Here is a 224,337-nt window from a genome sequence, read left to right on the forward strand (position 1 = left end):
AGATTGACCGCCGTCTTGGCGAAAACATCTGGGGCCGTCCGAAGTCCCCTCTCAACGCACGTGCCTATGGCCCCGGCCAGCACGGTCAGCGTCGTAAGGGCAAGCTCTCGGACTACGGTCTGCAGCTGCGCGCCAAGCAGAAGCTGAAGGGCTATTATGGCTCGATCACCGAAAAGGGTTTCCGTCGTCTTTATGACGAAGCCAACCGCCGTAAGGGCGACACTGGCGAAAACCTGATCGGTCTGCTCGAAAGCCGCCTGGACGCCATCGTCTACCGTGCAAAGTTCGTTGCCACCGTCTTCGCCGCTCGTCAGTTCGTGTCCCATGGCCACGTTCTCGTCAACGGCAAGCGCGTGAACATTCCATCCTACCAGGTCAAGGTCGGCGACAAGATCGAAGTGCGTGAACGCTCCAAGCAGCTCACCGTCGTTCTCGAAGCCGTCCAGCTCGCCGAACGCGACGTGCCGGATTACGTGGAAGTCGACCACAACAAGATGGTCGCTACCTTCGCCCGCGTGCCCGCTCTGTCGGACGTGCCGTACCCGGTCCAGATGGAACCGAACCTCGTCGTCGAATTCTACTCGCGCTAAGCGAACCGAGTTTGAAACTGAAAGGCCGCCCCTCGGGGCGGCCTTTTTTGTTTTGGGATGGTTCGGAGTTTCATAAACGATGAGTAAAAACCGGCGAGCGCCCTCAATGGCGCCCAAAGTCATTGATCTATCTATCCGATACAAAAAGGCCGCTGCAAACAGCGGCCTCTTGTGGTCTTTACGCCTCAGAACTGCGCGGGTTGCTCAGGTGTCGCGTCACTAGTCTTCGGTTCGGAATAAAGCAGGAAGAGGGGGTCGTCATAGTCTACACCGGACGCTGCATCGTGCGGAATGTTGGACTCGAACGCCCGCAAACGCTTGTAGACAGAAATAAGCGAGATGATCGTCGTCCAGGAGTTGGCGAGGAACCGGAACGAATCTTCCACTTGGCCAAAGGCATTGCTGACCTGCTGGAACAGCCCCAAGGTCATAGTGCCGGCAACGATCGAGGGTGCCATGGCGATTAGAGGCACGAAATTAGCGCCCTGCACGTAAACATATCGCGCCACGTTGAAATATAGGTAGTGCCCGTAAAGACGGAAGTAGTTGTGTTGCACTCCCAGAAAAAGCTCCCGGATTGTTGGCGGTGCAGCGCGTTCCTTATCATCCTCACCGTAGACGAGCTCCTTGCGGAAGGCCGCCTCGACACGTTGATTCTGAAATTCCAGGCCCGGGAGGCGAACACCGACAAGACCAAGAAGCACCGTGCCGAAAATCGCCGACATCAGCGCCACCCACACTAGGCTACCGTTGACGGGACCAACCAATGGCAGTTCGGTGATGTGCTGCGACAAGTTCCACAATAGCGGTAGGAAAACGAGGAGCGTCATGACGGAGCTTACGAGTGCGACTGCCAAACCCTCAACGATGTTGGAGAACCGTTGCGCGTCTTCCTGGATACGCTGAGATGCACCTTCGATGTGGCGGAGCCGTTGCCAATGCGTCTGGTAAAAGAACGTCATCGCCCGGCGCCAACGGAATAGGTAGTGCGCGATAAAGAAGGCGTTTAGCACAAGCACTGCGATGCGGGGGAGCAACACGTAAAGCACCGTGCTCAGCTCGCCCCAGAACCGCTCGATGGGCACAGATCCCGGTGTTTGCAGGGCGCCTTGGATCATATTGAAGAATTCGCCGTACCAGTCATTCATCCAAGCGCCGATTTGCACGTCGAAATAGACGACCTCGATGATGGTCACGCTCCCAACCACCGACCACCAATACCAGCGCTTGTTGGCGTTAAGGAAATACCAGGGTACGCAGAAAAGATACCCCGCCATGATTATGTATTGGTAGAGCCAGACCCGGTCCGTATTGAAGAAGGGCGCTTCATCGCCACCCGCCGGGGGTACGCCTAGAAGCGGAGCTACGCTGAGAACCCCCTGCAGCTGACTACCAAGGCCATACCAGAGGGCCATGGCGAGGATTGTCCATGCAAGTGCGGAGGTGAAGAACATTCGGGGTTGCGGAAAGAAAGAGCGGAACACCGGGAGACTCCAAGGTGCCAGGAGGATGCGTCATCTAACTGTGGCATTGGGCGTAAAACAAGGACACGAAGTTAAGCTTTGGTAAGGTTTGCCCCGCTCGCTTTCGCTTCCCCTCAGAGGCGCGAGGCGTTATCAGCTACGCAAAGATGTTTATGAGAGTTTCGCCATGACCGCGGTGATGGAAGCCCCCGCCACGCCCGCCGATGACAGCGAAGTCGGCGCCCATCCGATCTACGCCAATGCGCCGCGCTCGGTTGAATTCAACAAGCTACGCAAGCGCCTGATCCGCAATACTCGCGAGGCCCTCGAAAAGTTCGCCATGGTGAAGCCGGGCGAGAAGTGGCTGATTGCCCTTTCCGGCGGCAAGGACAGCTATGGGCTGCTTGCCCTGCTGCTCGATCTGAAATGGCGCGGACTCTTGCCGGTCGAGCTGCTCGCCTGCAATCTCGATCAGGGCCAGCCGAATTTTCCCAAGCACATCCTGCCGCAGTTCCTCGAAGGGCTTGGGATCGAGCACCGCATCGAGTACCAGGACACCTATTCGATCGTCACCGACAAGCTGCCGGCCGGCGCGACGTATTGCTCGCTCTGCTCGCGCCTGCGCCGCGGCAATCTCTATCGCATCGCGCGCGAAGAGGGCTGCACTGCGCTGGTGCTCGGCCACCATCGTGATGACAGCCTCGAAACCTTCTTCATGAACATGTTCCATGGCGGCAAGCTCGCGGCCATGCCGGCCAAGCTCGTCAACGACGAGGGCGATCTCGCCGTGCTGCGGCCGCTGATCTACTGCGCCGAGGAAGACCTGCAGAAATTCTCCGACTCGATGCAGTTCCCGATCATTCCCTGCGATCTCTGCGGCTCGCAGGACGGCCTTGAGCGCAATGCTATGAAAGCCATGCTGACCGACATCGAAAAGCGCATGCCCGGTCGTAAGGACGTCATGATCCGTGCGTTAGGCAACATCAATCCCAGCCATATGCTCGACCCGAAACTCTTCGATTTCGGGGGCCTGACCCTCAGCCAGAAGGAATAGAGACGCATGAATATCGAACGCTTGGCCGCCATTCTCCGTCAGGCCGCCAAGGACGAAATCATGCCGCGCTTCCGGCGGCTCGATGATGGCATGGTGCGCTCCAAGGCCAATGCATTCGATCTTGTGACCGAAGCCGACGAAAACGCCGAGCGCGCCATCACCGCTGCAATCAATGCTCACTCGCCCAATACGGTGGTTATCGGCGAGGAAGCTGTCTCTGCTAATCCCAACCTGCTCAATGGCCACTTTGAAGACCGTACCGTGATCTATGTTGATCCGGTCGACGGCACCTACAACTTCGCCTCCGGCCTGCCGCTCTTCGCGGTCATGGCGGCGGTGGTGGAAAATGGCGAGACCGTCGCGGGCGTCATCTATGACCCGATGGGCGACGACTTCCTGATGACCGAACGCGGCTGCGGCACCTGGCACGTATTCACGGATGGTCGCCGCGTGCGGCAGAAATTCGCCGAACCGACCGCGCTCTCGGAGATGGGCGGCCTTGCCTCGGTTTCCTATTTGCCAACCGAAGTTCGCAGCCAGGTTCTTGGCAATCTGGCGAAAGTGAAAATGTTCGCCAATTACCGCTGCGCGGGCCACGAATACCGCATGGCCGCCGGCGGCCACGCGCATTTCCTCATGTACAATAAGCTCATGCCCTGGGACCACGTGGCCGGCGCGCTGATGATGCGCGAGGCCGGCGCTCATGTCGCCCGTTTCGACGGCTCCGAATATAAGGCCCGCCACACAGGTGGCGGCCTCCTGGTGGCCCCGAGCAAGGAAAATTGGAACGAGCTGCGCCGCGAAGTGTTCGCCGTCTAGGCTTTCCCGAAGGCCTTGGCCGCGGCTTCGACTGCCCCGGCACCATGCGGAATGTCGAGCGCCGTCAGCCCGGCTTCCATCGTCGCGAGGACACCGAGGACCATATGGGCATTCACATGTCCCATATGGCCAATACGGAAGAAGTCGCCATAGGCCGGCTCGTCGTGCCGGGCCATGCCGAGGCCAACGCCCAGCGTTACCCCGGCCTCTGCCTCTAACCACGTCCGCAACCGTTTGGCCCCGCCATTGACGAGGCGCGCGGCAGTCACCGAATGCCCGCGGGCGTTGGGATCGGCAATGTTAAGGCCAATATCTTTACTACCGGCGCTCCACGCGTCCATGGCAGCCCAAACCGAGCGGGCAAGACGCGCGTGGCGCGCCCAGACGTTTTCGAGCCCTTCTTCGTCGAGAAGCATGGTTAAGGCTTCCCGCATACCGAACAGGTGCTGCGTCGGCGCCGTGCCGCCGAAATAGAGCCAGAATTCAGCGCCGACCGTACGCGGTTCCCAATCCCAATAGGGCGTCTTCAGATCGCTCGTGGCGCAAAGCTGCCGCGCCTTGTCGGAGAACCAGAGAAAGGCAAGCCCTGGCGGCATCATCAGGCCTTTCTGGCTGGCGCCGACCAGCAGGTCGATTCCCCACTCATCCATCCTCAGCTCATCGCAGCCAAGGCTGGCCACGGCATCGACGGCGAGAAGGGCAGGATGCCCGGCCTCATCCAAAGCTTTCCGCATGGCCGGTACATTGTTCTTGGCCGATGAGGCGGTATCGACATGGGTGACCATCAGCACTTTGATCTTGTGGTCTTTGTCGTCGCGCAGTCGTTGTGCAACCAGCGCTGTATCGGCCGCGCCCGATTTGCCGCAGTCGAGCACTTCGACATCGACGCCCATACGCTGTGCGGAAGTGGCCCAACCCCATCCGAACGTTCCCGTCGCCACCTGCAGCGCCTTGTCTCCGCGCGAAAGGAGATTGGCATTGGCCGCCTCCCATGCGCCATGGCCATTGGCGATGTAGATCGCCGCGTTTTGCCGCGTCATCGCCACCCGCCGCAGGTCGGCCATCAACGTGTCCATCATCGCCACGACCTCACCCTCGTAAATATTGGGCGAGGCGCGGTGCATGGCATTGAGCACGCGTTCGGGAACGACCGAAGGGCCGGGAATGGCGAGATAGGTGCGACCAGTCATGAGAGAATCCGGAGAGAGGAGGTCTCAGCCTAACGCCCGCTTCAACTCCCGCAACCCCCTTGTCACGACTCATAAGTCCGTGCTTATGTGTGTGCATGAACGAAGCAGAGATTTTCAAAGTCCTGGCCGATCCGACGCGTCGCGCGATTCTCGAGCGGCTGTCCGGCGATGAGTTGACGGCAACCGACCTGCGCGAGGGCTTTGCCATTTCGCAGCCGGCAATGTCGCAGCACATCGCCGTGCTCAAGGGTGCTGGATTGATCAGCGAACGCCGGGAGGGGCGGTTTGCGCATTACCGCGTCGACCCCGACGGCTTTGCGCCTCTGCACGGCTGGCTGGCCCGCTATCGCGATTTCTGGCCGAGCCGTATCGACAACCTCAAGGACCTGCTCAGGGAGATGGATCAATGAAGGACGACGCCGACACGCTGGTGTTCGAAACCACGCTCGATGCTCCGCCCGAAAAGGTCTGGCGAGCGCTTTCAATCCCCGAATATCTCGAACGCTGGCTGCAGCCGCCGGCCGATGCCGAGATTTCTGTGGTCGCAGCCGACGAGAACAAGAGCCTCACCTATCGCTGGCGCGAGCCGGGCGAGGGCGCGGCGGCCGAGCCTGAGGAAAGTCTCGTCACCTTTGAGATTTCTCCGCGTGAGGACGGCGGCACCTGGTTTCGTCTGACGCATGCGCCGATGGCGCTGCCGCAGCCGGCCAATAGCAATGAACCGGTGATGATGCTGGCCGCCTGAGGCCCGCATACGCCGCCGAGTAATTTCAAATCTCCAACTGAACGGAGGTCGCCTATGCGCGACATGATGCAACTCGTCCCTATGGTCGTGGAACAATCGAGCCGCGGCGAACGGGCTTTTGATATTTACTCGCGCCTGCTGCGCGAGCGGATCATTTTCGTGAATGGCGAGGTCGAGGACAATATGGCCTCGCTGGTCTGTGCCCAGTTGCTTTTCCTCGAGGCCGAAGCGCCGACCAAGCCGATCTATATGTATATCAACTCGCCCGGGGGTGTCGTGACGGCGGCTCTCTCGATGTACGACACCATGCAATTCATCAAAGCGCCGGTCGGCACGCTCTGCATGGGCATGGCCGCTTCAGCCGCCACGCTGATCCTTGCGGCAGGCGAAGCCGGTCAGCGGGCGAGCTTGCCCAATACATCAATCATGATGCACCAGCCGTCAGGCGGCTATCAGGGCAAGGTTACGGATATCCTTATCCATGCCGAAGAGAGCCGGAGGCTCAAGCGGCTGACCAATGGCATCTATGCCAAGCATTGTGGCCGGACATATGAGGAGGTCGAAGCCGCACTGGAACGCGATCGTTACATGGCGCCCGAAGACGCCAAGGCCTGGGGGTTGGTCGATCACGTCTATTCCGACCGAACCCAATTGGCGCTGCCTAATACCGACCCGGCCAGCTAGACCAGAAAAAGCCACCCGGCGAACCGGGTGGCCTCGAACTTAGTGGGCTTCCATCGCCGGTTCGCCCTTGGGGTGCGCATATTGCTCGCCGACGCCGAAGAGTTTTCCCTTTTCGGCAATGAGAATGCAGATCAGCGCCAGGATACCCATGGTGAAATAGCCCGTGGCTGCCGGCACCGTGGTGCCGTCAAAGTGCTGCCCCGTATAGCTGCCGATGAGCGCGCCGCCGACAGTCTGGATAAATCCGAAAACCGAGGACGCGGTACCTGCCACGGCGCCAAGCGGTTCCATGGACAGAGAATTCATGTTCGACGAGGCCCAGCCGAAGCTGAACATGATGATGGCGAGCAGGGGGAAGAACAGCCACAGCGGCATGAATCCGGCCAGCGCCAGCGCCAGCCAGATGCCGCTGACGATGGTGAAGGACAGCATGGCGCCATGGGACAGGCGACGCATGCCGAAGCGGCGGACGATCCGCGAATTGGTAAAGGACGACACCGCCATCAGGCCGGCCATGGCCGCGAAGGCCACGGGGAAATAGACGCCGAGTCCATAGATATCGACATAGATCTGCTGGCTCGAGCTGATGAAGCCAAAGAGGGCGCCGAACAGGAACGTGCCCGCGAGGCCATAGGAGATGGCCGGGCGATTGGTGAAGACGATCTTGAAGCTCGTCGCAATGCCCGAAAAGGTCAGCGGACGACGCTTGTCGAGGGCCAGGGTTTCCGGCAGGCGCCTGTAGGTCCAGAACCAGAAAGCGGCGGCGAGCACACCCATGAAGATGAAGATCGTCTGCCAGGGACCGGTCAGCAGCAAAATCTGGCCGACGCCAGGCGCGATGATGGGGATGGCCATGAACACCATGAAGGTGAGCGACATGACTTCGGCCATTTCCCGGCCGGAATACCGGTCGCGTACCACGGACATGGTGATCACGCGGACACTGGCTGCACCCATGCCCTGAATGAAGCGCAGCAGCAGTAGTATGCCGAAGGTGGGCGCGAAGATCGCCGCGATCGCCGCAACGATATAGATGCCCATGCCGACAAGCAGGGGACCGCGGCGGCCGAAGCGGTCAGACAGGGGGCCGAAAGCGAGTACGGCAATGCCCATGCCCAGCATGTAGGAGGAGACGACGAACTGGCGCTCGTTCTCGTTGGTGACACCCAGAGCTTCGCCCATATAGGGTAGGGCTGGCAGCATGACGTCGATGGCAAGGGCATTGAGCGCCATCAGCGCGGCCATAAGGGCAATGAATTCGGGTCGCGAAAGCACCCGAGTAAAATGGTCGGACATGATTATTGCTCAGTATGAGGGCGCCCAGGGGGAGGGGCGGCAGAATTACGGCCGGACCATGAACCTGTCCGGCCGCATTGGCAAGTCTGTATCGTCAAATGACGATAATTGAAAATTTGTCCTCAGGCGGGCTTCAGCGAGAAGTTTGGCACGCTGCGCTCGTTGATCGGAATGTGTAGCGCTGCCGAAGCGAGACCCAGTACGATGCCGAGATACCAGACGAGGGCATAAGAGCCGGTCATGTCGAAGGCGAAGCCGCCGAGCCAGACGCCGACGAAAGAACCGAGCTGGTGGCTGAAGAAGGCGACGCCATAGAGCATGCCCATATAACGCGCACCGAAGAACAGGGTCACGAGCCCCGCCGTTAACGGCACCGTCGAGAGCCAGAGCAGGCCCATGGCGGCTGCAAAGGCATAGGCCGTCACTTCGCTGACCGGAATCAGCAGGAAGAGACCGATGGCGAGGGCTCGCAAGAAGTAGATCGATGCCAGCAGCAACTGCTTGGGCAGTTTGCCGCCGAGATAGCCGGCCAGCAGCGACCCGACGATGTTGAAGAGGCCGATGACCGCAATGGTCCAGCTACCGACCTCAGGCGATAGACCGCACTGCACCAGATAGGCCGGCATGTGCACGTTGATGAAGGCCAGGTGGAAGCCGCAGACGAAGAAGCCGATCACGAGGAGCCGATAGGAGCCATGGCCCCAGGCCTTTGCCAGTGCTTCCATGAAGGGCAGATCGGCGTGGCCGACCGGATTTTCGGTGCGGCCGCGCAGGGCGTAGCTCAATGGAATGATCAGCAGTAGCGCCATGCCAAGATAGATCAGGGCGGACTGCCAACCAAAGGCATTGATGAAGCCCTGGCTGATCGGCGCAAAGGCGAACTGGCCGAAGGACGACGCCGCAGTGGCGACACCAAAGATCAGCGAGCGCTTTTCCATCGGCACCGAACGCCCGAAGGCAGCCATGACCACGGAGAAGGAACAGATGGCAATACCGACGCCAGTGACAATGCCCGCCGTAACCGCAAGCAAGCCGGCCGAAGGCGAGAAGGCCATGCCGAAGACGCCCAGCGCATAAATGGCGGCGCCGACGGCAATGGTGCGACCTGTGCCAACGCGGTCGGCATAGGCGCCGGCAAAAGGCTGCGCGATACCCCAGGCGAGGTTCTGGATCGCCATGGCCATGCCCCAACCTTCGCGGCTGAGGCCGAGATCGCCGGTCATCGGCAGCGTGTAGAGGCCAAAACTGGTGCGGACACCATTGCCGATGGCCGCAACCATGCAGCCGGCGATGATCAGGACGAGCAGTGGCACTGCGGGACGAAGGGCGGAAGTGTTCATGGGAAGCATCCGGATATTAGGTGCTTTTAGTACGCCCGTGCCCTCATCACGCAAAGCGATATTCTCGAATGGGCTTCATCAGTTCCCGTGATGACTTGGTCTGCCAAAGGGCAAACGCGCTCCCAAAGCAAAAGGCCCCGCCGGGCTAGGGCAGGGCCTTCAAATTCTCTAAAAGCAAGCGATCAGGCGCTCTGCTTGACCGCGATACCAGCCTGCTGCAGGTGCGTCTGCAATTCGCCTGACTGGAACATTTCGCGGGTGATGTCGGCGCCGCCGATGAATTCGCCCTTCACATAAAGCTGCGGAATGGTCGGCCAGTTGGAATAGGCCTTGATGCCATCGCGCAGTTCGGCGCTTTCAAGCACGTTGGCGCTGTCATAGTCGACGCCGAGATAGCTCAGAATCTGAACGACCTGGCCGGAGAAGCCGCACTGCGGAAAGTCGGGCGTGCCCTTCATGAAGAGGAACACGTCGTTGTTCTTCACCTTCTCATCGATAAAGGCGTTGATATCGGTCATGGGGAGGAGCCTTTCAGTAAACCGGGGTCAAGGCCCGGCGGAACTCGGACACTAAATAGGACAGGACTGTGGCGCTGTCGAGATCAGCCATCGGCGGATGGCGATGTTTGTTGCTGCGCCGTCCCAAGGCGCTCGGCGATCCAGGGATGCGAGGTACAATCCTCGAGCGTACCGAATAGCACTGTGTCCCAGCCATGCTTTCGCGCCGCATCGACCACTTTAGGCGTGTCGTCGAAGAATAGTGGCGGCAATTCTGACGTGGGCATGCGGGCTTCGGCCATCTCGTAGAACTTCTTGTGCCCCTTGGTCCGGCCAAATCGGGCCGAATAGAACATGTCTTCGAAAATGTCCCTGAGACCAAGGGACTGCCAGAGAAACTGCGCCCTGCTGTGGTCCTGGTTGGTCGCGAGATAGAGTTTTACGTCCGGATGCGCCTTCAGCTTTCGAACTGTATCGAGCATGGGCGAGTTGGGAAAACAGTCATGGCTCATCCAGAGATCGTGCACGGCCATCGTCGGGCCCTTGTATCCAAAGGCCTTTAGGCGCCGGTCGAGCGCCTCGATCATGGGCACCTCACCAATCAGGACGCGCTTCATGAAGATGTCGTGGATGAATTCCCGCTGGAAACGGTCTGCATTGATGCCGAGAGCGCGGAGCTTGTCATCAAAACTTTCGTGCAGGTCGGGCCGGGCGTGATAGCCGTGAACAAGCACGCCATCGACATCGAAGATCACCGCACGTGTCACGTGCCGGCTCGCTGCTGCTTGAAGGCATATCGGATGCCCTTGCCTTCGAGCGGCTCGCCGGCAAAGCGCGGGATGATGTGGAGGTGCGTGTGGAACACGTTCTGTCCTCCGACGGCACCCACATTCCAACCGAGGGTGAAGCCGTCGGGCTCATGGCTCGCGAAATGCTCGCGTGCTGCGGCAAGCGCCGGGCCGAAATCGGCCCATTCTTCCGGCGTCATCTCGAACGGGTTTTCGCTATGGCGGTGGGGTACGATCATGCCTGCGCGTTGCAAGGCAGGGTCGCGGCTGGGCAAAACGTAAAAATGCCGCGTTTCGAGCACGGCGCTGTCGGACAGGAGGCCATTGGCCCGGCAGAACCTGCAACCCGGCTCCGTCATGGCCGCCGCGCCGGCTTGGCTCCGAGCCCCACGAGAACATCGCCGGGAATGGCGAGCGTTTGAATGACATCCGTATGGCGGCGGAAGCCGACCAGTTCGCGCTGCACAAAATAGGACCATACGGCGTCGCGCGCGTCGTCGAGAACAACCTCCCGGTTGACCGACGCTTCAGCAAGGGCCTTCAAAGTCTTGATGACGCGGGCCTCTGCGGCGCCGAGCGAGCTGGCCCGCTCAGCTGCGATTTCATGGTCGATCGCCGCAGTGCCGGCCTCGGGCCGAACTATGCGGATAAGGTCGAGCGACTCGCGCAGGCCCGACATGCAGCTTATTCGGGAATGCTGGTTTGGAGAGCCAGTGCGTGCAGCGCTCCGCCCATGTCGCCCTGCAGGCTGTCATAGACCATCTTGTGCTGCTGCACGCGGGTCTTGCCTCGAAAACTCTCGGAAATCACCGAGGCCGCCCAGTGGTCGCCATCGCCGGCAAGGTCGCGAATTTCGATTTCGGCATCGGGCAGGGCGGCCTTGATGCGGCGCTCGATCTCGGTGGCGTCCATTGGCATGTGAAGTCTCCCGTGCTCGTTTCTGCCGTTTCCGGCGCATGTCCTTGATATGGCACGCGAGTGCAGCAGCTTCAATATCGGGAAGGCGCTATTGCGCCGGAGCCGGTTCGGTTTCGGCGGTGGCGCCGATGCAGCATTCCGCGTCTGAACGGGTGGCGAAATTGGCCACGATAAAATCGACCAGCGGGCGAATCTGCTCGGCAACGGAAGTGGCGTAGATGCAGTCGAGCGCGTAGCCGCGGCCCGACGCGACCGTTTCGGTGTGAAGCAGCGTCACGGGTACGTTCATGGGTGAGCTTTCGCTCGTGCCCTCATAGAAGAGCGCCGTGGCGTCCTGATATTGCGTGGTGCCGCGATTTCCAAGGACGAAACCCGGAAAGGTCTCGGCCCAGGATGCGGTTACGGCCGCGTCGTCAATTTGCGAAAGCGCGCTTTCGGCGGTCCATTGCGTGTCTTCCACCGGCAGAATGGTGAGGTCACATTGCAGCGGCGCATTGGGATGGTTGATCACCAGTGGTTCGTCTGCGCCGCCGGTGGCGGTCATGACTTCTGGATAGATCAGCGTATAGGGCTGGTCGGCAAAGATGGAGCGGGTAACGCTGACGTTCTGACCGAGCGCTACAACCGGCATGGCCGCTGCGCCCAAACCCACGACGATCGCCAGAAAACGCTTCGATCTCATCAGACGCTCCAGAAAAAAACTACGCCGCCCTTTGGCGAACCAAAGAGCGGCGATCATATGGCATGGGCCGGCTAAGTGCTAATCAAGCCGACATATAGTTGGGGAACCAGCTCTCGTGGGCCGAGGTCAGCGCGGCAACCGAAACCGGCTTCGCCTTGCCCAAAACGAGGTCAGAACCACCGGTCGAACCGATCCAGGTGGCATAGATGCCGAGGGTCTTGGCCTCGTCAAAGAGCGCGGTGATTTCGTCGCCCTGCGGATCGAGGTTGAGCGTAGCGAGATAGCGGCCCTGGTCCTCGCCGAAATACTGCAGCAGGGGATCATAGCCTTCGATATCGACCACGGTCGCGCCGATGCCGCCTGATATCGCCATTTCAGCGAGGCCAACGCCGAGGCCGCCGTCGGACAGATCGTGGCAAGCCGTAACCACGCCCGAACGGATCAGCTTGCGGACAAAGTCGCCCGTCTTGCGTTCGGCGGCGAGGTCCACATGCGGCGCGTCACCATCGCGGCGGTCGAAGAGATCGCGCAGATAGATCGACTGGCCGAGGTGCGAACCGCGTTCGGCTGGACCGCCAATAAGCAGGATCGGCTGGTTGGCTTCGGTAAAGCCGATGCGGACGCTCTTCTGCCAATTGGGCAGCAGGCCGACGCCGCCGATGGTCGGGGTTGGCAGAATACCGCGGCCATTGGTTTCGTTGTAGAGCGAGACATTGCCCGACACGATCGGGAAATCCAGCGCACGGCACGCGTCGCCAATGCCGCCCACGGCTTTTACCAGCTGGCCCATGATTTCCGGGCGTTCGGGATTGCCGAAGTTGAGGTTGTCGGTGGCAGCCAGAGGCTCGGCACCGGTAGCGGTTAAGTTACGCCAGCACTCCGCCACGGCCTGCTTGCCGCCCTCATAGGGGTTGGCCTCGCAATAGCGCGGATTGACGTCCGAGGTGAAGGCGAGGCCCTTGCTGTCGTGGCCGAGCACACGGATCACGCCGGCATCGCCGCCGGGACGCTGCACGCTATTGCCCTGGATCATGGTGTCATACTGCTCATAGACCCAGCGGCGCGACGAACACTGATGGCCACCGACAAGCTTCAGCAGCGCATCGGCAACATCCATCTGCGGCACGTCGTCGGCCGCGAGCGCCGCTGGAATCCTGGGCTCGACCCACGGACGATCATATTCCGGAGCCTCGTCGCCGAGTTCTTTGATCGGCAGATTGGCGACTTCCTCGCCCTGCCAGAGCACGCGGAAGCGCAGGTCGTCGGTGGTCTTGCCGACGGTGGCAAAATCCAGTTCCCACTTTTCGAACACGGCGCGGGCTTCCGGTTCCTTTTCCGGATGCAGCACCATGAGCATGCGCTCCTGGGACTCCGACAGCATCATCTCGTAGGCCGTCATATGCTCTTCGCGCACCGGCACCTTGTCGAGGTTCAGCTCGATGCCGAGGTCGCCCTTGGCGCCCATTTCGACGGCCGAGCAGGTCAAACCTGCGGCACCCATGTCTTGGATGGCGATGACGGCACCAGTGGCCATCAGCTCAAGGCAGGCTTCGAGCAGGCGCTTTTCGGTGAAGGGGTCGCCAACCTGCACGGTCGGGCGTTTTTCCTCTATGTCGTCGCCGAATTCGGCCGAAGCCATGGTGGCGCCACCGACGCCATCGCGGCCGGTCTTGGCGCCAAGGTAGACGACGGGCAGGCCGACGCCTTCGGCCTTGGAGTAGAAAATCTTGTCAGTGTCGGCGAGGCCTGCGGCAAAGGCGTTGACGAGGTTATTGCCATTGTAGCGTGCGTCAAACTCGACTTCGCCAGCCACGGTCGGCACGCCGAAGGAATTGCCATAGCCGCCAACACCGGCGACGACGCCGTGCACGAGGTGCCGGGTCTTTTCATGCTCAGGCGCGCCAAAGCGCAGCGCGTTCATCGCAGCCACCGGGCGGGCGCCCATGGTGAAGACGTCGCGCAGAATGCCACCAACACCGGTCGCCGCGCCCTGATAGGGCTCGATAAAGCTCGGGTGGTTGTGCGATTCCATCTTGAAGACGACCGCCTGGCCATCGCCGATATCGACGACACCGGCATTTTCGCCCGGGCCCTGGATCACGCGCGGCCCCGTCGTCGGCAGCGTGCGCAGCCACTTCTTCGAGCTCTTGTAAGAGCAGTGCTCGTTCCACATGGCCGAGAAAATGCCGAGCTCGGTATAGGTCGGCTCGCGACCAATCAGGTCGAGAATCTTCTGGTATTCATCCGGCTTGAGCCCGTGGTCGGCGACCAACTGCGGGGTGATTTCGATGTCGTTACGAAGGGTCATCGGGTCGTTCCGTAGGGGGGCTCGGGGTAATATTCCATGACGCGCTGCGTCTCATGGGCAAGGTCATGGCCGAAGAGGTGGCCGACGAACCATAGCGACATGTCGATGCCGGCAGAGACGCCGCCGCTGGTGACGACGCTGCCATGACGAACATAGCGCTCGTCGGGCGTAAAATAGGCCTTCACCGCCATGCTGCGGACCCAGTCCATGGCCGCGTGATTGGTGGTCGCGCGCTTGCCATCGAGGAAACCGGTCTGTCCTAGCAGCGCCGCGCCAGTGCAGACGGACGCCTGCCACTTGGCGGCCGCCAAATAGTCGCGCAGCGTGTCGATAAAAGCGTCGTCCATGATGATCGTGCGCGTGCCTTTGCCGCCGGGCACGATCACGAGATCGGCAGGCGGGGCGTCAGAAAAATCGTAGTCGGCCTCGATGCGCAGGCCTTTGGCGCAGCGCAGCGCCTTTTCCGGCCATGCAACCGTGAAGGCATTGAGAGGCGCACCAAGTTGCGCGGCCATGGTGAAGACTTCCCACGGGCCGACGAAGTCCAGTTCCTCGACGTCGGGAAAGACGACGATGCCGACATTGAGCGGATTGTTTGCATCAACCATGCTGCTCTCCCACTGCGATTGAGGCCGTTGGCCTCAGGCCGCCTTGTCGAGAAGCGCGGCAAACAGCGCGCGCCCATCAATACCGCCATGCGCGGTCTCGATCAGGTTTTCCGGATGCGGCATCAGGCCCAGCACGTTCTTTTCCGCGTTGAGAATGCCCGCGATATTGTTGATCGAGCCATTGGGATTGGTGCCCTCGGCATAGCGGAAGGCGACGCGACCATCGCCTTCGAGTGCGGCCAGCGTTTCCGCATCGGCGAAATAGTTGCCGTCATGATGGGCCACCGGGCAGCGGATGATCTGGCCCTTGGCATAGCCACTGGTGAAGGCATTGTCGGTATTGGTGACTTCGAGCTTCACTTCGCGGCAAACGAATTTGAGCGAGGTATTGCGCATCAGCGCACCCGGCAAAAGCCCCGCCTCGATCAGGATCTGGAAGCCGTTGCATACGCCGAGAACCTTGGCGCCCTTGGCGGCGCGTTCGCGGACCTTGTCCATCATCGGCGAGCGCGCTGCGATGGCGCCGCAGCGGAGATAATCGCCATAGGAGAAACCGCCGGGAATGACGATCAGATCGACGTCAGGAATATCGGCGTCTTGGTGCCAAACCACGGCAGGCGCCACGCCCCCGATTTTGGTCAGCGCCGCGATCATGTCGCGGTCGCGATTGAGTCCGGGAAACACGATGACGGCGGCCTTCATCGGGCGATCCTTGCTGTGTCTGAACTGATGCGAGGCCTTGTGATCGGTCTTGCCGGAAAAGGCAAGGGCTCCGCGGCATTCCCCATGACTTTGTGACAGCTGTCCCACATCTCCCCACACGCGATGTCATTCCCGCGAAAGCGGGAATCCCCGCTCAGGCGCTGCAAACAAAAATCCCCGCTTTCGCGGGGATGACGTCGTGCATGTGTATGGGGAGTATTACTCGGCGGGTGCCGCCACCTGACGCGCCCCCTGCGACCCCGGCAGATGCGCCCAGGCCGGCCGTTCGAACAGGAATTTGCCAAAGCCGACCTTTTCCGTGATCCACCACAGGACCAGCGGCGAGCCGATGGCGACGACCATGATGATGAGACTTACAAGGTTTGGCTCTTCGATCCCCATAGCCAGCAGCAGAGTGCGGGCAATACCCATGGGCAGCACGAAGGCCACATAGACGACCAGCGATTTGCCACCCATCCAGCGCAGCCAGTTCATCCACGGTAGGCGAACGAGCAGCGCCGAGGCAATGCAGATCGCCACGGCGCCGGCGAGGGCCGCCAGCAAGTGAATGCCGGGCAGGGCGCCCCAACCCATCTGGATATGCACGGGATCGAGCCGGAAGCCCGGCGTGAAGACGAGAACGGCATTGACCACAGCCCATGCCGCAAGCACGCCGAGCGCTGCCCCGACATTGCTGGCCGACCAGTCCGCGATGCGGAAGATCTGCGGCGCAAAGACATAGCCGGCGTAGAAATAGACGAAATAGGCGCAGAACTGGTCGATGAGGTAGCTGCCGGTATGAACCGCGGCCATCTGCAATACCGCGCCAACCAGCAGCGCGGTCCAATGCGGCACCGTGAACTGGTGCAGCAACTTGCTGACGAGCCCGAAGATGCCAAGCATGTAGATAAACCACAGCACACCGTATGGCTCGACCACTGCCCAGGCAAGATAGCTCAACGCACCCACGGGATCGCGCCCGACAAGCGCCACCTTGAAGACAATGTGGATCACCGCCCAGAGCGCATAGAAGTAGAAGTAGTGGACGATGCGCCGGTCAGCATAGGCGCGCCATGGCCGGTCGATGACCTGGCTCAGGAACAGCCCCGAGATAAGAAAGAATTCGGGCATGCGGAAGGGCATGGCGAACGCAATGGTCCAGTGCAGGAAACCGGTCTGCCCGGTATCCTCGCCCACGCTCGATGCGCAATACATGATGACGACGAGAAAGATCGACAGGCCCTTGGCCATATCAACCCAATCAAGTCTTTGCTTGGCCACGGTCATTGTCGCGCTCCCATGCGATTTTGAGCGCACGGTAGCAAAAGCCTGACACCAGCCGGTTAAAGCGAGCCGTCAGCTTCTAGACAATTGTTGCAGTGGTAAGAAATGCCCTAAGGCCGGTCAGACCGGCACAGAGGCGTAGGCTGCAAAGAGCAGCCCAAGCGAGGCGAAAAACATTACTGAGAGAGCAATCTGGGTTTTACGCATGTGCATACAGTCCTACGCCAAGCCCGGCGCGTCATCAGTTATCGCAATTAAGCGTTAATTAGAGATTTCGATCTGGTAGTTTTCGATCACAGTATTCGCCAGCAGCTTTTCGCACATGCCGGTCAACTGTGTCCGTGCGGCTTCCACATCGGTGCCGTCGAGAACCAGGTCAAAAACCTTGCCCTGGCGGACGCCTTTGACGCCGCCAAAGCCGAGGGAGGCCAGGGAGCCTTCGATGGCCTGGCCCTGGGGGTCGAGAACGCCAGCCTTGAGCGTGACGGTAACGCGCGCTTTCATGGTGTCTTCCCGAATTCTTACTGAACGAGACGCGGACCGGTGGTCAGCGCATTGTCGTTTTCAACGAGGATGCCGAGGCGCTGGGCCACTTCGCGATAGCTTTCGACGAGGCCGCCGAGGTTTTCGCGGAAGCGATCCTTATCCATCTTGTTGCGGGTCTTGATGTCCCACAGGCGGCAATTGTCCGGGCTGATTTCGTCAGCGAGCACGATGCGCATCAGGTCGCCCTCATAGAGGCGGCCGCATTCGATCTTGAAGTCGATGAGCTGGATGCCAACGCCCATGAACAGGCCGGTCAGGAAGTCGTTGACGCGGATCGCAAGGCTCATGATGTCGTCGAGCTCGGCCGGGGTAGCCCAGCCGAACGCCGTGATGTGCTCTTCCGAAACCATCGGGTCGTTGAGCGCATCGTCCTTGTAATAGAATTCGATGATCGAGCGGGGCAACTGCGTGCCGGGCTCGAGGCCAAGACGCTTGCACAGCGACCCGGCGGCATAATTGCGCACGACCACTTCAAGCGGAATGATCTCGACTTCCTTGATCAGCTGCTCGCGCATGTTGATGCGGCGCAGGAAGTGGGTCGGGATGCCCATGGTGTTGAGCTTGGTGAACACGAATTCGGAGATTCGGTTGTTCAACACGCCCTTGCCGTCGATGATCTCATGACGAGCGCCGTTGCCGGCAGTGGTGTCGTCCTTGAAATACTGAACCAGAGTGCCGGGCTCCGGACCCTCGAAAAGGATCTTGCCCTTGCCCTCATAGATTTTGCGTCGACGATTCATGGGGGTTTCCGCTGCCGTGAAAAGGTCACCGTTTAGGCGCGCTTCATGCGCCAGAACGGCACGGAATTGCAAGCTCTTTCGTGTCACCGTGATCGGCGTTGGCGATAGACTGTGGCAACCGCCACACAAGGTCGCATCCCATCGCTTCCCGTTGATTTGCTTGGCTCAACCGCCTATGTCGGTGGAGAACGGCCGGGTAACCGGCATGCAAGCCATATGGGAGAGACCATGAGCGGGTTCGACGACCGTCAGAAGGGCCAGGAAGCCAAGTTTGCTTTCGATTCTGAAAAGAAATTCAAGGCCGAAGCACGCCGCAACAAGCTGCTGGGCATCTGGGCTGCCGAGCTGATGAGCCTTTCGGGCGATGAAGCCAAGGCCTATGCCGCTGAAGTCGTGGCTGCCGATTTCGAAGAAGCCGGCGACGAAGACGTGTTCCGCAAGGTTTCGGGCGACCTCAAGGCCAAGGGTATTTCCATCGGCGATGACGTGATTCGCCAGAAGATGGCGACCCTGGTTGCTGTCGCCAATGAGCAGATCGCCTCCGAAGGCTGATCGCAGCAACACGCTGAAATGCGAAGGGAGCCGGCATTGCCGGCTCCCTTTTGTTATCCGATGGTCACGTTGGTCGCTTCGTACGCGGTCCCGTTCATCTTCCAGTGCACGGTGACCTTTTCGCCGGACTTGAGGCCCGGGTCCTTGAAGGTCGCCGGCAGCTGGTAGATCTTCCCGTCCGCCAGGGTCAGGGTATGCGCCTTGAGGTCAAAGGCCTTGACCGTGCCCGAAATAGACTGGTCAGCCTGCGAGGTCACCGCGGGTTTGGCCGCGGGCATTGCAGTCGTGGCCGCGAAAGCGGCGCCGGGTGCAACGGCAACAAGGGCAATGAGGAGGGGAGTGACGAACTTACGCATGATGGTCTCCATGCGATCTTTTTGCCGGTTTTCTGGAACCGTCGCGTCGTGAATGCCTTCGTCATCCACCGGCGTTTCCAAACCAGCGGGGAGTGGTTTAGGACCGCGTCGCTGCCTTCACAAGTTAACAAGATTTAATTCCGCCGAGCATTTTTCCGTCTGAATTTCAGCAAGTTAGGCGGAAGTCTGGCGGATTTTCGGCGCTGGTGCCAAAGGTGTGGCGTCAGGCTTTGGTTATGCGTGTTGCCATGCCGATCGAGGCGGGCATGACGGGCTCGAAGCCATATTTGGCGTAGAGATGCTTGGCGTCGCCGTCGGCAATGAGGCTCACATAGGCGCCAGCAGGGGCGTCGCTATGGAGCTTCTCCATCAGCGCCGCCATGATGCGCTTGCCCAACCCCTTGCCCTGATGCTCGGGCTCGACGGCGATGTCGACGATCTGGAAAGCCGTTCCACCATCGCCAATGACGCGGCCCATACCCACGGCCTTGCCCTCGAACTTCACGATCACGGCGAACCAGCTATTCGGCAGGCCGATGCTGGCCCCCTCATGCGTCTTGGGGCTGAGCCCGGCGACGACGCGCAGACGCAGATAGTCGTCCACGCCCGGTATTTCGGCCACAAGGGAATAGGCGTTAGTCATAGGCGCTGCATCAACCGGGTGAACATCATCAGGCCTTCCGGCCAGGGCCCATGGCCGGAATAGACATTGATATGACCGGCATCACCGGCCTGGTGGAAATCCGAACCCCAGGCCGCCGCATAGTCGGCGGCCCGCTCCAGCGAGCAGAAGGGATCAGTCGAGGAAATCACCAGCAGCGAGGGAAAGGGCAGGGGATCGCGCGACACCGGCCCAAAGCACTTCGCCTCTTCCGGCACGTCCGGATTGAGTTCCACATCAGGCGGCGAAACCAGTAGCGCGCCCTTCACAATGCCTTCCGGGAACCGCGGCGCTGCCTGCACCAGCGCGATGCAGGCGAGCGAGTGTGCAACCAGAACGACCGGCCGCTTCGCCAGTTTGACGGCCTCGATGATTGTGTCGATCCAGTCTTCCGGATCGGGCTCGTCCCATTCGGCCTGTTCCACGATGGCGGCCGTCGACATCTTCTCGGCCCAGCGCACCTGCCAGTGGCCGGGGCCGGAATTACCGAGGCCTGGCAGGATCAGGATGTCGGTATCAGCAATCCTCATGCGCCGAAAACTCGGCCGAAGATCGTGTCGACATGCTTGAGGTGGTAACCGTCGTCGAACATGGCGTCGATCTGCGCATCGCTCAGCGTCACATCAGGATCAGCCTTGAGGTTCTGGGCGAAGAGCCCGGTGCGGTCGCCCCGGTGCTCCCAAACCTTCATCGCATTGCGCTGCACGGCGGCGTAGGAATCTTCGCGGCTATAACCGGCCTGGGTCAACGCCAGCAGCACGCGCTGCGAATTGTGGAGGCCGCCAAGCAGGTCCAAATTCTTGCGCATGTTTTCCGGATAGACGACCAGCTTGTCGATCACGCTGGTCAACCGCGCCAGCGCAAAGTCCAGCGTCACCGTCGCATCCGGCCCGATCATGCGTTCGACCGAAGAGTGCGAGATATCGCGCTCATGCCAGAGCGCCACGTTTTCCAGCGCCGGAACCACCATGCCGCGCACGAGGCGGGCAAGGCCGGTGAGGTTTTCCGTAAGTACGGGGTTACGCTTGTGCGGCATGGCCGACGAGCCCTTCTGGCCCGGCGAGAAATACTCTTCGGCTTCCAGCACTTCCGTACGCTGCAGGTGGCGGATTTCCACGGCCACGCGCTCGATCGACGAAGCGATCACGCCCAGCGTTGCAAAGAACATGGCATGGCGATCGCGCGGAATGACCTGCGTCGAAACCGGCTCAATGGAAAGCCCAAGCTTCTCGGCCACATATTCTTCGACCTGAGGATCGATATTGGCAAAGGTGCCAATGGCGCCAGAAATAGCCGCCGTCGCGATCTCATCACGCGCTGCAACGAGGCGTGCACGGTTGCGCGTGAATTCCGCATAGGCTTCCGCCAGCTTCACGCCAAAGGTCGTCGGCTCAGCATGAATGCCGTGGCTACGGCCAATGGTGATAGTATTTTTGTGCTCCATCGCCCGGCGCTTCAGTGCCGCGAGCAGAGCGTCAATATCGGCCAGCAGAATGTCCGCGGCGCGCTTCATCTGCACCGACAGCGTCGTGTCCAGAATATCCGACGAGGTCATGCCCTGGTGCACGAAGCGCGCATCCGGGCCGACGATTTCAGACAGATGCGTCAGGAAGGCGATAACGTCGTGCTTGGTGGTGCGTTCGATCTCGTCGATGCGCTCGACGTCAAAGCCATAGTCACCCGTCTCCGCCTTGCGGGCGTTCATCACGTCCCAGATCTTGTCGGCACTTTCCTTCGGCACGACGCCCAGTTCCGCCAGCTTGCTCGTGGCATGGGCTTCGATCTCGAACCAGATGGCAAAGCGGGTCTCGGCCGACCAGTTGGCAACCATTTCGGGACGGGAATAGCGCGGGATCATGGGCTTAGCCTCGGCAGTTCAAAAGTGGAGTCAGGCAATACGGCCGGTCGCCGCATCACGAATGGCCGCAATGCGGCCGGCATAGGTTTTGGGATCATTGCCGCCATAGACGGCAGAGCCGGCCACGAGCACATTGGCCCCGGCATCGACGATTTCGCGTGCATTCTCGGCGCTCACGCCGCCATCGACTTCGAGATCGATATCGCGTCCGCCGATCAGCGTCTTGGCTTGACGGACCTTGTTGAGCGATTCCGGGATAAAGCTCTGGCCGCCAAAGCCGGGATTGACGCTCATGATCAACACCAGATCGACATTGTCGATCACATGCTGGATCGCCGAAACCGGCGTCGCTGGATTAAGCGCCACGCCAGCCTTCTTGCCAAGCCCGCGAATGGCCTGCAGCGACCGATGAAGGTGCGGCCCGGCCTCGGCATGCACGGTGATGATATCGGCGCCGGCATGGGCGAAATCAGAGAGATAGGCATCGGTCGGCGCGATCATCAGGTGGCAATCGAACACCTTGTCGGTGACACCACGGATCGACTTCATGATCGGTGCGCCAAAGCTGATATTGGGCACGAAATGCCCGTCCATCACGTCGATATGGATATAGTCCGCACCACCGGCGACAATGGCCGAAACCTCGTCACCAAGCCGCGAAAAATCGGCGGAAAGGATCGACGGGGCGATGCGCAGCGGACGGATTGACATGAAGGAGGCACCTCATTTCCAGGCGATGGTCTGGCTATAGGGCGGCCCGCGCCCCGGGGCAAGCCTAGCCTTTGGTTGGCATGGCCAAATCCCGGCCCTAGACTGTGCCGATCCAACAAGGAGCAGACATGGCGACCCATCGCAGCGAGACGCTTGCCGTCACCATCAATCGCCCCTGGCAGGAGGTCTACGACTTCGCCGCCGAGCCCGCCAACATGGTCCAATGGGCCGCTGGCCTCGGCAACAGTTTCAGCGGCACCGGCCTCGAATGGATCGCCCGCGATCCCGGCGGCAATCCGATCCGCATCACCTTCACCGCGAGAAACCCCTATGGCGTGCTCGATCACGACGTTCACGTCGATGGCCGCATCGTCCACGTCGCCCTGCGTGTCATGCCCAATGGCGATGGTGCCGAGGTGACCTTCCTGCTGCTGCAGGAGAACGGCATGACCGAAGCGGAATACCAGCGCGACGCCGCTGCGGTCCAAAAGGACCTCGAAACCCTGAAGGCTCTGCTGGAAAAGGCCGCATAGCTGTTGAAAAGACGGAGGGTCGCAGGACTCCGCCATCCCCGGCGGTTCATATCCATAACTCCCGCCTGCGTGAGGACCCGCCATGGAATGGAACCGCCTGATTTCCGAGGAGCGTCTCGGCGACAAGAAGCCCTCGTCCCAGGCCAGCCGGTCGATCTTCGTGCAGGATCACGACCGCATCATCTTTTCCGCACCCTTCCGACGCCTTGCCAACAAGACGCAGGTCCAACCGCTCTATGAGCATGACCACGTCCATCACCGCCTGATCCACTCCATTGAGGTCAGCAGCGTCGGACGATCTCTCGCCATGCGGATCGGACAGTGGCTGGTCGAGCAGAAATTGCTCCAGCCGGGCGAGGAGCACAACCTCGCCAATATCGTGCAGGCCGCCAGCGTGGCTCACGACATCGGCAATCCGCCCTTCGGCCATTCCGGCGAAGACGCCATGGGCGCCTGGTTCGCCGAGCAGTTTGCCGCGGGCAGGGGCCTTGCCGCCGAAGTGGAGCAGGACCTTCGTCCGGAATTCACCGCCTTCGAAGGCAATGCCCAGGGCTTTCGTATTCTCACGCGGCTCGAAATGCGCCGCAACGACGGCGGCATGCGCCTCTCCAAGGCGACCCTCGGCGCTTTCATGAAGTATCCGGTCACCGCCAAGACCCGCGCCGCGGTAAAGGCCACGGGCGCTGCGACCTATGTCGGCCTCAAGAAGTTCGGCGTTTTCAGCAGCGAGGAAGCGCTGTTCGAGGACGTCGCCACCACGCTGGGCCTCCCGGAGGAACATGTCGACGGGCAAAAATGGTGGCGGCGCCACCCGCTGGTCTTCGTCGTCGAGGCTGCCGACGACATCTGTTACAATATCGTCGATATCGAAGACGCCTTCACCACCGGCGAACTCTCCTACAAGGAGGTCGTCGACATCCTCGTAAAGGCCGCCAAGCCGCGCGACGCGAGCGCTGGCGACCGGAGCCAGGCCGAGCATGTCGCCATGCTGCGCGCCATGGCCATCGGCGAGGCCATCAACAGTTGCGTGGAGGCCTTCAAGGCGCACCATCAGGAGATCATGGCCGGCACATTCTCCGGCGCGCTGACGGAAGTGTGCGACATGGCGCCTATATTCGAGGACATGCGAAAGCTGTCCTCGGACCATATTTTCACGGCGCGCCGCAAAACCGAGCTCGAAATCTCCGGCCGCCGGATCATCTACAATGTCATGTCTGGCATCCTGCCGGTCTTTGAAGACCTTGCGAGGTTGGGCTGGAACGCCGAGCACCTCGGCGCCCGCTCGCAGCAGCTCGTTCGCGCACTCGATCTCGACCTGCGCAATGTCACGACGCCTGTCGAGGCCCTCCATTCGCTGGGTGACTATACGTCGGGCATGACCGATCGCTACGCGCTGCGCATCTCAAAAATGCTGTCGGGGCACTAGGTCAGAGTGCCGTTTCCAGCTTCTCGGCAGGCGCGGGGTCAACTTCGGCAATAAGCGTGAGCCGAAAGCCCACCGAGCCGCCATGCCACTGGGCGACCTCGCGATGGCACATCGAGCAGCCGAGGACAGTGCCCAAAGGCAGGCTGTCAGTCGTAACGGAATTGGTATGTCCGCAATGCGGGCAATTGATCGTCGAAACAATAAATGAAGTCACGGCGCCACCTTTAGTCTTGCGGCAGCAGCTTGAACCTCTTGCAGGGCATTTGACTGTCGTCGCTGAAGCCACGGAAAGGGCAGCGACACCTGCACTTTATGCCCCCAAATGTGGCATGTCATCCGCAATATCCGTCGCTCACATCACTGCGATGCGACGGCAAGTCCGATTGCTTTATACCGCTGCGGCGCTACACAGGACGCCGAAATAGGAGCGTCGCCTTGGAATTTTCTCTGCCTCTGGTGATCGGTGCGGGCATTTTGAGCTTTCTCAGCCCATGCGTCCTGCCGCTTGTGCCGCCTTACTTGACCTATATGAGCGGCGCCAGTTTCGACCAATTGCGCGCCGAGGCTGATACCGGCGCGGGCAAGCTGACCTTCAAGGTTGCCGTCACCTCGCTCTTCTTCATCCTCGGCTTTTCGGTGGTCTTCATCGCGCTCGGCGCCACGGCGACCGCCTTCGGCCAGGTTTTCCGGCAGCTCCTGCCGATCCTCACCCCGGTTGCCGGCGTCGTCATCATCGCCATGGGCCTGCATTTCCTTGGCGTCTACCGCATCGGCTTTCTCGATCGGCAGATGCGCCACAATGGTCCTGGCGCTGCGTCCGGCCCGCTTGGCGGCTTCCTCCTCGGCCTCGCCTTCGCCATCGGCTGGACGCCCTGCATCGGCCCGGTGCTCGCGGCCATTCTCTCGGTCGCCGCCAGCCGCGAAACCGCCTGGGAAGGCGCCTCGCTTCTCGGCCTTTATTCGCTTGGCCTCGGCATTCCCTTCTTCCTCGCCGGCATTGCCATCGGCCCGTTCCTCACCTTCTTCCATTCGTTCAAGCAGCATCTGCACACGGTGGAAAAAGTCATGGGCGGCCTGTTGGTGATCACAGGCATCCTCTTCCTCACCGGCAACTTCACCCGCATTTCCTACTGGTTCCTCGAAACCTTCCCGGTGCTTGCAAACTTCGGTTGAGGCAGCATTTCGTTAACCGTCGAAAACTTTCCGCAGGTCCGCGAACAATTTCTGCGTGATCTTCAGTCGCGATTTACTCCATTAGGCCAAGACTGCCGGAGTCATTTGGGCGGGGAAGATGGGCACGGCCAACGTGGGAAACGAGCCATTGTTGCGCGCGCTGGCTGAAAACGGCGAAACAGCCGGTCTTCAGGCCGCCACGCCGTCGCGTCCTGGCGTCGCCATGACTGCACGCTGCACTCATGATATTGGCGAGGTCGAAGCCGTCTGGCGCTCCCTTACCGCCGATGGCGTCGAGTCTCCTGGTCAAAGCTTTGACTTCATCCGCCTCTGGATCGCCGACCGCGGCATCGCACCAAAGGACCAGTGTTTCGTCATCGGCGAGGTCGATGGCGAACCCGTCGCGCTATTGCCGCTGCATCGCCGTCGCCAGATGGGCGTCACCGTCTACACCTGGTTCCCGCGCTCGCAGGTCGGCTGCTACGCCCCCATTTCGGACTATCGCAGGCTTGCCGCGCTCGGCGCGGACGGGCGCGCGCAGCTCTGGCTGACCATGGTCAGCCAGCTTGCCGATGCCGACGCCGTCTATCTCCGGGCCATTCCCGGCGAGATCACCGGCTTCGGCGGCCTCTTTGACGAGCTCGGCGCGCCTCTTGAAGTCGACACGCTCTACCGCTCCGAATTCTCCTCCTGGGAAGACTGCGACAAGCTCCAGCGCAGCCGCAGCCGCCGCAAGCACGACCGGCAACAGGGCGACCGTCTCGCCGCGCTTGGTGAAATCGGTTTCGAGTTGGTTACCGATCCTGTGGCTGGCAAAGCGGCCATCGACGTCATGTTCCGCCAGCGTTCGGCACGCTTCCACGCTCAGGGTATTCGCGACACTTTCGTCTGCGACAATCTCATCGACTTCTACCACAAGGCCATGCAGCCCGGCTCGGGACTCGACATCCGCCTCCACGTCCTGCGCCTTAATGGCGAGGTCGTCGCGGTCCGCTATAATGTCGTTCACGGCGACCGCATGTTCTGCCTCATCTCGTCTATGAGCGACGACCCGGCAATTCAGGCCGGCTCCCCCGGCAAGCAGTGCCTCCTGCGCGTCATGCAGACAGTCTTCGATTCCGGTTTCACCATGTTCGACATGGGCTCGGGCTTCACCGACGAAAAGCGCCACTGGTGCAATGTGCAGACCCCGCTGCGCCAGCACTATATCGGCCTGACCTTGAAGGGCCGGCTGTCGGTGGGGTGCCACCAGCAGTTCCAGAAACTGCGCGCCCAGGCCAAGGCCAGCCCGCGGGTGAAATCGGCGCTCCGCCATTTCCGCCAGTTCACCGACAAGCTCTTTGGCCGCCAGCAACAGCAGCAGCCGTCAGATTAGCTTGAGCCCCCGCATAGAGGCGTGCCCGGCACGCCCGATGATGATGTGGTCGTGCAGCGTGATCCCCATCTGCTTGGCAATCTCGGCGATTTCCCGCGTCATCCGGACATCCGCCGCCGATGGCGAGGGATCGCCCGATGGGTGGTTGTGTACTAGGATCAGCGCCGAAGCAGAGAGCTCCAGTGTCCGGCGGATCACCTCGCGCGGATAAACCGGCGTATGATCCACCGTGCCCACCTGCTGCACCTCGTCGGCAATCAGCCTGTTCTTCTTGTCGAGAAAGAGAATGCGAAACTGCTCGACGCTCTCATAGGCCATGGCGCTGCGGCAATAATCGATCAGTTCCGACCATGACGACAGGATCGGCTTTTCAACGTCGATCTGGTCGCGCCCGAACCTTTGTGCCACAGCCTGCACCACCTTGAGGTGGGTGATGGACGTTTCGCCCAGCCCCTTGACCTCTGCCAGCCGGGCAGGGGGTGCGCCCAGCACTTCAGAAATCGACCCGAACCGCGCCAGCAGATCCTTGGCCAGCGCCTTGGTGTCGCGCTGCGGCAGGATCATGTGGAGCAGAAGTTCGAGCAGCTCGTAGTCAGCCAATGCATCGCCGCCCACCGTGTTGAAGCGATCGCGCGCCCGCTCGCGATGCCCGAGATAATGCGGCTTTATTGACGCTTCCGCCATGCCGCTGGGTTTGCTCTCGGGCTTGTCGCTCAAGACTGCTTCCGCGCTTCGAGTGGATTGAACAGGCCACCGGGCGAGAGCGTGAAGATCTCGTGCCCGGTTTCGGTGATGCCGATCGAGTGTTCGCACTGCGCCGAAAGCGTCCGGTCGCGCGTCACCGCCGTCCAGCCGTCCGACAGAATCTTCACATGCGGCTTGCCGAGATTGATCATAGGCTCGATGGTGAAAATCATGCCCGGCTTCAGCGGCACGCCGGTGCCCGGCGTCCCGAAATGCAGAATGTTCGGCTCGTCATGGAACAGCCGCCCCACGCCATGCCCCACAAAATCGCGCACGACGCTCATTCGCTCGCCCTCGGCCACGGCCTGAATGGCCGCGCCGATGTCGCCCGTCGTATTGCCCGGCTTCGCCGCCGCCAGCCCCGCTTCGAGGCCGGCATAGGTCACTTCAATGAGCCGCTCTGCCTTTCGCGAAATCTCGCCCACCGGATACATCCGGCTCGAGTCGCCATACCAGCCATCAACGATCAGCGTCAGGTCGACATTGACGATATCGCCCTCGCGCAGCCCGCGCTCATCAGGAATGCCGTGGCACACCACATGATTGATCGAAGTGCACACCGAATGCCGATAGCCCTTGTAGAACAGCGTCGCCGGCACCGCGCCATTGTCGCGTGCAAACTCATAGGCAATCTGGTCGAGCTTTGCCGTCGGCACGCCCGGCTCGACATATTCGGTGAGAATATCGAGCGCTTGCGCCGTCAGTGCTCCGGCCTTGCGCATGCCCGCAAAGCCATCCTCGCCATGTAGCGGGATGACTCCGGGGGTGCGGCGGGATTTGGCGGATGCGTCGACGTAGGTAACCATCAAGGACTCCAGGGGAATGGTCCAAATCTAGTCACATGCTCGTCCGATTGAAAGGGCTTCGCCTGCTTGACGGCGGGCAAGGCGAGGGGCATTCCTCTTTGTTCATAAAACCGGAAAATTCCATGTCGACCCAATCTCGTGTGACCGCCGGCCTCCTGGTAATCGGCGACGAAATCCTTTCCGGCCGAACCAAGGACGTGAATATCGGCGCCGTCGCCGATTTCTGTACCGATCTCGGCATCGACCTCACCGAAGTGCGCGTTGTCAGCGACGTCGAGGAGTCGATCGTCGAGGCCGTCAACGCCCTCCGCCAGCGCTACACCTATGTCTTCACCACGGGCGGCATCGGCCCGACGCACGACGACATCACCGCCGACGCCATTGCCAAGGCATTTGGTGTTGCCCTGCCGATCAACGCCCAGGCCCGCGCCATGCTCGAAGCGCGCTGGAAGGAAACCGGCACCGAGGTCAACGAAGCGCGTCTGCGCATGGCGCGCATTCCCGAGGGCGCCGATCTCATCGTCAATTCCGTCAGCGCCGCCCCCGGTTTCCGCATCGGCAACGTGCATGTCATGGCCGGCGTCCCCGTCATCATGCGCGCCATGCTCGAAGCCCTGACGCCAACCCTCAAGGGCGGCAAGAAGGTCCAGTCGATCACTGTGAAGGCTGCCGTTGGCGAAGGCACGCTCGGCGGCCCGCTCGGCGCGCTGCAGAACGAATACCCGGATGTGAAAATGGGTTCCTATCCCCAGATGGGCAAGGATCGGGTCATGACCGAGCTGGTCCTGCGCTCCTCCGACGAGGCCCTGCTGGCCGAAGCTGGGGAAAAGGTCCGTGCCATGGTCGCCGCGGCCCATGCAAAGGCCGGAATACAGCCTCCCGACGGGGAATGATTGGCGTCGGGCCCGTCCTTTGATAAGGACGGTGCCTCACAAAGAATTCGGCGCATGGCGCCCCTCCGGAGATCAATGCGTTGAGCAATCCCAACCAGAAGTCGTTTCCCGTCACCTGGGACCAGTTTCACCGCGATAGCCGCGCTCTCGCCTGGCGCCTCGCTGGCCTCGGCACCTTTGACGCCGTCGTCGCCATCGCCCGCGGCGGTCTCGTTCCAGCCGCCATCGTCGCCCGCGAGCTGAACATCCGCACCGTCGAAACCGTAGCCGCCAAGAGCTACGACCACCAGAACCAGGCCGGCATCAAGATTCTCAAGGAAATCAGCCAGCCGATCCTCGACCTCGCCAAGAAGGGCGGCAATATCCTGATCGTCGACGACCTCGTCGATACCGGCAACACCGCCCGCGCCGTCCGCGAAATGCTCCCCGGCGCCCACTTCGCCACCGTCTACGCCAAGCCCAAGGGCCGCGAAATGGTGGACACGTTCATTACCGAAGTCAGCCAGGACACCTGGATTTTCTTCCCCTGGGACCTCGACGTCGCCTACGTCGCCCCCATCTCCGGCGGCACCGACTGATCTATCCCGCTTATCCCCGCTCCCAGCGGCCATGAGACCCTGCCTCCGCATCAAAGCGGGGGCGGGATATGGTCGGACTTTCGAAGAAGCTGGAAGAGAAGCGAGCCAAGCTCGCAAGACTGATCGAGCGGAAGGCGTTTGACACCTATGTGAGGCACGGCGCCGTTCCCGATGATTTCCATCGGCTCGCCGAAACCGCGGCCGACGGCCAGAAATTCCTCGAGCTTTGCGCCGGCCTCTCCACCAAGTCCCTCCCGGACGGTCGTCCCACCACCCACTACACCTGGCGCACAGCTGGCGACGATCGCGTACGCCACACACACTCTGCCCTTGAGGGGCAGGTCTTCGCCTGGGCCAACGCTCCATCAGAGGGCCACCCCGGCACCGCGCCAAACTGCCGCTGCTGGGCAGAGCCCTACTATGGCAATCCAGCACTCCCAGACACCTTTCTGCAGCTTGCATCTGAGCGACAAGTGTCCGCAGATCCTTCGACACTCTGGGCGAGCGTCGAGACGCTGACGCGACCGGACGCAAGCGTCTCCGCATCCGATATTCGCACGAAGAGCGGCGCGCGCGTCCTTTCGACATTCACAGGCTCACATATCGCGCATGATGTAACGTTGCCTGATGGTCGGCTTGTGTTCATCGAGCGCAGCAGTTCGGCTCAATCGGTCGCGTTGCGCTCGCGTCGCAACGTGGTCACGTTCAGCCGGTGGACACCAAATGGTCCGATCTCAGGCCGTCCGCGCAGCGCGTTCCAGTTCAGCGAAGAACTGTTCCCCCGCCCAACCGGGTCCGTGGCCGATGCAGACGCACAGTTTGAGCTGGACGATGACATCCTCCTGCCCAATCCGGGCATGCTCATTGCCCCGGACGGATCAGCTGGTGCCGGCGCAGCTGCGCTTTTTTTGCTCTACCAGTTGCTACAGGAGGTGCCAAAGGCGGTTGGGAGCGCCGCGCAGGATTTACCTGTCATCGCCTATCAAGCAACCCGCGATGATCAGGACAGTCTGGTGATTGTGCGACTGGACGCGCTCGAAGCTGAGCGCGCTCGGCAAAGCTGCAAGCTATACCCAGACGTACAGACTTGGGTTGACCAAGCGGCCAACGTGCTTGCTCCGGTGAAACTAACTCAGACTCCCACGCAATACGGAACAAGCGTCCATCTTTGGATTAAGGATCACATCAACAACCTTAAGGTGGAGTTTGCGCCCCTTTACAATAACGTGTTGCCTGAAATTTCGTACGATGGTGGCGGTTTCGAAGTTCACTATGGAAAAAAGGGCAGTACTCGTTTGGATGTGCTTGAACTCCTTCCAGATGAAAGAACCCCAAACCTTATCTGTGACTACGAGGTGAAGACTGGAGACAGCATGATGCAGATTGGACAGATTAGAAAGCAAGGCACCAGCCTCACCGCGCGGTACCCAGGAGCCATAGTTATGGTCTTTCAGATGAAGCCCTCTGCCCAAAACGGAACGGCACCATGACAACCGCGCCGGAGGCCAAGAAGTGGCTTCGACCCGTGTTGAGGCAGCATCCGGATCTTGTGCTGGTCGGTCGTAACCTTATCATTCCACCGGTCCACCACATCCTGCGCGGCATCTTCTTTGACGCCTCGTGGGACAAACACCTGTGCCGGCCGATCTGGTACGCTGGCGCGATGTTCATGTGCAATTCTGAGAGCGACTCCCCGCCGTTCGACATTCATGAGCAGTACTCTCTGCAACGGTCCAACGAAGAGGACTTTCCCTCGCACGTGGTGGCCAAGACCGAGGAGGTTCTCCAATTCGATTTCTCGCGGGTCTATACGGTTGAGCAGTACATCAACTTTGGCAAAGATAATGAGGTGGGAACCGATGGCAGAGATCGTCGCATCATTCCCCATCGACCCTTTCACTACGCGGTCGCTCTCTCTGCGCTGAGCGATCTGGACGCTGCGGAGCAGAAGGTTGCCGCGGCCGCCGCTTGGTGGGAGAGGGGCTCGATTGCGGCCGCACGGCAAGCGGAAGAGTGGCGTGCCAAAGGTGCCGTCGCCATCGCCCGCGATACTGAACGGACGGCCATCAGCGATGGAGTAATGGCGCGCCATCTGGGGGCCCTGCGAGACCTCGTGCAACGCCGGGACCGCGCCGGCATAGGAGACCTTTTGCGGTCCTGGGAGTTCGACCGGGCAAGGGCGCTCAAGATCGATCATCTCTGGGAGCCGACGGCGTTTCCCGTCGAGATGAGCTAACCCCGCTTCACGCCCAGCCAAATGACATGTCGTGCGCCCTTGCCGCCGCTGCGTGCCCGCACCTTGACCTCATCCACCGCGAAACCCGCCGCAGCCAGTCGCTTTGTGAACGGCTCGCTCGGATGCGCCGACCAAACGGCCAGCACGCCACCTGGGCGCAGTGCTGCCCATGATTTCCTGAGCGCCGCCGTGCCATAGAGCTGATCGTTCTGCTCCCGGCTCACGCCATCCGGCCCGTTGTCGACATCGAGCAGGATGGCGTCGTATGCCCCTTTGCCCGCAGCGATCACCTTGCCAACATCATCATTGATGATCTTCACCCGCGGATCATCGAGGCAGGTTCCGAAAACCGGGGTCAGCGGCCCACGGGCCCAGGCGATGATCTCTGGCACCAGTTCGGCGACGACGATTTCGCTGTCCGCCCCAAAACACCCCTGCGCCGCGCGCAGGGTAAAACCCATGCCGAGCCCGCCAATAAGCACCCGCGCCTTTGCCCTGCCGCCGATGCGTTCGGCGCTGAGCGTCGCCAGCGCTTCTTCCGAGCCGCTGAGGCGGTTATTCATCAGCTCGTTGGTGCCGAGCATGATGGAGAATTCGTCGCCGCGCTGCATCAGTTTGAGCTGCGTCTTGTCGCCGGGAACATTGGCCGTATCGAGATGTATCCACGGTCTCATGAGCGTCTCGAAACTTGCGTCTGGGGGGGAATGGTGCGGGCGACGGGAATCGAACCCGTACAGCGTTAGCCGAGGGATTTTAAGTCCCTTGTGTCTACCAGTTTCACCACGCCCGCTTGGCTCGGTGGCCCGTGTTTGTCACAAGGCGATGCGCAAGACAATTGCGGCAAGACGATTCTCAACCCCGGAGACGAGATGATCGAACGCATCGAAACCGGCATCGCGCCATCCTCCGCGCCGATCAATGACGCCGTGCGCGCCGGCAAGCATGTCTGGCTCGTCGCCATCGCCGAAGACCCGGTCACCGGCGACATCGTCGAAGGCGGCATCGAGGCCCAGGCCCGCCGCTGCATCCAGAATATCGAGATCGGCGTCAAAGCCGCCGGCGGCACGCTGGCCAATCTCGTCATGGTGCAGATTTTCCTCACCGATAGCGCCGATGCGGCCGGCATGAACGCCGTTTATCGCGAATTCTTCACCCAGCAACCGTTCCCGGTCCGCGCGACCGTCGTCGTCAAGGAATTGCTTGCCAAGGGTCTCAAGATCGAAATCACAGCCACGGCGGTATTGGACTGATGCTCCTCAAACTCGCTCTCCTCGAAGACATCAAAGCCGGCAAGGTCGACGTCATCTTCCGCCGCTGGAATCGCCCCACCGTAAAACCCGGCGGTACGCTCAAGACTAAGCTGGGCCTGCTTTCGATTCTGTCGATAACCGACATGAGTGCTGACGATGTTACCGATGCCGACGCCAAGCGCGCCGGCTTCAAGGACGTCCCCGATTTCCGCAAATGGCTCGATACGATGAAGGAAGGCAGTCTCTTCCAGCGCATCGAAGTCGCTTTCGAAGAGGAATAGGGTTCGTGCCACGCCCTCGTGGTTCGAGGCTTTGCTTGCGCAAAGCACCATGAGGGCTTCTCAGGAAGGCGGCTGCTCCAGTAGACCTCACCCTGAGACGCGGAGCGCAGCGTAGCCTCGAAGGGCGAGGTCGTGCCGCTAGAACGGCGTCGGCGCCACGAAGGTCATGAATTCGCCGGTGGTCGGATGGGTAAAGCCCAGTTCCGCCGCATGGAGTTGCAGCCTGTCCGCCGCCTTGAAATCCTCGCCCTCGGCATAGAAGGCGTCGCCCAGGATGACATGGCCCAGCGCCTTCATATGCACGCGCAATTGGTGCGTGCGCCCGGTCAGCGGCACGAGTTTTACCCGCGTCGCATTGGCCTCGCGCTCGATGACTTCCCATTCGGTCTTGGCGTGGCGGCCATTTTCATAATCGACGCGCTGGCGCGGCTTGTTTTCCCAATCGGTCGCCAGCGGCAGGTCGATGACTCCCCGGTCCTCGGCAATCACGCCCGAAACCCGCGCCACGTAGCTCTTGGTCGTCTGCCGATGCTCGAACTGGCTACCGATGCGGCCATGCGCGCGCTTGTTGAGCGCCATCACCAATACGCCCGACGTATCCTTGTCCAGCCGATGACACATGCCCGCCGTCGGCCACGTCTGCCGCGCGCGATATTCCACGCAATCCCAAAGGCTCGGATCCTTGCCGGGCACGCTGAGCAGCCCACTCTGCTTATCGACCACCAGAATATCGTCGTCCACGTGGAGGACGTTCAGATAGGGATCGGTGGGCGGGAAATAGTCGAGCAATGTGGGCATGGGACCGGGCATGCCTGCCCTCTAGCAGAGGTTTGTCTGTTTGACCAAGCGTTTGCGGCATGTGCGGCGGCGCGCTAAGATAGCACTCATGTACAGCACCACCTTTGCAACGGCGCTCGGTGAATTCGCCCTGGTCTGGACTGACTGCGGCGTGCGCCGGGTCTTTTTGCCTGGTGGTGAGCCCTCGGAAATCGCTGGGCGCATGGCAAAACTCGGTGCCGAGCCTGCCGAGCCCGACCGCACCATCTCTGCGCTTCTCGACCAGATAGAGGACTATGCCGAAGGCGAGGAGGTCGACTTCTCCGCCGTCAGTCTCGATCTCACAGGCGTGCCCGATTTCCATCGCCGCTGCTACGACATCCTCCTCACCATCGGCTGGGGCAAGACCACCACCTATGGAGACATGGCGCGCCAGCTCGGCGATGTCGGCCTGTCGCGCGCCGTGGGCCAGGCCATGGGCGCCAATCCCATTCCGCTGATCATCCCGTGCCATCGCGTGCTTGCCGCTGGCAACGGGGCAGGCGGCTTTTCCGCCCCCGGTGGCACCTCCTCGAAACGCGTCATGCTGGCGCTCGAAGGCGTCAGCATGGGCGCGCCGCCCGGCCAGATGCAGTTCGCGTTTTAGTAGAGCGCCATGGGCTTTTCATTCAGCCATCGCAGCAAAGTGGGAAGCCAGGTCCGGAAAATCGCTGCCGAACAGATCGATGCAGCTCTGGACGACATCGCCACCTCCGAGGATTTCGACGACACCGTTCACGAGCTGCGTCGCCACTGCAAAAAGATCCGCGGCCTGCTGCGCCTCGTGCGCCCCAATTTTCCTGACTTCGCCAAGGAAAACGCAGCCTATCGCGGCGCAGCCGATGCGCTGTCCGCCTCCCGTGATGCCGCCGTCATGCTCGAGACGTTCGACGCGCTGTTCAAGGACGAGTCGACCGAAACCCGCAACGCCCTGCGCAACCGCCTCGAAGACAATGTTCGACGCGTATCGCGCGAACAGGACCGTACTGGCCTGCTCGACAGCTTCGCCGAAGCCATGACCTCGGCCCGCCAGCGCGTCAAACATTGGACTTTTGATGCCCAGGGCTTTGCCCTGATCGAGCCGGGCTTGCACGACACCTATGCCCGCATGCAAAAGCGCTTCAAGGCGGCCGAGAAAACCGGCGAAGACGAGGATTTTCACGAGTGGCGCAAGGAAACCAAAGGCCACTGGTTTCAGGTCAGCCTCTTCAAGGATTGCGCCCCAGACCGCTTGGGCGCACGAAAAGATCAGCTCGATACGCTCGGCGAATATCTGGGCGATCACCACAATCTGGCCGTGCTGACCGAAGGGCTGGAAGCACTCGCCGGGCCGCTCGACCGCGCCGTGACCAAGGCCATTGCCCGCCGCAAGGACGATCTCGCCCAAAAGGCCTTCGCCCTCGGCCGGCAATTGAGCGTGGACAGTCCCACGGCGCTCGTCACGCGCTTCGAAAAATTCTGGAAACTTCTCCCAAAGGACGATTGATATGGCGCAGGAAATCGAGCGCAAATTCCTGATTTCGGGCGATGGCTGGAAGTCGGGCATCGAAAGCTCGGCCCGCCTGCAGCAGGGCTATCTTTCGACCAGTGCCAAGGCCACGGTGCGGGTGCGCATCTATGACGACAGCGAGGCTGTGCTGACGCTCAAGGGCAGGCCGGAAGGCATTTCCCGGGCCGAGTTCGAATATGCCATTCCCCTCGAAGATGCGCGCGAGCTCATGGAGATCGCCAAGCCCAACATCATCGAAAAACGCCGTCACAAGGTGCCGTTCGAAGCCCATGTATGGGAGGTCGACGTTTTCGAAGGCCAGCATGAGGGCCTGATCCTCGCCGAGGTCGAAATGCAATCGGCCGATGAACACGTCGCCCTCCCGTCCTGGATCGGCCGTGAGGTCAGCGAAGACGATCGTTATGCCAATGCCAGCCTGTCGCGTAACCCCGGCATTCCCGATTAATTGCGGATATCGCACAAACACTTTGTTCGCCGCGGTTTGATCTCGATCATGGTTGCCACCCGGCAAAGGGACATATCTCCATAGGAACCAACAGGAGAGTGCTATGTCCCAGGATTTTTCAGGCAAGGTCGCATTCGTAACGGGTGGTGCCTCGGGCATCGGTGAGGCGGTCGTCAAGCAGCTCGCCGCGCGCGGCGCCAAGGTTGTGGTTGCCGATCTCAAGCTCGAAGGCGCCCAGGCGGTTGCCGATGCAGTCAAGGCCGCTGGCGGCGAAGCAGCCGCTGTCGCTGTCGATGTCGCCAAGGCCGACCAGGTCGAAAAGGCGGTCCAGTTTGCCGTAGACACCTTTGGCGCCCTGCATCTGGCGGTGAACAATGCCGGCATTGGCGGCGCTTCCGCACCCCTCGGCGACTATTCCTTCGACGATTGGCATAAGGTTATCGACGTCAACCTCAACTCCGTCTTCTATTCGATGAAGTACGAGATTGCCGCCATGGTGAAGGCTGGTGGCGGGGCCATCGTCAATATGGCCTCAATCCTCGGCTCGGTGACCTTTCCCAATGCCCCGGCCTATGTCACCGCCAAGCATGGCGTGGTCGGCATGACCAAATCGGCCGCGGTGGACTATGCCAAAAAGGGCATTCGCGTCACCGCCGTAGGCCCGGGTTTCATCGATACGCCGCTGCTTTCCGCCTTGCCCAAGGAGACCCTGGATTATCTAAAATCCGTTCATCCGATCGGGCGGCTGGGCACCTCGGACGAGGTCGCAGCGCTGACCGTGTTCCTGCTCTCCGATGCTGCGTCGAACATCACCGGCTCCTATCACCTGGTCGATGGCGGATACGTCGCTCAATAGGCCGCTTGCCGCCCTCCCGTGCTCGGCTAATATTTTGCTGCATGGGAGGGCGTCATGCTCATCAGGATCGTCGATCTCGAAGCCATTGCGAGCGGCAGGGTAGACACGCAGTTTCGTCGCTGGCGGCGGCCAACGGTCAAAGCCGGTGGGACGCTGCTAACGGCCGTCGGAACCCTCGCTATCGATGCCGTCGAGCCAGTCAGCGATGACATCGACGACGAAGACGCCTGCCGCGCCGGTTTTTCGGATGCCAAAGACCTCATGGCGGCCCTGGCAAAACGCGGCGAAGGCCAGCTCTATCGCATCCGCCTCCACCATCTGGGTGCCGATCCCCGCATCGCCCTCCGCGCCTCGCTCGACGATCTGTCCGACGTCCAGGCGAAGCTGGCGCGCATGGATGGCGAGGCCCCATGGACGAAGGCGGTTCTTGCCAGCATTGCCGAAAATCCAGGCCTCTCCGCCCAGCAACTCGCCGACCGTTTCGGCATGGAAAAGCATGTCTTCAAGACCCGCGTTCGTCGTCTCAAAACCCTCGGCCTCACCGAAAGCCTCGAAACCGGCTACCGTATCTCGCCCCGCGGCAAGGCCATTCTGGAACTCTAATCCGCTCAGTGACTTGCAGGGCAGGGCGGTCCGGACTAGAGCTTGCTCCATCCCCGCCTTGCGACTCCTTTTTATGCCCAAGCAGAACATTTCCATTGCCCTCTGGCTGTCCACCGGAGGTCTTGCCGTCATGGCGGCCATGTCCGCCGCCGTGCACGAAGTCGCGAAATTCGTGCCCACCGGACAGATCATCTTCTGGCGCAGTTTCGTCGCTCTGGTGCCGATCCTGATCTATCTCGCGATCCGTCGGGAACTCGGTCAGGCCGTCCGCACGCGCTACCCACACAAGCATCTGGTGCGTGGTCTCCTCGGCTGCGCGGTGATGTTCTTCTCTTTCGTTTCCCTGCGCTATCTCTCGGTGGGCCTTGCGACCGCGCTCACCTATCTCGCGCCCATCCTCTCGATCACCGCCGCCATGGTCTTTCTGCGCGAACGCCCGGGCCCGACCATTTTCATCGGTGTCCTGCTTGGCTTTGCCGGCATCGTGCTGATGCTCTATCCCGCCCTTGTCGGTGCCGAGCTGCGCGATGGCACCCTGATCGGTATCGGCGCAGGCATTGCCATGGCGGCAACCAATGCGCTCTCCCGGGTGCAGGTAAAGGATCTCACGCGCACCGAGCCGCCGGCCGCGATTGCGCTTTCCTTCGCAATCATCTGTTCGCTGGTGGGCCTCGCCACAGCGCTTTTCGGCTGGGTCGATCTCGGCGCGCGCGAATTTGTACTCCTGGCTGGCGCCGGCTTTCTCGGAGGGCTCGGCCATGTCCTGATGATGGAATCGGTCGCCCGTGCTCCGGTCTCTGTGCTCGCGCCCTACGAATATACCGGCATTATCTGGGCTTTCGGCTTCGATTTGCTGCTGCTTGGCATCGCCCCATCCGCCTGGGCCCTCACGGGCGCCCTGGTCGTCGTGGCCGCCGCCGCCATCGTAGCCTATGGGCAGGGGCGTTTCGCCAGAAAGACTACTGCCAGCGCTTGAACGATTTCAGGTGCTTGAGCGAACCCGTCACCGTCGTGACGATGCGATTTACCGGATCGGTCACCGGCACCACCAAGACATTTTCCACGGCCGGATCCGGCACTTCCAGTGTTGCGAACTGGCTGTCGAGCAGGCTCGTCGGCATATATTCGTGACTGCGCTTGGCCATCCGCTCGCCGATCACTTCGCGGCTGCCGTGAAGATAGACGAATAGCACCGGCTCACCGGCCTTTTCAGTGATGAAATCGCGATAGGCCCGCTTCAGCGCCGAACAGGCGCCGACCGCCACGCCCTTCTTTTTGTCCGCCGCTTCCTTCAGCGCCGCCGCCAGCGCTTCGAGCCAGGGCCACCGATCCTCGTCTGTCAACGGAATCCCCGCCCGCATTTTCTCGACATTGGCCTCGGGATGATACCGGTCGCCATCGAGAAAGGGCGCATGCAGCGCCCGCCCCAGGGCCGCGCCCACGGTCGATTTGCCCGAGGAGCTGACGCCCATCACGATGATGATGCGGGCTGGCTCAGACAACTGCGGTGAAGGCGCCATCGACATAGAGAATGTGTCCGTTCACGAAACTGGAGGCATCGGATGCGAGGAAGATGGCGGCGGGCCCCAATTCTTCCACCTCACCCCAACGCCCCATCGGAGTACGCTGTTCCACCCAGGCATTGAACGCCGGGTCGGCGATTAGCGCCTCGTTGAGCTCGGTCTTGAAGTAGCCCGGTGCGATGGCGTTGACGTTGAGCCCCATGCGGGCCCAATCGGCCGCCATGCCGCGCGTCAGGTTTGCAATCGCCGCCTTCGCCGCGCCATACGGGGCCGCGGTCGGCCGCGCATGATCGGTCAGGATCGAGCAGATATTGATGATCTTGCCGCGACCGCGCTCGATCATGCCCTGCGCTACGGCCTGGCTGACCGAAAAGGTCGCCGTCACATGCGTTGCCATGATCTTTTCGAAATCATCATGCCGAAAAGTCTCGAGCGGCCCGCGGATCTGCATGCCGGCATTGTTGACCAGAATATCGATCGGCCCGATCTCGCTTTCGCAGTGCCGGATCGCCTCGCCGACGTTTTCAGGGCTGGTGACGTCGAAGGCGAGGGCGGTCACATCCGCTCCGGTCTCTGCCAGGTCAGCTGCCGCCGCACCCAGCGCCACCTCGTCCCGCGCATTCAGCACGATCTTCGCGCCGGCCCCGGCCAGCGCTCTGGCCATCGCAAATCCCAGCCCCCGGCTGGAGCCGGTGACGAGAGCGCGTCGTCCTTTCAGGTCGAATGGCGAACGCCCGTCCATGTTCATGCTCCTCCGCAGCTCCCGCCTTCTTAGCCATCTGTCTTGCTGCAAGGCAAGACATGTCCAACTCTTCCATACAAGAATATGAAATGGTCGAAATTTGCACGATCCGCACTTTCATCATCTTTCGCTTTGTGGTCATTGTCGCCTCCGAGTGCTATGCACCCTGCGCATGGCCCCAAACGCCTTGGATGGCGACGAAGACCTCGGAAGGAATGCTTCATGGCGACTGCGGATATCGGCCTGATCGGCCTGGCGGTTATGGGTTCGAACCTGGCGCTCAATATCGCCGAAAAAGGCTACACCGTTGCCGTGCACAACCGCTCGGCCGGCCGCATCGACGAATTCGTGGCCGAAGCCAAGGCTCAGGGCCTCGACCAGAATACCATCCCAAAATACGATCTTGCCGATTTCGTGCAGACGGTGAAGGCTCCGCGCTCCATCATCATCATGGTCAAGGCCGGCCAGCCGGTTGACGACATGATCGAGCAGCTCCTGCCGCACCTCGAAGCTGGCGACGCCATCATCGAATGCGGCAATTCGCTCTATACTGACACGCAGCGCCGCTTCGACTACCTCAAGCCCAAGAACATCGGCTATCTCGGCGTCGGCGTTTCCGGCGGTGAAGAGGGCGCCCGCCACGGCCCCTCGATCATGGTCGGCGGCTCCAAGGAACAGTGGCACAACGCTGAGGCGGTTCTCACTGCCATCGCCGCCAAGTTCAACGGCGAGAGCTGCTGCGCTTATCTCGGCGAAGGTGGCGCCGGCCACTTCGTCAAGATGATCCACAACGGCATCGAATATGGCGACATGCAGATGATCGCCGAAATCTATGGCGTGATGCGCGATGGCCTCGGCATGTCGGCCAAGGAATGCGCTGACGTCTTCAAGGAATGGAACAAGGGTCCGCTCAATTCCTACCTGATCGAAATCACCGGCCACGTTCTCGACGCCGTCGATGACCAGACGGGCAAGCCCCTTGTCGATTTGATCCTCGACAAGGCCGGCCAGAAGGGTACAGGCATGTGGTCCGCCGTCGTCGCCCAGCAGATGGGCGTGCCGGCAACCGCCATCGAAGGCGCCGTCGCCGCGCGTTCGCTGTCCTCGCGCAAAGCCGAGCGCGTCGCCGCCGAAGCCATCTATGGCAAGCCGAACCGCGCCAAGACCGACGTTACCCTGGCCGATCTCGAAAAAGCGCTGCTCGCCGGCAAGATCGTCTCCTATGCTCAGGGCTTCGCAGTCATCGCCAAGGCATCGGAAGAATTCGGCTGGTCGCTGCCGCTGGCGACGATCGCCAAGATCTGGCGCGCTGGCTGCATCATCCGCTCGCGCTTCCTCGATCAGATGTCTTCGGCCTACGCCAAGGGCGAAGCCACCAATCTGCTCGTCGTGCCCGACTTCGTCGGCATCATGAAGGATAGCCACCCGAGCCTGCGCAAGGTCGTGGCCGCCGCTTCCGTCGGCGAATTCCCGATGATCTGCCTCTCCGCCTCGCTGAGCTATTTCGACAGCTACCGCCAGGCCCAGGGTACGGCCAACCTGACCCAGGGTCAGCGCGACTTCTTCGGCGCCCATGGCTTTGAAATCGAAGGCCGTGGCAGCGACCTGCACGGCACCTGGCCAAGCACTCTCGGCAAGTAAGCCAAAAAGAAAAGCCCCGCTTCGGCGGGGCTTTTTGTTTGTATCGGCTCGCGTTGTCCGCCGGGGACCATCTGCTTCTCGTCTACCGTCACCACCGGGCTTGTGCCGGTGGTCCACGCGGAGGCGAGATGGATTGCCAGGACAGGCCCGGCAATGACGACGACTGACGTGTGCGCGGGGCGCGAAGCTGCCTGGTTAAACCAGCGCCTTGAACATCACATAGCTGTCTACATAGCCATGGACCGGATGCTTGAAGGCCAGCGGCAGCGTGCCAACGATGGAAAAGCCGAGCTTCTGCCACAGCGCCACGGCGCGGGCATTCTTCGACACGACATGGTTGAACTGCATGGCCCGAAATCCGCGTTCCCTGGCCACCACCTGCGAATGCTCGCACATGCGCCCGGCAATGCCTTTGCCCTGCGCCTTGTCCGAAACCATATAGCCGCAATTGGCCACATGCTTCCCGCCGCCGCGCTGGTTGGCCTGCAGATAATAGGTCCCGAGGATGACGCCCTCGTCCTCGGCGACAAAGACCTCATGTGCCGGCATGAACCAATAGTCGCGCATTGCCTCGTCGCTGAGGTCGCTGTCGATGGCATAGGTCTCGCCCGCCCGCAAAACCGGGGCCACGATTTCCATGATAGCGGCTTGGTCGGCCTCAGCGGCGGGGCGGATTATCATCGGGATCGTCCTCGATCGGCGCAACGCGCAACTGTCCCGGCGGCGGCAGGTCCGGCGCCACGGGGTGGTCGGCAATGGACGGCCGGTGCGTCAGCTCGAATCGCCACGCCGCAATGCCGAACACCAGCAGCGCGATAACAACGGCAATGCCGCAAGCTACGAACGGCGCACCCGGGAAATAATGCGCGGTTTCAGGAGCGCTGTAATAGGAGAAAATCTGCGTGGCCCCCAGCGGGCCGATGATCGTCGCCAGCGAACTCGCTGCGTTCACCGCGCCCTGCAATTCGCCCTGGCTATTGTCCGGCACCTGCCGCGACAGCACGCCATTGATGGCAGGCGGCGCGAGGCCACTCACGGTCCCAACAGCAATGAACAGGTAAAGCTGATAGACATCGGCCGAAAAAGCGATGCCGGCAAAGGCCGTCGCGGCAAACAGCAATCCGACGATCCCAACGGCCGGCTCGCCGATACCCTTGGACAGCGGTCCCGCCAAAACGGCCTGGCTAAAGGCAAAGCCAATGCCGAAGGCGCCCAGCGTGCGGCCGATGGTCGAGGACGTGAAGCTGAACACTTCCACCGTGAAATAGCTGAAAATCGTCGGCAGCGCCTGCGTTGCGAGCTGCAGGAAAAACAGCACCGCCAGCAGCCACAGCACCGACGGATATTGCTTGAGCGCCACAACTGCGCCGAGCGGATTGGCCCGCTTGATATTGAATTTTCGCCGATTGGCCTTGGGCAGGCTTTCCGGCAGCACCAATAGTCCGAAGAGGAAATTGGCAAAGGCAATGCCAGCCGCCGCAAAGAAGGGCACGCGCGGCCCGAGTTCGCCCAGCTCGCCGCCAATGACAGGCCCAATAATAAAGCCCAGCCCGAAAGCGGCCCCGATCAGCCCGAAGCGATGCGTGCGCTTATGCGGCGGGGTGATATCGGCCATATAGGCCGTCGCCGTCGCCAGCGCCGCGCCCGCGATGCCGGCAATGATGCGGCCGATAAAGAGGTACCAGACGAATGGCGCAATCGACATCATCAGATAGTCGAAGGTCAGCCCGAGAAGCGAGGCCAGCAGCACCGGCCGCCTCCCGAAACGATCCGACAGGTTGCCCAGCACCGGCGAAAACAGGAACTGCATCAAGGCATAGGCGAAAACCAGATAGCCGCCGATCACAGCCGCATTGGCAACACTGCCGCCCGTCAACTCCTCCAGCAGCTCGGGCAGCACGGGCACGATAATGCCCACGCCGATCATGTCGAGCAGAATGGTAATGAGGATGCAGGCAAGGGTCAGTCGGGAGCGTGTCGCAGCTTGCATGCGGTATTCCGTTCCCTTTCAGTCACCTAACCCTAGTGTCGCGCAATTGACACGTGCCGCCCCTGCAACGCAAGGGCTGACGCGGCTAGTGCGATCCTTCGCCCGGCGCTGCGTCATAACCGTAGATCCAGCCCAGCCTGTCGAGATGGGCGCGTGGCCCTTGCAGCCGCATGACCGTGTCCCGCGCGACTGATAGCGGCCATCTCATATGAAAAATGCGGCCATTGCTGGCCGAAAGATTTGCGACTCGGTCGACGCGGCTTTGCCGGACAGCCGCGTAACGCGCAAAGGCGGGTTCCGGTTCGGCATGTTCCACCAGCAATGGGGCAAGCGTCGCCGCATCCTCGATGCCCATGGCGGCGCCCTGCGCCTGAAACGGCACCATGGCATGCGCCGCATCCCCGATAAGGCCGATATTTTCCCGGTGCCAAATCGGGGTGGTCACCGTGTAGAGCGGCCATGGCGTCCAGCTGTCGCCGGCTGCGGCCAGAATCACGCCCAGCGCTCCCTTGCCCTTCAGTTTGGGCTTTTGCGGATTCTCTTCCGCCTTGCCGGGCAGGAACAGGGCCAGATTGACCTGCTTCCGATGCGGCAGCGGATAGCAGACGAGATGGTGTCCGCTGCCGAAAAACACCGATACACGATCGCCAGCGATCTGGCTCGCCACCGAGTCGGCCGGCACCAGCGTGCGCCAGGCGACGCGCCCGCCAAATTGCGCGTCCGGGCCGTCCAGCAATTGCCGGCGCGTATGGGAATGGACACCATCTGCCCCGATAAAGGCATTGGCGCGCGTCGTCCGCGTCTGCCCATTGGCTTCATCCACGGCAACCGTGACACCCCGCGCATGGGAAACCACGTCCCAGCCGCGTACGCCAAAAATGATGTCGATATTGGCGAAGCGTCGCGATGCCTTGTAGAGCGCATCCGCCAGATCGGCCCGATGCATCACGGCATAGGGCGCGCCAAAACGCTGCTCCATGATCTCGCCGAACTCCATGCTGAAAAACGGCTTGGAGCTTCCATATTGATAGGTGTCGAGCGCTGCCGGTTCGAAGGCTATCCGCGAAAGAGAATCGGAGAGGCCCAATCGGTCGAGAATGCGGCGTGCATTGGGGCTGATCTGGAGGCCGGCTCCGGCCTCCTGGATTGTTGTATTCCGTTCGAGCACGACCACAGTCGCCCCGAATTTTGCGAGGGTCAATGCCAGCGTAAGGCCGGAAATACCCGCTCCGGCTATGACATAGTTACGGCCCGTGGCGGGCATGGTCAAACTCAGGCGGCGTGTGCCTCGAACACCGCAGAAGCGGGGTTGGAATGGCCTGCGCCAAGCTCGGCGTTAAAGACATAGAGCGTCGAACAATAGGGGCACACCGCCTCGTTATCCTTGCCCATATCGATAAAGATATGCGGATGATCGAACGGGGGCAGGGCGCCGACGCACTGGAACTCCTTGGAGCCAACCTCGATGCTGCGGAGGCCTTCGGTGTTGTGGAAATGGGGCGTGGTGCCGTGTGCCATGGTCAAACCTGTGGGGTCGGTATTTTGCGCCGGACCATAGCCAAGTGGGGGCGGTAAGAAAAGGGGCGGGGCGTCGCAGGATGGCGCAAAATGGCAGTAGTCCTCATGGTGAGGTGGGAGGCGCAGCCGACCCTCGAACCACGGGGACGTGTCCCGATGCTGCAGCGCCACGCCCCCGCGGTTCGAGGCTTTGCTGCACAAAGCGCCTCACCATGAGGGCTACTGCGGGGTTGCGGGGCGCCGTTTGCCCACTGGCCCAACGCCCCTCAGGCAGCTAAACACTCCGCAAAAGGAACCTGCCCATGCCCCAATTCCAGTCCAGCGGATATTCCCTTGCCTACGAAACCGCAGGGCAGGGGCCCGCAGTCCTCTGCATCCACGGCTTTGCCTCGAGCGGGCGGGTCAACTGGATCGATACCGGCTGGGTCGAAACGCTGGTCGGCGCAGGCTACAAGGCCATCACCTTCGATCACCGCGGCCATGGCCAATCGGACAAGCCACACGACCCCGATGCCTATTATCCCGAGCGGATGATGGAAGACAGCCTCGCGCTCCTCGACCACCTCGGCGAAAAGCGCGTCGCCGTGCTCGGCTATTCGATGGGCGCCCGCGTCGCCGCCTTCCTGTCCTTCAATTATCCGGAGCGCATTGCCGCTGCCATCTTCGGCGGCATGGGCATGAACCTCATCAATGGCCTGACCGACGGCAACGATATCATCGCCGGCCTCCGCGCCCCGCGCCTTGCCGATCTGACCCATCCGACCGCCCGCCAGTTCCGCATCTTCGCCGACCATACGGGGTCCGATCGCGAAGCGCTCGCCGCCTGCATGGAAACCTCGCGCCAGCCCATGGCGCGCGCCGACGTCAGACGAATCGAGGTTCCCGTGCTCGTGGCCGTGGGCGAGGCCGACGAAATGGCCGCCTCTCCGGAACCTCTCGCCGAACTGCTCCCGCATGGTGAAGCCTTTACCATCCCCAAGCGCGATCACATGCGCGCCACGGGCGACTCCAAATTCAAGGCGGCCGCATTGGAGTTCCTCAGCAGGACTTTTCCCGTTTCCGCGGAACCGTGAACCAAAGTGCATGCCGGGGCTTTGTGTTGAACAACCAAATGCCTTATATCGGTAAGTCTCGATAAAGCGGAGTTGGACGCCATGAGCGGCAATGCCCAGAAGTCGGCGCAGATCAAGTCGGTCGATCCCGTTTGGGAAGCCGTGCGCGTCGGTGCTCGCCAGATCATCGATTCCGACCCCGCCCTGGGGCAGATGGCGCTGACCACTGTGCTCAACCACGATTCCTTCGAGGAAGCACTGGCGCATCGTCTCGCCTCGCGTCTCGACCACGAAGACGTCTCCGCCGACATCATCCGCCAGACCTTTGCCGAAGTGCTGCGCGACAATCCCACCATAGGCGAATCCGCCCGCGTCGACCTCGCCGCCACGCTCGAACGTGATCCCGCCTGCCACCGGGCCATCGAGCCCTTGCTCTATTTCAAGGGCTATCAGGCCATCCAGACCCATCGCTTCGCCCATGCCTTGTTCAAGGCCGGTCGCCGCGATTTCGCGCTCTACCTCCAGAGTCGCGCCAGCCAGGTCTTCCAGGTCGACATCAATCCCGCCGTTCCCATGGGCAAGGGCATCATGCTCGACCATGGTACGGGCCTCGTCATCGGCGAAACCGCCGTCGTCGGCGACAACGTCTCCATGCTGCAGAATGTTACCCTCGGCGGCACGGGCAAGGCCGATCAGGATCGTCATCCTAAGATCGGCAATGGCGTTCTCATCGGTGCGGGCGCCAAGGTTCTGGGCAATATCCGCGTCGGCGATTGCTCACGTATCGGTGCCGGCTCGGTTGTCCTCAAGGAAGTTCCGCCGCGCACCACCGTTGCCGGTGTGCCGGCCAAGGTGATCGGCGAAGCCGGCTGTGCCCAGCCCGCGCTGGTCATGGACCAGATGGTTTTGGTGCACGACAACACCTGACCGGCGGGGCAAGTCTCTGCCGCAGGTTGTCACCGCTAAAATGACGGTGCCAGGGGTTGCCAGCAGCCCGTGACGGACTAGATTGCGCGCCAACACAACAGCAGGACGATTGCCGTGAACCATCCCGAGATCATCAAGCTGCAGAAATTCCTGCAACGCATGTTCAACAACAAGAACATCGACGTCCGTCCCCGCGCCAAGCTCAACGACTCGGTGGAAGTCTTCATCGGCGACGAGTCGATCGGTCTCATCCACGTCGATGACGAAGACGGCGACAAGTCCTACATGTTCTCGATGTCGATCCTCGATATCGACCTCGACGATATCGACTGACCAAGACTGGACGGCGCCGACACTAGTTGGCGCCGATCCTCTCCAGCCACCGGCCAATTTCCGCGTCGAAATCGCGCCAGGCCGGCAGCAAAGTTTCGTCAAAGCTGTAGATGGCGGCCAGACCGCTCGTCAGATGCACGGTGCGGACGCATTTGTCCGGCGCGCCGGTCTCGATGGCGTCTATGCACTTGGTGACAAAGGGTTTTGGCGCCAGCGCGTCATACCAGATGACTTCTCCCGCATAACCATTGCCCTCGAGCTTCTGCCCGATGAGACCCGGCACGCCCGTTTCCGTGCCTTTGGCGAATTGGTGCACATAGACGCTGTCCAGCAGTTCGCTGCTCGACTTGGCCCGCGAGCGTGGCAGCAGCGTCACGTCGACCCGTCCAAGCGGCAATTCCACCGATAGATCGACCTGGCCGACAAAACCGCTCTGCATCTGCTCGCCGAAGCGGAACCAGTTTTTCGGAATCGTCAGTTCGCGCCCGCCGACGGTCTGCACCAGCGCCTCGCCATCATCGAGCGATGGCGCCTTTCGTCCGTCAGATCGGCCGGCTTCATCCACAAGATAAGCCACGCCCAGAGCGGCCAGCATCACCACCAGCGCAATACCAGCCAGGTTCTGCATAAGCCCGGAAATGCGGGGTTCGGAGCGCGGCAGGGCGGACATGGCCAGCGTTAACCAGTTTTCTGAAGCGGAGGTGACACATCACTTCAGCCGCAATATGGTTACCAAAGAATTAACATTGCCATGGGTCGATGGCACAGGAGGGCAGGGATGGCGCGCGAACTTTTGCTTGCGGCGTTCATCATGGGCGTGGGGCTGTGCATTGCGGGCGCTGGGACGCATCTCTATCAGGCGCTGTCCCGCCAGCAGGCCATGCTCCGCATGGATGGCCGGAGCCTTGCCGGCGCTGCTGGGCATCTGGTCATGAGCATCGTCTGCGGGCCATACATCATGCTGCATATGGGCTGGCAGCGTGAGGACAGCAGCACGCTGTCGATGACCTCGGCGCTGATCGGCGCGCTTGTCGGCTTCAGTTGGGCCTTCGTCACCGGCCTTTTCTTTATGAGCCTCTACGTCTTCGCCATCCGCCTCGGTTAATTGCCATCGACGAATACAACAAGGCCGGCCTCGCTGCAGCGAGAGCCGGCCTTGTTCATCAGGTCCCTATCAGGGATTCTTGGGGCGGGACCCGGAAAGTCTACGCCTTAGTTGTTGGCCGCAACGATGGTCATGCGATCATCATACATATCGACCCACTGGCCGGCATGCGCCTGGGACTGGCGCTTGAGATATTGGTAGGGCGTCTCGTTCCAGACGCGGATGGCGCTTTCCTGGTTGTCGAGCACCAGATCGCCGCGATCGGTCCGCACCATCAGCACGGCATGACCGCTGCCATCGCTCTGGCGCACCACGGCGATGAGAAGCGTGCTGGGCGACCAGCCGGCCTCGATCAGCGCCTGACGCTTGGCCAGCACGAAATCCTCGCAATCGCCATAGCCGCTAGTGGGATAAGTCCAGAACTCTTCCACCTGGTAGAGTTCCTGATCCGTCACCGGAATGATGGTCTGGTTGAAATGCGCGTTGATGGAAACAAGCTGCTGCCAATTGGTTTCCGTCAGGCTGACGGCATCAACGACCGACGCATTCGCCTGGCATTCGCCGGGCCGCGAACGGCAGAAATCCAGATGCCCCACCGGAATGGACGTATTGGTGCTCGCAACCTGCACATAGGCTGCATTGGTAAAGTCGATAGCTGCACTGGGTTGTGCCCAGATTGCGAGCGCCGCAGCAGCCATACCGGCCGCCATCAGACGCTTATTTCGGATTGCCATAACGCGATCTCCCTGATGGAGACCACGCTAAGGGCGGCGACTTGCGCCGGTCCGAAAACTGCCGGGCAGTTTTTATGCGTGTTTTAGGTGTCTTTTAGCGGGCGCAGTAAGGAGGCGTTTACGCTAGCACAGGCGCCTCGACCGCCACGATGTCATCCCCGCGAAAGCGGGGACCTCCGTTTCAAAACATGGATTCCCGCTTTCGCGGGAATGACACCGGGATAGTAAGTAAAAGACCCAAGCCAGCTAACTCAGTTCATGACGCGCAGATTCTGCTGCACGACATTGAGCATTTCCTGCGCCGCGGCAAACTCCACGGCCACGCCATTCTGGAAATGCCGCACGACGCGGGCGCGCATGCGGCCAAGCGTGATCGGTGTGCCCATGGCCGGACGCACATCGAGCTCGATGGCCGCGCCCGAGAGCGAAATGTCGATGATCTTGCAGTTGTAGCGCCGGCCATCGTCGAGAACGACGGTCGAGTGCCTGAGATCAGGCACCACGCGCTCATGCCGGCGATCTTCCGGCAGGTTGAGCACGTCCTTGTTGGCGAGCCAGGTCAGCTGCGCCGCCATCTTGTCGCGCTTGCGGGGCGTTGCGGCAATATCCATGAGGAAGCCGCCATCGACCTGCTTGAGGATAGTGCCTTCAATGCGGCCCATATGATCGAGATAGGCAATGATGCGTTCGCCCTCGGTTCCCGGCACCGGGGCAATCACCACGGCATCGCCGGGCGACATTTCGAGAACCTGGCAGGGGAATTCGCGACGGTCAGCCAGCATATAGCGGCCAAGGATGGAAACCTTGACGCGTTGAAACCGGCCCTCGACAGCCCTGGGCTGAGAAGGGGAGGGCATGCGCGCTGAATCGAGATCGTCACTGAGCATGCGTTCACCGGTCCCCGTCCGCACATAAAAGTGCAAGCAACGTAACGATTCTCGGTTAACGCTTGGTAGCGACTGCGCGACCAGACAAAGCCCGATCGCGCCAGGTATCAGTTACGGCCGCCGTCGATCACCGCGAGGTGTGCATAGCGGCGCGCGCTGCGGCCATAAAGCGTCGTCGGCATGGCCATGGTCGAGGCCGCCGGAGCAAAGCTGACATCGTTCACGACGCTGGCGGCAACGTCGGGCATCGAATCCTCGCGCGGCATTTCGTCCGGCCAGATCAGGCGCAGGCCGGTGATCCGCTGCTCGGTGATCGGCTGCACGCCGAGCCAGTACGGCTCTTCCGTCGCCGTCATGCCGCCCAGAATGCGCGTGTGGCTCGAACCGTTGTGACGCAGCGGCATCAGGATCATCTCGAAGGATGTCTTGGTGTGGAGCGCGGTCGAGCCCTGGAACGTCACCAGCGCCACGGCGTGATCTTCGGTCACGGCGCGGATCAGCGTTTCCATCGCGTCCTGGTCGCGGTCGTGCCAGAGCGCGGAGAAGGAGCGGCCCTTCAGTTCGCGGCAATAGCTAGTGCAAAGGTGCGAGCCGGCGAGGCGGAAGGAGAATTTGTCCTCGTCATTGAGTTCGAGGATGAACGTATTGGCGAGGGCCTCACGAATGCGGGTGGGATCGATGTCCTTGCGGTCGGGCGCGCTGCGGGCGCCACGAATCGTGTTCCAATAGGTATAGAGCGTATTGGTGCTCGGCATCTGCATGGTAGGACCCGCTTGTTCATAAGCGGCATCCGATCTCCCCAGAGTCTCGCCGCGCCGACGACAATGGCAAATCGGCAGGGCGATTGCCCGCTTAAACATTAATTAAGGTTAACGCCGCTGTCCCAATGTGGAAAAGCTTTGCGGAAGCCGCGCTGTATAGGGTCTTAGGGAGAAAAACGATGAGTGAACCCGAGCAAATGCCCGGTTCCCAAGGCCGCCCGCCGCGAGAGCCGATCTTCCTTTTGCCAAATGCCGTAACAGCTTTGGTCGGCGTCTTGGTCGCGATTCACCTGGCAGCAACCATGGTGCTTAACGAGGCGGGGCAGACTCAGCTCTATTTCTGGTTCGCCTTCCAGCCTCTGCGTATCGTTTTGGCACCGCAGGATATCTCCGTCGCGATTCCTTTGCTCTGGACGCCATTTTCCCATGCTTTCCTCCATGGCGGCTGGGATCATCTGCTCGTCAACGTCGCCTGGCTCGTCATCTTTGCTAGTCCGGTTGTCCGCCGCTACGGGGCAGGGCCAATGCTCGCTATCTTCCTCGTTTCCGCCGCCGCTGGCGCCGCAGCCTTTGCCGCGACCTCGCTTTATTCCGGCGCCTATCTCATCGGAGCCTCTGGCGGCGTCGCCGGGCTCACCGGCGCGGCCGTCCGCTTCATTTTCCAGCCGGTTCTCTATGCTCAGCATCCTGAGACCGGTCAGCGCGTCGTCCTTGGCCGGCGTCTTGCCAGTCTCCGCGAAGTCTTCATCAACCCGCGTTCGCGATTCTTCACGCTGATCTGGCTGGTCCTCAACGCCGCCGTGCCCCTCGCGCCGCTCCTCATGGGCGCCAGCCTCGGCGTCGCCTGGCAGGCGCATCTGGGCGGCTTCTTCGCCGGCCTGCTCATGGTCGGGCTTTTCGAGCGGAAGCACCCGTAGCTACCGTCTTCCGCCCATGGAGCCATTCCATCGTCACTGCCGGGCTCGTCCCGGCAATCCATCTCGCCTCCGCATGGACTACCCGGACAAGCCGGGTAGTGACGGCGAACGAAAGCGCGAGGCCGGCCTGTTCGTGTAGCCACCCGCTCACACTTTAAATCCCCGCCCGTCACACCACTTGCATTTGCCTGCCCGAAAATAGGCCTATATGCCTTAAAGCCGAGACAGTTGGGCGGCATGGTGCTGGCGTCGCCTGCAATTGGGAGAAAAACATGACTTTGAACATCGTCACCAGGCGTGGCCTGACAGGGATCGCCGCGGCATGTCTGGTCAGCGTCGCGCTGCCCGCTGCGCCTGCAATGGCGCAGAAGGTCAAAACCAAACCTGCCGAGCAGGCGGCAGCGTCCGAACCCGCAGAATTCTCAGTTTCCATTCCCAGCGTCGATGCCGTTGATTCCAGCATCGATGCTGACACCATCAAGGCGATTCTCAGCGGCGCGCTCGTCGAAAACGCCGACGCGCTTGCCGACCTCAATGCATCGAGCATCACGGTTCCCGAAATCGTACTGACAGTAACCTCCACCGTCGATGGCGCAAAGGAAGAAGGCGTCCTGACCTTCACCAATCTCGTCCTTGAAAATGTGGTCGACGGCGTCGCAGCCAGTGCCAGCATCGAAGGCTCGAGCTTCATGGTCGACGAAGGCCACGCCGAAATGGGCAGCACCTCGGCGACCAATTTTAACATCGGCGGCATGTTGGGCATCTATGGTCTCGTCGATGGCGGCGGCTCAACCGAGATGGAAACGCTCTATGCCGATTTCCTGATGGAAGGCGGCACTTTCGAAGCGGAAGACGTCAGCTGCGAATTCGGCCCGATCAGCGGCGCCGAGGTGCGCGGCCGTCCGATCGAGACCTCCTTCGTCGAGATCATGACGCTGGCCCAGCAGATGGAGGACGACCCTGAAATGGCCGATCCGGCCCTCATGGGCAAGTTCATGCGGATGTACGCCGACATTCTCACCGCCTTCGAAAGTTCCGAATTCACCTTCGACGGCTTTTCCTGCTCCGGCACTGATGATGACGGCCGCCCGATGACCTTTGAAATCGGCAACATGACCATGGCTGGCATGTCGCCGGGTATCTATCCGCAAATTTCGATGAACGACTTCCTGATCAACGTCGAAGGCGACGGCTCGATCACCCTGGGCAATTTCACCCTCAAGCAGTTCGACCTGTCCTCGACCATCGCCGCTCTGGCCGGTGCTCCGGAAGAAGTTGACGAATCCTGGCTCGAAGCCAATGCCCGCGCGCTGATCCCTGCCTTTGACGGCTTCTCCTTCTCCGGCCTTGCCATCGACATTCCCGATCCAGACGCCGACGGCGAACGCATCGTGGCCGATGTCGATAATTTCGACCTGTCGCTTTCCAGCTATATCAACGGTATCCCCAGCGTCATCGATACCTCCGCCAGCGGCATCCGCGCCGCGCTGCCGGAAGATACGCAGGACGAGCAGCTCAAGCAGTTGATCGCCCTTGGCATCACCAAGATCGACGCGGGCTTCCGCCTCGCCGCCGCCTGGAATGCCGATACCAGCAGCATCGATGTCGAAGAAGTTTCCGTCTCGGGCGTCGATCTTGCGACCGTCGTTCTTTCCGGCACCATCGCCAATGCCACCGAAGCCCTGTTCTCTCTCGATGAAAACGAAGCCCTGATGGCCGGCATGGGAGTCGCCATCAAGGCCCTCAACCTCGATGTCACCGATGCCGGGCTCTCGGACATCATTCTCGCCGTCGCTGCCGCCGAACAGGGCGCCGATCCCGCCACCCTGCGTCCGGTCTTCGCCGGCCTCGCCGAAGGCACCATCATCGGCATGATGGCCGGCGCTGCCGATGCAGCCAAGCTCGGCGCGGCCGTCAACCAGTTCGTCAGCGGCACGGCCAAGTCGCTCAATATCGGTATCGAAGCCAAGGCCGACCCCGGCCTCTCCATGGTCGACTTCATGACCGCCGAAGAAGACCCGACGAGCCTGATCGGCAAGGTCAACATCACCGCCTCGGCGAAGTGACAAATGGGGCGGCCAAATGGCCGCTCTCCAACAAACGCGATTGTCACCCCGGCGAAGGCTGGGGCCCATCTTGAGATCTCAGGTTGGATCCCGGCCTTCGCCGGGATGACAGCCGGTGGGGGACGTCAGCGAACCGCCTTCTCCAGCGCCGCCATCGACCAGGCCAGCAGCTCCTTCGCCCTAGCCTCAGTCCCGGCCTCGACATAAGACCGCAGCTCCGGCGCATTGCCCGAAGCCCGGAAATGCACGGTCTCGCCACCCCTCAGGTGAAACTGCAGCCCGTCGATCGCATTCACACCGGCGATCTCGTTGGGCGCGAAGACTTCGGCGGCATAGGCCCCATCCTTCTGCAACCGCTCCAGGAACGGACCACTCCGCTCCCCCGGCACATTCTGCAGCCGATCCGCTACCGCCACCTGCAGCGGCAGGCGCGACACGAGTTCAGCCACCGAAATCTTCTCCCGCGCAGCCAGCCCCAGCACCGCAATGACGGGCAGGATGGCATCGCGCGTCGGCAGCGCTGTCAGGTCAAACCCATTGCCCACAAACGTGCCGCCATTGGCCTCAAAGCCAACGACCTTCTCCGCCTTTTCCATTTCGGCAACGACGAAAGGCGAGCCCACGCGTGTCCGCACGACCTGGTCAAAATATCCAGTATGCTCGATGGCCGAATTGGACGTCACCGGCGTCACCACTGTCTTGGCGTCCAGGAACCGCGCCGCCAAGAGGCCCAGTGCGTCGCCGCGCACGAAATTGCCATTGCCATCCATCACCAGCGGCCGATCTGCATCGCCATCGGCCGAGATGATCGCGTCGAGTTCTTGATCCTGAACCCAGCCGGGCAGGGGGGCGAACAGGGCATCCGAAAACGCCTCGGTATCCACCGGCACAAAGACGTCGCTGCGCCCCAGCGACACGACCTGCGCGCCAAGTACCGCCAGCACCTCGCCCATCAGTTCCCGCGACACTGTAGAGTGCTCGAAAACCCCGACCCTGACGCCTTCGAGCGCACCGATCGGCAGCAGATCCACGCATCGGTCGCGATAGGCCTCGATGGTTTCCTCATTTTCGTCGAGCACCGATTCATCGTGGTCCGGCACGTCGACATTCGACAGTGCTGCGACGATTCCCTGCTCATCCGATTTACTGATCTCACCGGCCGGCTTGTAAAACTTCAGCCCATTGCGGTCCGCCGGAATATGGCTCCCCGTAATCATCACGGCCGCACTCTGCGTTGTCATCGCCTGCAACGCCAAAGCCGGCGTCGGCACCGCGCCGCAATCCACTGGCTCGAACCCGGCATGCGCAATCGCGGCAAGGCAATCCTCGGCAATGGCCGGGCTCGACGGCCGGAGGTCATATCCGACCAGCACGCGCCCGCCTGCCATCTGCCCCGAAGCCTGCAAATGCTTCAGGAACGCCGCCACATACCGCCGCGCCGGCTGCCCCTCGAGGTCAGTGACAAGCCCACGCACACCGCTGGTTCCAAATTTGAGGCTCATGAAAGTAGTCCTATTCGTCAAAGCGCGGCCGACCACGGCCCTGCTTGATACCGGATCGATTGGTCTTCGCATCCAGCCGCCGAGTCTTCGAGGCGAGGGTAGGGCGCGTCGCAATCCGCGGCTTGGGCGGATAAGCCCCCTCCCGCAGCAGCGCAACGAGTCGCGCCTGTGCTTCGGCCCTGTTCAGCGGCTGATCGCGATGAATATTGGCCAGAATGACAATCACGCCATCCTTGGTCAGCCGGCTCCCCGCCAGCGCCGCCACACGCCGCTTCATCGGCTCTGGAATGTTCGGAGAATTCTGCAGGTCAAAGCGCAGCTGCACCGCGCTCGCCACCTTGTTGACGTTCTGCCCGCCGGCACCGGTGCCGCGCACGAACGTCTCCTCGATCTCTGATGGATCGATCGAAACGGAGCGGGTAATGGCGATTGGGTCAGCCACGATCCCGCTCCTTTCCTAGCGTTTCCAGCGCCCGGTGAAATAGACCTCTTCATCATGGATGATGCGGCCTTTTTCGGTCGTCCGATATTTGTCGGCCTGACCTTCGACGGCCTCGATCCACTTCTTCTTCAGCATGCCGGCGAAGACCTTTTCGCCGACATCCTTGAAGTCATCCGGGCCGAGGACATTGTCCTCGCCTAGATGGAAGAGCGCCTTCATTTCGCGGTTGGATGGACGCTGCGGCATTCTTAAGCTGCCTGTGCCTTATCCTTGAGATCCGGCGGGGTCGCTTCGGCCATCAGCGCGACGATGGCTTCCATCGACGGCAGAACCTGCTGGCCCTCGGTGCCGAGACGACGCACGGAAACCGTGCCTTCCTCGGCCTCGCGCTTGCCCACCACGAACATCAGCGGCACCTTCTGCACCGAGTGCTCGCGTACCTTGTAGTTGATCTTCTCGTTGCGGGTATCAAGCTCGGCACGAATGCCCACGGCCTTCAACTGGTTTACCAGCTTCTGGCCATATTCATCAGCCTCCGAAACGATGGTCGCCACGACAACCTGGGTCGGTGCCAGCCACATCGGCATCTTGCCGGCATGGTTCTCGATCAGGATGCCGATGAAGCGCTCGAGCGATCCGAGAATCGCGCGATGCAGCATCACGGCAAACTGCCGGCTACCGTCCTCGGCCACATATGTCGCGCCGAGGCGTTCGGGCAGCACATAGTCGAGCTGCAGCGTACCAACCTGCCATGAACGACCGATCGCATCCTTGAGATGGAATTCGAGTTTCGGCGCATAGAAGGCGCCTTCGCCTTCGGCGATCTCGAAGTCATAGCCGGTCGCACGCAGGGCATCGCCCAGCGCCTTCTCGGCCGCATCCCAACGCTCGATCGTGCCGCCGAACTTCTCCGGCCGCGTTGCGAGCTTGATGACAACATTGTCGAACCCGAGGTGGCCATAAACCGAGTAGAGCAGGTGCACAAAGTGCTCCGTCTCGCTCTGGATCTGGTCCTCGCGGCAGAAGATATGCGCGTCGTCCTGGGTCATCTGCCGCACGCGCATCAGGCCATGGAGTGCGCCATGGGCCTCGTTGCGGTGACAGCAGCCAAACTCGGCCATTCGCAGCGGCAGGTCGCGATAGCTCTTGATGCCCTGGTTGAAGATCTGCACGTGCGCCGGGCAGTTCATCGGCTTCAGCGCCAACAGGTCGCCATCGTTCTCGAAGATCGGCTTGTCATCGTCCGTGTTCGGCACCTGGTCAGGCACCACGAACATGTTTTCGCGGTACTTGCCCCAGTGGCCGGACATTTCCCAGAACTTGGAATGCATCAACTGCGGCGTCTTCACTTCCACATAGCCCGAGGAATTGAGACGACGACGGATATAGGCTTCCATCTGGTTGTAGATGACGAAACCGCGCGGGTGCCAGAACACCGAGCCCTGCGCTTCAGCCTGGAAGTGGAACAGATCTAGGTCCTGGCCAATCTTGCGATGGTCGCGCTTTTCGGCCTCTTCGACCATGACGAGGTAAGCGTCGAGCTCCTCCTTGGTCGGGAAAGCCGTGCCGTAAATGCGGCTCAGCACTTCACGATTGCTGTCGCCACGCCAATAGGCGCCGGCCACCTTGGTCAGCTTGAACGCCTGGCCGACATCCTTCACGGTCCGCATGTGCGGGCCGCGGCAAAGGTCTTTCCACTGGCCCTGCGCATACATTTTGATCGACTGGTCAGCCGGAATCGCGTCCACCAGCTCGACCTTGAAGGCCTCGCCCTTGGCTTCGAACCAGTCCTTGGCCTGGTCGCGCGACCACACTTCCTTGGTGAAGGCCGCACCACGCTCGATGATTTCGCTCATCTTCTTTTCGATGACGCGCAGCTCATCTTCCGTGAACGGACCGGCCGGACGGTAGAAGTCGTAGTAGAAGCCGTTCTCGATCACCGGACCAATGGTCACCTGCGTATCGGGCCAAAGCTCCTGCACGGCCTCGGCCAGAACGTGAGCCGCGTCATGGCGAATGAGCTCGAGCGCATCCTTGGACCCGGAATCGCGCGTCACGAACTCGATCTTGCCGTCGGCGTCGAGCGCATCCGAAAGATCGGAGAGCACGCCGTTCCAGCGCATGGCAATGGTCTTCTTGGCCAGGCTCTTGGAGATGCCTTCGACCACGGTGGTGCCGGTGGTGCCGCGCGGAAATTCGCGAGCTGCACCATCGGGGAACGTCACCTTGATCGACATTTTCAGTCTCCAGAATAAAGGAATATGCAGCGCCAATCGCTGCAAGGCGGCCTGAATAGCATGCTTTTCGCGCCGTGCCAGCCCTAAGGGCATACCGCAGCTCTCATTCGAGCGGCACTGCTACCTCAAAGACCTCATGGTGAGGTGCGGAGCGTAGCGCAGCCTCGAACCACGGGGTCGAGCGAGTGGAGGCCCGAGTGCCACGACCTCGTCCTTCGACAAGCTCAGGATGAGGTCTACTGGGATGTCGTCACGAGCCGCCTCACTTCCACCGGCCATAGGTCCAAGGCCGATACCACCGTGCTTCTGTCGGCACAGCCTCCGGAACTGGATCATATCCATGGGTCCCGCCCGGCCGGCAGCGGACGAACCGCGAAAGCCCCATCCAGCCGCCAGGCCAAAAGCCGAACTGCCAGATCGCGTCCCGCGTATATTCCGAGCAGGTCGGCAGGTGCCGGCAGGTCCGCCCGGCGAAAGCGGAGAGCGTGTAGCGATAGATGGTGATCAACAGGATCGCCGCAACCTTGAACGGAAAATCGATCGCCCGCAGCACGTATTCCATAACGTTCTGCATCAGATTTTCGACGTAATAATCTGTTCTATTGATGTTTTCTCTATCGCATCCACAACGGCATCAAACACCAGCAGCGTCGATGCATGCCGCGCTGGAAACTCCCGCACCGGCTCAAGATAGACCAGGTCCGACCACCTTCCATCCGGCGGCGCACCTTCAGCCTTCAACATCTCACGCATTTGCTTTGCCAGCGCCAGAAAATCGTCGGCCCTTGTCCCGACGATTTCACGCGCCACAATCGCCGCCGACGTCTGCCCGAGCGCGCAGGCCGAAACCTCGTGCCCATAGCTGGTGATGACACCATCGCTCACGACGATATCTACCTCGATCACCGAGCCACAGATGCGACTGACTTTTCGCGATGAGGCATCTGGCGCAGGCAACCGCCCGGGCTGCAATGCGTTTGCGGCGATGTCGAGAATCTTGTCCGAATAAAGCTCAATCAGCGCCATAGAGAAAATCTGGCTTCTTGTTCCCGTCTTGTGCTCCTTCTATATAGAGGGTCCGACACGGACTGCCAGAGCCAAGCGCTTTCTTGTGGTCCAAACTGCCGGCGACACCGTAGTGCCTTCGGTTCCCGAGTTAGGAGTGATCCATTGGACGCGACCGTAAAGCTGCCCTTTCCCGCGCCTGCCACGTCCACTTCTCTGCCGCGCCCCAGCCGCGAAGAGGCGGAAGCCGCCGTTCGCACGCTGATCGCCTGGGCCGGCGACGATCCGACCCGCGAGGGGCTTCTTGAAACGCCGGCGCGCGTGGCCAAGGCCTATGAAGAGCTTTTCGCCGGATACGGGCAGGACCCCAAAGACGTCCTCTCCAAGATGTTCCGCGAGGTCGGCGGCTACGACGATATCGTTTTCGTGCGCGATATTCCGTTCTATGCCCATTGCGAGCACCACATGGTGCCCTTCTTCGGCAAGGCGCATATCGCCTATCTGCCGCACGATGGCGTCGTCGGCCTCTCCAAGCTTGCGCGTCTGGTGGAAGTGTTTGCCCGGCGCCTCCAGACGCAGGAAACCATGACGGCGCAGATCATCGACGCCATCAACGAAAACCTCGGCCCCCGCGGCGCTGCCGTCATGCTCGAAGCCGAACATATGTGCATGACCATGCGCGGCGTTCGCGCCCATGACGTGAAGACGATCACCCATCGCTTCACCGGCGTCTTCGCCGAAGACCGCGTCGAGCAAGATCGCTTCTTCGCGATGATTTCGCGCCGCTAGACTCTTCCGACATAGGACAAGCGCGATCAAATGCGCTTCTCCCCATTATGGCATAGAATACCCGTCTCAAGCGGGTTCATGCCATGTCAGTTGTCTCCAAAATGCTCTGGGTTCTCGAAAGCCGCTCGCGCGAGCCGTTGGGGCTCGATGAGCTTGCGGAAGTGACCGGGCTGTCCAAAAGCTATCTCTCGCGCATCTTTCCCCTGGTGACCGGCTATTCGGTCACGGCTTATCTCCGGGCAAGACGCCTGAGCGATGCGGCCCGCCAATTGGCCGAAGGCGCTCCCGATATCCTTTCGGTGGCGCTCGACGCTGGCTACAATTCGCATGAGGCATTCACCCGCGCTTTCGGCGACCAGTTCGGCGTCACGCCGCAAATGGTTCGGCAAAGGCGCAATCTTGAAGGGATTACCCTTGTGGAGCCTCTAAGAATGGATGTTCAAGCTCAAGTCACCATCGAACCACCCCGGTTCGAAAACCGCCCCGCCATGTATTTCGCCGGCATTGCCGAGCGTCACAACATGAACAATCCCGCGGGCCTGCCTGCCCAATGGCAGCGCTTCCAGCCCTATATAGGCCATATCGATGGGGCCATTGCGGGTGCCGCCTACGGCATCATCGGCGAGATTGCCGATGACCGGTTCGAATATGTCTCCGCCATGGAAATGCGCGCAGGGGCCGACGCACCGCCCGATCTCGAACTGGTTGCGGTGCCTGCGCTCAAATGGGCCCGCTTCGAGCACAAGGGCGACCTTTCCACCATCCGCCAAACCATCGGCGCCGGAGAAAAGTGGCTGACTGCCAAGGGCTACGAAACGAGCGAGGCGACCTACAGCTTCCTCGAATATTATGGGCCAGCCTTCGATGGCCGCAGCGGCAGTGGCGATATCGAAATCTGGTTCGGCCTCAAGAGCTGAGGCACTGGCGCTCGGTCGTGATGCGCGCTACAGCCTCGGCACCCGAGCCAGAGGTGCGCATCATGACCACTGCTTTCGCCACCTCAAACGGCTGAGCCAAGTCCGGCGGCTTGAGCGGCGTTCAGATATCGGCCTGCATAGCGTTGGCAATGGCGCGAAAATCGTGCTCGGAAATCTCGAACAGGCCCAATCGCATCTTGTAGCCCCAGTTGCGGTTGCCGCGCGTAAAGTCGAGGCAGTCCAGCAAGGGAGCGATCGGCGCCTCGCGCGCATCGACATAGTCGACATTGCGACGCCAGGGAATGAAGTCACCACCCATCTCGCCTTGGTATAGATCCTCGTCCTGTACCCGGCCGATTGTCGTAAAACTTTGCAGTCGATCCTTGCCACGGATGGTTTCGGCCGGCGAATAGTAGGTCACGCCGTCACCGGCCCGAATGCGCTGAAGAGGCGTTTTCTTTCCGTGATTGACCTGCATGAATCCGACCTTGCCGCGCCGCGCATGCTCTGCTGAAGCCACTGCTATCCAATATTTCGTCATGATCGGTCTCCGTTCGGCGGAATATATACGTCCCCGACCTGCCAGTTTTCGGCAGTGGTATTTGCGGGCAATGCGCGCTAGAGCCTCGAAACACTTTTAAGGTGCCGCATGACCACATTTGCCGATCCGACGACGCTGGACCACAATCAACTCGAAGAAGGCACGGTCTTCGCGCCACGCTTCGACGCGCATGGCCTCATTACCGTCGTGACGATCGAAGAAGGCAGCAAGGACGTCCTCATGGTCGCACATATGAACGCCGAGACCCTTGGTCTGACCTTGGATACCGGCATCGCCCACTATTGGTCTCGTTCCCGCAAAGCCATCTGGAAGAAGGGTGAAACTTCCGGCGAACTGCAGGAAGTGGTCGAGATGCGCACGGACTGCGATCAGGACTGCCTGGTCATGACTGTCCGCCAGACGGGCCGCGGAGCCGCCTGCCACACCGGCCGCAAGAGCTGCTTCTATCGCAGCGTCGAAACCGAAAACGGCATAGCCAAGCTCGAGGACACCGGCCTGCCAAAGCTGTTCGATCCGAAGGATGTCTACGGGAATTAGTGTTTACTCTGCTCGGCGCTCACACGGTCGAACGCCGTATAGGCAAATGATACCGCTTGTACCGCTCGAAATTAGCCACAGGCGCAAACCCTAGACGCCCCAATAGGGCTTCGCTTCGGACATTGCCATGCGTTACGCCAGCATAGAGATCCGACGCGCTAAGTTCCTCGCGCGCCAATGTCACAAGTCTTGCAACTGCGGCCCCTGCATACCCACGACCAACCGCCGCTTCCTCCAGCCAGTAGCCGATGCTGTACCTGGGAGGATCAACGGCAATTATGTCCACACGGCCAATAAGACGCCCCGCAAGGAAAATACCGAAGCGGCAGCCAGCATTTGGGGCTGAAGCAAATTCAGCGGTCCACTTCTCAAGGGGCGCGGCCACTTCCTGCTCGAAATCCCCGTAGGACGTCAGATGCGCTCGGTTGTTTTGCACGAGCGCATGAAAGGCCTCTGCGTCTGCCGGTCCCAGTTCCTTAAGGACGAGGTCTTGCACCGCAGTGCGCAGCGGTGCGCCACGGAACGCCTCAGGCCCCGCCATACACACTCGTCAGCACTTCGATTTCGCGCGATCCGCCCGAAACCACCTGCACCTCGCGATTGTAGACCTTTTCGCCCTGCTTAGCGAAAATCAGGTAGTCGCCCTCAGCCAGCACCGTGGCCGGAAACGCCCCACGATCCGTAAATACGGTCGCGCCATCCGGCGTCTTCACGGTCCACTCGACGTCGGCAATCGCCTCGCCGCCTTCTTCGGAAACCAGCCGGAACGACACTTCGCTCGCATGATGATAGAGCGTCGCGTCCGTCAGTTCGCCTGCCTCCACCCGCAAGTCGGCCCGCACCACGGCATTGATCGTCCCGAAATGCGAGACGATGTGATAGGTCCCCGCGTTAAGCGTGACGATGTCATTGGGCGGCAGGTTTTCCGCGATCAGCACACGGCTCGCTTCATCGCCGGCAGTGAAAATGTCGAAGCGCAATTGGGTCGGCGCGATCGGAATGTCGCCCGTCACTGCCGAATTCAGTCGCAAGGCGCCTGCTTCGAGGTCGACGACCTTTTCATTATTGCCCGGAACCACCGACAAGGATTCGCTGAGCTGCGCCCGCCCATACGCTGCGTGCACCACATACTCGCCCGGCGGCAGATCAAGCCGCGCCGTCGATTCCTCTGATTTCGCGACCAGGGTCATGTTCCCCTGAGCATCAGGCACGCTGTCGAACACACGCCAGACGACACCTTCGGGAATCGACGGGCCTTCCTGCGTGATCCTTGCGGTAAGCGTCACTGACTGCGGCACATTGGTTACCGCGGCGATCGCGTCTGCAGCCGTACCCGGTGCCGGTGCAGCCGGAGCCGGCGGCAGGTTATTGGGATCAGGACGCGGACGGGGCAGGGGCGGGATCTCGGCGTTTTCCTGGGCGAAGGAAACGGGAGCAGGGACGAGCGTCACGCTCGCTAAGCCGAGAATGGCACAGGCAATCAGGCGATATACAGGCAGCATGGTTGTTCGGGCCAATAGAGAAGGTCAGGGGCCCCGACTCTTTCCAAGCTAGGGCGCGATTACGGAAAAGCTGTGTCACACTCGGAACGGCTTGAAAACCGGTGCCGGTTTGGGTCAAAGCATTTTCCTAAGGCCCGCCCGTTTCAAGCTGCCCTCAAGGATAGACCATGCCCGTCAACCCAGCCCTGCGCGACCACCTTCTTACCCGCCGTTCCGTCGGTCAGGCCTTTCTCGCCGAACCCGCCCCGACCGGCGACGATCTGCAGACGCTGCTCACCATCGCGACGCGCGTTCCCGATCACGGCAAGCTCGCGCCCTGGCGTCTGGTGCTCTTCTCGGGCAATGCCCGCGCAGCGGCCGGCGAGAAGCTCGCCGAGATCGCCAAGCGCAAGCGCCCCGAACTCGATGAAGCCGGCCTCGAAATCGAGCGCCGCCAGTTCCTGCCCGCACCACTGGTCATCGGCGTCATCTCGACGGCGAAGCCACACGTAAAAATTCCGGAATTCGAGCAACTGCTGTCCGCCGGCAATGTCGCCTTCAACCTCGTCCACGGCGCCTATGCCCTCGGCTATGCCGCGACCTGGATCACGCGCTGGTACACGTTCGACACGGAAGCTGCCGCCATGCTCGGCGCCAAAGAGGATGAGCGTTTCGTCGGTTTCGTCCATATCGGCACCCCGACGACGACCATTGAAGACCGTCCGCGTCCCGACCTGGCCGAAATCGTGACAGAATGGCGCCCGTGACAATCTCGACGTTAACAGTCTATTAGCGATAATAATGCAGAGGTTAACGTAGTCTTCGCTGAAACCTCAGGCTGCTAATGGGCGTCCAGTCCATCTCCGTTCCGCAGAATCTGGCCACCGCGCTCACCGCGGCCGGCAACCGCAGCGGCGTGGACTTCTCCTATCTTTTGCAGACGGCGATGCGCGAAAGCAGCCTCAACCCGTCTGCAAAAGCCAGCACCTCGTCGGCGGTCGGCCTCTTTCAGTTCCTCGAAGGCACCTGGCTGCAGGTGATGAAGCAAGAGGGGCCGCGGCTGGGCTACGGCAATATTGCCAATGAAATTCAACGGCGTAGCGACGGCAGCTACACGGTCGCCGACCCCGCGCGCAAAGCCGAAATCCTCAAACTCCGCGAAGACCCGCAGATCGCCGCCGATCTCGCCGCCGCTTTCACGCGCTCCAACGGCGAATACCTGAAATCCAGATTCGGCCGCAACCCGAGCGCCGGTGAACTCTATATCGCCCACTTCCTCGGTGCCGAAGGCGCCGAGCGCATGTTCAAGGCCGGCCTCGAAGACCCCGACCAACTGGCGGTCAACCTCTTCCCCCGCCAGGCCGACGCCAACCAGGCGATTTTCTACAGCAACGGCCAGCCACGCACCATTCGCGATGTCTACCGCGCCCTCGTCGCCAAGCACGAGGGTGTTACAAATGCTGCGTTTTCTACCCAGCAGATGGCCGGGCAGGGCGGCAGTCAGCCGGAGCCGCTGCCCGTCGTTCCCTCGCGATTCTCGACGGAAAACATGTCTTTTACCGGCCTCTTCAAGACCGTTCCCGAAGAAGCCGAGGCCCCGCCGGCCGGCGGCTCCGCCTTCTTCACCCAGCTTTACGCCCGTTAACAGCGGCTTGCTGTTTATGGTGAACGGTTCCTTAAATAGTCTCAGTTAGGCTTTCTCTGCTCGGGTGTGGAGAGAGTAATGATCGAGTATAGCGAGTTCGTCCGGCTGTCCCGGTCCAATGATAGCGATGAGCGCGGCCACGCGGCTCACCTAGCTGCCTTGGCTTTTCTCGACCACAATGGTCCCGCCGACGAACATGCAGCGCTTTATGCTGCGCTGATCAGTTTCCTCGACGACCCTTCCGTAAAAGTCCGTGCCGCGTTGGCCTATGGGCTGCTGCATTCACTTGATGCGCCGCGACCCATCATGATCGCCCTGCTGCAGGATAGTCCGATCATTTCGCGCGCGATTCTGCAGTATTCGCCGATACTTATCGATGCCGACCTGCTCGGCTGCGTCCGCAAGGGCGACCAGTCGATCTGGCTGGCCATCGCCCAGCGCAGCAAACTTTCGCCGCGCATTGCCGCCGAACTCATTGCCCGGCAGGATCGGAATATCACCGAGCACGTCGTTCGCCGCGCCGACATCTCCGTGGAATCCGAGCTCCTGATAGAATTGGCCCGAAGCCAAGGCCAAGACGCAAAAATGCGAGGCGCCTTGCTGTCACGACCGGACTTGCCCGCACCGGCGCGCCTGATTCTGGTCCAGCGCGTCACCGAAGCCCTGCGGGAACTGCGTCTCGTCCGTGGTGCCCTGGCGCCGGATCGATTGGCCCGTTTGCTGCGCGATGGCTCGGACACGGCGCTATCCTCGATCGGTGAAAACGAAGCCTGCCAGCAAAGGCGCGACTTCGTGCAGGGGCTGGTCGGATCGAGCCAGCTCAACTCGCGCATTCTTCTCCACGCGGTTGTCACCGGCCATGTCATGTTCTTCGCATCCTGCATTGCCGAATTGGCCGAGGTGTCGCGCGAAAAGGTCTTCACGCTGCTCGAAAGCGGCAGCCGCGCCGCGCTTTCGGCGCTGTTCATGCGCGCCGGCATATCGGCTGACCTTGGCAAGGTATTGGTGCAGCTCGTGCTTTACGCGCGCACGGCAGACCTCGCCGATGACATCACCGCGCGGCACTATGTGGTTACAGCGCTGACCGAGGAATTGATCAACGAGCATGACGGGGTGATTCCGCCGGCGCTGGAAGAGACCTTTGCCTATCTCAGCGAGCAGAATATCGCACTGGCGCGCAAGGCAGCGCGCGGCGTCATGCGCGCCTTTGCCGAAACAACTCACCTAGCAATGGCATTGCCACCTGCAGCAAGTGAACCGATGCTAGAATTGCCGGCCGCGTGACCGAGTCTAGAATTTGAATTGTTCGCTCAGCACGCGCTCTTCGAGGCTCTTGCCCGGATCAAAGAGCAGCGTCACGCCGTGCGAGCGGTCCTCGCGCACCGTGACCTCGCGCACATTCTGGATTTCGATATTGTCGGCGACAGCGCTGACCGGACGCTTTTCGGCCTCGTGCAACACGAAGCGCACCTCTGCCCGGTTGCTCAGAATCGCACCTCGCCAGCGGCGCGGGCGGAAGGGCGAGATCGGCGTCAGCGCGAGCAATGGCGCTTCGATCGGCAGAATCGGGCCGTGCGCCGAAAGATTGTAGGCGGTCGAACCGGCCGGCGTGGACAGCAGAATTCCGTCGCAAATCAGTTCGTCGAGGCGGATTTCATTATCGACCGCAATCTGGATCTTGGCCGCCTGATGGGTCGAACGGAACAGCGAGACCTCGTTGAGGGCGAGGGCGACGCGGCGCTTGCCGGAGGCGTCGAGCACCTCCATCGATAGCGGGTAGATTTTCGTACGCTGCGCCGATTGGAGGCGCTCGACAATATCTGCCTCGGCATAGTCGTTCATCATGAAGCCGACCGAGCCAAAATTCATGCCGTAAACAGGTGTCCCATGCGGCATGACGCGGTGAAGTGTCTGCAACATCAGGCCGTCGCCCCCGAGAGCGATGACATAGTCGGCGTCGTCGGTGGAAACAGTGCCCAGAACCGCGCGGAGACGCTCCGCAGCGACCTCGGAACCAGGCGTTTCATTGGTCACAATCGCTACGCGAGGCAGTGCAGAACCGCTCACATGGCCCCCCGATCGAATTCAGGTAGTGCCAAATGGCACTTCTTTGTTGCTACGCTCGGGTGATGTTCACCGAGTGCGAAGTGTCGCTCGAACACGGGGTTGCTAGTAGCAAAAGCGGGACCGAAAGGCGAGTGATTGCTTTTGGGAGCACGGAGATTTCGGTCGGCGCAGGTCGAGAAAAACAATCACCGCCGCTTTTGACGGGGAGAGGCGCATCGGCGCTTTGATGATGGCGCTAGAGGAGGGCACTTCACCGGGGTGACCGCGTGTTTGCTTTGGGTTCTGGACGCACAAGGGAGCCCGTGGGAGCCGGGAACTTCGCTCCAGCTCGTGGGTTGCTCCTTTGGAAAGGAGAGCTGAGATGGAAAAACAAAAATCTACGCCGGCGCCGAATGAAACTCGGCCGGGCCACCAGATGGACGATAATGTCGATGATCTTGGGCATAAGGGAGAGAGGGAAGTGATCGAGCAGCCCGTCGATCCCAAGAAAAAGGCGCCGGATAACACGCGACGCCAATAGCGTTGCTCCAAGTGCCTTGCGGGTACCGATCCCCAATGCTAAACGGCCCTCAGCAAGCCGGTATAGCTCAGTTGGTAGAGCACCTGATTTGTAATCAGGGGGTCACGGGTTCGAACCCTGTTGCCGGCACCACACTTCCTCCCACGCACCAATATCTGGCCGTTCCTTTTTGTGGCGCGTAGAATTATTTTTGCGCGTCTGCGGGTCGTGGCGAGCGGTATGAGGCTATCGCGGGCGCCGCTATGGAGAGCTTTATCAGTGTGCGAAGCAGCCCCGCACTATTTTGCCCCAAGCCCCTGAAACCCCAGCGTTTCAGGCATTTTCTAGCTTGCTGGGAAGGGGATTCCACAAGTAGGTACAAGCTTCATATAGCGGATCGCCATCTTAACAGGCTGGACCAACGTGACCTCAACTCGTCTCACCCATCTGCAGTCTCTGGAAGCGGAGAGCATCGAGATTTTGCGCGAGGTTGCGGCGAGCTTCGAACGCCCCGTGATGATGTATTCGATCGGCAAGGATTCGAGCGTCCTGCTACATCTGGCGCGCAAGGCGTTTTTTCCGAGCAAGATTCCGTTTCCGCTGCTGCATGTCGATACGACGTTCAAGTTCAAGGAAATGATCGCTTTTCGCGACAGGACCGCTGAGGAATATGGGTTCGATCTCATCACCCATACCAATCAGGACGGCGTGCGCGACGGTATCAACCCCTTCGATCATGGCTCGTCCCGATATACCGACATCATGAAAACAGCGGCGCTGCGCCAGGCGCTCAATGCCGGTCGCTATGATGCGGCTATCGGCGGAGCACGGCGCGACGAGGAAAAGTCGCGCGCCAAGGAACGCGTCTTTTCGCACCGCAATGCCAGTCATGCCTGGGACCCCAAGAACCAGCGGCCCGAGCTCTGGCGCACGTTCAATACGCGCCTCAATCCGGGAGAGAGCATGCGCGTCTTCCCGATCTCCAATTGGACCGAGCTGGACGTCTGGACTTACATTTACGACCAGAACATCCCGATCGTGCCGCTCTATTTCGCCAAGCCTCGGCCAGTGGTCGAGCGTTCCGGCACCTTGATAATGGTGGATGATGCACGCTTGCCCCTCGAGGCCGGCGAGACGCCGCGCAACGAAACCGTGCGCTTCCGCACTCTTGGCTGCTACCCGCTGACCGGCGCCATTCGGTCCGACGCCGCCGACCTGCCTTCGATCATCATGGAAATGCAGGCAAGCCGCACCTCCGAGCGCGAGGGCCGGCTGATTGACAGCGATTCTGTCGGCTCGATGGAAAAGAAGAAGCAGGAAGGCTATTTCTGAGTATGACCCTCGCCATGGCCACGCCTGATACGAATCTCGACCTTTGGCTCGCCCAGCAGACCGACAAGTCGCTCCTGCGCTTCCTGACCTGCGGCAGCGTTGATGACGGCAAATCTACCCTGATCGGCCGCCTGCTTTATGACAGCCAGCTCATTCTCGACGATCAACTCGCGAGCCTGAAAAAGGAAAGCCACAACCGTACGGTTGGCGATGAAGGTATCGACTTCTCGCTGCTGGTCGACGGCCTCGCCGCCGAACGCGAGCAGGGCATTACCATCGACGTGGCCTATCGGTTCTTCTCGACCGACAAGCGCAAATTTATCGTCGCCGACACGCCAGGCCACGAGCAATATACCCGCAACATGGCGACCGGCGCCTCCAATGCCGACCTGGCTTTGCTGCTGGTCGATGCGCGCAAGGGCCTTCTTACCCAAACCCGCCGCCACAGTTTTATTCTGTCGCTGGTGGGCGTGAAGCACGTGGTGCTCGTGGTCAACAAGATCGATCTCGTTGGCTATGATCAGACGATCTTTGACCAGATCGAGGCTGATTATCGCGCCTTTGCCAAGGACCTGGGTTTTCAAACCCTGGCGGCCGTGCCGGTGTCGGCTCTTCGTGGCGACAATATCCTTGCCAACAGCGACCGTATGCCCTGGTTCACGGGCGCGCCGCTTGTGCCCTATCTCGAAGCCATCGAAGTGGCGCAAGACAAGGCGGCGCAGCCGTTCCGTTTCCCGGTGCAATGGGTCAATCGCCCCAATCTCGATTTCCGCGGTTTCTCCGGCACCGTCGCCTCGGGCGAAGTGAAGGTCGGCGATGACGTTCTGGTTGCCGCGTCACGCAAGCCGGCAAAGATTTCGCGGGTCGTCACCATGGACGGCGATCTCGACAGCGCCGTTGCCGGGCAGGCGGTGACGCTGGTTCTCGATCGTGAAATCGACGTCTCGCGCGGCGATGTGCTCGCTCATCCTGGCACCGTTCCCGAATTTTCGAACCAGTTCCAGGCGCGCCTTGTCTGGATGAACGACGAGCCGGCCTATCAGGGGCGTTCGTACCTTCTCAAGGTTGGCGCCCAGACCGTCCCTGCGACGATCACGGACATAAAATTCCGCACCAATGTGAATACGCTCGAGCACGTGGCGGCGAACAAGCTCGACCTCAACGAGGTCGGCACCGTCACCATCGCGACCGACCGCCCCATTGCCTTCGATCCCTATGCCGATAATCCGCTGACCGGCGGCTTTATTCTCATCGACCGGCTTTCCAATGCCACGCTGGCCGCCGGCACAATCTCGTTCGGCCTGCGGCGCGCGCAGAACCTGACCTACCAGTCATTTGACGTGAACCGTCAGGTTCGTGCGGAGCAGAAGGGGCAGGAAGCGCAGATCGTCTGGTTCACCGGCCTTTCGGGTTCGGGCAAGTCGACCATCGCCAACCTCCTCGAAAAGCGCCTGACGTCTGAAGGCCGGCACTGCTATATCCTCGATGGCGACAATGTGCGCCACGGGCTCAACAAGGATCTGGGCTTTACCGAAGCGGCGCGCGTCGAAAACATTCGCCGCGTGGCGGAAGTGGCAAAGCTCATGGCCGATGCCGGCTTGATCGTGCTGGTGTCGTTCATCTCACCGTTCGAGAAGGAACGCCAACTAGCGCGCGAAATCGCCGGCGATATCCGCTTCACGGAAGTCTACGTGGACACACCGTTGGCCGTGGCGGAGCAGCGCGACCCCAAGGGGCTCTACGCCAAGGCACGCCGCGGCGAGATCAAGAATTTCACCGGCATCGACAGCCCGTTCGAAGTGCCGAGCGCGCCCGATGTGACATTGCATGGCGGTCAGGAAGAGCCCGCTGCCATGGCCGACAAGCTGCACGACTGGCTCAAAATCTGACGCTTCAGCCTGCTGTGCCGGCCCGCTCGGTGCTCGGCAAGGGGGCGAAGTCGACCTGGTCGATGTCATTGAGGGTCTTCATCAGAAGACCCTTGAAGATGGGCTCCGTTTCATCGCGATGCGCGATGATATTGGGAGCGCCATTGATGCTGCCGACCAGCGAGGTTTTTATGGCCTGATCGATTTCCGGGCGCATGAGTTCAAGCGCACGGGCGCCGGGGCCGACGATGAGGATATGCGAGGGATCGTAGATTGCCAGCAGGCGGCTGAGCCCAAAACCTATGGCGCGCCCGGCAAGATTGAAGGCGTGTGTCGCGCTGCGGTCGCCGGATTCAGCACGCTGCATCAGCATTTCATATTGCTGGGCCGGCACGGCCGGAGCAGGGGGCGCGGTTTCCGGCACGGAATAGGCGTTGCGGAGCACGGCATAGTCCGCAGCATAGGCTTCAATACAGCCCCGCATGCCGCAGCGGCAGAGTGCGCCATTGGGAACGTGATTCATATGGCCGAACTCGGTGGCGCCCTCGTCGCCCCGCCCCATGATCTGTCCCCGGAACGTAACGCCCATCGCCACTGTAGAGCCCACGAAGACCGTAGCGACGCTCGCTTCATGCAGGGCTGGATCGAGCCAGCGAGCGCCCTCCGCCAGGAGGCGTCCACGCTTGTGTAATGTCACCGGCAGGCCGCGCGCCTCCGAAAGCTCGGTTGCGAAGGGTGCGCCGGCAAGGTGCTGGATCGGCGACCAGCGCAAGCCGCGACCGTCACGTTCCAAAATGCCCTGGACCGAAATAGCAACGCGCCGAAGTGTTTTTTGAGCGGCGGGCGTGCGCGCAAGTAGGGCATCGAGACGATCGGACAGGAATCGGCAGGGCGCGATACCGGCAAAGGTGGTTGGCGTCAGGTCGGTTTCGATACGGTCAACCAGCACGCCGCCATAGTCGATCAACGACAGCCGCGCTCGATTGACGTCGAGTTCGAAGAGCGCGGCATGGGCGGCGTTGCGGGCAAAGTTGACAAAGGTCGCGGGTCGGCCACGCGCTCGGCCATCGGGCCGGTCGGCGATCAACTCGGCGACCAGTCCTTGCGATAGCAAATCCGACATGATTGCAGTCATGCTGGCGTGGCTAAGCCCGGTGAGGCTGGCGAGGGCCGTACGCGATTGCGCGCCCTGCATACGCAGGGCACTCAAGACCAGTCCACGGTTTTGCCGCCGGACGCTGTCGCTATCGCTGACGGTTCGCGTCAAGCAGTCAACTCCCTCACTCCCGAGGCCAAGACATCAAAGCTGCCGCTTCGACGCAACCTTGAATTTGTTCGGCACTCGAAATTGACGTTGACACGTCCCGATCCGCCATGCGACTTCTTTTTTCGAGCATTGAAAATAATGCTCTAGTGCGTACCCGCCTGCCTAGGGATGTGAAGGCTGCGGATGGCATTCTGGGCCTGAATGGCCCGTTGGGAGGACATTGATGAATAAGCTCTTTGCAGCGGTCTTGCTTGCCTCGACCGTGTTGACCGGTGCCGCCCTGGCACAGGATAAAATCGTCGTCGGCGTTTCCTGGAACAACTTCCAGGAAGAACGTTGGAAAACTGACGAAGCCGCGATCAAGACCGCTCTCGAAGCGGCTGGCGCTGAGTATATTTCGGCAGACGCCCAGTCGTCCGCTTCCAAGCAGCTCACCGACATTGAAAGCCTGATCAGCCAGGGTGCAACCGCGCTGATCGTTCTGGCTCAGGACAGCGAAGCCATTGGCCCTGCCGTTGCAGCGGCCGTCGCCGAAGGTATTCCGGTGGTGGGTTATGACCGACTGATCGAGAACCCCGACGCCTTCTACCTGACCTTTGATAACAAGGAAGTCGGGCGCATGCAGGCTCAGGGCGTGTTCGACGTAAAGCCCGAAGGCAACTACGTCTTCATCAAGGGCAACTCGGCCGACCCCAATGCCGACTTCCTGTTTGCCGGCCAGATGGAAGTGCTGAAGGCCGCCATCGATTCCGGCGCCATCAAGAATGTTGGCGAAGCCTATACCGACAACTGGAACCCGGAAGTCGCCCAGGCGAACATGGAACAGTTCCTGACGGCGAATAACAACGAAGTCGACGCTGTCGTCGCTTCCAACGACGGTACTGCAGGCGGCGCCATTGCGGCACTGGCTGCCCAGGGTCTCGCTGGTTCCGTACCGGTCTCCGGCCAGGATGGTGACCACGCCGCCCTCAACCGCATTGCCCTTGGCACGCAGACCGTTTCAGTCTGGAAGGACGCGCGCGAACTCGGCAAAAAGGCAGCGGAGATCGCAGTTGAACTGGGCGGCGGTACGGCTCTCGATGCTGTCACCGGCGCAACTAAGTTCTCGGATGGCCCGAAGGGCGTCGAAATGAACGCTGTGCTACTCCCGCCGATCCCGATTACCCAGGAAAACCTCAACGTCGTGATCGACGCTGGTTGGGTATCCAAGGACGTTGTGTGCCAGGGCGTCGCAGCAGGTACTGTTGCCGCCTGTAACTGAGCCCATAAAAGGCTAAACTGGTTGCCTGATAGCAACCGGACTGCGCCCCGGCTTCGTGCCGGGGCGCCGTTTCCACGGGAGACCTGAATGGCTGACCAACACGCCATTTCCACGCCAGCCCATCCGAGCACATTCACGCAGAATCCCATTCAGCGCTTCCTCATCGCGACTGAGGTGGATACGCGCCTCCTGGGCATGATTGGCGCTTTGGCGATCATCTGGATCGGCTTCAATATCTTTTCCGGCGGCCTGTTCCTGACCCCGCGCAACCTCTGGAACCTGTCTGTGCAGACGGCTTCAGTGGCCGTGATGGTCACCGGCATGGTGCTGGTTATCGTCACCCGCAATATCGACCTTTCCGTGGGCTCGATCCTTGGCGTGGTCGGCATGGTCATGGGCGTCATGCAGACGCAGATTCTGCCGGTGCAGCTGGGCCTCGGGCTCGGTCACCCGCTCATCTGGAGCTTGTCGCTTTTGGCGGGGCTCGTCGTCGGCGTCGGTATCGGTGCCTTGCAGGGCACGATCATCGCTTATCTGCGCGTTCCGGCTTTCATCGTTACGCTCGGCGGTTACCTCGTCTGGCGCGGTGCCGCCTGGTGGGTCACCATGGGCCGCACCGTTGCCCCCATGGATCAGACTTTCCAACTGATCGGCGGCGGCCCGGCGGGCTCGATTGGTTTCACCTGGAGCTGGATCGTTGGAGCCGTCGCCTGCGCGGCCATCGTCGCGGGGCTTTATTTCGGCCGACGGCAACGTCGTCGCTTCAATTTTCCGCAGCGTCCGCTTTGGGCGGAGGCCTCGCTGGCTGTTCTTGGCTGTGGCGCAACCATCGGGGCGATCTGGGTGGCGAATGCCTATCCCTGGCCCGTGCGCATTGCTGAAAACTACGCCAAAGCCAACAGCATCGCCGTGCCGGAAAGCGGTCTCTTCATCTCCCATGGCATCGCCGTGCCCGTTCTGATCGCCGTGGGGGTAGGGGTGTTCATGACCTTCCTCACCATGCGGACCCGCTTTGGCCGCTATGTCTATGCTATGGGCGGCAATCCGGAAGCGGCGGAACTGGCCGGTATCAATACGCGCTGGGTCACCGTCAAGATATTTATGCTCATGGGCGGCCTCTGCGCCATCGCGGCGGCCATTTCGAGCGCGCGCCTCAATGCGGCGACCAATGCCCTTGGCACGCTCGACGAACTCTACGTGATCGCGGCAGCCGTCATCGGCGGCACGTCTCTGGCCGGTGGCGTTGGCACCATTGCCGGCGCATTGCTCGGCGCCGTGGTCATGCAATCGCTGCAATCCGGCATGGTGCTGATGGGGCTCGATAGTCCGCTTCAGTCCATCGTTGTCGGCATTGTTCTGGTTTTCGCGGTGTGGCTCGACACGCTCTACCGCCGGAATAAGCACTAGGAGTGCCCGCCATGCTGGATGCCAGCACACCCCTGGTCGAAATGACCGATATCTCCATCGCCTTCGGTGGTATCAAGGCTGTCGATCACGCCTCGATCAACCTTCACCGCGGCGAGGTTGTTGGCCTCCTGGGCCACAATGGTGCGGGAAAATCGACGCTGATCAAGATCCTCTCGGGCGCCTACAAGCGCGATGCCGGCGATATCAAGATCAATGGCGAACCTGCCTCGATCAGCAATCCGCGCGATGCCAAGGCCTATGGTATCGAAACGATCTACCAGCAGCTTGCCGTTGCCGACAATGTCGACGCTGCGGCCAACCTCTTCCTTGGCCGCGAACTGGTAACCCCGATCGGTACCCTCGACGATGCCGCCATGGAATCGCGAGCCCGGGAAGTAATGGGGCGCCTCAACCCCAATTTCCGCCGCTTCAAGGAGCCGGTGAAAGCCCTTTCCGGCGGGCAGCGCCAATCGGTGGCCATTGCCCGGGCCATTCTCTTCAATGCCCGCATCCTCGTGATGGACGAGCCGACTGCCGCTCTTGGACCGCAGGAAACAGCGCAAGTCGGGGAACTGATCAAGCAGCTCAAGTCCGAAGGCATCGGCATCTTCCTCATCAGCCATGATATCCACGACGTCTTCGACCTCGCAGACAGGCTGGTGGTGATGAAGAATGGCCAGGTCGTGGGCGAGGCGCGCACCAGCGATGTCACCAAGGACGAAGTTCTGGGCATGATCATCATGGGCAAGGTACCGTCGGGCGCGAAGCCGGGACCGGGAGCCATTAGCGGTTAACGGCGTTTCCTCCGCGATGAATTTGCGGAGGAGCCCTCGAATGCCGGAACAGACGAAGCGCAACCTGCGTATGGTTGCCGTGGGGCATGTCATGCCGCGACATGCCCCGTTCTATTTCGGTCTGCTGTTGGGTCTGGTCGGGCTGGCCGTATCATTTCTGCTGGTGCCGAAGTATGCCGTGAGCCTGGGCGCCAACTGCCTCTTCGCCGGCTACCTGATCCTGGCCTTTCTCAAGCTGCCGCATCTGACGGCCGACTATCTGCATGAGCACGCCCGCGAGGAGGACACGCCGGGCACAGGCATCCTGCTGATTGTCCTCATCGTCATTGTGGCTTCAGTGGTCTCGCTGTTCCTCGCGCTCGACCAGGACGGCGGCACGGAGCCCGGCGAGATCATCGCCAGCATCGCATCGGTCATTCTGGGATGGTTCACGGTGCAGGTCATGGGTGCGCTGCACTATGCCTATGAATATTATCAGGTGCCTGATCGGCCGCGGAGCAAGAAGGTCGAGGGAGGGCTCGATTTTCCGGGCGACGAAGATCCCGACGGCGTGGCCTTTCTCTACTTCTCATTCACGGTCGGCACGTCAGTTGCCACCTCGGACACCAAGGTTTCGAGCAATGCCATGCGCCGCAGGGTGATGGTTCACCTGATCTTTTCGCACTTTTACAACACGATCCTCCTCGCCGCCGCGGTCAATGTGCTGATTGGCGCCGGGCAGGGGTGACAAGCCTTCGGCGAGAACTGAACGAAGCGTTTTCCAAAGCTTTGGGAAATTCGTTCCACGTCGACAATCCTGTTGCATCGCCCCGAGAGGTCAAATAGGTACAGACGCAGAGGCCGCGTGGCGGAGTGGTTACGCAGCGGATTGCAAATCCGTGCACTCCGGTTCGATTCCGGACGCGGCCTCCAGTTCCCCAAAATTTTTGTCAGCCCTCGCGCCCAATTTTCTGGGCGTGTTTCGCAATCGCTTTGCGGCATGGCTTGCCAGTTGATCGGCTCGTCTATATTCACGTCCAGCATATGAATGGGCGTCGGAACGCTGGCTGATGGATGAATATCGAAGCGCAAGAATGGCTATGATCGATAGCCAGTTGCGCACCAGCGGCGTCACGGAGCGTCGGCTGCTTGCCGCCATTGCAGAAGTGCCGCGCGAAATTTTCGTCGCCGACGGGCGCAAGCCGGTTGCGTATGTGGATGACCTGCAACCGCTGGCCTCCGGGCAACGCTTCATTCTTTCCCCTGCACATTTTGGGCGTATCGCGCAGCTTGCGGAGATCGCGGACAATAGCCGCGTTCTCGATGTCGGGGCCGCGAGCGGCTATTCCACTGCGGTACTGGCAGGTGTCGCAGCGCAGGTTGTCGGTGTCGAATTCGACGCCGACCTTGCCTCTCGCGCCAACACGCATCTAGCTCAGCTTGGAATCGAAAACGCCCGGGTGATTGCCGGCAGCATAGAAGCGGTCGGCGAAGAGTCTTTTGACGCCATCGTGGTCGAAGGTGCGGTGGACGCTGAACCCGATGATCTCATTGGGCTGCTGGCTCGGGGCGGACGGTTGGTTGTGCCGATTCTGCAACGGGGCATCGCGGTCATCCATGTTTTCCAGCGACACAACGATAGCGTAATGTTCACGTCAGAGTTCGATGCAACCATGCCGCGCTTGTGGAGCTGGGCGCAAAAGGACGAATTCGTTTTCTAGCGGTCGATTTGTTGCCAAACGGCCACGGGTTGAAACGAAGCGTACGTTAAATTTTGATAGGCATGGGTATGGTTGGTTGTAGACCCCATATGCCGGGCGTATTGGTAATAGGGTCGGAATGCGGGGTACCTATGGTAAATAAGTTCGTGACGGCGAGCGCGGTCGCCATTCTCTTGGCGCTGGGGGCGGCCGGCGGGGCACAGGCCCAGTCGATCACCCAGGCGTTGACCGCTGCCTATGATCACGCGCCGGACCTGCAGGCGGCTTTGCTTGAAGCAAAGGCCTCGGCCGAGAATATTGCGCTGGCCAAGTCGGCGATGCTTCCAACGATCGGTGCAGAGGTGGGGGGCAACCAGAGCTGGAGCTTGGTTGGCGGACAATTCAGCGGTAATCCCACAATCACGACCGGCATTGGTTATAACCAGACCATCTTCGATAATTTCAAGACCGAAGCGCAGATCGAGTCGGCTCGTGCTGCCGCTGAACTCGCCGAATATCAGATCCGCAATTCGGAACAGAATGTCCTGCTTTCGGTCGTGCAGGCCTATATGAACGTGCTGAGCGGCCGGCAACTCGTTGCCCTGCGCGAAGAAAATACCCGGTTTTTCCAGGCTCAGCTGCAGTCAGCTCAGGATCGGCTGGATGTGGGTGAGGGCACACGCATAGACGTTGCCCAGGCCCAGGCGCGTCTTGCTCAGGGTGAGGCTTCCTATCGTGCTGCGCTCAGCACGCTGGAAACCAGTCAGGCGACTTTTCAGCGCCTCGTGGGTGTGCGACCGCAGCAACTCAATTCTTCGCACAACTATGCGCGATTGATCCCGAGTTCCCTTGACGCGGCTCTGGCAGAAGCCGAGGTTGGCCATCCCGCCATCATGATGTCCAAGGCTGCGATCCGGGCCGCGCAGGCCGGGACGGATGCAGCCGAGGCCGCGTTTGGGCCGACTGCCTCGATTTCTGGCCAAGTTGGCAGCAGTTGGACCAATGGCGTCAGGCCTGATGGACTCAGTGGTTCGTTCGGCTTCAAGGTCTCTGTGCCAATCTATGCCGGTGGTGCAATCGGCGCTGGCGTGCGCAAGGCAAATCTCGGGCAGATCAAGTCCGAGGTGGAAGCCATGTCCACCTACGACCAGGTCCGCGAGGCCGTCATTTCCGCCTGGGCAGGTATCCAGAGTGCCGATGCACAGATTCAGGCTGCGCAGGCCGCCGTGCAGGCCGGCACGACAGTGCTTGATGGCACGATCCAGGAGCGCGACCTGGGCACCAGCACCACGCTCGACGTGCTGAATTCGCAGGCAGAACTGACCAGCGCCAAGGAAGGCCTGATCAATGCCCAGACCTCTAAAGTGGTCGCGACCTTCTCGCTGCTCTCGGCTATGGGGCGCCTGACGGCGTCCAATCTCGGCCTGCCTGTTACCGTCAAGTCTGCGGTCAACTACACGCAGGCCGTCGAGGACGTCTGGCAGGAATTGCGCACCGTCGCCGAGTAATTTTTACAGCAAATCCAAATCTTGTGGCCGGGCCTGTCCCGGCCACAAGTTTTTGTGGAAGTTGTCGGACGTGGCGTCCTGTGGATTCCTAAGCCCAGCAGAACCGGTTAAGGTGTAGGTAACGAATCGGGTTGGGTGGCATGCGGATGCCCTCTCGAGCGTCGCGCATGAGTTGAAGAGGCACTTATGAACAAGCCGGCCGCCAAAGAACCCTCCATGGACGAGATTCTGTCTTCCATCCGGCAGATCATTGCCGATGACGACGAGAGTGCCGCGCCGCGCCGTCCTTCGCTGCAGGTTGCGCCCGATCCGATGGAAGCGGTGAGCTTTGGCGCAGACCAGGACAATGAGCCGCTGGAACTTTCCTCGGCGCAGATCGTGCCGGAAAGCGAAGCTGCCGCCGACATGGGCTTTGATGCCCTGCTGGCCGATGCTCAGGCCGAAACTGCCGAGCCGAAAGAGGCTCCGGCCCTGGTCGTGCCCGACGATATCAGCTTCACCCCGGCCGAGCCCGAAGCCGGCATTGCCGAATTTCCGAGCTTCAATCCCGCTCCGAGCCTTGCCGAAGACGTCGAGGCAGAAGCCGAACCCGAATTTTCGCCCGAACCAGAAGTTGAGGCCGCTCCCGTGCTTTCTGCCGTCAGTATCGATGAAGACCGCTCCGTGGCCGAGATTGCGCCCGAACCGATCGCTTTCGCTCGCCCGTCCGTCGCAGCCGCCTCGCCGATGCCCGACGCGACCTTGAGCGCCGATATCGCCGATGGTCTGCTCGAGACGACCACCAAGGCCGCTATCCGCAGCTCGATCGACAAGTTGGGCGCTGCCGGCATCGGTATTGTGCCGTCGCCGGCTCTCGGCAATGCCAATCTGACCATCGAGACCATGGTCCGCGAAATGCTCCGCCCGATCCTCAAGGAATGGCTGGACGAAAACCTGCCTTCCGTCGTCGAGCGCATGGTCGAGAAGGAAATCGCCCGCGTTGCACGCGGCGATTGATTTCCCATATCAGGGGCAGGGTGCTTTTCCTGCCCCGTCGCAGTTGACCCTGCGGCGCGCTTTTGCTTGAAGTTGCCAACCCTGATTGGGCCCGCCATGTTCTCCGTGGCGGGTCAATGTTGTTGCGAGTGACCTATGCTTGAAAAGAACTACGAACCCGCTGCCGTGGAAAGCCGCATCTACGATGCCTGGCTGGACGCGAAGGCCTTCGCCGCAGGTGCGGGCGCAAAGCCGGGTGCGGAGACTTTCACCATTGTCATTCCGCCGCCGAACGTAACGGGCTCGCTCCATATCGGGCACGCGCTCAACAATACGATCCAGGACATTCTCATCCGCTTCAACCGCATGTTGAAGAGGGACGTGCTCTGGCAGCCCGGCACCGACCATGCCGGCATCGCCACCCAGATGATCGTCGAACGCCAGCTTGCCGAAAAGCAGATGGACCGCCGGTCTATGGGCCGCGAGGCCTTTATCGACCGCGTCTGGGAATGGAAGTCCGAAAGCGGCGGCACCATCATGAACCAGCTCAAGCGCCTCGGCGCTTCGGCTGATTTCTCGCGCGAGCGCTTCACCATGGGCGAACGCGGCCAGGCCGACGATCAGATGGTGCGCGCCGTCACCAAGGTGTTCGTGGAGCTGCACAAGCGCGACCTCATCTATCGCGCCAAGCGCCTGGTGAACTGGCACCCGGGCCTCGAAACCGCCATTTCGGACCTCGAAGTCGAGAACATCGAGATCAAGGGCCACATGTGGCACCTGCGCTATCCGCTGGCGGATGGCGTAACCTATCAGTTCCCGATCAAGGACGAAGAAGGCAACGTCACCGGCCACGAGACGCGCGACTACATCATCGTCGCGACGACCCGTCCCGAGACCATGCTGGGCGACGTCGCCGTTGCTGTGCACCCGGAAGACGAGCGCTATCAATCCCTCGTCGGCAAGTTCATCGAACTGCCGCTCGTCGGCCGCCGAATTCCGGTCGTTGCCGACGAATACGCGGACCCGACGCTGGGTACCGGCGCCGTGAAGATCACGCCTGCTCACGATTTCAACGACTTTGAAGTTGGCGCGCGCGCTGGGGTCGAGCCGATCAACGTGTTCACGACCCGTGGCGCCATCATCGATGCCGATTTCATCCCCGCGAAGTACCGTGGTCTGGATCGCTTCGAAGCGCGCAAGGCGATTGTCTCCGACCTGACAGCCCTTGCCGAAGAGAACGCCACGCGTGGCCTCGACCATATCGAAGACAAGAAGATCATGGTGCCCCATGACGAGAAGTCCAAACTCGTCGTCATCGAGCCCTTCCTGACCGACCAGTGGTGGGTCAAGGCCGACGTGCTGGCCCAGCCGGCGCTGGCCTCGGTGCGCGAAGGCCGCACCAAGTTCGTGCCGCAGCAGTACGAAAACACCTATTTCGCCTGGCTCGAAAACATCAAGCCGTGGTGCATTTCGCGCCAGCTTTGGTGGGGACATCAGATTCCGGCCTGGTATGGCCCGGACAATGAGGCCTTCGTCGCTTACAACGAAGCCGAAGCGCAGGAGGCCGCGACCAAACACTATGGCAAGGCCGTAGAACTGACGCGCGACCCGGACGTGCTCGACACCTGGTTCTCGTCGGCGCTGTGGCCCTTCTCGACGCTCGGCTGGCCGGATGAAACGTCTGAGCTCAAGCGCTACTACCCGACCGACGTGCTGGTCACCGGCTTTGACATCATCTTCTTCTGGGTTGCCCGCATGATGATGATGGGTCTGGAATTCCTCGATGAGGAGCCGTTCCACACCGTCTACATGCATGCCCTGGTCCGCGACGAAAAGGGCCAGAAGATGAGCAAGACCAAGGGGAACGTTATCGATCCCCTCAAGCTTGTCGATGAATATGGTGCCGACGCTACCCGCTTCACGCTGGCGGCGATGGCGGCGCAGGGGCGTGACCTGAAACTCGCGATTTCGCGCGTCGAAGGCTATCGCAACTTCGTCACCAAGCTCTGGAACGCCGCGCGCTTCCTGGAGATGAACGAATGCCGCCGTGTGGAAGGATTTGATCCCAAGGCCAACAAGCTCGCGCTCAATCGCTGGATCGTCGGCTCGACTGTCCGCGCGCTTGCCAGCGTTCGCCAGGGCATCGAAGACTACAAGTTCAACGAATCCGCCAACCATGCCTATGACTTCGTCTGGGGCACGTTCTGCGATTGGTATGTCGAATTCGCCAAGCCGGTATTCAACGGTGAGGACGAGGCCGCCAAGGCCGAAACGCGGGCGACCGCTGCCTGGGCACTCGATCAGATCCTGATCATGCTTCACCCAATGATGCCCTTCGTCACCGAAGAGCTCTGGGCGGAAACTGGCAAGGCCGGCCCGAAGCGTGACAACCTTCTCATTCTCACCGAATGGCCCACCTATCAGGGTCTTGAGGATGCGGAGGCCGACGCAGAACTGGCATGGCTGGTCGATGTCATCTCCAACGTTCGCTCGGTGCGCGCCGAAATGAACGTGCCGGCCAGTGCCAAACTGCAACTGGTCGTGACCGGTGCAGGCGAGCAGACGCTGGCTCGTCTTGTCGCGGGTACGTCGCTCATCAGCCGCCTTGCGCGGCTTGAGGAAATCTCGCCGCAGAACCAGGTGCCGGGTGAATCGGCGCAGTTCGTGGTTGGCGATGCCACCTACGCCCTGCCGCTGGCAGGCGTGATCGATATCGCCGCCGAAAAATCCCGCCTCGAAAAGGAAGTGGGCAAGCTCGACGGCGAAATCACGGGTATCGACAAGAAGCTCGGCAACGAGCAGTTCGTCTCGAAGGCACCGGAAGAAGTGATCGAAGAGCAGAAGGCTCGTCGTGAAGCTGCAATCGATCGGCGTCAGAAGATACTCGAAGCCCTGAAGCGTTTGAGCTGACAGCATGGACGGTACGCCGAAGCAGCCCAGCGACCGCGCCCTGCGGAACGGTCTCGTAGGCGTCGGCGCCGTCCTGGTCTTTGACGGCGACGGCGGCATGAAACGGTTTGAACCGAGCGACGAGCCGCCGTCCGTGCCGCCGCGCGGCTTCAAGCTGATCGTGGGCAATTCCAAGGCCCCCGAGTTCAAGCTTTGGCTGCGCGGTGAACTGGGTGAGTTCAATTCGGGGCTGCTGACCACTCCGACGTCGCGCGCGCGTTGCACGGTTATGGACGACCGGGCCTTGGTCATGTTGCGCGTCGTGCGCCCGGGCGCCGCTCCCCACGATGTAGGTCGGCAATTCCTGACAGTCTGGATCGAACAAGGCCGCGTCATCATCGCGTCCGAACTCAATATTCTCGACTTTCTGGGCCTCACCAAATGGGAGCAAGGGGCGCATGCGCCGATTTCCCCGGCGGACCTGATCGCGCGCCTGGCCCTGCGTGCCACCGATCGTCTCGAACCCTTGATCGAAATGCTCGGCGACCGGCTTGATGAAGTCGAAGAGACGCTTATTACCCATCGCACCGAAAGGGCGCAGGACAATCTTGAGCACCTGCGCCGCACCCTCATCAATTTCCGCCGCCTCGTGTGGCCGCAACGCGACGCGTTGACGACGCTGGAAATCGAGGACCTGTCTTTCTTCTCGGACCGGGATCGGTTGCGGCTGCGCGACGCGGCCATGCGCACCGCCCGTATCGGTGATGAATTGCAGGCCCTCTCTGAACGTGCGGTGCTCGTTCATGAAGAGATCATCGACGATCGCGCCGAGCAGATGAACCGGACCATGCTGCTGCTCGCGGCAGTGACGGTGGTGTTTTCGCCGCTGACCCTGATCAGCGGCATGCTCGGGATGAATGTCTCGGGCATTCCTCTGGCCGACTATGGCGGAGCATTCTGGGTCGTTTGCGGCGCCCTGATCGCGCTGGCCGTCGGGCTTGTCTGGTGGATGCGCAAAAGCCGTCTCTTTTAGCTGTTCGTCCCTCCCCACCTGGAGAGGGACGAAGCTAAGACGCCTAGATGCTGGCCTGAACTGCCTGAAGGCGGGCGTAGTAGCCATCCGCCGCCATCAGATCGTCATGCCGGCCTTCTTCCACGATCCCGTCTTCCGTGAGCACGAGAATGCGGTCGGCATTGCGCACGGTCGTCAGCCGATGCGCGATCACCAGGGTGGTACGACCCTTGGCGAGCGATTGCAGCGCCATTTGCACAGCGCGTTCGCTTTCATTGTCGAGCGCGCTGGTCGCCTCGTCGAAGATCAGGATTGCCGGGTCCTTGAGGAAGGCACGTGCGATGGTCAGACGCTGCTTTTGTCCGCCTGACAGTTTTACGCCGCGCTGTCCCACATCGGTGTCATAGCCGTGTGGAAGGGCCATGATGAAGTCGTGGGCATTGGCCGCCTGAGCGGCCGCCACAACTTCGTCGTCACTGGCATTCGGACGGCCATAGCGCAGGTTCTCGGCCACCGTGCCGGAGAACAGGTAAGTATCCTGCTGCACAACCCCGATCTGGCGCCGGAGCGAGGCCAGTTCGAACTCGCGGACATCCTGCCCGTCGATGGCGATCCCGCCGCTTTCGACCTCGTAAAAGCGTGGGATAAGGGCACAGAGTGTGCTTTTCCCAACACCCGAAGGCCCGACCAGGGCCACGAACTCGCCTGGCGCGATATCGAGCGACAGGTTCGAGAAGACGGTTCGGCCATCGCCATAGCCAAAGCTGACCTGATCAAAGGTGATCTTGCCCCGGAAATGCGGGGCAGGGTGGGCACGCGGCGCATCCACGATATCCGGAGTCTGCTCGAGGATTTCCATCACGCGGGTGAAGCCGGTCGACCCCTCCTGCCAGAGACGAACGATATTGGCGAGGCGGTTGACCGGATCGACCAGAACGCCGACGCAGAGCAGGAAGGTCAGCAGATCGGGCACCGACATGTCTGCCGCAAGAATGCGCATGGCGCCGGCAATGATCACGATAATCGTGACGAGATGGACGAACACCTCCATCCCTACGAAGAACCAGGTCTCGCTGCGGTAGCCATCCTTGCGGCTTTCGACGAATGTCCGGTTTTCCGCTTCAAACCGGGCCAGTTCAAACCTCTCGTTGGCAAAGGACTGCACCACGCGAATGCCGCCCAGCGCATCCTCAACCCGCTCGTTGACTGAGGCGATTTTCTCCCGGCTGAGGGCGAGGGCCTTATTCATGCGCCGGTTGAAATAGAGCGCGTAAACGATTGCAATAGGGAGGAGAATGGCGATGTAACCCGTCAGGGTTGCATCGATGAAGAACAGCACGGTGAGGGCACCAGTGAACTTCAGGAGGCCAATTGCAATGTCCTCGGGCCCATGGTGGAACATTTCCCCCAGAGCGAAGGTGTCATTGGTGATCCGGCTCATCAATTGCCCAACACGGCTGCGATCATAAAAGCCGAAGGAGAGTTTTTGGCAGTGCTCAAAAAGCTCTCGCCGCACATCGGCTTCGATGCGCGCACCCATGGCGTGGCCCTGATAGTCGACAAAGAAAGTTGCGCCGGCCTGGGCAATGAGCACCAGGACCATAACGCCACCCATGGCGAATATCTGCGAAAGGGCCTCGGCGCTGTCGTCGAGGATGAGCAGGCGCGTGGTCACGTAATTGGCGCAGAGCGGCAGGGCAATGGCCGTTGCCGCGATCAGCGCTGCGCAAACAAGGTCCATGACCAGCAGGTGCCGGTATGGGCGATAATAGGAAACGAACTTGCGGGCGCGCTGAAAGCCTGGGCGCGCGAAGAAGACAGAAAGGCTGGCGTGAAGAGTGCGGCTAGTGCTGTCGCGGCGCGCCTCTTCCGAGGAGTTTTTCGAATGCATGAACGATCATGTCCTGATGGATTTCCGTGTGGTTGATCGGGAACAGGATCGCTTTCATTTCGAACTCCTATATGCGGCGCAAAAGCCGACGAAGTATGGGTGCTTCGCGCCGCTTTCACAACGCCGTGTTCACCCAGGCCGGTAGGGCTCTCGACCTCTGTGACGAATTGGCAACAGCACCCGGGATTCACTGCGGTGTCACTCGGCATAAAGAATTTGGCGATGTTTCCCGCCACAATCTCATCTTAAACGAGATGGCTAGGCATTCGGGGGCGGGTGTCGGCAGTCCAGGGGTGAAACCGCGAGGTTTCGTCTTCGGCCTGTCTGTGGCGCGCCAGACTGCTTGAAAAGGGCGGGAATCCGCCGGTTCTTGGTGAGCACGTGCGCAAACAGGATACGATAAGTTCCAGGTATTTGAGTGGCCATATGGCCGCCGGCATTGTCCTCGGGGATGTGATCTCCTCGGCTCAAATCCTGCCGCAATGCGAGTTTACCAAAAGTTCACACTTCGCTTTCCCTCGAGCGGCATCGGGATCAAATTGCCCGCCTGTATCGACCGGACAGCATATATTTGTAGCACCCGCCCAGGCCGTTATGGGCAAAAGGAGTAAGATGCGGAAATCGCCGGCTTTTTATCTGGCATCCGCGGTAACCGGACTTGCGCTGTCGGTCCTGACAGCAGCGATCCCCGCACAGGCACAGACAGCAGCCGAGGCTGCGCTCGATCTAGCCAATATGCTGGATGGCGCTGGCGGCGGCGTGTCGGGCGATGCCTATCTTTCCGCGCTTGAAAATGCCGCTGCCGCCGGCCAGCCCATGGCCATGTGGCAGCTCGGCACCATGTACGAAAATGGCGAAGGCGTTGCCAAGGATCCTGCCAAGGCCTTTGGCTACTTTGCCCAGATCGCCAATCAGCATGCCGATGCCGCGCCGCGCGGCGTCGAATCCGATATCGTTGCGCAGTCCTTCGTGAAGATGGGCGACTATTATCGCCTGGGCGTGCCCGATGCCGGTATTCCCGCCGATATCGAGCGCTCGCATGCCTTGCTGCTCCACGCCGCTACCTATTTTGGCGATGCCGATGCCCAGTACCGCGTCGGCTTGCTGTATCTGCAGGATGAAGGCCTGGGCGTAAATCCATTGCAGAGCGCGCGCTGGTTCTCGCTTGCTGCTCGCAAGGGCCACTGCCTGGCCCAGGCACGCCTCGGCGATCTCCTCTTCAACGGCATGGACGGCATCGAGGCCCAGCCGATCGAAGGGCTGATGTGGCTGAACCTGTCACATCAGCGTTGCCTCGGCACGGCCGATCAGGCGCAGGTCGACGAATTGCTCACCCGCGCCTCGTCCATGGCTCGTCCGGAAGATCGCGCCAATGCAGCAGCGCTGGCAGAATCCATCGCGCCGCAGTTCGCCGATTTCTGAAGAAATATCGCCGCAGCGCCTTGCCGCTGCGGCATGCCCCGCTAGAGAGTAAAGCAGTCGCCGCCCGCAGCCTTGACGTTCGAACAGATGGTATTGGCATCTTGTAGCGAATTGGCCGGGACGCGAACGCGATAGAAAATCCCACGATCACCGAGATCAACGCGCTGCACTTCGAGGCTGGCGCCACCGAAGAGCGGGCCAAACCGGCCGGCGATCTGCTGGGCTGTCTGGCGTGCGGCTTCCTCTGTCCGCTGCGACGACAACTGCACATAGGCAGGAGCCGTGCTAGCGCTTGAAGGCGCAGCAACCGGCTCGGGCTGTGCGGCAGCCGGGGTAGTCACAGGCAAGGTGGTTGCGGGGGCCGTAGCCACAGCAGGTGCCGGCGTTGCCGTCACCGGTGTGGCAACGGCCGCCTGCGGCGCGAAATTCGTCGGACGAACGAGCGGAACAGGCGCCGATTTGCCAGCGACCGGCGCGCCAGTCAGGTCGACAACCGGAACGGTCGAACCAGGCTGAACGGGGACGACCGCAGGCCCTGCTGCAGGAGCAGGAGTTGGCTCCGGCGTCGTCGCCGGTGCATTGGCAATGGCGTTGGCGATCAGATCGGGTGTCGAGAAGTCGGCGCCGGGAACGTCCGGCACGGATGGGCGATCGACAGGCAGCATTGCCGAACCAGCGAGATTGTCGCTGCCGCTCACAATGGTGCCGTCCGGCCGCACAGTAACAGTGCGAACCTTGCGATTGACGAGGCCCTCTTCGCTCAGGTCCGTGGAGGCGACCTGCGTAACCGCCTCAACGTCGGATTGATCGCGCGAGACGATCTGCTCTTCAGCGCCGGTATCGACCCCGGAAATCTCGTTGAAGACCACCGATTGGCTGGCCGCGTCTGCCGAAGGAGTGGGTTCGGGAACTTCCTTGGTTGGCGTCGTGTCGGCGGCAACCAGCGGGGCAGGGCCCTCCGGTGTGCCACTGCCAAGACCGAGGACCGTGTAAAGGCCAACTGCGGCAACAGCGAGTAGCAAAGTGGCGACGACGGGGCCGGCAAGCGAACGCGTCAGGCCAAGCACTCGGCCGCGTGGCGCCCTCGCAGGCTTTACGGGCTCTTCGGGCGGCAGGCTGGCCTCGATGGCAGGCTCCACCCATTCCAAGCGGGCCCCGCTGGTTTCAGCGGCAGCCAGAATAGCCTCTTCCACCGATGAGACCCGGGTATTGTCCCGCGCGGGCGTGACCACAGCGGCCGGCTGAGGCTCGCGCGTCGGCAGGGTTGGTGTCGCGAGGCTGCGCAAGGCCGGGCTGGGAGCAGTCGGGGCCTGCTGAACGCGGGCCGCCGGACCAATCAGACGCTCGATCTCCTCGAGCGGATCGGGCAATGCCTGCGGCTTTGGCGGCACGGCCGGGCTGTGAGCGACAACGGTCTCCGCCGGCTCGATCTTGGGCGCGACAACCTCGGCGGGCACCGGGCGGGCTTCCGGCTTGTTCACGGCGCTCGAAGCCAGGCCGAAAACCGGAGGGATGCCGAAAGCATCGGCCTCGCGCGGGAAGGTCTGGCCAAGTACCGCGTCGGTGACATCCAGCTCGTCGACCGGATCGTCCTGCCTCTGTGCATGGGGTTCGGGTTCTTCTCCGACGGCCAGCTCGGCGGCGATCAGGTCCGCAAGGCTATCCTGATCCAGCTCGGGCATTTCTTCGGCCGGTGGCACGACCGGTTCGGTGCGCACAAATACCGGGGCCGGAGGAGCGACCTCCTGCGGCGCGATCGCAACAGGCTCTGCCGGCACAGAGGGCGCCGGCTGGGGCCGCGCCACTACCGGCGCTTCGTTGACGATTGGCTTGGGCGCGGGGAAAGCAGGCGCAAACGCTGCGGGTTCGACGCGCTGCGGCGCTTCCGTCTTGGGCTGGCCAGCCTGCGGCTTGCGGTCGAAATCGAAGACAAAAGGCTCAGGCGCTGGCGCATTGTCGCCCGGAATACGCACGGGGCGGCTCGGTGCTTCGGCTACTTTCGGGGGCACTGAAGCTGCTGGACTATCGCCACCCGGTATCCGGACCGTCACGGCCGGCTCACTCTTGGGCTTATCGCCCTGAGCGTCTTCGGCCATCAGTCTGGCGAGTTCTGCGATCAGGTCGTCCGCGCTATCGGTCTGTCCTGCCATATGTTTCGGTTTCGCTGTCGTCATCGGCCAGCGCCCCTAGATTGCTGCAAGCGCTCCCTTAGGGAGTTTGCCGCGAGTTTTCACACTAATGCGCCCGAATTATGAAAGCTCTTCGGGAGCCGAAACACCCAGAATTCCAAGGCCATTGCGGATTACCTGACGTACGGCATCCACAAGTGCGAGTCGCGCCAAAGTGAGCTTTGGATCGGCAGCGTTAACAAATCGTAACGAGTGATCATCGTTGCCCTTGGCCCAGAAGCCGTGGAAAGCCGCGGCGAGGTCGTGGACATAGAATGCAATACGATGCGGCTCGTGCGCAACTGCGGCGGCCGACACCGTCCGCGGCCAGGCGGCGAGGAGGCGGATCAGCTCGAGATCTGCAGCCGAGGTCAGCAATTCGACTTCAGCATTCGCGAGCGCAGGGGCGCTGAAATCGAGACCCGGCACTTCGAGCGCAGCTTTGCGGAAGACGGAGTAAGCGCGAGCGTATGCGTACTGAACGTAGAATACAGGGTTGTCGCGGGTCTGCTCTTTGACGACGGCGAAGTCGAAGTCCATCGAGGCGTCGTTGCGACGGAAGAGCAGCATGAAGCGCGTGGCATCGGCGCCGACTTCCTCGACGACGTCGGAGAGGAGGACGAGGTCGCCGGAACGCTTCGACATCTTGAACGGCTCGCCGTTCTTGAGCAGCCGCACGAGCTGGCAGATGCGCACGTCGATGTCGGCTTCGCCCTGCGACACTGCCTTCACAGCTGCCGAAAGGCGCTTCACATAGCCCGAGTGATCGGCGCCGAGCACATTGACCATGTGCTTGAAGCCACGAAGATATTTGTTGCGGTGATAGGCGATGTCGGCGGCAAAGTAGGTGTAGCTGCCGTCTGACTTGACCAGCGCACGGTCGGTGTCGTCGCCAAAGTCCTTGGCGCGGAACAGGGTCTGTTCGCGCTCTTCCCAATCCTCAGGTGTCTTGCCCTTCGGCGCTTCCAGGACACCCTGATAGACCAGACCTTCTTCACGCAGCCAATCGAGCGTCGTCTGGATATCGCCGCCCTGGCCGTGCAGGGTGCGTTCGGAGAAGAAGACGTCGTGATGGATATTGAGCTGGGCCAAGTCGGCCTTGATCAGTTCCATCATCTCGGCAAGAGCAGCCTCGCGAGCGATGAGAACCGCTTCCTGCTCGGGCTTTTCGAGAAGCGAAGCCCCATATTCGGCGGCAAGCGCCTTGCCGACGGGGATGAGATAGTCGCCGGGATAGAAGCCCGACGGAATCTCTATGGTTTCGCCGAGTGCCTCGCGGTAGCGCAGCAGGGCGGACTGACCGAGGATAATGGTCTGGCCGCCGGTGTCATTGATGTAATATTCGCGCGTCACGTCATAGCCCGAATAGGCCATGAGCGAGGCCAAGGCGTCGCCGAAAACGGCGCCGCGGGTGTGGCCCACGTGCATGGGACCAGTCGGGTTGGCCGAAACATATTCGACATTGACCCGTTCGCCCTTGCCCAGATCGGACTTGCCATAGGCCTCCTTCTGCTCGGCGATCGCCTTCAGCACCTTGTGCAGAATGGGCGTCGCGAGGCGGAAGTTGATGAAGCCGGGACCGGCAACTTCAACCGAGGTCACATCGGAATCGGCCTTGAAGCGCTCGACAAGCGCCGCAGCGACTTCGCGCGGATTCTTGCCCAGCGGCTTGGCCACAACCATGGCGGCATTGGTCGAGAGATCGCCATGGGCGGGGTCTCGCGGGGGTTCCACCACAACGCGCGACAGCAGATCGGCGCCCAGTTCGGGGTGATCGGCAAGCAGAGCCTCGGTAACCCGAGAGGTGAAAAGTGCGAAGATATCCATGACAGACCCGCTGGAAATGCTGTCAGGCGGTTAGCGGAATTCCGGGCGAGCGTCAAACAAGCGCTGATGTTCGTCAAGCGCATAGGGATCGGTCATGCCCGCAATGAAGTCGGCGACGATGCGCGCCCGCGCGTTGTCATCACTTGCCGCACTAGCCGCTTCCCCCCAACGACCGGGCATATCGCCGCCCTCCATATAGGTGGCAAACAGCCGCTCCACGACCGCCTCGCTCTCGCGAACCGGCCGCATGACGGCCTCATCGCGATAGACGCGCTTGTAGAGCACGCCCTTCAAGCCCTTTTCCGCCTCGGCCGTGGGCAGTGAGAAGGAAATCAGGGTTTTGCCGGCCATGCGCACGTCTTCGGCGCTGCTCACGCCGGCTGCTTCGATATTGTCCGCGCTGAAGGCAATGACGTCCTCGATCGCCCGCGTGATCATGCGCCTCTGCACTTCATGCGTCTGGCGCTTGGTGTCCACGTCGGGATAGCGCTCTTCGACTTCGCGGACGATCGGCCCGGCCATTGGCGCGTCCTCGAAATCGACGAGCTGCACCAGACCAGCGCGCAGGGCGTCGTCAATATCATGGGCATTGTAGGCGATGTCGTCGGCAATAGCCGCCACCTGGGCCTCAAGGCTCGCATGGCTCGATAGTCGAAGGTCCGCGACGGCCGGAATGTCAGCGACGCCTGTCGGCAAGCCCTCTTCCTCATACCGACCATATGGCCGGCCATCCGAATGGATCAGCGGGCCATTGTGCTTGAGAATACCTTCCAGCGTCTCCCACGTGAGATTGATGCCGTCGTGTTCGGCATAGCGATTCTCGAGTTGGGTAACAACTCGTAGGGCCTGAACGTTGTGATCGAAGCCGCCGTAGGGCGCCATTGCGCGGTGCAGAGCGCGTTCCCCGGCATGCCCGAATGGCGTGTGGCCGAGATCGTGGCTCAGCGCCACGGCTTCGGCCAGGTCTTCATTGAGCCTCAGCGCCCGAGCGATCGAACGCGCAATCTGGCTGACTTCCAGCGTATGCGTCAGCCGATTGCGGAAATGCCGGCCTTCGTGATGCAGGAAAACCTGCGTTTTGTGCTGCAACCGGCGAAAGGCGGTCGAGTGGATGATGCGGTCGCGATCCCGCTGGAATTCCGAGCGGGTCGGGCTCGGTCCGGTGCCGTAGAGACGCCCGAGGGAATCTTCGGGCTTGCTGGCATAAGGCGCTGTTTCGTTCATCTTCTCGTTCCAGGCCTTTGCAATAGCGCTCGATGCGCCTATCTTAAGGCCAGTGTTATGACATTACGACCGTACGGACACTTCAAATGACCGCTGCCGCCCTCGCCGAAACCCCTGCCGTGACTTTGTCGGATCGCGCTGCCAAGCGCGTGTCTCGCATTCTCTCGAAAGAGCCGACGGGAACCGTGCTGCGCATTTCGGTAGCTGGCGGCGGATGCTCCGGTTTCCAGTACGAATACAATCTCGTACAGGAGACGGCGAACGAGGACGACCTCGTTCTGCAAAAGGGTGATGCCACAGTGCTCATCGATTCGCTGAGCCTCGAATTCATGGGCGGCGCGGAAATCGACTTTACGGACGATCTGATTGGCCAGGCTTTTCAGATCAAGAACCCGAACGCCGTCGCATCCTGCGGCTGCGGCACGAGTTTCGCCGTCTAAATATTCAAGTACATCTCTGGGAGGGGAATATGGGCGCGCGCGTCAACGCGGTCATGGATGAGGCTGTGTCCGGCAACAAGATCGTCGGAGCGGAACTGATCGTCTATCGCCATGGAGAACTGGTCCTGCGGCGCACTGCAGGCCATTTCGACCGCGAGGCCGGCGCACCCATGATGGAAAACGCCATCTATCGCCTCGCCTCCGTCACCAAGCCCATCGTTGCCGCGACGGCGCTGGCGATGATCGACAAGGGTCTGCTCGGCCTCAACGACCTGGTTTCAAAACACCTCGACTATTTTGCGCCCAAGCTCGACGACGGCTCCCCAGCACCGATTACTATCCATCACCTCCTGACGCACACGTCCGGGCTTGCCTACGGCTATGCCGACGAGACGATTTCGACCGGCCTCGGGCCGACCGACAAGGATTTCCGGACCAATTTCTCGAAGGTCGCCGCTGCGCCCTTGCTCTTCGCGCCAGGTGCCGGCTGGACCTATTCGGTCGCCATTGACGTTCTCGGTGCCGTGCTCGCAGCAGTGCAGGGCGGTTCGCTACAGGACGCCGTGCACTCCCACATCACCGGCCCACTTGGCATGGACGAAACCGGCTTCTTCGTCGCCGACGAGGCACGCCTCGCCATCCCCTATGCCGATGGCACACCTGAACCGACCGTGATGACCGACCCGCAATTCGTTGCCGGCGAAGACGGTGGCACGGTCATGTTCTCGCCCTCCCGCATCTTTAGCGACAAAGCCTTCCAGTCCGGTGGGGCCGGCATGGCGGGTACGCCAGAAAATATCGCGAAATTCCTCGAAACCCTGCGCAAGGGCGGCGGCGCCGCGCTGAAGCCCGAGACGGTCGCACTGGGCTTTTCCAACCGCATCGGCGATGTCTTCAGGCAGGATCAGGGCCAGCGCTTCGGCTATTTCGGCGCTGTCATCGACGATCCCGAAGCCGCCGCCTCGCCCTCCGCCAAGGGTACCGTCAATTGGGGTGGGGTTTACGGTCATTCCTGGCTTGTCGATCCCGCCAATGCCATTACGATAGTATCCATGAGCAATACGGCGCTCGAAGGATGTACGGGACGCTATCCCAAGGACCTCATTCGCGCCGTTTACGCCGACCTCAACTAAAGCCGGAGAGAGCCATGGCCTTGCGTATCGCCACCTGGAACATCAACGGCATCAAGGCCCGGCTTGAGCTGCTGGTGCGTTGGCTCGAAGAGGAAAAGCCCGACATCGTCGGCCTCCAGGAAATCAAGACCGTCGACGAAGGCTTTCCGACCGCCGAGATCGAGGCGCTCGGCTACAATGTCGTGACGCACGGCCAAAAGAGCTGGAACGGCGTCGCGCTCCTATCAAAGCTACCGTTCGACGAAGTGCATCGTGGCCTGCCGGGCGATGATGCCGACGAACAGTCCCGCCTGATCGAAGGCGTCTTCTCCGTCGAAGGCGGTGTCATCCGCGTCTGCAATATCTACCTGCCCAACGGCAATCCGGTCGATACGGAGAAGTTTCCGTACAAACTGCGCTGGATGGATCGGCTCAACACCTTTGTCGCCGGGCGCCTGACCATGGAAGAGCCCTTCGTGCTGATGGGCGACTTCAATCTCATTCCCGCACCGATCGATGCGCATGATCCGGATGCCTGGTGGGGCGACGCGCTCTATCGCCCGGAAAGCCTCGAGAAATTCCGCATCTTGCGTAACCTCGGCATGACCGATGCCCTGCGCTCCATCACCGCCGAGCAGACGTTCACGTTCTGGGATTTCCAGGCCGGCGCATGGCGCCGCAATGCCGGGATCCGCATCGACCACCTGATGCTTTCGCCGCAGGCGGCCGACCGGCTGGATGATGTCACCGTGCACAAGGACGTGCGTGGATGGGACAAGCCCAGCGACCACGTTCCGGTGGAAGGCGTGTTCAGCTTCTAGCCCAACTGCTTGGCTCGCTTGACGCTGCGGCTTTGCGCCGCCAAGGATGCGGCATGACCTGTGCTCCGCGGATTGCCTTATGACCGGATCGCTGACCGAATGGCTCGACGCAGAAGCGCCGCCAGCGGACGAGGTCCTGCATGTCGATGTAGACGGCTATGAAGGCCCTCTCGATCTGCTGCTGGACCTTGCGCGACGGCAAAAGGTCGATCTTGCGGCGATTTCCATTCTTGCCCTTGCCGAGCAATATCTGTCCTTCATCGACCGGGTGCGCGAGCGCCGTATCGAGGTTGCGGCCGACTATCTGGTGATGGCCGCATGGCTGGCTTATCTCAAGAGCCGCCTCATGGTGCCGCAGGTTCAGGACGATGATGAGCCATCCGGCGAAATGCTGGCGGCCATGCTGCAATTCCGGCTCAAGCGCCTCGAAGCCATGCGCCTAGCAGCGAGCCGATTGCTAAGCCGGCCTCGGCTAGGCCTGCAGATCTACTCCCGCGGTGCGCCTGAACCGCTGGAAGTCGCACGAAAATCCATATGGGAAGCGAGCTATTACGAGCTGCTGAAAGCATATTCGGCCCAGCGGGAGCGTGGTTCAGTCACCGAATATCGTCCCTACACCCGCACCGTCTGGTCGCTTCAGGACGCGCGAGACATCCTTCAGCGGATGATCGGCGAAAGCGCGGACTGGATCGCCATGGATACCTATCTCGAACAATATCTGGCCAAGCCTGACGAGCGCGCAACCGTCCGCGCCTCGACCTTCGCCTCCAGCCTCGAACTCGTTCGCCAAGGCGAAATCGAGGTGCGGCAGAGCGAGACTTTTGGTCCAATCCTGCTGCGGCGCCGGAAGCGTGAACAACCATGAGCGACGAGAATTTCGAAGGCGAGGTGCGCCAGCGTCAGTTGCGCATTCTTGAAGCGCTCTTGTTCGCCTCGTCAGAGCCTTTGTCCCTCGCCGAGATGTCGCCCTATGTGGGCGACGGCGCCAACCTGCCGGTGCTGATCGAAGAGCTGCGCGCGCTTTACGCGAACCGCGGCGTCAATCTGGTGCGCCGTGGTGATCGCTGGGCCTTTCGTACCGCCGAAGACCTGGGCTTTCTGCTGCGCCGGGAGGAAGAGGAAACCCGCCCGCTTTCCCGCGCCGCGCTCGAAACTCTCGCGATCATCGCTTATCACCAGCCCGCGACTCGAGCCGAAATCGAGGAGGTGCGTGGCGTTGCCGTCGGCAAGGGCACGATGGATATCCTGATGGAAGCCGGCTGGGTGCGCATGCGCGGCCGCCGCCGCACACCGGGCAGGCCCGTTACCTATGGTACCACAGATGCCTTTCTCGACCACTTTGGCCTTGAGCACCTGTCCGATTTGCCGGGGCTAGACGAGCTCAAGGGGGCAGGGCTCCTGTCGTCCAGACTCCCACCATCGCTACAAATTCCGCTACCCTTCGATGGTGCCCTGCGCGAGGACGAAGACCCGCTTGCCCCCGACGATCAGGGTGATGCGGTCGGCGAAGAAGACTAAAGCGTTTCGCCTCCCCACGGTTCGAAGGGTGAGACGCTGACTTTTCAGTTGGTCGTCACTATCCGGCTCGTCCGGGTGGTCCATGCGGAGGCAAGATGGATTGCCCGGACGAGCCGGGCAATGACGATAGAGGGAGAGACTCCTAGGCAAAACTGCTGACCTCAAAATCAGCCCAGCGTGAGGACTATAGGACTTCGGCGCGGACTCTCCTGAATGCGATCAGGTGAAATATGCCCTAACGCGCGCTGTAGCGCCGAACGCAATCTATCCCTCTTATCCCCATCCACTTCTTCTCATGGCAATATGCCCCATTCCCGCCGATAACACGCGGCACCGACGAAGTGTCGGGCGGGAAGTCGGGTCGCTCGGGGTCGCCTGGGCGAGTGCGTGGATGCTGACCACCGGTCAAGCGGCAGAAAGCCCCCGTTGCATCTTCGGATGCTTCCGACGGCGATCTGGACCGTAAAACCTCAAAAGGGGACCGCTCGATGCGTGCGCAAAAAATCCCGGACGTGCGAAGCGGCTTTCGCCTCTTCTATCTTATATTTTCGGGGCGAAAGCCGCTTTTCACCGTGCGCCCGAAGGGCGTCGCGACCGTGCAACCGCAAGCCGAAAGGCCGGGCGGGTCTTGTGCCTGCCGATTTAGCACTCCGCTCCATGAACTGGCCAGGGCCCTGTCTTGAGAGCGAGTGAATCCGTCATGTTGGGGCGCAGGTTGCCGCTTTCGTGAGTGAGCAAAATCAACACGTTCTTGTGTTTGCCCGCGATTGAACCTATTTCTCGCACATCTATCGCGTGTAACGCGTTCTGAAAGTCTAGGGAGATCACCATGCACGCGCCTTCCATTTGGGGCATTCTCGTTGTTGCCGTTGTCGTTATTCTGCTTTTCGGCCGCGGGAAGATCTCCGGCATGATGGGTGAAGTCGCCTCGGGCATCAAAGCCTTCCAGAAGGGCATGAAGGACGACGAAAAGCCGGCCGAACGTGTCACCACGACTGCTGAAGTCGAAACACGCGAGACCGAGCGCAAGGACGTCTGATCCTTCTCGGCCTGACTTAGCGGCCGTGGGCCGCGCTCGGAGACTATCTTTATGCTCGGTCTAGGCTGGACAGAGATGCTGGTGATCGGCGTCGTTGCGCTGATCGTTATTGGCCCCAAGGACCTGCCTGTCGTCATGGGACGCATCGGCAAGTTCGTGGGTCAAATCCGTCGTATGGGCAATGAGTTCCAGCGCGAAATCAATCGCACGACCGGGCTTGATGAAGTGCGGAACCTCCGCAATTCGATCACCTCGCCATTGAAGAAGACGGCTGAAGAAATCCGCAAGGAATTCAATACCATGACGCCGACCGGCCCGCAGCCCAGCGGCGCCATCAAGCCGGCCGACCCCAAGGCGGAAAGTGTTGTCGACGAACTGCGCAGCGCCGCCGGCATGCCGCCCGCCAAGAAGACCAATGACGAGCTGGCCTCCGACTACGGCTTCAAGGGCAGCGAGCCGGTGAAGGCAGCACAGGTGACGGCGGCCAAGTCGGTCACCGCAGCGCCGACGGCACCGGTGACCTCAAGCGAGCTTCCGCCGGTCGAGGCCACCAAGGTCGCCCCAGCGAAAAAGCCTGCCGCCGCAAAGAAAACCGCGGCTGTTGCCAAGCAGCCTGCCGCGAGGAAAACACCAACCAAGAAGACCGCACTGCCTGAGGCTGCGAGCGCCGATGAAGTCGTGGCGCCTGCCAAGCCGGTTCGCAAGCCGCGGACCAAGATTGCTGTCGCAGAGGCTGCCGCTGAACCGGCTGCGCCCGCCAAGAAGCCCCGCGCGCCGCGCAAGAAGCCGGCCAAACCGGTAGAAACGAAATAAGAATGGCCGACGCGAAGCAGCCGCAGCTTGAAGACAAGAACAAGCCCGAAGTCGAAGACGAACTCGCGGGCAGCGAGGCGCCGCTCCTCGAGCACCTGATCGAGCTGCGCAAGCGTCTGATCAACTGCGCCATCGCCATCGTCGTGCTGATGGTAGGCTGTTTCCTCGTCTCGAAGAACATCTTCGATATCCTGCTCGTGCCCTATCGCGGCGTCTATGCCAGCGATCCGACCCACACGATCGAGCTTATCTATACCGCGCCGCAGGAGCTGTTCTTCACCGAACTGAACCTGGCGTTCTTTGGCGCCATTTTCCTCGGCTTCCCCTTCCTCGCCTCGCAGATCTATCTCTTCATGGCGCCGGGGCTCTACAAGCATGAGCGCAAGGCGCTGATCCCCTATCTCATCGCCACCCCGGTCTTCTTCGTCCTGGGCGCGCTGATGGTCTATTTCACCGTCTTGCCCATGGCGCTGCATTTCTTCGCCGGCATGGAGACGGAAGAAATCAAGCTCATGCCGCGCGTGTCCGAATATCTCGGCTTCGCCATGACGTTGATTCTGGCCTTCGGCATCTGCTTCCAGTTGCCTGTGGTGCTGACACTTCTGGCGCAGATCGATCTCGTCAATGTCGAGATGCTCAAGAAGGGCCGCCGTTACGCCATCGTCGGCATCCTGATCGTCGCCGCCTTGATCACGCCGCCCGACCCGATCTCCCAGATCGGACTTGCCCTGCCGATGTACGCGCTTTACGAACTGGCGATCCTGTCGGTTCGGTTCGTGCAGAAGCGTCGCGAGGCGAAGCTCGCTGCACAGGAATCCGAGCTCTCCGGCTCATCTAGCGAATAGCTGCTCCGCGTTCTCTCGCGGGTGCAGCTCAGTTCTGCCCCGCGGCGCTGGCAGGCGCGCCCGAGGCATAGACCCCAGGGCCTGCGTCAAACCAGAGGCGGGCAAGGGCCCGTAAGAACCGATGTTCGATATCAAGTGGATCAGAGCCAACGCCGAAGCTTTCGACGCTGCCGTCTCCCGGCGCAAGAATGTCTCCGTGCGGTCCTCCGATCTCCTGGCGATCGACGATCGGCGCCGCGAGATCATCGTCCGCCTCAATGAAGCGCAGGAAAAGCGCAACGCGCTTTCCAAGCAGATCGGCCAGGCCAAGGCTCAGAAGGACGAAGCCAAAGCCCAGGAGCTGATGGCCGAAGTCGCGCGCCTCAAGGATTTTATCCCCACGGGCGAAGCCGAAGAGCGTGCCGTGGAAGCCGAGCTTCGTGCCGCACTGTCGGTTATTCCGAACCTCGCGCTCGACGATGTGCCGCAGGGTGACGACGAAAACGACAATGTCGAGTATTTCGGCGCCAACGGCACGGCGGAGACCGCCGCAAGGCAGCGTCCGGCCAAGCCGTCCTTCGCGTTTGCTCCTAAAGAGCACTACGAAATCGGCGTAGCCGAGAAGGACATGGATTTTGAAGTGGCCGCCAAGCTCTCCGGCAGCCGCTTCGTGGTGCTTAAGGGCCAGATCGCCCGCCTCGAACGCGCCATCGGTCAGTTCATGCTCGATCTCCACACGACCGAGCACGGCTATCTCGAAGTCCAGCCGCCGCTTCTCGTGCGCGATGATGCACTGTTCGGCACTGGCCAGTTGCCAAAGTTCAAGGAAGACCTGTTTCGCGCTTCGATCAATGACCTCGACCGCTTCTGGAATGAGTACCAAAGAGCCCGCGAGGAAGACCTAGAGGTCATGCGCCAGATGGAACCTAAACCCGCGGGCGAAATCATTAATGCACGGTCTTTGACTCGTCAGCGCGAGTGGATGCAGAAGCTAAATGATGGCGAGTTTGCCACGAATTACTGGTTGATCCCGACCGCTGAAGTGCCGTTGACCAACCTAGTGCGCGAATCCATCCTCGCCGAGGAGGAACTGCCGCTGCGTTTTGCTGCACTGACCCCGTGCTTCCGTTCCGAAGCCGGTTCCGCCGGTCGAGATACCCGCGGCATGCTGCGCCAGCATCAGTTCGACAAGGTCGAGATGGTGTCGATCACGACGGCCGAAACTTCGATCGACGAGCACGAGCGCATGCTCGCCTGTGCCGAGACGGTGCTGCAGCGCCTCGGCCTCCACTATCGCGTCATGATGCTCTGCACTGGAGATATGGGTTTTGGCGCGCGCAAGACCTATGACCTGGAAGTCTGGCTGCCGGGGCAGGACACCTATCGCGAAATCTCGTCCGTCTCTGTCTGCGGCGATTTCCAGGCCCGCCGCATGGAAGCCCGCTATCGCCCGTCGGGCGAAAAGCAGGCGCCGCGCTATGTGCACACGCTCAACGGTTCCGGCACTGCCGTCGGACGCTGCCTCATCGCCGTGCTGGAAAATTACCAGCAGGAAGATGGCTCGGTGCTGATTCCCGAGGCTCTGCAGCCCTATATGGGCGGCCTTACCTCCATCGGGGGCAAGTGATCCATGCGCATCCTCATCACCAATGACGATGGTGTGGATGCGCCAGGTATCGCCATCATGGCCGATATCGCCGCTGCGCTATCGGACGATGTCTGGATCGTGGCCCCGGATGGCAACCAGTCCGGGGCAGGGCACCGCTTCACGCTGGGCCGTGAACTAACCCTCGAAGAGCGCGGCCCGCGGCGCTTCACCGTGATCGGCGGCTCTCCCGCCGATTGCGTCGTGGCCGGCATGACTCACGTGCTGGCCGATCACCCGGCCGACCTCGTTCTGTCCGGCGTCAATGCCGGGCAGAACCTTGGCGACATCGTTCATTGTTCTGGCACGGCGGCCGGTGCTCGCGAGGGCGCTTTGCAAGGCGCCATCGGAATCGCGATGAGTCAGGCGATCGACTACGAAAGAAGTCACGCAGTCGATTGGTCGAATTCGATTCGTTTCGGGACAGATGTCGTCCGAGCGATTCTAGCGGCGCGCGGTAAGGACGATGTTTTTTACAACGTCAATTTTCCGGTTTGCTCGCCTGGTGAGGTCGCCGGCATAGCCGCAGTTCCCCATCAGCGCTTCTCGCGCTCGGCCTTCCGCTACTATCCAAGCGACAAGGATGGCGAATTCTTCGTCGCCATTCCCGAAACGCCTATGCCCTTGGACTCGAATGCAGATTTTGAAGTTTTGCGCCGCCGCAACACCATAACGGTGACGCCTTTCGCGCTGCAGCAGACGGAAAAAATTGCTCTGCAAAGGCTTGCCGGGCTCAGCTTGTCCCCAGCCGGGCAATCTTAACCTTACCCAATCAACAACAAGCCCAATCCGATTTCACTCAAATCGCATCGGCTTTAAGGCCCCTTTTACCTTACCGGCCTACTCTCGTTTCCAGTGTTAAGTACCTGCGTACGAGTTAGCCGATGCGTAAAAACCTGTCTGTCAGGGTGCCTAAAAGTACAGTCGCCGTGGCTGGTCTGTTATTAGCAGCCGTCGGCTTGTCCGGTTGTTCAAGTCTTGGATCGCGAACTTTTGGCGATTCCACCACGACCGGCTCAATTACCCAGTCCTCCGCTCCCGCCACGCTGAACCAGCCCATGCCGGCCTCGCTTGGGGCACCTGCCACTGTGCAGGTTGCCGAACAGCGCTTCCTGCCGCCAGCGCCGATCGGTTCCGCCTGGGGCGCTCCACCTGTTCAATCTGCTTCGCCCGTGCAGTCGGGCTTTACGCAGCCGGTCGGCTCTGTCTCGCCGATTGGCATGGGGGCAAGTGCGCCCTCGGTTCGATCCCAGGATCTTCCTGTACTGAGTTCTTCCGCTTCCATGGGAACCCCGCAAGCCATGCCCGCCATGCAAACCCCGGCCTCGATGCCGTCCTTGCCGCCCGCCGTCGCACTCGGCTCGCTGCCGAGCTCCAACGCCGCTCTGCCCGTCAACAGCAGCGTGCCGAGCGCCGCTCCCGCCGCCGCTCCGGTTGTGGCCGCGGCTGCGAACACTGCCGGCGCCTATACCCACACCATCGCTGGTGGCGAGTCGCTCTATACGATCGCCCGCCGCTACGAGGTCACCACTCAGGCGCTGGTGCAGGCAAATGGCCTTTCCTCGCCGGACAAGATCGTTGTCGGCCAGTCGTTGATCATTCCTGGCCGTCCGGACCTGGTGCGCACGCCGCAGACGGCGGCTCAGCCGACCGTTCAGGTGGCAAGCGCGACGCCGACCCAGACGCTCGGGGCTGCTCCCGCTCCTCTGGGACGTCCGCAGGCCGCACCGCAGCAGGTCGCTGTCGCCCCCGCCGCCACTCCGGCGCCGGTCGTTGCTCCTGTCGCGACGCCAGCTCCGACCCAGGTCGCAAGCGCACCCGCCGCCGAGCCCGTTGCTTCCGGCAATGACAAGTTCCGCTGGCCCGTCAGCGGCCGCGTGATCACCGACTTCGCGGCCTCGCGTGGCACGGGCATCAATATCGATGTTCCCGAGGGTTCGACGGTCAAGGCCGCTGAGAACGGTACGGTCATCTATGTCGGTTCGGGCGTCGAGGGTTATGGCAACCTCATCCTTATCCGTCACCCCAACGGTTATGTGTCCGCCTATGCCCATCTCAACGGCATGAGCGTTGCCAAGGGTGCCACGGTGAGCCGCGGCGACTCGATCGGCACGGTCGGCATGAGTGGCTCGGTCTCGAAGCCCCAGTTGCACTTCGAACTGCGCAAGGGCGCGACCCCGGTTGATCCGGTGCCGCTGCTGGCAAGCTAAGGGTCAGCTACAGACAAAGAAGGGCCGGTGCGATTGCACCGGCCCTCTTCATTTCTGCGCCTTGGCGTAGCTATACGACCTTGCCCTGTTCGCCCGCCAAGCTCCGGATGAGCTGAATGGCCACTCGGCCGGAGCGGGAGCCACGGGTAGCAGCCCATTCGATGGCGCGGGCCCGTAGCGTTTCGTCGTCTAGGGCCAGACCATAATAATCGGCATAGCCGCGCACCATGGCGAGGTACGTGTCCTGGTCGGAATTGTGAAAACCCAGCCAGAGGCCGAAACGATCTGACAGTGACACCTTCTCTTCCACGGCCTCGCTCGGATTGATCGCCGTCGAGCGCTCATTCTCGATCATGTCGCGCGGCATCAGATGGCGGCGGTTGGACGTAGCGTAGAAGAGCACATTGTCCGGCCGGCCTTCGAGGCCGCCATCCAAAATGGTCTTGAGCGACTTGTAGCTCGTTTCGCCGCTATCGAAGCTGAGATCGTCGCAGAAGACAATGAAGCGGGCCGAATTGCCCGAAATGGCGCGCATGAGCTGGGGCAGGGTGTCGAGGTCTTCGCGGGCGATTTCAATCAGCACCAGCCGCTCAAAACCTTCGCGCGCACCAATATCGGCATGAATGGCTTTCACGAGCGAGCTCTTGCCCATGCCGCGTGCGCCCCAAAGGAGCGCATTGTTGGCGCCGTGTCCGCGCGCAAACTGCTCGGTATTCTTCAAAAGAACGTCGCGGACATGCTCGATGCCGCGCAACATCTCGAGCGGCACACGACTAACCTTGGGTACCGGCAGGAGCGTCCCGGATTCGCGTTGCCAATGATAAGCGTCGGCTTCGCCCAGCACGAAAGCTGCGGTTCCGTCTGAGGTTGTTTCCAGCGCTTCGGCAATAGCCTCGAGAGCCGTAGCAATGCGGCCCAGATAGTCTTTGGTTTTCACCGGTTCAGTCCTTCAATTCGAGCGCGGCATTGTGTTCCCTGAATGGCTTTGCAATCACAGGGGGCCAAATGTATAGTCCGCGCGATTTTGGCCGGGGTGCAAGTGCACGGGACCCCATTCGCGTCCAGTCGGCAGCCGTGAGCTGCGTGGCGCTCTTCTCCCCAACACAAGAAGAATCATAGGAGTTCGCCTGATGTTTGTAACGCCCGCTTTTGCGCAGGATGCAGCCGCACCCGCCACGGGAGGTTTCGCCGATATTCTGATCCAGCTCATGCCGATCGTGCTGCTGGTGATCATTTTCTGGCTTTTGATCTTCCGTCCGCAGCAGAAGCGCCTCAAGGCACAGCAGGCTATGCTCTCGGCTATCCGCCGCGGCGACACCGTCGTCACCACGGGCGGTATCGTCGGCAAGGTGACCAAGGCCGTTGATGGCGAAGACCTGGAAGTCGAAATCTCCCCGGGCGTCAAGGTCAAGCTCGTGCGCGGCATGGTTGCCGATGTGCGTTCGAAGGCCGAGCCGGTCAACGACAACAAGCCGGCATAAGCCGGATCAATCTGGCCGGAGCCCGAAAGGCTCCGGCTTTCTGACTCTTTGAAGCCGCATGTCTTGGTTTGGAGACATGCTCTAGGACGCCGTTTCATGCACCAGTCGCCGTTCCGCGTAGCAATAATCCTGTTTGTCGCGATCGCGGGTATTCTGTTTGCCGCCCCCAATTTCTTGCCCCAGCAAGTGCGGGATGCGCTCCCTGGGTGGCTGCCTCAGCCTGGCCTGGTGCTTGGTCTGGATTTGCAGGGCGGTTCGCACCTGCTGCTCGAAGTCGATCGCGCGGGCATCGTTACCCAGCGCTTGAGCGACGTGCGCCGCGACGCGCGCAACGTCCTGGCCAATCAGAACGGCATCGGCAATATCATCACCACCGATGAAGCCAAGAACGCCATCTATATCGAACTGACCGACCCGACCCAGAAAGAGCAGGCGCTGACTGCCCTTCAAAGTATCCAGAACACCGTCAACAATTCGCTGTTCTCGGGCGGAGTCGGCGTCCAAGAACTGGCATTCGCTGAGCTGCCAGACGGCCGGATCTCCGTTACCCTGACCCCTGAGGGCATTACCCAGCGCATGAGTTCGCTCGTTGCGCAGTCCATCGAAGTCATTCGCAGCCGCATCGACGAGCTGGGCACGACCGAACCGACCATTCAGCGCCAGGGCGACACGCGCGTCATGGTGCAGGTGCCGGGCTTTGGCGACTCGACCCGCCTCAAGAACATCATCTCGCAGACCGCGCGTCTGACCTTCCACATGGTCTATCCCGGCCTCACGGCTGCCCAGGCCGAGGCCCAGGGCCTGCCGGCTGGCACCATGGTTGTACCCAGCCAAGATGGCGGCAGCGAACTGCTCTATGAAGACGTCGCACTTGGCGGCGAGTCCCTCGTCGATGCGCAGCCATCTTATGACTCGCAGCGCGGTATTCCGGTGGTCAGCTTCAAGTTCGACACGCGCGGCGCCGTCACGTTCAGCGAAATCACCTCGGCCAATGTTGGCCAGCGCTTCGCGATCGTACTCGACAACACCGTCATCACCGCTCCGGTGATCCAGCAGCCCATCACGGGCGGCTCCGGCCAGATCAGCGGCAACTTCACAACTGCTTCGGCCAACGACCTTGCCGTGCTGCTGCGCGCCGGTGCGCTGCCGGCCAGCCTCAACGTCATCGAAGAACGCACCGTCGACGCCAGCCTCGGCGCTGACTCTATCCAGGCCGGCCTCACCGCGGGTATTGTGGCTTCGGTTCTGGTCGTGAGCTTTATGATCATCGCCTACGGCGTCTGGGGCGTTTTTGCCAACGTCTCCCTGGTCCTCAACGTCATCCTGATCTTTGCGGCGCTTTCAACGCTGGGTTCGACGCTGACCTTGCCGGGTATCGCCGGTATCGTTCTGACCATTGGTATGGCCGTCGACGCCAACGTGCTGATCTACGAACGAATGCGCGAGGAGCAGCGGGCAGGGCGCACGCCATTGCAGGCCATCAATGCTGGTTTCGAGCGTGCCTGGGGCACTATCGTCGACTCGCATCTGACCCAGCTCGTCGCAGCCGTCGTGCTCTATTTCATGGGCTCCGGTCCGGTACAGGGCTTTGCCGTTACTCTCGGCCTCGGCATCCTGACCTCTCTCTTCACGTCCTACACGGTCACCTCCTACCAGGTGAACCTGTGGTACAAGCGCGTGCGGCCGAAAGAGCTGAAGATCCAGCATTTCCGCTTCATTCCGGACGGCACGAAGATCCCGTTCATGAAAATCTCGCGCTACGTTATCGCGCTCTCGATCATCATGTCGGTGGTCTCCATCGGCACGGCCTATTTCAAGGGCTTCAATCTCGGCATCGACTTCGTCGGCGGCACCGCCATCGAAGTTCAGCATGTCGGCGGCCCAGCCGATGTGGCGCGCGTCCGTGAGCTGCTCGACGGGCTTGATGTCGGCGAAATCCAGATCCAGGGCTTTGGTACGCCGCAAGACGTCCTCGTGCGCGTACAGGCGCAGGAAGGCGGTCAATCGGCCGACCAGATCGCCGTGCAGAAGGTTCAGGAAGCGCTCGCCGGGGAGAACTACGAAGTCCGACGCACAGAAGCAGTGAGCGGCACGGTTTCGGGCGAACTGGCTTGGACCGGCACCATCGCCGTGATCATCGCGCTTGCCTGTATCCTGATCTACATCTGGTTCCGCTTCGAGTGGCAATTCGCCCTCGCGGCCGTCACGACGACGTCGCACGACATCATCATGACCATAGGTCTCTTCTCGATCACGGGACTCGAATTCAATCTCAGTTCCATCGCCGCGGTGCTGACCCTCGTCGGTCTCTCCCTAAACGAAACCGTCGTGGTCTCGGACCGTATCCGCGAAAACCTGTTGAAATACAGGAAGATGCCGCTGCCTGAATTGATCGATCTTTCGATCAACCAGACCATCGTGCGTACCTCGCTCACCCAGTTCACCGTGCTTCTGGCGCTGGTGCCGCTGGTGCTCTTTGGCGGCGAGGCGCTGCGCAGCTTCACCATCGCCATGACCTTCGGCTCGCTCGTCGGCATGTATTCGTCGGTGATTGTCAACGGCCCGATCCTCATCAATTTTGGTCTCAAGCAGAAGACCGACGAAGAGCTCGCGGCAAAGAAGGAAAAGACGTCGGATGGCGCTTCCGTCTGACCCTCTTTCGACTGGCGCGGGCCGCTTCCCGCGCCAGGTCGGCATCGACGCCTATGGTAATAGTGGCTTCCGCTTCGCTGACCTGTCGCATCGCGGTTCCCTGCTGTGCCTGCCTACCGGCATGCAGGGCTGGGACGTTGCGTCGCCGGCGGAGCTGACGCTTGAAAGCCTGCAGCCAGTGCTCGAACTCGCCGACCAACTCGACGTGCTGTTGATCGGTCTCGGCATGGATATTTCTCTCATCGATCCATCCATTCGCGATGCATTTCGCGAGCACAGGGTGATCATCGAAGCCGTGGGTACCGGCGGCGCCGTGCGCACTTACAATGTGCTGTTGGCCGAGGAACGGGCCGTGGCTGGTGCCTTCATTGCCGTCGAGAATGCCCGCTGATGTCTGCCGAGAGTTTTGCGCACGCCGCCCAGATGCTGCGGGAGAGCGATAGGGATCGCTATCTCTCAACGCTCGCCCTACCTACTGGCGCGAGGGATGGCATCACGGCCATTCTCGCTTTCAACGCCGACATTGCGGGCATTCGCGAGCGCGTTTCCGGGCCTGCGCCGGGCGAAATTCGCCTGCAATGGTGGAATGATGCCCTTAAGGGCGATGGTCATGGCGCGGTCCGGCAAAATCCGCTGGCCGATGCGTTGCTGACGACGCTCGATCGCTACGCTCTGCCGCCGGGAACTTTGCAGCGCCTGATCGGTGCCCGGCGCTTTGATCTCTATGATGATCCGATGCCCGATCTCGAGACATTTGAGGGCTATGCCGGCGAAACGGCGTCGACGCTGCTGCAGCTCTCGGCCATGATCCTCAATGAGGGCCTGCCGGTGGAGCCGGGTGATGCAGCCGGGCATCTGGGCGTAGCGCAAGCCATGATCGGGCATCTGCGGGCATTTGGCTATGTGGCCTCGCAGGGCCGGATCATGCTGCCATGGTCGATCTTTCAGGCGAACGGCGTGCGCGAGGGCGAGATCTTTGCTGGCACCGATAGCGAAGGATTGCACGAAGCCCTCGGGCAGATTGCGGAGTTGGCTGAGGAGCACCTCAGGAAGGCAAAGGCCGCGATTGCCGCACTACCGAGCGGCCTGAGGCCGGCTTTCGCGATTCTTCTGGTGGTCGAAGCGCAGTTGCGACTTTGGCGGCGGGGCGGATCGCCCTTTGCCGCGCCGGCCGACGAGGCAGATTGGCGCAAGATCGGCCGGATCGGCTGGTGGGCGTTGCGGAACCGCTAAGCTTCGGAAATCGCAACAAATTCGCCGGTGATGCGGCCAGCGATGTTGCCTTCAAACAGGAGTTCGGAGGCAATAGTCAGCCTTGCGCGGCCGCGTCGATGGAAGGTCTGCAGAAAGTTTGGCCAGCCGACCTCATCGAGATGCGCGGAGGCTTGGGCGAGGCCGGTTACCGGCAGCAAATATTCCATGGCGGTTCGATGGATCACCAATTGGCTAGCGATCCTTTCGGCCTCGAGCTTGAGATGCATGACCGACCAGGCGGCGAGCAAAGCGAGGGTGGCCGAGCTGCCGCCGAACATGGTGCCATGCATATTGATATTGGGCGCCAGTGGCGCTTCGAGGAGGACGTGCGTGGCGCTGGCTTCCACGACCTCCACGGCCATGGCCCGGGAAAGCGGGATATGGTCGTGGAGATAGGTGCGCAGCGCCCCCGGGGTCACTGCCAGACTTTCAGGTCTTCAAGGGCGCGGCTGGTGATGGCGCGACGCTTGGCCATAGTCTTTTCCGGCCCGCGCCAGCGCTTTACGCCTTCGGGCTTCTCAACTGATACTTCCGGGAAGAGGCCGAAATTGACGTTCATCGGCTGGAAGCTGCGAGCCCCGCTATAGCCTTCGGCCTCGATGTGGCCGCCGGTGACGTGACCGATCAAGGCGCCGAGGGCCGTGGTGACAGGCGGCAACGGCATGGTTTCGCCACGGGCTTCTGCGGCGGTCAGGCGGCCGGTGATGAGGCCGACGGCGGCGCTTTCGACATAACCTTCAACGCCCGTGACCTGGCCGGCAAAGCGGATGCGCGGGTCGGCCTTGAGACGCATGTCCGGACTCAAGACCTTGGGGGAATTGATGAAAGTGTTGCGGTGCAGACCGCCGAGGCGCGCGAACTGGGCATTGGCGAGGCCGGGGATCATGCGGAAGATTTCCGCCTGGATGCCATAGCGCATCTTGGTCTGGAAGCCGACCATGTTCCACAGCGAGCCCAAGGCGTTGTCCTGGCGGAGCTGGACGATGGCATAGGGTTTTACCGTCGGATTGCGCGGATTGGTGAGGCCGACGGGCTTCATCGGGCCGTGGCGGAGGGTTTCGTCACCGCGTTCGGCCATGACTTCGATGGGCAGGCAGCCGTCGAAATAGGGGACCTTTTCCCAGTCCTTAAACTCGTGCAGCGGCGCGGTTTTCAGAGCCTCTACAAAGGCATAGTACTGGTCACGGTCCATCGGCAGGTTGAGATAGTCGGCGCCCGTGCCGCCGGGGCCGGCCTTGTCGTAACGCGACTGCTTCCAAGCGATGTCGTGGTCGATGCTGTCGTAGTGGATGATGGGCGCGATAGCATCGAAGAAGGCGAGGGAGTCTTCGCCGGTCTTGGCGAGGATCGCATCGGCCAGAGCGGGCGAGGTCAGGGGGCCCGTCGCGATGATGACATGGCGCCAGTATTCCGGCGGCCAGCCGTCCAGTTCTTCGCGGACGATGGTAATTCGTGGATGATTTTCAATGACTTGCGTGACCGCGGCGGAAAACCCGTAGCGATCGACGGCCAGCGCGCCGCCGGCAGGGAGCTTGTGTGCATCGGCTGCGCGCATGATCAAGGAGTTGCAGCGGCGCATCTCCTCGTGGAGGAGACCGACGGCGTTCTGCTCGTGGTCGTCGGAGCGGAAGCTGTTCGAGCAGACGAGCTCGGCGAAGTCGGTAGTGCTGTGCGCGTCGGTGGTTTTTACGCCGCGCATTTCGTGCACGATGACGGTGGCGCCAGCTTCGGCGGCCTGCCATGCGGCTTCGGAACCAGCGAGGCCCCCGCCGATGATGTGAATGGGTTCGTTTGACATGGCAGGCAGATACCAAGCGCCATGCCGCCACGCAACTGGAAGCCAATCACGGGCGGGAGAATAGCAGAGGTTTATGAGGCGGGGATAAGTTTCGTAACGCCTGGCGCCAGAAACGAAAACACCCGCATCTCAGAGAGAAGCGGGCGTTCGGTCGATTAGCTCAGAAGTATTCGCGCTGAAATTATTAGAGCGAATTAGCATGATCGCGAGCAATGCGATTGATTTCGGTACGGTTGATGCCGAGATCGTTCAGCTGGCGATTGTCGAGAGCAGCAAGTTCACGAACCGTCTGCTGGTAAGCGGCCCACTTCTTGAAGGTTTTGCGGATGTCCATTTGAGTTCTCCTGTCGTTTGCAAGGAGAGATATAGTCGAGACCAACCCCAGCGAGCAGATAGAGATTAGTCAAAGAAGCTATGCAAAATGCGCAACCCATCGGCAGTGCCTGTTAATGCTCGGTTAATGTGCAAGCCAAAACTATGGCCGCCGGACGGCGATCCAGCGGCCACTACTACTTCTGAGGTCGAAAAGAGATCAGCGATCGAACAGCGATCGCGTCATCTTGGAAAAGTCTGGGCCGGAAATGCCCAGTAAGTCGGCATCTCGCGTCGAGGGAACTTCCATCTCCCGCAACGTCTGCTTGATGTCGACCAGGCGCTTGATGCGCCATACGGCACGTACAAACATGGGTCTATTCCAGTATGGCTGGTGGCGGCAGATTGAAGATCGGCTGATTTGCGGGGGTGCGCCATGGGGCAAATAGCAGGCGCGGCATGCGTGCGGCGCATGGTAGTTTCATCGGTTTGACGCAAGACAGTGGCGTGACAGGCTAACGGCCTGCGGTAAACCGGCGTTTTCGGGTTAGCACACTGGTAGCATCGAGAGGCGCATTGGCGCGAATTGGTGACTCGATGCGGTCAATTCGGAGTGTTTGTGGCGCGAAGAGCACGCTGTGCGTGTGTTAGCAGACTGCTAGCGTTGAGTGTCGCATCGGCGCGAATATGTGAATCCGCGTCCACGAACAGAGATTTCCGCTTTCGCGGGAATGACACCGTGGAAAGGAAAAGGGCGGGAACTGGTCCCGCCCTTGGTTCGATTATTCCGCTGCCCGCGTCGCGAACTGGGGACGGCGGTCCATGACTTCCTTGAGGAAGTGGCCGGTGTGGGAGCGCTTGTTGGAGGCGACGTCCTCGGGCGTGCCGATGGCGACCACTTCGCCGCCGCCGTCGCCGCCTTCGGGGCCCATGTCGATGATCCAGTCGGCCGTCTTGATGACTTCCAGGTTGTGCTCGATGACCACGACCGAGTTGCCGCCATCGACAAGCTCGTGGAGCACCTCGAGGAGTTTGGCCACGTCGTGGAAGTGGAGGCCGGTGGTCGGCTCGTCGAGCATGTAGAGCGTGCGGCCGGTGGCGCGCTTGGAAAGCTCCTTGGAGAGTTTTACGCGCTGGGCTTCGCCGCCGGAGAGGGTCGTGGCGGGCTGGCCGACTTTTACGTAGCCGAGGCCGACGCGCTGGAGGGTCGCAAACTTGTCGCGGATGACCGGAACGGCCGAGAAGAACTCGACGCCTTCATCGATGGTCATGTCGAGGACGTCGGAGATCGACTTGCCCTTGAATTGGACTTCCAGGGTTTCGCGATTGTAGCGCTTGCCCTTGCAGACGTCGCAGGTGACGTAGACGTCGGGCAGGAAGTGCATTTCGATTTTCAGGACACCATCGCCCTCGCACTTCTCACAGCGGCCGCCTTTGACGTTAAAGGAGAAACGGCCCGGTCCGTAACCGCGCGCTTTCGCTTCCGGGAGGCCCGCAAACCATTCGCGCAGGGGCGTGAAGGCGCCGGTGTAGGTAGCCGGATTGGAACGCGGGGTGCGGCCGATCGGCGACTGGTCGATATCGATGACTTTGTCGAGGAATTCGAGCCCAGTGAGCGATTCATGCGGGGCAGGGACCACGCGAGCGCCATTCAGACGACGCGCGATGGCCTGGTACATGGTGTCGATCATCAGGGTCGACTTGCCGCCGCCGGACACACCGGTGATGGCGACGAAGAGACCGAGCGGGACATCGACCGAAACATTCTTGAGATTGTTGCCGGTCGCGCCCTTGATGGAGAGGGCCTTGCCCTTCTTGCCTTCGCGGCGTTCGGCCGGAATCTGGATGCCCATGCGGCCGGATAGGTATTTGCCGGTGAGGGAATCGGGGTGGTTGAGAATGTCCTGCGGCGTGCCTTCGGCGACGATATTGCCGCCATTGACGCCCGCGCCGGGGCCGATGTCGAGGACATAGTCGGCGGTCAGGATCGCGTCTTCGTCGTGTTCGACGACGATGACGGTATTGCCGAGGTCACGCAGGCGCTGCAGCGTTTCGAGCAAGCGGGCATTGTCGCGCTGGTGGAGGCCGATAGAAGGCTCATCGAGCACGTAGAGAACGCCGGTCAGGCCCGAGCCGATCTGGCTGGCCAAACGAATACGCTGGCTTTCGCCACCCGACAGGGTGCCGGAATTGCGCGACATGGACAGATATTCGAGGCCCACATCGTTGAGGAAATTCAGGCGCTCGCGGATTTCCTTGAGGATGCGTTCGCCGATCTGGCTTTGGGTGGCGTTGAGCTTGTCGGAGAGGTCGACAAACCATTTTGAGGCCACCTTGATCGACATGTCGCTGACCTGGCCAATATGGAGGCCATCGATCTTCACCGCCAGCGTTTCGGGCTTGAGACGATAGCCGCCGCAGGCCACGCAGGGTTTTGCGGACATGTACTTTTCGATTTCCTCGCGCATGCCGGCGCTTTCGGTTTCCTTGTAGCGACGCTCAAGGTTGCCGATGACGCCTTCGAATGGCTTCGAGGTCTTGTATTGGCGCAGGCCATCGTCATAGACGAAGTTGATGGCCGTCTTGTCGGTGCCGTAAAGAACGGCGTGCTGGACGTCGAAAGGCAGCTCGTTCCAGGCGGTGCCGGTCGAAGCGCCATAGTGTTTTACCACGGCCTGCAGGGTCTGCTGGTAATAGGGCGCGGACGTCTTCGACCAGGGCAGAATGGCACCGTCGCGCAGCGAGAGGGTTACGTCGGGGACGATCTGATCCGGGTCGATCTTCTGCTCGGTGCCAAGGCCATCGCAGACCGGGCAGGCGCCGAAGGGGTTGTTGAACGAGAAGAGGCGCGGCTCGATTTCGGCAATAGTGAAGCCGGAAACTGGGCAGGCGAACTTTTCCGAGAAGGTGATCTGGCGGGCAGAACCGTCTTCGTTCTTCTCATCGGCATATTCGACGAGGGCGATGCCTTCGGCCAGCTTCAGCGCCGTCTCAAAGCTTTCGGCGAGGCGCCCGGAGATGTCGGGCGAGACGACGACGCGATCGACCACGACTTCGATGTCGTGCTTGAACTTCTTGTCGAGCGCCGGGGCGTCTTCGATCTCGTGATAGGTGCCGTCGATCTTCACGCGCTGGAAGCCCTTGCGCATGAGGTCGGCCAGTTCTTTCTTGAACTCGCCCTTGCGGCCGCGCGCGATGGGGGCCAGCAGATAGAGGCGCGTGCCTTCGGGGAGTTCGAGGGTGCGGTCGACCATCTGGCTGACGGTCTGGCTCTCGATAGGGAGGCCCGTGGCCGGCGAATAGGGAATGCCGACGCGCGCAAAGAGCAGGCGGAGATAGTCGTAGATCTCGGTGACGGTGCCAACGGTCGAGCGCGGATTACGCGAGGTCGTCTTCTGCTCGATGGAAATGGCGGGCGAGAGGCCTTCGATGTGCTCGACATCGGGCTTCTGCATCATTTCGAGGAACTGGCGGGCATAGGCCGACAGCGACTCCACATAGCGGCGCTGGCCTTCGGCATAGATGGTGTCGAAAGCGAGGGACGATTTGCCGGAGCCGGACAGACCGGTCATGACGATGAGGCTGTCGCGGGGCAGCTTGACGTCGATGCCCTTCAAATTGTGCTCGCGGGCGCCGCGGACAATGATTTCGCGGTTCTGGCTGGGCGTAGGCTTCATAGTTCACGTCCGTGGCTTGTCGCGCCGATGGAAGGCACAGCAGCAATGGGGTCAAAAGGGGCCGGAGAGCCCATGAGATAAGCGCTGCTCAGGCCAACCGCAAGCGCCAGCCACGCATGGCTAACCAGCGCAACTGTAACCTTACTGTGTCCGAGGTGGCTTGCAAAAACACCTTTAGCTCTCATGAACATTTGCAGAACATTTCAAAATCAGTCAAGTGGGTGATGACATGGTGAGGCCATGCCAGGCGGTGAAAATAGCGGCCGCGACGAACAACGCGCCGGCGCCGCGGCTGATCCAGATGGTGGCGGCGGGATTTTCCACCAGGGCATCGCGACCGCGGCCGGCGGCGACCGCCAGGCCGCCATAGATGAGGCCCTGCATGAGCACGGTGATGGTGCCGAGGGCGAGAGCCTGGGACCAGATGGGGCCGAAATCGGTGCGGACGAACTGGGGGAAGACGGCCAGCACGAAGAGATAGGCCTTTGGATTGAGGAGGCACGTGATCGTGCCCTGGCGGAAGGCGGCCCATTCGGTGCGGGTGGTGGCGCGGCCGATGCCATCCACGGTGATGGTGCTGCGCAGGAGCGTGTAGCCGATCCAGGCCATATAGGCGGCGCCGGCGAGGATCATGGCCTGGAAGAGTATCGTTGGGAGCTGGGTGAGGACGCCGACGGCGATGGTGCCGAAAAGGGCATGGACGGCGCCGCCGAGCATGACCCCGCCCAGCGCGGCAAAGCCCAGCCGCCGGCCGCCCGTCAGGGCATTGGCGAGGACATAAAACATGTCCATGCCCGGCACGATGATGATGCCGAAGACAAGAACGGTATAGATCCAGAGCGCCTGCGCGTAGTCCATGGTGGTTTCCGAGTGTGGGAATGGAGATGGATCAGGGCTGCTGACAGGGAGAGTCAGGAGCCTGGCGCGCTTTCACAGTTCGTCCCGGGCAATGGGCTTGTTGACATCAAATCAATTAGAACATAAAGAGAACATAAAGATGTAGGCGTACCGCCGAAAAGTGTGGGCATTCGGTAAATTTACCGCTGCCTGCCGGTGGAAGGGTTTATGGTGCGCCGACCGGGCAGGAGGCCGCGTACCGGGCGGCGTACTCTGGGCCCACTGTGAGAAAGCGTCCCGCGACCGGTTCAGACCGGGACTGAATTTTAAAAGGACAAGCGCCATGGCAGGCAGCGTGAACAAGGTCATTCTGGTTGGCAATTTGGGCAATGAGCCCGAGGTGCGCAACCTGCCCAGCGGGGGCAAGGTGGTGAACCTGTCGGTGGCGACATCGGAACGCTGGCGCGACCGCAATACGGGCGAACAGCGCGAAAAGACCGAGTGGCACCGCGTCGTGATCTTCTCGGAAGGTCTCGCCAAGGTCGCCGAGCAATATCTGCGCAAGGGCAGCAAGGTCTATCTCGAAGGCCAGTTGCAGACCCGCAAGTGGCAGGACCAGTCCGGCCAGGACAAGTATTCGACCGAAATCGTGCTCCAGGGTTTTAATGCCCAGATGGTGCTGCTCGATGGTCGTGGCGAGGGCGCCGGTGACAGCGGCGGCGGCGGTTTCCGTGGCAATGACGATGGCGGTTTCCGCGGTGTCAGCAACAATGCGGGTGGTGGTGGCGGACGTCGTCCTTCGTCGAACGCCCCGGCATTTGAATCCGGCGGCCTCGACGACGACATTCCGTTCTGAGATTTTTGTTACCAAGGGTCGCTTCGGCGGCCCTTTTTGTTTCAGGCGGCGTCTTTGGCTTCGCGCGGAGCAGAGGGCCGGGAGAGGACATACCAGGCGCAGCCGCCGATGATGGCCGCGACGAGGAGGAAGAGCCACCAAACGGGGTGGGCGGCGAAGAGGAAGATCAAGAATCCGACGGCCATGCCGGTGCAGGCCATCATTTTGGCGCGCGGCGGGATGACGCCGTGTTTGCGCCAATTGACGATGGTGGGGCCGAGAGTGGCGTGGCCGAGCAGCCAGTTTTCAAGGCGCTGCGAGGATTTGGAAAAACACCAGGCGGCGAGGATGAGGAAGATCGTCGTCGGCATAAGGGGCACGAACATGCCGATGATGCCGGTGATCAGGAGGAGGATGCCGAGTACGAGATAGAGCGCGCGCATCAGCCGGTTGCGGGCGAGGGGCGATTGCGGCTCGTTCATTGGTCGGTGTCCAGCCAGATGGTGACCGGCCCGTCATTGACGAGCGCGACCTTCATATCGGCCCCAAAGATGCCGTTTGCAACCGGAACGCCTGCGGCGGCGAGGGCGGCGGAGAATTTCTCGTAGAGATCGCGCTCGGGCGGGGCGGCGCGGGAAAAGCCGGGACGGTTGCCCTTGGTATCGGCGGCGAGGGTGAACTGGCTGACGACGAGGGCGGAGCCGCCGATATCGAGAAGCGAACGGTTCATCTTGCCGGCATCGTCCTGAAAAATACGCAGTTTTGCGACTTTCTGGGCCAGCCAATCGGCGAGGTCGTCAGTGTCGTCCTGCATGGCACAGACGAGCACAAGAAGACCGGGACCGATCTGGCCTGATATCTTGCTGTCGACGGTGACGGAGGCGGACTGGACGCGTTGGACGAGGGCTCGCATGGCTCTCCTTTAGCGTTCAATGACTGAGCTTTACAGTCATAAAATAATGGCAGTTGACCCTCACGCGGCGTCAGGGTGCAAAAGCCTGGCTCGCCAGTGCAGCAGATCGTGGGCGGAAAACAGAAGTGCCCGCTTTCGCGGGTATGACATTGGTGACAGGGGTGACGTTAGCGCTGGACCCTTTTGTTGGCGCGATCGGCGTTGCCCCACTTCGTCCATGCGGAGGCGAGATGGATTGCCGGGACAAGCCCGGCAATGACGACGGCGGAATGAGGTGAGAGCAACACCGCTAGTCGCCGAAAATGGAAAGGGCGGCCTGGGGCCGCCCTTGGATCGAGATATGTCTGACGTTCAGCGTGAGAACGGGACGTCGGCGCGGAGGCTGTCGCCGGATTCGACGTAGACGACTTCGAAAGCCACGCTGATCGCGTCGCCGTTGAGGGCGATCTGGGCGGAGATGTTCATGTCCTTGCCTTCCTCGTCTGGCTTGCGCTCCTTGAGGTTGAAGACCAGGCCGCTACCGCGCTTCTGACCGACGGCGATGCCGCTGAAGGTGGCGTTGGAGGTCATTGCGGCTTCGTAGCGCCGGGAGGCGTCGACATAGGCCATGGTGCCGGCGACGGAGAGGTTGGTGCCGGCGAGCGTGCAGCGACCGGAATAATTGACCTTGTCCGAATTGCCCTGAGACACGGAGAGGCGGCAGACGACGGATTCGGTCGAGGCGCCCACCAGCGTACCGCGACCGCGCCATTCACCGATATAGGATTTCAGCAGAGCAACCTCGTTGGGCCCGGCGAAAGCAGGCGCCGTGGCGAAGCCGGCCGAAAGAAGGATACCTGCCAGTGCAGCGGCACGGGACAGGGGTCCGAGAAAGGTCATAGTGCAAAGCCTCCGAGTGTCACACCAAGCCCCCCGGCTGGTTATCGTTGGTTGATAGCAAATTCAGTCAGATTCGGCGTTGTGTTTTCGTTATGCCGTCCATGCTTGGCTCGGAAACCGGAGTTTATGCGGTTTTGGCGCCATAATGGGTCGTCGCTTGGCTGGGACGCCTCCCGGGGCGATCTTGATATCTCAGGATGGGCCCCGGCCTTCGCCGGGGTGACAATCGAGGGTGCAGGGCAGCTTCAGATAGAGTGGGACATGCCCTATGCAGTCTTGGGCTGGGGATCTTCGCCCTCGGTTCCACCCTCGCGGGTGACCGTGTCGCCCGTGGGGTCGTCGGGCGTGGCGTCGTGGTCCGCAGTACGGACACGGATATTGCCGAGCTTGTGGAAGAATTTTCCGCCCGCCATCAAGAGGGCCGGCAGGATGAAGAGATCGCCGAGGATCGCCAGCGCCAGGGTGATGACGAAGAGCGAGCCGAAGAGCGCCACCTGCGGCAATTCGGAAAACATGATGATGGCCGTGCCGGCGCAGAGAATGATGGTGGTCGCGACGATGGCCCCGCCGATGCGCAGCAGCGTGTGCTTGACCGCATCTTCATGGCTGCGCCGCTCTTCGCGTCTGCCGTGGAGATAGTGCGAGAGGAAATGCACGGTGTCATCGACGGCGATGCCGAAAGCGATGGTGAGGGCGATGACCGTGGTCAATTGCAGGCCCGCGCCGGAATACCAGAGCCAGGCTTCGGTGCCGAGGATCGGGAAGAGGTTGGGGATGGCAGAGGCCAAGGCGACCCGGAAGGACTGGAAGGCGAAGCCGATCAGGCCGAGATTGACGAGCACGCTGACGGTCAGGTCGAGTTGCAGGCCGCGCACGATATCGTCTGTGGCGAAGGTGGTGAGGACGCGAAAGCCGCCCACTTCGGCATCGGGAATGCCGGCGGCAGCCAACTCGCTTTCGACGCGATGGACCAGGTCTTTGAGGACATCGCTATCGATGATGGTGGGCATGAAGCCGGTGACGAGCGCCTGTGAGCCATCGTCGGTGACGAAGCGGCGGCGCATGAAGGGGCCGACGGCGTCGAGAACTTCGCCGCGGGTGAAGCCGGAATCCGTGTAATTGGTCATGCTGGCGGCGGAGATGACCTTGTTCTCGCCCAGCTCCTTTTCGAGCAGCTCATGCACCAGCTTGATGCGCTGGAAATCGACCTCGCCGACATCGGGATTGTTCTCGATGAGCGGCACGCGGATGTAGAGCGGGGCGACGCCGCCAACGCCTTCATCGATGTTTTCGGCAGCGGTCAGGGCCGTCGATTCCGTTGCCACGAAATCCTCGAAAGAGAAGCGCGGCTGGATGAGGAAATAGGGGACGAGCAGCAGGCCGGTGATAACGATGCCAAGGATGGCGATGGGACGGCCGAAGCGGCTGGCGAGGAACCAGCTCAGGGGCAGGGGGGCGGTGAGCACCACGCTCGACTTGGGAGGGGCCTTGAAGCCGAGACGTACTGCGAGCTTCAGCAGCAGCGGCTGGAAGGTCATGGTGCAGGCAAAGAGCAGGAAGGAGCCCATGGCGCCGGCCATGGAGAATTCGCGTACGCCCTGGCCGGGGGTGAGCGAGAGCGAAGCGAAGCTGACCATGGAGATAAGCATGGTCAGCGCGGTCGCCGGGCCGACGAGTTTTATGGTGGCGTCGACTGCCTTGTTGGGCTCCATGCCGTCCCGCCAATAGGCCAGCCAGTTGAAGGTGAAGAACATCGACTCGGCAAAGGAGATCACCAGCACCAGGGTCGTGACGATGATGGTGAGGAAGGAGAATGAGCCGAAGAAGAGGAGGATGATGCCCATGGACCACATGACCGCGAGGAACGGCGTGGCGGCGACGATAAGCGCGCCGGCGATGGAACGCAGAGCGAGAAGGGCAATGAGGGAGCCGAGGGCGAAGCCGTAGACGGTGAATTTCACCTGATCGTCGACCGCAGCATTGAGCATTTCGGTGGTCCAGACCGGGGGGCCGGTGATCTCGATGGAGATGCCATCGGTCTGGAAGGGGGCGATGGTTTCGCGCAGGTTGGCGATCATGGCCTTGGCGCCGCGTTCCTTCACCACGTCCTGATTGGGGAACATGATGAGCACCACGCCATTGAGATCAGGCGTGATCAGATTGCGCATCATGGGATCGTTCTGCTGCAGATCCATGAGGGCGAAGGCGACTTCGTCGGCGGTTTGCAGGCCTTCGGGGACGGCAGGTTCGGAGCCGCCATAGGGCGAGGGTTTTCTGAGCGTGAAGGGCGACATGGTGCCGACGGCGAACTCATTGAGTTCAAGCTCGAAGGCGAGGTTACGCACCTGCTCGATGATTTCGGGTTCGGCGAGGCGCTCGGAATTGACGAGGACGTAAAGGTCGTTCTCGAAGGTACCAAAGGTTTCCGAGAGATGCTCGTAGGCATCGTAATAATGGCCGGAATGGGCATAGACGCGCAGCAGGTCGCCGTCGACATTGGCCTTGGGGATTTGGGTGAAGCAGAGGATGGAGAAGAGGAGAACGCCCAGCGCCATGAGGCGCGGATAGCGAACCGTGCTCAGGCCAAGGTGTTCGAGCCCGAAGCCGATGGAGCGGTCATAGGTGAGGCGGGCCAGGACACGCTTGAACCAGGTAGGAGAAGACACGAGAACCCCGACTCCGCAAATGAGGCGACAATCAGGTGGAATCTCTAAGTGTTTCGCTCGGGTGCGTCCAGCGGTCGCAGGAGCTTGAACTATGTGGAGCGCCGGCAGGTTATGCTGTGGTGCGGTTCGGCGGGGAGTGTTGCGGGAGGAACACGGCTCAGGCCGCATTTCCGAGCTCGATGCGACACCCTCCCCTTGACGGGGAGGGGTGCGCACAAGCTCCTAAATCGTGGCTCTCGCACCCCCTCCCATCCTCCCCCGTCAAGGGGGAGGTGCCGGGCTGGTGGCCAGGGCGACATTCTGCCCCGGCCAGTTCGCTTAGAGGCCGAGGGTAGCCTTGCTTGCGGTGAGGAAGTCCGCATAGGCGGTTGGCTTGCGGCCGGAATAGCGTTCGACGACGTCGGTGACGACGCCATGGTAGCCGGTGACCGCGTCGCGCTGGAAGGCGACGAGGGCGGCAGCAAAACCTTCAGGAAGGCCAGCGGCAACCATGCCCTGCTGGAGTTGGGCCGGGGTCAGGCCGACGACGTCGATCTTTTTGCCCGAGAGCTGGCTGAGGAGCGCGGCGCGTTCAACATTGGTGATGGGGGCGGGGCCGGTGACGTCCTCGATGGTCTTGCCTTCGGCTGATAGGAGGGCGCCGGCAGCGGTGCGGGCGGTATCAGCGCGGGTCACATAGGAGGTGCCGCGATCGCCGATCAGACCGAAAATCTGGCCCGAACCGAGGACCTGTGCGGCCTCCATGAAGATGTTTTCGGCATACATGTGATTGCGCAGGATGGTGAAATCGAGCCCGCTGGCGGCGATGGCAACTTCGGTCCAAAAATGCTCGGGATTGAGGCCGGCGTCGGCGTCGGGACGAGCGGCGGGGGCCGAGGTGTAAACGATGTGCTTGACGCCGGCTGCCTTGGCGGCATCGACGATGGCCTGTTGCTGGGCGGCGCGGCGGCCGACGGCATCGGTGCTGACGATGAGGAGGCGTTCGACGCCGGCCAGAGCGGTCGGCAAGGTGGACGCGTCGTCAAAATCGAGCTTGCGGATTTCGGCGCCCTTGGCGGCCAGGTCCTGCAGCTTGGACGGATCACGCGTGCCGGCGATGACCCTGGTGGCGCCGCGGGTCAGCAGCTCTTCGACAGCGAGGCGGCCCAGCTTGCCGGAGGCGCCTGTGACCAGCAGGGTCGAATTGGTGAATTTGCTCATTTTACTCTCCATTCCATAGCGACACAGTTCGAACCGACTTGTCCGCCGCGTCGGCAGAGAGTAAGTATCGAAAGGAGAGTGCTATCTAGAGGTTGCCGAGGCGGCTGAAAAGGAGGCACTTTTTCGGGTGAAGATTACCTTGAGGTAAGTGCATGCTGGACGGACAGGATATGGCCGCCGTTTACGTCGAACGCTGGAACGCTGCGGCCACTGCCGGGCCAGCGGCGCCGTGCCCTGTGCGCAATGTGCTCGACAAGATCGGCGACAAGTGGAGCATGCTTCTGGTCATGACACTGGCCGCCGGCCCCAAGCGCTTCAACGAATTGCACCGGGAAGTGCCCGACATTTCTCAGAAGATGCTGACGCAGACGCTGCGCGACCTGCAGCGGGACGGCTATGTCGGGCGTCAGGTGTTCGATACCAAGCCGCCATCTGTTGAATATCGACTGACCCCATTGGGGCAATCGCTGATCGTGCCGTTTGGGCAGTTGATCGAATGGGCCAATCGCAGTTTCGACAAGATCGATGCGGCGCGCGCCGACTACGACGCGCGCGACTGATTTATCTCAGAATTTCAGGCGATCGATGGTCATGGTCCAGCCAGCGAGCATGCCGGTGGACATCCATTCGGCGGTTTCCGGCTCGGTGAGCTGATCGGGAAGTTCCACGCGGAAGACCATCTGCGTGCCCTCGGCAACTTCGCGGAACAGGATCGTCACCTGTGGGGATTGGTCGAGCTGCTCGGGATCGATCTTGGGCCAGCCATCGACCGCGCCCCAGGTGAAGACGAGCTTCTTGCCCGGGTCGATCTCGCGAAAAATGCCGCCGGTCATATAGCGGGTCTCGGTGTTTACGATCATTTCCTGTCGCCAGGCGCCACCGACGCGGAGATCGACTTTTGTCGGCAGGTCGCTGGTGAAGCCGGGATTGAAGAACCAGCCAAGGCTCTTTGGCTCGGTCCAGGCCGAAAAGACCATATCAGGCGGCGCTTCGAAGGTGCGGGTGAGGGTGAAACCTCGGCCGAGGGAAAAGGTGGGGGCGGTCATGATTTGTCCTCCTCTTTGGCCTTGGCGGCCATCATTGTCTTGAGTTGGGCTTCCAGTGCATCGAAGCGCTGGGAGAAAAATTCGCGATAGGTGGCGAGCCAGGTATCGGCTTCTTCAAGCGGCGCTGCGTTTAGCCGGCAGGGGCGGAACTGGGCGGATTTTTCGCGGGTGATGAGGCCGGCGGTCTCAAGCACTTTCAGGTGTCGCGACACGGTGGGCAGGGCGAGCGAAAATGGCTCAGCCAATTGGGTGACCGTGGCGGGGCCTTCGGCCAGGCGCGCGAGCATGGCGCGGCGGGTCGGATCGGCGAGGGCGGCGAATGTCGAGGTCAGGTGATCTTGCATTTGCGTACTTAGCTAATCATGCAAATACAGTGAACCTGTGAGTGGTTCATGTCAAGTGGCGCGGGGTAGGGCGCGCTGCTAGGGTCTGCGTGAAGAGGGATAACATGCGTCGATTCCTGGTTGTTCTCGTCGTGGTGCTGATTGTCGCGGTGGGTCTTGTGGTTGGCGGCTGGCTTCTAGCGCGGCCCGACCAACCGGCGGCGTTTTACACATCGGCAAGGGCCGAGGGCGCTCCGGGAGCGCTGCTGGCGGTTGAGCCTTATGACTTCGACGTGCCTGATGGGGCCAAGGGCTGGCGCATTATTTATGTGACGACGCGGATCGATGGCTCGCCCGCGGTTGCCAGTGCCGTCGTGATGGTATCGGAGGCGGCGACTGGCCCGTTGCTGCCCGTGACGTGGGCGCATGGGACCAATGGGACCGCGCCGGGATGTGCGCCTTCGGTGGTCGGGCCGCTGAAGAATGTGCCGGCGGTTGCCGAATTGCTGGCTGAGGGCTGGGTCTATCTGGCGCCGGATTATGTCGGGCTCGGCACCGAGGGTGGGCACGCCTATCTCGTGGGTGAGGATGCGGCGCGGGCCGTGCTCGATGCCGTGCGGGCGGCGGCGCAGATGACCGAGGTGGAAATACTGCCGCGCACTGTCGTCTGGGGGCACTCGCAGGGCGGGCACGCGGCGCTCTGGACGGGCATGCTGGCCCGAACCTATGCACCTGACGTGGAAGTGCTTGGCATAGCGGCGCAGGCGCCGGCAACGAACCTGCCGGCGCTGGTGGAAGGCGCGCAGGATGGGTTGTTCGGCAAGATCGTGTCGAGCTTCCTGCTGCATGCTTTTGCCGAAACCTATGACGATGTTCGGGTCGCCGACTATGTGTCCGGCTATCGCGCGCCACTGCTGCAGGATATTGCAGCCCGCTGTGCCGTAGACGCGCGCGTGATGTACTCCGTTGCCGAACTGGCACTGATGCCGGGTGACCTGTTTTCGACCATGCCGGAAGGGATGCCGCTCGGCGCTCGGCTGGTGGAGAACATTCCCGTTGGGCCGTTCGAGATGCCGGTGTTCATCGCCCAGGGTATCGAAGATGAAATCGTGCTGGAACCGATCCAGACCGCGTTTGTCGCGGGGCTTTGCGATGCCGGCGTGAACCTGACTTACCGGCGCTATGAGGGGCTGCAGCACGTGTCGCTGGTGGCGCCGGATTCGGTTCTTACAGTTGAGCTCATCGCCTGGACGCGGGCGCGGTTTGCCGGGGAGGCGAGCGAAGCGGATTGCGGATAGACCTGAAGAGCGCTCTCCACAGCCTATTGGGGTGGAAATTCGCTTTTCGAGCCGAAATAGACTACATGTTGGGTAAGAAAAACCAACGTAGAATCACAACGTGACAGATACGCCCGAAGGTGCAGCCGGCGCGCCCGGCTCCGACATCGCTCCGATCTATATCACCGACGAAATGCGCAAGAGCTATCTCGATTACGCCATGAGCGTGATCGTGAGCCGCGCGCTGCCCGATGTTCGCGACGGTCTGAAACCCGTGCACCGCCGTATCCTGTTCTCCATGAGCGAGAACGGCTACGAATATAACAAGCCCTTCCGCAAGTCGGCGCGTGTCGTCGGCGACGTGATCGGTAAGTATCACCCGCATGGCGACCAGTCGGTCTACATGGCCTTGGTGCGTATGGCGCAGGATTTCGCCATGGGTGAGATGCTGGCCGAGGGCCAGGGTAATTTCGGTTCCGTCGACGGCGATATGCCGGCTGCCATGCGTTACACCGAAGTCCGCATGCAGAAGATCACGGGCTTCATGCTCGACGATCTCGACAAGGACACGGTCGATTTCCGCGACAACTATGACGGCTCCGAGCGCGAGCCGACGGTGTTGCCGGCGCGTTTCCCGAACATGCTGGTCAATGGCGGCGGCGGTATCGCCGTTGGCATGGCGACCAATATTCCGACGCATAACCTCGCCGAGACGATCAATGCGGCGCTGGCTGTGCTCGAAAATCCGTCGATCACGACGGAAGAGCTGCTCGAGCATATTCCTGGTCCGGATTTCCCGACGGGCGGCATCATTCTTGGCCGCGCCGGCATTCGCCAGGCTTATGAAACCGGCCGTGGCTCGATCATCGTGCGTGGACGCTCGACGATCGAGGAAGTGCGCAAGGAACGCGAAGCCATTGTCATCACCGAGATTCCGTATCAGGTGAACAAGGCGGCGATGGTGGAACGCATTGCCGAACTGGTGCGCGAAAAGCGTATCGAAGGCGTGGCCGACCTCCGCGACGAATCCAGCCGCGAAGGCATGCGGGTCGTCGTCGAGGTGAAGCGCGATGCGCTGCCTGACGTGGTGCTCAACCAGCTCTATCGTTTTACGGCACTGCAATCCTCGTTCGGCTGCAACTTCGTGGCGCTGAACGGCGGCAAGCCGGAGCTGATGAATCTCAAGCAGATTCTCGATGCATTCATCGCCTTCCGTGAGGAAGTGGTTACGCGTCGCGCCCGGTTCCTGCTGAACAAGGCTCGCGACCGCGCCCATATCCTGGTCGGTCTCGCCGTGGCCGTGGCCAATATCGACGAAGTCATTGCGCTGATCCGTACTGCGCCCGATCCGGCGACGGCGCGCGAGCAGTTGATGACCCGCCGCTGGCCGGCGGCCGATGTCGAACCGCTGATCCGGCTCATCGACGATCCGCGTCACCGCATCAATGACGATGGTACGTTCAACCTTTCCGAAGAACAGGCTCGCGCCATTCTCGAACTGCGTCTGGCGCGCCTCACGGCGCTTGGCCGCGATGAAATTGGCGAAGAACTTAACGGGCTCGGTACGGAGATCGAGGACTATCTCGATATCCTGCGTTCCATCGTTCGCGTTCGCGCCATCATCCGCGAGGAACTGGAAGCCATCCGCGAGGAATTCGGCTCAGCGCGTCGCACTGAGATCTCCGATCATGCGGCAGATTTCGACGACGAAGACCTGATCGCTCGCGAAGACATGGTCGTGACCGTCAGCCATGCCGGCTATATCAAGCGCGTGCCGCTCTCGACCTATCGGGCGCAGAATCGCGGCGGCAAAGGCCGCTCGGGCATGTCGACGCGCGAAGAGGACTTCGTGGCGCGACTGTTCGTGGCCAATACGCATACGCCGGTGCTGTTCTTCACCAGCCGCGGCATTGCCTACAAGCTGAAAGTCTGGCGCCTGCCGCTGTCGGCTGCCAATGCCAAGGGCAAAGCGCTGATAAACATCCTGCCGCTGGAGCAGGGCGAGCGCATTACCTCCATCATGCCGCTGCCTGAGGACGAAACCTCGTGGGGCAATCTCGACATCATGTTCGCGACGACGCGCGGCACAGTTCGCCGCAACTCGCTCGCCGACTTTGTCGAAGTGCGCCAGAACGGCAAGATCGCGATGAAGCTCGACGAGGGCGACGAGATCGTCGGCGTCGACACCTGCACGGTGAATAATGACCTGCTGCTGACGACCGCACTGGGTCAGGCGATCCGCTTCCGCGTCGACGATGTGCGCCTGTTCAAGGGCCGCGATTCCATGGGCGTGCGCGGTATTGCGCTGGCCGATGGCGACAAGGTCATCTCCATGGCTGTCATCAACCACTCGGATGCTGATGCCGAGCAGCGTGCCGCTTATCTCAAGATGAGCCGTGCGGTGCGGGGCGAGGCCGAGAGCGAAGAGACCAGTTCGGATGAAGCCGATGTGGTCGCCGGTGCGCTCGAGCCCGAACTCTACGCGCAGATGAGTGCCAGCGAGCAGTTCATTCTTGCCATTTCCGAGAATGGCTATGGCAAGCGGACCTCCAGCCACGAATACCGGATCACCGGTCGCGGCGGTAAGGGCATCGTCGCCATGGCGGTCAACAAGCGCAATGGCAACCTGGTCGCGAGCTTCCCAGTGGAAGACGAAGACCAGATCATGCTCATCAGCGATGGCGGCCAGACCATCCGCCTGCCAGTGGGCGGCGACAAGCCGATCCGTATCGTCAGCCGCGGCTCTCAGGGTGTGATCGTGTTCGACACGGCCGAGGGCGAGAAGGTGGTTTCGGTGGAACGCATCAGCGAGCCTGAAGGCGAAGAGGGCGACGACGCCGCTCCGCCGGCTGCCGAAGGTGGTGACGGCGCGGCCGAGTAAGTCATAGTAGCCCCCATCCTGAGGTGCTCGCCTAAGGCGAGCCTCGAAGGACGAGGGTGTGGCACTGCAAGCTCGGTGTGCCCGACCTCGTGGTTCGAGGCTACGCTTACGCTACGCACCTCACCATGAGGTCTTCGGAATCAAGGGGCGCGCCGGCGCCTCTTGTCTTTTCTGACGCCCGGTGGCTTGCTCGCTCCTGAGAGGAGACTCACCGTGTTCGATATTTCGACGCTCATTCCTTATCTTGGGGCATGCTTTCTGCTGGCCATCGTGCCAGGGCCGACGGTGACCGTCATCGTCGCCAATTCGCTAGCGCGCGGCACGGGGGCAGGGCTCGCCATCGTCGCCGGAACGCAGGCGGGCTTTCTGGTGATGACATTGGTGGTGGCGCTGGGCATGCAGGCGCTGGTGGCGTTCATGGGCGCGGCGTTTGACTGGATCAAGCTGATCGGCGCGGCCTATCTCATCTGGCTCGGCTTCAAGATGCTGCGCAGCGATGGCGATCTCGGCACGGTCGAGGCCGAGCGGGGAAAATCCAATCTTCGCACGGCACTTGAGGGATTTGTCGTAATCCTCTCCAATCCCAAGGCTCTTATCTTCCTCGGGGCGTTCCTGCCGCAGTTCGTCGACGTGTCGCGGCCGACCTTTCCGCAGGTGATGGTCCTCGGCCTATTCTTCATGCTGGTGGCCGGTTCGACCGACGCAATCTATGCCGTGGTGGCCGGCAGGGCGCGTGGGCTCTTGAGCGCCGCGCGGGTTCGCATGGTGTCGCGGCTCTCCGGGGTAATCCTCATGCTTGGTGGGGTTTGGCTGGCGCTGCAGAAACGGGCCTGATGGAGATCGTTGACCTCAAGGCGAGGCCGCAGTTTTTCAACGTGGTTGCGGATCGCATCTGGAATGCTTGGTGGAAACCGTCCGGGGCATCGTTGAGCGATGTCGAGGCCGCCCTTTCTGCCGTCATTGCGTCCGCCGCGTTTCCGTTCACGCTGATCGGCGTCGAAGACGAAAAATTCGCCGGAACGGTTACCTGCATCGCGAGCGATATCGCGGCCCGACCGGATCTGGGGCCTTGCGTCGCTGCGCTTTGGGTAGAACCCGACCGGCGTGGTTGCAATCTCGGCGGCAGATTGGTTGAGATGGCGCTTCAAAGGCTTGTGGCCGCAGGATTCGATTGTGCCTATCTGGCAGCGCGGCAGCCGTTGCGATCCTACTATCGCGGGCAGGGCTGGGAACTGATTGAAGACAATGTCGGCGACGATGCGCTCGACGTTTTCAAGCGAACGTTCGCAAGGGGATAGCGTATGCCATCGACACGAATAGAGACGCGCCGTGGCTGGCTCGGGACGCAGAAGCGCGAGTTCATCGAGGCTGTGCAGCGCGCGCTGATGACGGGCATCCTCATTCCGGAAAACGACCGCTGCATTCGGCTGGTGGAGTTCGATCAGGACGCGATGATTGCGCCGCCACATGTCGGCGAGCGCTATGTGGTGATCGAGATCAGCCTGTTTACAGGCCGGACAATCGAGGCGAAACGCCGGCTCTACGCGGCGCTGGTGACGGAACTGGCGGCGTTCGGGCTTGCGGCGCATGACATCAAGGTCATCCTGCACGAGGTTCCGCGCGAGAACTGGGGGCTCAGGGGCCTGCCGGCGAGCGAAATAGAACTGGGCTTCAAGGTCGATGTCTGAGGTGAAGTCTGGAGGCTATGGCGCGCTTCTGCGGCTGCCGGTTCCGCGACGGCTTGCTGCTGCCAGTATTCCGGCCGATTTTGCCGATTGGCTGGACTATGCAGCCGTCGTTGCGCTGGTGGTTTTTGCCTGGGGCGAGGGGCCCTTTGCGCTGGCGATGTTCGCGCTGGCGCTGAGCCTGCCGTATATATTGGTCGGGCCGTTTATCGCTGTGGTGGTGGATCGGGTGCCGATCCGGACCGTGCTGGTGGTGAGCAATCTGGGGCGGGGTCTCGCAACGTTGGGATTTGCCTTTGCCGGCGATACGGCGGTGCTGCTGGCGCTGGTTTTCGTTCGTGGCTGCATCGACTCGGCCTTTACGCCGGCCCGGCAGGCGGCGATCCAGGCGAGTACGCCGGAGGAGCTGCGCGGGGTCGCCAACGGGCTGCATCAGGCGATCAACCAGACGTCCAAGATTGCCGGGCCGGCTTTGGGCGGTCTTTTGCTGGCTTTCTGGTCGGCGCAGAGCATTTTCATGCTCAATGCAGGGCTATCGCTGGTGGCGACGCTGATTGCGTTGACCGTAGTGCTACCGCCGCGGCCGACTTCTACCGAAGAAAAAGGAAAGTTCTTCACCGAGTCGCTGAAGGGCATCAGCGAGTTCAGGCGGAGCCGGGGGCTCCTTGTCGCGCTGATTTTTTCGGCCTGCGCCTATTTCGCGTTCTTTCTCTATGACGCGCTGATTGCGCTGCTGGCGGAAGGGTTTGGCTTCGACGCCACGGCCTTCGGCCTGTCGATTTCGGCCTCGGGGCTGGGCGGGCTGGTTGGGGCGCTGGTGGCCGGGAGCATGGCGGGCAAGCGGCCAATGCTGACCATGTCGCTGGCGGCAGTGATTTCGGGTTTGACGACGTGTGCCGTGGCTGTTGCCGCGGTGATGGGTTGGTCGATGCCGCTGCCGGCCTTCCTGTTGGTCCTCTGCTTCATGGGCGCAGCGACGGCTTTCATGCTCGTGCCCTATCGCACTATCGTCCAGGCGGATGCGCCGCCGGACCGGATTGCGCGGGTGTTTGCCGCGGGCGAAGCCGTTATCACGCTGACCATGCTATCAGCGCCGCTGATCGGCAGCTTTATTGCCAGCCAGTGGGGGACGCCGATGGCCTTCCTCGCGGGCGGCTGCGTCCTGGTGCTGCTCGGCGCCGTTACGCTTGCCTCGCATCGCGGCCCATGACAAAAACCGAATGACTACAAAGGGGAGGGGCCGATGAACGGTCTGGTTGGGTTTTATCCCGGTTCGTTCGATCCACTGACCAATGGGCATCTCGACGTGATTGAGCGCGCCTGCAAGCTGGTGGATACGCTGGTGGTTGGCGTCGGCGTCAGCGCCACCAAGAAGAATCCAATGTTTTCCCACGCCGACCGGCACGCCATTCTGCAGCAAGTGCTGGGGCCGGTGGGCATTCGTACCAACACTGAATTCAAGATCGTCGATTTCTCGGGCCTGATGGTCAATGCGGCCCGCGAGCATGGCGCGAAGCTGATCATTCGCGGCCTGCGCGATACCACCGACTACAATTACGAAATGCAGATGGTGGGCATGAATGCGCAGATGGCGCCGGACCTGCAGACGGTCTTCCTGCCATCGAGCCCGCCCGTGCGGCATATCTCGGCCACATTGGTGCGTCAGATCGCCGAGATGGGTGGAGATATTTCCGCCTTCGTTCCGCCAATCGTCCTCAAGGCCTTGAAAGCATCATGATGACCTTTTCCCGCCGCCTCTTCGCCGGCCTCGCCATTTCCGCTCTTGCCCTGTCCGCCGTGCCGGCGATGGCGCAGACTGGCAAGCCGCATCTGATCCTGACGCTGGAAGACGGCACGGTCGATATCGAACTGCTGCCCGAACTGGCGCCCAAGCATGTCGAGCGCGTCATCGCGCTGACCGAGGCTGGCTCTTATGACGGTGTGGTGTTTCACCGCGTGATCGATGGTTTTATGGCCCAGACGGGCGACGTGCAGTTCGGCAAGTCGGATTCGCCCAGCTTTAACCTGGCGCAGGCCGGCATGGGTGGTTCGGACCAGCCGGACGTGCAGGCCGAGTTCAATTCCGAAAGCTTCCAGCGCGGTGTCGTCGGCGCGGCGCGTGCGCAGGACCCGAACTCGTTCAATTCGCAGTTCTTCATCACCACGGCCGATGCCAGCTTCCTCGATGGCCAGTACACGGTGTTCGGCAAGGTCGTGTCGGGCATGGAATTCGTCGATGCGCTGGAAAAGGGCCCGCAGAGTGCCAATGGCGCAGTCGCCAATCCCGACAAGATCGTGAAGGCCACGATCGAGAATAAGTAAGCGCACCGTCGTTTTGGCGGCTCGGAAAGTGCCGGGCCGCCTTGCACTTGCGTGGCATAGGCCCTAAATCCGGGCCACTTCATTTTTCCAGAAAGCGAAAATCATGGCCGATTACGCCGATCCCGAAAACACCCTCGTCATCGAAACGACCAAGGGCAATGTGGTTATCGCGATGCGTCCAGACCTGGCCCCGGGCCATGTCGATCACATCAAGAAGCTCGCCCGCGAAGGCGCCTATGACGGTGTGGTGTTTCACCGCGTGATCGACGGCTTCATGGCTCAGACCGGCGACGTGAAGTTCGGCAATTCGAATTCGGCCGACTTCAATCCGTCCCGCACCGGTACCGGCGGTTCGTCCTATCCGAACCTCAAGCAGGAATTCAACGCCGAGCCCCACGTTCGCGGCACGGCCTCGATGGCCCGCTCGCAGGATCCGAACAGCGCGAACTCGCAGTTCTTCATCTGCTTTGGTGATGCACGCTTCCTCGATCGTCAGTACACCGTTTGGGGACAGGTCATCGAAGGCATGGAAAATGTCGACCAGATCAAGCGCGGCGAACCCGTCATCAATCCCGACAAGATGGTTTCCGTTAAAGTCGCGGCCGATATCGCCTGAGATTTTGCTGGCGGCCACGGCCGCCAGCCTTTTATTTGCGGCGCGCCAGGCATATGGCGAGCGCTGGACCTGAGTGGTCCATCTGGGCGATCCTGACCCGCCGTGACGGCTGATTCCGTCGCTCGCATTCAGGACCAAGATTTTGAAAATGGATACTCTGCTTTGGGCGCTGATGGGCGTCTTCGCAGGTGCTTGCATTGCCGTGCAGGCGCCGATCAATGCCGGGCTCGGTCGCGCGCTCGAAGTACCGATTGCGGCGGCGGCCGTGTCGTTTCTGGCCGGTGGCGTGGTGCTTTGGGCGCTCGCCTTTCTCTTCAGCCATCTCACTGCAACGCCGATAAATTTCGCTGCGCCTGCGCAATGGACGCTGGTGGCAGGCGGGCTGCTTGGCGCGTTCTATGTGTTTTCCAACATCACGCTGACACCGATGATTGGCGCGGCGGCGGTGATGGCGCTTTCAGTGACGGGACAGCTCATGGCCGGGCTCGTGCTCGACAAGGTTGGCTTCATGGGCATGGCGGTGCGCGAGATCACCATGGGGCGCGTGGCCGGCGCCGCATTGCTGATCGTTGGCGCGGTGATGATCAGGGTGCTTTAGGGCAACCTTGCTGATTTTGCCCCGTTTTCGCGAAGCCGAACACATGCTAACGAGCCCAACATGCGTGTTTCCGAATTCGACTTCGACCTGCCCGAAAAACTGATCGCCCTGCATCCGGCAGAGCCGCGCGACTCTGCGCGACTGCTGGTGGTGCGGCCGGGCGAGGCATTGCAGGACCGGCATATTCCGGATCTGCTGGAACTTTTTCAGCCGGGCGATGTGCTTGTCGTCAACGATACGCGCGTTCTGCCGGCGGAATTGCGGGGCACACGGGTGCGCGGGGAGACGCGGGCGAACGTCTCGTTCAACCTACACAAGCGTGTCGACGCGCATACCTGGCGGGCCTTTGCGCGGCCGGCCAAGAAGCTGGCGCTGCTCGATGCGCTGGAGCTGGGCAATGGTCAGGCGGATGCGCTGAAGGCCCGGGTTGCGGGAAAGGGCGACACGGGAGAAGTGACGCTCGAGTTCGAATTGGGCGGGGCGCAGCTCGACGAGGCGATCAAATCGCACGGCGCCATGCCGCTGCCGCCCTATATCGGGGCCAAGCGGGCGGTCGAGGAACGCGATAAGGTCGACTATCAGACGGTTTATGCCGCTGAGGATGGCGCTGTGGCGGCGCCGACGGCAGGGCTGCATTTCACCGAAAAGTTGCTGCAGCAGTTGAGCGATCGCGGCGTGACCATGGAGCGGGTGACTCTGCATGTTGGGGCGGGAACGTTCTTGCCGATGAAAGTGGATGACACGGAAGATCATGTCATGCACTCGGAATGGGGCGATATCGATCAGGCGACGGTAGAGCGGATCAACGCCAAGCGGGCGCTGGGTGGGCGCGTCATTGCAGTTGGAACCACCAGTTTGCGGCTGCTGGAGACAGCGTCGCGGGCGACCGGGCGGTTGCAGCCGTTCATCGGCGACACGGATATCTTCATCACGCCGGGCTTCAAGTTCCGGACCGTCGATATCCTGATGACCAATTTCCACCTGCCGAAGTCGACCCTGTTCATGCTGGTCAGCGCCTTTTCGGGGCTCGACCAGATGAAGGCCGCGTATCATCACGCGATATCGAATGGTTACCGGTTTTATTCCTATGGCGACTCGTCGTTGCTGTTCCGCGCTGGCGGAGACGAGGACGACGAGGCGTGAAGCGCGGTACGCCGCCAATCGTTCGCTATACCAATCGGATCGTGATTGGGCTGCGGACGGTTGCGGCATCGGGCGATGAAAAGCTCACATTTCAACGGCTTATAGAGGCCATGGGGCAGGGGTCGCATCGGCTGCTGATCCTGATGCTGACGCTGCTCAACATGATCCCGGGCCCGCCAGGTTTTGGCGGGGTCATTGCCTGGACGACCTTTGCCGTGGCCGTTGCCATGGTGTTGGGGAAGCCGGTGCGTCTGCCTCGCATCATCGGTGAGCGCAAGCTGCCTGTGGCGCCGCTGCTCAAGGGGAGCGAGCAGGTGGTGAAGGTCACAGGGATCATCGCGCGATTTTCGCGGCCTCGGATGCGCTGGCTGACTGGCGCCGCTGCGACTATTCCCTACGGGATTTTCGCCATGGTGATCAGCGTGGCGATGACAGTGCCGATTCCCTTTTCCAATGCCGTGCCGAATGTCGGGCTCTGCGTGCTGGCCTTTTCGATGCTAAACCGGGATGGCATTGGGGCGGTTATAGGGGCCGCGATTTGTGTTCTCGGGCTGGGGGTGGAGATCGCCCTGGTGTTCGGGGCGATCAACCTCGGCATGCATGCCGTCAATACGGTGTTTTAGCCCCAGTCTATCGCGCCGGCGTGCCCCGGTGTCCCCAGGCGGAGGCGAGATGGATTGCCGGGACAAGCCTGGCAATGAAAATGGAATTGCGACTGGTGAGGTTCTGGGGCGGACTTCAGATCCCGGCCGCGTCGTGAGTGAGCGTGCCGGAGAAGCCGCAGGAAGCGCCGTGATATTCAAGGCACCCGTCGCGTTCCTCGAGAACGACGCCACCTTGGCCATCGAAAGCGATGCCGATTTCGCAATAGCGCTGGTTGAGCGGTGACTCGTCTCCGGGCTCGTACATTTCGTTTTCGACGAAGAAATTGCCGCCCTTTTTGGAGAGCAGGACTTCGCCCTCGATGCCACCTGCGCAGCCCATGAATTCTTCCTGGATTGGCACCACCGTATTGATCGAGATGGAATAGCGATCATCCTCGATATGGGTGAGGTCGAGCGTCAGATCGCCTTCGCCGCTGCCTGAATAGAGGCCTTCGATTTCGTTCACATCCTGCGCAAAAGCGGGCAGTGTGGCGAGGGAAATGGCGGCGACGAGAAGAGCGGTACGGAACATGGTTGGCCTCAACAACTGAACGTAATTTTGGAATAGGGACAGGCGAGCGTGGCGAAAATCGGACGGCGTTGCGCTGCAACCATCTCAACGGTCAGGATTTTCGTCCTCGACTAATACGGGGAACGTGGAATGCAAGAAGCGGAAATTTTCGGAATCTCGGCCGCCTGGGTCATCGCCAATGCCTGGTCGCTGGTGATCGCACTGCTGGTATTGGCGGCGGGCTGGGTGATTTCCAAGATCGTGTCGCGCTATGTCACCGGCTTTCTGGCCGCGCGCATGAAGCACAATGCCACCATCGCGCCGCTGGCGGGGCAGGTGGTGCGATATGGCATCCTGTTTGTCACCGTCATCGTCGTGTTGGGGCAATTCGGGGTGCAGACGGCGTCAATCCTCGCCGTGCTGGGTGCGGCGGGTCTGGCTATCGCGCTGGCTTTGCAGGGGACGCTCGCCAATATCGCGGCAGGCATCATGCTGGTCTTCCTGCGGCCGTTTAATTCGGGTGACTATATCGATGCGGACGGGATTGTCGGCACAGTGGTAGAGGTCGGGCTTTTCGCGACGCAGTTGCGGACGATTGACGGGCTCTACCTCTTTGCGCCGAATTCAAAGCTCTCGAACGCAAAAATCATCAATTACAGCCGGGAAACGTCGCGGATCGTCGAGGTGAAATTCAACGTGCCGCGCTCGGCCGATCTCGATCGGGTGCGCGCGGAAGTGACTCAAGCCGTGGCGACGGAATATTCCGCAAGCGCGGCCAAACCTGACATTTGGCTTGATACGCTCGGCGACAGCACGATGACGGTGGTGGTGCGGGTTCCGGTGCGGAGCGACGACTGGTGGCAGGCCCGTTCGGTCGTGCAGGAGCGGCTCAAGGTCGCTCTTGAGCGCAACAACAATTTCGCGGCGGCGACGACCTGAAGCTTTAGTGGCTGGGGCCCTTTATTCTGGCGGGGCAACCCGCTAGAAACCCGGCCCATGAGCACGACGACGAAACAGGTTACCTTCTCCCTTCTCGCAACCGATGGCGCGGCGCGGCGCGGCCGTATCGACACGCCGAGGGGCGAGATCAATACGCCGGCCTTCATGCCGGTGGGCACGGCAGGCACCGTTAAGGCCATGTATCCCGAGCAGGTGCGCGAGACCGGCGCCGATATTCTGCTTGGGAACACTTATCACCTGATGCTGCGGCCCGGTGCGGAGCGCGTGGCTTCGCTCGGTGGCCTCCATACCTTCATGGACTGGCAGCGGCCGATCCTGACCGATAGCGGCGGGTTTCAGGTCATGTCGCTCGCAAAGCTTCGGAAGCTCACCGAGAAGGGCGTGACCTTCAAGTCGCACATCGACGGCTCCTCGTATGAGCTGACGCCTGAGCGATCGATCGAGATTCAGACGCTGCTCGATAGCGATATCATCATGCAGCTCGACGAGTGCATTGCGCTGCCGGCCGAGCGCAAGGAAATCGAGCGCGCGATGGAGTTGTCGCTCCGCTGGGCGGATCGATCGAAGACCGCGTTCAACAATCAGCAGAACCGGGCTTTGTTCGGTATTGTGCAGGGCGGCGACGATGCCGAGCTTCGGGCCAAGTCGGCGGCGGGGCTCAAGTCGATTGGGTTTGACGGCTATTCCATCGGCGGGCTGGCCGTGGGCGAGCCACAGGAAGTCATGTTCCGCGTGCTGTCTGATATCACGCCGGAACTGCCGACGGATCGGCCGCGCTATCTGATGGGCGTGGGCAAGCCGGATGATATTCTGGGCGGCATCGAGCGCGGCGTCGACATGTTCGACTGCGTGCATCCGACGCGTGCCGGGCGCCATGGCCATGCCTATACGCGCTTCGGTGTCATCAATCTGAAGAATGCGCGGCACAAGGATGACCATCGTCCGCTCGACGAAGCGTCGCCCAATCCCAATTGCCGGCGCTGGAGCCGAGCCTATCTCCACCATCTGGTAAGGACGGAAGAGATTTTGGGTGCCATGGTCCTTTCGCAGATCAACCTTGCCTATTATCAAGAGCTGACCGCGGGCACGCGGGCGGCTATCGAAGCCGGCCGCATGGCCGATTTTGCGGCCGAAACGCGCGCCGCATGGGCTGCCGGCGATCTGCCGGTCCTGTAAGAAAACTCCTTGGAGAAGACGCTGATGGCTAAGTCGGGACGCAAGGCCGGGTTCGAAACGCTGGGCAAGCTCAAGAAGGCAATCGAGGGCCAGCCGATGCGGCTGCTGTTCGCGGAAGACCCGAACCGCTTCCAGCGTTTTTCGGTGTCGGGCGCTGACATTCTTCTCGATTATTCGAAGAACCGGATCGACGAAGAGGTGATGGCGGCGCTGTTCGACCTCGCACGCGCTGCCGGCGTCGAAGAGCGTCGTACGCAGATGTGCGAAGGCGAGCACATCAACATCACCGAAGACCGCGCCGTGATGCACATGGCGCTGCGCTATCAGGGCGACAAGCCTGTTGAAGTCGATGGCAAGGACGTGATGCCCGACGTGCGGGCGGTGCTGAAGGCTATCGAGACCTATACCAATGCTGTGCGCAGCGGCGAAATCCGCGGGCATGGCGGCGAGCAGATTACCGATGTGGTCAATATCGGCATTGGCGGGTCGGATCTCGGCCCGGTGATGGTGACGCTGGCGCTGGCGCCCTATACGCGGCCGGACCTCCGCGCCCATTACGTCTCCAATGTGGATGGCGCGCATATCCATGACATCCTGAAGGGGCTCGATCCCAAGAAGACGCTGTTCATCGTCGCTTCTAAGACCTTTACGACCGACGAGACCATGACCAATGCGCATTCGGCCCGTAAGTGGCTGGCTGATGCCTTGGGCGAAGAGGCGGTGCCGAACCACTTTGCAGCGGTTTCGACCAATCTGCCGGCCTGCGCCAAGTTCGGCATTCGCGAAGACCGCATTTTTGGGTTCTGGGACTGGGTTGGCGGCCGCTATTCGGTGTGGTCGGCCATCGGCCTGCCGGTGGCGCTGGCCGTCGGCTATGACAATTTTGCAAAGTTTTTGGCTGGCGCCGATGCGATGGACCGGCATTTCCTCGAGACGCCGCTGGAAAGCAATCTGCCGGTGATCATGGGCCTGCTTGGCGTCTGGTATCGGAATGTCTGGGGTTTTTCGACCCATGCCGTACTGCCCTATGATCAGCGGCTGAGCAGGTTCCCGGCCTATCTGCAGCAGCAGGATATGGAATCGAACGGCAAGTCCGTCACACTCAACGGCAAGCCGGTGGGCTGGTCGACGGGCCCGATCGTCTGGGGCGAGCCGGGCACCAATGGACAGCATGCTTTCTATCAGCTGATCCATCAGGGTACGGACGTCATTCCCTGCGATTTCCTGATCGCCGCGCAGCCGCATGAAAAGCTGCCGCCGCACCATGACAAGCTGGTGGCTAACGTCCTGGCGCAGTCGGAAGCGCTGATGTTGGGCAAGACCGAGGAAGAGGTCGTGGCCGAACTCAAGGCGCAGGGCCTCGACAAGGACAAGATCAAGGAACTCACCCCGCACAAGGTGTTCCCGGGCAATCGTCCGAGCAATACGCTGTTCTACAAACAGCTGACGCCGGAATTGCTGGGCTCGCTCGTGGCGCTCTATGAGCACAAGGTGTTCGTGCAGGGTGTCATCTGGAACGTCAATTCCTACGACCAATGGGGCGTGGAACTGGGCAAGCAGCTCGCCAAGGCGCTGCTGCCGAAGGTGCAGGGAGAGCAGAGCGGGGAGGGGCACGATAGCTCCACCCAGGGTCTCCTCAAATTCTACCTCGCCAACAAGGCCTGATCATTGACCATCACCACCGACGAGCAACTGGAAAAACTTAGGGCAATCGGCCGAATCTGTGCCGTGGCGCGCGACGCCATGGCCGCGGCCATGCGGCCGGGCATGACGACGCTCGAACTCGATGAGATCGGCGCTAAAATCCTGGCTGAGCACGGGGCGCTTTCGGCGCCTATCGTCACCTATGATTTTCCGGGGGCGACCTGCATTTCGGTGAATGAAGAGATCGCCCACGGCATTCCGGGCGACCGGGTGCTGCATGAGGGCGATCTCGTCAATATCGACGTGTCGGCGGCACTGAATGGGGTCTTTGCCGACTGTGGCGCAAGCTATGTGCTGGGCAAGGGCGACAAGCGGCTCGATACGCTCTGCCGCGATGGCAAGAAGGCGATGTGGGCCGGAATCAATGCCGTGAAGGCTGGCGCGCCGCTGGCCGACATCGGCACGGCCATCGGCAAGGTGGCCAAGAAGGGCGGCTATACGCTGATCAAGAACCTCGCCAGCCATGGTGTGGGCGATAGCCTGCATGACGAGCCGGGAGAAATCCCGACCTGGCCGGACCGGTCGGAGCGACGGCGGATCAGCAATGGGCTGGTGTTCACCATTGAGCCGTTCCTGTCGCTGGGCGGACAGTTTGCCGCGCAAAAGAGCGAGGATGACGAATGGACGCTGGTTGCCGATCCGATGGCGCCTTGCGTGCAGTATGAGCACACCGTCGTGGCGACACCCAAGGGCGCGATCGTCGTAACGCTGGCGGCTTAAAGCCAGACCAGCAGCATCGGGCCGATCAATATCGAGCCGATGGCGATGACGAAGCGCAGATTACCCAGTTGGCGCAGTGCCGGCACGCTCAGCGCCGTCGACAGCAGGAAATAGCCGACCAGCGCGATCAGCGCCGGGGCGATACCCGATGCCGTCAACGGTGTGTTTTCGTTGAGCTGGAGATAGATCATGTGCCCGCCGGCAAAGCCGATCAGCGAGGTGATGACGACTGTGACGGCCTTGGCGGTGATCAGCAGCGCCATGTCGATGGTATTGCTGGTGAGGGCGAGGGCGATGCCCGTGGCGGTGACATGCACGGCGGCCAGGGTGGCAAAGACCTGATTCTGGGCCAAAAGCGGGATCAGTTCTGGCGGCGCGAAGAGCGGCACGGCACCGACCATGGGCAGGTTTGCCCCATATTGCGCCATCAGGAAGATGACGTAGAGCATGGCAAGGGTCGAGGCTGCGAAGACGAGCAAGACCGCTGCGAGGACTTTCAGCAGGTCCATGGTATCCTGAGACACGTCGCCTCCTCACGATGCTGGGGGTTTAGTATGAGTTCGCCGGCCCGATTCTGACAGCCGTCACAGGCGGCGGCGGCCGGGCTGGGTCAGAATTCTGCTGGGTGGACGGCGCCTACGAACCGCGACCGGCATGCAAAACTCCTCCGACAGCTCGTAGGCATCGGCTCGATTGTCAAGCTCGGCATAGGGGTCGACGTCGGTGGAAGAGCTTGGCATGAGGTCATGTCGGAAACAGCGTTGCCGGGGTCATGCCCAAGTCGTATGGCAACGTCAAGACAGCGGCCTTGGGCACGTTGCCACAGACGTCAAATATGACTAAATAAGTCTAGTTATCTCTACCGGCCGACCATCGCGGCCAGTATCCTTCTTGATGGGCCAAACCATGCTTAAGCGCTTTTATGCCTACTACCGCCCCTATACAGGGCTGTTCATTCTCGACTTCGGGTGCGCCGTTATCGCGGGCCTGCTGGAGCTCGCTTTCCCACTGGCGGTCGCATATGTGATCGACACGCTGCTGCCGGAGTCGAACTATTCCCTTATCCTGGCGGCGTGTGCGGGCCTGCTCGCCATCTATGTGGTCAGCGCCGGCCTCAAGGCGATCGTCAATTATTTCGGCCATGTGCTCGGCGTGTCGATGGAAACCGACATGCGTCGGCAGGCCTTTGACCACATGCAGAAGCTCAGCTTCCGCTTTTTCGACAATCACAAGACCGGGCACCTCATTACCCATGTGACCAAGGATCTCGAGGACGTGGGCGAAATCGCGCATCACGGCCCGGAAGACCTGTTCATCGCCGTCATGACCTTTATCGGCGCGTTCCTGTTGATGTTCTTCACCAATTGGAAGCTGGCGCTGATCGCCATCGCCCTGGTGCCGGTTATGAGCTGGCTCGTGATGCGCTATGGCTCGCGCATGACCAAGAACTGGCAGGAGCTGTTCCGCAGGGTCGGGGATTTCAATGTGCGCGTGGAAGACGCCATTGGTGGCATTCGCGTGGTGAAAGCCTTTGCCAATGAGGGGCACGAATCCGGCCTGTTCCAGGACAACAACCTCGCCTATCGCAAGACCAAGTTGCAGGCCTATGCGATCATGACGGCGAGCCTGCTTATTACGTTCTTGTCTACGCGCATCGTGCAGTTGGTGATCATGATGGCCGGCGCCTGGCTGGTGGTGGTCGGCGAGCTGACCTATGGCGGTTTCGTCAGCTTCCTGCTGTTGGTGGACGTGTTCCTGCGGCCGATCGACAAGATCACGGGCGTGCTCGAAAGCTATCCCAAGGGCATTGCCGGGTTCCGGCGCTTCACCAATCTGATCGATACCGAGCCTGACATCGCCGACAGCCCCAACGCCATCGAGGTGGAGCGTCTCAATGGGCATATCCGCTTCGAGGACGTGTCCTTCTCCTACGACGAGGGCCGCTCGATCCTGCGCAACGTCAACCTCGACATCGCGTCAGGTGAAACCGTTGCCATTGTCGGGCCTTCGGGTGCCGGAAAGACAACGCTCTGCTCACTGCTGCCGCGGTTCTATGAGACCACCGAGGGTCGGATCAGCATAGATGGAATCGGTATCTCCGACATGACCCAGGCCTCGCTGCGCAAGCAGATCGGCGTGGTGCAGCAGGACGTGTTCCTGTTTGGCGGCACGCTGCGCTCGAATATCGCCTATGGCGATCTCGATGCCAGCGATGAGGCGATCATGGAAGCGGCGCGCCGGGCCCGGCTTGAAGAGATGATCGCAGGGCTGCCGGCTGGGCTCGACACCGTTGTCGGCGAGCGCGGGGTGAAGCTCTCGGGTGGGCAAAAGCAGCGCGTCGCCATTGCGCGCATCTTCCTGAAAAACCCGCCGATCCTGATCCTCGACGAGGCGACCTCGGCGCTGGACACGGCGACGGAGGCGGCGATCCAGCAGGCGCTCAATGACCTGTCGTCGGGTCGCACCACGCTGATCATTGCGCATCGCCTGGCAACGGTTCGCCACGCCCATCGCATCATCGTTCTTACGGAGAACGGCATTGCCGAGCAGGGGGCGCATGATGCGTTGCTCAACAGCAACGGCGTTTATGCGAAGCTGCACTCGGCGCAGCAACTCGGTCTTGTCGGGTGATCTGGGGAAAGAGTGGTACGCCGGGAGGGGTTCGAACCCTCGACCATTCGATTAAAAGTCGAATGCTCTACCACTGAGCTACCGGCGCATCTCCTGCATGTCTTGGCAGACATGTGGTGCAAACGCCCTGCGGCGTTGGCGCGGAAAATAGTCAGGATGGTCCCGGAGTCAACCAATATCGCACCGGGGCCGTGCAAGGCTGGGGAAGGCGGCCTTCCTAGTTGATCGGCGCGCCGGCAAAGCTCGTGGGCGAGCAGGCGATTTCCATCTGTTCGAGGCGCTGGCAGAGATCGCGCGCTTCCGACATTTCAGCGATGGGGCCGAGGATCAGGCGCTGCTGATTGGCGCCGGTGCCGTCGGTCACCAGAGGCGACATGTCGATGACCAGCGAGCCCAGGCGCACTTCAAGATCGTGCCACTGTGTGGCGGCCTGACCGGTGGCGAAGCTGGAGCCGACGGCAACAGCATAGCCAACCTGGGCGCCCGAAGATGCGCTCGGCACGGCGATGGGCGCGGGCAGGGGCTGTTGCAGCGGCGACTGGTGCACGACGACGGTGCCGCCTTCGGCTGCTACCTGCTGCCCTGCATTGTTGGTGATCGAGGCCGTGGTAACGGAGCGATCGATGGGGGCCGTCGCTGGACGCATTTCTGCGAGTGCAGGGATGGAGACCTCCAGTGCGCCGACGCGGCGGACCACTTCATTGCCGGACTGTTCCTGCAGCGAGAAGCGGGTGGTCAGCACCTCATTCTGGCGGCGCAATTGTGCGGTTTCGGTGCGCAGCTCGGCAACCTGCTGGCGCAATTGCGAGAGCGAGGCGGCGTCGTTTCGCGGCGAATGCAGCGCATTCAGGGCCGAAGAGGGAATGAGACCGCCCACATTGGCACCCAGAACGGCCAGGCCAGTGCAGACAAGCGCGGCTATTCCCCAGACTTTGACGTCCGACTGCCGAAACTGTTCTGAATTCTGCACCAATTGTCCATCCTCGATTGCCCAACGAATCAAGGGCACTACGCCCTATTAGAATGTGTCATTGGTTATCTATTCGCCAATGACAGACGCCATAAATTTGTGGCAATGGGCGAAGAAGAAACTGGCAAGCTGGAGTGGCTGCGATGACAGAACTGCTTTCCATCATTCTTGCGGCCGGCGAGGGCACGCGGATGAAGTCATCCGTGCCCAAGGTTTTGCACCCGGTCGGCGGCCTGCCCGTCGTCAGCCACGTGCTGCGCACGGCCAAGGCGGCGGGCTCGACCATTGCCGTCGTAGTGGGGCCGAACCATGAAGCCGTGGAACAGGCGGTGACGCGGTTTGAGGCGAATGCGCATATCTCCAAGCAGACGGAGCGCAAGGGCACGGCGCATGCGGTTCAGCAGGCGCGGGCGGCCTATGATGCTGCAACCGGGCATATTCTGGTGCTTTACGCGGACACGCCGCTGGTGACCAGCGAGACGATTGGTGAGATTACCGACAGGCTCGATAGCGGCGCCGATATCGTGGTGGTCGGGTTCCGGCCGGATAACCCCACGGGCTACGGTCGACTGCTAACCGAAGGAAACCGCGTCTTGGCCATTCGCGAGCACAAGGACGCGACAGAAGAAGAGCGTAGAATTGGCCTCTGCAATTCCGGCATTTTGGGGTTCCGTGGTGACACGTTGCGGTCGGTGATCGATCGGATCGACAACAAGAATGCCAAGGGCGAATATTATCTAACCGACGCAATCGAACTGGCGGCCGGGGACAAGAAGCGCGTCGATTTCATCGAGGCGGATGCGAATGAACTGGTTGGCGTCGACAACCGGGTCAAGCTCGCGGAGGCCGAGGCGACGTTCCAGGAATTCAAGCGCATTGAAGCCATGGAAAATGGCGTCACCTTGCGCGATCCCAAGAGCACCTGGTTTTCGTGGGACACGGAAATCGGGCGCGACGTGACGATTTTTCCCAATGTCGTCTTCGGGCCGGGCGTGAAAATCGCCGACAATGTCGAGATCCGGGCGTTTTGCGACATCGAGGACGCCGTAATTGGCGAGGGTGCCACCATTGGGCCGTTCGCCCGCATTCGCGGCGGGGCGGAACTGGGGCCGGATGTGCACCTGGGCAATTTTGTCGAGGTGAAGAAGTCCAAGATCGGCGCCGGGACCAAGGCGGGGCACCTGAGCTATCTTGGTGATGCTGAAATTGGTTCAAAGACCAATATCGGTGCGGGCACCATCACCTGTAACTATGACGGCGTTAACAAGGAAAAGACCGTTATCGGCGACAATGCCTTTATCGGGTCCAATGCTTCGCTGGTGGCGCCGGTGACGATCGGCAACGGCGCTTATACGGCTTCGGGGAGTGTCATTACGCAGGACGTGCCGGACGATGCGCTGGCATTTGGCCGGGCGCGGCAGGAAACCAAGCCGGGCTATGCGCCCAAATTGCGCGAACTGGCGCTCGCGAAAAAGGCCGCCAAGCTGGCAGCCAAGGGGAAATAACATGTGCGGCATTGTTGGTATTGTTGGTAACGAACCGGTTGCCGGTCGCCTTGTGGATGCGCTGAAGCGCCTGGAATATCGCGGCTATGACAGCGCCGGTGTTGCAACGCTGGAAGGCGGCGCGATCTCGCGCCGGCGAGCCGAGGGGAAGCTGGGCAATCTTGCCACCAAGCTCGGCATGGAGCCACTCGACGGCCATGTCGGCATCGGCCACACCCGCTGGGCGACGCATGGCGCGCCGACCGAGCAGAACGCGCATCCGCATGCGACCGAGCGCGTTGCCGTGGTGCACAACGGCATCATCGAGAATTTTCGCGAGCTGCTAGCTGACCTCGCGCAGGATGGATATTTGCCGCAGACGCAGACGGATACCGAATCCGTAGCGCTCTGGGTGAGCCGGGAACTGGCGAATGGCGCCGACCCGGAATTGGCCGTGGCGCGGACGCTGAAGAAGCTCAAGGGCGCTTTTGCGCTGGCCTTTCTGTTCAAGGGACAGGGCAATCTGCTGATCGCCGCGCGCCATGGGGCGCCGCTGGCCGTGGGCTATGGCGCGACGGAAATGTATCTCGGCTCCGACGCCATGGCGCTGGCGCCGTTCACCTCGCGCCTGACCTATCTCGAAGATGGCGACTGGGCTGTGATCACGCCGGCCGGCGTGACCATTCGCGATGGCAAGGATGCCATCGTCCAGCGCGAGCAGCTGCTGTCGCAGGCGTCGGCGCTGCTGGTCGACAAGGGCAACCATCGCCATTTCATGGCCAAGGAAATCTACGAGCAGCCAGAAACCATTTCGCACACGCTAAGCCACTATGTGGACATGGGCGCAGAAAAGGTAGCAATCCGTGAAAACCTGCCCTTTGATTTCGCTGATCTTTCGCGCCTGACCATGAGCGCCTGCGGCACGGCTTACTATGCGGGCGCGGTCGCGAAATATTGGTTCGAACGCTATGCGCGGCTGCCCGTGGACATAGATGTGGCGAGTGAATTCCGCTATCGCGAACCGCCGCTCGACAAAAACGGACTGTCGCTGTTCATCTCGCAGTCGGGCGAAACGGCCGATACGCTGGCGGCCCTGCGCTATTGCGCCGGGCAGGGGCAGCATGTGGCGAGCCTCGTCAACACCGTGGAATCGACGATTGCGCGTGAATCCGGCGTGGTTTTTCCGATCCTTTGCGGGCCTGAAATCGGCGTTGCTTCGACCAAGGCGCTGACGGCGCAGTTGACGGCACTGGCCAGCCTTTCGCTGGCGGCGGGCCGGGCGCGCGGCGTGGTGAGCGTCGAGCAGGAAGCGGAACTGGTGCGGGCGCTGGTGGCATTGCCTTCGGCCGTGTCCGAGGCGCTGGGCGCTGAAAGCCAGATCATCGACATTTCCAAGCGCCTGTCGAAGGCCAAGGACGTGCTTTATCTCGGGCGCGGTCCGATGTTCCCGATCGCCATGGAAGGTGCGCTAAAGCTCAAGGAAATCAGCTATATTCACGCCGAAGGTTATGCCGCCGGCGAGTTGAAGCATGGGCCGATTGCGCTGGTGGACGAAGCCATGCCGGTGATCGTCGTGGCGCCGTCGGACGAGCTGGTCGACAAGACGCTGAGCAATATGCAGGAAGTCGCGGCGCGGGGCGGGAAGATCATTCTCATCACCGACGCCGAGGGCGCGAAGACCGTTGGGCACGGCGTGGCGGATATTATCGAGATCCCGCATGTGCATCCGTTCGTCGCGCCGATCCTGGCGACGATTCCGGTGCAATTGTTGGCCTATCATACGGCTGTGTTTATGGGCACGGACGTGGATCAGCCGCGGAATTTGGCGAAGTCAGTGACCGTGGAATAGGGCGGAGAGTCTCTCAGCCTGTCCTCCCCACGGCGTCATTCCCACGAAAGCGGGAATCTCCCTGCCCGGAAACAGAGATTCCCGCTTTCGCGGGAATGACATCGTGGGGGTGGATACGACGTTGCGTATGCCTACCCCGCCCGGATCAGCGGAATAGCCAAGTCTTTTCTGAACAAATACAACAACGTACGGGCGGCTTCGCCTTCATCTCCCGTCAATCCGGGGTTACGCTGCATAAGCGCTTTTGCGTCGTCGTGGGCGAATTCGAGCAGGTGCCGGTGCACGTCCGGAACCGCGAGGCGGTAGCCGGGCATGCCGGATTGGCGCGTGCCGAGAATGTCGCCTTGGCCGCGGAGCTCGAGGTCGCGTTCGGCGATCTCGAAGCCGTCCTCGGTGGATTTTATTGTGTCGAGGCGGGCCCTCGCGGTTTCGCTGAGCGGGTCCTTGTAGAGCAGCAGGCAGGCTGAGCGTTGGGAGCCGCGACCGACGCGGCCGCGGAGCTGGTGGAGCTGGGCGAGCCCAAAACGTTCGGCATGCTCGATGATCATAATGGTGGCGTTGGGAACGTCGACGCCGACTTCGATGACGGTGGTGGCGACCAGAAGCTTGATTTCATTGGCCTTGAAGCGCGCCATGACGTCCTGCTTGGCGGCGGCAGACATGCGGCCGTGGACGAGGGCGACTTCGAGGCCGAAGATTTTTTGGAGTTCGGCGAAGCGGTCTTCGGCTGAGACGACTTCCAGCGTTTCGCTTTCTTCCACTAGCGGGCAGACCCAATAGGCCTGGGCGCCTTCGTGCAGTTTTGCCTGCAGGCGGGCGATGACGCGGTCGTAATCGCCAATGGAAAGAACCGCGGTATCAATGGGTTGGCGGCCTCGGGGCTTTTCCTTGAGGACGCTGACGGCCATGTCGCCGAAGTGCGTGAGCACCAGCGTGCGCGGGATCGGCGTGGCGGTCATGACCAGGAGGTCGGTGTGGCGACCTTTTTCCGAGAGCGCGAGGCGCTGGTGAACGCCGAAGCGGTGCTGTTCGTCGACGACCGTCAGGCCCAAATTGTTGAATTCAATGCCGGACTGAAAGAGGGCGTGGGTGCCAACGGCGATGGTAGTGGTGCCATCGGCGAGGCCGGCGAGGATGGCGCGGCGTTCGGCGGCAGGCATTTTGCCGGTGAGGAGGGCGCAACCGAGGCCGGCGGCGTCGCAAATGGGCTTGATGGTTTTATAGTGCTGCGAGGCGAGGAGTTCTGTGGGCGCCATCAGGGCGGATTGGGCGCCGGACTCGGCCATGGCGGCCATCGCCATCAAAGCGACGACGGTTTTGCCGGAGCCCACGTCACCCTGCAAAAGGCGAGACATGCGCTCTGGCGCGGCGAGGTCGGCACGGATTTCCTCGAGCGCCTGATTTTGTCCATCGGTGAGCTTGAACGGCAGCACACTGGCGACCTTGGAGGTCACGCTACCGTTGAACGTGCGGGCAATGCCGCGCTCGGAAATCATCGACGAACGGAGCAATTGCAGGGTGATCTGGCCGGCAAGATATTCGTCATAGGCGAGGCGCTGGCGGGCAGGGGCCCAAAGTTCGGCTTCGCCCGGGTTTTCGGGGAGGTGAACGCTGTGCATGGCGTCCGTAAAGGTCGGCCACTTGCGCTGGGAAATTGTCACCGGATCGATCCATTCTGGGAGCGCGGGGACAGCGTCGACGGCCTGGCGGACGAGCTTTGCCAATGCCTTGGAGCTGAGGCCGTTGGTGAGCGGATAGACGGGCTCGACCAGGGGCAGGGTGGCGAATTTGTCCGGCTCGACGATGTAGTCGGGATGGGTGATCTGCTTTTCGCCGTTGAAGAAACCAACCTGACCCGAAACGTAGCGCTCTTCCCCTACCGGCAAAGCCTTCTCGACCCAACCACCTTGGGCTCGGAAAAAGACAAGCTGCATGTCTCCAGATTCATCGTGTGTGTAAACGCGATGGGGAATGTGCTCGCGACCGCGCGGCGGGGGCTGGTGGCGGTCGATGTGGAGTTTTAGCGTGACGATCTGATTGAGATAGGCTTCGGCAATGCCGACTTGGCGGCGGCGGTCGACCGTGCCGGAGGGCATGTGCATCAGAATGTCGAGGACGATGGCCTCCTGGCCGTCGGGCGCGCCGAAAAAGCGCGTGAGCAGGGCCGCGAGCTTGTCGCCCACGCCTTTGATGGCGTGAAGCGAGCGGAACAGGGGCTGGAGGGTTTCGGGACGCGACACTGACTGATTCTCCTGCGCGCGAGAGTGGCACAAAAGAACAGGACAGGAACAGGGCAGAACCCTAGCTGGACGCCCGGGCTTTGCGCCATTTCACCAGACGCGTGCGTGCATTGGCGTAGGGCGAGGACGTATTGAACTGGATCATGCGTCCCAAGGTCCATTTTTCGTACCATGGGCGACCGTAGAGGCTGGTGTCGTCCTCCGCCTCAATGATCGCGACGATGTCGGATTTGGCGCGGTCGAGTTCGGCGAGCAGATCGGGGAAAGGAAGGGCGGCATGGTCGGCGTAGAATTTTTGTGCGAGACGGCCGAGTTCGGTCCATTTGTAGCCGGTTTCAGGGAAATCGACCTCTTCGCCGGCCTTGCGCCCGCGATACCATTTGATGACGAGTAGGTTCCAGCCGAGGAGATAGGCCGCAAGGTCGTGCACGCTCATCATGGTACCCTTGGCATGACCTTCGAGCGTCTTTTCGGCGGTTCGCTCGACCGGAATCGCGGCGAGGTCGGCGGCCAGTTTGGCGTAGGTCTTGTCGATGGCGGCCAGAAGCTCGGTCTTGTTTTGGGGAACGGCCATGGTTTGCTCCTTACTCTTCAGTGCTTCTAGGGCAGAATTCATGGTTGCTGCATGATCGAGATCAAGTTGCTTCGCCATTGTGCGCAAAGGGCTGACAATCCCTTTCAAGGCGCGTAAGAGAGTGTCCAAATCGAGAACAAACTTCTGAATCATGGATGTCGAAATGACGGCCGGTGAGGACATTGCTATTCGCCGCAAGCGGTTGCGCTATCGCGCCTGGCACCGGGGGACCAAGGAAATGGACCTCGTGCTCGGGCCATTCTGCGATGCCAATATCGAGGGGTATGGCACGGACGAGCTCGACCGGCTGGAAGCATTGATGAATGAGGAAGATCCGCCGCTGCTCAAATGGGTTATGCGGCAGGAAGAACCGCCGGCTCATATCGATCGGGCGTTTCTCGACCTCGTGGTGGCCGACCATCAGGCTCGGATCGAAAAATGAATGAAATGACTGGGCTGCCGGCCATCCGGACGATTTCCAATGTGCCTGATGGCATGCAGCCCATGGCGCTGGCGCGGCTGATCGAGCAGCGTCTGAAGGATGCGCCCGATGATGCGGCGAGCCTGGTTTTCGTTGCGCGCGACGGGCGACGCATGCAGCGCATGGCCGAGGTGCTTGGCGCGATGTTGCCCGGACACACGATCCTGACGCTGCCGGCTTGGGACTGTCTGCCCTATGACCGTGTCTCGCCCAATAACGTAACCATTGCGGCACGCATGAACACGCTGGCGGCGCTGACCAGCGGGGCAAAGGGCGCGATCGTGCTGACCGCGGTCAATGCGCTGATCCAGAAATTGCCGCCGCGCGATGTGGTTGAAACCATGTCGTTTTCGGCGGCGATCGGGCGGGTGGTGGATAGCGAGAAGCTGATCGCCTGGGCGTCGAATAATGGCTATCTGCGCGTGCCGACGGTGCGCGAGAGCGGCGAATATGCCGTGCGTGGCGGCTTGGTGGATCTTTATCCGGCAAGTGCGGACGCGCCGCTGCGCTTCGACTTCTTTGGCAGTCAGCTTGAATCGATTCGCACCTTCGATCCGGACAGCCAGCGCACGACGGGTACGCTGAAGCGGATCGCGCTGACGCCGATGAGCGAAGTGGTGCTCAACGAAGAGACCATTCGACGCTTCCGCCAGAATTACACCGCGACTTTTGGCGGCAACACGGTCGACGACACGCTTTATGCCTCGGTGAGCGGAGGCTCGCGCTATTCGGGCACCGAGCACTGGCTGCCTTTTTTCTACGACCACATGGACCGGTTGGCCGACTATGTCGGCGATGCGCCATTTGTGTTCGACGACCAGGCTGCAGAGGCTTTTGCCGAGCGTGCCGAGCAAATCGCCGACTATTACGAAGCGCGCGAAACTGCGCGCTTGCAGCCGCCGGTGGCCGGGGCAGGGGCGCCCTACAAGCCGATCAAGCCGGAACTGCTGTACGATATCGATGTGCCGCCGCAGGCACTGGCCGGCGCTTCGGTGATCCAGCTTTCGCAGTTCCTTTCGCCTCAAGCCAAGAAGGGCGACGATTGGGGCGGGCATATCGCGCCGAGCTTTGCCGCCGAGCGATTGGCGTCTGACGTCAATCTGTTCCAGGCGGTCGTCGATCGACTCTTGGCCGAGCGCCGTGAAGGGCGGCGGGTCATCGTTGCCTGCTGGAGCACCGGGACGCGCGACCGTATGGTCCAGGTTCTCAAGGACCATGGCCTCACCAATCCGCGCATGGCCGAGAATTGGCGCGATGCCGAGACGACCAGCGCCGCTACCACCTCGCTGGTGGTGCTGCCGCTCGAAACCGGCTTTGAGACCAAAGACCTGCTGGTTCTCTCCGAGCAGGATATTTTGGGCGAGCGCATTCTGCGGCCGCAGCGCAAGAAGAAGGCTTCGGATGCGCTGACCGAGGCGGCTTCGCTCTCGGCCGGCGATCTCGTGGTTCACGTCGATCATGGTATCGGCCGGTTCGTGGGCCTGAAAGTGATCGAGGCCGGTGGCGCGCCGCATGAATGCGTCGAGCTGCAATATGCCGGCGACACCAAACTTTACCTTCCGGTGGAAAACATCGAGTTGCTGACCCGTTACGGATCGGACGATTCCTCGGTCACGCTCGACAAGCTTGGCGGCGTTGCCTGGCAGGCCAAAAAAGGCAAGCTCAAGAAGCGTATCCGCGAGATGGCGGAGCAGCTTATCAAGCTTGCGGCACAGCGTTTGCTGGTCAAGGCCGATGTCATCGATATCAATGCCGGTGCCTATGATGAATTCGCCGCGCGCTTCCCCTATGAGGAAACGGAAGACCAGCTCACGGCCATCGAGGCGGTGTTTGACGACATCACCTCGGGCAAGGTCATGGACCGGCTGGTTTGCGGCGACGTGGGCTTTGGCAAGACCGAAGTCGCGTTGCGTGCGGCCTTTGGCGTGGCGCTGTCAGGCAAGCAGGTGGCCGTGGTGGTGCCGACGACGCTGCTCGCCCGCCAGCATTTCAAGACTTTCTCCGAGCGCTTCCAGGGCCTGCCGGTGCGGGTGCGCCATGCTTCGCGCATGGTGAGCGCCGGCGAGCTCAAGGCGACCAAGGAAGGACTTGCCGATGGGCAGGTGGATATCGTGGTCGGCACGCATGCGCTGCTCAGCAAGTCCATCAAGTTCAAGGATTTGGGCCTGCTGATCATTGACGAAGAGCAGCACTTTGGCGTGGGCCACAAGGAGCGCCTCAAGGAGCTCAAGGCCAATGTGCATGTGCTGACGCTGACGGCGACGCCGATTCCGCGCACGCTGCAATTGGCGCTCACCGGGGTGCGCGATCTCAGCCTGCTGGCGACGCCGCCGGTCGATCGTCTCGCTATCCGCACCTTCATTTCGCCCTTCGATCCACTGTCGATCCGCGAAGCATTGCTGCGGGAAAAGTATCGTGGCGGGCAGAGTTTTTATGTCGTGCCCAAGATCAAGGATCAGCCGGATATTGCGGAATTCCTGCGCCAGCAGGTGCCGGAGGTTTCCTACGTCGTGGCCAATGGCCAGATGCCGCCGGGCGAACTCGACGACATCATGAACGCTTTCTACGACGGCAAGTTCGACGTGTTGCTGGCGACGACGATCGTGGAATCGGGTCTCGATATTCCGAACGCCAATACGCTGATCGTGCATCGGGCCGACAATTTCGGTCTGGCGCAGCTTTATCAGATCCGCGGCCGCGTTGGTCGCGGCAAGCAGCGCGCCTATGCGCTGTTCACGGTGCCGGCTGACAAAAAATTGACCGACACGGCGGAGCGCCGCCTGGGTGTGTTGCAATCGCTCGAAAGTCTCGGCGCCGGTTTCCAGCTCGCGAGCCACGATCTCGATATTCGCGGGGCAGGGAACCTGCTTGGCGACGAGCAATCAGGCCATATCCGCGAGGTGGGCTACGAACTCTACCAGGCCATGCTGGAAGAGGCCGTGGCGGCGCTGCGGAGCGGGGAGGAAGAATACGAGGATCGCAACGAGTGGAGCCCGTCGATTTCGCTGGGCATGCCGGTGATGATCCCCGAACACTATGTGCCCGACCTGACGCTGCGCATGCAGCTTTACCGCAAGCTCGGCGACCTGACCGATATCAGGGACATCGACGCGGCGGGCGCGGAATTGATCGATCGATTCGGACCGCTGCCCGAGGAAGTCGAGGCGCTGCTGAAGGTGATCCTCGTCAAGTCATTGTGCCGGCAGGCCAATGTCGAAAAGGTCGATGCGGGCCCCAAGGGCGCGGTGCTGACGCTGCGGAACAACGAATTCCCCAATCCGGTGGGTCTGGTGAAGCTCGTGAGCGACCCGGCCAACCAGGTTCGCATCAAGCCCGATCAGAAACTCGTGTTCGCTCGCAGCTGGCCTACGCCTGAACAGAGGCTCAAAGGCACGGCTGCGATCCTATCAAAACTGGCAAAATTGGCGGAAAATGCAGCCTAGGCGACTCCATGTTGCGCTCAGGCCTCATTATATTTTGGCAAGGGCGCCCGGTCATGTTATTGCCCGAATTGCGCCCTTGAAGGGCAGGTAAGTTTCTAGGTGGCGGAGTGCCGCCGAGACCGCCAAGGAAGGCAAGGACACTCTATGAAATTCAGGAAACCCCTCGTTGCTGGTTTGACTGCGGCTGCCCTGCTGCTGTCGCCGCTCTCGGCTTTTGCTCAAGATGCAGCTGCCCCGGCTCCGGAGGCGCCCGCTGCCGAAGCTCCGGCGACCGGCGCTACTGCCGCGCCGGCCGCCAACAATCCCGCACAGAACTGGCTCAAGGTTTGTGATCCGCTGCCCGATGGGCAGAAGGCCTGCATCATGCGCCAGGTGGTTCTGGCCAATGGCCAGTTCCTCGGCTCGTTCCTGTTGCGTGACGATCCGGGCCAGGAATCGCGCCTGCTCGCCGTTGCCGCCGTGCCGCTTGGGGTTCTGCTGCCCTTCGGCCTGACCTGGCAGATCGACGGCGCCAAGCCGGTTCGCGTGCCCTACATGATCTGCGACCCGACCTCGTGCGCCACCCAGCTCGTGATCAACGAGCAGTATGTGAACTCGCTCAAGGGCGGCAACAAGCTGACCCTGACCGCCAAGAACCGCCAGAACCAGGATCTCACCATCGAGATCAACCTGGCCGGCTTCACCGCTGCCTATGACAGCGACACGGCCATGACCTTCGAACAGTTCCAGCAGGAGACCTCGGGCGAAAACGCCCTCGAGCAGGTTCTGCAGGATCGCGCCGAACAGCTCCGCAAGCAACTTACCGAGCAGACCGGCGCCCCGGCGGCTGACGCTCCGGCCGCGGATGCCCCTGCTCCGGCCGCGCAGTAAGTTTTTTGCCGACATGAAATAAGAAGGGCGCGGCCGAGGCCGCGCCCTTTTTTTGTTTTTAGCTCAGTAGTCCTCATGGTGAGGTGCTTCGCGAAGCAAAGCCTCGAAACCACGGAGGGCGGGCGAGTGGAGGTTTCGTGCCACGCCCTCGTCCTTCGAGGCTACGCTACGCTTCGCACCTCAGGATGAGGTCTGCTGATGGATCACCTATCTTGACGTCAACCTAGGCCGACCTTTCCCCCATACCGATGGAAAAGGCCTGGCGGCGCAGCGAGGGCATGAGTTTCAGGGCCCAGAGGCCGCCGGCGCGGAGGGCTTGGGTGGGGAGCATTTCGCCAAGGAGCGAGCGGAAGAGCGTGTCGACCACGATGCCGGTGCGGGCGAGGTCGCTGGCTCGGCGCTCCGCATAGGCTTTGCTGGCATGGATAGCCCAATCGGCCACGGTGCGGTCGGTTTGCGCGAGAACAGCGACGAGGTCGGCGACGTCGCGCAGACCGAGATTGAGGCCTTGGGCGCCGATAGGCGGGAAGGCGTGAGCGGATTCGCCGACCAGCACGGTGCCGTCGCGGCCAGCCTCGGGAACGCTGAGGACACTCAGCGGGAAGATAAAGCTGGGCGACGCCAGTTTTATGCTGCCGAAAAGGTTTTGCGAGCGGGTGCGGAAGGCGGCGAGCAGGGCTTCGGGACCGCCGGCCTGTGTCTCGCGAAGCACGGATTCTTCGTCGATCCAGACGAGGTTGGCTTTGGTGCCGCCGGCCGGCACGAGGGTGAAGGGGCCGTGCGGGTAGTGGAACTCAATAGAAGTGCCGCCAATGGAGCGGCCGAGTTCGAGGTCGCAGACCAGCGCGGATTCGTTGAACTTATGCTCGTGCGCAGTTAGTCCGGCTTCCGTGCGGATCAGAGACTTTTTGCCGTCGGCACCCACGATAAGGGGGGCGGCAACCGTGCTGCCGTCGATCAGGGTGAGTATGCCGAGACCGTCTTCACGGCGATAAGCGGTAACGGCGGTATTGCGGGTGGCGAGACCCGTAGCGGGCGCGGCGACCTGAAAACGCTCGAGGAGCGTGGCGTTGGCAAAATTCCAGCCGAAAGCGTCAAGGCCTGCTTCCTTGGCATCGAACAGAGTTTCGGGGGCACGGATGAGGCGGGGTGTCGCGTCGATGATGCGGATGGCGGTCAGCTTATGGCCTACGCTTTCCGGGCTGTCGATCAGGCCGGAGGAAACCAGAAACTCGACGCTGGGCATCATCAGGGCCGAAGTGCGGCGGTCGGGCGGGGCCGTGGGGGCGAGATGTAGCGTGTCGTAGCCCGCGCGGGCGAGACTCACGGCAGCGGCAAGGCCGGCAAGGCCTCCGCCTACGACGATGATGTCGGCGTTCTTCTTAGTCATTTGGCATCCACAAGACGTTTGGCATGGCCGCTGGGGACTATAAGACTCCCGGCATAAGAGCCAACGACCAGCGCGGCAAGGAAAAGCCAGACCCCGTCTGGCGGGAAGGCGATGAGCGCAATGGCCGGGCCGGGGCAAATGCCGGACATGCCCCAGCCAATGCCGAAAAGCGCGGCGCCGCCGACAAGGCGGGTATCGATGCGCTTATATTCGGGCTCGTGGAATTCCTTGTCGAACAAGGGCGCCGAGCGGCCGCGACCGATGCGCACGGCAATGAACATGACGAGAATGGCCGGAACGATGACGAAGGCCAGACTCGGGTCCCAGCCGCCGGACGGAATGGCGGTGAAATCGAGAAAACGCAGGACTTTTAGCGGATCGACCATCTGCGAAACATAGAGGCCGGCGCCGAAAAGCAGACCGCTGAGGGCGGCAGTGGCGAGATAGGGCGGGCGAAGAACGGCCATCACACGATCCCCGTCACGGTTACGGTGATGATGGCGACGCCAAAGAAGACGAGGACGGCGACCAGCGAACGCAACGACAGGCGGGCGAGGCCGCAAACGCCGTGGCCCGAAGTGCAGCCATTGCCAATCTTGGTGCCAAAACCGATGAGAAGGCCCGCGACGATCAGCCAGACCGGAGGCGGCACGCCCCAGGTGGCAGGCGGAGGCACGAGCGCGGCTGGTTCGACACCGCCGACACCCACCGCCGGGAAGAGTCGCGATGTGCCCCAGGCGCCTAGCACCAGCGCGGCTAGAAAGACCAGGCGCCAGACCACTGTCTGGGCGGGCGGCAGGAGCTGACCGAAAATGCCGGAGATGCCGGCAATCCGGCCATTGCCGAGCCAGAGCACGGCAGCCGCAAGGCCGATCAGGCTGCCGCCGAGCGCGGCGGTAAGGGGCGTAAAGGATTCCATGAAGGAACTCCGGCAGGAAAACGGAACCAGACCCTAGCACTGGCCATTCACGGCATACCAGCCTCGGGCCGGCAGAACCATTTCACGCCTTGCCGCAGGGGAAGAAAAAGCTGCCACAGGGACGACAAAGCTGAAATGGCAGAGCGCGGGGGCCTTGTCTTTGCTGTCAGAAGGCCTCCACAATCGCGCCAAAGACAATAGACTCGCGCGCAACCGAGAATCCCTTTTACGGAGCCCACCATGCTTGAGCTTCTTTACGATCCCAACGTCTGGGTCGCCTTCCTTACCCTGACGATCATGGAGATCGTGCTGGGCATCGATAATATCGTGTTCATTTCGGTCCTGGTGTCGCGCCTGCCACGCGAGCAGGCCGAATTTGCGAGAAAGCTCGGTATCGGGCTGGCGCTGGTGTTCCGTATCATCCTCCTGCTGCTGATCAGCGTGATCGTGCAGCTCAAGGAGCCGGTGTTTACCGCCTTCGATCATCCCTTCTCGTGGAAGGACATCATTCTCATCGCCGGTGGCGCCTTCCTGATCTACAAGGCGACGCACGAAATGCATGCCGCGATCGAAGAGCCGCACGAGGTTGGCCTCAAGGAAGCGGCCAAGGCCAGCTTGCAGGCCATTCTGGTGCAGATCGTCGTCATCGACATGGTCTTCTCGATCGACTCGATCATCACCGCCGTGGGCATGATACCAGCCGATCAGGTTGCGGTGATGATTGCCGCGGTGCTGGTTGCCGTGGCTGTGATGTTCTTTGCCTCGGGCCCCATCGCCAAATTCGTGGCGGATCATCCGACGACAAAGATGCTGGCGCTCGCCTTCCTGCTGCTGATCGGGGTGACACTGGTGGCCGATGGGCTCGGGTTCCACATTCCAAAGGGCTATATCTACTCGGCCATGGCCTTCTCGGTGCTGGTGGAGGCGGTCAATATTTTCGCTAAGCAGCGCAAGCTGCGCGCTGCCGGCGGAACTGCGGTCAAGCATGCGATGACGCCCTTTACCGGCGATACGGGCTCGGTCTCCGCCAATGCGGGCGTCGCCGCCGTCACCGGCAAGCCGAGGGCAAAGAGCCCTGCGGTGCGGAGCGCGCAGGCGCGGCCGAAATCGGCGCCGCGCAAGCCGAGGACGCCGAAGTGACCCGCGTTATCGCCATCAACCAGACCGGCGGCCCGGAAGTACTGTCGGTCGAGGATTGGCCGGTCAATGCACCGGGCCCGGGGCAGGTTCTTATCGAGCAGAAGGCGATCGGGCTCAATTTCATCGATACCTATCAGCGCTCGGGGCTTTACCCACAAAACCTGCCTTTTGTGGGCGGCAATGAGGGCGCGGGCGTCGTCAGGGCTATTGGCCCGGATGTGACGGCGATCAAGGTCGGCGACCGGGTCTGCTATCAGGGACAGGTCGGCGCATATGCCGCCGAACGCCTGGCCGTTGTCGAAAAGCTGATTCCCATCCCCGATGGCGTGGACGACGAAACGGCGGCCGCCGTCGTACTCAAGGGACTGACGGCCTACTACCTGCTGTTCAAGACCTGGGCGGTCGAGCCCGGCCAGACCATTCTCTGGCACGCTGCGGCGGGCGGCACCGGGCTCATTGCGACGCAATGGGCGAAGGCGCTGGGTGCCACGGTGATCGGCACGGCCGGCGGACCGGAAAAGGTGGCGCTGGCCAAGGCGCATGGTTGCGATCATGTGATCGACTATAGGGCCGAGGACTTTCCGGCGCGGGTGCGGGAAATCACCGGGGGCAGGGGTGTCGATGTCGTCTATGACGGCGTGGGCAAGGCGACGTTTGAAGGCTCCCTCGATTGCCTGCGTCCGCGCGGGCTTCTTGCCAGCTTTGGCAATGCTTCCGGCGTGGTTTCGATTCCCGATTTGACGGTGCTGTCGCGAAAAGGCTCGCTCTATGTGACGCGGCCGACCGGCGCGCATTATTTTACCAGGCGCGAAGATCTGCTCGAGGGCGCCGAGGCGCTGTTTGGCGCGATCCGTTCCGGTGCGATCAAGGTGGAGATCGGCGGCCGCTTCAAGCTCGAAGAGGCAGAGAAGGCGCATCGGGCGCTGGAAGGGCGCGAGACGACTGGCTCGGTGGTCCTTCTTCCCTGAGCCAAGGAAGTCGTGCTCGCCCTCTGGACAGGGCGGCGCGGCACGGCTAAACGGCAGGCCACGGGTAGGTGGCAGAGTGGTTGATTGCTCCGGTCTTGAAAACCGGCGAAGGTGAAAGCCTTCCGGGGGTTCGAATCCCTCCCTACCCGCCAGTTTTCTTCCCCTGATCGAGGATCGTTGTGGGAGTTTCTGTCGAAAGCAATGTGCGGGGCTCCTGCTGTCTTTGCGGGGCCAATGCCGTTGTCTTGACAGGTGAACACAAAGTAAAGGCGAGCGCTCTAAAAAAAGAGTTTGGAAATCGGCCGCTGTACATCGGCAACGTTGAGCATGGCCCTATGCGATACGCTCAGGGAACAAAATCAAAAGCATTTCACTTCAATTCAAAATTATGTGCCGACTGCAACAGTAGTCGAACTCAGGGCGCTGATCGCGCGTTTGATAAATTTAATTCAAATGCCACTCAATTATGTGCTGAAGGCGCCCCGCCAGAGTTTGCCTTTATGGACGAAGCGTTTTTAGAAGGCACACCTGGATATGTTGACCTGTTTCGATACTTCGCGAAAATATTGTGCTGCCACATCGCAGATCTTGATGGGCCTCGCCTGCTGCATATGTGCAATTTTGCCATCGGTAAAAACAACCAGAATTGCGTTTACCTCTCTGTAGATTTGGATCCGAAGTATAAAAAATACGTCCACTCAGGATCATACGGTCCGTATGCTGCGCATGGTGGACTCGTAGTCTACAGTGACGGTGAAACAGGTGGACCAAACGCTTTTCATTCCACCCTTACCATCGGCCCCGTGCGATATGTTTTCTACAGTCGGCTGACTTGGCTTGAGCGGCTCGAAGTACGGCTCGGTCATATGAAATTTTACGATTGGTGCAGGCAAATGTCGGCCGAAGCCAAAAGAAATCCGATATCGAGTGAAGACCGGTTGGACTTAGGGCTTAATTCTGGAGACGATGCATGAGCCGCAAGGAATTTGACGCATCGCGCATGCGGCGCATGAAGCGCATTGCAGGGCGCTATGGCTTGACGATTCTCACGGCGGAAAAGCTGAAGGTTTTGGGACAGCCCGGCGGCCATGCCCTGCGGCACGATGAAACCTTCAAAATCGTCTATGGTGATGTGCCCAAACCATTTTCTGCGTCGCTCGACGATATCGAGACCTATCTCGACAAGCTTGAGGCGGGAGAAGAGTAAGCGAGGCTGACCTTCATGGCAACCGAGCGAATGCCCCGTAGCGGAACATTCCGTTATTTATTCCGTAATAGGAATCGGCTCACACTCCATGTGTAGGCTCACTGGAGACGTTCATCGTTTCTCTGAAGCGCTGAATGGCCTCTGGTTTCTTGGATCGCGTTTTCGATCCTGAAGAGTGGTGTCCACTCTTTTCCGAAAACGCTCTATTGGAGGCGCGCATCGTGTTTACTCTCATCAACGCAGACGCCGACGAAGACGACGCCGAAATCACCGATCCTCAGGAAATCGCGGAATTGTTTGCGGCCATCGCGGCCGTGGCAATCGAGACCATTGGTGCTGCCAATGTGCGCGAATTGTTTGATGCGGTGGTTGAACAGGAGGGGCGCGATCCCAATTAGAGCTTTTTCCACTTTCACCCGTGAGCACTGCTGAGGTGGTGCCTGCCATACGGCCCTGAACGCCGAACCCGCAATCTGCCTTGACGAAGCTATTTGGGTCCGCGAGGACTTGGCTTCGCCAGGGCAATCTTTCGCGAGGGACGTGAAGAGTGGGGCAAATGCAAATCCTGCCGGAACGGCCCATGGTGCAGGCGCTGGGCGACAGCGCCATTCTCGTACGTTTCGGCAGCAGGCTCGATGAAAATGCCAATCGTCGGGCCATCGGCTTTGCGGCGACGCTGGAAAGCGAAGAGATCGCAGGAATAATCGAAGTCGTGCCGAGCCTTGTTTCGGTGCTACTGCGGTACGATCCACTGATTTCACGACATCAGGATATTGAAGGCGAAATCCGGCTACGGCTGCATGACGCGCTGGAGGAGCGGGCCGGCGCCGCTCATGGGATCGGCGTGCGTTTTGGCGGCGAGGCGGGGCCGGACCTTGAGGAGGTCGCAGGCTTGCTGAAGATTTCTGCGGAAAAATTCATGGCGCAGCACAATGCTGTGCCGCTGCGGGTTTTGGCGACCGGCTTTGCACCGGGTTTTGTTTATTGCGGATTTCATCCCGACGCGCTGGTCCTGCCGCGGCGGGACAAGGTGCGCGCTCTGGTGCCGGCCGGGAGCGTGCTCTTTGCCGCCGGGCAGACGGCGATTGCCGCCACGGATATTCCGACAGGCTGGCACGTGATCGGGCACACCGATTTTTCCAATTTCGATCCGGCTGCCGAGCCGCCGACGCGGCTGCGGGCGGGCGATAGCGTCAGCTTCGAGGTGGCCTGAGTGGCAGCAACTCTGGTCATCGAACGGGCGGGGCCACTCGTCAGCATTCAGGATGCGGGGCGGTTTGGCTATCTCGCCCATGGCATCAGCGCGTCGGGCCCGATGGATGCCGGCGCTTTCAAGCGGGCGGGAGTGCTCGCGGGGAGCGGAGGGGCGGCGGGCATCGAGTTTTCGATGCTCGGGCTCGATCTCCTTGTCGCCGAAGGCGAAGCCGTGATGGGCTGGGATGGCGGAACCTTCGAAGTTTCGGTCAATGGGCGGACGCAGAGCTGGCCGAGCTCGGTCCTGTTGGCAGCGGGTGACCGGCTGACCATTTCGGCGGGCACTGGTGGCAATTACGGCTATCTGCGCTTTGGCGGCGAGATTGACGTGCCCTTGGTGATGGGCAGCCGGGCGACCAGTATGCGAGCGCGGATCGGCGGGCTGGATGGCCGCGCGCTCAGAGCGGGCGACATGTTGGGAGTAACCCAGCATATCACCAATCGCCGAGCTGCCCTCGGGCTTGACCCGAGGGCCGATGCGGGAGCCGCAGCCATAGAGGGCGGGAATGATGGCCCTCGGGTCAAGCCCGAGGGCAGCTCGGTTTTTGGGGTGAGATTGGGGAATGACGCGGCACCAAAGACGGTGAGCGGTGGGCCGATCCGCTTCGTTTGGGGCCTGCATGCCGAGGTCTTTGGCACCGAGTTACGGGAAAAATTCGTAACCAGCGCGTTTCGCATTTCCTCGATGATGGACCGCATGGGCGTACGGCTGCGCGATGAGGCCGCGGTCTTTGCCGAGGCACGGATATTGTCGCTGGTGTCGGACCCGGTCGTGGTCGGCGACATCCAGATTCTTGGCGATGGCACGCCCATCGTGCTGGGGCGCGATCATCAGCCGACAGGCGGTTACCCGCGGATCGGTACGATCATTTCGGCCGATCTCGATCGCTTTTTCCAGCTCCGGCCCAATGCGGAGCTTGTGTTCGCGCCGGTTGGCCTTGATCATGCCCAGGCTTTGTTGCGGAGCGGAATTGCATGACCAGCATAGATCTCAACGCCGATCTCGGCGAAGGCATGGGCACGGATGATGATCTGCTGGGAATTGTATCGAGCGCGTCGATTGCTTGCGGCGGCCATGCGGGCGATGCGCAGACGATCCGGCATATCCTAAAACTGTGCAAGGCGCGGGGGATTCGGGCCGGCGCGCATCCGGGCTATGCCGACAAGCCGCGTTTTGGCCGGTTTCGGCTGGTGATGCCGCTGGACCAGCTTATCGGGCAGGTGCGCAACCAGATGTTTCTGATCCGCCATATCGCCAGCGAAGTCGATGTGCCGCTGTCCTATGTGAAGCTGCATGGGGCGCTGGCCAACCAGACAGCGGAAGAGCTGGCCTTGGCGGTTGCGGTTTTCGCGGCCGTGCAGGCCATGGACGAGAAAATGGCGGTGCTGGCACTCGACAATTCCGAGCAGGTGCGCGCGGCCAAGGCCGTCGGCGTGCCGCTGATCCGGGAAGCTTATGCCGACCGTGCCTATACGGCAGAGGGGTTATTGGTGCCGCGGACGCAGGAGGGCGCGGTCATTCACGAGACGGATGCCGTGATCGAACGCTGTCTGCGGCTGGCGCAGAAGGGCGAGATCGTGGCCATAGACGGGACGGTGCTGAAATCGGGCGCGCGCTCAATATGCCTCCACGGTGATACGCCCGGTGCGGTCGACCTGGCGCGGGACGTGCGCGATGCGCTTGAGGGTGAGGGGATCACCATCAAGGCTGATCCGCCAGAAGAAGACTTACCCTGGGTCTCCCAAGGGGGGAGAGGTTGAAATCGGCGACATGCCTTTGGGTTTGAGAAACCCAGGGTAGCTCTGGGGCCTGATGCCCATGTCTATGCGCCCTCACCGGCTGTCATCCCGGCGCAGGCCGGGATCCATCTTGAGATCCGAGGATGGGCCCCGGCCTGCGCCGGGGTGACAATCGAGTTTGGAATAGGCGCAGCACTCTTCTTTTAGATCGCCAGGTATTCGTGCCTGAGCTCCGTGTTATCGAGCACCTCCTTGGCGGTGCCGGCAAACACGACTTCGCCCGTATCGAGGATAACGGCGCGGTCGGCGAGCTTCAGGGCTGCAACGGCATTCTGCTCAACGATGATGGTGGTGATCCCCAGCGGCTTGATCGAGTGCAGGATGCGTTCGATTTCCTGGACAATGACTGGCGCCAAGCCTTCATAGGGCTCGTCGAGCAGCAGCAGTTTCAGGTCCCGAGCCAGGGCGCGGGCGATGGCTAGCATCTGCTGTTCGCCGCCGGAGAGGGTGACGCCTTCCTGGGTGCGCCGCTCGGCAAGACGCGGAAAGCTTTCGTAGATCTGTTCGAGGCTCCAGCCATTGCCGGGGGCGACCTTGGCGAGGGTGATGTTTTCCTCGACGGTCAGGCCTTGGATGATGCGGCGGTCTTCCGGCACGAGCTGGATGCCGGAACGGGCGGCCTCAAAGCTTTTCATCTGGTGCACGGGCAGGCCATCGAGCCAGATTTCGCCCTGGCGCATCTGCGGATTGTCGGTGCGGGCGATGGTGCGCAGGGTGGACGTTTTGCCCGCGCCATTGCGGCCGAGCAAAGCGAGGATCTCGCCCTTGCGGATATCGAGCGACACACCTTGCACGATATAGCTCTCGCCGTAATAGGCGTGCATATCGCGCACCGAGAAGAAGGGGCGGGTGGTTTCGATTTCGACGGCGTGACTGACGGTGGTTTCTGTTGTCATGGCGATGGAACTCATCAATGGGCTCCTCCGAGATAGGCCTCTTGGACCTTGGGATTGCCGCGAACCTCGTCAGGCGAGCCATCGGCGATGATGCGGCCCTGGGCGAGCACGGAAATCTTATCGGCCAGCGAGAAGACGACGTGCATGTCGTGCTCGATGATCACCTTGGTCATGCCGCGGCTCTTGATCTTCTTGAGCAGTTCGATGGTGGTGTTGGTGTCATGGCGGCTCATGCCGGCCGTGGGCTCGTCGAGCAACAGCAGGCGCGGGTGCTGGATGAGGCACATGGCCAATTCCATGCGCCGCTTGTCGCCACGGCTGAGGCTGCCGGCCAGCATTTCGCGGCGGTTGGTCATGCCCACGTCTTCAAGCATGTGCTCAGCTTCGGCCCGAATGCCGGTTTCGCTGTCGAGCGAGCGCAGCATGTTGAGCGTGAACATGCCGTCGCGCTTGGCGAGGGCAGGGATCATGACATTATGCAGGACCGAGAGGTCCGCAAAGATTTCCGGCGTCTGGAACACGCGCGCAATGCCGAGCTGGTTGATCTGGTAGGGCTTTCTGCCGGTAAGGACAGTGCCGTCGAAGACGACCTGGCCGCTTGTCGGCGCCAGCTTGCCGATGATGACGTTGAGCAGGGTCGATTTGCCGGCGCCGTTGGGCCCGATGATGGCGTGGGTCTTGCCCTCTTCGACTTGCAGGTCGATGTCGGCAAGGGCGTGAAGGCCACCGAAGCGCTTGTGGACGTCTGCTACGTGCAGGACGACGTTGGATTTTTCCATTTTCTTTCGTCCTACTCTGCAGGTTGCGTGCGGGCGCTGGGCTTCGCGCTGGAGGAGCCGGAGCGACGGAAGGCAGCGGCAATGCGCCGAACGCCTTCCATGATGCCGCCGGGCAGGAAGATCACCACGATGACGAAGGCGAGGCCCAAGGTGAGGTGCCAGCCATCGCCCACGAACTTGCTGGTGATCTTGACCACGACATCGGCGACGCCCTCCGGAAGAAAACTCCAGAAGCGGGCGAGAATGTTGTCGTTGAGCGCGGAGAGGATGTTTTCAAAATACTTGATGATCCAGGCACCGATGACCGGACCGACTAGCGTGCCGACGCCGCCCAGAATGGTCATGAGCACGACTTCGCCCGAGGCGGTCCACTGCATGCGCTCCGCGCCAGCCAGCGGATCTGTGACGGCAAGAAGGGCACCTGCAAGGCCGGCATACATGCCCGAGATGACGAAGGCGGAAAGCGCATAGGGACGGGTATTGAAGCCGGTAAACTGCATGCGCGTCTGGTTGGATTTGATGGCTTTCAGCATCATGCCGAACGGCGAACCGGCGATGCGCTGAGCGATGAAGAAAGCCAGGATCAGGAAGCCGGCGCAGAAGTAGAAGCCGGCATAGCCGCCGAGCTGCTGGCCGAGAAGGGTCGGCACTGGCTGACCGACGAAGGTCTGACCCACTGCTGCATCGAGCACGCGCGGATCTGCGAGCGTCAGCTGGAGGCCGGTTTCGCCATTGGTGATGGGCGTCAGCACCGAATAGGCGAGATTGTAGCTCATCTGCGCGAAGGCGAGCGTGAGGATCGAGAAATAGATGCCCGAGCGGCGGAGGCAGAGGAAGCCGATGATGAGGGCGAAGAGGCCGGAGATCAGCACGGCAAAAATCATGGCCGGGATGGCATCGAGCGTTAGCAGCTTGAAGGACCAGACGGCAGCATAAGAGCCGACGCCGAAGAAGGCGGCGTGGCCGAAGCTGAGATAGCCGGTGAGGCCGAAGAGAATGTTGAAGCCCACGGCGAAGATGCCGAAAATCATGAAGCGCTGCAGCAGGTCCGGATAGCCGGCGCCAAAGGGCGCCAGCCAAATCGGCATGGCGAGCACCACGATGGTGAAGCCCAGGAACAGGAAGAGATCGTTGCGGGACATGAAAGTGGTCATGTCAGGCCTCCATCACGCCGCGCCGGCCCATGAGGCCACGGGGACGAACCAGAAGAATGATGACGGCGACGAGATAGATGATGATCTGGTCGATGCCGGGGAAGATCGCTTTCACCTGGTTCATCGAGGCGAAGGACTGCAAAATGCCGAGGAGGAAGCCTGCGGCGACGGCGCCGGGCAGTGAGCCCATGCCGCCGACAACCACAACCACGAAGGAAAGGACCAGGAAATCCATGCCGAGGTGGTAGTTGGGCGGGAGGAGGGGCGTGTACATGACGCCCGCCATGCCGGCGACGACGGCGGCGAGGCCGAACATGATGGTGAAGCGGCGATCGATATTGATGCCGAGCAGCCCGACGGTTTCGCGATCGGCCATGCCGGCGCGCACAACCATGCCGAAGGTGGTGAACTGCAGGAAGGCGAAGACGCCACCGATGACCACGCCGGCAAAGAGGAAATAGATCAGGCGCCAGACCGGGTAGGTGATGACATTGGCCTGCATGCCGAGCCACGCGCCAATATCGGCGGCGCCGCGCAGATCGGTCGGCATGGGCTGGGGAATTGGGTTGGGTCCGAAGACGGACTTGATGACTTCCTGGGCCACGATGGCGAGGCCGAAGGTGACCAGAATCTGTTCGGCGTGAGTGCGCTTGTAAAAGTGCTTGATGATGCCGCGTTCGAGCCCGATGCCGACAAGGAGCATGATCGGAATGGTGATAAGGATCGAGAGCGGCACGGAGTAATTGACCAGCACTGCGCCGAAATCACCAAGCCAGGCCTGCACCAGCGGCTCGCGCACTTCGAGCGGCGCGCCCCAGGGGGAGAGCTTTTCGGGGTCTATGGTGACCGTTTCCATGGTGAGGAACATGCGCACGGTGACGGCGCAGAAAGCGCCCAGCATGAACAGCGCGCCATGGGCGAAATTGACGACGCCCAGCGTGCCGAACACCAAAGTGAGGCCAAGGGCGATCAGCGCATAGGCGGCGCCTTTGTCGAGCCCATTGAGAAATTGCAGAAAGATGACTTCGAACATCGGATGCTCCGGGTCGACCGAAAGGCACGAAATCTCCCTGGAGCGTCACCGCCGGCTTGTCCCGGCGGTCCATGGGCGCGGCGGCATCCCATGGATTGCCGGGACAAGCCCGGCAATGACGATGGTTGGGAGCTCGACTACAGTTTTACGCGCACATCGGAACCGGCTCTGCCGGGCCGAGGTCACCACCGAAGATGGCGGGATCGTAAGCCACGGTGTCGCGGTCGATTTCCTGCACCACGTTCAAGACGTCAAATTCGCTGGTCGGGCTTTCATTGCCCTGCACCACGAGAACCGACTTGATGCACTGGTGGTCTTCGGCGCGGTAAAGCGTCTTGCCATTGCCCATGCCGTCGAATTCGTGGCCTTCCAACGCCTTGATGACTTCGGGCGGATAGAAGGTGCCGGCGCGTTCCACGGCGTCTGCGTAGAGCAGGGCCTGGACATAGGCGGTGTGGGCGGCCTGCGACGGCGGGGAGCCATAGGCGGCGCCGAAGGACTTGGTGAAGGCGATAGAGCCGGGGTCCTGCAGGTTCCAGTGCCAATTGGACGTACCGAAAATGCCCTTGACGCTTTCGCCGGCACCCTTGGCCATCAGCTCGGAGATGAGCGGGGTGACGATCTGGAAGTCCTTGCCGTTGGCCTGGCGGTCGCGCATGCCGAACTGCACTGCTTGGGTGAGCGAGTTCACCATGTCGAGGCCGTAGTGGTTGAGGATCAGCACGTCGGCGCCGGAATTGAGGATCGGCGTCAGGTACTGCGAATAGTCGGTGGCGCCGAGCGGGGTGCGCACGGCCGCGGTTGTCTTCCAGCCCAGGGCTTCGGTTGCCGCCTTGATCGATTCTTCCTGGGTCCAGCCCCAGGTGTAGTCGGCGGTCAGGTGGTAGGCTTGGCGATCATTGCCGTAGGACTGACCCAGAACCGGGGCGAGGCCGATGCCGGACTGATAGGCGTTGAAGAAGTGGCGGAAGCCGTAGCGGCGCTTGTCCTTGCCGGTGGTGTCGTTGGAATGGGTGAGGCCCGCCATGAAGATGACGCCCATTTCCTGGCAGAGACCCTGCACGGCAATAGCTTCGCCCGAGGACGAGCCGCCGGTGATCATGATCGCGCCATCGCGCTCGATCATGCGGGTGGCGCCGGCGCGGGCCACGTCGGACTTGGTCTGGCTGTCGGAGGACACATAGGTGACCTTCTTGCCCAGGATGCCGTTGCCCTTGAGGGCGGAAGGCTGGAGCACATTCAGCAGCCCGCCGTCGCCTTCACCATTGAGGTGGGCGATGGCCAGTTCATAGGCCTTCTGTTCGTCAGCGCCTTCTTCGGCATAGGTGCCGGTGAGAGGCAGGTTGAGGCCGAAGACGACCGTGTCGCCGGTGGGATTGTTGCAGAATTCCTGGGCCCAGGCGCCCTTGGTGAAAACGAGAGGGGCGACGCCCGAACCGATGATGCCGGCCATGCCGGTCTGCAGGACACGGCGGCGCGACAAGCCACGCTTCAAAATAGTCATTGATCTCCTCCTATGCGAGGGCAGCCGGTACATTGCCGGAGCCTCAACGCTGCCCAATATTTGCCGGATTTGAAAACGACGGCAATATCCCATTGTAATTCAACGATAATTCTGTCAATTGTTGTTCTATATCGGAGACGATCTAGTAAATTCATTTGCAAATGCAGTTTCGGGGAGGGAACGGCAATGCGGGCGCCCATCGGGTTTCGCATCTCCAACCGCAGGAAATCGCTAAGGATTTCCCAAGCCGCGCTGGCGCGTCAGATCGGCATTTCGCCTAGCTACCTAAACCTCATCGAGAACAACAAACGCGACATTGGCGGGGCCCTGTTGCAGCGTGTGGCGCATCATTTGCAGATCGAGACCGCCGACCTGACGGGCGAAGACGAGCAGAAGCTGCTGCAGGACCTTGAGGAGGCCTATGCCGATCCGGTGGTCGAATCGCTCGACTTTCAGCCCGATGAAAGACGGCAATTGGTGGCACAATATCCGGCCAGCGCCGGGGCCATCGCGCGGTTGCACCGGGCCTATGCCAATGCGGTGGCGAGTGCGGACAGCTATGCCGATCGATTGCGCTCCGATCCGATGCTGAGCCAGCTTTTGCATCAGATCCTTTCAGGGATCACAGCGGTGCGCTCCAGCGCGGAAATTCTGGAAGATGTGCCTGACCTCGATGAGACGGAGCGCCAGCGGTTTCTGGGGGCCATCGGGCGCGAGGCACGGGCGCTGAGCGATGTTGCGCGCAGCTTGATTGGCCAGTTCGACAGCAGCAGCCGCGTGGCGGGCAATGTGTCGGCCATGCGCGAAATCGACGATCTCATCATCGAGCAGCAGAATTATTTCCCCCAATTCGAACGGGTGGCTGAGGACTTGCGAAGCGAGCTCGACGCGCGGGGAAGTTTTGGGCCCGCGCTGCTAGCCGAAGAACTGGAGCGACGCTTCGGGGTGCGGACGCAGATCGGTGGGTCATCGGGCGTAGAGGATTTCCCCGGACAGTACCGCTTTGCGGCGGACGAGCGGGTGATGTGGCTGCAGGGCTCGACAACCCTCGCCACGCGGCAGTTTCAACTGGCGCGCTTACTCGGTGAACTGTCAGCGGCAGACGTGTTGCGCGACACGCTCGACGCGGCAGTGCTGACCAGCCCAACGACGCGACGGTTGGCCGCGCGGGCCATGGGGTCGTATCTGGCGGGAGCCATCGTCTTTCCCTATTCGCGCTTTCTTGTCGAAGCCGAGAGCCTCGCCTACGACATCGACCAACTGCGGCAGATTTTTAATGGTAGCTTCGAGCAGGTAACGCACCGGCTGGTGTCGCTGCGCCGACCGGGCGAGGAAGGAATTCCGTTTGGTTTTCTGCGTTCCGACCCTGCGGGACGCCTGACCAAGCACTTTCCACTGCCTGGGCTGTTGCTGCCCAATTCGGGGCATGCCTGCCCGCTCTGGTCGATTTATGGAGCTTTCAGACAGCCGGAAACGCTCCTGCGGCAGATGGTGCGATTCTCCGATGGCTCGCGCTATCTCTTCCTCGCCCGCTCTCTGCAAAGGCGGCCCGGCTCCTATCGGGAGCCGACGACGCACATTTCCATCATGCTCGCCTGCGACGTGCTGCACGCCGATCGAACCGTCTATGCTTCGGGGCTAGATCTCGACGATCACGAGGCCGATGTGCCCGTCGGGCCGACCTGTCGGCTCTGTACGCGGCGGGGTTGTCCGGCACGCCAGGAAGAGATGTTGACGCCCGATGGGCCGCGCTCGGTGACACGCCTGCCGCTCATCCCGCAAGAATTCGGCCTTGGCGATTCCGGCTGATTGGGTTTTAGTGTGCGCGCCTGCGGAGGGGAGACCGCGGGCACTGGGGGGAGATTTGGCTATTGATATCCTGATTGCCGAGGACGAGCCGTCTATTCTGGAATCGCTGGACTTCATCCTTCGGCGTGCCGGATGGAGTATTAGCTCCGTGACCGATGGCGATGCGGTACTCGAAGGCGTGCGCCGCCTAAAACCGCGCATGCTGGTGCTCGATGTCATGCTGCCCAAGCGCAGCGGTTTTGACATACTGAAACACCTGCGGGCCGATGCGGACACGGAAAACCTGCCGGTACTCATCCTGACGGCCAAGGGCCAGCAGCAGGATCGACGCATTGCCGAAGAGCTTGGCGCCAACGGGTTTGTCACAAAACCCTATTCGAATGCCGAGGTGGTAGGCGCGGTGCGTCACCTGTTGGGCGAAGATGCCGGAGCGGCGTAAGATTGTCGGCGGCATGTTCCTGCTGACCACGGCAGGCTTGTTGCTGCTCGTGCCGCCACTGGTGCATCTGTTCAATCACGATTTTACCGTGCTCGGCGTACCGCAGATCGTTTTTTACCTGTTCGGTGTGTGGCTGGCGTTGATCGTCGGCACCGGTGTGCTGACGAGCCGGCTGCCTCGCGAGCGCTCGACCAATGGCGAGGAGGGTGAGGGCTAGATGCTATCGGCCGATTTCGTCATTGCGACCGCCGTGGCCTATGTCGGCCTGCTCTTCGTGCTGGCCTATTTCGGCGACCGGAGAGCCCGGGCCAAGCCGAAATCATGGCTCAACTCGCCGGCCGTCTATACGCTGTCGATTTCGGTCTATTGCACCAGTTGGACCTTTTACGGTGCCGTCGGAAATGCTGCCCGTAGTGGCTTGGAATTTCTAACGATTTACCTCGGCCCAACAATCGTTTTCGTTGGCTGGTATTTCCTGCTGCGGCGCCTCGTAAGGATCAGCCATCTCTATCGCATCACGTCGGTGGCCGATCTGTTGTCGTCGCGTTTCGGCAAGTCGAGCCGGCTCGGCGTGCTGGTCACCTGCATCGCCGTGATCGGTATCGCGCCCTATATTGCGCTGCAATTGAAGGCCGTCACCTCGTCCATCCAGGCCGTGGCCGGCTCCTCCGAATTCGGGCAAGGCAGCTTGAAGGGTATCGACGATGTCGGACTGGCACTCGGCGTCGCGGCCGGCATGGCCCTCTTCACGATCCTCTTCGGCACGCGGCACGTGGATGCCAAGGAGCAGCACCATGGCGTTGTGGCCGCTATCGCCTTCGAAGCCGTCGTAAAGCTGACGGCGCTGGTAGCGGTGGGCGTGTTCGTCGTCTTCATCGGCGGCGGGTTTGAGGGGATTTTCAGCCAGGCAGCGGCGAAAGGCATTGTCGTGGACACTTCAACCAGCTTCGACAGCCGCTGGCTGACAACGCTCGCGCTGTCCATTGCCGCCATTGTCTGCCTGCCGCGGCAATTTCAGGTGACGGTGGTCGAGAACTCCGACGAGAACCATCTGCGCATCGCTGGCTGGGCCTTTCCGGCCTACATGCTCTTGATGAGCATCTTCATCCTGCCCATTGCCATCTATGGGCTGACCGTGATGCCCGAGGGCTCGAATCCCGATATGTTCGCGCTGACCCTGCCGCTGGCGGCCGGACAAAACGGGCTGGCGCTCTTTGCCTTTATCGGCGGGTTCTCGTCGGCAACATCGATGATCATCCTCGAATCCATCGCGCTCTCGATCATGGTGTCGAACCACATCATCATGCCGCTCGTGCTGCGCTTCAGCCCGCCGCAATATGGGGACGGGCAGGGGGTGAGCCGCGTGCTGCTGGTGGCGCGGCGGTTCTCAATCATGCTCATCCTGTCGCTGGGTTTTTTCTACTTTTTCTTCACCCGCGATTCCGACGCCTTGGCGCCGATCGGGTTGATTTCCTTCACCGCCATTGCGCAGTTCTTCCCGGCCTTGCTGGCGGCCATTTTCTGGAAGGACGCCTCGCTGAAAGCCGTGTCCATGGCCATTCTCCTCGGTTTCATCACCTGGGCCTGGTGCTGCTTTCTGCCCTCGTTCGATTCCGTATCGCCCGCCGTTTCGCTGCTATTGCAGGAAGGCCCATGGGGTATTTCCTGGCTGCGGCCGGAGGCCATGTTCGGCCTCGAAGGCTGGGACCCGCTGGCCCATGCCGCGTTCTGGAGCCTCTCGGTCAATATTCTCACCCTGACCTTGGGCTCCTTGGTGACGACGCCGTCAGCGCTGGAGCGCATTCAGGCGAGTGCCTTCGTCGATGTGTTCCGCCGCCCCAATCTGCCGCAGCGCAATTTTGCCCCGGGTTCGGCGACCGCCAACGATCTCTATTTCGTGGCGGAGCGCGTATTGGGCGAGCAAAAGGCAGCGGCACTGTTCGAAGCGGCGGCGCGCGATAGCGGCGTCGATCCCATCGGCTTCGAGCCGACACCGGAATTCGTCGGACGGCTGGAGCGCGAGCTGGCTGGCTCCATCGGCGCGGCATCGGCTCATGTTATGCTCTCAAAAGTCGTCGCCGGCAGCGACGTGTCGCTCGAAGAGATGATGCAGATGGCCGACGAGACGCAGCAGGTCATCGTCTATTCGCAGGAGCTGGAAAAGACTTCGGCCGAGCTGCGGCTGACGGCGCAAAAACTCGAAGACGCCAATACTCAGCTGCGAGAACTCGACAGCCAGAAGGATGAATTTCTAAGTCAGGTGAGCCACGAAGTGCGCACGCCCATGACCTCCATTCGCTCCTTTTCGGAAATCCTGCTCGATGGTCATTCGCTGGACGACAAGCAGCGCCAGCGCTTCGTCTCGACCATCCATCAAGAGAGCCTGCGACTCACAAAACTGCTCGACGAAATCCTCGATCTCTCGGCGCTCGAGCGGGGCGAGCGCAATTGGCAGAGCGGGCCGGTCGATGCCGATGCGGCGCTCGACAGGGCCCTCTCGGTCTGCGATGCGCTCCTCAGCCAGAAAGGCATGCGCGTGGATCACGGCGAGCGCGCCGGACCCACCATGGTCGAGGGTGACCCGGACCGGCTGTGCCAGGTGTTCATCAATCTCATTTCCAACGCGGTGAAATATAACGATGCGGCAGAACCCGTCGTGCAGATCACCTCGGCGCTCCGGTCGGGCAATTTCGTCGTGGAAGTCGCTGATAATGGCCCCGGGATCAGCAAGGGCGAGCGCAAGCTGATCTTCGAAAAGTTCTCACGAGGGCAGCGGGGCGCCATCGATCAGACTGGGGCCGGCTTGGGGCTTGCCATCAGCCGCCAGATCGTCAAGCGCATGAAGGGCACGCTGGACCTCGCGCCAAGCCCGCTGCCCGGCGCCTGCTTCAGGCTGCGCCTGCCGGTGATCCGGGGCTAGCTCAGATACTTCCCTCGTCGGGAATGTTCAGGATATGCCCGCAGGCCTTGCAATGCACAGCGTCCGGCTCGTGCTTGGCGAGACCGCATTGCGGGCAGGGGAAATGCACCTTGGCCGGGCGGAAGATGAGTTGGGCGAGCCGCACGAAAAGCGAGATGCCCATCAGCATGACGGCGATGGAAACGAGCTTTCCGAAAGTGCCCGGCAGGGTGATGTCGCCGAAGCCCGTCGTCGTCATGGTGGTGACGGTGAAATAGAGCGCGTCGACATAGCCGACGATGCCGGAATCCTCGCTGACAAACGCGGTGTAGACAAAGCCGGTCACCACGAAGACGAAGACCAGCAGATTGATCACCGCCTGGATCGTTTCCTGATAGGCGCCGAGCCGGCGCTTGATCAGCGGCCGCCAGACGATGGTCGATTTGCTCAGCGTCCAGAGCCGCAGGATGCGGAGGAAGCCGAGGTTAAACAGCCAGGTCGGCGCCAGCAGGGTAATCAGGATGAAAATATCGATGATGACAGGCGGTTGGCGCAACCAGCGGGTGATGCTGGTCGACGCCAGCCCACGAGCGACGAGTTCGATGAAGACCACGGCCGCGATCGAGTAGTCGATCCAGAGGAAGTATTCGCGCCCCTTGATCAGGGGACTGGCGATGAAGAAGGCGATGATCGCGAGATCGACGATCAGCACTGCCGCTTGGAAGCGCAGGGCGAAAGGCGCCTGGGAGTGATAAAGGATGCGCAGCCTTTTGCGCAGCCGCGCGAACCAGCCCAGCTCGCCCGATTTATCAGTCGTTTTCGGGGTGGTGGTGGTCAGAGGCCAAGTCCTTGCAATGCGCCGCTTTCGCCGACTAATTCCCGAAAGTCGGGAAACGGGTTGGCTGCTGGGTCTGCGGGGAGCCCGAGCCGCCGCCCAGAGGGGAGAGGCTTCCAGGAACGCCCTGGTCCTGCGGCGGTTCGGCGCATTTTCCCGCGCCGCTGACACGGAACTGGCTCAGGAGCGGAGTCTGGAAGCGAGCATAGCGGAAGGCCGCGCTCAGTTCCGGATGGGTGGGATCGCGATGGTTGACCAATTGCGCCACGCTGGCATCGACCGTCCCGAGATCACATCGCGCTACCAGTTCCTGGCATTGGCCGGAGGTCGAGCAGAGGCGCACGGCACCTTCATAGAGCATGAGATCGGTGCGCGGGGGCCTGACGTTGAAATCGAATTTCGTGCCGCGCACGGCGATGGAAGCCGTCGGGGTATTGATCGAATAGGCCGATTTCGGGCTGTGGCCGGAAATGAAACGAAAACTGCCGGCCAGCGCATTGATGGCGAATTTGTCCGCAGTATTGCCGTTGAAGAGATAGGACTCGATTATGAGGGCACTGCCGGGGCCGACAACGAGCCGTGTCTGGTCGGAAAACACGATCTGCACCTGTCCCGAGGGGCCGGTAACCACCTGCTCCCCCAGGGAAATATCGGCGCCGACTGCCAATATTCGGTCGGTTCCCGAGAGCCGCGCCACGGCATCGGGATCGACGCCGACCGCCTGGCCTTCGGCCGAATGAGCGGCACCGGCAAGCAACATGCCGCTGCACAAGAGAATGGCCGCATTCAAGACAAGTCGACGCATGACGTTCTCCACGCCGGAACAACTTTCAAACACGCCGGGACTTCCCGCTATAGCTTACTATAGCAATCGGCGAACCTCTTGGAAACTTCCCGATCCAGCCTGAACGGGGCCTGAAGGTTGCTCGCGGGCAGATGTCGCGCTATGAGCAGCGCCACCCAAGCGTCGGCCGACCCGGCAGAAGGAAAACAATGAAGCTGGCATTCGTCATCCCCGCCTACAATGAAGAGGCGCTGATCGGGAAGTGCCTTGAATCGGTCGAGGCCGAGATCAAGCGCTCCGGCGTGCCGGCTGACGTGATCGTGGTCAATAACGCTTCCACCGACCGCACCGGGGAAATCGCCCGCAGCTTTGCCGGCGTACGCGTGGTCGATGAGCCCAAGAAGGGTCTCGTCAATGCCCGCGACGCCGGCTTTGCCGCCAGCGAAGGCTATGACCTGATCGCCAATATCGACAGCGATACCATCGTGCCGGAAGGCTGGCTGACGACGGTGATGCGGGAGTTCAACAAGGATTCCAAACTCGTCTGCCTCAGCGGCCCCTATATCTACTACGACATGGCGCTGCATAACCGCGCGCTGATCTCGGCCTTTTACGGCCTGACCTATCTCATCTACCTGCTCAACCGCTTCATTCTGCGCGTCGGCTCGGTGGTGCAGGGCGGCAATTTCGTTTTCAAGCGCGATGCCTGGGTCAAGGTTGGCGGCTATGACCGCTCCATCGAATTCTTCGGCGAAGACACCGACGTCGCCGTGCGCCTGTCGCGCGTCGGGGGGGTCAAGTGGACCTATGCTCTGAAGATGAAGACCTCCGGCCGTCGCCTCGAAAAGGAAGGCGTGTTCCAGACCGCTGCGACTTATACGCTCAATTTCTTCTGGGTCACCTTCCGCGGCAAACCGGCCACGATGGACTACAAGGACGTGCGCAAGGATTGATCTCCCGGTTTTCCGGTAGCTCTCCACATTTTTAGGAATCACCCATAGGATCGATTCTGGCCGCATGACGCGGCCGGGACGCTCTGTGCATGACGATTGTCTCGCATTTTCCCGTTGTATCGCAGGCCGAGGCCCGTTCGATGCTGCGGGCGCTTGCATTGGCGCCGGGACAGACCGTCGAAGGCAGGGTGCTTGGCCCCGGACAGGGTGGGGCAACCCTGGTCCAGATTGGCCGGCAGGCCATGTCCCTCACTTTGCCCAATGCTTTGCCGGTTGGTTCCCTGCTCACGCTTGGCGTGCAACAGGGCGAGGGTCATCTGCGGCTGGCGCTGATCGATAGCCGACCGCCGTCCTCCGTAGCGCCGCAGCAATTGCCGGCAACCAGCGTCGAGATTTCACAGCGCCCCGCTGTGCCGCAGGGGCCGCTCACCTATGGTCCGCCCGCGGGCGTGGCCGGCGCAACGCCCGGCGCCGCGGCGCCGCTGGCGGGAGCAACTGGACTTGCAGCAGGCATTGCGGCGCCTGTGGCCCCGTCAACTGCTGCGCCGGCACCGTCGGCGCAGGCCGGTGGCCCGATCATTGCTCCGCCGGGCGCTGCCGTTGCGCCATCCGGGCCCGCATTGCAGCGGCCGGGCGCGGCGCCCTATGGCATGGCGGGGCTCGGTGCGAACCCGACAGGCTCGCCGCCCGGTACCGTGCCAGCGCAGGGTGCATTGCCGGGTCCCCAGGCGGCAGCGCTGGCGCAAATGGTGCAGCAGGCCTTGCCGGGCCAAGGCAGTATCGGCGCGCTAACCGGCATGCTCGCCGCAGCCATCGGCCGCGCCGGCCTGCCCGAGCCGGTGCTGAAGGCCGCGCGGCAGATTCTCGACAACCAGTTGAGCACACGAGACGGCAAGATCGATGCCGGCGCGCTCAAATCCGCGCTGCGCAGTTCCGGCATTTTCCAGGAGGCGATGCTGGCGCAGGGATCTCCGGCGGCCGCCGGCGCCGACACCAAATCGGGGCTGCTTGCCATGCGACAGGGCCTTGCCCAATGGCTCGGCAACCAGCCGCAGATTGCTCAGATTTCACAGATTCCGCCGCCGCTGCGGCACGTCCTGCCGCGGGCAAAACTGCCCGAGGTGCCACTGCTCGACTTGCCCGACGAAGCAGAAGACCTCGGGCGCTTGCTGCTGGAGCGCACCGAAGGGGCGCTGTCGCGGGTGCGTCTCCATCAGCATGCCTCGCTGCCGGAGGCCCTGCGGGGCGGCGAGAGCCAATGGAACACGGACCTGCCGATTGCTCTCGGACAGCAGCAGGCCGTGCTGCAATTGCAGATCCACCACGATGGCGGGGGCGACGCCAATCGGCCCGAGGATCGTGGCTGGCAGGTGCGTTTTGCGGTCAATTTACCCGATCTGGGCGAGGTCGGCGCGCAGGTGTCGCTGCGAGGACAGACGACGGGCATCATGCTCTGGGCCGATCGCGATGAAACCGCCAAGGCGTTCTCGGACAATCTTGAGGAGCTGCGCGCCAGCCTTGAATCCGTCGGCCTCAAACCCGGCGCGCTCGTCGTCCGCGTCGGTGCCCCGAGAGAAATGCATGCTCCGGCTGCCGCCGGTCACTTTGTGGATGCGAAGCGATGACGGACGAGCCGAAAGTGACGCCGCTGGCCGTAGCGCTGCAATATGAGAAGGAAAGCGACCAGGCGCCGCGTATCGTCGCCAAGGGCAGGGGACTGATTGCCGAGCAGATCTTGGCCATCGCGACGGAAAACGACATCGTCATCGAGGCCAATCCGGTGCTGGCCGAGGCTTTGAGCCATGTCGAGGTGGACGATACCATTCCGGTCGAGCTCTATGAGGCGGTCGCGGCGGTGATCGGCTTCGTACTGCGACAGAGCCAGGCGACCGGCTGGAAGCCGGACGAACCCGAGCCACAGTGAAATCTATGTGACCGTCGCCTCGCGCCATTGCATCGCGGCCAAAGCCTCCCCATGTCCCAATGCAGACGAGGGAGACCAGTCATGATCAGACCCGAAGACGAACGCGCCATCGACGATCTGTTCGAGCGGCTGCACAATGTCGAACGCAATAGCGCCCCGCGCGATGTCGACGCCGAGCGGCTTATCCGCCACCGTCTCTCCGAAAATCCGGCTGCCGCCTACTATATGGCGCAGACGATCATCGTGCAGGAAGCCGCCTTGCGCGAGGCTCAGGAGCGCATCGAAGCGCTGGAAGCCCGGCAGGGACAAGGCGGCTTTCTCGGCGGAATTTTTGGAAATGACCGGCCAACGCCGCCTCGCGCGCCGCAGCGCGGTCCGTGGGGCCAGAGTTCCCATGAAGACGAATCCTATGATCGGCGGCGGTCGGCAGGTGGAGGCGGCTTTCTGGCCGGTGCGGCGCAGACGGCACTTGGCGTAACCGGGGGGCTACTGCTCGGCAGCGCTCTTGCCGGCCTTTTCACTGGCGATGCGCATGCGGCCGAAGCCGACGTGCCGCCTGAGCCAGCGCCGGAAGATCCCGGCATCGATGATGGTGGCGGCGATTGGGGCAGCGATTTCGATATCGGCGGCGACTTCTAGCGGGTTCGCTTTTCGTAGAATTCGTTGCCGCCGGCTTCGAGCACGTAAAACATGTTGTCGTAGGGGAAACGCAGGCCGGCCGTATGGAAATGCTGCGCATTCTGGACACCCGGGTGACGCGCGCCGCGCAGAACCTGATCGGCAACCTGCGAAGCCAGCACAGCGCCGCTATCGGTCATCGGCTTGGTGAGAACGCCCTGGGCGAACTGGTTTTTCTGGCCGACGACGCCGCAGACGCTCTTGGGATAACGCGAGTCGTAAAGGCGATTCATCACCACGGTGCCGACGGCAAGCATGCCGTCGGGGCTCGAGCGGTTGGATTCGAAATACATGGCCCGCATCATGCATTCCTTGTCGCTCATCTGCGCCATGCCGAAATTAATGCCGAGGAAGCTGCAGCCGGCGAGGCTGGTGGCGACGACGGCAAGGGCCGAGATTTTGAGGGCGAGGCGGGCGAGTTGGGCCACGGTGCATCTCCGGAGTGTTGCCGAGTTGCGGCTTGGTCCGAAAATGCGCCGACAGCCTTAAGGAAGACCTCAGAAGGAGGGTTAAGAGATTGCTAGCGCCGACGAGCGATGAGACTGGCCAGCAGAACGGCCGTTCCGAGGACCGCAATGACCGGCACGGGATCGCGCTGCACGGCGCGAGCACCCTGGACCGCCTTGCGGCTGGCAACGCCGGCGAGCCAGGCGCCCTGGCGCGCCGCATCGTGACCCCAATCGGAAAGGGTATCGCCGAGATCGCCCGCTACGTCGCCGGCATTGTGCGACAAAGTGCGGCTGAGATGCCTGGTCTGGCGGCGCAATTCGCCGATCTGGGCGGCAAGGGCGTCAAGCGGATCGTGTTGACGGCGGCGGTTCGTGAACAAATCTTCAAGATGCATGGGTTACTCCCTGATTATGGGCGCAACGCCATTGGCCGGACACAAGTTCCGTACACAATCAATGACTTCGACCCCGCGACCCGGGGCCGAGAGCTAGGGAGCCGGATGGTTTCGACATGACGAGCAAGCACGCCCAACGTCTCAATCGACTGTTCGACAAGCTCGAGCGCAGGATTCCGCGCACTGCCGGCGGCTGGCTGGCACGCCTGCGCCGGCCGGAAGCGCGCTGGATCCGCATCCCGCTCGGCATTCTGTTGGTACTCGGCGGTATTTTCAGCTTCCTGCCGGTCCTCGGCATCTGGATGCTGCCGCTGGGCCTTTTGCTGCTGGCCCTCGATCTCATCTTCCTGCAAAGCCCGGTGAACCTGGCTATCGTGCGCGGCAGCCGCAAGTGGACGACCTGGCAGCGCAAGCGCCGCGATCGCAAGAACGCGCCTAAGGCGTGAGGTCGATTTCGCCCGAAGCATAGGCCGCTTCGACAATATCCACGGCCGCGGCAAGCCGCTCGTCGATAATGTGCAGGTATTGCGTCCAGTCTTCGATGCGGCTGACCGTTTCGGCGCCATCGGAAATGCCGCGCAGGCCGAGCAGCGGTACGCCAAAACCCTGGCAGGCGCGCTTGACGGCAAAGGTTTCCATGTCGACCATGTCTTCGGCAATGGCGTCATAGGCCTTGCCGGTCACGACATTGCCTCCAGTCGAAAGGGTGGCGGGCAAGAGACCGGCGATGGACGGTACGAGGTCAAGCGTCGGCGGCAGGTCTGTCAGGGGCGTCACGCCGCGCGGAAAGCCCAGAGCCGAAGCGTCCATATCGCGATAGGACACTGATATCGCCTGATAGACACCGAGCTGCTCCAGCCGGTTGGAACCGCCTGAACCGAGGCAGACGACCAGCTTTGGCAAGCTGTCGCGCCGCTCCATCAGTGCTCTTGTGGCGGAAACCGCCGCCTCGACCGGGCCAATGCCGATCATGACGGGCTGGATGCGGGCGGCCAGATGCGGGCCGAATTCGGCTTTGGCAGCCATGAGATAGAGAATGGTCATGCTTCAAACTAGCATGGCTGCCATGCCGCTCAAGTACTGGTCGTTACCGGTTATGTAACGGAATGATGACATATTGAACCATGCTCCCGGCGTTTGGGGAGCGGGAAGGCAGGCGTATCGTGCGGTTCGCAGTCATCAATGGGTCACGGGAGTGGACGGAAGCGGCGCCCGAAAGGGTCATGCCACGGCAGGCCGTCGAGGTCGAAGACGTGCAGTACGAAGCGCGTCGTCGTCTGAAATCGCTCAAGATCGAAGAATGGCGCGTCCGCGAATTCGTTACCGGCACCCCGGTTCCCGACAATATCCGCCACCTTGCCCTGCAGATCGAATACGCCGCCCAGGCCATCGGCCGGCTGTCGCCGATTCCAGCCGATTATGCCGACGACGTCTACTGGCCGCGCGTCTGGTAAAGAAAAGCAGGAGCGGCGGCGGGCCACTCCTGCTGCCATTTCCGTCCCGACAACCTGATCAAGCTCAAGCCGCGACCTTCTTGGCGCGCGGTGCGGCCCGTTTCCGCGGCGGCTTGATGGTCTTGGCGGCATCAGCCGCGATTTCGGACACGGCTTTGAACCAGTAGGTCTGGTCCATACCTTCGGGACGACCATCGGCCTCCCACAGATGATAGGCGCGGCGCTGGATTTCGTCCTGCATGGTGCTCTCCACTTCAAGCGTAACCAGAAGCGAGCGTGAGGGGTTTTGGTTAATACCCTGTTACGCGAGGCAAACGCTTGAGATCGCTGTGAGACTGACAATGCAGGGGAGGAGAATCGGGGCGGGCGACAGTGGTGATCTCGACGGGATTCGAACCCATGGCCTTCGGATTAGGAATCCGACGCTCTATCCTGCTGAGCTACGAGACCAGCCGGGATTGGACCTACCAGCCAAGGCCATAACATGCAAGATGGCCGCCCCGAGGATGCTGATTTGACCAAGACTGATCCATTTATTTTCTATCCCGATTTGAGGCTGAACGATTCGGCCTCCGCGCGGCCGGTTGACGCCGATTTGCTCGATACCGGTCGTCGGCTGCTGGCTGCCGCCGAGGAAGCGCGAGCGTATGGGCTTGCCGCCGTTCATATCGGTATCGTGGCGCCTGTCGCCGTGGTCAGCCTCGGCGATCCCTCAACGCGCGACTATCGCGTACTCTACAATCCGCGGATTCTCTCGACCGAGGGGCCGCAGGAGGCCGGGCCGGAAGGCTCCGTTTCCATGCCCGGCATCGAGGTCGATGTGCTGCGCGCCCATTCGGCAGTAATCGCCTTCGATGAAGAGACGGGGCAGGGGCGGGAACTCGCCCTTTCGGGCTTTGCCGCCCGGGTCGCTCAGCACGAGATCGATCAGGTCAACGGCGTGTTCTTCCTCGCCAAGATCTCGCGGCTGAAGCGAGTGGCGGCCATTCGGCGGTTTGCCAAGCTCGGCCGCCGCTGACGCAGAGGTTGATCCTCCGGCCTCGCTCCGCTAAACGGGGCGCACTTTCGAAAAGGAACTTTTGATGCGCGCGGAAATTGAAAAGGCCGTTGCCGAAATCGAGCAGGTGCTTACCCTGCTGAGGAGGCATCTTTGACTGGGATACTGCACAACTCCGTCTCGATGCGCTAACGGCGCAAACTGAATCTCCCGAATTCTGGAATGACCCGGAAAAGGCCCGCGTGATCATGCGCGAGCGCGACGAACTCGATGTCGCGGTGAAAGCCGTGCGCGAGTTTGAATCCGGCATTTCCGACAATATCGAACTGATCGAGCTCGGCGAAGCCGAGGGCGATGCCGATATCGTACGCGATGCCGAGAACGCACTGCTCGAACTGAAGCAGGCGGCCCGCCGCCAGCAGATCGAAACGCTGCTCTCCGGCGAAGTCGACGGCAACGACTGCTATGTCGAAATCCACTCCGGCGCCGGCGGCACCGAGAGCCAGGATTGGGCCAACATGCTCCTGCGCATGTATACCCGCTGGGCCGAGCGTAGGAAGTTCAAGGTCGACGTGCTCGAAATGCACGACGGCGAAGAAGCCGGCATCAAGTCCGCGACCATCCAGATCAAGGGCCACAATGCCTACGGGTGGCTCAAGACCGAAAGCGGCGTGCATCGCCTCGTCCGCATCAGCCCCTATGACTCGGCCGCGCGTCGCCACACCAGCTTTTCGAGCTGCTGGGTCTATCCGGTGGTCGATGATTCCATCGAGATCGAGATCCGCGAAGCCGACCTCAAGGTCGACACCTATCGCGCTTCGGGCGCCGGCGGTCAGCACGTGAACACCACGGACTCGGCCATCCGCATCACCCACGTGCCTTCGGGCATCATTGTGGCGTGTCAGCAGGAACGCAGCCAGCACAAGAACCGTGCGACAGCTATGGCCATGCTGAAATCCCGTCTCTACGAGATGGAACTGCAGAAGCGCGAAGAGGCGGCAAACGCCCAGGCGGCCAACAAGACCGATATCGGCTGGGGCCACCAGATCCGTTCCTATGTCCTGCAGCCCTATCAGATGGTGAAGGACCTGCGGACCGGCGTGGAAAGCGGCCAGCCTTCCGTCGTGCTCGATGGCGATCTCGACGAGTTCATGGAAGCCGCCTTGGCGCAGCGCGTGGGCGTGGCAACGGACGTCGAGGCAGACTAAGTCTCGCCAGCCACACTCGTGCCCCCCCCTCCCAACCTCCCCCATCAAGGGGGAGGTGCCGTATCGAGTTTGGGGGCACTATCTTGCCAGACACTCAATCCCTTCACCTCCCCCTTGATGGGGGAGGCAGGGCGGGGGTGGAGCGGCAAACTCGAACGGTGAAGTTACCCGATCACCGCACCCAATCTCTTCCCAGCATCCAGAAACGCCTTGGGATTGATCGCCTCGTCGGATTTCCGAATTTCAAAGTGCAGATGCGGCCCAGTCGATCGACCGGTCGACCCCACCTTGGCGATGGGCGTGCCAGTGTTCACCGCCTGACCCTCCCGGGCCAGATAGCCGCTCAAATGGGCGTAGCGGGTGACGAGACCGTTGTCGTGCGTCACTTCCACCACCATGCCATAGCCGGACTTGGTACCGACATAGGTCACGACACCGGCCGCGGCGCTCATCACGGTCGTACCGCTCGGCGCGGCAAAGTCCATGCCTGAGTGAAAGGCGCGACCACCCGTAAACGGGTCCTTGCGATTGCCGAAATTGGAACTCTGCCGGAAATTGCCTGAAATCGGCATGTGCACTGGCGCCGTATCAAGGCTTTCGCGCGCCGCCTTGTAGCGCAGCAACGCCGACATGACGGCATTGGCGTCGTCGAGCATCGGTGTGCCATTGAGTTCGTCCGTCGCAGGCAGCAGCGGGCCGCCCATGGCATCCGCTTCCGGATCGGGGAGGGCGAAAGGAATGCCCAATTGGCGCATTTCCGTGGCGATTTCATCGGCGCGCGTCGAGGCAACCGCGGCGATGCCGTGCATCGCCATCTGCGTTTCACCCATCATACGCTCTAGGCTGAGCGCCGTGGCGTCGACATCGGGATTGCCCGTCATGCTGGCGATAGGCAGGGTCGGGGCCATATCGACGCTTGGCAGGTCGGTCGCGGCGATCCCCAGGGAATCGGCCTTTTCGACCAGCACCTTGACGAGCTGGTGCTGCTCCAGCAGCACTTCCTGCTGCTGGGAGAGCTCTTGCAATTGTAGGTTGATATCGCCGGCCTGCGCAAAACTACGCGAATGCAGACGGTCGATCTCGACCCGCATCTGGGCGATCCGGTCCTCATAGGCGCCGATCACTTCGTCGGTGCGACCATTGAGCAGCCGGGCGATGTCGGGAGAGAGATAGAGAGCCGTGCCGGCGAAGACGTTGCCGGCAAAGAGCAGCGCGAACATGCCGTAGAAAATGCCGGGATGAACACCCCGCATCGGCGGCTTGCCCTGGCGCTTGTGGTCTGTGAACCCGGCCTTGGTGACCACCTTGCTTTCCTCACGCTGCGAACACTTATGGTAAGCAGACTATGAGTGAGCATGGTTAAGAAAAACCGAAAGTCTTGAGGCGCTTCAGGAGGCAGGCCCCAGTTCCTGGAGCGCAGTCAGCATCTTGGCGGCATGGCCCTTGATGCGGGTTGCGCGGATCACGCGCTCAACCTTGCCATCGGCGCCGATGATGAAGCTGGTGCGGATAAGGCCCATGAACTCGCGGCCATAGAGTTTCTTCAGCTGCCAAAGGCCAAAACCCTCGATGGCAATGTGCTCCGGGTCTGCAGCCAGCGGGACTTTCAGTCCATACTTGGCCCGGAACTTCTGGTGGCTGGCAATATCGTCGGGCGAGATGCCGACCAGCACGGCGCCAAGCGCGGCAAATTCCGGCGAAAGGTCTGAGAATTCGATGTTTTCGTCGGTGCAGCCGCCGGAATCGTCTTCTGGATAAAAGTAGATCACCACCCGTTTGCCGCGCTGTGCAGACAGGGTGAAGCTGCTGCCATCGTCACGGGGCAGGGTGAAGTCTGGAGCGGGATCGCCCGGTTTCAAATGCGTCATGATCGACTCGCCTTTGGAAGCAAATGATTAGAGGGTGTCAGCGCCACAATCCAGCCGGTATCATTGGGCATTGCAGCCCGGCTGGCGGATGATTCTGCAACGAATTAGCACTGCTTAAGATGTGTTGAGGTAGATTTCTGGACGAGCCGAAAAACTGCGATGGGCAGGCCGTCTTCTTTTGCATCTCAATGCACCCTTGGGTGACCCTGATCTGGATAGACGTGAGCGAGTGACAATTTCGGCAGATCAGCCCGCGCCAACATCGCCGCCTCCTCCTCCCGTTCCACCACGGCGCCGGAAACGGCGTATCCTCGGCTGGGTCCTCGGCATTGCGGCTGCCCTGCTGCTGGTTCTCTACCTCGTTCTACTGATAACCCCTATCCGCCTGCCATTTTCGGGGGATGCGACCCGCGGTTTCGTGCAATCCATGCTGCCGGCCACGTCAAAGCTCGAAATGGGCGATCTGGCCATCGCCGTCGAGAATGGTGTCTGGCCGGTCGTGCAGTTTTCGCCCGTTGTGCTCACCGACACGCTTTCCGGCTCGCGCATCGCCATGGAGGCGCTGGAAGTCGGCTTTTCGCCCCTGCGCGCGCTGATGGGCCAACCCGGCGCCTCGATCACGGTGGTCGGGCCGCACCTGCAGCTGGTGCAGGATCTGCACGGCCCGCGCCTTGCGCGCATGGAAATCGTCGAAGATCCCGAGGGCGGCGTGCCGACACTGCGCGTGCTGGAAGGCGAGCAGGCCTATTCGCCCGTCGGTATCGGCGCCGAGGGGCTGAACCTGGGCCCTGACGGCACCAAGCTGCGCTCGGATAATGACTGGCTCGTCTACAATCTCGAAGCCATGGAAGTGGGGATCGACGATTTCGTCGAGATGACCCAGCAGGGCCGCTTTTCCAAGCTCGTGGTCCGCGACGCGACCATAGACATGACCGATTCCGTCTATGGCCTTTATCGCCGGTTCGACGATGTCGCGCTGGAAGTCGGGCCATCCGCTGATGGACGGCAGACGACGGGCGAATTTTCCGCAAGGATCGGCGGGCGGACAGTCACCGGCACGATCGATCGCGCGGTCGAGGACGATGGAACGTCACGGCTCAAGGTCGATGCCACCAATATCGATTTTGCCGCCATGCTGCCCTTCATCGACGACGCGACGAGCATGGCCGCGATGCGTGGCACCGGCGCGCTTTCCATCGATATCGGTTTCGATCCTGCCGGCGGCAAACTCGTCGACGGCACCTTTCGCGTCGACCTGACCGGCATCGACCTGCGCATCGGCACAGATTATTTTCCGGTGGTCAGCTCGATCATGGAAATCGACTGGAATCCCGATCTCGGGCATTTCCGGCTCGCCGATTCCGCCATCCAGATCGGCCAGAGCAAGGGGCGCATTTCAGGCATTTTCGCCATGGGCCTCGACCAGAAATATGGCCCGACCATAGGCATGTCGATCCGCGCCACCGATGTGGCGCTGCACCCCAATGACATGGCGGCGCCCGAACAGCCTTTTGACACGATGGACTTTTCGGGCTGGTCGGCGCCACTTTATGGCGCTGTGGGGATCGACCGGTTCGTTGCCAAGAAGGGCGACGCCATCATCGAGACCACCGGCCGCATGGACATGCTGCAGACCGGCCTCGGCATAGACATGACCGTGGCTGGCAAGGGCGTCACCGCCGACGACGTCAAGCGCATCTGGCCCTATTTTATGGGGGGCGAGAGCCGCGACTGGTTCGTCGCCAATGTTACCGGCGGCCACGTGGTCGAGGGGCGGCTGGAATTCGATTTTCCCGTCGGCACACTTGCGGTCGATGGCACGGCCAAGGCCATGCCAAAGGACGCGATGGATATCAACATCGTTGGCGACGACGTGGTTGTCCGAGCAACCGAAGCCATGGACCCGATTGCCCTCGATGGCCTGACGCGCCTGCAAGTGACCGGCACCAAGACGACGATCTCCGCCGATGGCGGCAATATCGACACCGACGAGGGAACGATTGCCGTCAGGCGTCCCGCCATGATCTTCGAAACCTCCAATCCGGAGGAGAGCATTTTCGAAGTGTCCGGCAGCCTCGGTGCGCCGATCCCAGCCTTGCTGTCGCTGGCCGAACAGTTGCAGCCCGAGGCACTCGACCAGATCGAGCTTCCGATCGACCTCGCCGCCATTACCGGCAATATCGATCTCGGCCTCGTCGCCACCATCGGCCTACCTGCGCCGGAAACCGGCAAGGAGATGGACATCGACTATGCCGCCAACGGAACCGTCACCAATTTCGCCAGCAGCGAGCCAATCCAGGATCGCACGATCGGCAATGGCCAACTGACCTTTTCGGCGACGCAGGACAGCTACCAGCTTGGCGGCACGGCCGAAATCGACGGCATGGCGGCCGATCTCGCCGTCACCGGCACGCCGACGACCGCGCCGGTCTTCCAGTTGGGCTCGACCGTCGAGGTGGCCGATCTCGCCAAGCTCGGCTTCGATGCCTCCGAGTTCCTGTCGGGTAAAGTGCGGTTCGTGGCCGAACCGGCGGCAGACGGAACGATGAAGATGTCCGTCGATCTCGTCGACGCGGGACTGACCATCAGGGATCTGGGCATTCGCAAGGCCGCCGGCACGCCGGGCAGCCTCACTGCCACTGTGAAGATGGACGGCGAGCTGACCCATCTCACGGATATCAGCCTCGGTTTTGGTGCCGTACAGCTATCGGGCAAGCTCGACTATCACGCCACCAACGGCCTCGTGCTGGCCGAGTTTGATAAGGTCGCCCTCAGTTCCGGGGATAGCGCGCAGCTAACCCTCAAACCCAATGGCAACGGCTTTGACGTTCAGATTCGCGGCGCGCAGCTCGATTTGAAGCCGCTCCTCAGCCGCTTCTTCAGCCTGGGCGAGGGCAGCGGCGGGGTGCAGACGACGCAGATCAACCAGGCGATCAACCTCGACGTACAGCTCGATCGCGCCATCGGCTTCTATGCCACCACGGCCTTCAACGTTGACTTGAACCTGGCCCTTCGCGGTTCCGATCTCCGCAGCGCAACGGTCTCGGCCCAGTTCGGCGAAGGCAATGGTCTCTCCGTGACCACCAATCCCGCCCCAAACGGCCGCACGCTTAGCGTCGCCTTCAACGATGCCGGCACGGTCCTGCGCTTCGTTGGCGTCTACTCCCAGCTCGCCGGCGGCAGCGGCAGCCTCGTGCTGACCACCGACCGCGAAGCAAATGCGGAAGGCGGGCGCCTCCTCATGCGCAACTTCGCCATCGTTGATGAAGCCAATGTGGCGCAGGTGCTGGGCAATCACTCCGATTCCCGCGCCGCCATCGCCCGCAGCAATCGCCTCGATTTTTCAGCGGCGGAAGCCGACTTCATCCGTCGCAGCGATCGCGTCGAAGTCACCCGCGGCGTGTTGTCGGGCGATACGGTCGGCGGCACCATGCGTGGCTTCATCTACACAAACAGCCGCCAATACGACCTGACCGGCACCTATGTGCCGCTCTTCGGCCTCAACAACGCCTTCCAGCAAATCCCGCTCCTCGGACCGCTGCTGGGCGGACGCGATGGAGAGGGTCTCGTCGGCGTGACCTTTGCCGTTCGCGGGCCACTGGACAATCCGCAGTTCCAGATCAACCCGCTGTCCCTGCTGGTCCCCGGCGCCTTCCGCGAGCTGTTCGAGTTCCGGGCACGCGAACTGCCGCAGGAATGAAAAAAGGCGCCGCACAGAAGTGCGACGCCTGAAATTCAAACCATCCCCTCATCGTCATTGCCGGGCTTGTCCCGGCAATCCATCTCGCGGAGGCATGGACTACCGGGACCGGTATGACGACAGGCGGAGTAGGGCAGAGCCAGCTCAGATCGGCTTGATCAGCGCATGGCGCTTCTTGCCGACTGACAGCTTGATAACCCCTTCCGGCAGCAGCGCGTTTTCGCCAAGGCTCAGCTTGTCGTCGTCAACTGATGCATCATTGACCTTCACCGCACCCGAAGCGATATGCCGGCGGGCTTCGCCATTCGAGGCAGCAAGGCCAGCCGTCACCAGAGCATTGAGAATGCCGATGCCCGAATTGAGTTCGGCGTGCGTCACTTCCGCCGTCGGCAGCGAAAGATCGATGGCGCCGGATTCGAACGTCGCCAAGGCCGTGGCCGCCGCCTGAATGGCAGCATCGCGGCCATGGACGATGGCGGTCACTTCCGTCGCCAGGATCTTCTTGGCTTCGTTGATCTCATTGCCACCGAGCGCACCGATGCGTTCGATCTCCGAAATCGGCAGGCGCGTGAAAATCTTGAGGAATTTCACCACGTCGGCGTCTTCGGTATTCCTGAAATATTGCCAGAAATCATAGGGCGAAAAGAGATCGCCATTGAGCCAGACAGCGCCCGAAGCCGACTTGCCCATTTTCTCACCGGACGACTTGGTGAGCAGCGGCGTCGTCAGCGCATAAAGCTGCGGCCCGCCCATGCGATGGCTGAGGTCGACACCATTGATGATGTTGCCCCACTGGTCCGACCCACCCATCTGCAACACGGTGCCATAGCGCCGGTTCAGCTCGGTGAAGTCATAGCCCTGCATGATCATGTAGTTGAATTCGAGGAAGCTCAGCGACTGCTCGCGATCGAGGCGCAGCTTCACCGAATCGAACGAGAGCATGCGGTTGACCGAGAAATGCCGGCCGACATCGCGCAGGAATTCGATATAGTTGAGCTTCAACAGCCAATCGGCATTGTTCACCATGATGGCCGGGTTGGAGCCTTCATAGTTGAGGATATTGCCATAAACGCGCTTGATGCTGGCGATATTGGTTTCGATCTGTTCGACCGTGAGCAGCTTACGCTGGTCGTCGCGGAACGAAGGGTCGCCCACCATGGAGGTGCCGCCGCCCATCAGGCTGATCGCCTGGTGGCCGGTTTCCTGCAGCCAGTAGAGCATGGTGACGGTGATCAGATTGCCGATATGGATCGACGTCGCCGTGGCGTCATAGCCAACATAGCCGGTAATCTTGGAGGTCGCCGCGAGTTTATCGAGGCCCTCGGGATCGGAAATCTGGTGAATGAAGCCGCGCTCATCGAGGACGCGCAGAAAGTCGGATTTGTACTTGGTCATTTTGGTGCGATCCAGATGCCGCTCCTCCCACAGTGTCATTCCCGCGAAAGCGGGAACCTCTGTTGAAAGGCCGGCGGTAGAAAACGGAGGTCCCCGCTTGCGCGGGGATGACAATCCAGTGGGTGTGACCGCAATGATTGCGCTCTAATTCAACGCCCGCCGCCGTCCGCGATCTCCTGACGGCGACGGTCGAGATACTCGGCGCAGGCCGTGGTCAGTTCATCGATCTTGCCTTCGTAGAAGTGGTTGGCCCCTTCCACGATCTGCTGCTCGATGGTGATGCCCTTCTGGGTTTTCAGCTTGTCCACGAGCTTCTGAACCGAAGTGGGCGGAGCCACGCGGTCCTTGTCGCCATGGATGATCAGGCCCGAAGACGGGCAGGGGGCCAGGAACGAGAAGTCATAGAGGTTTTCCGGCGGCGACACCGAGATAAAGCCTTCCACTTCCGGGCGGCGCATCAGCAGTTGCATGCCGATCCAGGCGCCGAACGAGAAGCCGGCAATCCAGCAGCCGCGAGATTCGCGGTTGATGATCTGCAGCCAGTCGAGCGCGGCGGCAGCGTCCGAGAGTTCGCCGATGCCATGATCGAACACGCCCTGCGAGCGGCCGACGCCGCGCGAATTGAAGCGCAGAACGGAGAAGCCGCGCTCGGCGAACATATAGAAGAGGTTGTAGACGATCTGATTGTTCATCGTCCCGCCGAACTGCGGATGCGGATGCAGCACGATGGCGATCGGCGCGTTCGGTTCCTTGCCCGGCTGGTAGCGGCCTTCGAGGCGGCCCTCGGGGCCATTGAAGATAACTTCAGGCATGGTGTCTTTTCCGGCCTTTTCGGCTCTGTCACTAAGTTGATCCGACTATTCAGGTTTGCTTTCCGCGCGGCTTGACTAAGCGCGGGAGCCTCCCTAAAACATGGGTCGAAAAAACCAGTTTAGAATGGTTCGAAATTCGGTTTTAGGCCGCATGCGGCCTTGTTGAGCGCCCCTTGTAATGAAGTTGGGCGGCAAATTTCAAGAAGTGTTTGGTTTGCGGGATGTTCCAGCGTCCCGATCCCAGCATGGAAGGTACGTCGGGCACGAGAGCCCCAAAGAAGGCAGATGGCGAAAGAGAGCATCTATCTCGATCACAATGCCACCGCTCCGCTTCGGCCAGAAGCGCGCGCGGCGCTCTATGCTGCGCTCGATCTGACGGGCAATCCGTCCTCCGTTCACGCCCATGGCCGCAAGCTGCGCGATCTCATCGAGACCGGCCGCCAGCAGGTCGCGCGCCTTGCCGGCGCCGAGACCCGTCAGGTCGTCTTTACCGGTTCGGCCACCGAAGCCCTGACCCAGGCGATTGTCGGCGGTTCCCGTACGTTCTCGGCAGGCGCCGTGGCGATCAGTGCGGGGGAGCATGCTGCGGTCGCCAAGGCGGCCGACGCCACGGGCCTGCCGGTCTGGACAATCCCACTGCAGGCCGATGGCCGTATTGATCTGGATCAACTTCGCGCCGCTTTGCAGCGCGCTGACGATGAAGGCATTTCCCTCCTTGTCGCCGTCCATTGGGTGAACAACGAGACCGGCGTCATTCAACCGATCGGTCAGATTTCCGTTCTCGTCGGCCCGACGCGCCATACCCTGGTCATTGATGCGGTGCAGGCTTTGGGCAAGGTCGATCTGGATTTTGCCGCCTCCGCTGCCGATATGGTGGCTATCAGCGGCCACAAGATCGGCGCGCCGGCCGGTATTGGCGCGCTGCTGGTCAAGGGCCACGCCGATACGGTGCGGCTCATTCCCGGTGGCGGGCAGGAGCAGGGCCGTCGTGGCGGCACGGAATCGGCGCCGCTGATCAGCGCCTTTGGTGCTGCGGCTGCCGCCGAGCGTATGAATATGGAATCCGTCTCGGCGCTGACCAGGCGCGTGGAAGACGGGCTTCGGACCATTGCACCGGACGTCGTTGTCTTCGGCAAAAGCACCGACCGCGTCGGCAATGTGGTCAATTTCGCCGTGCCGGGCGTCCGCAATGCCACGGCGATGATGGCGCTCGATCTGGCTGGTCTGTCGGTTTCGGCCGGCTCGGCCTGTTCTTCGGGCAAGGTCGGCGCAAGCCATGTGCTCCTCGCCATGGGTGTCGAGCGCGACCTTGCCGATTGCGCTTTGCGCGTGAGTTTCGGCTGGAATTCCAAGGCAGAAGATGTCGAGGCGTTCCTTGCCGGTTTTGAAACGATCCTTGCCCGCCACAAGCGGACGGGACAGGCGGCTTAGGCTGCTGGAAATAAAAGTGTTCGCGGCGGCCTTGAACCGCCGAGGGACGAAAAGGAGAGCCTGATGGCGGACTACGATATTCCGACGCTCAAGGAAGAAATCGACCGGGAAACGGTCGAGCAGGTTTTGGCGCTCGACGTCGACAAATACAAATACGGCTTCGAGACCGATATCGAATCCGACGTGCTGCCGCCCGGCCTCACCGAAGAAACGGTCCGCTTTATCTCTGCCAAGAAGGACGAGCCGGAATGGATGCTGGAATGGCGTCTCGACGCGTTCCGTCGCTTCCAGACCCTCGAAGAGCCGACTTGGGCAAAGCTGCACTATCCCAAGATCGACCTGCAGGAGATCAGCTTCTACGCGGCTCCAAAGTCCTTCAAGGGCCCCAAGAGCCTCGACGAAGTCGATCCTGAGCTTCTGAAGACCTATGCCAAGCTCGGCATTCCGCTGAAGGAACAGGCGATCCTCGCCGGCGTCGAAGGCGCCGCTGAGTCCGTTGGTACACCGTTCGGCGCCAATGTGGCCGTCGACGCCGTGTTCGACTCGGTTTCGGTCGTGACGACCTTCCGCGAAGAGCTTGCCAAGGTCGGCATCATCTTCTGCTCAATCTCGGAAGCCGTGCGCGAGCACCCCGAACTCGTGAAGCAGTATCTCGGTTCGGTGGTTCCGGTTTCGGACAACTACTATGCGACGCTGAATTCGGCCGTCTTCACCGATGGGTCCTTCGTCTACATCCCCAAGGGCGTTCGCTGCCCGATGGAGCTGTCGACCTATTTCCGCATCAACGAGAAGAAGACCGGCCAGTTCGAGCGCACGCTGATCATCGCGGATGATGACAGCTACGTTTCCTATCTCGAAGGCTGCACCGCTCCCTCGCGCGACGAAAACCAGCTTCACGCTGCCGTGGTGGAACTGGTCGCCCTCGACAATGCCGAAATCAAGTACTCCACCGTCCAGAACTGGTATCCGGGCGACAAGGACGGCAAGGGCGGCATCTACAATTTCGTCACCAAGCGCGGCGATTGCCGCGGCGTCAATTCGCACATTTCCTGGACCCAGGTCGAGACCGGTTCGGCCATCACCTGGAAGTATCCGAGCTGCATCCTGCGTGGCGACGGTTCGCGTGGCGAGTTCTACTCGATCGCCATCTCGAACGGCTATCAGCAGGTCGATAGCGGCACCAAGATGATCCACCTGGGCAAGAACACGTCCAGCCGCATCATCTCCAAGGGTATCGCTGCCGGCTTCTCGGACAATACCTATCGTGGTCAGGTTTCGGCTCACGCCAAGGCCAAGAACGCCCGCAACTTCACCCAGTGCGACTCGCTGCTCATCGGCGACAAGTGCGGCGCCCACACGGTTCCCTATATCGAGAGCCGCAACGGCACCGCCGTCTTCGAGCACGAAGCGACCACGTCGAAGATTTCCGATGACCAGATGTTCTACTGCCTCCAGCGCGGCCTCAACGAGGAAGAAGCTGTGGCGCTGATCGTCAATGGTTTCGTCCGCGACGTGCTGCAGCACCTGCCGATGGAATTCATGGTCGAAACCCAGAAGCTGATCTCGATCAGCCTCGAAGGCTCAGTCGGCTAACATGACAACGGAAACGCGCAACCCGGTTGTTACCCTTGCCTCCCTGGCGCTCGACGCCTGGGAGCAGGGCACGCTTTACAAGTCTGCCGACACTTCGTTCGGCAAGCTTCTTGGCCTGCGCGCTCTCGGCATCAGCTACAACGAAGTGCCGCCCGGCAAGTCGAGCTGCCCCTTCCACAACCATCACGTCGAAGAAGAACTCTTCATCGTGCTGGAAGGCGAGGGGACCTATCGCTTCGGTACCGAGCGCTATTCGTTCAAGGCGGGCGACGTGCTTGGCGCGCCGACCGGCGGCCCGGACACAGCACACCAGATCCTCAATACTGGATCGGTGACGCTGAAATATCTGGGCGTGGCCAACAATGCCGATACCGAAGCTTGCGAATACCCTGACTCGGGGAAATTCCAGGTGACGAGCCGCACTTCGGCTACCCGTCGCCTCCGCCACTGCGGCCGCGAAGGCCAGAACCACCTTGATTACTGGGATGGCGAGCCGGGCGCCTGAGGCGCTGCCAGCTATCCCTTCCGCAATTGGAGATACGAAAATGACCACTCCCGTTCTTGAAATCCGCAACCTGCACGCCCGCATCGAGGAACGCGAAATCCTCAAGGGTGTGAACCTCGTCATCCCGCAGGGCGAAGTCCACGCCATCATGGGCCGCAACGGCTCGGGCAAGTCGACGCTGAGCTATGTGCTCGCCGGCAAGGAAGACTATGAGGTCACCGAGGGCGAAATCCTGCTCAACGGCGAGAACATCCTCGAGATGGAACCGCATGAGCGCGCTGCTGCCGGCCTGTTCCTGGCCTTCCAGTACCCGATCGAAATCCCGGGTGTTGCGACCATGACCTTCCTCAAGGCCGCCATCAACGCCCAGCGCAAGGCACGCGGCGAAGGCGAACTGACGACGCCGGAATTCATGCGCGCCGTCAAGGAAGCCGGCGCCCAGCTCAACGTCGATAGCGACATGCTCAAGCGCCCGCTGAACGTCGGCTTCTCCGGCGGCGAAAAGAAGCGCGCCGAGATCATGCAGATGGCTCTGCTGAAGCCCTCGCTGGCCGTGCTCGACGAAACCGACTCCGGTCTCGACATCGACGCCCTGCAGGTCGTGTCCAAGGGCGTCAACGCACTCCGCGACGGCAAGCGCTCAATGCTCGTCATCACCCACTACCAGCGCCTCCTCAACCACATCGTGCCCGACGTCGTGCACGTGTTCTCGGATGGCAAGATTGTCGAAAGCGGCGACAAGGACCTGGCGCTTCAGCTCGAAGCCAAGGGCTATGCCGACTATGACGGTCAGGCGGCGTAACCAACCATGCGTCAGACCTTTCCTGTCCGCCTCGGCGCCGCCGAGGAATCCCTGATCGCCCAGCTCAAGGCTGCCGGCGCCGACCAAGCCGCCGAACGCGTCACCGTGGCCGGCCTGCCGACCCGTCGTGTCGAGGCCTATCACTATACCGACCTCAAGACGCTGCTGCGGGCCATCCCGCCGCTGGCACAGGCGGCAAACGAGGCCACTGGAACCGCTCTGCGCGTTCCGGGTGCCTACGCCCTGTCGATCGTCAACGGTGCCGTTCTCGGCGCCGCTACGGCACCGGAAGGCGTCAAGGTGGGCAAGACTCACGGCGGCGTTCTCACGAACCGCGATGACGTCATTGTCAGTGTTAGCAATGCGCTAGCAAAAGAGACGCTTAGTCTCGACCTCAAGGGCGCCATCGAGCAGGTCGTCCAGATCGACCATCGCATCGAAGGCGAAGCCGGCCACGTTGCCGACGCGACCAAGATTTTCGTTGCTGACGACTCCTCCGTCGTGATCCTCGAAACTTTTTCGGGCTCCGATGCCGCGCACGTCGGCAACCACGCCAGCTACATTGCGCTCGGCAAGAATGCCGTGGTGACCCACGTCACCGTCGACCTAAGTGGCCGCGCCACTTCGCATTTCGCGACCAACGAGTATCATCTCGCCGACGGCGCGCAGCTCCGCACGCTGGTCATCCATGCCGGCGCCGGCCTTGCCCGCACTCATCTCTTCCCGAAGATGGAAGGCGAGGGCGCGCATGCCGACGTGACCGGTCTCAACCTCGTATCGGATGGCCAACACTCTGATATCACTATGGAAACGCAGCACGCCGTGCCGCACACTTCCTCCCAGCCGTTGTTCAAGTCCATCACCCGCGGCCGTTCCAAGTCCGTTGTGCAGGGCAAGCTGATCGTCGCCCGCGACGCGCAGAAGACCGACGCAAAATTCATGCATCAGGGCCTCATGCTGTCGGACGACGCAGAAATCCTCTCGAAGCCCGAACTCGAAATCTATGCCGACGACGTCGTCTGCGGCCACGGTTCGACCTGCGGCAAGCTCGATGAGGACAGCCTGTTCTATCTCCTCAGCCGCGGTATTCCCAAGGCCGAGGCGGAGACCATGCTGGTGCGCGGTTTCATCGCCGAACTCATTGATCCGATTGAAGATGAAGCGCTGAACGAAGCCCTGCAGGGCATCGTCGACGGCTGGCTGCTGGGGAAGTAATCCCCGGCCTCTTCACCTCTCCCTTGGGGGAGAGGTCGGCGCGCAGCGCCGGGTGAGGGGGCCTTTGCGATCCGGGTGCGGAGGAAGGCCCCCTCACCCGACCGAAGACGGTCGACCTCTCCCCCAAAGGGAGAGGTGAAGAACGGAACCCGGAATGACCCTCGACTTCGAAAAAGTGCGTGCCGACTTTCCGATCCTGTCGGAAGTGATCCACGGCCATCGCCTGGTCTATCTCGATAGCGGCGCCTCGGCCCAGAAGCCGGTGCAGGTGCTCGAGCGGATGGATTATGCCTTCCGGCACGAATATGCCAACGTTCACCGTGGCTTGCACACGCTCGCCAATCGCGCGACCGACGCTTATGAGGCCGGCCGCGAGAGCGTGCGGCGCTTCCTCAATGCCGGCCGGATCGAAGAAATCATCTTCACCCGTTCGGCCACCGAGGCGATCAACCTCGTCGCGCAGTCCTTTGCCGGGCCGCGCATCGGGGCAGGGGACGAGATCGTCACCACGATCATGGAGCACCACTCCAATATCGTGCCCTGGCATTTCCATCGCGAGCGCAAGGGCGCTGTCATCACGTGGGTCGATGTCCTCGACGACGGCAGCTTCAGCCTTGATGCCTTCGAGGCGGCGCTGACGGACAAGACGCGTATCGTCGCTGTTACGCATATGTCGAACGTGCTTGGCACTGTGACGCCGATCAAGCAAGTGATTGAAATCGCTCATGCTCGCGGTATTCCGGTGCTCGTCGACGGCTCGCAGGGCGCCGTGCACACCAAGGTCGACGTTAGGGATCTCGACGCCGATTTCTACATCATGACCGGCCACAAGCTTTATGGGCCCACCGGCATTGGCGTGCTCTACGGCAAGTATGACCTGCTCGCCGAAATGCAGCCCTATCAGGGTGGCGGCGAGATGATCGACACGGTCACCCTCGACAATGTCACTTACAACGAGCCGCCGCATCGTTTTGAGGCCGGCACGCCGCCGATCGTCCAGGCCATCGGGCTTGGTGCGGCGCTGACCTACATGGAAACGATTGGCCGCGACGAAATCGCCGCGCACGAGCATGAAGTCGCCGCCTATGCGCACGAAAAACTCAGCCGCATCAATTCCTTGCGTCTGATCGGCACCGCGCCGGGCAAGGGCGGCATTTTCTCCTTCGAGATCGCGGGCGCCCATGCCCACGATGTCGCCACCATTCTCGACCGCTACGGCATTGCAGTCCGTGCCGGCACCCATTGCGCGCAGCCGCTGCTGAAGCGATTTGGCGTCACCTCTACCTGCCGGGCTTCCCTCGCCCTATATAACGGCAAGGACGATGTTGACGCGCTCGTGGACGGCATTGAGCGCGCCCGTAAATTTTTCGCCTGAGAGACTTGTGATGAGCGAAGACACCACACCAGCCGCTGACGAACAGATCGATGTCCGCATCCAGCCGACCATGCCCGAAAACCTGGGCGATGGCGAAGTGGAGCGCATCACCACTGACCTGATCGGTGCGCTGAAAACCGTCTATGATCCGGAAATTCCGGTCGATATCTATGAGCTGGGCCTGATCTACAAGGTCGATCTCGATGATGACCGCAACCTGACCATCGACATGACGCTGACCGCGCCGGGTTGCCCCGTTGCCGGCGAAATGCCGGCTTGGGTTGAAAACGCCGCCCGCGGCGTTGAAGGCATCCAGGACGTCAAGGTCAACATGGTCTTCGATCCCCCGTGGGATGCTTCGCGCATGAGCGAAGAAGCCCAGGTCGCGCTCAACTGGTGGTAAGATGAACCGACCGCCGCTGAATGGGCTGGTCGAAACCGCGCTTTACGTCACCGACGTGCCGCGCAGCCGGGACTTTTATGTCCGAATCTTTGGTTTCGAGCCCATGGGCGGTGACGAGCGTATCCAGCCTCTGGCGGTTGCGCCGGGGCAGGTACTCTTGCTCTTCAAGCAGGGCGCGACGCTGAAGCCGATTCCCATCGGCGGCGGTTTCATTCCGCCCCATGACGGTGGCGGGGAACAGCATTTCGCCTTCGGCATTGAGTTGGAAGCCTATGACGATTGGAAAACCTTCCTTCAGGGCTTACATATAGAAATTGAGAGCGAGGTTGTTTGGCCGAGTGGCGGCCGCAGCCTTTATTTCCGAGATCCGGATCGCCTTGTGGTCGAGCTCGTGACCCGCGGTGTCTGGAAGAACTTTTAGGAACGATCCATGGCCTTCAAGATCATGTCGCTGTCCGATGCGGCAGCCGAACGCATCAAGGAAATCATGGAAGATTCCGACAAGCCGGTCATTGGCCTGCGCGTCGGCATCAAGAATGCCGGCTGTGCCGGCGTCGCCTATACGATGGACTATGTCAGCGAACCGCTGAAGGGCGACGATCACGTCACCGATCGGGGCGTCGATGTCTGGGTCGACCCCAAAGCGACCATGTACCTGCTCGGCACGGTCATGGATTTTGAACAGAGCAAGATGAGCTCGGGCTTTACCTTCAAGAACCCGAACCAGACCGGCGCTTGCGGCTGCGGCGAGAGCGTTACGCTCAAGGCGGCTGACCTGAAGGCGATCGCCGAGGCTCGAGCTACCGCTTGAGGTAGCTTATGCGGTGACAAAGCAGCCCTCATCCTGAGGCGCGGAGCGCAGCGTAGCCTCGAAGGGTTCTGACTGGCTGCAATCGCTCCGGTGGAGCGATTGCAAGGAAGAACGCCCAGAGCGCTACGCGCGTCGGGCTATGGGCGTGGCACGATGCCTCCACTCTCTCGTCCTCGTGGTTCGAGGCTTTGCGCTGCAAAGCACCTCACCATGAGGACTATCTGAGCATGGCCCCAGTGCAGGCTCTTCTGCGATTGCGTCAGGGAACGCTTTGTCTTAACACCACGGCATCATGCCGAAAACGCTCCCGCCTGCCTACACCATCATCCCTCCTGGTCGTCCGCTTTCGGGTCGCGTTTCGCCCCCGGGCAGCAAGTCCATCACCAATCGCGCTTTGCTGCTCGCGGCTCTCGCCAAAGGCACGAGCCGGTTGACGGGTGCGCTCAAGAGCAAGGACACCGTGCTGATGGCGCAGGCCCTGCGCCAGATGGGTGTTACGGTCGAAGAGCCTGATGCGACTAGCTTTTTGGTCACCAGCAGCGGCAAGTTGACCGCGCCCGACGCACCGCTGTTTCTTGGCAATGCCGGCACAGCGACGCGCTTTCTGACGGCGGCGGTGGCAACTATCGACGGCGCCGTGGTGGTGGATGGCGACGAGGACATGCGCCTGCGCCCAATCAAGCCGCTGGTTGATGCCCTGCGTTCGCTCGGAATCGATGCCGAAGCACCGACCGGTTGCCCTCCAGTGACCATTCGCGGCACCGGCCGCTTTGGGAAGGGCAGGGTGGAAATCGATGCTTCTCTATCCAGCCAATACGTTTCCGCGCTGCTGATGGCTGCGCCATTTGGCGATGGGCCCATTGAGGTGGCACTGGCCGGCAAGGATATCGGCGCTCGTGGTTATGTCGACCTGACGCTGGCCGCCATGCGCTCGTTCGGTGCGAAGGTCGAAGAAACGTCGCCGGGCACCTGGCAGGTTGAACCGACCGGCTATGTCGCGACGGATTTCCATATCGAGCCCGACGCCTCGGCCGCCACCTATCTCTGGGGGATCGAAGCACTGACTGGCGGCAAGATCGATCTTGGCGTGGCAACAGGTGCCTTCACGCAACCGGACGCCGCCGCGCAGGCGGTCATCGCGCAATTCCCGAACATGCCTGCTGTCATCGACGGTTCGCAGATGCAGGACGCCGTGCCGACCATGGCCGTCGTTGCGGCCTTCAACAATCAGCCGGTGCGCTTCGTGGGCATCGCCAATCTACGCGTCAAAGAAACTGACCGCATTCGCGCTGTTGCCAACGAACTGAACCGCATTCGTCCAGGCCTGGCGAGGGAAGAGGGCGACGATCTCCTGGTTGCGTCCGATCCGGCTCTGCTCGAAGCCTCGCAGCGCAATGTCACCTCGCGGATCGAAACCTATCACGATCACCGCATTGCCATGAGCTTTGCCTTGGCCGCCCTGCGCGTCGGCGGCGTGACGATTCTTGATCCCGCCTGCACGGGCAAGACCTATCCGGACTATTGGGACATGCTGGCGTCGCTCGGCGTCGAACTGGTTCCGACCGCCTGAAGGATCAGGCGGCGGTGACGCCGCCTCGCGACTCGCTGATCTCGGTGAGGCTCTCTTCAGTGAGCACGCGATTGCGGCCGGCGTGCTTGGCCGCGTAGAGGCATCTGTCCGCGCGCTCGATCAGCGAGCCAGCCGTGTCCGAGGCGTGGAAGGCGGCGATACCGAACGAAGCCGTGATGCGGCCGAGCTTTTCATTGGTGGAACGCTTCAGCAATTCCTTGCCGTGGATGGCCTGGCGCACGTTCTCGGCAACGATGGTCGCGCCCTTGAGGTCGGTATTGGGCAGAATGGCAACGAACTCTTCCCCGCCGTAGCGCGCAGCCAGGTCGCGCCCCTTGATGTTGGACTTGATGGTCATGGCCACGAGCCGCAACACCTGGTCACCGGTCTGGTGGCCGTAGGTGTCGTTAAAGCTCTTGAAGTGGTCGATATCCATCAGGATCAGGCAGAGCGGATTGCCGGTCTGCCGCGCATCGGCAATGGCGGAGCGCAGGCCCTCGTCAAAGCTTTTGCGGTTGGCAATCTTGGTCAGCGGATCGAGCAGAGACTCGCGGCGAACATCGTCGAGGTCGCGCTGCAGAGCGGCGATGTCGTCGCGCGACGCTTCGAGCTTCTGCTCGAGCATGCGGTTGGTGTCCTGCATGCGCCGCGTTTCGGTCAACAGGCGGCCAGCAAGCGCCCTCAGGTCATCCGGCTCGATGTCGCGATCGAGATCGCCCTGCGCCGATTGCAACGAGCCGGAATAGGCATTGGCCGTCGTCATGGCGTGATCAATGGCCGAGTGCACCGCCTCGATGCGCACCTGCATGCGCTCCGAAACGGTCGACATGCGATCGTTGACGTCAGACTTCAGGAACTCGTTGTAGAGCGTTTCAGCGAGGCTCGCCGACGGCGATTCACCGGTCGCGAAAATCGCGTTGATCCGGTGGTTCAACGTTGGGTTGACCCCGGTCGCATAGGTGTAGAGCAGTTCATAGAACTGCGGGTAGGGCGGAATACTACTCTTCTTCAGAAGATCGAGCGCTGAATTGGCATAGCCCAGCGCCCGCTTGAATTCGTGATCCGACACAGACTTCCCCGCGCCCCGTTACGCCGACCACCGGCCCTGAATCTTTACCTTAAAGTCATCTACAAGTCATAACGGCAGGCAACACAACGTGTCGACCAGCAAATTTTCGAAAACTGGCAGTATTTTACTCAGATTCCTGTTCGGCCGTACGGGTCGAACGCAGCAGGAAAGCCGGAATTGGCCCGGCATCACCGAACGGCGAATCGGGCACGATGTCCGAGATTGGCGCCGGAGTGTCCTTTGGCCGGCGACGTGAATTGCGGGCCGGAGCCTTTTCCTGGGCCGCCTCGGCCGGTTGGGGTTCGCTCGCGCGGGCCGGGGCCTTGCGCCGGGAGGTGCGGGCGGGCCTTGCCGCCGGAGCTTCCTCTTCGTTGTTCTGGCTTGATGCCACCGGGGCGACATCGAGCCAATCGATCGGCTTCTGGATAAGCTTCAGAATGGCATCGAGATGCTTCTCGTCACCCGGGCCGACCAAGGTATAGGCAGTGCCCAAACGTCCCGCGCGGCCGGTGCGGCCGATGCGATGCACATAGTCTTCGGCGTGAACCGGGACGTCGAAGTTGAACACGTGGCTGACGGCCGGGATATCGAGACCGCGGGCGGCGACGTCGCTGGCGACGAGCAGAGTGAGATTGCCCGACTTGAAGGCATCCAGGGTTTCCATGCGGCTCTTCTGATCCATGTCGCCATGGAGCGAGCCGGCACTATAGCCGTGCCGCTGCAAGGAACGAGCGAGCGTTGCCACATCGCGCTTGCGATTGCAGAAAATAATCGCGTTGGTGAGGCCTTCTGCGGCATCGATGCGGGCCCGCAGCATGGCGCGCTTCTGGTCCGGACGCGACGAAACTTTTACGAGCTTCTGGTCGATCGTGTCGGCCGTCGACGCCGTGCGGGAAACCTGCACATGCACCGGATCCTTGAGGAAGCGCTTGGTCAGGCGCTCGATCTGCGGGTCCATGGTCGCCGAGAACAGCATGGTCTGGCGGCGCGGGGGCAGGCGCGAGCAGATCTTCTCGATGTCGTCGATAAAGCCCATGTCGAGCATGCGGTCGGCTTCGTCGATGACGAGGATTTCGACCCCCGTGAGAAGGATCTTTCCGCGATCGAACTGATCGAGGAGACGACCGGGGGTGGCGATCAGCACGTCTACACCGCGATCGAGCTTCTTGTTCTGGTCTTCGAAGGACACGCCGCCGATGATCAGGGCCATCGAGAGGCGATGGTTCTTGCCGTACTTTTCAAAATTTTCGGAAACCTGCGCCGCGAGTTCGCGCGTCGGTTCGAGAATGAGCGTGCGGGGCATACGGGCGCGGGCCCGGCCGGCCTCAAGCAGCGTGAGCATGGGCAGCACGAAGGATGCCGTCTTGCCGGTGCCGGTCTGAGCAATGCCGATCAGGTCCTTCTTCTGCAGAAGGTGCGGAATCGCCTGCGACTGGATTTCAGTCGGACGCGTATATCCGGCTGCGGCAACCGCGTCGGTAACTTTGCTCGAAAGGCCAAGGCCAGAAAAATCGTCGGTCAACGTCAGAGATTCCACTCGTGGGTCATCCGGGTGGCTGAGCGAACCGAAATGTCCGGTACGGCGCACCGCGGAAAATATGTGCAAGGCCCGTGCTTTGGGGCTGTGGCCCTAGACCCAATGTCGAATGGAGCGTCGAATACTTGTTTTTCTGCGCGGGCCCGTTTCCGGGCAAAGAAGACGCAAGAGAAAAAACAGGCAATTCGGCAAACCTTGCGGCGCGGACCATAACGCAAAGCCCTTGGGTGTCAACGGTCTTGCCCGGATTTGGGGTTAATGCCGGGGGCTCAGCCCGCCTTGGCCGAGCTGGCACGGGCGACCACGCGCGGCGTGACAACGAAGTGTTCGGAATGAGAACGGCCATCTATGCGCTCGATGAGCAGACGAGTTGCTTGCAAACCTAGCACTTCTCCAGACTGGTCTATGCTGGTAAGGCGGTTTTGCGCGAATTCGCAGAAAACCGTGTTGTCATAGCCGACAATGGCAATGTCTTGCGGAATAGAAAGCTCGAGTTCGGTCGCCACGCTGATGGCTTCGAATGCCATGAGGTCGGTCCAGCAGAAAATGGCATCCGGGCGATCGCGGCTTTCCAAGAGCCGCCGCACGGTGAGCTGCACATCGCGCAGAACCTGCGGGGCGCGCACGATGTTGATTGCGGTGCCGAGCCCCTGTTCGGTCATTTCCAGCCGATAGCCCAGCTCGCGCTGGTTGATGACGGTCGATACGGGCGCGGCGAGGCTGAGCATAGCCACCTTCTTGTGTCCATTCTGGCAGAGGTGGCGGACGGCGAGGCGAGCACCCAGCTGATCGTCATTATTGACCGTGTCGAACCGCGCTTCCTCGATGTCGTGATGGCCGATGGCCACCAGCGGAATGCGGTCGGCGATGTCGTTCAGCCGCGCATTCGTTTCGTTCGGACCAATGAGCACCAGGCCATCCATCTGCCGGTCGATCATGGCTTCGACCAGCGACGAGGCAGACACGCTGACCCCTTGCATGGCTTGATATTGCGTCCGCTCCAGGGCGGCATTCACCCCAACGAAGATATCGGCAAAGAATGGGTTGCGCAGGTCGGGAAAAACGAGGCCCAGCGTATAGGTGCGGCCGCGCAGGCCACGGGCCGAGGCGAGGGGGCGATAATTGAGCTTTTCCATCGACGCCTGGACCTTGGCGCGCAGGGCTTCGCTAACGCCGTAAGCGTCTCTCAGCACTTTGGAAACAGCCGCGACCGACACCCCAGCATCGCTGGCGACTTCGCGGATGGTGATGCGCGGCGTTCTCGCTGGGCTCTTCTTGGTCATGACGTCCTCCGCCTCAGTCTTCGCACCTAATCTAAAAAAAGCCTATTGCGAAGATCGCAAAAATGTAGAACGCTACACGTAGAACAGTTTACAGTCGCACCAAGCGACTTGAGGAGACTACCACGTGCTGAATGAAACCGCGGCAGAGCTGGCTTCCAGCTCACGAGCTTCCACACGCGCTTGGACTGCCAGGATGGTTCGTCCGCTCGCTGACAAGGGTGTCGGCACTCCAGCGACTTTCGTTGCGAAGACCTTCAATCTCGACAGTGTTTCCGGCGCCGAAATCCTCGATATCACGGCCCTCGGCCTCTACGTCGCCTTCATCAACGGCAAGCGTGTTGGCAACGATGTGTTGACGCCGGGTTGGACTGCCTATGACGCGCGCTTGAGCTACCAGACCTATGAGGTTGGCTCGCTGCTCGTTGCCGGTGAAAACCGTATCGAGATCTGGCTGGGTGACGGCTGGATGCGCTCGCAGCTCATGTGGGGCAAGGCGCCCATCTACAACGTCTGGGGTAGCGATATTGCCGCGCTGGTCGAACTCCGCGCCAAGGCAGGGGACACCAATCCGGTTCTCGTGACCGATGCCTCCTGGGAAAGCGGCGAGCTGCCGATCCGTAAATCGGGCATTTATTTCGGCGAGACCTTTGATGCGCGTATTGCGCCAACCGTTTCCGCCGGCACCGAAATCGTCGATTTCAACGATGTTCGCCTTGTGGCCCATGAGACGACGCCGGTGCGCGAGCTTGATGCGCTGACCGCGGTCAAGACCTGGACCGATGCCGAAGGCCGCACGGTTTTCGATTTTGCCCAGAACATCGGCGGCTATGTCGCTATCTCGGTCGCCGGTTCCGCCGGGGCCAAGGTTACCATCGAGCATGCCGAAGTCCTCGACAAGGACGGCAATTTCTACAACGTCAATTACCGCACGGCGGAAGCGACGATCACCTATGTCCTGAACGGGCAGGGGACCGAGACCTACCGTCCGCACTTCACCTTCCAGGGCTTCCGCTATGCACGCGTTGCCATTGAAGGCGATGCCAAGCTCGTCGACATCAAGTCGATCCCGATCAGCTCGGTGACCGAGCAGAAGGCAACCTTCACCTCGGGCAACCAGCTGGTGAACCGCCTGTTCCTCAACACGCTCTGGAGCCAGCGCGGCAACTTCATCGAAGTGCCGACCGACTGCCCGCAGCGCGACGAGCGTCTGGGCTGGACCGGCGACGCACAGGTCTTTGCTGGCACCGCCGCCTATCTCGGCGAAGTGCAGGGCTTCTTCCACAAGTGGGTCCGCGACCTGATGGTCGACCAGCGCGAAGACGGCGCTGTCCCGCATGTTTGCCCCGATCCGACTCGCATGCAGCCTGAACACTATCCGGGCTTCTACGGCTCGACCGGCTGGGGCGATGCCATTTACCAGGTGCCGTGGCAGGTTTATCTCCACTACGGCGACAAGGACTTCCTCAAGGAAGTGCTGCCCAACATGGTCAAGTGGGTCGATTTCGTCTGGTCGATCAGCGATGGCCCGATTGTTTCGCCGCCGCGTGAATGGGGTGCCCGTGGCTTCTCGTTCGGCGACTGGCTGCAGCCCAAGGGCCCGAGCGCCAAGCCCCTGCCGACCATCGGCGACGACGCCGCCGCAACGATCTACCTCTATATCGCGGCCAAGCAGGTTGCCGATATCGCTGAGATCGTCGGCGACGCCGCCACGGCCCAGCGTCTTGGCAAGATGGCAGCCGATGTGAAGACCGCTTTCCAGAGCGAGTTCATCACCGTCTCCGGTCGTCTGGCCTATGACGACCAGACGTCCTATGCACTCGCCATCGTTCACGACCTGATCCCGGCCGACAAGTATGAAGCGGCCAAGGGCTACTTCAAGAACACCATCGATCGCGCCGAAGGCCGTATCGGCACTGGCTTTATCGGCACCCCGGCACTGCTGCCGGCGCTCATCAAGATCGGCGAATGGGGTCTCGCCAGCGCTGTCTTCCTGCAGGAAGAAGTCCCGGGCTGGCTCTACCAGGTGAAGATGGGCGCCACCACGATCTGGGAACGCTGGGATGCGATCCAGGCCGACGGCTCGATCTACAATCCGCAGATGAACTCCTACAACCACTATGCCTATGGCGCCGTTTGCCAGTGGCTTCTGGAAGGGGTTGCCGGCTTCCGCCCGGACGAAAAGGACCCGGCGTTCAAGACCATCGTTTTCGAACCGCTGATCCTGCCTGAACTGTCCCCGGTCAAGGCCGATCACGACAGCCCGGCCGGTAAGATCCGCGCCGAATGGACCATCACCGGTGAAGCCGTGCGCTACGAAATCGAAGTGCCGGCAGCAAGCCGCGGTGTTCTCCGCCTCGCTTCCACTTATCGCGACGCCACGCTCGATGGCCAGGCCATTACCGGCCAGGACACGGCTCTCTCGGCCGGCAAGCACGTCGTGACCTTCAACTACACAGCACCGAAGCGCGAGGAGCGCCAGAAGTCGCTGGTGAACGCCAACACGCCGTAAGGCGCGTCCTGAACTTTAACCACGGGCCCGCAAATGCGGGCCTTCCAGGGAGGTAGACTATGACCAAGACCAAACTTTTCGCCCTGACCGGCGCCAGCCTGCTCGGCTTGATGATGACGGCAAATGCCGTCAACGCCCAGCAGTCGGGCTATCTGTCGTTCCTCATCGACAACGGCCCGCAGTCGGTCGCCGTCGCTGAAGCATGGGTTGCCGCCTATACCGAGAAGAACCCCGACGTCACCATCGACATCGAAGTGCGCCCCGGTGGCGGCGAAGGCGACAACATCGTCAAGACCCGTCTCGCGACCGGCGCCATGGCCGACGTGTTCTTCTACAATTCGGGCTCGCTCTTCCAGGCGATCAACCCCGTCCAGAACCTGCTGCCGGTTACCAATGAGCCGTGGCAGGCTGGCATTCAGGACAGCTTCAAGTCGGTCGTTTCGGCTGGCGGCGAAGTCTATGGCACGCCCTTCGCTCCGGCCATGGGCGGCGGCATCTTCTACAACAAGCCGATCTATGAAGAGCTTGGCCTCGAAATTCCCAAGACCTGGGATGAATTCATGGCCAACAACGAAAAGATCGAGGCAGCCGGCAAGACTGCCGTGATCCAGACCTATGGCGACACCTGGAGCAGCCAGCTGTTCGTTCTGGCCGACTTCTACAACGTGCTGGCCGAAGTGCCTGACTTTGCCGAAAAGTACACCGCCAACGAAGCCAAGTTCGCCACCACTCCGGCGGCAGTCCGTGGCTTTGAAAAGCTGCAGGAAGTCTACGAAGCCGGCTTCCTCAATGCCGACTTCGGCGCTGCGACCTATCCTGATGGTCTGCGCATGGTCGCCACCGGTGAAGGCGCGCACTATCCGATGCTGACCTTCGGTATCGGCGCCATTGCCGAAACCGTTCCGGATCATCTGCAGGACGTCGGCTTCTTCGCCCAGCCGGGTGACAATGCCGAAACCAACGGCCTGACCACCTGGATGCCGGACTCGATCTACATCGCCAAGAGCTCTGCCAGCCCAGATCTCGCCAAGGACTTCGTTGGCTTTGTCGGTTCGCCCGAAGGCTGCGATATCCGCAACGAAGCCGTGGGCGCCACCGGTCCCTATATGATCGCCGGTTGCGAACTGCCTGCCGACGTTCCGCCCGCCGTGGCCGACATGCTGCCCTACTTCCAGGAAGGCGGCCACAACGGCCCGGCTCTCGAGTTCCTGTCGCCCATCAAGGGCCCGGCGCTTGAGCAGATCACCGTTGAAGTCGGTTCGGGTATCCGCTCGGCCGCTGACGGCGCCGCCCTCTACGACGAAGACGTGCGCAAGCAGGCGCAGCAGCTCGGCCTTGCCGGCTGGTAATCGTCTCTGACCCTGCTTAGGCTCCGGAGGGCCACCCCTCCGGAGCCGCAACGCATTGCGAGGTTCCCCCATGACAGCATCAGCTGTTCCTGCGCTGAAAATGCAGCGTAGGTCCCTTTACCCCGGCTGGTTCTATGCACCGGCAGCCGCGGTCTATTCCGTGCTGTTCCTGGCGCCGACCTTTGCGTCGCTCTATTTCAGCCTGACGCGCTGGACGCTGTTCGATGCCACCTTCATCGGCTTCGACAATTTCGCCCAGTTCTTCCGCGAACCGTTTCTTATTCAGGGCCTCGTCAACACGGTCATTTATGCCGTAATCACGTCGGGCCTTAAGGTCGTCATCGGCATGGCTCTCGCGGTGATGCTGACGAGCCAGATCATGGCGCGCGGCTATCTGCGCTCTGTCATCTTCTTCCCGGTGCTCGTGTCGACCATCGGCGTCGGCATGACCTTTACAGTTCTGATGCATCCGACCCTGGGCATGATCAACCAGACCCTGGCGATGATCGGCATTCAGGGGCCGGGTTGGCTCGTCGATCCCAAGCTGGCGCTGTTCTCTGTCGCTCTCGTCGACGTCTGGAAGGGCGTGGGCCTTGCCACCGTCATCTACATCGCCGGTCTCGTAGCCATCCCGAAGGACTATTACGAAGCCGCGCGCATCGACGGTGCTACCAAGCTGCAGAACTTCTTCTATGTGACGCTGCCGCTCAGCCGTCCGGCGACCGCGACCGTCATCACGCTGTCCTTCATTGGCGGCCTGCGCACCTTCGACCTGATCTGGGCGATGACCAAGGGCGGGCCGGGCTTTGCGTCCGACACTGTCGCCTCGGTGATTTACAAGCAGTACCAGGCGGGCTTCTACGGCCTCTCCACGGCCGGTAACGTCGTGCTGTTCATCCTCATCGCTGTGCTCGTCGTGCCGCTGACCATGTTCCTCAATCGCAAGCAGGGTCACGAATGAGATCGCGCGCTTCCATGTTCGGCGGTATCGCCGCCATCGCGGCCACTTTCGTGGTCTTCGTGATCCCGTTCCTGTTCATCATCCTGATGGCGTTCAAGGACAAGCAACAGTCGGCCCTGCGAGACTTCTCCTGGCCCAACGGGTTTCACCTCTTTGATAACCTCTATGAGGTGATCAAGACCCGTAACTGGATGATGATCACGGCCTTCATCAACTCCTCGCTGATCACCGTGGTTAGCGTGACGCTGCTCATCGTTCTCGCGGCCATGGTCGGCTTCGTGCTGGCTCGTCGCAAGACCCGTTGGAATGGCCTTATCGAATTCCTGATCCTGGCGGGCCTGATGATCCCGCCCGCGGTGGTGCCGACCATCTGGCTGCTGCAAGGGCTAAAACTGTTCGGGACGCTGCATGGCATGATCCTGATCCAGGTTGCCTACAACCTGCCGTTCTCGATCATTCTCTATCGCGCTTTCATCGCCACCATTCCGCGCGAGCTGGATGAGGCTGCGGTAATTGACGGGGCACGTCCGCTCGACGTGTTCTTCCGGATCATCCTGCCGCTGCTGTGGCCGGTGACGGTGACCAATATCGTGGTGCAGTCGGTCGGTATCTTCAACGATTTCACCAACCCGCTCTACTACCTGCCGGGCAACCAGAATGCGACCGTGCAGCTCACGCTCTACAATTTCCAGAGCCAGTTCAGCACGGCCTACAATCTGCTCTTCACCAATATCCTGCTCATCACCATCCCGCCGCTCATCGTCTTCATGTTCTTCAACCGGCAGATCGTCGCCGGCATGACGGCCGGCGCGGTCAAGGGCTAACAGATGCGCAATTCAACGACATTCTCACGCGAGGAGATCTGACCCATGGCTGGCTTGGAACTCAAGAATATCCAGAAGACCTACGGCAAGGTCGAAGTCATCAAGGGTGTGGACCTTTCCATCGAGGACGGCGAGTTCGTCGTCTTCGTCGGTCCCTCGGGCTGCGGCAAGTCCACACTGCTGCGCATGATTGCGGGCCTGGAAGACATCACCGGCGGCGAACTCTATATCGGCGACAAGCTTTGCAATGCTGTCGAACCGCGTGACCGCTCCATCGCCATGGTGTTCCAGTCCTATGCGCTCTATCCGCATATGACGGTCTACGACAATGTCGGCTTCGGCCTGAAGCTCGCCAAGACGCCCAAAGACGTCCGCGACCAGAAGATCCGTGAAGCTGCCCGCATTCTCAAGATGGAGCACCTGCTCGATCGCAAGCCGGGTCAGCTCTCTGGCGGCCAGCGCCAGCGCGTCGCCATCGGCCGCGCAATCGTGCGCAAGCCTGAGGTTTTCCTATTCGACGAGCCGCTGTCCAACCTCGACGCCGCCCTTCGTGTCGATACGCGCATGGAAATCGCCAAGCTCCATGCGGACCTCGGTGCGACGATGATCTACGTGACCCACGACCAGGTCGAAGCCATGACCCTGGCCGACAAGATCGTCGTGCTCGATGCTGGCGTCGTGCAGCAGGTCGGAAGCCCGATTGAGCTTTATCAGCGTCCGACCAATCTCTTCGTTGCCGGCTTCATCGGCTCGCCGAAGATGAATTTCGTCGAGGTGACTGTGGAAGCAACCGACGGCGACACCGTCACGGTTTCGAGCAAGGATGTGGCAAGTCTCCGCGTTCCGGCAACCTCGGCAGGCGCGAAGGTCGGCGACAAGCTGACCCTCGGCATTCGCCCGCATGACCTCGTTCCCGACAACAATGGCGCTATCGTCGGCCGCGTGAGCCTTGTCGAGCGCCTCGGTAACGAAACGATCGTCAACCTTGAGCTGTCGTCCGGCGCCGCCTGGCTCGCCGTGCTCGAAGGCGACCAGCCGCTCCGCGTCGGCGAAAGCCTGGCGCTCGCCGCCGAGCCGGCCAAGGCAATTCTCTTCGACAAGGATGGCAAGTCGCTGCTGGCGCCTCTCAGCTAAGAGGCAAAGAGTTTCCTCCCGACTGGGCTCCGGCATTGCCGGGGCCCTTTTTCTTTGCCGTGTCGAAACGACGAGATCCGAAGCGTCGTCATTCTGTCGGTGGCCATATTCTCCGCGACCCGCTGACACGACCTGTCACGGAATTGGCCTAAACCGTTCCGACTTGCCGCCGCGGCTGAGAGGGAGGAAATTGCTCCATCCGGCCGAAATGACCAGAAATTCAAGAGGACTAAGCAATGCGTCCCTTCCATCATCTGCTGGTGAACAACCTCGTGGCCAATGTCACGAATTTCACCGTCTGGTTTGCCGTGACCTTCTGGGTCTTCATCGAAACCCAATCGGTTTTCGCCACCGGCATGATCGCCGGCATCTATCTCGTTTTCACGGCCGCCTTTGGCATCTGGTTCGGCTCCATCGTCGACCACAATTCAAAAAGGCTGGTCATGCTGGGTTCCAGCGTGGCTTCGGGGATCTGTTACGTCGCTGGCCTGGCCACGGTGTTGCTTGAGCCAGAGGGCGCTTTCGGCAATCCCTATGGGCCCTATCTCTGGCTGTTCATCCTCGTGGTGATGCTGGGGGTCATCGCCGGCAATATCCGGTCGATCGCACTGCCGACGCTCGTCACCATCCTCATTCCCGAGGAGAACCGCGACAAGGCCAATGGTCTCGTCGGCATGGTGGGCGGCATCGGCTTTCTCACGACCTCGGTGATTTCTGGCTTCCTCGTCGCCTTCACCGGCATGCTGGGCGTGATGATCCTCGCGCTGGCAGCAACCATCCTGGCCTTCGCACACCTGTCGTTCGTGAGCCTCGATGAGGGCAGGGCGCCCGTCGACCCCGACGTTCCCAACGAGCCCAAGCGCGTCGACATCGCCGGCACTATCGCGGTCATTGCCGCCGTTCCGGGCCTCTTCGCGCTTATCTTCTTCGCAACGTTCAACAATTTCCTCGGTGGCATCTTCATGGCGCTGCTTGATGCCTACGGGCTGTCGTTGGTTTCAGTCGAAGTCTGGGGCCTGCTCTTCGGCGTCCTGTCGACAGCCTTCATTGCCAGCGGCATCATCATTGCCAAGACTGGCCTCGGCAAAAACCCGCTGCGCACGCTGCTAATGGTCAATGTCATCACCTGGGCGGTCTGCTGCGTTTTCACGCTGCAATCGTCCATCTGGCTCTTGGCTGCGGGCTGTTTCGTCTGGATGCTGCTCGGGCCCTATGCCGAAGCCGCGGAGCACACGACGCTGCAAAAAGTGGTGCCACTCGAACGCCAAGGCCGCGTTTTCGGCTTTGCCCAATCAGTCGAGCAAGCTGCCTCGCCGCTGACCGCGTTCCTGATTGGGCCGCTCACGCAGTTCGTGGTGATCCCGTTCATGACGGATGGGGCAGGGGCCCAGATGATCGGTTCCTGGTTCGGCACCGGCCCCGCTCGCGGAATTGCCCTGGTCTTCACCGTCGCAGGGTTCCTCGGGCTTCTCGTCACCATTCTGGCCTTCAACTCCCGCTACTATAGGGAGCTGTCGGCGGCTTATGCCAACAACAAGGATGATGATGAGGGTGGCGGGGCGACTGTCGCCAGCCCCGCCTGATCCTCGAACTAAGCCGGCAGCGCGTCTGCCGGCGTTTCCTTGATGGTCTTGGGCGGGAACGCCAGGGCCAGAGCCGCACCGGCAAGACCAACACCAGCCGAGGCAACATAGAGCCAGTGGTAATCACCAAAGGTGTCGAACAACCAGCCCCCGCCGACCGGTCCGAATGCCATGCCGATGGATGACGTCATGGTGATACCACCGAGAACGGTGCCCATGACATTGGGGCCGAAGTAATCTCGCGCCAGCACCGAATAGAGCGGCATCACGCCGCCATAGACGAGGCCGAGCACCACGGCCAGCATATAGAAATGCGGCAGTTCGCTCACGTAGATATAGCTATAAATTCCAACGGCTTGCAGTGCGAGGCCGAAGACGATAACGCGCTTGACGCCGATCCTGTCAGCCAAAACGCCGAAGATGACGCGGCCGAACAGCCCGGCAAAACCTTCGACGCTGTAGATGCTGGCCGCCGCCAGCGCCGAAGCGCCGCAGAGCATGGCGTAGCTCACGGTGTGGAAGATCGGTCCCGAATGGGCGGCGCAGCAAAGGAAGAAAACACCGGCCAGAATGAAGAACTGCGGCGTGCGGAAGATCGCACCCATATTGGTGGGTGTTGGTTCGGCGGGTGCTACATCGCTGCCGGGAGATGGCGCCTCGGCCATCACGGCCGGCGCGCGGCGGATCAGGAAAGCCGCCGGAATGATGAGCACTGCGGCCGCAATAGCCGTCATCATCATGGCATTGCGCCAGCCATAGTTCGCGATCAGGACAGTCGCCAGCGGCGTAATCGTCATCGGCGCGATACCGCCGCCGAGCGAGACCAGCGAAACCGCAAGGCTGCGGTGCTTGTCGAACCAACCGAGCGTCGTAGCGATCAGCGGGGCAAAGAAGGCGCCACCGGACGCGCCGATGAGACCGCCATAGGCAATCTGGAACATCAACAGATCAGTCGCGCGGCTGGCAATGAAAAGGCCGAGGCCAAGCAGCACGGCCGCGACTAAGATAACCGGACGAGCGCCAATGCGATCCGTCAGCGTGCCCCAGATAAAGCCCGCGACGCCCATGACGATGAAGCCGACCGTCATGGCACCGGAAATGCCGGCCCTGGTCCAACCGGTTTCGTCTGCGATGGGCTGAAGATAGACAGGCAGGGCAAACATGGCGCCCATAGCCAGACAGGTGATCACCGCGCCGGCGGCGACGATGACCCAACCATAATGCCGTTCCATTCCGAAGGTCCTCCACATGGAATATGCCTTCACGACGGATGAGGCGCGCGGATTTCAACACGCACAAGGAAAAATCGTGGAATGCCGAGGGATCGGCGCACAAACTTATCCACGCGAGCCCAGCAGCTTGTATCATGGCAGCCCAAAGCCCCGGTTTGGCGCGCTTTCGCACATAAAAAGTTCCATAATATATATTATGCGAAAACTGGATGTGGCGAATTGGGCGTCTCAACTGGCGCAATTTCCCATCTGGACGTTGCCCATGCAGCCCTCTCGCGACATTTCCCGCCTTATCGAAATCATGGCCGCCCTGCGTGATCCCAGTGGTGGTTGCCCCTGGGATCTCGAACAGGACTTTTCGACGATCCGCCATTACACGATCGAGGAAGCCTATGAGGTGGCCGATGCGATCGAGCGGCAGGATTTTCACGATCTCAAGGAAGAGCTCGGCGATCTGCTGCTGCAGCCGGTCTTTCACGCGCAGATGGCCAAGGAAGCCGGCCATTTCGATATCGGCGACGTCGTCTATGCCATCACCGAAAAACTGATCCGCCGCCATCCGCATGTCTTCGGCGATATCTCGGCGGACAGCGCCGCCGGCGCGCAGATAAATTGGGAAGCGATCAAGACGCAGGAACGCGCGGCCAAGGCTGCACGGCGTGGCGACGAGGTCACTTCGGTGCTCGACGACGTGCCGCAGGTGCTCCCTGCCCTGGCACGCGCCGAAAAACTCACCAAGAAAGCAGCCAAGGTCGGTTTTGACTGGCCTGACTTTGCGTCGGTGATGGCCAAGGTACAAGAGGAAGTGGTCGAGGTTGCCGAAGCGCAGGCGGCTGGTGACAACCAGGCCACCCACGAAGAGATCGGCGATCTGCTCTTTGCCGTCGCCAATCTGGCGCGCCACGCCGGGGTCGATGCCGAGGCCGCACTGCGCGATGCCAATGCCAAGTTCACCCGACGCTTCCACTATGTCGAGGCCCGCAGCCGCGAAGACGGTATCGAGCCCAAGGATGCCGGGCTTGATCGCCTCGATGGCTACTGGAACGAAATCCGCGCTGCCGACAAAGCCAAATAGGCTTCAGAGGTCGGACAGCGCGATCCGGCCGTTGAAGCGTTCAAGAAACGCCGTCTTGTGGCGCGGCTCAACGCGCACGACGTAGTCCTGGCCCCTTTCGGTCGGCTCGTCGCGCGAAATGACCTCGGCATTGGTGTGCAGCCAGCCGATATCGGCGCCGGCGCTGTGTGGCACATGCACATGATATGTCCGGCTCTGCTCGCCGAGCGAACGCTCGATGAGGTTGAGCAGATCCTCGATGCCCTGCCCCGTGTGAGCGGAGACCGGCATGCTCGCCAGCACCTTGCCGGCCGGCGCCGCCCCACCCAGCGTCACGCCGGGCTCTACCAGCAGGTCGATCTTGTTCCACACCTCGATGATCGGCGTCGTTTCCGAGGAAACGCCCAGCTCGTCGAGCACGGTAAGAACATCCTGCGCCTGGCCTGAGTGATCGGGATTAGCCACGTCGCGCACGTGCAGGATGATGTCGGCGTCGACGACTTCCTCAAGCGTTGCACGGAATGCCGCGACAAGGTCGTGCGGCAAGTCGGCAACGAAACCCACGGTGTCGCTGAGCATGACTTCGCGGCCATGCGGCAGCTCGATCTTGCGGACGGTCGTATCGAGGGTGGCGAAGAGCAGGTCTTCGGCAAACACCCCTGCCCCAGTCAGCCGATTGAACAGCGTCGACTTGCCGGCATTCGTGTAGCCAACCAGCGCTACCACGGGGATAGCAGCGCGGATGCGCTGCTGACGCTGCTGCACTCGCGTCTTCTTCACCTTGTCGAGGCGATCTTCGAGCAGCACGATCCGGTCGGTGATCTGCCGACGATCGCTTTCGATCTGGGTTTCGCCCGGACCACCCATGAAGCCAGTGCCGCCGCTGCCGCGTTGGCGTTCAAGGTGGGTCCACGACCGCACGAGGCGGCCCTTCTGGTAATTGAGATGGGCGAGCTCCACCTGCAACACGCCTTCGCGGGTCGCAGCGCGTTCGCCGAAAATTTCGAGAATCAGCGCGGTGCGGTCGAGCACCTTGGTGTGCGTCTCGCGCTCGAGATTTCGCTGCTGGATCGGCGACAAGGACGCATCGACCAGCAAAAGTTCGATATTCTCGGCCTTCACCTTGGCGGCAAGGGCCTCCACGTGACCGGCGCCCAGATAGGTCGCCGGCCGAATTTCGCGGACTTTTACGACGTCGGAAAAGATCACGTCGAGCCGAATGGCCTCGGCAAGGCCCTCAAACTCGGCCTGACGCGCATCGAGGCCGTGATAGGACGACTTTCCGCGCACATCGGGACAGACGAGCCCCACTCGTGTCGGCTGTTCCTGCCGGTCGATATAGGGCTTCGGGCCGCCCGGAAGGCGGCCATCCTCGTCGTCAAAATCGTCCATATGGTCCGTCAGTCGTGGTCGTTGTTCTGCTCGGGATCGAACAGTTGGATCGGCGCGCCCGGCATAATCGTCGAGATGGCGTGCTTATAGACCAGTTGCGACTGCGCGTCACGGCGCAGCAGCAGGCAGAAATTGTCGAACCAGGTAATCACGCCCTGCAGCTTGACGCCATTCACGAGAAAGATCGTGACCGGCACCTTCTGCTTGCGAACATGATTGAGGAAGGAGTCTTGCAGATTTTGCTGCTTCTCACTGGGCATTCAGGCCTCTTGTCGCGGCATTTATTGTCGCTGTTTTGTCGCAATCGCTTGCGTCCGGATTTTTGAAGACTGCCGCCCAGTCCCCTTCTCCCGGAATTATCATACATTATCAACTATGCCACAAATCGGCTGCGCTGCCTACCCGCGGCAAATGCATGGCACACTGCCATTTTCAGTGCTGTACTAAAGTCCAAGCGATTTGATCTTGCGATGCAATGCGCTTCGCTCCATGCCGACGAACTCGGCCGTCTTCGAAATATTGCCGCCAAATCGTTCGATCTGAGCCAAAAGATATTGCCTTTCAAAGACTTCGCGGGCATCGCGCAGCGGCAGGCTCATCAGGTGCGCCGAGGCATCGGTATCGCCCACGGTGGGCAGCACTTCGCCGATGTCGGACGGCAACATGCTGGCCGTAATGACCCCATCCTCGGGCTGCTGATCCTTCATGAGAATAAGAAGGCGTTCGATGGAATTGCGCAATTGCCGCGCATTGCCCGGCCAATCCTGTGCCTGAAGCACGGCGATTGCATCGTCACCGATGGCCATGCGCTGCAGATTGTGCATGCGGCAGATTTGTTCGATGAAGACGCTCACCAGCGGCGGGATATCCTCGCGACGCTCCTTGAGCGGCACCAATTGCACCGGCACGATGGCGAGACGGTGGAAAAGGTCCGAGCGGAATTCACCGGTTTCGGTCAGCCCCGAAACATTCTGCGAGCTCGATGAGATGATGCGCACATCGATGGGCACGGCCTGCGCGCCGCCCACGCGGTTGAAGCGATTCTCGACCAGCGTGCGCAGCAAGGCGGTCTGCACCTGGGCGGGCAGCGTCGTGACTTCGGAGAGATAGAGCGTGCCGCCATGGGCGCGTTCGAGCGCGCCGACTTCGACCTGCAACAGGCCGGACTTGTCGCGCCCTTCCCGCCCAAAGAGCACCACTGAAACTTCATCAGGCGCATAGAGCGAGGCGTTGATCTCGACAAAGGGCGCGTCATTGCGCGGGCTGCGCTGATGGATCAGGCGTGCCACAAGACCCTTGCCGGCACCCGAAGGACCGGCGATGAAGATGCGCGAATTGGTTGGCGCCGATTTGTCGATGAGCCCCCGCACCTGCTGAAGCGAGGGCGAGGTGCCCACCATATCGGCGCTCTTGGACGCCGAGCGCTCCTTGAGTTCCGCCACCTCATTGCGGAGGCGCGTCGCTTCCATGGCCCGCTGGGTGACATGCAGCAGCCGGTCGATCTTGAAGGGCTTTTCGATATAGTCATAGGCGCCGCGGCGAATGGCAGAGACGGCGGTTTCGACATTGCCGTGACCCGAGATCATCACCACCGGCATGTCCGGATGCTGGCTCTGGAATACGTCCAGAAGCTGCAAGCCGTCGAGGCGTGAACCCTGCATCCAGATATCGAGGAAGACCAGACTCGGCCGTCGGCGGGCGATTTCATTGAGGCCGCTATCGGCGTCATGCGCCTGGCGCGTCTCAAAACCTTCATCCTCGAGGATGCCGGCAATGAGATCGCGGATGTCGTCTTCGTCGTCGATGATGAGAATATCTAGAGCCATCTACTTCTGGACAATCGCTGGCACCAGCGACTCCTCCTCTTGGGGCAATTCGGGCTCGACCTGGACCGAATCGTCCTTTTCATTTGTCTTTTGCGGGGCGCGCAGGGGGAGCGTGAAGGTCACGCAGGCACCCACCCTGCCCTGTTCGTCGGGTTCGGCGTCGACCAGTTCCACGATGCCGCCGTGTTGCTCGATAATTCTGGCAACAATGGCGAGACCCAGTCCGGTCCCCTTTTCTCGTGTCGTCATATAGGGCTCGAGCAGCCGCTGCCGGTTCTCCTTGGGCCATCCCTTGCCGTTGTCGGAAACCGACACACGGGCATGATTGCCCTCGTAATGCGCTTCGACCTTGATGCCCGGCTGCCAATCCGAGCCCACGTCCAACCCCTCGAATGCCTCGACGGCATTCTTGATCAGGTTGGTGAGGGACTGCGATACCAACCGCGTGTCGAACCAGGCATAGATCGCTTCATCGGGCAATTCTGTGGCAATGGCAACTTCCGGCAGGCGTACACTCTCGAGAAAAACAGCTTGGCGGATGGTATCTGACAGATCAGCACGCTCGGGCGCGGCTTCCGGCATGCGGGCGAAGGCAGAAAACTCGTCGACCATCCGACCGATATCGCCCACCTGGCGCACGATCGTATTGATGCACTTGTCGAAAACATCGCGATCGTCTTCGAGCTTGGCGCCATAGCGGCGGCGCAGACGCTCGGCCGAAAGCTGGATCGGGGTCAGCGGGTTCTTGATTTCGTGGGCAATGCGGCGCGCCACGTCAGCCCAGGCGCTGGTGCGCTGGGCGGATTCGAGATCGGTGATGTCGTCAAAAGTCAGCACATAGCCCTTGGACTCGGTGATCGAACCTTCGCGGGTGAGCTGAATCTGGTAGATGCGCCGGTTGGTCTCATTACCCAATTGGATCTGGTCGCGCACCTGCCCCCGCCGGGCGGAGCGCGCCTTCTCGATGGTCGGGGCGATCTCGGGAAGAATTTCTTCCATAGGCTCGCCCATCATCTCGACCTCGGTTTTCCCGAGCATCTGGCAGGCGCGCGCATTGACCAGCGTCACGGCGCCAAAGGGATCTAGACCCACGATGCCGGCCGACACGCCTTCCACCACGGCCTCGGTGAACTGCCGGCGCTTCTCGTTGACTTCGTTGGCCATGAGCAGCTCTTCGCGCTGCGTCTTGAGCTGCTCGGTCATGCGGTTGAAGCCGTTGGAGAGATCGCGGAAGTCGCCTCGTCCAGCCTGTACCGGCACCCGCACATCGAGGTCGCCGCCGCTGACCCGACGCGAGGCGATCATGAGATTTCGGATCGGGTCCACGAAGCGGTTGGCGAGCGCAATACCGATCCACAGCGCCGCGAGCAGCAGCACGACCACCAGACCGACATACATGATGGTAAAGGTGATCTGGAAGACCAGGCGATTGGATGCGTACTGACGATATTCCGTGATATTATCGTCAGTTAGACGCATGTATTGAAGTACTTCCGCATCCACGGGACGCGCCACGAAGAGGAAGACGTCATCATAGCCGCGCAGCTTGATGACGGAACCCACGAGGTTGGTGCTGCCGGGCGAAATCGCCGTGGGAATGCCTTCGACGACGCCCTGAGTGATGCCTTCGGGGAGGCGTGGATAGCCACCGGCAACGTTGATCTGGGCCCGCTGCAACATATTCCCCCCGCCATCGATCAGCGCGGTGAAGGGCAGCGAACGCGTTACAGCCAGCGCCGTTAGAATACGCTCGAAGCGCGAGGGATCGTCGATATAGGTCGCGTGCGATTGCTCAAGCTCGGTCGCAACCCAGATGATATCGTCGCGCAGAACCTGAGCATGCTCCAGCATATAGGATCGCGCCACAAGCCGACTGCTTTCCACCATGGCGCGGGTGCGCTCGGAGAACCACTGGTCGAGGCCCTGGTTAAGTGCAATCGTCGCGACGATGGCCACGAGAACAGCCGGGATGCCAGCAACCAGCGCAAACATCGCCACCATGCGCATCTGCAGCGCCGAACCGGGCACGCGCTGGATCCGCGCCTGAACGAGCAGCACCGCCTCGGTCACCACCAGCGCTAAAACCAGCAGCACCAGAATACCGGTAGCGACCCAGATCACCGTCCATATTTCGGCCGAAGGCTCGATATTGGTTGTGCCGGAAAGGATGAGGAACGACACGGAGGACAGCAGAACGGAAGCAAACACGACCAGGAAGCCGAGCACGCGCAAGGGACCATTCCCCTCGGCGGAGAACAGCGAACGTCCTACACTCGTCCTCGCCATGGGTTTGGCGGGGGCGTCGATGTCTCGGCTAACCGCCTCAGTCATGCAATACTCGGTATGCTCCGGCTTTCTGTTCCAGCAAAGGCACCACTGCGTAACGCAAATTGAACGCAATTGCTGCTTTAGGCCGCAAAGCCTGACCCAATTCGCCGGACCCTTCAAGATAATTGTTGCCGAAATGTGACAGTGCACCCCCGCGGGGGGCAAAGTTCGTCACTGGACAATGGCATCGGGCACGGGCAAAGAGGGCCGAAATCGCCCCGCGAGCCTCCCGTGACCACGCCGTCCCTGACCAGTACCGACACTGCCAGCCTCAAGGGCATGGCCATGGGCATTCTCGCCTATACGCTGTTCGCCGTGCACGACGCCTTTATCAAGGGCATCATCCATGCGCTGCCGGCCGCCCAGATTTTGTTCGTGCGCGGCGTGATCATCGTCTTGCTGTGCATGATCATCGGCCGCAGCTTTCTGTTCGGAAAACTCTGGGCGTCGTCCAATCGCGGCATGATCCTGGGCCGGGGCCTGCTCACACTCGCCGCCTGGGTGATGTACTACAGCGCCGGCCGCGACCTGCAACTGGCCGAGATGACGACGCTCTATTACTTCGCGCCGGTGCTCACCACAGTTCTCGCCGCCATCTTTCTCAAGGAGCGCCTGACGCTCGCGCGGGTCGGTGCGGCATCGATCGGCTTTTTTGGCGTTATCGTGGCGGCCAATCCCGGCGGTTTCACACTGAGCCTGCCCGTCATCATGGTGCTTCTGGCAGCCTTGAGCTGGGCCATCGCCATGATCCTGATGCGGACCATTTCAAAATCCGACAGCGCACTTGTGCAGGTCTTTGCCCAGAACCTCATTCATGCTCTCGTCATGGGCGTCGTCAGCATTCCGTTCTGGCAGGGCATGGGCTGGCAGGAATTGCTGTTCATCGTCGCCGCGGGCATCATCGGCGGCGGGGCCCAGTTCATCCTGGTCGAGGCCGCCAAGCTCGTCCCCGCCAGTGTTCTCGGCACGGTCGAGTATGGCGCCCTCATTTGGGCCTTCGTCTTCGGCTTTCTCTTTTGGGGCGAAACGCCCCTACCCTCGGTCTATACCGGTGCTGCGCTGGTCATCGCCGCGGGGCTGATGCTTGCCTGGACAGAGCACCGCACCCGCCGCAATCAGATGCGGCGCTAGTTGCGCCGGCTGTGCTTGACGATCTCGATCGAGTGCGTCCGGATCTTCTTGCGCAGCGTATTGCGGTTCAGCCCGAGAAGGTCGGCCGCCTTGATCTGGTTACCGCCGCAGGCATTGAGCGCCATGGCGATCAGCGGAGCTTCAACTCGGTCGATCACGCGCTGATAGAGCCCTGCGGGTGGCAAGTTCGGCTCATATTCGCGCAAGAGCTGCCCAACATGGCTTTCGACGGCCGTTGAAACATCTACCGGGCCGGTGGCGGCCGTGACGGTGGGGCGGTCGGCGATATTGAGTTCGTTCTGCACGATCTCGGCCGAAATGCTTTCGTCGGCATAGAGCGCCGACAGGCGACGGACGAGGTTTTCCAGCTCGCGAATATTCCCGGGCCAGGAATAGTTCTGCATCAACCGGATAGCGTCGGAAGACAGCGTCTTGGGCGCCTCGCCCTCGCGTTCCGCAGCACGCAAGAAATGCTGCACAAGGTCCGAAATATCATCGATGCGCTCGCGCAGCGGCGGCAGGCGGATCGGCACAACGTTGAGGCGGTAGTAAAGGTCTTCGCGGAACAGCCCCTGCCGGATCATCTGGCTGAGATCGCGGTGCGTGGCGGCAACGATGCGGACATTGGTCTTGATGGCATTGCGGCCACCAACCATCGTGTATTCGCCTTCCTGCAATACGCGCAGCAGGCGCGTCTGGGCGTCCATCGGCATATCGCCGATTTCGTCGAGGAACAGCGTGCCACCCTCGGCCTGCTCGAAGCGGCCGGACGAACGGGTATTGGCCCCGGTAAAGGCGCCCTTCTCATGACCGAAAAGCTCGGCTTCTATGAGGTCGCGGGGAATGGCGGCCATGTTGATCGCAACGAATGGCCCATTGCGGCGCTTACCAAAATCGTGGAGCGCCCGCGCCACCAGTTCCTTGCCGGTGCCGCTCTCGCCGGTGATCATCACCGTAAGATCCGTCTGCATCAGGCGCGCCAGCGCGCGATAAATGTCCTGCATCGCCGCCGAACGGCCGACGAGCGGCATGGTGTCGCCCGCTTCCTCGACCTTGCGCTCGGCACTGGCCGGCTTCTTGGCGTCGGCCAGGGCGCGCGAAACCACGGAAAGCACTTCGGTGATATCGAACGGCTTTGGCAGATACTCATAGGCGCCGACTTCCGAAGCCCGGATCGCCGTCATGAAGGTGTTCTGCGCCGACATCACGATCATGGGCAGATCGGGGCGCAGCTTCTTGATTTTTGGCATCACCTCGAAGGCATTGCCATCGGGCATGGCGACGTCGGTGATCAGCACATCGCCCTCGCCGCGGCTCACCCAGTTCCACATGGTCGAGATATTGCCGGTCGGGCGCACTTCATAGCCCGCGCGGGTCAGCGCCTGGTTGAGCACCATGCGGATGGCGGCATCGTCGTCAGCGAGCAAAACGACATGGCTCATTTCGTCGATACCTCATACGAACTTTGTTGGAAGGCGCCGCTGGCAACCGGTAGCAGAATGCGGAAGCGCGTCCGGCCCGGACGGCTGTCGCAGTCAATCACTCCGCCATGATCGCCCACGATCTTTGCCACGAGCGCCAGGCCCAGGCCCGAGCCATTGGTCTTGGTGGTCACGAAGGGATCGAAAAGGAACGGCAGGGTGTCAGGCGACACGCCAGGACCATTGTCCTCAATGACGATCTCGAGCGGCAGCGAAATGCGCTCGGCGACACCGGCTACGCTGATGCGGATACCCGGACGGAAGGCCGTCGACAGTCGAATTTCCGGTTTCTGAGTTCTTTCAAGCGCTTCTGCCGCATTCTTAACGAGATTTAGGAAGACCTGAATGAGCTGATCGCGATTGCCGAAGACCGGCGGCAGCGAGGGATCGTATTCTTCGAAGAAGGTAATACCGCGCGCCACGCCATTGCGCGCCAGCAGTTTTACCCGGTCGAGCACGACGTGAATGTTGATCGGCTCGCGTTCCATCGGGCGCTCGTCACCAAACACCTCCACGCGGTCGATCAGTCCCACAATGCGGTCTGTCTCCTCACGGATCAACCGCGCCAACGGGACCTCGTCGCTCGAAACCGTCTGCTCCAGCAGCTGGGCCGCGCCACGAATGCCCGAGAGCGGATTCTTGATCTCATGTGCCAGCATGGCCGCCAGGCCGGTCACCGAGCGCGCCGCGCCGCGCGACACCATCTGCCGGTCGATCTTGTCGGCCATGGTGCGTTCCTGGATCAGCAGGGCGACACGACCATCGACATCCGACAGCGGGCTTGCAAAGACGTCGGCAATGCGTTCATCGCCAAAGCGGGAGGAGCCAATGCGCACACGATACTCCGTCATCGGCGCCCGGCGCTGCACGACGGTCTCGACCAGAGAAATGATTGGCGAACCGAAGGCAATCAGATCATCCAGCTTCTGCCGTGTGAGCACGCTCAGCGAAGCTCCGAAAAAGGCCTCGGCCGCATAGTTCACGAACTGGATCTTGTGCTGCTCGTCGAGCACGATGATCGGCTGCGGCAGGGCCTGCAAAACCGAGCGGGACGGCAGTGTATCGGGGGCCGATATGGCAGCACTCATGCGGCCACTCTCCATTCAGGCGAAAATACCCGGCCGATCAGGTCGATGACCTCGGCCGGTTGGTCATTGTTGAGAAGGGCCGTGCGGGTCGGCTTGTCGAGTTCGAGATTGGCCGCCTCGGCATACCAGTCGAGATGTTTTCGCGCCGCGCGGGAGCCGACTTCGGTGCCGTATTCCACGAGCATCTCTTCGTAGTGGGCCTGGATCAGCGCGATCAGCTCGGCGGCCTGCGGCGCATCCTGCGGCGTTTCGCCTGCCAGGGTCGCGCCGATCTGCCCAACGCGCCACGGGCGTCCCTGCGCTCCGCGTCCGAGCATCACTGCGGCGGCACCAGACTGCTCCAGGGCAGTTTGGGCGCTTTCGGCATCCAGAATGTCACCATTGACCACGACAGGCACCGGCACAGCCTCCACGACCGCACGCACCAGTTCCCAGCGGGCAGCGCCCTTGTAGAACTGCTGCCGAGTCCGGCCATGCACCGTGATCATCTGCGCCCCGGCATCGACCGCCATACGCGCAATCTGCGGCGCATTGAGGCTATCGTCGTCCCAACCGAGCCGCATTTTCACGGTGACCGGTAGATTGGTGGCGCCAACGACCGCCTCGACAATCGCAAGCGCCTGGTCCGGCACGCGCATCAGCGCCGATCCGGCATAGCCATTGGTCACGCGCTTGGCCGGGCAACCAAAATTGATGTCGACGATATCCGCCCCTGCCCCTTCGGCAATGCGAGCGCCTTCGGCCATCCAGCCGGCTTCGCAGCCGGCCAATTGCACCATGTGCGGAAGGTCGCCAGCGCGGCGCAGCTTTCGCA

The 224,337-nt window shown here is 61.4% G+C and carries 225 protein-coding genes, 6 tRNA genes and 1 pseudogene (2 of these 232 running past the window's edge); 130 read left to right on the forward strand and 102 right to left on the reverse strand.

Annotated elements, in window-relative coordinates; translation table 11 throughout:
- Positions 1–590 carry the 3' portion of a 30S ribosomal protein S4 gene (gene rpsD / locus J7557_RS03310; protein ID WP_035083382.1) on the forward strand. 28 nt of this gene lie to the left of the window's left edge, so only the last 590 of its 618 coding nucleotides appear in the window; its start codon lies beyond the left edge, outside the window; it ends in the stop codon at positions 588–590.
- Between the two features lie 185 nt (positions 591–775).
- Here rpsD and sbmA read toward each other — a convergent pair whose 3' ends face one another.
- Positions 776–2,074, reverse strand: a complete 1,299-nt coding sequence (sbmA, locus tag J7557_RS03315) for a peptide antibiotic transporter SbmA (RefSeq protein WP_291417303.1) — start codon at positions 2,072–2,074, stop codon at positions 776–778.
- Positions 2,075–2,252: 178 nt separating this feature from the next.
- On the opposite strand from sbmA, the gene ttcA reads away from it, so the two are divergent.
- Both ttcA and J7557_RS03325 read left to right on the forward strand, forming a co-directional pair.
- Positions 2,253–3,107, forward strand: coding sequence for a tRNA 2-thiocytidine(32) synthetase TtcA (gene ttcA / locus J7557_RS03320; protein WP_291418279.1), 855 nt, complete (start codon positions 2,253–2,255; stop codon positions 3,105–3,107).
- 6 nt (positions 3,108–3,113) lie between these two features.
- Positions 3,114–3,926, forward strand: coding sequence for an inositol monophosphatase (locus J7557_RS03325; protein ID WP_291417305.1), 813 nt, complete (start codon positions 3,114–3,116; stop codon positions 3,924–3,926).
- Here the strand turns inward: J7557_RS03325 and J7557_RS03330 are convergent.
- Positions 3,923–5,116 carry an aminotransferase class V-fold PLP-dependent enzyme gene (locus tag J7557_RS03330; RefSeq protein WP_291417307.1) on the reverse strand — a complete coding sequence of 398 codons (1,194 nt, stop codon included), beginning with the start codon at positions 5,114–5,116 and terminating at the stop codon, positions 3,923–3,925. The genes J7557_RS03325 and J7557_RS03330 overlap by 4 nt on opposite strands.
- A 95-nt stretch (positions 5,117–5,211) precedes the next feature.
- On the opposite strand from J7557_RS03330, the gene J7557_RS03335 reads away from it, so the two are divergent.
- The 3 genes from J7557_RS03335 to J7557_RS03345 are packed head-to-tail and all read left to right on the forward strand — an operon-like array spanning position 5,212 to position 6,545.
- On the forward strand, positions 5,212–5,526 hold the full coding sequence (locus tag J7557_RS03335; RefSeq protein WP_035083370.1) for a helix-turn-helix transcriptional regulator: 315 nt from the start codon (positions 5,212–5,214) through the stop codon (positions 5,524–5,526).
- Positions 5,523–5,861, forward strand: coding sequence for an SRPBCC domain-containing protein (locus J7557_RS03340; RefSeq protein ID WP_291417309.1), 339 nt, complete (start codon positions 5,523–5,525; stop codon positions 5,859–5,861). Before J7557_RS03335 ends, J7557_RS03340 begins: the two co-directional genes overlap by 4 nt.
- A 54-nt stretch (positions 5,862–5,915) precedes the next feature.
- Entirely contained in the window at positions 5,916–6,545 is a 630-nt protein-coding gene (locus tag J7557_RS03345) for an ATP-dependent Clp protease proteolytic subunit (protein WP_291417311.1), read from the forward strand.
- A gap of 39 nt (positions 6,546–6,584) precedes the next feature.
- On the opposite strand, the gene J7557_RS03350 is transcribed toward J7557_RS03345, so the two are convergent.
- The 14 genes from J7557_RS03350 to purC all read right to left on the reverse strand — a co-directional run bounded on the left by J7557_RS03350 (position 6,585) and on the right by purC (position 18,254).
- Positions 6,585–7,841: a multidrug effflux MFS transporter gene (locus tag J7557_RS03350; RefSeq protein ID WP_291417313.1), complete on the reverse strand. Its 1,257-nt coding sequence runs from the start codon at positions 7,839–7,841 to the stop codon at positions 6,585–6,587.
- Positions 7,842–7,963: 122 nt separating this feature from the next.
- Complete coding sequence (locus J7557_RS03355; protein WP_291417315.1) at positions 7,964–9,181, reverse strand: MFS transporter; 1,218 nt, start codon at positions 9,179–9,181, stop codon at positions 7,964–7,966.
- A 182-nt stretch (positions 9,182–9,363) separates the two neighbouring features.
- Positions 9,364–9,699: a Grx4 family monothiol glutaredoxin gene (gene grxD, locus J7557_RS03360; protein WP_291417317.1), complete on the reverse strand. Its 336-nt coding sequence runs from the start codon at positions 9,697–9,699 to the stop codon at positions 9,364–9,366.
- Between the two features lie 83 nt (positions 9,700–9,782).
- A complete protein-coding gene (locus tag J7557_RS03365) occupies positions 9,783–10,445 on the reverse strand; it encodes an HAD family hydrolase (protein ID WP_291417319.1) in 663 nt (220 codons plus the stop codon).
- Positions 10,442–10,825 (reverse strand): HIT family protein, encoded by a 384-nt coding sequence (locus J7557_RS03370; RefSeq protein WP_291417320.1) that lies wholly within the window; start codon positions 10,823–10,825, stop codon positions 10,442–10,444. Before J7557_RS03370 ends, J7557_RS03365 begins: the two co-directional genes overlap by 4 nt.
- Positions 10,822–11,145 carry a DUF6665 family protein gene (locus tag J7557_RS03375; RefSeq protein WP_291417322.1) on the reverse strand — a complete coding sequence of 108 codons (324 nt, stop codon included), beginning with the start codon at positions 11,143–11,145 and terminating at the stop codon, positions 10,822–10,824. Before J7557_RS03375 ends, J7557_RS03370 begins: the two co-directional genes overlap by 4 nt.
- A gap of 5 nt (positions 11,146–11,150) precedes the next feature.
- The gene (locus J7557_RS03380; RefSeq protein ID WP_035083355.1) at positions 11,151–11,384 is read right to left on the reverse strand and encodes a BolA/IbaG family iron-sulfur metabolism protein; all 234 of its coding nucleotides are present in this window, start codon (positions 11,382–11,384) and stop codon (positions 11,151–11,153) included.
- Between the two features lie 88 nt (positions 11,385–11,472).
- On the reverse strand, positions 11,473–12,066 hold the full coding sequence (locus tag J7557_RS03385) for a hypothetical protein (RefSeq protein WP_291417325.1): 594 nt from the start codon (positions 12,064–12,066) through the stop codon (positions 11,473–11,475).
- 82 nt (positions 12,067–12,148) lie between these two features.
- Positions 12,149–14,374: a phosphoribosylformylglycinamidine synthase subunit PurL gene (purL, locus tag J7557_RS03390; RefSeq protein ID WP_291417327.1), complete on the reverse strand. Its 2,226-nt coding sequence runs from the start codon at positions 14,372–14,374 to the stop codon at positions 12,149–12,151.
- Positions 14,371–14,982, reverse strand: coding sequence for a DJ-1/PfpI family protein (locus J7557_RS03395; RefSeq protein ID WP_291417329.1), 612 nt, complete (start codon positions 14,980–14,982; stop codon positions 14,371–14,373). Before J7557_RS03395 ends, purL begins: the two co-directional genes overlap by 4 nt.
- Before the next feature lie 33 nt (positions 14,983–15,015).
- Positions 15,016–15,684: a phosphoribosylformylglycinamidine synthase subunit PurQ gene (gene purQ / locus J7557_RS03400; RefSeq protein ID WP_291417331.1), complete on the reverse strand. Its 669-nt coding sequence runs from the start codon at positions 15,682–15,684 to the stop codon at positions 15,016–15,018.
- 219 nt (positions 15,685–15,903) lie between these two features.
- Complete coding sequence (locus J7557_RS03405; RefSeq protein ID WP_291417333.1) at positions 15,904–16,971, reverse strand: acyltransferase family protein; 1,068 nt, start codon at positions 16,969–16,971, stop codon at positions 15,904–15,906.
- Positions 16,972–17,229: 258 nt separating this feature from the next.
- Positions 17,230–17,472 (reverse strand): phosphoribosylformylglycinamidine synthase subunit PurS, encoded by a 243-nt coding sequence (purS, locus tag J7557_RS03410; RefSeq protein ID WP_056307425.1) that lies wholly within the window; start codon positions 17,470–17,472, stop codon positions 17,230–17,232.
- Positions 17,473–17,489: 17 nt separating this feature from the next.
- The gene (gene purC, locus J7557_RS03415; protein ID WP_035083343.1) at positions 17,490–18,254 is read right to left on the reverse strand and encodes a phosphoribosylaminoimidazolesuccinocarboxamide synthase; all 765 of its coding nucleotides are present in this window, start codon (positions 18,252–18,254) and stop codon (positions 17,490–17,492) included.
- A 228-nt stretch (positions 18,255–18,482) separates the two neighbouring features.
- Between purC and J7557_RS03420 the strand changes: the two genes are divergently transcribed.
- On the forward strand, positions 18,483–18,806 hold the full coding sequence (locus tag J7557_RS03420) for a DUF1476 domain-containing protein (protein WP_291417336.1): 324 nt from the start codon (positions 18,483–18,485) through the stop codon (positions 18,804–18,806).
- Positions 18,807–18,859: 53 nt separating this feature from the next.
- On the opposite strand, the gene J7557_RS03425 is transcribed toward J7557_RS03420, so the two are convergent.
- The 5 genes from J7557_RS03425 to rpe form a co-directional block, all read right to left on the reverse strand.
- Complete coding sequence (locus J7557_RS03425) at positions 18,860–19,231, reverse strand: DUF1344 domain-containing protein (RefSeq protein WP_291417337.1); 372 nt, start codon at positions 19,229–19,231, stop codon at positions 18,860–18,862.
- 154 nt (positions 19,232–19,385) lie between these two features.
- Complete coding sequence (locus J7557_RS03430) at positions 19,386–19,805, reverse strand: GNAT family N-acetyltransferase (RefSeq protein WP_291417339.1); 420 nt, start codon at positions 19,803–19,805, stop codon at positions 19,386–19,388.
- Positions 19,802–20,353 (reverse strand): alpha/beta hydrolase, encoded by a 552-nt coding sequence (locus J7557_RS03435; RefSeq protein WP_291417341.1) that lies wholly within the window; start codon positions 20,351–20,353, stop codon positions 19,802–19,804. The genes J7557_RS03430 and J7557_RS03435 overlap by 4 nt, the downstream gene beginning before the upstream one ends.
- Positions 20,350–21,681 carry an adenylosuccinate lyase gene (gene purB, locus J7557_RS03440; RefSeq protein WP_291417343.1) on the reverse strand — a complete coding sequence of 444 codons (1,332 nt, stop codon included), beginning with the start codon at positions 21,679–21,681 and terminating at the stop codon, positions 20,350–20,352. The genes J7557_RS03435 and purB overlap by 4 nt, the downstream gene beginning before the upstream one ends.
- A gap of 30 nt (positions 21,682–21,711) precedes the next feature.
- The gene (gene rpe, locus J7557_RS03445; protein WP_291417345.1) at positions 21,712–22,392 is read right to left on the reverse strand and encodes a ribulose-phosphate 3-epimerase; all 681 of its coding nucleotides are present in this window, start codon (positions 22,390–22,392) and stop codon (positions 21,712–21,714) included.
- Between the two features lie 128 nt (positions 22,393–22,520).
- Here rpe and J7557_RS03450 point away from each other — a divergent pair, with 128 nt between their 5' ends.
- On the forward strand, positions 22,521–22,925 hold the full coding sequence (locus J7557_RS03450) for an SRPBCC family protein (protein ID WP_291417347.1): 405 nt from the start codon (positions 22,521–22,523) through the stop codon (positions 22,923–22,925).
- A gap of 82 nt (positions 22,926–23,007) precedes the next feature.
- Positions 23,008–24,351: a dGTP triphosphohydrolase gene (gene dgt / locus J7557_RS03455; RefSeq protein ID WP_291417349.1), complete on the forward strand. Its 1,344-nt coding sequence runs from the start codon at positions 23,008–23,010 to the stop codon at positions 24,349–24,351.
- Position 24,352: 1 nt separating this feature from the next.
- Here dgt and J7557_RS03460 read toward each other — a convergent pair whose 3' ends face one another.
- Positions 24,353–24,565, reverse strand: a complete 213-nt coding sequence (locus J7557_RS03460) for a hypothetical protein (RefSeq protein ID WP_291417351.1) — start codon at positions 24,563–24,565, stop codon at positions 24,353–24,355.
- Between the two features lie 221 nt (positions 24,566–24,786).
- Here J7557_RS03460 and J7557_RS03465 point away from each other — a divergent pair, with 221 nt between their 5' ends.
- Both J7557_RS03465 and J7557_RS03470 read left to right on the forward strand, forming a co-directional pair.
- Complete coding sequence (locus tag J7557_RS03465) at positions 24,787–25,524, forward strand: cytochrome c biogenesis CcdA family protein (RefSeq protein WP_291417353.1); 738 nt, start codon at positions 24,787–24,789, stop codon at positions 25,522–25,524.
- A 118-nt stretch (positions 25,525–25,642) separates the two neighbouring features.
- Positions 25,643–26,899, forward strand: a complete 1,257-nt coding sequence (locus J7557_RS03470; protein ID WP_291417355.1) for a GNAT family N-acetyltransferase — start codon at positions 25,643–25,645, stop codon at positions 26,897–26,899.
- On the opposite strand, the gene radC is transcribed toward J7557_RS03470, so the two are convergent.
- Positions 26,891–27,583: a DNA repair protein RadC gene (radC, locus tag J7557_RS03475; protein ID WP_291418281.1), complete on the reverse strand. Its 693-nt coding sequence runs from the start codon at positions 27,581–27,583 to the stop codon at positions 26,891–26,893. The two genes, J7557_RS03470 and radC, sit on opposite strands and share 9 nt — an antisense overlap.
- A gap of 29 nt (positions 27,584–27,612) precedes the next feature.
- On the reverse strand, positions 27,613–28,449 hold the full coding sequence (gene map / locus J7557_RS03480) for a type I methionyl aminopeptidase (protein WP_291417357.1): 837 nt from the start codon (positions 28,447–28,449) through the stop codon (positions 27,613–27,615).
- A 122-nt stretch (positions 28,450–28,571) separates the two neighbouring features.
- Between map (J7557_RS03480) and J7557_RS03485 the strand changes: the two genes are divergently transcribed.
- The 4 genes from J7557_RS03485 to J7557_RS03500 all read left to right on the forward strand — a co-directional run bounded on the left by J7557_RS03485 (position 28,572) and on the right by J7557_RS03500 (position 32,156).
- A complete protein-coding gene (locus J7557_RS03485; RefSeq protein WP_291417359.1) occupies positions 28,572–29,342 on the forward strand; it encodes a molybdopterin-binding protein in 771 nt (256 codons plus the stop codon).
- Between the two features lie 80 nt (positions 29,343–29,422).
- A complete protein-coding gene (gene gpt, locus J7557_RS03490; RefSeq protein ID WP_291417361.1) occupies positions 29,423–29,920 on the forward strand; it encodes a xanthine phosphoribosyltransferase in 498 nt (165 codons plus the stop codon).
- 68 nt (positions 29,921–29,988) lie between these two features.
- Entirely contained in the window at positions 29,989–31,410 is a 1,422-nt protein-coding gene (locus J7557_RS03495) for a phage minor head protein (RefSeq protein ID WP_291417363.1), read from the forward strand.
- Complete coding sequence (locus J7557_RS03500; RefSeq protein WP_291417365.1) at positions 31,407–32,156, forward strand: hypothetical protein; 750 nt, start codon at positions 31,407–31,409, stop codon at positions 32,154–32,156. The genes J7557_RS03495 and J7557_RS03500 overlap by 4 nt, the downstream gene beginning before the upstream one ends.
- Here J7557_RS03500 and J7557_RS03505 read toward each other — a convergent pair.
- Positions 32,153–32,830 (reverse strand): hypothetical protein, encoded by a 678-nt coding sequence (locus J7557_RS03505; RefSeq protein ID WP_291417367.1) that lies wholly within the window; start codon positions 32,828–32,830, stop codon positions 32,153–32,155. The genes J7557_RS03500 and J7557_RS03505 overlap by 4 nt on opposite strands.
- 31 nt (positions 32,831–32,861) lie before the next feature.
- Positions 32,862–32,946: transfer RNA gene (locus tag J7557_RS03510), tRNA-Leu, on the reverse strand.
- A 79-nt stretch (positions 32,947–33,025) separates the two neighbouring features.
- Between J7557_RS03510 and J7557_RS03515 the strand changes: the two genes are divergently transcribed.
- Together J7557_RS03515 and J7557_RS03520 are read left to right on the forward strand one after the other, a co-directional pair.
- The gene (locus J7557_RS03515) at positions 33,026–33,406 is read left to right on the forward strand and encodes a RidA family protein (protein WP_035083308.1); all 381 of its coding nucleotides are present in this window, start codon (positions 33,026–33,028) and stop codon (positions 33,404–33,406) included.
- On the forward strand, positions 33,406–33,687 hold the full coding sequence (locus J7557_RS03520) for a hypothetical protein (RefSeq protein ID WP_291417370.1): 282 nt from the start codon (positions 33,406–33,408) through the stop codon (positions 33,685–33,687). The genes J7557_RS03515 and J7557_RS03520 overlap by 1 nt, the downstream gene beginning before the upstream one ends.
- A 138-nt stretch (positions 33,688–33,825) precedes the next feature.
- Here J7557_RS03520 and J7557_RS03525 read toward each other — a convergent pair whose 3' ends face one another.
- Positions 33,826–34,497 carry an RluA family pseudouridine synthase gene (locus J7557_RS03525; protein WP_291417372.1) on the reverse strand — a complete coding sequence of 224 codons (672 nt, stop codon included), beginning with the start codon at positions 34,495–34,497 and terminating at the stop codon, positions 33,826–33,828.
- Positions 34,498–34,573: 76 nt separating this feature from the next.
- Between J7557_RS03525 and J7557_RS03530 the strand changes: the two genes are divergently transcribed.
- From J7557_RS03530 to J7557_RS03555, 6 genes are all read left to right on the forward strand, one after another.
- Positions 34,574–35,110 (forward strand): methylated-DNA--[protein]-cysteine S-methyltransferase, encoded by a 537-nt coding sequence (locus tag J7557_RS03530; RefSeq protein ID WP_291417374.1) that lies wholly within the window; start codon positions 34,574–34,576, stop codon positions 35,108–35,110.
- Between the two features lie 9 nt (positions 35,111–35,119).
- Positions 35,120–35,989 (forward strand): CHAD domain-containing protein, encoded by an 870-nt coding sequence (locus tag J7557_RS03535; RefSeq protein ID WP_291417376.1) that lies wholly within the window; start codon positions 35,120–35,122, stop codon positions 35,987–35,989.
- A gap of 1 nt (position 35,990) precedes the next feature.
- Positions 35,991–36,458 (forward strand): CYTH domain-containing protein, encoded by a 468-nt coding sequence (locus tag J7557_RS03540; RefSeq protein WP_291417378.1) that lies wholly within the window; start codon positions 35,991–35,993, stop codon positions 36,456–36,458.
- A 103-nt stretch (positions 36,459–36,561) separates the two neighbouring features.
- Entirely contained in the window at positions 36,562–37,314 is a 753-nt protein-coding gene (locus J7557_RS03545) for an SDR family NAD(P)-dependent oxidoreductase (protein WP_291417380.1), read from the forward strand.
- Between the two features lie 54 nt (positions 37,315–37,368).
- Entirely contained in the window at positions 37,369–37,917 is a 549-nt protein-coding gene (locus J7557_RS03550; RefSeq protein ID WP_291417382.1) for a winged helix-turn-helix transcriptional regulator, read from the forward strand.
- Between the two features lie 73 nt (positions 37,918–37,990).
- Positions 37,991–38,893: a DMT family transporter gene (locus tag J7557_RS03555; RefSeq protein ID WP_291417383.1), complete on the forward strand. Its 903-nt coding sequence runs from the start codon at positions 37,991–37,993 to the stop codon at positions 38,891–38,893.
- Here J7557_RS03555 and J7557_RS03560 read toward each other — a convergent pair.
- Positions 38,877–39,419, reverse strand: coding sequence for a gluconokinase (locus J7557_RS03560; protein WP_291417385.1), 543 nt, complete (start codon positions 39,417–39,419; stop codon positions 38,877–38,879). The genes J7557_RS03555 and J7557_RS03560 overlap by 17 nt on opposite strands.
- Entirely contained in the window at positions 39,412–40,188 is a 777-nt protein-coding gene (locus tag J7557_RS03565) for an SDR family oxidoreductase (RefSeq protein ID WP_291417387.1), read from the reverse strand. Before J7557_RS03565 ends, J7557_RS03560 begins: the two co-directional genes overlap by 8 nt.
- A 216-nt stretch (positions 40,189–40,404) precedes the next feature.
- On the opposite strand from J7557_RS03565, the gene gndA reads away from it, so the two are divergent.
- A complete protein-coding gene (gene gndA / locus J7557_RS03570; protein WP_291417389.1) occupies positions 40,405–41,823 on the forward strand; it encodes an NADP-dependent phosphogluconate dehydrogenase in 1,419 nt (472 codons plus the stop codon).
- A 195-nt stretch (positions 41,824–42,018) separates the two neighbouring features.
- Here gndA and J7557_RS03575 read toward each other — a convergent pair whose 3' ends face one another.
- The 4 genes from J7557_RS03575 to J7557_RS03590 all read right to left on the reverse strand — a co-directional run bounded on the left by J7557_RS03575 (position 42,019) and on the right by J7557_RS03590 (position 45,331).
- Complete coding sequence (locus tag J7557_RS03575) at positions 42,019–42,504, reverse strand: GNAT family N-acetyltransferase (protein WP_291417391.1); 486 nt, start codon at positions 42,502–42,504, stop codon at positions 42,019–42,021.
- Positions 42,482–43,813, reverse strand: a complete 1,332-nt coding sequence (locus J7557_RS03580) for a TCR/Tet family MFS transporter (protein WP_291417393.1) — start codon at positions 43,811–43,813, stop codon at positions 42,482–42,484. The genes J7557_RS03575 and J7557_RS03580 overlap by 23 nt, the downstream gene beginning before the upstream one ends.
- Positions 43,814–43,898: 85 nt before the next feature.
- Positions 43,899–45,077: an FAD-dependent monooxygenase gene (locus J7557_RS03585; protein WP_291417395.1), complete on the reverse strand. Its 1,179-nt coding sequence runs from the start codon at positions 45,075–45,077 to the stop codon at positions 43,899–43,901.
- Positions 45,078–45,085: 8 nt separating this feature from the next.
- Positions 45,086–45,331, reverse strand: coding sequence for a zinc-finger domain-containing protein (locus J7557_RS03590; RefSeq protein WP_291417397.1), 246 nt, complete (start codon positions 45,329–45,331; stop codon positions 45,086–45,088).
- A gap of 302 nt (positions 45,332–45,633) precedes the next feature.
- On the opposite strand from J7557_RS03590, the gene J7557_RS03595 reads away from it, so the two are divergent.
- The 3 genes from J7557_RS03595 (at position 45,634) to J7557_RS03605 (ending at position 47,643) form a co-directional block, all read left to right on the forward strand.
- On the forward strand, positions 45,634–46,404 hold the full coding sequence (locus tag J7557_RS03595; protein ID WP_291417399.1) for an alpha/beta hydrolase: 771 nt from the start codon (positions 45,634–45,636) through the stop codon (positions 46,402–46,404).
- Between the two features lie 81 nt (positions 46,405–46,485).
- The gene (gene cysE, locus J7557_RS03600) at positions 46,486–47,310 is read left to right on the forward strand and encodes a serine O-acetyltransferase (RefSeq protein WP_291417401.1); all 825 of its coding nucleotides are present in this window, start codon (positions 46,486–46,488) and stop codon (positions 47,308–47,310) included.
- 114 nt (positions 47,311–47,424) lie between these two features.
- The gene (locus J7557_RS03605; protein WP_035083286.1) at positions 47,425–47,643 is read left to right on the forward strand and encodes a DUF3126 family protein; all 219 of its coding nucleotides are present in this window, start codon (positions 47,425–47,427) and stop codon (positions 47,641–47,643) included.
- 22 nt (positions 47,644–47,665) lie between these two features.
- Here the strand turns inward: J7557_RS03605 and J7557_RS03610 are convergent, their stop codons facing one another.
- Positions 47,666–48,313, reverse strand: a complete 648-nt coding sequence (locus J7557_RS03610) for a hypothetical protein (RefSeq protein WP_291417404.1) — start codon at positions 48,311–48,313, stop codon at positions 47,666–47,668.
- A gap of 108 nt (positions 48,314–48,421) precedes the next feature.
- On the opposite strand from J7557_RS03610, the gene J7557_RS03615 reads away from it, so the two are divergent.
- Positions 48,422–48,748 carry a hypothetical protein gene (locus J7557_RS03615; protein WP_291417406.1) on the forward strand — a complete coding sequence of 109 codons (327 nt, stop codon included), beginning with the start codon at positions 48,422–48,424 and terminating at the stop codon, positions 48,746–48,748.
- A gap of 107 nt (positions 48,749–48,855) precedes the next feature.
- On the opposite strand, the gene J7557_RS03620 is transcribed toward J7557_RS03615, so the two are convergent.
- From J7557_RS03620 to J7557_RS03630, 3 genes are all read right to left on the reverse strand, one after another.
- Entirely contained in the window at positions 48,856–49,482 is a 627-nt protein-coding gene (locus J7557_RS03620; RefSeq protein WP_291417408.1) for a transglutaminase-like cysteine peptidase, read from the reverse strand.
- A 251-nt stretch (positions 49,483–49,733) separates the two neighbouring features.
- On the reverse strand, positions 49,734–50,339 hold the full coding sequence (locus J7557_RS03625) for a PilZ domain-containing protein (protein ID WP_291418283.1): 606 nt from the start codon (positions 50,337–50,339) through the stop codon (positions 49,734–49,736).
- Between the two features lie 137 nt (positions 50,340–50,476).
- Positions 50,477–51,130 carry a PAS domain-containing protein gene (locus J7557_RS03630; RefSeq protein ID WP_291417410.1) on the reverse strand — a complete coding sequence of 218 codons (654 nt, stop codon included), beginning with the start codon at positions 51,128–51,130 and terminating at the stop codon, positions 50,477–50,479.
- Between the two features lie 179 nt (positions 51,131–51,309).
- Between J7557_RS03630 and J7557_RS03635 the strand changes: the two genes are divergently transcribed.
- Both J7557_RS03635 and J7557_RS03640 read left to right on the forward strand, forming a co-directional pair.
- Positions 51,310–52,047, forward strand: a complete 738-nt coding sequence (locus tag J7557_RS03635) for a rhomboid family intramembrane serine protease (protein ID WP_291417411.1) — start codon at positions 51,310–51,312, stop codon at positions 52,045–52,047.
- Between the two features lie 272 nt (positions 52,048–52,319).
- Positions 52,320–54,113, forward strand: coding sequence for a hypothetical protein (locus J7557_RS03640; RefSeq protein WP_291417413.1), 1,794 nt, complete (start codon positions 52,320–52,322; stop codon positions 54,111–54,113).
- Positions 54,114–54,238: 125 nt separating this feature from the next.
- Here the strand turns inward: J7557_RS03640 and J7557_RS03645 are convergent, their stop codons facing one another.
- From J7557_RS03645 to J7557_RS03670, 6 genes are all read right to left on the reverse strand, one after another.
- Positions 54,239–55,615, reverse strand: a complete 1,377-nt coding sequence (locus J7557_RS03645) for a phosphomannomutase (protein ID WP_291417415.1) — start codon at positions 55,613–55,615, stop codon at positions 54,239–54,241.
- Between the two features lie 10 nt (positions 55,616–55,625).
- Positions 55,626–56,057 carry an alternative ribosome rescue aminoacyl-tRNA hydrolase ArfB gene (gene arfB, locus J7557_RS03650; RefSeq protein WP_291417417.1) on the reverse strand — a complete coding sequence of 144 codons (432 nt, stop codon included), beginning with the start codon at positions 56,055–56,057 and terminating at the stop codon, positions 55,626–55,628.
- 15 nt (positions 56,058–56,072) lie between these two features.
- A complete protein-coding gene (locus tag J7557_RS03655) occupies positions 56,073–56,303 on the reverse strand; it encodes a hypothetical protein (RefSeq protein WP_291417419.1) in 231 nt (76 codons plus the stop codon).
- Positions 56,304–56,305: 2 nt separating this feature from the next.
- On the reverse strand, positions 56,306–58,294 hold the full coding sequence (gene thrS / locus J7557_RS03660; RefSeq protein ID WP_291417421.1) for a threonine--tRNA ligase: 1,989 nt from the start codon (positions 58,292–58,294) through the stop codon (positions 56,306–56,308).
- Positions 58,295–58,556: 262 nt separating this feature from the next.
- Positions 58,557–58,856 carry a membrane protein insertion efficiency factor YidD gene (gene yidD, locus J7557_RS03665; protein ID WP_291418285.1) on the reverse strand — a complete coding sequence of 100 codons (300 nt, stop codon included), beginning with the start codon at positions 58,854–58,856 and terminating at the stop codon, positions 58,557–58,559.
- An 11-nt stretch (positions 58,857–58,867) separates the two neighbouring features.
- Complete coding sequence (locus tag J7557_RS03670; RefSeq protein WP_291417422.1) at positions 58,868–59,320, reverse strand: iron-sulfur cluster assembly scaffold protein; 453 nt, start codon at positions 59,318–59,320, stop codon at positions 58,868–58,870.
- 144 nt (positions 59,321–59,464) lie between these two features.
- On the opposite strand from J7557_RS03670, the gene folE reads away from it, so the two are divergent.
- Positions 59,465–60,088, forward strand: coding sequence for a GTP cyclohydrolase I FolE (folE, locus tag J7557_RS03675; protein WP_291417424.1), 624 nt, complete (start codon positions 59,465–59,467; stop codon positions 60,086–60,088).
- A gap of 83 nt (positions 60,089–60,171) precedes the next feature.
- Positions 60,172–61,005, forward strand: a complete 834-nt coding sequence (locus tag J7557_RS03680; RefSeq protein ID WP_291417426.1) for an AraC family transcriptional regulator — start codon at positions 60,172–60,174, stop codon at positions 61,003–61,005.
- A 121-nt stretch (positions 61,006–61,126) separates the two neighbouring features.
- Here J7557_RS03680 and J7557_RS03685 read toward each other — a convergent pair whose 3' ends face one another.
- A complete protein-coding gene (locus J7557_RS03685; RefSeq protein ID WP_291417428.1) occupies positions 61,127–61,546 on the reverse strand; it encodes an EVE domain-containing protein in 420 nt (139 codons plus the stop codon).
- 108 nt (positions 61,547–61,654) lie between these two features.
- Between J7557_RS03685 and hisI the strand changes: the two genes are divergently transcribed.
- Positions 61,655–62,104 carry a phosphoribosyl-AMP cyclohydrolase gene (hisI, locus tag J7557_RS03690; protein ID WP_291417430.1) on the forward strand — a complete coding sequence of 150 codons (450 nt, stop codon included), beginning with the start codon at positions 61,655–61,657 and terminating at the stop codon, positions 62,102–62,104.
- 19 nt (positions 62,105–62,123) lie between these two features.
- Here hisI and J7557_RS03695 read toward each other — a convergent pair whose 3' ends face one another.
- Together J7557_RS03695 and J7557_RS03700 are read right to left on the reverse strand one after the other, a co-directional pair.
- The gene (locus J7557_RS03695) at positions 62,124–62,645 is read right to left on the reverse strand and encodes a GNAT family protein (protein WP_291417432.1); all 522 of its coding nucleotides are present in this window, start codon (positions 62,643–62,645) and stop codon (positions 62,124–62,126) included.
- Positions 62,632–63,606 carry a hypothetical protein gene (locus tag J7557_RS03700; protein WP_291417434.1) on the reverse strand — a complete coding sequence of 325 codons (975 nt, stop codon included), beginning with the start codon at positions 63,604–63,606 and terminating at the stop codon, positions 62,632–62,634. Before J7557_RS03700 ends, J7557_RS03695 begins: the two co-directional genes overlap by 14 nt.
- A 167-nt stretch (positions 63,607–63,773) precedes the next feature.
- On the opposite strand from J7557_RS03700, the gene J7557_RS03705 reads away from it, so the two are divergent.
- The 3 genes from J7557_RS03705 to J7557_RS03715 all read left to right on the forward strand — a co-directional run bounded on the left by J7557_RS03705 (position 63,774) and on the right by J7557_RS03715 (position 66,514).
- Complete coding sequence (locus J7557_RS03705; protein WP_291417436.1) at positions 63,774–64,352, forward strand: nitroreductase; 579 nt, start codon at positions 63,774–63,776, stop codon at positions 64,350–64,352.
- A gap of 77 nt (positions 64,353–64,429) precedes the next feature.
- Positions 64,430–65,230, forward strand: coding sequence for a transglycosylase SLT domain-containing protein (locus J7557_RS03710; RefSeq protein WP_291417438.1), 801 nt, complete (start codon positions 64,430–64,432; stop codon positions 65,228–65,230).
- Between the two features lie 78 nt (positions 65,231–65,308).
- Positions 65,309–66,514 (forward strand): DUF2336 domain-containing protein, encoded by a 1,206-nt coding sequence (locus J7557_RS03715; RefSeq protein ID WP_291417440.1) that lies wholly within the window; start codon positions 65,309–65,311, stop codon positions 66,512–66,514.
- A gap of 6 nt (positions 66,515–66,520) precedes the next feature.
- Here the strand turns inward: J7557_RS03715 and J7557_RS03720 are convergent, their stop codons facing one another.
- Positions 66,521–67,297 (reverse strand): NAD kinase, encoded by a 777-nt coding sequence (locus tag J7557_RS03720; RefSeq protein ID WP_291417442.1) that lies wholly within the window; start codon positions 67,295–67,297, stop codon positions 66,521–66,523.
- A 361-nt stretch (positions 67,298–67,658) separates the two neighbouring features.
- On the opposite strand from J7557_RS03720, the gene J7557_RS03725 reads away from it, so the two are divergent.
- From J7557_RS03725 to cysN, 4 genes are all read left to right on the forward strand, one after another.
- On the forward strand, positions 67,659–67,817 hold the full coding sequence (locus tag J7557_RS03725; protein ID WP_291417443.1) for a hypothetical protein: 159 nt from the start codon (positions 67,659–67,661) through the stop codon (positions 67,815–67,817).
- A gap of 56 nt (positions 67,818–67,873) precedes the next feature.
- Positions 67,874–67,949, forward strand: a tRNA-Thr gene (locus J7557_RS03730).
- A gap of 270 nt (positions 67,950–68,219) precedes the next feature.
- Positions 68,220–69,128: a sulfate adenylyltransferase subunit CysD gene (cysD, locus tag J7557_RS03735; RefSeq protein WP_291417445.1), complete on the forward strand. Its 909-nt coding sequence runs from the start codon at positions 68,220–68,222 to the stop codon at positions 69,126–69,128.
- A 2-nt stretch (positions 69,129–69,130) separates the two neighbouring features.
- On the forward strand, positions 69,131–71,017 hold the full coding sequence (cysN, locus tag J7557_RS03740; RefSeq protein WP_291417448.1) for a sulfate adenylyltransferase subunit CysN: 1,887 nt from the start codon (positions 69,131–69,133) through the stop codon (positions 71,015–71,017).
- 4 nt (positions 71,018–71,021) lie between these two features.
- On the opposite strand, the gene J7557_RS03745 is transcribed toward cysN, so the two are convergent.
- Positions 71,022–72,263: an ROK family transcriptional regulator gene (locus J7557_RS03745; RefSeq protein ID WP_291417450.1), complete on the reverse strand. Its 1,242-nt coding sequence runs from the start codon at positions 72,261–72,263 to the stop codon at positions 71,022–71,024.
- A 223-nt stretch (positions 72,264–72,486) separates the two neighbouring features.
- Here J7557_RS03745 and xylF point away from each other — a divergent pair, with 223 nt between their 5' ends.
- From xylF to J7557_RS03795, 10 genes are all read left to right on the forward strand, one after another.
- Positions 72,487–73,524, forward strand: a complete 1,038-nt coding sequence (gene xylF, locus J7557_RS03750; RefSeq protein WP_291417452.1) for a D-xylose ABC transporter substrate-binding protein — start codon at positions 72,487–72,489, stop codon at positions 73,522–73,524.
- An 87-nt stretch (positions 73,525–73,611) separates the two neighbouring features.
- The gene (locus J7557_RS03755; RefSeq protein ID WP_291417454.1) at positions 73,612–74,931 is read left to right on the forward strand and encodes a sugar ABC transporter permease; all 1,320 of its coding nucleotides are present in this window, start codon (positions 73,612–73,614) and stop codon (positions 74,929–74,931) included.
- 11 nt (positions 74,932–74,942) lie between these two features.
- Entirely contained in the window at positions 74,943–75,725 is a 783-nt protein-coding gene (locus J7557_RS03760; RefSeq protein WP_291417456.1) for an ATP-binding cassette domain-containing protein, read from the forward strand.
- Between the two features lie 40 nt (positions 75,726–75,765).
- A complete protein-coding gene (locus tag J7557_RS03765) occupies positions 75,766–76,452 on the forward strand; it encodes a DUF1345 domain-containing protein (protein WP_291417458.1) in 687 nt (228 codons plus the stop codon).
- Between the two features lie 111 nt (positions 76,453–76,563).
- A tRNA-Cys gene (locus tag J7557_RS03770) sits at positions 76,564–76,637 on the forward strand.
- A 161-nt stretch (positions 76,638–76,798) separates the two neighbouring features.
- Positions 76,799–77,425, forward strand: coding sequence for a protein-L-isoaspartate O-methyltransferase (locus tag J7557_RS03775; RefSeq protein ID WP_291417460.1), 627 nt, complete (start codon positions 76,799–76,801; stop codon positions 77,423–77,425).
- 131 nt (positions 77,426–77,556) lie between these two features.
- Positions 77,557–78,912, forward strand: coding sequence for a TolC family outer membrane protein (locus J7557_RS03780; protein ID WP_291417463.1), 1,356 nt, complete (start codon positions 77,557–77,559; stop codon positions 78,910–78,912).
- 186 nt (positions 78,913–79,098) lie between these two features.
- Positions 79,099–79,908, forward strand: coding sequence for a DUF2497 domain-containing protein (locus tag J7557_RS03785; RefSeq protein ID WP_291417465.1), 810 nt, complete (start codon positions 79,099–79,101; stop codon positions 79,906–79,908).
- Positions 79,909–80,043: 135 nt separating this feature from the next.
- Entirely contained in the window at positions 80,044–82,797 is a 2,754-nt protein-coding gene (locus J7557_RS03790) for a valine--tRNA ligase (RefSeq protein WP_291417467.1), read from the forward strand.
- 4 nt (positions 82,798–82,801) lie between these two features.
- The gene (locus J7557_RS03795; protein WP_291417469.1) at positions 82,802–83,809 is read left to right on the forward strand and encodes a CorA family divalent cation transporter; all 1,008 of its coding nucleotides are present in this window, start codon (positions 82,802–82,804) and stop codon (positions 83,807–83,809) included.
- 43 nt (positions 83,810–83,852) lie between these two features.
- Here J7557_RS03795 and J7557_RS03800 read toward each other — a convergent pair whose 3' ends face one another.
- Positions 83,853–85,529, reverse strand: coding sequence for an ABC transporter ATP-binding protein (locus tag J7557_RS03800; RefSeq protein ID WP_291418287.1), 1,677 nt, complete (start codon positions 85,527–85,529; stop codon positions 83,853–83,855).
- A gap of 762 nt (positions 85,530–86,291) precedes the next feature.
- Here J7557_RS03800 and J7557_RS03805 point away from each other — a divergent pair.
- Entirely contained in the window at positions 86,292–87,101 is an 810-nt protein-coding gene (locus J7557_RS03805) for a tetratricopeptide repeat protein (protein ID WP_291417471.1), read from the forward strand.
- A 41-nt stretch (positions 87,102–87,142) separates the two neighbouring features.
- Here the strand turns inward: J7557_RS03805 and J7557_RS03810 are convergent, their stop codons facing one another.
- The 3 genes from J7557_RS03810 to J7557_RS03820 all read right to left on the reverse strand — a co-directional run bounded on the left by J7557_RS03810 (position 87,143) and on the right by J7557_RS03820 (position 92,320).
- Positions 87,143–89,275: an SPOR domain-containing protein gene (locus J7557_RS03810; RefSeq protein ID WP_291417472.1), complete on the reverse strand. Its 2,133-nt coding sequence runs from the start codon at positions 89,273–89,275 to the stop codon at positions 87,143–87,145.
- 75 nt (positions 89,276–89,350) lie between these two features.
- Positions 89,351–91,096 carry an arginine--tRNA ligase gene (argS, locus tag J7557_RS03815; protein WP_291417474.1) on the reverse strand — a complete coding sequence of 582 codons (1,746 nt, stop codon included), beginning with the start codon at positions 91,094–91,096 and terminating at the stop codon, positions 89,351–89,353.
- A gap of 30 nt (positions 91,097–91,126) precedes the next feature.
- The gene (locus J7557_RS03820; RefSeq protein WP_291417476.1) at positions 91,127–92,320 is read right to left on the reverse strand and encodes a deoxyguanosinetriphosphate triphosphohydrolase; all 1,194 of its coding nucleotides are present in this window, start codon (positions 92,318–92,320) and stop codon (positions 91,127–91,129) included.
- Between the two features lie 86 nt (positions 92,321–92,406).
- Between J7557_RS03820 and erpA the strand changes: the two genes are divergently transcribed.
- From erpA to J7557_RS03875, 11 genes are all read left to right on the forward strand, one after another.
- Positions 92,407–92,760 carry an iron-sulfur cluster insertion protein ErpA gene (gene erpA, locus J7557_RS03825; protein WP_035083209.1) on the forward strand — a complete coding sequence of 118 codons (354 nt, stop codon included), beginning with the start codon at positions 92,407–92,409 and terminating at the stop codon, positions 92,758–92,760.
- A gap of 29 nt (positions 92,761–92,789) precedes the next feature.
- Positions 92,790–93,893, forward strand: a complete 1,104-nt coding sequence (locus J7557_RS03830) for a serine hydrolase (RefSeq protein ID WP_291417479.1) — start codon at positions 92,790–92,792, stop codon at positions 93,891–93,893.
- A gap of 20 nt (positions 93,894–93,913) precedes the next feature.
- Positions 93,914–94,693 (forward strand): exodeoxyribonuclease III, encoded by a 780-nt coding sequence (gene xth, locus J7557_RS03835; protein WP_291418289.1) that lies wholly within the window; start codon positions 93,914–93,916, stop codon positions 94,691–94,693.
- Positions 94,694–94,772: 79 nt separating this feature from the next.
- Complete coding sequence (locus tag J7557_RS03840) at positions 94,773–95,558, forward strand: ScpA family protein (protein ID WP_291417481.1); 786 nt, start codon at positions 94,773–94,775, stop codon at positions 95,556–95,558.
- Positions 95,555–96,211, forward strand: coding sequence for an SMC-Scp complex subunit ScpB (gene scpB, locus J7557_RS03845; RefSeq protein ID WP_291417483.1), 657 nt, complete (start codon positions 95,555–95,557; stop codon positions 96,209–96,211). The genes J7557_RS03840 and scpB overlap by 4 nt, the downstream gene beginning before the upstream one ends.
- 829 nt (positions 96,212–97,040) lie before the next feature.
- On the forward strand, positions 97,041–97,250 hold the full coding sequence (locus J7557_RS03850) for a twin-arginine translocase TatA/TatE family subunit (protein WP_291417485.1): 210 nt from the start codon (positions 97,041–97,043) through the stop codon (positions 97,248–97,250).
- A gap of 51 nt (positions 97,251–97,301) precedes the next feature.
- Entirely contained in the window at positions 97,302–98,063 is a 762-nt protein-coding gene (tatB, locus tag J7557_RS03855; protein ID WP_291417487.1) for a Sec-independent protein translocase protein TatB, read from the forward strand.
- 2 nt (positions 98,064–98,065) lie between these two features.
- Complete coding sequence (tatC, locus tag J7557_RS03860) at positions 98,066–98,908, forward strand: twin-arginine translocase subunit TatC (RefSeq protein WP_291417489.1); 843 nt, start codon at positions 98,066–98,068, stop codon at positions 98,906–98,908.
- Positions 98,909–99,029: 121 nt separating this feature from the next.
- Positions 99,030–100,514 (forward strand): serine--tRNA ligase, encoded by a 1,485-nt coding sequence (gene serS, locus J7557_RS03865; protein WP_291417490.1) that lies wholly within the window; start codon positions 99,030–99,032, stop codon positions 100,512–100,514.
- Between the two features lie 3 nt (positions 100,515–100,517).
- The gene (gene surE, locus J7557_RS03870; RefSeq protein ID WP_291417492.1) at positions 100,518–101,294 is read left to right on the forward strand and encodes a 5'/3'-nucleotidase SurE; all 777 of its coding nucleotides are present in this window, start codon (positions 100,518–100,520) and stop codon (positions 101,292–101,294) included.
- A gap of 539 nt (positions 101,295–101,833) precedes the next feature.
- Positions 101,834–102,742, forward strand: coding sequence for a M23 family metallopeptidase (locus tag J7557_RS03875; protein WP_291417493.1), 909 nt, complete (start codon positions 101,834–101,836; stop codon positions 102,740–102,742).
- 70 nt (positions 102,743–102,812) lie between these two features.
- Here the strand turns inward: J7557_RS03875 and J7557_RS03880 are convergent, their stop codons facing one another.
- Entirely contained in the window at positions 102,813–103,679 is an 867-nt protein-coding gene (locus J7557_RS03880) for an ATP-binding protein (RefSeq protein WP_291417495.1), read from the reverse strand.
- A 193-nt stretch (positions 103,680–103,872) separates the two neighbouring features.
- Here J7557_RS03880 and yajC point away from each other — a divergent pair, with 193 nt between their 5' ends.
- The 4 genes from yajC to J7557_RS03900 all read left to right on the forward strand — a co-directional run bounded on the left by yajC (position 103,873) and on the right by J7557_RS03900 (position 108,108).
- Positions 103,873–104,223 (forward strand): preprotein translocase subunit YajC, encoded by a 351-nt coding sequence (yajC, locus tag J7557_RS03885; RefSeq protein ID WP_291417497.1) that lies wholly within the window; start codon positions 103,873–103,875, stop codon positions 104,221–104,223.
- Between the two features lie 96 nt (positions 104,224–104,319).
- On the forward strand, positions 104,320–106,875 hold the full coding sequence (gene secD / locus J7557_RS03890) for a protein translocase subunit SecD (protein WP_291417498.1): 2,556 nt from the start codon (positions 104,320–104,322) through the stop codon (positions 106,873–106,875).
- Positions 106,859–107,266 (forward strand): MTH938/NDUFAF3 family protein, encoded by a 408-nt coding sequence (locus tag J7557_RS03895; RefSeq protein WP_291417500.1) that lies wholly within the window; start codon positions 106,859–106,861, stop codon positions 107,264–107,266. Before secD ends, J7557_RS03895 begins: the two co-directional genes overlap by 17 nt.
- Positions 107,266–108,108 (forward strand): phytoene/squalene synthase family protein, encoded by an 843-nt coding sequence (locus J7557_RS03900; RefSeq protein ID WP_291417502.1) that lies wholly within the window; start codon positions 107,266–107,268, stop codon positions 108,106–108,108. The genes J7557_RS03895 and J7557_RS03900 overlap by 1 nt, the downstream gene beginning before the upstream one ends.
- Here J7557_RS03900 and J7557_RS03905 read toward each other — a convergent pair.
- From J7557_RS03905 to J7557_RS03930, 6 genes are all read right to left on the reverse strand, one after another.
- The gene (locus tag J7557_RS03905; RefSeq protein WP_291417504.1) at positions 108,105–108,548 is read right to left on the reverse strand and encodes a YiiD C-terminal domain-containing protein; all 444 of its coding nucleotides are present in this window, start codon (positions 108,546–108,548) and stop codon (positions 108,105–108,107) included. The genes J7557_RS03900 and J7557_RS03905 overlap by 4 nt on opposite strands.
- Positions 108,545–109,927, reverse strand: coding sequence for a methylenetetrahydrofolate--tRNA-(uracil(54)-C(5))-methyltransferase (FADH(2)-oxidizing) TrmFO (trmFO, locus tag J7557_RS03910; RefSeq protein ID WP_291417506.1), 1,383 nt, complete (start codon positions 109,925–109,927; stop codon positions 108,545–108,547). The genes J7557_RS03905 and trmFO overlap by 4 nt, the downstream gene beginning before the upstream one ends.
- Before the next feature lie 184 nt (positions 109,928–110,111).
- Entirely contained in the window at positions 110,112–110,261 is a 150-nt protein-coding gene (locus J7557_RS03915; protein ID WP_082560911.1) for a DUF1127 domain-containing protein, read from the reverse strand.
- 198 nt (positions 110,262–110,459) lie between these two features.
- Positions 110,460–110,612 (reverse strand): hypothetical protein, encoded by a 153-nt coding sequence (locus J7557_RS03920; RefSeq protein ID WP_160194681.1) that lies wholly within the window; start codon positions 110,610–110,612, stop codon positions 110,460–110,462.
- A 409-nt stretch (positions 110,613–111,021) separates the two neighbouring features.
- On the reverse strand, positions 111,022–113,916 hold the full coding sequence (gene uvrA, locus J7557_RS03925; protein WP_291417511.1) for an excinuclease ABC subunit UvrA: 2,895 nt from the start codon (positions 113,914–113,916) through the stop codon (positions 111,022–111,024).
- A 213-nt stretch (positions 113,917–114,129) separates the two neighbouring features.
- Positions 114,130–114,774: a LysE family translocator gene (locus tag J7557_RS03930; protein WP_291417513.1), complete on the reverse strand. Its 645-nt coding sequence runs from the start codon at positions 114,772–114,774 to the stop codon at positions 114,130–114,132.
- 322 nt (positions 114,775–115,096) lie between these two features.
- Between J7557_RS03930 and ssb the strand changes: the two genes are divergently transcribed.
- Positions 115,097–115,609, forward strand: coding sequence for a single-stranded DNA-binding protein (gene ssb / locus J7557_RS03935; protein ID WP_291417515.1), 513 nt, complete (start codon positions 115,097–115,099; stop codon positions 115,607–115,609).
- 41 nt (positions 115,610–115,650) lie between these two features.
- On the opposite strand, the gene J7557_RS03940 is transcribed toward ssb, so the two are convergent.
- From J7557_RS03940 to J7557_RS03960, 5 genes are all read right to left on the reverse strand, one after another.
- Entirely contained in the window at positions 115,651–116,070 is a 420-nt protein-coding gene (locus J7557_RS03940; protein ID WP_291417517.1) for a YbaN family protein, read from the reverse strand.
- Positions 116,067–116,501, reverse strand: a complete 435-nt coding sequence (dtd, locus tag J7557_RS03945) for a D-aminoacyl-tRNA deacylase (RefSeq protein ID WP_291417519.1) — start codon at positions 116,499–116,501, stop codon at positions 116,067–116,069. Before dtd ends, J7557_RS03940 begins: the two co-directional genes overlap by 4 nt.
- Positions 116,502–116,852: 351 nt before the next feature.
- Positions 116,853–117,380, reverse strand: a complete 528-nt coding sequence (locus J7557_RS03950) for a hypothetical protein (protein ID WP_291417521.1) — start codon at positions 117,378–117,380, stop codon at positions 116,853–116,855.
- Positions 117,381–117,646: 266 nt separating this feature from the next.
- A complete protein-coding gene (locus tag J7557_RS03955) occupies positions 117,647–120,046 on the reverse strand; it encodes an MMPL family transporter (protein WP_291417523.1) in 2,400 nt (799 codons plus the stop codon).
- Positions 120,047–120,364: 318 nt separating this feature from the next.
- On the reverse strand, positions 120,365–121,246 hold the full coding sequence (locus tag J7557_RS03960; RefSeq protein ID WP_291417525.1) for an SDR family oxidoreductase: 882 nt from the start codon (positions 121,244–121,246) through the stop codon (positions 120,365–120,367).
- A gap of 170 nt (positions 121,247–121,416) precedes the next feature.
- Between J7557_RS03960 and J7557_RS03965 the strand changes: the two genes are divergently transcribed.
- Entirely contained in the window at positions 121,417–121,806 is a 390-nt protein-coding gene (locus J7557_RS03965; RefSeq protein WP_291418291.1) for a helix-turn-helix domain-containing protein, read from the forward strand.
- A gap of 6 nt (positions 121,807–121,812) precedes the next feature.
- Here the strand turns inward: J7557_RS03965 and J7557_RS03970 are convergent, their stop codons facing one another.
- Both J7557_RS03970 and J7557_RS03975 read right to left on the reverse strand, forming a co-directional pair.
- The gene (locus J7557_RS03970) at positions 121,813–122,292 is read right to left on the reverse strand and encodes an SRPBCC domain-containing protein (RefSeq protein WP_291417527.1); all 480 of its coding nucleotides are present in this window, start codon (positions 122,290–122,292) and stop codon (positions 121,813–121,815) included.
- Entirely contained in the window at positions 122,289–122,636 is a 348-nt protein-coding gene (locus tag J7557_RS03975) for a helix-turn-helix transcriptional regulator (protein WP_291417529.1), read from the reverse strand. Before J7557_RS03975 ends, J7557_RS03970 begins: the two co-directional genes overlap by 4 nt.
- A gap of 104 nt (positions 122,637–122,740) precedes the next feature.
- Here J7557_RS03975 and J7557_RS03980 point away from each other — a divergent pair, with 104 nt between their 5' ends.
- From J7557_RS03980 to J7557_RS04035, 12 genes are all read left to right on the forward strand, one after another.
- Positions 122,741–123,913, forward strand: coding sequence for a lipase family protein (locus tag J7557_RS03980; protein WP_291417531.1), 1,173 nt, complete (start codon positions 122,741–122,743; stop codon positions 123,911–123,913).
- A 100-nt stretch (positions 123,914–124,013) separates the two neighbouring features.
- Complete coding sequence (gene gyrA, locus J7557_RS03985; RefSeq protein WP_291417533.1) at positions 124,014–126,773, forward strand: DNA gyrase subunit A; 2,760 nt, start codon at positions 124,014–124,016, stop codon at positions 126,771–126,773.
- Positions 126,774–126,986: 213 nt separating this feature from the next.
- Positions 126,987–127,607 carry a LysE family translocator gene (locus J7557_RS03990; RefSeq protein WP_291417534.1) on the forward strand — a complete coding sequence of 207 codons (621 nt, stop codon included), beginning with the start codon at positions 126,987–126,989 and terminating at the stop codon, positions 127,605–127,607.
- Positions 127,607–128,071, forward strand: coding sequence for a GNAT family N-acetyltransferase (locus J7557_RS03995; RefSeq protein ID WP_291417536.1), 465 nt, complete (start codon positions 127,607–127,609; stop codon positions 128,069–128,071). Before J7557_RS03990 ends, J7557_RS03995 begins: the two co-directional genes overlap by 1 nt.
- A gap of 3 nt (positions 128,072–128,074) precedes the next feature.
- Complete coding sequence (locus J7557_RS04000; protein ID WP_291417538.1) at positions 128,075–128,461, forward strand: tautomerase family protein; 387 nt, start codon at positions 128,075–128,077, stop codon at positions 128,459–128,461.
- Entirely contained in the window at positions 128,454–129,668 is a 1,215-nt protein-coding gene (locus J7557_RS04005; protein ID WP_291417540.1) for an MFS transporter, read from the forward strand. Before J7557_RS04000 ends, J7557_RS04005 begins: the two co-directional genes overlap by 8 nt.
- A 33-nt stretch (positions 129,669–129,701) precedes the next feature.
- Positions 129,702–130,196 carry a pantetheine-phosphate adenylyltransferase gene (coaD, locus tag J7557_RS04010; protein WP_035083140.1) on the forward strand — a complete coding sequence of 165 codons (495 nt, stop codon included), beginning with the start codon at positions 129,702–129,704 and terminating at the stop codon, positions 130,194–130,196.
- A complete protein-coding gene (locus J7557_RS04015) occupies positions 130,196–130,780 on the forward strand; it encodes a peptidylprolyl isomerase (protein ID WP_291418293.1) in 585 nt (194 codons plus the stop codon). Before coaD ends, J7557_RS04015 begins: the two co-directional genes overlap by 1 nt.
- A gap of 103 nt (positions 130,781–130,883) precedes the next feature.
- Positions 130,884–131,396 (forward strand): peptidylprolyl isomerase, encoded by a 513-nt coding sequence (locus tag J7557_RS04020; protein WP_291417542.1) that lies wholly within the window; start codon positions 130,884–130,886, stop codon positions 131,394–131,396.
- Positions 131,397–131,544: 148 nt separating this feature from the next.
- Entirely contained in the window at positions 131,545–131,994 is a 450-nt protein-coding gene (locus J7557_RS04025) for a DMT family transporter (RefSeq protein WP_152565822.1), read from the forward strand.
- 60 nt (positions 131,995–132,054) lie between these two features.
- Positions 132,055–133,137 (forward strand): tRNA preQ1(34) S-adenosylmethionine ribosyltransferase-isomerase QueA, encoded by a 1,083-nt coding sequence (gene queA / locus J7557_RS04030; protein ID WP_291417545.1) that lies wholly within the window; start codon positions 132,055–132,057, stop codon positions 133,135–133,137.
- Positions 133,134–133,760 carry an exopolysaccharide biosynthesis protein gene (locus tag J7557_RS04035; RefSeq protein ID WP_291417547.1) on the forward strand — a complete coding sequence of 209 codons (627 nt, stop codon included), beginning with the start codon at positions 133,134–133,136 and terminating at the stop codon, positions 133,758–133,760. Before queA ends, J7557_RS04035 begins: the two co-directional genes overlap by 4 nt.
- A gap of 115 nt (positions 133,761–133,875) precedes the next feature.
- Here the strand turns inward: J7557_RS04035 and J7557_RS04040 are convergent, their stop codons facing one another.
- On the reverse strand, positions 133,876–134,313 hold the full coding sequence (locus J7557_RS04040; protein ID WP_291417550.1) for a hypothetical protein: 438 nt from the start codon (positions 134,311–134,313) through the stop codon (positions 133,876–133,878).
- A 129-nt stretch (positions 134,314–134,442) separates the two neighbouring features.
- Here J7557_RS04040 and J7557_RS04045 point away from each other — a divergent pair, with 129 nt between their 5' ends.
- The 4 genes from J7557_RS04045 to map (J7557_RS04060) are packed head-to-tail and all read left to right on the forward strand — an operon-like array spanning position 134,443 to position 138,852.
- Complete coding sequence (locus J7557_RS04045) at positions 134,443–135,231, forward strand: mechanosensitive ion channel domain-containing protein (protein WP_291417552.1); 789 nt, start codon at positions 134,443–134,445, stop codon at positions 135,229–135,231.
- A 57-nt stretch (positions 135,232–135,288) separates the two neighbouring features.
- The gene (gene tgt / locus J7557_RS04050; RefSeq protein ID WP_291417554.1) at positions 135,289–136,428 is read left to right on the forward strand and encodes a tRNA guanosine(34) transglycosylase Tgt; all 1,140 of its coding nucleotides are present in this window, start codon (positions 135,289–135,291) and stop codon (positions 136,426–136,428) included.
- A gap of 24 nt (positions 136,429–136,452) precedes the next feature.
- Positions 136,453–138,093, forward strand: a complete 1,641-nt coding sequence (pgi, locus tag J7557_RS04055) for a glucose-6-phosphate isomerase (RefSeq protein ID WP_291417557.1) — start codon at positions 136,453–136,455, stop codon at positions 138,091–138,093.
- 3 nt (positions 138,094–138,096) lie between these two features.
- The gene (gene map / locus J7557_RS04060) at positions 138,097–138,852 is read left to right on the forward strand and encodes a type I methionyl aminopeptidase (protein WP_291417559.1); all 756 of its coding nucleotides are present in this window, start codon (positions 138,097–138,099) and stop codon (positions 138,850–138,852) included.
- On the opposite strand, the gene J7557_RS04065 is transcribed toward map (J7557_RS04060), so the two are convergent.
- Positions 138,849–139,376, reverse strand: a complete 528-nt coding sequence (locus tag J7557_RS04065; protein ID WP_291417561.1) for a hypothetical protein — start codon at positions 139,374–139,376, stop codon at positions 138,849–138,851. The genes map (J7557_RS04060) and J7557_RS04065 overlap by 4 nt on opposite strands.
- Before the next feature lie 382 nt (positions 139,377–139,758).
- Here J7557_RS04065 and J7557_RS04070 point away from each other — a divergent pair, with 382 nt between their 5' ends.
- A complete protein-coding gene (locus J7557_RS04070; RefSeq protein WP_291417562.1) occupies positions 139,759–141,483 on the forward strand; it encodes an ABC transporter ATP-binding protein in 1,725 nt (574 codons plus the stop codon).
- Between the two features lie 13 nt (positions 141,484–141,496).
- Here J7557_RS04070 and J7557_RS04075 read toward each other — a convergent pair.
- Together J7557_RS04075 and J7557_RS04080 are read right to left on the reverse strand one after the other, a co-directional pair.
- Positions 141,497–141,571 (reverse strand) — tRNA-Lys (locus tag J7557_RS04075).
- A 129-nt stretch (positions 141,572–141,700) separates the two neighbouring features.
- On the reverse strand, positions 141,701–142,456 hold the full coding sequence (locus J7557_RS04080) for a hypothetical protein (RefSeq protein WP_291417564.1): 756 nt from the start codon (positions 142,454–142,456) through the stop codon (positions 141,701–141,703).
- A gap of 140 nt (positions 142,457–142,596) precedes the next feature.
- On the opposite strand from J7557_RS04080, the gene glmU reads away from it, so the two are divergent.
- Positions 142,597–143,958, forward strand: coding sequence for a bifunctional UDP-N-acetylglucosamine diphosphorylase/glucosamine-1-phosphate N-acetyltransferase GlmU (gene glmU / locus J7557_RS04085; RefSeq protein ID WP_291417566.1), 1,362 nt, complete (start codon positions 142,597–142,599; stop codon positions 143,956–143,958).
- Between the two features lies 1 nt (position 143,959).
- Positions 143,960–145,786 carry a glutamine--fructose-6-phosphate transaminase (isomerizing) gene (gene glmS / locus J7557_RS04090; protein WP_291417568.1) on the forward strand — a complete coding sequence of 609 codons (1,827 nt, stop codon included), beginning with the start codon at positions 143,960–143,962 and terminating at the stop codon, positions 145,784–145,786.
- Between the two features lie 131 nt (positions 145,787–145,917).
- Here glmS and recG read toward each other — a convergent pair whose 3' ends face one another.
- Both recG and J7557_RS04100 read right to left on the reverse strand, forming a co-directional pair.
- A complete protein-coding gene (recG, locus tag J7557_RS04095) occupies positions 145,918–148,026 on the reverse strand; it encodes an ATP-dependent DNA helicase RecG (RefSeq protein WP_291417570.1) in 2,109 nt (702 codons plus the stop codon).
- Positions 148,027–148,087: 61 nt separating this feature from the next.
- Positions 148,088–148,600: a ClbS/DfsB family four-helix bundle protein gene (locus J7557_RS04100; protein ID WP_291417572.1), complete on the reverse strand. Its 513-nt coding sequence runs from the start codon at positions 148,598–148,600 to the stop codon at positions 148,088–148,090.
- Positions 148,601–148,763: 163 nt separating this feature from the next.
- Between J7557_RS04100 and J7557_RS04105 the strand changes: the two genes are divergently transcribed.
- The 3 genes from J7557_RS04105 (at position 148,764) to J7557_RS04115 (ending at position 153,394) form a co-directional block, all read left to right on the forward strand.
- On the forward strand, positions 148,764–149,042 hold the full coding sequence (locus J7557_RS04105) for a succinate dehydrogenase assembly factor 2 (RefSeq protein ID WP_291417574.1): 279 nt from the start codon (positions 148,764–148,766) through the stop codon (positions 149,040–149,042).
- Positions 149,039–152,524: a transcription-repair coupling factor gene (gene mfd, locus J7557_RS04110; RefSeq protein ID WP_291417576.1), complete on the forward strand. Its 3,486-nt coding sequence runs from the start codon at positions 149,039–149,041 to the stop codon at positions 152,522–152,524. The genes J7557_RS04105 and mfd overlap by 4 nt, the downstream gene beginning before the upstream one ends.
- Before the next feature lie 144 nt (positions 152,525–152,668).
- Positions 152,669–153,394, forward strand: a complete 726-nt coding sequence (locus J7557_RS04115; protein ID WP_291417578.1) for an invasion associated locus B family protein — start codon at positions 152,669–152,671, stop codon at positions 153,392–153,394.
- 223 nt (positions 153,395–153,617) lie between these two features.
- Here J7557_RS04115 and J7557_RS04120 read toward each other — a convergent pair whose 3' ends face one another.
- From J7557_RS04120 to J7557_RS04130, 3 genes are read right to left on the reverse strand one after another with little or no spacing between them, the layout of a single operon-like run.
- Positions 153,618–154,784 (reverse strand): FAD-dependent monooxygenase, encoded by a 1,167-nt coding sequence (locus J7557_RS04120; protein WP_291417580.1) that lies wholly within the window; start codon positions 154,782–154,784, stop codon positions 153,618–153,620.
- Positions 154,781–155,251 (reverse strand): DUF6691 family protein, encoded by a 471-nt coding sequence (locus J7557_RS04125; protein ID WP_291417582.1) that lies wholly within the window; start codon positions 155,249–155,251, stop codon positions 154,781–154,783. Before J7557_RS04125 ends, J7557_RS04120 begins: the two co-directional genes overlap by 4 nt.
- The gene (locus J7557_RS04130) at positions 155,251–155,703 is read right to left on the reverse strand and encodes a YeeE/YedE family protein (RefSeq protein WP_291417584.1); all 453 of its coding nucleotides are present in this window, start codon (positions 155,701–155,703) and stop codon (positions 155,251–155,253) included. Before J7557_RS04130 ends, J7557_RS04125 begins: the two co-directional genes overlap by 1 nt.
- Positions 155,704–155,943: 240 nt before the next feature.
- Between J7557_RS04130 and J7557_RS04135 the strand changes: the two genes are divergently transcribed.
- The 9 genes from J7557_RS04135 (at position 155,944) to J7557_RS04175 (ending at position 162,033) form a co-directional block, all read left to right on the forward strand.
- Entirely contained in the window at positions 155,944–156,843 is a 900-nt protein-coding gene (locus J7557_RS04135) for a TerC family protein (protein WP_367272872.1), read from the forward strand.
- Positions 156,840–157,811 carry a quinone oxidoreductase gene (locus J7557_RS04140; RefSeq protein ID WP_291417585.1) on the forward strand — a complete coding sequence of 324 codons (972 nt, stop codon included), beginning with the start codon at positions 156,840–156,842 and terminating at the stop codon, positions 157,809–157,811. Before J7557_RS04135 ends, J7557_RS04140 begins: the two co-directional genes overlap by 4 nt.
- A gap of 62 nt (positions 157,812–157,873) precedes the next feature.
- A tRNA-Ser gene (locus J7557_RS04145) sits at positions 157,874–157,963 on the forward strand.
- Between the two features lie 27 nt (positions 157,964–157,990).
- On the forward strand, positions 157,991–158,785 hold the full coding sequence (locus tag J7557_RS04150; RefSeq protein WP_291417587.1) for a hypothetical protein: 795 nt from the start codon (positions 157,991–157,993) through the stop codon (positions 158,783–158,785).
- Positions 158,782–159,018 carry a hypothetical protein gene (locus J7557_RS04155; RefSeq protein WP_291417589.1) on the forward strand — a complete coding sequence of 79 codons (237 nt, stop codon included), beginning with the start codon at positions 158,782–158,784 and terminating at the stop codon, positions 159,016–159,018. Before J7557_RS04150 ends, J7557_RS04155 begins: the two co-directional genes overlap by 4 nt.
- Positions 159,019–159,239: 221 nt before the next feature.
- Positions 159,240–159,416 carry a hypothetical protein gene (locus J7557_RS04160; RefSeq protein ID WP_156385712.1) on the forward strand — a complete coding sequence of 59 codons (177 nt, stop codon included), beginning with the start codon at positions 159,240–159,242 and terminating at the stop codon, positions 159,414–159,416.
- Positions 159,417–159,574: 158 nt separating this feature from the next.
- Positions 159,575–160,231, forward strand: coding sequence for an allophanate hydrolase subunit 1 (locus J7557_RS04165; RefSeq protein WP_291417593.1), 657 nt, complete (start codon positions 159,575–159,577; stop codon positions 160,229–160,231).
- Positions 160,232–161,251 carry a biotin-dependent carboxyltransferase family protein gene (locus tag J7557_RS04170; RefSeq protein WP_291417595.1) on the forward strand — a complete coding sequence of 340 codons (1,020 nt, stop codon included), beginning with the start codon at positions 160,232–160,234 and terminating at the stop codon, positions 161,249–161,251. It abuts the gene before it with no gap.
- Entirely contained in the window at positions 161,248–162,033 is a 786-nt protein-coding gene (locus tag J7557_RS04175; RefSeq protein WP_291417597.1) for a LamB/YcsF family protein, read from the forward strand. The genes J7557_RS04170 and J7557_RS04175 overlap by 4 nt, the downstream gene beginning before the upstream one ends.
- Positions 162,034–162,215: 182 nt before the next feature.
- Here the strand turns inward: J7557_RS04175 and J7557_RS04180 are convergent, their stop codons facing one another.
- The 5 genes from J7557_RS04180 to J7557_RS04200 form a co-directional block, all read right to left on the reverse strand.
- The gene (locus tag J7557_RS04180; protein WP_291418295.1) at positions 162,216–162,968 is read right to left on the reverse strand and encodes an ABC transporter ATP-binding protein; all 753 of its coding nucleotides are present in this window, start codon (positions 162,966–162,968) and stop codon (positions 162,216–162,218) included.
- A 14-nt stretch (positions 162,969–162,982) separates the two neighbouring features.
- Complete coding sequence (locus tag J7557_RS04185) at positions 162,983–163,747, reverse strand: ABC transporter ATP-binding protein (protein WP_291417599.1); 765 nt, start codon at positions 163,745–163,747, stop codon at positions 162,983–162,985.
- Positions 163,748–163,758: 11 nt separating this feature from the next.
- On the reverse strand, positions 163,759–164,901 hold the full coding sequence (locus tag J7557_RS04190; protein WP_291417601.1) for a branched-chain amino acid ABC transporter permease: 1,143 nt from the start codon (positions 164,899–164,901) through the stop codon (positions 163,759–163,761).
- A 1-nt stretch (position 164,902) separates the two neighbouring features.
- Positions 164,903–165,934, reverse strand: a complete 1,032-nt coding sequence (locus J7557_RS04195; protein ID WP_291417603.1) for a branched-chain amino acid ABC transporter permease — start codon at positions 165,932–165,934, stop codon at positions 164,903–164,905.
- Positions 165,935–166,079: 145 nt separating this feature from the next.
- Positions 166,080–167,438: a substrate-binding protein gene (locus J7557_RS04200; RefSeq protein ID WP_035087427.1), complete on the reverse strand. Its 1,359-nt coding sequence runs from the start codon at positions 167,436–167,438 to the stop codon at positions 166,080–166,082.
- A gap of 186 nt (positions 167,439–167,624) precedes the next feature.
- On the opposite strand from J7557_RS04200, the gene J7557_RS04205 reads away from it, so the two are divergent.
- The 4 genes from J7557_RS04205 to J7557_RS04220 are packed head-to-tail and all read left to right on the forward strand — an operon-like array spanning position 167,625 to position 172,606.
- Complete coding sequence (locus J7557_RS04205; protein WP_291417606.1) at positions 167,625–169,247, forward strand: short-chain fatty acyl-CoA regulator family protein; 1,623 nt, start codon at positions 167,625–167,627, stop codon at positions 169,245–169,247.
- A 55-nt stretch (positions 169,248–169,302) separates the two neighbouring features.
- Positions 169,303–169,686, forward strand: a complete 384-nt coding sequence (locus tag J7557_RS04210) for a response regulator (protein WP_291417608.1) — start codon at positions 169,303–169,305, stop codon at positions 169,684–169,686.
- Positions 169,670–169,903 (forward strand): hypothetical protein, encoded by a 234-nt coding sequence (locus J7557_RS04215; protein ID WP_291417610.1) that lies wholly within the window; start codon positions 169,670–169,672, stop codon positions 169,901–169,903. Before J7557_RS04210 ends, J7557_RS04215 begins: the two co-directional genes overlap by 17 nt.
- Positions 169,904–172,606, forward strand: a complete 2,703-nt coding sequence (locus J7557_RS04220; protein WP_291417612.1) for a sensor histidine kinase — start codon at positions 169,904–169,906, stop codon at positions 172,604–172,606.
- A 1-nt stretch (position 172,607) separates the two neighbouring features.
- Here the strand turns inward: J7557_RS04220 and J7557_RS04225 are convergent, their stop codons facing one another.
- Together J7557_RS04225 and J7557_RS04230 are read right to left on the reverse strand one after the other, a co-directional pair.
- Positions 172,608–173,381: an ion channel gene (locus J7557_RS04225; RefSeq protein ID WP_291418297.1), complete on the reverse strand. Its 774-nt coding sequence runs from the start codon at positions 173,379–173,381 to the stop codon at positions 172,608–172,610.
- A 76-nt stretch (positions 173,382–173,457) separates the two neighbouring features.
- Positions 173,458–174,225: a FecR family protein gene (locus J7557_RS04230; protein WP_291417614.1), complete on the reverse strand. Its 768-nt coding sequence runs from the start codon at positions 174,223–174,225 to the stop codon at positions 173,458–173,460.
- A gap of 188 nt (positions 174,226–174,413) precedes the next feature.
- Here J7557_RS04230 and J7557_RS04235 point away from each other — a divergent pair, with 188 nt between their 5' ends.
- The 4 genes from J7557_RS04235 (at position 174,414) to J7557_RS04250 (ending at position 177,720) form a co-directional block, all read left to right on the forward strand.
- Positions 174,414–175,157 carry a glycosyltransferase family 2 protein gene (locus J7557_RS04235; RefSeq protein WP_291417616.1) on the forward strand — a complete coding sequence of 248 codons (744 nt, stop codon included), beginning with the start codon at positions 174,414–174,416 and terminating at the stop codon, positions 175,155–175,157.
- A gap of 89 nt (positions 175,158–175,246) precedes the next feature.
- Complete coding sequence (locus J7557_RS04240; RefSeq protein WP_291417618.1) at positions 175,247–176,782, forward strand: flagellar hook-length control protein FliK; 1,536 nt, start codon at positions 175,247–175,249, stop codon at positions 176,780–176,782.
- On the forward strand, positions 176,779–177,081 hold the full coding sequence (locus J7557_RS04245) for an EscU/YscU/HrcU family type III secretion system export apparatus switch protein (protein ID WP_291417620.1): 303 nt from the start codon (positions 176,779–176,781) through the stop codon (positions 177,079–177,081). Before J7557_RS04240 ends, J7557_RS04245 begins: the two co-directional genes overlap by 4 nt.
- A gap of 81 nt (positions 177,082–177,162) precedes the next feature.
- A complete protein-coding gene (locus J7557_RS04250; protein ID WP_291417622.1) occupies positions 177,163–177,720 on the forward strand; it encodes a DUF2076 domain-containing protein in 558 nt (185 codons plus the stop codon).
- Here J7557_RS04250 and J7557_RS04255 read toward each other — a convergent pair.
- Together J7557_RS04255 and J7557_RS04260 are read right to left on the reverse strand one after the other, a co-directional pair.
- A pseudogene (locus tag J7557_RS04255) lies at positions 177,720–178,076 on the reverse strand (cell wall hydrolase); the annotation flags it as partial. The gene J7557_RS04250 and the pseudogene J7557_RS04255 overlap by 1 nt on opposite strands.
- A 203-nt stretch (positions 178,077–178,279) precedes the next feature.
- A complete protein-coding gene (locus tag J7557_RS04260) occupies positions 178,280–178,603 on the reverse strand; it encodes a hypothetical protein (protein ID WP_291417625.1) in 324 nt (107 codons plus the stop codon).
- 116 nt (positions 178,604–178,719) lie between these two features.
- On the opposite strand from J7557_RS04260, the gene J7557_RS04265 reads away from it, so the two are divergent.
- On the forward strand, positions 178,720–179,049 hold the full coding sequence (locus tag J7557_RS04265) for a hypothetical protein (protein ID WP_291417627.1): 330 nt from the start codon (positions 178,720–178,722) through the stop codon (positions 179,047–179,049).
- Here J7557_RS04265 and J7557_RS04270 read toward each other — a convergent pair.
- On the reverse strand, positions 179,039–179,647 hold the full coding sequence (locus J7557_RS04270) for a 5'-methylthioadenosine/S-adenosylhomocysteine nucleosidase (protein WP_291417629.1): 609 nt from the start codon (positions 179,645–179,647) through the stop codon (positions 179,039–179,041). The genes J7557_RS04265 and J7557_RS04270 overlap by 11 nt on opposite strands.
- 179 nt (positions 179,648–179,826) lie before the next feature.
- On the opposite strand from J7557_RS04270, the gene J7557_RS04275 reads away from it, so the two are divergent.
- Positions 179,827–180,057, forward strand: a complete 231-nt coding sequence (locus J7557_RS04275) for a hypothetical protein (protein WP_291417631.1) — start codon at positions 179,827–179,829, stop codon at positions 180,055–180,057.
- 64 nt (positions 180,058–180,121) lie between these two features.
- Here the strand turns inward: J7557_RS04275 and J7557_RS04280 are convergent, their stop codons facing one another.
- Both J7557_RS04280 and J7557_RS04285 read right to left on the reverse strand, forming a co-directional pair.
- A complete protein-coding gene (locus J7557_RS04280; RefSeq protein ID WP_084587415.1) occupies positions 180,122–180,298 on the reverse strand; it encodes a DUF2934 domain-containing protein in 177 nt (58 codons plus the stop codon).
- 132 nt (positions 180,299–180,430) lie between these two features.
- A tRNA-Arg gene (locus J7557_RS04285) sits at positions 180,431–180,507 on the reverse strand.
- Positions 180,508–180,571: 64 nt separating this feature from the next.
- On the opposite strand from J7557_RS04285, the gene J7557_RS04290 reads away from it, so the two are divergent.
- The gene (locus J7557_RS04290) at positions 180,572–181,075 is read left to right on the forward strand and encodes a peptide deformylase (RefSeq protein WP_291417636.1); all 504 of its coding nucleotides are present in this window, start codon (positions 180,572–180,574) and stop codon (positions 181,073–181,075) included.
- 64 nt (positions 181,076–181,139) lie between these two features.
- A protein-coding gene (prfB, locus tag J7557_RS04295) for a peptide chain release factor 2 (RefSeq protein ID WP_291417638.1) occupies positions 181,140–182,262 on the forward strand; the annotation gives its coding sequence in 2 pieces (ribosomal slippage) (positions 181,140–181,208 and positions 181,210–182,262; 1,122 coding nt in all).
- 164 nt (positions 182,263–182,426) lie between these two features.
- Here prfB and J7557_RS04300 read toward each other — a convergent pair.
- Together J7557_RS04300 and J7557_RS04305 are read right to left on the reverse strand one after the other, a co-directional pair.
- A complete protein-coding gene (locus J7557_RS04300; RefSeq protein ID WP_291417640.1) occupies positions 182,427–183,566 on the reverse strand; it encodes a M23 family metallopeptidase in 1,140 nt (379 codons plus the stop codon).
- A gap of 84 nt (positions 183,567–183,650) precedes the next feature.
- A complete protein-coding gene (locus tag J7557_RS04305) occupies positions 183,651–184,130 on the reverse strand; it encodes a peroxiredoxin (RefSeq protein ID WP_291417642.1) in 480 nt (159 codons plus the stop codon).
- A gap of 229 nt (positions 184,131–184,359) precedes the next feature.
- On the opposite strand from J7557_RS04305, the gene J7557_RS04310 reads away from it, so the two are divergent.
- A complete protein-coding gene (locus J7557_RS04310; protein ID WP_291417644.1) occupies positions 184,360–187,830 on the forward strand; it encodes a hypothetical protein in 3,471 nt (1,156 codons plus the stop codon).
- A gap of 144 nt (positions 187,831–187,974) precedes the next feature.
- On the opposite strand, the gene tyrS is transcribed toward J7557_RS04310, so the two are convergent.
- Both tyrS and J7557_RS04320 read right to left on the reverse strand, forming a co-directional pair.
- Complete coding sequence (gene tyrS / locus J7557_RS04315; protein ID WP_291417646.1) at positions 187,975–189,225, reverse strand: tyrosine--tRNA ligase; 1,251 nt, start codon at positions 189,223–189,225, stop codon at positions 187,975–187,977.
- A gap of 149 nt (positions 189,226–189,374) precedes the next feature.
- The gene (locus J7557_RS04320) at positions 189,375–190,037 is read right to left on the reverse strand and encodes an alpha/beta hydrolase (RefSeq protein WP_291417648.1); all 663 of its coding nucleotides are present in this window, start codon (positions 190,035–190,037) and stop codon (positions 189,375–189,377) included.
- A 285-nt stretch (positions 190,038–190,322) separates the two neighbouring features.
- Between J7557_RS04320 and J7557_RS04325 the strand changes: the two genes are divergently transcribed.
- From J7557_RS04325 to aroA, 10 genes are all read left to right on the forward strand, one after another.
- Positions 190,323–191,468, forward strand: a complete 1,146-nt coding sequence (locus J7557_RS04325) for a cysteine desulfurase family protein (protein WP_291417650.1) — start codon at positions 190,323–190,325, stop codon at positions 191,466–191,468.
- Between the two features lie 63 nt (positions 191,469–191,531).
- Complete coding sequence (sufB, locus tag J7557_RS04330; protein WP_291417652.1) at positions 191,532–193,061, forward strand: Fe-S cluster assembly protein SufB; 1,530 nt, start codon at positions 191,532–191,534, stop codon at positions 193,059–193,061.
- Position 193,062: 1 nt separating this feature from the next.
- Positions 193,063–193,566: a cupin domain-containing protein gene (locus J7557_RS04335; protein WP_291417654.1), complete on the forward strand. Its 504-nt coding sequence runs from the start codon at positions 193,063–193,065 to the stop codon at positions 193,564–193,566.
- Between the two features lie 40 nt (positions 193,567–193,606).
- A complete protein-coding gene (gene sufC / locus J7557_RS04340; RefSeq protein ID WP_291411723.1) occupies positions 193,607–194,368 on the forward strand; it encodes a Fe-S cluster assembly ATPase SufC in 762 nt (253 codons plus the stop codon).
- A gap of 6 nt (positions 194,369–194,374) precedes the next feature.
- The gene (gene sufD, locus J7557_RS04345) at positions 194,375–195,583 is read left to right on the forward strand and encodes a Fe-S cluster assembly protein SufD (RefSeq protein WP_291417656.1); all 1,209 of its coding nucleotides are present in this window, start codon (positions 194,375–194,377) and stop codon (positions 195,581–195,583) included.
- Between the two features lie 154 nt (positions 195,584–195,737).
- Positions 195,738–196,958, forward strand: coding sequence for a cysteine desulfurase (locus J7557_RS04350; protein ID WP_291417658.1), 1,221 nt, complete (start codon positions 195,738–195,740; stop codon positions 196,956–196,958).
- A gap of 70 nt (positions 196,959–197,028) precedes the next feature.
- A complete protein-coding gene (locus tag J7557_RS04355) occupies positions 197,029–197,361 on the forward strand; it encodes an SUF system Fe-S cluster assembly protein (protein ID WP_084587448.1) in 333 nt (110 codons plus the stop codon).
- Position 197,362: 1 nt separating this feature from the next.
- Positions 197,363–197,782, forward strand: a complete 420-nt coding sequence (locus J7557_RS04360) for a VOC family protein (RefSeq protein ID WP_291417660.1) — start codon at positions 197,363–197,365, stop codon at positions 197,780–197,782.
- 9 nt (positions 197,783–197,791) lie between these two features.
- Positions 197,792–198,172: an iron-sulfur cluster assembly accessory protein gene (locus J7557_RS04365; protein ID WP_291417662.1), complete on the forward strand. Its 381-nt coding sequence runs from the start codon at positions 197,792–197,794 to the stop codon at positions 198,170–198,172.
- Positions 198,173–198,464: 292 nt separating this feature from the next.
- Positions 198,465–199,742, forward strand: a complete 1,278-nt coding sequence (gene aroA, locus J7557_RS04370) for a 3-phosphoshikimate 1-carboxyvinyltransferase (protein ID WP_291417664.1) — start codon at positions 198,465–198,467, stop codon at positions 199,740–199,742.
- Between the two features lie 4 nt (positions 199,743–199,746).
- On the opposite strand, the gene J7557_RS04375 is transcribed toward aroA, so the two are convergent.
- The 3 genes from J7557_RS04375 to J7557_RS04385 all read right to left on the reverse strand — a co-directional run bounded on the left by J7557_RS04375 (position 199,747) and on the right by J7557_RS04385 (position 203,631).
- Positions 199,747–200,811, reverse strand: a complete 1,065-nt coding sequence (locus J7557_RS04375; protein WP_291417667.1) for a GGDEF domain-containing protein — start codon at positions 200,809–200,811, stop codon at positions 199,747–199,749.
- Between the two features lie 124 nt (positions 200,812–200,935).
- On the reverse strand, positions 200,936–202,348 hold the full coding sequence (locus J7557_RS04380; RefSeq protein ID WP_291417669.1) for a DEAD/DEAH box helicase: 1,413 nt from the start codon (positions 202,346–202,348) through the stop codon (positions 200,936–200,938).
- A 269-nt stretch (positions 202,349–202,617) separates the two neighbouring features.
- On the reverse strand, positions 202,618–203,631 hold the full coding sequence (locus tag J7557_RS04385; protein ID WP_291417671.1) for a LacI family DNA-binding transcriptional regulator: 1,014 nt from the start codon (positions 203,629–203,631) through the stop codon (positions 202,618–202,620).
- A 193-nt stretch (positions 203,632–203,824) separates the two neighbouring features.
- Between J7557_RS04385 and J7557_RS04390 the strand changes: the two genes are divergently transcribed.
- The 6 genes from J7557_RS04390 to J7557_RS04415 all read left to right on the forward strand — a co-directional run bounded on the left by J7557_RS04390 (position 203,825) and on the right by J7557_RS04415 (position 211,991).
- Complete coding sequence (locus tag J7557_RS04390) at positions 203,825–206,140, forward strand: alpha-L-rhamnosidase (protein WP_291417673.1); 2,316 nt, start codon at positions 203,825–203,827, stop codon at positions 206,138–206,140.
- Positions 206,141–206,199: 59 nt separating this feature from the next.
- On the forward strand, positions 206,200–207,489 hold the full coding sequence (locus tag J7557_RS04395; protein WP_291417675.1) for an ABC transporter substrate-binding protein: 1,290 nt from the start codon (positions 206,200–206,202) through the stop codon (positions 207,487–207,489).
- Between the two features lie 70 nt (positions 207,490–207,559).
- Positions 207,560–208,450 carry a carbohydrate ABC transporter permease gene (locus tag J7557_RS04400; protein WP_291417677.1) on the forward strand — a complete coding sequence of 297 codons (891 nt, stop codon included), beginning with the start codon at positions 207,560–207,562 and terminating at the stop codon, positions 208,448–208,450.
- Positions 208,447–209,274, forward strand: coding sequence for a carbohydrate ABC transporter permease (locus J7557_RS04405; RefSeq protein WP_291417678.1), 828 nt, complete (start codon positions 208,447–208,449; stop codon positions 209,272–209,274). Before J7557_RS04400 ends, J7557_RS04405 begins: the two co-directional genes overlap by 4 nt.
- 45 nt (positions 209,275–209,319) lie before the next feature.
- Positions 209,320–210,408 (forward strand): ABC transporter ATP-binding protein, encoded by a 1,089-nt coding sequence (locus J7557_RS04410; protein WP_291417680.1) that lies wholly within the window; start codon positions 209,320–209,322, stop codon positions 210,406–210,408.
- A 236-nt stretch (positions 210,409–210,644) separates the two neighbouring features.
- Positions 210,645–211,991: an MFS transporter gene (locus J7557_RS04415; protein ID WP_291417681.1), complete on the forward strand. Its 1,347-nt coding sequence runs from the start codon at positions 210,645–210,647 to the stop codon at positions 211,989–211,991.
- 8 nt (positions 211,992–211,999) lie between these two features.
- Here the strand turns inward: J7557_RS04415 and J7557_RS04420 are convergent, their stop codons facing one another.
- Entirely contained in the window at positions 212,000–213,223 is a 1,224-nt protein-coding gene (locus J7557_RS04420) for an MFS transporter (protein ID WP_291417682.1), read from the reverse strand.
- 262 nt (positions 213,224–213,485) lie between these two features.
- Here J7557_RS04420 and mazG point away from each other — a divergent pair, with 262 nt between their 5' ends.
- Positions 213,486–214,298 (forward strand): nucleoside triphosphate pyrophosphohydrolase, encoded by an 813-nt coding sequence (gene mazG, locus J7557_RS04425; RefSeq protein WP_291417684.1) that lies wholly within the window; start codon positions 213,486–213,488, stop codon positions 214,296–214,298.
- Positions 214,299–214,301: 3 nt separating this feature from the next.
- Here the strand turns inward: mazG and hflX are convergent, their stop codons facing one another.
- From hflX to J7557_RS04445, 4 genes are all read right to left on the reverse strand, one after another.
- Positions 214,302–215,669, reverse strand: coding sequence for a GTPase HflX (hflX, locus tag J7557_RS04430; protein ID WP_291417686.1), 1,368 nt, complete (start codon positions 215,667–215,669; stop codon positions 214,302–214,304).
- Between the two features lie 8 nt (positions 215,670–215,677).
- Positions 215,678–215,929 carry an RNA chaperone Hfq gene (gene hfq, locus J7557_RS04435; RefSeq protein WP_035078721.1) on the reverse strand — a complete coding sequence of 84 codons (252 nt, stop codon included), beginning with the start codon at positions 215,927–215,929 and terminating at the stop codon, positions 215,678–215,680.
- Positions 215,930–216,112: 183 nt separating this feature from the next.
- Positions 216,113–217,495 carry a sigma-54 dependent transcriptional regulator gene (locus J7557_RS04440; protein WP_035078723.1) on the reverse strand — a complete coding sequence of 461 codons (1,383 nt, stop codon included), beginning with the start codon at positions 217,493–217,495 and terminating at the stop codon, positions 216,113–216,115.
- The gene (locus tag J7557_RS04445; protein WP_291417689.1) at positions 217,496–219,826 is read right to left on the reverse strand and encodes a PAS domain-containing sensor histidine kinase; all 2,331 of its coding nucleotides are present in this window, start codon (positions 219,824–219,826) and stop codon (positions 217,496–217,498) included.
- Positions 219,827–220,054: 228 nt separating this feature from the next.
- Here J7557_RS04445 and J7557_RS04450 point away from each other — a divergent pair, with 228 nt between their 5' ends.
- Positions 220,055–220,954, forward strand: coding sequence for a DMT family transporter (locus J7557_RS04450; RefSeq protein WP_291417691.1), 900 nt, complete (start codon positions 220,055–220,057; stop codon positions 220,952–220,954).
- Here the strand turns inward: J7557_RS04450 and ntrC are convergent.
- The 3 genes in view from ntrC to dusB are tightly spaced (each overlapping or abutting the next) and all read right to left on the reverse strand, a layout consistent with a single transcriptional unit that may run on beyond the window.
- Positions 220,951–222,396 (reverse strand): nitrogen regulation protein NR(I), encoded by a 1,446-nt coding sequence (gene ntrC / locus J7557_RS04455; RefSeq protein WP_291417693.1) that lies wholly within the window; start codon positions 222,394–222,396, stop codon positions 220,951–220,953. The two genes, J7557_RS04450 and ntrC, sit on opposite strands and share 4 nt — an antisense overlap.
- Positions 222,393–223,523, reverse strand: coding sequence for an ATP-binding protein (locus tag J7557_RS04460; RefSeq protein ID WP_291417695.1), 1,131 nt, complete (start codon positions 223,521–223,523; stop codon positions 222,393–222,395). Before J7557_RS04460 ends, ntrC begins: the two co-directional genes overlap by 4 nt.
- Positions 223,520–224,337, reverse strand: partial view of a tRNA dihydrouridine synthase DusB gene (dusB, locus tag J7557_RS04465; protein ID WP_291417697.1) — the 3' portion only. The gene runs 184 nt beyond the window's last position; the window shows 818 of its 1,002 coding nt (coding positions 185–1,002); the start codon falls outside the window, past its right edge; the stop codon is at positions 223,520–223,522. The genes J7557_RS04460 and dusB overlap by 4 nt, the downstream gene beginning before the upstream one ends.

This window comes from Devosia sp., from assembly GCF_017744655.1.
Classification (GTDB): domain Bacteria; phylum Pseudomonadota; class Alphaproteobacteria; order Rhizobiales; family Devosiaceae; genus Devosia.

Excerpts from the sequence above, each read along its gene's own strand:
- ttcA (WP_291418279.1), top strand. The coding sequence starts at position 2,253 with ATGGAAGCCCCCGCCACGCCCGCCGATGACAGCGAAGTCGGCGCCCAT.
- J7557_RS03325 (WP_291417305.1), top strand. The coding sequence starts at position 3,114 with ATGAATATCGAACGCTTGGCCGCCATTCTCCGTCAGGCCGCCAAGGAC.
- J7557_RS03330 (WP_291417307.1), bottom strand. The coding sequence starts at position 5,116 with ATGACTGGTCGCACCTATCTCGCCATTCCCGGCCCTTCGGTCGTTCCC.
- J7557_RS03335 (WP_035083370.1), top strand. The coding sequence starts at position 5,212 with ATGAACGAAGCAGAGATTTTCAAAGTCCTGGCCGATCCGACGCGTCGC.
- J7557_RS03340 (WP_291417309.1), top strand. The coding sequence starts at position 5,523 with ATGAAGGACGACGCCGACACGCTGGTGTTCGAAACCACGCTCGATGCT.
- J7557_RS03345 (WP_291417311.1), top strand. The coding sequence starts at position 5,916 with ATGCGCGACATGATGCAACTCGTCCCTATGGTCGTGGAACAATCGAGC.
- J7557_RS03350 (WP_291417313.1), bottom strand. The coding sequence starts at position 7,841 with ATGTCCGACCATTTTACTCGGGTGCTTTCGCGACCCGAATTCATTGCC.
- J7557_RS03355 (WP_291417315.1), bottom strand. The coding sequence starts at position 9,181 with ATGAACACTTCCGCCCTTCGTCCCGCAGTGCCACTGCTCGTCCTGATC.
- grxD (WP_291417317.1), bottom strand. The coding sequence starts at position 9,699 with ATGACCGATATCAACGCCTTTATCGATGAGAAGGTGAAGAACAACGAC.
- J7557_RS03370 (WP_291417320.1), bottom strand. The coding sequence starts at position 10,825 with ATGACGGAGCCGGGTTGCAGGTTCTGCCGGGCCAATGGCCTCCTGTCC.
- J7557_RS03375 (WP_291417322.1), bottom strand. The coding sequence starts at position 11,145 with ATGTCGGGCCTGCGCGAGTCGCTCGACCTTATCCGCATAGTTCGGCCC.
- J7557_RS03380 (WP_035083355.1), bottom strand. The coding sequence starts at position 11,384 with ATGCCAATGGACGCCACCGAGATCGAGCGCCGCATCAAGGCCGCCCTG.
- J7557_RS03385 (WP_291417325.1), bottom strand. The coding sequence starts at position 12,066 with ATGAGATCGAAGCGTTTTCTGGCGATCGTCGTGGGTTTGGGCGCAGCG.
- purL (WP_291417327.1), bottom strand. The coding sequence starts at position 14,374 with ATGACCCTTCGTAACGACATCGAAATCACCCCGCAGTTGGTCGCCGAC.
- J7557_RS03395 (WP_291417329.1), bottom strand. The coding sequence starts at position 14,982 with ATGGTTGATGCAAACAATCCGCTCAATGTCGGCATCGTCGTCTTTCCC.
- purQ (WP_291417331.1), bottom strand. The coding sequence starts at position 15,684 with ATGAAGGCCGCCGTCATCGTGTTTCCCGGACTCAATCGCGACCGCGAC.
- J7557_RS03405 (WP_291417333.1), bottom strand. The coding sequence starts at position 16,971 with ATGACCGTGGCCAAGCAAAGACTTGATTGGGTTGATATGGCCAAGGGC.
- purS (WP_056307425.1), bottom strand. The coding sequence starts at position 17,472 with ATGAAAGCGCGCGTTACCGTCACGCTCAAGGCTGGCGTTCTCGACCCC.
- purC (WP_035083343.1), bottom strand. The coding sequence starts at position 18,254 with ATGAATCGTCGACGCAAAATCTATGAGGGCAAGGGCAAGATCCTTTTC.
- J7557_RS03420 (WP_291417336.1), top strand. The coding sequence starts at position 18,483 with ATGAGCGGGTTCGACGACCGTCAGAAGGGCCAGGAAGCCAAGTTTGCT.
- J7557_RS03430 (WP_291417339.1), bottom strand. The coding sequence starts at position 19,805 with ATGACTAACGCCTATTCCCTTGTGGCCGAAATACCGGGCGTGGACGAC.
- J7557_RS03435 (WP_291417341.1), bottom strand. The coding sequence starts at position 20,353 with ATGAGGATTGCTGATACCGACATCCTGATCCTGCCAGGCCTCGGTAAT.
- purB (WP_291417343.1), bottom strand. The coding sequence starts at position 21,681 with ATGATCCCGCGCTATTCCCGTCCCGAAATGGTTGCCAACTGGTCGGCC.
- rpe (WP_291417345.1), bottom strand. The coding sequence starts at position 22,392 with ATGTCAATCCGTCCGCTGCGCATCGCCCCGTCGATCCTTTCCGCCGAT.
- J7557_RS03450 (WP_291417347.1), top strand. The coding sequence starts at position 22,521 with ATGGCGACCCATCGCAGCGAGACGCTTGCCGTCACCATCAATCGCCCC.
- dgt (WP_291417349.1), top strand. The coding sequence starts at position 23,008 with ATGGAATGGAACCGCCTGATTTCCGAGGAGCGTCTCGGCGACAAGAAG.
- J7557_RS03470 (WP_291417355.1), top strand. The coding sequence starts at position 25,643 with ATGGGCACGGCCAACGTGGGAAACGAGCCATTGTTGCGCGCGCTGGCT.
- radC (WP_291418281.1), bottom strand. The coding sequence starts at position 27,583 with ATGGCGGAAGCGTCAATAAAGCCGCATTATCTCGGGCATCGCGAGCGG.
- map (WP_291417357.1), bottom strand. The coding sequence starts at position 28,449 with ATGGTTACCTACGTCGACGCATCCGCCAAATCCCGCCGCACCCCCGGA.
- J7557_RS03485 (WP_291417359.1), top strand. The coding sequence starts at position 28,572 with ATGTCGACCCAATCTCGTGTGACCGCCGGCCTCCTGGTAATCGGCGAC.
- J7557_RS03495 (WP_291417363.1), top strand. The coding sequence starts at position 29,989 with ATGGTCGGACTTTCGAAGAAGCTGGAAGAGAAGCGAGCCAAGCTCGCA.
- J7557_RS03500 (WP_291417365.1), top strand. The coding sequence starts at position 31,407 with ATGACAACCGCGCCGGAGGCCAAGAAGTGGCTTCGACCCGTGTTGAGG.
- J7557_RS03505 (WP_291417367.1), bottom strand. The coding sequence starts at position 32,830 with ATGAGACCGTGGATACATCTCGATACGGCCAATGTTCCCGGCGACAAG.
- J7557_RS03515 (WP_035083308.1), top strand. The coding sequence starts at position 33,026 with ATGATCGAACGCATCGAAACCGGCATCGCGCCATCCTCCGCGCCGATC.
- J7557_RS03520 (WP_291417370.1), top strand. The coding sequence starts at position 33,406 with ATGCTCCTCAAACTCGCTCTCCTCGAAGACATCAAAGCCGGCAAGGTC.
- J7557_RS03525 (WP_291417372.1), bottom strand. The coding sequence starts at position 34,497 with ATGCCCGGTCCCATGCCCACATTGCTCGACTATTTCCCGCCCACCGAT.
- J7557_RS03530 (WP_291417374.1), top strand. The coding sequence starts at position 34,574 with ATGTACAGCACCACCTTTGCAACGGCGCTCGGTGAATTCGCCCTGGTC.
- J7557_RS03535 (WP_291417376.1), top strand. The coding sequence starts at position 35,120 with ATGGGCTTTTCATTCAGCCATCGCAGCAAAGTGGGAAGCCAGGTCCGG.
- J7557_RS03540 (WP_291417378.1), top strand. The coding sequence starts at position 35,991 with ATGGCGCAGGAAATCGAGCGCAAATTCCTGATTTCGGGCGATGGCTGG.
- J7557_RS03545 (WP_291417380.1), top strand. The coding sequence starts at position 36,562 with ATGTCCCAGGATTTTTCAGGCAAGGTCGCATTCGTAACGGGTGGTGCC.
- J7557_RS03550 (WP_291417382.1), top strand. The coding sequence starts at position 37,369 with ATGCTCATCAGGATCGTCGATCTCGAAGCCATTGCGAGCGGCAGGGTA.
- J7557_RS03555 (WP_291417383.1), top strand. The coding sequence starts at position 37,991 with ATGCCCAAGCAGAACATTTCCATTGCCCTCTGGCTGTCCACCGGAGGT.
- J7557_RS03565 (WP_291417387.1), bottom strand. The coding sequence starts at position 40,188 with ATGAACATGGACGGGCGTTCGCCATTCGACCTGAAAGGACGACGCGCT.
- gndA (WP_291417389.1), top strand. The coding sequence starts at position 40,405 with ATGGCGACTGCGGATATCGGCCTGATCGGCCTGGCGGTTATGGGTTCG.
- J7557_RS03575 (WP_291417391.1), bottom strand. The coding sequence starts at position 42,504 with ATGATAATCCGCCCCGCCGCTGAGGCCGACCAAGCCGCTATCATGGAA.
- J7557_RS03580 (WP_291417393.1), bottom strand. The coding sequence starts at position 43,813 with ATGCAAGCTGCGACACGCTCCCGACTGACCCTTGCCTGCATCCTCATT.
- J7557_RS03585 (WP_291417395.1), bottom strand. The coding sequence starts at position 45,077 with ATGCCCGCCACGGGCCGTAACTATGTCATAGCCGGAGCGGGTATTTCC.
- J7557_RS03590 (WP_291417397.1), bottom strand. The coding sequence starts at position 45,331 with ATGGCACACGGCACCACGCCCCATTTCCACAACACCGAAGGCCTCCGC.
- J7557_RS03595 (WP_291417399.1), top strand. The coding sequence starts at position 45,634 with ATGCCCCAATTCCAGTCCAGCGGATATTCCCTTGCCTACGAAACCGCA.
- cysE (WP_291417401.1), top strand. The coding sequence starts at position 46,486 with ATGAGCGGCAATGCCCAGAAGTCGGCGCAGATCAAGTCGGTCGATCCC.
- J7557_RS03610 (WP_291417404.1), bottom strand. The coding sequence starts at position 48,313 with ATGTCCGCCCTGCCGCGCTCCGAACCCCGCATTTCCGGGCTTATGCAG.
- J7557_RS03615 (WP_291417406.1), top strand. The coding sequence starts at position 48,422 with ATGGCGCGCGAACTTTTGCTTGCGGCGTTCATCATGGGCGTGGGGCTG.
- J7557_RS03620 (WP_291417408.1), bottom strand. The coding sequence starts at position 49,482 with ATGGCAATCCGAAATAAGCGTCTGATGGCGGCCGGTATGGCTGCTGCG.
- J7557_RS03625 (WP_291418283.1), bottom strand. The coding sequence starts at position 50,339 with ATGCCCTCCCCTTCTCAGCCCAGGGCTGTCGAGGGCCGGTTTCAACGC.
- J7557_RS03630 (WP_291417410.1), bottom strand. The coding sequence starts at position 51,130 with ATGCAGATGCCGAGCACCAATACGCTCTATACCTATTGGAACACGATT.
- J7557_RS03635 (WP_291417411.1), top strand. The coding sequence starts at position 51,310 with ATGAGTGAACCCGAGCAAATGCCCGGTTCCCAAGGCCGCCCGCCGCGA.
- J7557_RS03640 (WP_291417413.1), top strand. The coding sequence starts at position 52,320 with ATGACTTTGAACATCGTCACCAGGCGTGGCCTGACAGGGATCGCCGCG.
- J7557_RS03645 (WP_291417415.1), bottom strand. The coding sequence starts at position 55,615 with ATGAGCCTCAAATTTGGAACCAGCGGTGTGCGTGGGCTTGTCACTGAC.
- J7557_RS03655 (WP_291417419.1), bottom strand. The coding sequence starts at position 56,303 with ATGCCGCAGCGTCCATCCAACCGCGAAATGAAGGCGCTCTTCCATCTA.
- thrS (WP_291417421.1), bottom strand. The coding sequence starts at position 58,294 with ATGTCGATCAAGGTGACGTTCCCCGATGGTGCAGCTCGCGAATTTCCG.
- yidD (WP_291418285.1), bottom strand. The coding sequence starts at position 58,856 with ATGGAATACGTGCTGCGGGCGATCGATTTTCCGTTCAAGGTTGCGGCG.
- J7557_RS03670 (WP_291417422.1), bottom strand. The coding sequence starts at position 59,320 with ATGGCGCTGATTGAGCTTTATTCGGACAAGATTCTCGACATCGCCGCA.
- J7557_RS03680 (WP_291417426.1), top strand. The coding sequence starts at position 60,172 with ATGTCAGTTGTCTCCAAAATGCTCTGGGTTCTCGAAAGCCGCTCGCGC.
- J7557_RS03685 (WP_291417428.1), bottom strand. The coding sequence starts at position 61,546 with ATGACGAAATATTGGATAGCAGTGGCTTCAGCAGAGCATGCGCGGCGC.
- hisI (WP_291417430.1), top strand. The coding sequence starts at position 61,655 with ATGACCACATTTGCCGATCCGACGACGCTGGACCACAATCAACTCGAA.
- J7557_RS03695 (WP_291417432.1), bottom strand. The coding sequence starts at position 62,645 with ATGGCGGGGCCTGAGGCGTTCCGTGGCGCACCGCTGCGCACTGCGGTG.
- J7557_RS03700 (WP_291417434.1), bottom strand. The coding sequence starts at position 63,606 with ATGCTGCCTGTATATCGCCTGATTGCCTGTGCCATTCTCGGCTTAGCG.
- J7557_RS03705 (WP_291417436.1), top strand. The coding sequence starts at position 63,774 with ATGCCCGTCAACCCAGCCCTGCGCGACCACCTTCTTACCCGCCGTTCC.
- J7557_RS03710 (WP_291417438.1), top strand. The coding sequence starts at position 64,430 with ATGGGCGTCCAGTCCATCTCCGTTCCGCAGAATCTGGCCACCGCGCTC.
- J7557_RS03715 (WP_291417440.1), top strand. The coding sequence starts at position 65,309 with ATGATCGAGTATAGCGAGTTCGTCCGGCTGTCCCGGTCCAATGATAGC.
- J7557_RS03725 (WP_291417443.1), top strand. The coding sequence starts at position 67,659 with ATGGAAAAACAAAAATCTACGCCGGCGCCGAATGAAACTCGGCCGGGC.
- cysN (WP_291417448.1), top strand. The coding sequence starts at position 69,131 with ATGACCCTCGCCATGGCCACGCCTGATACGAATCTCGACCTTTGGCTC.
- xylF (WP_291417452.1), top strand. The coding sequence starts at position 72,487 with ATGAATAAGCTCTTTGCAGCGGTCTTGCTTGCCTCGACCGTGTTGACC.
- J7557_RS03755 (WP_291417454.1), top strand. The coding sequence starts at position 73,612 with ATGGCTGACCAACACGCCATTTCCACGCCAGCCCATCCGAGCACATTC.
- J7557_RS03760 (WP_291417456.1), top strand. The coding sequence starts at position 74,943 with ATGCTGGATGCCAGCACACCCCTGGTCGAAATGACCGATATCTCCATC.
- J7557_RS03765 (WP_291417458.1), top strand. The coding sequence starts at position 75,766 with ATGCCGGAACAGACGAAGCGCAACCTGCGTATGGTTGCCGTGGGGCAT.
- J7557_RS03775 (WP_291417460.1), top strand. The coding sequence starts at position 76,799 with ATGGCTATGATCGATAGCCAGTTGCGCACCAGCGGCGTCACGGAGCGT.
- J7557_RS03780 (WP_291417463.1), top strand. The coding sequence starts at position 77,557 with ATGGTAAATAAGTTCGTGACGGCGAGCGCGGTCGCCATTCTCTTGGCG.
- J7557_RS03785 (WP_291417465.1), top strand. The coding sequence starts at position 79,099 with ATGAACAAGCCGGCCGCCAAAGAACCCTCCATGGACGAGATTCTGTCT.
- J7557_RS03790 (WP_291417467.1), top strand. The coding sequence starts at position 80,044 with ATGCTTGAAAAGAACTACGAACCCGCTGCCGTGGAAAGCCGCATCTAC.
- J7557_RS03795 (WP_291417469.1), top strand. The coding sequence starts at position 82,802 with ATGGACGGTACGCCGAAGCAGCCCAGCGACCGCGCCCTGCGGAACGGT.
- J7557_RS03800 (WP_291418287.1), bottom strand. The coding sequence starts at position 85,529 with ATGGACCTTGTTTGCGCAGCGCTGATCGCGGCAACGGCCATTGCCCTG.
- J7557_RS03805 (WP_291417471.1), top strand. The coding sequence starts at position 86,292 with ATGCGGAAATCGCCGGCTTTTTATCTGGCATCCGCGGTAACCGGACTT.
- J7557_RS03810 (WP_291417472.1), bottom strand. The coding sequence starts at position 89,275 with ATGACGACAGCGAAACCGAAACATATGGCAGGACAGACCGATAGCGCG.
- argS (WP_291417474.1), bottom strand. The coding sequence starts at position 91,096 with ATGGATATCTTCGCACTTTTCACCTCTCGGGTTACCGAGGCTCTGCTT.
- J7557_RS03820 (WP_291417476.1), bottom strand. The coding sequence starts at position 92,320 with ATGAACGAAACAGCGCCTTATGCCAGCAAGCCCGAAGATTCCCTCGGG.
- erpA (WP_035083209.1), top strand. The coding sequence starts at position 92,407 with ATGACCGCTGCCGCCCTCGCCGAAACCCCTGCCGTGACTTTGTCGGAT.
- J7557_RS03830 (WP_291417479.1), top strand. The coding sequence starts at position 92,790 with ATGGGCGCGCGCGTCAACGCGGTCATGGATGAGGCTGTGTCCGGCAAC.
- J7557_RS03840 (WP_291417481.1), top strand. The coding sequence starts at position 94,773 with ATGACCGGATCGCTGACCGAATGGCTCGACGCAGAAGCGCCGCCAGCG.
- scpB (WP_291417483.1), top strand. The coding sequence starts at position 95,555 with ATGAGCGACGAGAATTTCGAAGGCGAGGTGCGCCAGCGTCAGTTGCGC.
- J7557_RS03850 (WP_291417485.1), top strand. The coding sequence starts at position 97,041 with ATGCACGCGCCTTCCATTTGGGGCATTCTCGTTGTTGCCGTTGTCGTT.
- tatB (WP_291417487.1), top strand. The coding sequence starts at position 97,302 with ATGCTCGGTCTAGGCTGGACAGAGATGCTGGTGATCGGCGTCGTTGCG.
- tatC (WP_291417489.1), top strand. The coding sequence starts at position 98,066 with ATGGCCGACGCGAAGCAGCCGCAGCTTGAAGACAAGAACAAGCCCGAA.
- serS (WP_291417490.1), top strand. The coding sequence starts at position 99,030 with ATGTTCGATATCAAGTGGATCAGAGCCAACGCCGAAGCTTTCGACGCT.
- surE (WP_291417492.1), top strand. The coding sequence starts at position 100,518 with ATGCGCATCCTCATCACCAATGACGATGGTGTGGATGCGCCAGGTATC.
- J7557_RS03875 (WP_291417493.1), top strand. The coding sequence starts at position 101,834 with ATGCCCGCCATGCAAACCCCGGCCTCGATGCCGTCCTTGCCGCCCGCC.
- yajC (WP_291417497.1), top strand. The coding sequence starts at position 103,873 with ATGTTTGTAACGCCCGCTTTTGCGCAGGATGCAGCCGCACCCGCCACG.
- secD (WP_291417498.1), top strand. The coding sequence starts at position 104,320 with ATGCACCAGTCGCCGTTCCGCGTAGCAATAATCCTGTTTGTCGCGATC.
- J7557_RS03895 (WP_291417500.1), top strand. The coding sequence starts at position 106,859 with ATGGCGCTTCCGTCTGACCCTCTTTCGACTGGCGCGGGCCGCTTCCCG.
- J7557_RS03900 (WP_291417502.1), top strand. The coding sequence starts at position 107,266 with ATGTCTGCCGAGAGTTTTGCGCACGCCGCCCAGATGCTGCGGGAGAGC.
- trmFO (WP_291417506.1), bottom strand. The coding sequence starts at position 109,927 with ATGTCAAACGAACCCATTCACATCATCGGCGGGGGCCTCGCTGGTTCC.
- J7557_RS03915 (WP_082560911.1), bottom strand. The coding sequence starts at position 110,261 with ATGGACATCCGCAAAACCTTCAAGAAGTGGGCCGCTTACCAGCAGACG.
- J7557_RS03920 (WP_160194681.1), bottom strand. The coding sequence starts at position 110,612 with ATGTTTGTACGTGCCGTATGGCGCATCAAGCGCCTGGTCGACATCAAG.
- uvrA (WP_291417511.1), bottom strand. The coding sequence starts at position 113,916 with ATGAAGCCTACGCCCAGCCAGAACCGCGAAATCATTGTCCGCGGCGCC.
- J7557_RS03930 (WP_291417513.1), bottom strand. The coding sequence starts at position 114,774 with ATGGACTACGCGCAGGCGCTCTGGATCTATACCGTTCTTGTCTTCGGC.
- ssb (WP_291417515.1), top strand. The coding sequence starts at position 115,097 with ATGGCAGGCAGCGTGAACAAGGTCATTCTGGTTGGCAATTTGGGCAAT.
- J7557_RS03940 (WP_291417517.1), bottom strand. The coding sequence starts at position 116,070 with ATGAACGAGCCGCAATCGCCCCTCGCCCGCAACCGGCTGATGCGCGCG.
- dtd (WP_291417519.1), bottom strand. The coding sequence starts at position 116,501 with ATGCGAGCCCTCGTCCAACGCGTCCAGTCCGCCTCCGTCACCGTCGAC.
- J7557_RS03950 (WP_291417521.1), bottom strand. The coding sequence starts at position 117,380 with ATGACCTTTCTCGGACCCCTGTCCCGTGCCGCTGCACTGGCAGGTATC.
- J7557_RS03960 (WP_291417525.1), bottom strand. The coding sequence starts at position 121,246 with ATGAGCAAATTCACCAATTCGACCCTGCTGGTCACAGGCGCCTCCGGC.
- J7557_RS03965 (WP_291418291.1), top strand. The coding sequence starts at position 121,417 with ATGGCCGCCGTTTACGTCGAACGCTGGAACGCTGCGGCCACTGCCGGG.
- J7557_RS03970 (WP_291417527.1), bottom strand. The coding sequence starts at position 122,292 with ATGACCGCCCCCACCTTTTCCCTCGGCCGAGGTTTCACCCTCACCCGC.
- J7557_RS03975 (WP_291417529.1), bottom strand. The coding sequence starts at position 122,636 with ATGCAAGATCACCTGACCTCGACATTCGCCGCCCTCGCCGATCCGACC.
- J7557_RS03980 (WP_291417531.1), top strand. The coding sequence starts at position 122,741 with ATGCGTCGATTCCTGGTTGTTCTCGTCGTGGTGCTGATTGTCGCGGTG.
- J7557_RS03995 (WP_291417536.1), top strand. The coding sequence starts at position 127,607 with ATGGAGATCGTTGACCTCAAGGCGAGGCCGCAGTTTTTCAACGTGGTT.
- J7557_RS04000 (WP_291417538.1), top strand. The coding sequence starts at position 128,075 with ATGCCATCGACACGAATAGAGACGCGCCGTGGCTGGCTCGGGACGCAG.
- J7557_RS04005 (WP_291417540.1), top strand. The coding sequence starts at position 128,454 with ATGTCTGAGGTGAAGTCTGGAGGCTATGGCGCGCTTCTGCGGCTGCCG.
- coaD (WP_035083140.1), top strand. The coding sequence starts at position 129,702 with ATGAACGGTCTGGTTGGGTTTTATCCCGGTTCGTTCGATCCACTGACC.
- J7557_RS04015 (WP_291418293.1), top strand. The coding sequence starts at position 130,196 with ATGACCTTTTCCCGCCGCCTCTTCGCCGGCCTCGCCATTTCCGCTCTT.
- J7557_RS04020 (WP_291417542.1), top strand. The coding sequence starts at position 130,884 with ATGGCCGATTACGCCGATCCCGAAAACACCCTCGTCATCGAAACGACC.
- J7557_RS04025 (WP_152565822.1), top strand. The coding sequence starts at position 131,545 with ATGGATACTCTGCTTTGGGCGCTGATGGGCGTCTTCGCAGGTGCTTGC.
- queA (WP_291417545.1), top strand. The coding sequence starts at position 132,055 with ATGCGTGTTTCCGAATTCGACTTCGACCTGCCCGAAAAACTGATCGCC.
- J7557_RS04040 (WP_291417550.1), bottom strand. The coding sequence starts at position 134,313 with ATGTTCCGTACCGCTCTTCTCGTCGCCGCCATTTCCCTCGCCACACTG.
- J7557_RS04045 (WP_291417552.1), top strand. The coding sequence starts at position 134,443 with ATGCAAGAAGCGGAAATTTTCGGAATCTCGGCCGCCTGGGTCATCGCC.
- tgt (WP_291417554.1), top strand. The coding sequence starts at position 135,289 with ATGAGCACGACGACGAAACAGGTTACCTTCTCCCTTCTCGCAACCGAT.
- pgi (WP_291417557.1), top strand. The coding sequence starts at position 136,453 with ATGGCTAAGTCGGGACGCAAGGCCGGGTTCGAAACGCTGGGCAAGCTC.
- J7557_RS04070 (WP_291417562.1), top strand. The coding sequence starts at position 139,759 with ATGCTTAAGCGCTTTTATGCCTACTACCGCCCCTATACAGGGCTGTTC.
- glmU (WP_291417566.1), top strand. The coding sequence starts at position 142,597 with ATGACAGAACTGCTTTCCATCATTCTTGCGGCCGGCGAGGGCACGCGG.
- glmS (WP_291417568.1), top strand. The coding sequence starts at position 143,960 with ATGTGCGGCATTGTTGGTATTGTTGGTAACGAACCGGTTGCCGGTCGC.
- J7557_RS04100 (WP_291417572.1), bottom strand. The coding sequence starts at position 148,600 with ATGGCCGTTCCCCAAAACAAGACCGAGCTTCTGGCCGCCATCGACAAG.
- J7557_RS04105 (WP_291417574.1), top strand. The coding sequence starts at position 148,764 with ATGACGGCCGGTGAGGACATTGCTATTCGCCGCAAGCGGTTGCGCTAT.
- mfd (WP_291417576.1), top strand. The coding sequence starts at position 149,039 with ATGAATGAAATGACTGGGCTGCCGGCCATCCGGACGATTTCCAATGTG.
- J7557_RS04115 (WP_291417578.1), top strand. The coding sequence starts at position 152,669 with ATGAAATTCAGGAAACCCCTCGTTGCTGGTTTGACTGCGGCTGCCCTG.
- J7557_RS04120 (WP_291417580.1), bottom strand. The coding sequence starts at position 154,784 with ATGACTAAGAAGAACGCCGACATCATCGTCGTAGGCGGAGGCCTTGCC.
- J7557_RS04125 (WP_291417582.1), bottom strand. The coding sequence starts at position 155,251 with ATGGCCGTTCTTCGCCCGCCCTATCTCGCCACTGCCGCCCTCAGCGGT.
- J7557_RS04130 (WP_291417584.1), bottom strand. The coding sequence starts at position 155,703 with ATGGAATCCTTTACGCCCCTTACCGCCGCGCTCGGCGGCAGCCTGATC.
- J7557_RS04135 (WP_367272872.1), top strand. The coding sequence starts at position 155,944 with ATGCTTGAGCTTCTTTACGATCCCAACGTCTGGGTCGCCTTCCTTACC.
- J7557_RS04155 (WP_291417589.1), top strand. The coding sequence starts at position 158,782 with ATGAGCCGCAAGGAATTTGACGCATCGCGCATGCGGCGCATGAAGCGC.
- J7557_RS04165 (WP_291417593.1), top strand. The coding sequence starts at position 159,575 with ATGCAAATCCTGCCGGAACGGCCCATGGTGCAGGCGCTGGGCGACAGC.
- J7557_RS04175 (WP_291417597.1), top strand. The coding sequence starts at position 161,248 with ATGACCAGCATAGATCTCAACGCCGATCTCGGCGAAGGCATGGGCACG.
- J7557_RS04180 (WP_291418295.1), bottom strand. The coding sequence starts at position 162,968 with ATGACAACAGAAACCACCGTCAGTCACGCCGTCGAAATCGAAACCACC.
- J7557_RS04185 (WP_291417599.1), bottom strand. The coding sequence starts at position 163,747 with ATGGAAAAATCCAACGTCGTCCTGCACGTAGCAGACGTCCACAAGCGC.
- J7557_RS04190 (WP_291417601.1), bottom strand. The coding sequence starts at position 164,901 with ATGACCACTTTCATGTCCCGCAACGATCTCTTCCTGTTCCTGGGCTTC.
- J7557_RS04195 (WP_291417603.1), bottom strand. The coding sequence starts at position 165,934 with ATGTTCGAAGTCATCTTTCTGCAATTTCTCAATGGGCTCGACAAAGGC.
- J7557_RS04200 (WP_035087427.1), bottom strand. The coding sequence starts at position 167,438 with ATGACTATTTTGAAGCGTGGCTTGTCGCGCCGCCGTGTCCTGCAGACC.
- J7557_RS04205 (WP_291417606.1), top strand. The coding sequence starts at position 167,625 with ATGCGGGCGCCCATCGGGTTTCGCATCTCCAACCGCAGGAAATCGCTA.
- J7557_RS04215 (WP_291417610.1), top strand. The coding sequence starts at position 169,670 with ATGCCGGAGCGGCGTAAGATTGTCGGCGGCATGTTCCTGCTGACCACG.
- J7557_RS04220 (WP_291417612.1), top strand. The coding sequence starts at position 169,904 with ATGCTATCGGCCGATTTCGTCATTGCGACCGCCGTGGCCTATGTCGGC.
- J7557_RS04230 (WP_291417614.1), bottom strand. The coding sequence starts at position 174,225 with ATGCGTCGACTTGTCTTGAATGCGGCCATTCTCTTGTGCAGCGGCATG.
- J7557_RS04235 (WP_291417616.1), top strand. The coding sequence starts at position 174,414 with ATGAAGCTGGCATTCGTCATCCCCGCCTACAATGAAGAGGCGCTGATC.
- J7557_RS04240 (WP_291417618.1), top strand. The coding sequence starts at position 175,247 with ATGACGATTGTCTCGCATTTTCCCGTTGTATCGCAGGCCGAGGCCCGT.
- J7557_RS04245 (WP_291417620.1), top strand. The coding sequence starts at position 176,779 with ATGACGGACGAGCCGAAAGTGACGCCGCTGGCCGTAGCGCTGCAATAT.
- J7557_RS04250 (WP_291417622.1), top strand. The coding sequence starts at position 177,163 with ATGATCAGACCCGAAGACGAACGCGCCATCGACGATCTGTTCGAGCGG.
- J7557_RS04260 (WP_291417625.1), bottom strand. The coding sequence starts at position 178,603 with ATGCATCTTGAAGATTTGTTCACGAACCGCCGCCGTCAACACGATCCG.
- J7557_RS04265 (WP_291417627.1), top strand. The coding sequence starts at position 178,720 with ATGACGAGCAAGCACGCCCAACGTCTCAATCGACTGTTCGACAAGCTC.
- J7557_RS04270 (WP_291417629.1), bottom strand. The coding sequence starts at position 179,647 with ATGACCATTCTCTATCTCATGGCTGCCAAAGCCGAATTCGGCCCGCAT.
- J7557_RS04275 (WP_291417631.1), top strand. The coding sequence starts at position 179,827 with ATGCCACGGCAGGCCGTCGAGGTCGAAGACGTGCAGTACGAAGCGCGT.
- J7557_RS04280 (WP_084587415.1), bottom strand. The coding sequence starts at position 180,298 with ATGCAGGACGAAATCCAGCGCCGCGCCTATCATCTGTGGGAGGCCGAT.
- J7557_RS04305 (WP_291417642.1), bottom strand. The coding sequence starts at position 184,130 with ATGACGCATTTGAAACCGGGCGATCCCGCTCCAGACTTCACCCTGCCC.
- tyrS (WP_291417646.1), bottom strand. The coding sequence starts at position 189,225 with ATGACCAAGTACAAATCCGACTTTCTGCGCGTCCTCGATGAGCGCGGC.
- J7557_RS04320 (WP_291417648.1), bottom strand. The coding sequence starts at position 190,037 with ATGCCTGAAGTTATCTTCAATGGCCCCGAGGGCCGCCTCGAAGGCCGC.
- J7557_RS04325 (WP_291417650.1), top strand. The coding sequence starts at position 190,323 with ATGGCGAAAGAGAGCATCTATCTCGATCACAATGCCACCGCTCCGCTT.
- sufB (WP_291417652.1), top strand. The coding sequence starts at position 191,532 with ATGGCGGACTACGATATTCCGACGCTCAAGGAAGAAATCGACCGGGAA.
- J7557_RS04335 (WP_291417654.1), top strand. The coding sequence starts at position 193,063 with ATGACAACGGAAACGCGCAACCCGGTTGTTACCCTTGCCTCCCTGGCG.
- sufC (WP_291411723.1), top strand. The coding sequence starts at position 193,607 with ATGACCACTCCCGTTCTTGAAATCCGCAACCTGCACGCCCGCATCGAG.
- sufD (WP_291417656.1), top strand. The coding sequence starts at position 194,375 with ATGCGTCAGACCTTTCCTGTCCGCCTCGGCGCCGCCGAGGAATCCCTG.
- J7557_RS04350 (WP_291417658.1), top strand. The coding sequence starts at position 195,738 with ATGACCCTCGACTTCGAAAAAGTGCGTGCCGACTTTCCGATCCTGTCG.
- J7557_RS04355 (WP_084587448.1), top strand. The coding sequence starts at position 197,029 with ATGCCCGAAAACCTGGGCGATGGCGAAGTGGAGCGCATCACCACTGAC.
- J7557_RS04360 (WP_291417660.1), top strand. The coding sequence starts at position 197,363 with ATGAACCGACCGCCGCTGAATGGGCTGGTCGAAACCGCGCTTTACGTC.
- J7557_RS04365 (WP_291417662.1), top strand. The coding sequence starts at position 197,792 with ATGGCCTTCAAGATCATGTCGCTGTCCGATGCGGCAGCCGAACGCATC.
- aroA (WP_291417664.1), top strand. The coding sequence starts at position 198,465 with ATGCCGAAAACGCTCCCGCCTGCCTACACCATCATCCCTCCTGGTCGT.
- J7557_RS04385 (WP_291417671.1), bottom strand. The coding sequence starts at position 203,631 with ATGACCAAGAAGAGCCCAGCGAGAACGCCGCGCATCACCATCCGCGAA.
- J7557_RS04390 (WP_291417673.1), top strand. The coding sequence starts at position 203,825 with ATGGTTCGTCCGCTCGCTGACAAGGGTGTCGGCACTCCAGCGACTTTC.
- J7557_RS04395 (WP_291417675.1), top strand. The coding sequence starts at position 206,200 with ATGACCAAGACCAAACTTTTCGCCCTGACCGGCGCCAGCCTGCTCGGC.
- J7557_RS04400 (WP_291417677.1), top strand. The coding sequence starts at position 207,560 with ATGACAGCATCAGCTGTTCCTGCGCTGAAAATGCAGCGTAGGTCCCTT.
- J7557_RS04405 (WP_291417678.1), top strand. The coding sequence starts at position 208,447 with ATGAGATCGCGCGCTTCCATGTTCGGCGGTATCGCCGCCATCGCGGCC.
- J7557_RS04410 (WP_291417680.1), top strand. The coding sequence starts at position 209,320 with ATGGCTGGCTTGGAACTCAAGAATATCCAGAAGACCTACGGCAAGGTC.
- J7557_RS04415 (WP_291417681.1), top strand. The coding sequence starts at position 210,645 with ATGCGTCCCTTCCATCATCTGCTGGTGAACAACCTCGTGGCCAATGTC.
- J7557_RS04420 (WP_291417682.1), bottom strand. The coding sequence starts at position 213,223 with ATGGAACGGCATTATGGTTGGGTCATCGTCGCCGCCGGCGCGGTGATC.
- mazG (WP_291417684.1), top strand. The coding sequence starts at position 213,486 with ATGCAGCCCTCTCGCGACATTTCCCGCCTTATCGAAATCATGGCCGCC.
- hflX (WP_291417686.1), bottom strand. The coding sequence starts at position 215,669 with ATGGACGATTTTGACGACGAGGATGGCCGCCTTCCGGGCGGCCCGAAG.
- hfq (WP_035078721.1), bottom strand. The coding sequence starts at position 215,929 with ATGCCCAGTGAGAAGCAGCAAAATCTGCAAGACTCCTTCCTCAATCAT.
- J7557_RS04440 (WP_035078723.1), bottom strand. The coding sequence starts at position 217,495 with ATGGCTCTAGATATTCTCATCATCGACGACGAAGACGACATCCGCGAT.
- J7557_RS04445 (WP_291417689.1), bottom strand. The coding sequence starts at position 219,826 with ATGACTGAGGCGGTTAGCCGAGACATCGACGCCCCCGCCAAACCCATG.
- ntrC (WP_291417693.1), bottom strand. The coding sequence starts at position 222,396 with ATGAGCCATGTCGTTTTGCTCGCTGACGACGATGCCGCCATCCGCATG.
- J7557_RS04460 (WP_291417695.1), bottom strand. The coding sequence starts at position 223,523 with ATGAGTGCTGCCATATCGGCCCCCGATACACTGCCGTCCCGCTCGGTT.